Below are 226,192 nucleotides of genomic sequence, written 5' to 3'. Positions count from 1 at the left end.
GCTCAAGGAACGCGTCGCGGGCGAGGTCCGCGTCGAGCTGGTGTGGCGCGAGTCGGCCCCCCTCCACCTGCCCGAGGTCGCCGCGCTGCGCGGGCTCGCCCAGGAGACGGGCCGGCGCTGGATCCTCCGGCTCGCCCCCGACGCGGCCCGCGCGGCCGTCGCCACCGTCACCGGCGGCGCCGCCTTCGCCGCCCTCGACGACTTCACCCTGGCGACGCCGAGCCTCGAGGACGTGTACCTGGCGCTCGGCGGCGCGACCGAGGGGCTGGTGAAGGCGTGACCTTCCCGGATCAGGACGTGACCTTCCCCGGGCAGGACGTGACCTTCCCGGATCTCCGGGTGCTCCCCGCCCGCCCGCATCCCCGACGCCTCCGCGTCCCGTACGTGACCGTCAGGAGCTGTACGCAGTGAGCACCGTGCCCGCCGAGGTCCTGCCGACCGGCGCGCTTCCCCTCCGGGCCCTCGACGACGAGGACGCCGCGGCGCCCCTCGCCCCGCGCGCCCGTCTCCTTCCGGCCATGGCCGCCGTCTACCGCGCGCAGCTCTCCCGGGCCCGGGTCGCCCGCATCCCGCTCCTCTTCGTGGCCACCTTCCAGTCCATCGGGATCATGGTCCTGATGCGCGGGGTCGTCGACGGCGGCTCCGAGGCGCGCGCCGTCGTGGCCGGCTCCACCGTCCTCGTCGTCGCCTTCGTCGCGCTCAACCTGCTCGCCCAGTACTTCGGGCAGCTGCGGGCGACCGGCGGCCTCGACCACTACGCCACCCTGCCCGTGCCGCCCGCCGCCGTCGTGCTCGGCGCGGCCGGGGCGTACGCCTCCTTCACCGTGCCCGGCACCGCCGTCACCGCCGTCGCCGGCTCCGTGCTCTTCGGGCTGCCCCTCGGGCACCTCTGGATCCTCGCCGCCGTCGTCCCGCTCGCCGGGGCGGCCCTCGCCGGGCTCGGCGCCGCCCTCGGACTCCTCGCGCCCCGCCAGGAGCTGGCCACCCTCCTCGGCCAGCTCGGCATGTCGGCGGCGCTGCTCCTCGGCGTCCTCCCGGCGGAGCGGCTGCCGGAGCCCATCGGCTGGGCCCGCGACCTGCTGCCGTCGACGTACGGCGTGGAGGCCCTGGCCCGCACCTTCGACCCGCACCCCGACTGGGCGGCCGTCGCCCTCGACCTCGCCGTCTGCGGGGTGGTCGGCGTGGTCTCCCTCGCGGTCGCGACCTGGGCGTACCGGCGGGCCGCCGTCCGCTGAGGCGGGACCCGGGAGCACCTGGCACGATGGCGGGGTGACCGCACCTCTGACTCCGCCTCACCAGCCGCAGCCGCACGACCCCGACTGGCCGCCGCCGCCCCCGCCGACGCTCGGCCCGGCAGGGGACCCGATCACCGCGGCCGAGGTCGTGCGGGGCGTTCTGGTGACCCTCGTCTCGGCGGTCGCGGGGGCGCTGCTCGGAGTGCTGTGGCTGAACCTGGCCCCGCGTGTCCTGCTCATCTCGGACGGCAAGGGGGTCTACCTCCGCAACTCCGAGGGGGAGGCGGCGATCGGCGCGGACGGGACGTTCGTGCTCCTCGCCCTCGCCTTCGGCGCGGTCGCCGCGCTCGTCGTCTTCCTGCTGCGCCGCAAGGGCGGGGTCCCGCTGGTGCTCGGGCTCGCGCTCGGCGGTGTGCTCGGCTCGCTGCTCGCCTGGGGCCTCGGGACGTACTTCGGTCCCACGCGGAACGTGGTCGCGCACGCGAAGGCGGTCGGCGCCGGCGTCCCCTTCGAGGCGCCGCTCGAACTGAACCTGGCGGCCGCCGCGATGCTGGCCTGGCCGCTCGCCGCGATGATCGTGTACCTGGCGCTCATGGGCCTCTTCGGCCCCCGCGACCCGGAACCGGAGCCGTGGGACCAGCCGAAGGCGTACGGCCACGGCCCGACCCCGAGCTGACGGGCCGGCCCGGCGGCCGCGCGCGGACGACCGTCAGACGCGGCCGATCGGGGCCACCACCGCGGAGGTGAGGGCGGCCAGGTCCGTGGGGGAGAGCTCCACTTCGAGACCGCGCCGGCCCGCCGAGACGCAGATGGACGCGTGGTCCGAGGCCGAGGCGTCGAGGACCGTACGGAGCCGCTTGCGCTGGCCGAGCGGGGAGATGCCGCCGCGGACGTAGCCCGTGGTGCGCTCCGCCGCCGTCGGGTCCGCCATCGCCGCCCGCTTGCCGCCGACCGCGGAGGCCAGCGCCTTCAGGTCGAGCTGGCCCGCGACCGGGACCACGGCGACGGTCAGCTCGCCGTCGACGTCCGCCACGAGCGTCTTGAAGACCCGGTCGGGGGAGACCCCGAGGGCCTCCGCCGCCTCCTCGCCGTACGAGGGGGAGGCCGGGTCGTGCTCGTACGCGTGCAGGGTGAAGTCCGTACCGGCCGCCGTCAGGGCCACCGTCGCCGGCGTGCCGCCACTGTTCTTCTTCTGCTTCTTCGCCACGCGCTCGCTCTTCCTGGCTCGGATCGGCTCGGATCGGCTGGTTCCGGACCGGCTTCCGGTCTGCTCGGGCCGGGTCAGTTCGGGTACGTCGGGGTCTGCGTCAGGTCCACCACGGGCAGCGACGGCAGGTGCCGCAGTACCGCCGTCTCCGCGCGGAGCAGCGTCAGCTCCTCGCGCAGCCGGGTCGCCGTGTCCGGGGCCTGGAGCAGCCGCTGCTTCGACGGGGTGTCGAGCACCGCCGCGGCCGCGACCAGGTACGACACCACCGAGGGGTCGTCCGGCAGCTCGCTCGTCGTCAGCGAACGCTCCCGCGCCCCCGCGAGCCGCTTCTGGTAGCTGCGGAAGGCCCGCAGCACCCCCTCGGAGAGGGGGCCGGCCTCCTCGCCCTGTTCCTCCGGGATCTCCTCGACCTCCGCGACGAGGAACGGCCCGCCGGCGTCGACCGAGAGCAGCTTCACCCGGGTCGTGCCGGTGGCCATCACCTCGAAGCTGCCGTCGGAGCGCTCCCGGATCGACGCCGCGTCGGCGATGCAGCCGACCCGGTGGAAGGCCTGGATCGGGTCGGAGCCGAAGCCCGCCGCCGGGCCCTTCTCCGGCAGCGCCGTCTGGTCCGGCATGCCCGGCGCGGTCGGCGCGACCTCGCGGCCGTCCCGGATGGCGACGACGGCGAAGCGGCGCGGCTCCGTGTCGTCGATCGTGAGCAGCTCGCGCATCATGGCGCGATAACGCGCCTCGAAGACGTTCAGCGGCAGCACGAGGCCCGGGAACAGCACCGTGTTGAGCGGAAAGAGAGGCAGGCGAGCGGTGGTCACAGCGGTCAGCCTAATGGCCGCCGGGCCCGCCTCGTCCGGCCCGTCCTCCTCCGGTGCCCCACAGCGGCGTCCGGCGGGCCAGCTCGCCCCGCACCCGGTCCCGCGCGGCGAGGAAACCGCGCAGGGGGTCCCCCCTGTTCGAGCGAAGCTGAGAGCTGGGGGGAGGATCCTCCCCTACGGCACCCCGCGCGGCCCCCCACGGGAAGGAGGTCGCGTGGGCCCCGATCCGGCCGAACTCCTCCGCCGCCTCCTCCCACCGCCCGCGCTCGACCAGCACGTACGCGAGCAGGTTCCGGATCTCAGCGGGCCAGGGGTCCCCTGTCGGGAAGGACGCCGAAAGGGCCAGGGCGCGGTGCGCCGCCCGGTCGATCCGGGCCTCCACCACGGACGGGTCCAGATGCGCCGGCACCCGCAGCCGGTCGTAGGCGGCCCGCACCGGCAACGCCCGTACGAGCGAGTCGGCGGCGGCGTCGTCGGCCGCCTGCTCGGCGAAGTCGAAGGCGGCCCGGTGTGAGCCGTACCACTGCGCGGAGAGGTACTTGAGGGCCGCGGCATGGGAGCCGTAGTGGTGCGGGGAGCGGCGCACCGCCTGCGCCCAGAGCGACTCGAAGACGGTGTGCCCGGCGTGCGACCCGCGCGCGTGGTCCAGGGCGAGCCGCCACGGCACCGGGTCGTGCGAGGCCTCCTGGGCGACCGCCGAGATCAGCGGGCCGAGCTCGCGCAGCCGCTCGGCCCGCGCGGGGGACTCCCAGGCCCTGCGGACGGAGAGCTGCGCCGTGACGAGCAGGGCGTCGGGGTCACCGGGCGCGGCGGAGAGCCAGTGGGTCAGCCAGTCGTCCCTGTGGTGCGCGAAGGTGGCGAGCCGGGTGACGTACCGGTCGCGGTCCTCCCACTCGCCGGCGTCCCGGGTGGTGGCGAGCAGTTTCGCGGCCGGCTCCGGGTCGTCGAGGGCGGCGGCGACCAGGGCGGGGCCGAGCCGCTCGTCCGGGGCGTCGAGCAGCACGTCGTCGTCCGGGACGAAGCCGGCGGCGAGCCGCGGGGTGTGCCGCGCCGAGCGGACGGCGCCGATCAGGGCACGGAACAAGGACATGGTGCTCCCTATTCTGTCCCGGCTCCTCCGGCCGCGGCAGCCCACCTCACAGCCCGTACACCAAACCTCCGCCTGCCTCGCGACGCCATGCGCGAGTGACGACACCCCTAGCCCCTGCTCAGGAGCCGGGTCCCCCCTAGCCCCTGCTCAGGAGCCGGGTCGCGCCCGCCGCCACCGTCGTCGCCAGGATCCAGCCGAGCAGGATCAGCACCGCCGCCACCCACTGCCAGACGCCTTCGAGCCGCCAGTAGCCGTCCTGGCCGAGGTTGATCACCGGGATCAGCAGGTCCAGGGCGTACAGCGGGCCGTTCCAGGCGGGCGCCTCGTCCGCCTTCAGCGGTATCGGGCGGTAGCGGGAGAAGACCACCGTGCCCGCCGCCCACAGGACCGCCATCCACAGCGCCGCACGCCCCGGGCGGTAGCCGTACGCCACGGTCAGGTCCTGGAGGTATCCCCAGAGCTTGCCCGCCACCGGCAGGGTCTCGCGTCTGCGCCGCTGCTTGGCCAGCAGCACCTCGCGGGCGTCGGCGTCCTCCCCGCTGTTGCGCAGGACGGTCGCGAGGCGTTCGTACGGCTCGGGGGCGTACTCCGGGGTCGCCGCCGCCACCCACTCCAGGCGCCGGGCCAGCGGGAAGTGCCCGTACGGCACGAGGTTCTCGTAGGCGAAGCCGCCCATCGCGAGCCCGCCGGGGCCCGGCCAGCTGGTCGACAGGTCGATCAGCGTGACGACCTTGGCGCCGTTGAGCACGACGCGGCCCTCCTCGGGGCGCTCCCCGTTGAACCTCAGCTCCGGGGTGACGATCCGGCGCAGCGAGACCTCCTCCCGGCGGGCCCCGTCAAGGAGGAACCGGGCGTGGTGGAGGTCCACCGCGTCACCGAACCGGCCGTCGTCGAGCCGCACCCCGCCGTGGAACTCCACCGGCTTGCGGTGGGCGCCCTGGGCGGGCGTCACCCCGTACGGCGGGGTGGTCGTGGTGCTTCCGGTGAAATGCGCGTCCTCGTACACCCAGGCCGCGTTCAGATAGAGAGAGCGCTCCACCGTCAGCTGGGGCGCGTTGAGCGCGCGGCGGCCCTGCGCGCCGCGCAGCACGCTGCCCCGGAGGCTGAGCGAGACGCCGATCTTCGCCCCGCGCAGGCTCAGCTCCCCGTGCGTCTCGATCAGCTCGGCCTGGAGGTCCTGGGCGACCACGAGACCGTCCGCGGCGATGGCCCGTCCCCGCCGGTCCGGCCACACCTGGATCTGGTTGACGAGCAGGTCCGTGCCGATCTGCGCGTCGGTGAGACGGATGCCCCACGTCACCCGGCAGCGCGGAAGGTGCAGGTCCCCCTCGGTGTGCAGCCGGGCGGCCTCAAGACGCGGCAGCGCGCACTCGACCATTCGCAACGTGCCGAAGCGGGCCTCGGGCAGCACCACCTCGCCGTCGAACCGGCAGCCGTGCAGCTCGACGTACGGCCCTATCGTCCCGCCCGCCAGATTGAGCACGCCCGTGATCCGGACCCCGCGCAGCTTCAGCGCGGCCACCCGGCCGGACCTGGCCGGTGGTCCGGCGAGCAGCAGCAGCGCCACCACATCGGCGCGGACGCTCCGCTCCTCCCCCCACTCCTGTCCCCCGAAGGGGTCGTCCCGCTCCGCGATCCCCTCCGTCAGATCGCACGTCCTGCCGACGCGGAACGCCCGCCACATGGCCCGCTCCGGGCCCGTGAGACCGTCCGGCATCCCGTCCTCGTGCGGCTCGGTCACTGCCGCCCCCCTCGCTTTCCACGATCCGTTCCCCCGAATCCACGATTCCGTTTCCGGGGTCCCGTGGATTCGTACAGCCGTTCTTCCCGCTGTGTGACGGGCTGAACGCTAACGGTCAGGGGTGGCGACAAGACGCCAGTGTGGCGTGTATCGGTCAGTGAATGGCATGTATCAGCTGTTGATACGGGCGACCGGCGTTGTAGGCCGTCTGCGAGAATTGACCCGTGATCTCTCGAATCGATCTGCGCGGCGAGGCCCTCCCCGAGGGTTCCGCCCTGCGCGACCTGCTGCCCCGTGCCGAGTTCGACGTGGAAGCCGCCCTGGAGACGGTGCGGCCGATCTGCGAGGACGTACGGCATCATGGCGCGGCCGCGGTGATCGACTACGGGGAGAAATTCGACGGCGTGCGCCTGGAGCGGCTGCGCGTCCCCGCCGAGGAGCTCACCCGCGCCCTGGACGAGCTCGACCCGGCCGTCCGCGCCGCCCTCGAGGAGTCCATCCGCCGCGCCCGCCTCGTCCACCGTGAGCAGCGCCGCACCACCCACACCACCCAGGTCGTCCCCGGCGGCACGGTCACGGAGAAGTGGATCCCGGTCGACCGCGTCGGCCTGTACGTGCCGGGCGGCCGCTCCGTCTACCCGTCCTCCGTCGTGATGAACGTCGTCCCCGCCCAGGAGGCCGGAGTCGAGGGCGTGGCCATCGCCTCGCCCCCGCAGAAGGAGTTCGGCGGCCTTCCGCACCCCACGATCCTGGCGGCCTGCGCCCTGCTCGGCGTCGACGAGGTCTACGCCGCCGGCGGCGCCCAGGCCATCGCCATGTTCGCGTACGGCACGGAGGGCCCCGAGGGCTGCGCCCCGGTCAACCTGGTCACCGGCCCCGGCAACATCTACGTGGCCGCCGCCAAGCGTCTCCTCAAGGGCCGCATCGGCATCGACGCGGAGGCCGGACCGACGGAGATCGCGATCCTCGCGGACTCCTCCGCCGACGCCGTCCACGTCGCCGCCGACCTCATCAGCCAGGCCGAGCACGACCCGATGGCCGCCTCCGTCCTCGTCACCGACTCGGAGGAGCTGGCCGCCGCCACCGAGGCCGAGCTGAAGACCCAGGTCGCCGCCTCCAAGCACATCGACGACCGGATCGTCCCCGCCCTCTCGGGGAAGCAGTCCGCGATCGTCCTCGTGGACGGCATCGACGAGGGCCTCAAGGTCGTCGACGCCTACGGAGCCGAGCACCTGGAGATCCAGACCCGCGACGCCTCCGCCGTCGCCGACCGGGTCCGCAACGCGGGCGCGGTCTTCGTCGGCCCCTGGGCGCCGGTCTCCCTCGGCGACTACTGCGCCGGGTCCAACCACGTCCTGCCCACCGGCGGCTGCGCCTGCCACTCCTCGGGCCTCTCCGTGCAGTCCTTCCTGCGCGGCGTGCACATCGTGGACTACACGCGTGACGCGCTCGCCGACGTCGCCCACCACGTCGTCACCCTCGCCGAGGCCGAGGACCTCCCGGCCCACGGCGCGGCGATCAAGGCGAGGTTCGGATGGAAGGTGCCGGAAAGCAAGTGACCGAGATCCGGATCGACGACCTGCCCGTCCGCGACGAGCTGCGCGGCAAGTCCCCCTACGGCGCGCCCCAGCTCGACGTCCCCGTCCAGCTGAACACCAACGAGAACCCCTACCCGCTGCCCGAGCCGCTCGTGGCCCGGATCGCGGAGCGGGTCGCCGAGGCCGCCCGCGGCCTCAACCGCTACCCCGACCGGGACGCGGTCGAGCTCCGCACCGAGCTCGCCCGCTACCTCACCCGTACCGGCGGGCACCCGGTCGCCGTCGAGAACGTGTGGGCGGCCAACGGCTCCAACGAGGTCCTCCAGCAGCTGCTTCAGACCTTCGGCGGCCCCGGCCGTACCGCCATCGGCTTCGAGCCCTCGTACTCGATGCACGCCCTGATCGCCCGCGGCACCGGCACGGGCTGGATCTCCGGTCCGCGGAACGAGGATTTCACCATCGACGTGGCGGCGGCCACGAAGGCGATCGCCGAGCACCGGCCCGACGTCGTCTTCATCACCTCCCCCAACAACCCCACCGGCACAGCGGTCGCGGCCGACACCGTCCTCGCCCTGTACGAGGCGGCCCAGGCGGCCAGGCCCTCGATGGTGGTCGTCGACGAGGCCTACGTGGAGTTCAGCCACCGGGACTCGCTGCTGCCCCTCCTGGAGGGCCGCCCGAACCTGGTGGTCTCCCGGACCATGTCCAAGGCCTTCGGCGCCGCCGGACTCCGCCTCGGCTACCTCGCCGCCCACCCGGCCGTGGTCGACGCCGTCCAGCTGGTCCGCCTGCCGTACCACCTCTCCGCCGTCACCCAGGCGACCGCGCTCGCCGCCCTCGAGCACACCGACACCCTCCTCGGGTACGTCGAGCAGCTCAAGGCCGAGCGCGACCGGCTCGTCACCGAGCTCCGCGCCCTCGGCTGCGAGGTCACCGACTCGGACGCCAACTTCGTGCAGTTCGGGAGGTTCCCCGACGCGCACGCGGCCTGGCAGCGGATCCTCGACCAGGGCGTCCTGGTCCGGGACAACGGCGTACCGGGTTGGCTACGGGTCACCGCCGGCACCCCCGAAGAGAACGACGCGTTCCTCGACGCGGTTCGTGAATTGATGAAGGAGCAGAGCGATGAGCCGCGTAGGCCGCGTTGAGCGCACCACCAAGGAGACCTCCGTCGTCGTCGAGATCGACCTCGACGGCACCGGAAAGGTCGACGTGTCGACCGGGGTCGGCTTCTACGACCACATGCTCGACCAGCTCGGCCGGCACGGTCTGTTCGACCTGACGGTCAAGACCGACGGCGACCTGCACATCGACTCGCACCACACCATCGAGGACACCGCCCTCGCCCTCGGCGCCGCCTTCAAGCAGGCCCTCGGCGACAAGGTCGGCATCTACCGCTTCGGCAACTGCACGGTCCCGCTCGACGAGTCGCTCGCCCAGGTGACCGTGGACCTCTCGGGCCGCCCGTACCTCGTGCACACCGAGCCCGAGAACATGGCGCCGATGATCGGCTCGTACGACACGACGATGACCCGGCACATCTTCGAGTCGTTCGTCGCCCAGGCCCAGATCGCGCTGCACATCCACGTCCCGTACGGGCGCAACGCCCACCACATCGTGGAGTGCCAGTTCAAGGCCCTCGCCCGCGCCCTCCGCTACGCCTCCGAGCGCGACGTGCGCGCCGCCGGCATCCTCCCCTCCACGAAGGGCGCGCTCTAACTCCATGACAGGCCTCTCCACCGTCCTCATCGTCGTCGGGCTCTTCCTCGCCGGCGGTGTGTACTCCTTCTCCAAACAACAGCTGCCCAAGGGCGTGATCGCCGTCCTCGCCATCGCCTCCGTGATGTGCCTGGTCGCCGGCGTCCTGCGGATCCAGGGAATCTGGGAATGAGCACCGTGAGCACGCCCAAGAAGGTCGTCGTCTTCGACTACGGCTTCGGCAACGTCCGCTCCGCCGAGCGCGCGCTCGCCCGCGTCGGCGCCGACGTCGAGATCACCCGCGACTACGAGAAGGCCATGAACGCGGACGGGCTCCTCGTCCCCGGCGTCGGCGCCTTCTCCGCCTGCATGCAGGGGCTCAAGGAGGCCCGCGGCGACTGGATCGTCGGCCGCCGCCTCTCCGGCGGCCGCCCGGTCATGGGCATCTGCGTCGGCATGCAGATCCTCTTCGCGCACGGCATCGAGCACGGCGTGGAGACCGAGGGCCTCGACGAGTGGCCCGGTACGGTCGAGCCGTTGAACGCCCCCGTCGTCCCCCACATGGGCTGGAACACGGTCGACGCCCCCGAGGGCAGCGAGCTGTTCGCGGGCCTCGACGCCGACGCCCGGTACTACTTCGTGCACTCCTACGGGGTGCGCGAGTGGACCCTGGAGGTCGGCAACCCCAACATGCGCGCCCCCAAGGTCGCCTGGACCACCCACGGCGAGCCCTTCGTCGCCGCCGTCGAGAACGGCGCCCTGTGGGCCACCCAGTTCCACCCCGAGAAGTCCGGCGACGCCGGCGCCCAGCTCCTCACCAACTGGATCGGAACCCTGTGAGCACTCTCGAACTCCTCCCCGCCGTCGACGTCCGCGACGGCCAGGCCGTCCGGCTCGTCCACGGCGAGTCCGGCAGCGAGACCTCCTACGGCGCCCCGCTGGAGGCCGCCCTGGCCTGGCAGCGTGCCGGCGCCGAGTGGCTCCACCTGGTCGACCTCGACGCCGCCTTCGGCACCGGCGACAACCGCGACCTGGTCCGCCAGGTCACCGAAGCCATGGACATCAAGGTCGAGCTCTCCGGCGGCATCCGCGACGACGCCTCGCTGGCCGCCGCCCTCGCCACCGGCTGCACCCGCGTCAACCTCGGCACCGCCGCCCTGGAGACGCCCGAGTGGGTCGCCAAGGTCATCGCCGAGCACGGCGACAAGATCGCCGTCGGCCTCGACGTACGCGGCACGACCCTCCGCGGCCGCGGCTGGACCCGCGACGGCGGCGACCTCTACGAGACGCTCGCCCGCCTCGACTCCGAGGGCTGCTCCCGCTACGTCGTCACCGACATCGCCAAGGACGGCACCCTCCAGGGCCCCAACCTGGAGCTCCTGAGGAACGTCTGCGCGGCCACCGACAAGCCCGTCGTCGCCTCCGGCGGCGTGTCCTCCCTCGACGACCTGCGGGCCCTGTCCGAGCTGGTCCCGCTGGGCGTGGAGGGCGCGATCGTCGGCAAGGCGCTGTACGCCAAGGCGTTCACCCTGGAAGAGGCGCTCGCGGTGGTGAAGCCGTGACCGCCGAGGTCCGCAAGGTCGTGACCGGCGCTCCCTGGGAGGACCAGTTCGGCTACTCGCGAGCGGTGCGGCTGCCGAACGGTCTGGTCCTGGTCTCCGGCTGTACGTCGGTGGTCGGCGGCCAGATCGCCGGCGGAGGCCCCTACGAGCAGGCGATGAACTCCTTCAACGTGGCCTTCTCGGCGCTGAAGCAGCTGGACATGGGCCCGGAGCACGTCGTGCGCACCCGGATGTACATCACCCACGCCCGGGACGTGGACGAGGTCGGCCGCGCGCACAAGGAGCTCTTCGACGCCGTCCGCCCCGCCGCCTCCATGATCATCGTCTCCGGCTTCGTCGACCCGAGTCTGGTCGTCGAGGTCGAGGTGGAAGCCTTCCGGGGTGATGCGGCATGAGCCTCGCCGTACGCGTGATCCCCTGCCTGGACGTGGACAACGGCCGGGTCGTGAAGGGCGTCAACTTCCAGAACCTGCGGGACGCCGGTGACCCCGTCGAGATGGCCAAGCTGTACGACGCCGAGGGCGCCGACGAGCTGACCTTCCTCGACATCACCGCGTCCTCCGGCAACCGCGAGACCACCTACGACGTGGTGCGCCGCACCGCCGAGCAGGTCTTCATCCCGCTCACGGTCGGCGGCGGCGTCCGGTCGGCGGAGGACGTCGACAAGCTGCTGCGGGCCGGCGCCGACAAGGTGGGCGTCAACACCGCCGCCATCGCGCGCCCCGAGCTGATCCAGGAGATCGCGGAGCGCTTCGGCCGCCAGGTCCTCGTCCTGTCGGTCGACGCCCGGCGTACGGCCTCGGGCTCCTTCGAGGTGACGACGCACGGCGGCCGCAAGGGCACCGGCATCGACGCCGTCGAGTGGGCGCACCGGGCCGCCGAGCTGGGTGCGGGGGAGATCCTGCTCAACTCGATGGACGCGGACGGGACGAAGGACGGCTACGACACCGAGATGATCGCGGCCGTGCGCAAGCACGTCACGGTGCCGGTGATCGCCTCCGGCGGAGCCGGGAAGCTCTCCGACTTCGCGCCGGCCGTGGCGGCGGGCGCGGACGCGGTGCTCGCGGCCTCCGTCTTCCACTTCGGCGACCTGCGGATCTCGCAGGTCAAGGACGCGCTGCGGGAGGCGGGCCGGCCGGTCCGCTGAGCGGGTGCGCGGGAGGGCCCCTCCGGGGGCCCTCCTTCTTCGCGAGATGCACAGGATTATTTGTGCAATTCTCATTGCGCAGTTTTTCCTTCCTGTCTAACGTCGTGTCATGACCTCGCCGGAGAACCGCCGGATCACCGATCTCGGCACCCTCAAAGCCATCTCGCACCCGCTGCGGATGCGCCTCTACCGCGCCCTCTTCGTGGCCCGCACCGCCACGGCGTCCCAGCTCGCCGACCAGGTCGACGAGGCCGTCTCCCTCGTCAGCTACCACCTGCGCAAGCTCGCCGACCACGGTCTGATCGAGGAGGCCGAGACGCAGTCGGCGGACGGCCGCGAACGCTGGTGGAAGCCCAGCTCGTACGGCTTCAGCATCCAGGAGGAGGACGTCAGGGGCGCCCCCGAACTGGTCGCCGCGAGCGACGCCTTCGGCCGTACGGTCAACGAACAGCGCGTCGAACTCCACCGCCGCTTCCTCGACGAACGGCTCACCTGGTCCGAGGAGTGGCGCTCCGCCTCCCTCAGCGCCGAGTGGCTGCCCCGCCTCAACGCCGCCGAACTCACCGCCCTCGGCAAGGAACTCGAAGCCGTCCTCCAGAAGTACGACCAGGCCGCCCGCGCCGCCGAAGCGGCCGGCGACACCGAGGGCCGCGAGAACGTCGCCGTGCACCTCCACGCGTTCCCGTACCGCTCATGACGGCCACGCTGCTCGCCGCCGCCGAGCGCCCCGCCTACCGCGACCCCAACGTCCTGCGCTGGCTCGGTGCGTACACCGCGTCCGCCACCGGCGACATGGTCTACCACCTGGCCCTCTCCTGGGCCGCCGTCCAGAGCGGCACGCCCGCGCAGGCCGGGACCGTCCTCGCCCTCAGCGCCGTGATGCGCGCCCTGCTCATGCTCTTCGGGGGAGTGGTCGCCGACCGCTTCGGGCCCCGGCGGGTCGTCATCTCCTCCGACGCCGTCCGCTGCGGCGTCGTCCTCGGCGTCGCCGCGCTCCTCGCGCTCACCAGCCCCGGGCTCTGGGTCCTCGCGGCCGTCGCCCTCGTCTTCGGAGCCGTGGACGCCCTCTTCATGCCCGCCGTCGGCGCCCTGCCGCCGCGGATCGCCCCCGCCGCCCAGCTCGCCCGGGTCCAGGGGATGCGGAACCTCGCCTACCGGACCTCGGTCCTGGTCGGCGCCCCGCTCGGCGGGCTCGCGGTCGCCCTCGGCGGATCGGCCGCCGCGTTCGGCGCCGCCGGTCTGCTCTTCGCCTTCTCGCTGCCCCTGCTCCTGGCGCTCCGCCTCTCGCCGCTGCCGGCCGACGAGGCGCCGAGGGAGAAGACCACGGCCCTGCGCGACCTGACCGACGGACTCCGCTACCTCCGCCGGCACCGCGTCCTCGGACCGCTCGTGATCGTCGTCGCCCTGAGCGACCTGGGCTTCGTCGGTCCCCTCAACGTCGGCCTCGCGCTCCTCTCCGACCAGCGCGGCTGGGGCGCCGCCGGCATCGGCTGGGTCCTCGCCGGCTTCGGTACGGGAGCGGGGGCCGCGTCACTGCTCCTGACCGTACGGGGCCGCGTCCCGCGCGCCGGCCGGGTCCTCTCCTGGACCATCGCCCTCGGCGCGGTGTCGATCGGCGCCCTCGCGTACGTCCCGCGGCTGCCGGTGGCCGTGGCCGTGGCCGTCACGGTCGGCCTGCTCGCCGGGCTCAGCGGCGCCCTGTGCGGAGCGCTCACCCAGACCGAGTGCGCCCCCGCCTACCTCGGCAGGGTCACCTCGGTGACCACCTTCTTCAGCCTCGGCGTCGCCCCGCTGAGCTTCCCGCTCACCGGCGCGGCCGTCGGCCTGTGGGGACCGGCGCCGGTCTTCACCGCCAGCGCCGCCGTCTGCGCCCTGGGTGGGATCTACGGCCTCTCGGTCAAGGCCCTCCGCCGCGCGGAACTGCCCCGCTAGCGGCCTGTCCCGCCGGGGCCCCGGTCAGAGCCCCAGCTGCTTCGTCTCCCGCAGCCGCTCGATCGCCTCCGGCTCCCCGTCGAGCTCCACCTTGGCCGAGGCCTGGCGCCCGTACAGGTACATCGTCAGCTCGCCGGGCTCCCCGGAGGCCGTCACCACCGGGGTGCCCCGGTGCGCCACCACCGTCTGGCCGTTCGGGCGGCGCAGCACGAGGCCCACCGGGACCTTGCGGCCGAGGAGACGGGCGGTGCGCTCCAGACGGGACCAGAGGGCGTCCGCGAAGACCGGGTCGAGCTCCCGCGACGACCAGTCGGGCTGGGCGCGGCGCACGTCCTCGGCGTGGACGTAGAACTCGACGACGTTCGCCCCCTCGTCCACCTGCTTGATGGTGAAGGGCGAGAACCGCGGCGGACCCGTACGGATGAGCTGGATCAGCTCCTCGTACGGTTTGTCGGCGAACTCCGCCATCACCCGGTCCTGCCGGTCCTTCAGCGCCGGCACGAGCGAACCGGCGGCCGCGTCGGGGCGCCGCTCCCGCACCACCACATGGGCCGCGAGGTCCCGGGTCCGCCAGCCCTCGCAGAGCGTCGGGGCGTCCGGACCGGCCGCCTCCAACAAGTCGGCGAGCAGAAGCCGTTCACGTTTGGCATGGGTCGACATGACCGCCAGCGTACGGCGGTCGCCGCCGGTCCGCCCAGTGGACGCTCCGCCGGACACCCCCGACGGGCGCGGCACAATGGCGCCATGAGCAGCAATCTCGACCCGGCCCTCGCCGCCCGGCTCAAGCGCAGCCCGGACGGGCTCCTCCCCGCCATCGCCCAGCAGTACGACACCGGCGAGGTGCTGATGCTCGGCTGGATGGACGACGAGGCCCTGCACCGCACCCTCACCACCGGCCGCTGCACCTACTGGTCCCGCAGCCGCCAGGAGTACTGGGTCAAGGGCGACACCTCGGGCCACTTCCAGCACGTCAGGTCCGTCGCCCTCGACTGCGACGCCGACACCGTCCTCGTCAAGGTCGACCAGGTCGGGGCCGCCTGCCACACCGGCGCCCGGACCTGCTTCGACGCCGACGTGCTCCTCGCATCCGAGTAGGGTCTGGCGCCATGGATCTCGACACCTTCCGCAAGCTGGCGGCCGACCGCCGCGTCATCCCCGTCAGCCGCCGGCTGCTCGCGGACGGCGACACCCCGGTCGGGCTCTACCGCAAGCTCGCCGCCGAACGGCCCGGCACCTTCCTCCTCGAATCGGCGGAGAACGGCCGCAGCTGGTCGCGCTACTCCTTCATCGGCGTCCGCAGCGACGCCACCCTGACGGTGAAGGACGGCGAGGCCCACTGGCTGGGCACCCCGCCCGTCGGCGTCCCCACGGACGGCGACCCGCTCCAGGCCCTGCGCGCCACCGTCGAGACCCTCCACACCCCGCGCGACCTGGCCTCGGGCATGCCGCCCTTCACCGGCGGCATGGTCGGCTACCTCGGCTACGACATCGTCCGCCGCCTGGAGAAGATCGGCGAGCACGGCCGCGACGACCTGAGGCTGCCCGAGCTGACCATGCTCCTCACCAGCGACCTCGCGGTCCTCGACCACTGGGACGGCTCGGTCCTCCTGATCGCCAACGCGATCAACCACAACGACCTGGAGACCGGCGTCGAGGAGGCGTACGCGCACGCCGTCGCCCGCCTCGACGCGATGGAGGCCGACCTGGCCCGCCCCGTCGCCACCGCCCCCACCGCCCTGCCCGCCTCCGAACTGCCGCCGTTTGAAACCGGCACAGTCTCCGCGCTCTGGGGCGGCCCGGCCTACCAGGACGCCGTGGAGGACATCAAGGAGCGCATCCGGGCCGGCGAGGCCTTCCAGGTCGTGCCCTCCCAGCGGTTCGAGACGCCCTGCACCGCCTCCGCGCTCGACGTCTACCGGGTCCTGCGGGCCACCAACCCGTCCCCGTACATGTACCTCTTCCGCTTCGAGAACGGCTTCGACGTCGTCGGATCCAGCCCCGAGGCCCTCGTCAAGGTCGAGGACGGGCACGCGATGGTCCACCCCATCGCCGGCACCCGGCACCGCGGCGCCACCCCGCAGGAGGACCACGACCTCGCCGAGGAACTGCTCGCCGACCCCAAGGAACGCGCCGAGCACCTCATGCTCGTCGACCTCGGCCGCAACGACCTCGGCCGGGTCTGCGCACCCGGCTCCGTCGAGGTCGTCGACTTCATGTCCGTCGAGCGCTACTCGCACGTCATGCACATCGTGTCCACCGTGACCGGCGAGGTCGCCGAGGGGAAGACCGCCTTCGACGTCCTCACCGCCTGCTTCCCGGCCGGCACGCTCTCCGGCGCGCCCAAGCCCCGCGCCATGCAGATCATCGAGGAACTCGAACCCTCCCGGCGCGGCCTCTACGGCGGGTGTGTCGGTTATCTCGATTTCGCCGGCGACGCGGACACGGCCATCGCCATCCGCACCGCCCTGCTCCGCGACGGCACCGCGTACGTGCAGGCCGGAGCGGGTGTCGTCGCCGACTCCGACCCCGTCGCCGAGGACAACGAGTGCCGCAACAAGGCAGCGGCCGTCCTCCGCGCCGTCCACACCGCCAACCGGATGAACGCCGGCTGAGCCCGTAGGGGATAGTGGGGTACGTGAGTGCCGTACCCGTACCCCAGCCCCGGGCCGCCCGCGCGGCCGTCCCCACCGGTGGCCGTCGCAGCCTGGCCGCGGCCCTCCTCCTCGGCGCCCTCGGCGCCACCGTCGTCCTGCTCTCCGCCGGCCAGATCTGGGCGGAGGGCACCGCGTCCGTCGGCGGCGGCACCGTCCCCGTCGAAGCCGAGGGCGGCACCGTCACCGGCGTGCCGACCGCCCTCGCGATCGTCGGCCTCGCCGCGCTCTTCGCCGTCTTCGCCGTCCGCCGCACCGGCCGCACCCTCGTCGCCGCGCTCCTCGCGCTCAGCGGCGCGGGCGCCGCACTCGCCGCGGTCCTCGGCGCGTCCGACAGCGCCGCCCTGAACGCCGAGGCCGCCCGGATCAGCGGCGACACCGCGGCCACCGTCGCCGACCTGACCCACACCGCCTGGCCGTACGTGACCGCCGCGGGCGGCGTCCTCATCCTGCTCGCCGGCCTCCTCGCCCTCCGCTACGGCAAGGGCTGGCCCGCGATGGGCGGCCGCTACGAGCGCTCCGGCACCCCGCGCGCCGCACGCAAGGCCCCCACGACCGACCCCGACCGGCCGGAAGACCTCTGGAAGGCCCTGGACCGCGGCGAGGACCCCACCCACGGTCCGTGACGGGGGCGCCGACCGCGACGCGTGATCGCCCCGGTACCCCCGATTCACCCTCGCGCGCCCGCGTGCGGGACAATGAGCGCCGAGTGTCCGCGCACGCGAGACCTCACCATCGAGCAACTGCAACGAGGAGCAACTCATGGCGGGCAGCGCCCACGGACACACCCCGGCCGCCTGGACCGGTGTCATCATCTCCTTCATCGGCTTCTGCATCGCCGGAGTCTGCATGGTGGCCGTCAACCTGCCCGGTTTCTGGGTCGGCATGGGTGTCATCGTGCTCGGCGGCATCGTCGGCGGCGCGATGAAGGTGGCCGGCCTTGGCATGCCCAAGGAGTCGGAGGCCGTCACCGCCGCGCGCGAGGCCGCGACCACGACCGCGCGGGCCCGTTCCTGACGCGACACGACGCATCCGAGAGCGCAGCCCGGCCGTGCCGGGCTGCGCTCTCGCGCGTCCGGGGCGAGAATCACCGCGTGGACCCGCAGCCGACGGCCGCAGCCGTGACAGACACTTCCCTCACCCACCCGGGTGAACCCGCCGTGCCGGACACGCCGGCCCCGACGGACGGCCCGGCATCGCCGCCGACGGACGCACCGGCCCCGGCGGGCGTACGGGCTCCTACGGCCGGTTCGGCATCGCCGCCGACGGACACGGGCGTACGGGCTCCGGCGGACGGACCGGCACCGGCGCACGCGCACGCGTGGCCCGGCGGTTCCGGGCCGGAGGGGGGCCGCCCGCACGCGCCCGCGTGGCCCCCGTCCGGTGCGCCGGGACCCGTACCGGCCGCTACGCCCCGGTCGCTCGCGCGGCGGCTGGTCGCGCCGGTCGCCACCCTCGCCGGGGTCGCCGCCGCCTTCGCGTACGTCGGGGCCGTCGACCCCAACGAACCCGGGCACTACCCCGTCTGCCCGCTGCTCCGCTTCACCGGTCTCTACTGCCCCGGGTGCGGCGGGCTCCGCAGCGCCCACGCCTTCGTCCACGGCGACCTCCCGGCCGCCCTCGGCGCCAACGCCCTCGCCGTCGCCGGCTACGGACTCTTCGGCGTCCTCATGACCCTCTGGCTGATTCGTGCCATCCGCGGGGTGCCCATGCGCCTCGCGGCCTCCCCGGTCCTGTGGTGGGGGGTCGGCACCGTCCTCGCCCTCTTCACGCTGATCCGGAACCTTCCGTTCGGCTCCGCCCTTGCCCCCTGAGGGTGCGGTGCGGCACCACGGGCGCCCCTCCGGGAGTCCCAGCAGATGGGACGCGCCTCCGGCCGATGCGGTTACGGAGCCGTCCTGCGGATAGGATCGAAGTGGCTGAACCTGGTTCTTCATCACCATCACCGTCCCGGAAGGGGGCCCCTCGCGTGAGTGTGCTCGACGAGATCATCGAAGGCGTACGCGCCGACCTCGCAGAGCGGCAGGCGCGGGTCACCCTCGACGAGCTCAAGGAGCGCGCCGCCAAGGCGCCGCAGGCCAAGGACGGCGTCGCCGCACTGCGCGGGGACGGCGTCAAGGTGATCTGCGAGGTCAAGCGCTCCAGCCCGTCCAAGGGCGCACTCGCCGCGATCGCCGACCCGGCGGGTCTCGCCGCGGACTACGAGGCGGGCGGCGCGGCCGTCATCTCCGTCCTCACCGAACAGCGCCGCTTCGGCGGTTCGCTCGCCGACCTGGAGGCCGTCAGGGCCAAGGTCGACATCCCGGTCCTGCGCAAGGACTTCATCGTCACCGCGTACCAGCTCTGGGAAGCACGGGCGTACGGAGCGGACCTCGCGCTCCTCATCGTCGCCGCCCTGGAGCAGGAGGCGCTGGTCTCCCTCATCGAGCGCGCCGAGTCCATCGGGCTGACCCCGCTGGTCGAGGTGCACGACGAGGAAGAGGTCGAGCGCGCCGTCGACGCGGGCGCCCGGATCATCGGCGTCAACGCGCGCGACCTCAAGACCCTCCAGGTCGACCGCTCCACCTTCGAGCGCGTCGCCCCCGAGATCCCGGCGAACATCGTCAAGATCGCCGAGTCCGGGGTCCGCGGCCCGCACGACCTCATCGCCTACGCCAACGCGGGCGCCGACGCGGTCCTGGTCGGCGAGTCCCTCGTGACCGGCCGCGACCCGAAGGCCGCCGTCGCCGACCTCGTCGCCGCCGGCGCGCACCCGGCCCTGCGGCACGGCCGGAGCTGACCGGAGCCATGACCCTCCGCCGCGCCACGCCGACCTCCCGGAGCACCGCCCCGGGCCCGGTCGGCATGCCGTCGGCGAACCTCGTGGGACGGCGGCGCCTGCTGCGTACCGCCGCGTCCGTCCCCGCCCACGCCCCGCTGGCCCGGGGCTGCCGGCCGCGCGGCTGCCGTGCGCCCGCCCGCCGTGTCCACGGCCGCCGGGTGCGGTACGTCATCGGCTCCGAGCCCGGCCAGGTCAACGGGATGCGATGGCGCCCGCGCCTCGCGCGCGCACTCACCCACGACCTCGACGCCACCTGACGCCTCTTCCGCCGCCGTGTGGGCAATCGTCCCGCAGGGCGGGACGGGTGGGCACACGGGACGGCGCCCTTGGCGGGCGCCTCCGCCCCCTGCGCGTGCCCGCACCCACTGTGCGCGGCGCACCGGGTGCGGGTTTAGGCGCGGAAGCCTAGGCCCGGCAAGGGGCGCCGTTCCGTTGTGCCCACCCGTTCCGCCCTTGCGGAACAGATGCCCACAACGGGGGCGGTGCGAGGCGGGCCGTCGGCGTCACGCGTACGCGCGCATCACGTGACCATCACCCACACGTATCCCGGGGCACCCGCCCCGCGAGGAGCAGCCGCATGTCCAGCGAGTTCTTCCTTCCCGATCCCGACGGTCAGGTCCCCAGCCCGGAGGGCTACTTCGGCGCCTACGGCGGCAAGTTCATCCCCGAGGCCCTCGTCGCCGCCGTCGACGAGGTCGCCGTCGAGTACGACAAGGCGAAGACCGACCCCGAGTTCGCCCGCGAGCTCAACGCGCTGATGGTCGACTACACGGGCCGGCCGAGCGCCCTCACCGAGGTCCCGCGGTTCGCCGAGCACGCCGGCGGCGCCCGGATCTTCCTCAAGCGCGAGGACCTCAACCACACCGGCTCGCACAAGATCAACAACGTGCTCGGCCAGGCCCTGCTGACCAAGCGCATGGGCAAGACCCGGGTCATCGCCGAGACCGGCGCCGGACAGCACGGCGTGGCCACCGCCACCGCCTGCGCCCTCTTCGGCCTCGACTGCACCATCTACATGGGCGAGGTCGACACCCAGCGCCAGGCCCTCAACGTGGCCCGCATGCGCATGCTCGGCGCCGAGGTCGTCGCCGTGAAGTCCGGCAGCCGCACCCTCAAGGACGCCATCAACGAGGCCTTCCGCGACTGGGTCGCCAACGTGGACAGGACCCACTACCTGTTCGGCACCGTCGCCGGCCCGCACCCCTTCCCCGCCATGGTCCGGGACTTCCACCGGGTCATCGGCGTCGAGGCCCGCCGCCAGATCCTGGAGCGCGCCGGACGCCTCCCCGACGCGGCGATCGCCTGCGTCGGCGGCGGCTCCAACGCCATCGGCCTCTTCCACGCCTTCGTCCCGGACACGGACGTCCGCCTGATCGGCTGCGAGCCGGCCGGCCACGGCGTCGAGACCGGTGAGCACGCGGCCACCCTCACCGCGGGCGAGCCCGGCATCCTGCACGGTTCCCGCTCGTACGTCCTCCAGGACGAGGAGGGCCAGATCACCGAGCCGTACTCGATCTCGGCCGGCCTCGACTACCCGGGCATCGGCCCCGAGCACGCGTACCTCAAGGACAGCGGGCGCGGCGAGTACCGCGCCGTCACCGACGACGCCGCCATGCAGGCGCTGCGGCTGCTCTCCCGTACGGAGGGCATCATCCCGGCCATCGAGTCGGCGCACGCCCTCGCCGGGGCCATCGAGGTGGGCAAGGAGCTCGGCAGGGACGCCCTGCTGCTCGTCAACCTCTCCGGGCGCGGCGACAAGGACATGGACACGGCCGCCCGCTACTTCGGGCTGTACGACACCGACGCAGAGGTCGCCGCGGACGCCGGCGCCGGAACCGCGGAGATCGAGGGAGACGCCAAGTGACCGGCAACATCCAGCTGCTCAGCGACACCCTCGCCAAGGCGAAGTCGGAGGACCGGGCCGCGCTCATCGCGTACCTCCCGGCCGGCTTCCCGACCGTCGACGGCGGCATCGCGGCGATCAAAGCCGTCTTCGACGGCGGTGCGGACGTGGTCGAGGTCGGCCTCCCGCACAGCGACCCGGTCCTCGACGGACCGGTCATCCAGACCGCCGACGACATCGCCCTGCGCGGCGGCGTCAAGATCGCCGACGTGATGCGCACGGTCCGCGAGGCCCACGAGGCCACCGGAAAGCCGGTCCTCGTCATGACGTACTGGAACCCGATCGACCGGTACGGCATCGAGCGCTTCACCGAGGAGCTCGCCGCGGCGGGCGGCGCCGGCTGCATCCTGCCGGACCTGCCGGTCCAGGAGTCCGCCGTCTGGCGCGAGCACGCCGACAAGCGCGGTCTCGCCACCGTCTTCGTCGTCGCGCCCAGCAGCAGGGACGAGCGCCTCGCCACCATCACGGCGGCCGGCTCCGGCTTCGTCTACGCGGCCTCCCTGATGGGCGTCACCGGTACCCGCGAGTCGGTCGGCGAGCAGGCGGCCGACCTCGTCCGCCGTACCCGGGCCACGGCGGACCTCCCCGTCTGCGTCGGGCTCGGCGTCTCCAACGCCGTCCAGGCCAAGGAGGTCGCGGCCTTCGCCGACGGTGTCATCGTCGGCTCCGCGTTCGTGAAGCGGATCCTCGACGCCGAAGGCGACGAGGCGGCGGGACTCGCCGCCGTAAGGGAACTGGCGGCCGAACTCGCCGAGGGTGTCCGCCGCGTTTCGTAACCCATCCGGGTGGATCTGCGACCGGGGAGGCACGCACGTGCCTCCCCGGTTCGTTCCTGAGGCGTGAGCGAGAACAACCGTGGTGACGGTACAGCGAGCGCGCGGGAGCGCCTCAAGCAGCAGCGTGAGCGCGAGAAGGCCCGCGAGAAGCAGCGGCGCGTCCTGATCGTGTCGGCGGCGGTGGTCGGCGTTCTCGGCCTGGCGGCGGTCGTCGGCGTGATCGCCGCGGGCGGCGACAAGGACGGCGGGTCGGACAAGGCGGGTCCGGTGGTCGCCCCGACCGGGGCGACCGAGGAGGACGGCAAGCCCGCCATCCCGACGGGCAGGGCGGACGCGCCGTCGACGCTCCAGATCTGGGAGGACTTCCGCTGCCCGGCGTGCGCCCAGTTCGAGAACGTCATGCGGGACGCGATCCACGAGCTCGAGGCCTCCGGCGCGCTCAGGACCGAGTACCACCTCGCCACCCTCATCGACGGGAACATGGGGGGCAGCGGCTCGCTGCGAGCGGCGAACGCGGCCGCGTGCGCCCAGGACGCGGGGAAGTTCACCGCCTACCACGACACGCTCTACATCAACCAGCCGCAGGAGACGGACGACGCCTTCGGGAAGAACGAGAAGCTGATCGAGCTGGCGGCGAAGGTGCCCGGACTCGACACACCCACGTTCCGCGGCTGTGTGAACGACGGTACGCACGACAGCTGGGTGGTGAAGTCGAACGAGGCCTTCCAGAACGGCGGCTTCCGCGGCACGCCGTCCGTCCTGCTCAACGGAGAATCGATCTTCCCGACGAAGGGGAACGAGCAGATCTCCCCGGAGAACCTGAAGAAGTGGGTCACCGAGGCCAACAAGGGCAAGAAGCCCGGTACGGCCTCGCCCTCGGCGCCTTAGTTACCCATACGTTGCCGGGTGGGCTGCCGTCCCGCCCGCCCGGCAGGGTAGCGTCGGTCCTGCCATGGACCTTGCCTATATTCCCAGCCCGTCGACCGGCGTGATCAACCTCGGACCGATCCCGCTGCGCGGCTATGCCTTCTGCATCATCATCGGTGTCTTCGTCGCCGTCTGGTACGGCAACAAGCGCTGGATCGCCCGGGGCGGCACCGCCGGCACCGTGGCCGACATCGCCGTCTGGGCGGTGCCCTTCGGCCTCGTCGGCGGACGCCTGTACCACGTGATCACCGACTACCAGCTGTACTTCAGCGAGGGTGAGAACTGGGTCGACGCCTTCAAGATCTGGGAGGGCGGCCTCGGCATCTGGGGCGCCATCGCGCTCGGCGCGGTGGGTGCCTGGATCGGCTGCCGCCGCCGGGGCATCCCCCTCCCCGCGTACGCCGACGCCATCGCTCCCGGTATCGCCTTCGCCCAGGCCATCGGCCGCTGGGGCAACTGGTTCAACCAGGAGCTGTACGGCCGGCCGACCGACCTCCCCTGGGCCCTGAAGATCACCGAGAGCGCGAACCGGGAGGCCGGGTACTACCACCCGACCTTCCTGTACGAGTCGCTCTGGTGCATCGGCGTCGCCGTCCTGGTGATCTGGGCCGACCGCCGCTTCAAGCTCGGCCACGGACGCGCCTTCGCGCTGTACGTCGCCGCCTACTGTGCGGGCCGGGCCTGGATCGAGTACATGCGCGTCGACGAGGCGCATCACATCCTCGGTGTCCGCCTCAACGTGTGGACGGCGATCGTCGTCTTCGTGCTCGCGGTGGTCTACATGGTGATCTCGGCGCGGGTCAGCCCCGGCCGCGAGGAGATCGTGGAGCGGAAGGCCGACCAGGCCGAGAAGACGGATGACAAGGGTGCGGACGACGCGGACGAGGCCGTGAAGGGCTCCGGTGCCGAGGACTCCGAGCCCCAGGACGCCGCACCGGGCCCCGGCGCGGACGCGGAACCGGCCGCGGACTCCGGGAAGGACGTGGAGCACGGTGCCGGCAACGGCGCCGGATCCGCCGCCAAGAGCTGACCTTTGACAGCCGAAGGGCCGTCGGGACCGAGAGGTCCCGGCGGCCCTTCCGTCTGCCGGGGTACGGGCCTCAGCCCGACCGGGCCGCGAGGGCGAGGACCCGGTGGGCGCCCTCCACCACCGCCGCGTCGACGAAGCGGCCGTCCGGGAGGGCGAGCGCGCCCTGCCCCGTCCCGGCCGCCGCGACGACCTCCCGTGCCGCGTCGATCTCCTCGGGGGTGGGGAGGTAGGCCCGCTCGATGACCGGGAGCTGCCGGGGGTGGATGGCCGCCCGGCCGAAGAAGCCCAGGCGCCGGCCGCGGGCGCAGCCGGCGGCCAGCGCGTCCAGGTCGCCGATGTCGGGGTGGACCGACTGGGCGGGTGGCGGAAGGGCGGCCGCCCTGGCCGCGACCACCACCCGGCCGCGCGGCCAGTCGAGGCCGCTGTCCTCCCGTACGCCCAGGTCGGCACGGAGATCCGCCTCGCCGAGCGCGATCCCGCGCACGGCCGGGTGGGCGGTCGCGATGGCGTACGCGTGCTCCACGGCGAGGGCGTTCTCCAGGAGCGGGTAGAGGGGGAGGCCCGGGGCGAGCTCGGCGATCCGGTGGATGTCAGTGGCGTGTGTCACCTTGGGTACACGGAGACCGCGGAGTCCGGGGAGGGGGGCCAGGGTGGGGATGTCGTGCGGGGAGTGGACGCGGACGTGCACCGGGACGGGGTGGACGTCCGCGAGGAGATCGGCCGTGGCGTCGAGGGCGTACGCCTTGCGGTGCGGGGCGACCGCGTCCTCCAGGTCGACGATCACGACGTCGGCGCCGGAGGCCAGGGCCTTGCGGACGACGTCGGGGCGGTCGCCGGGGGCGTACAGCCAGGTGAGGGGGGTGCGGAGCGCCTGGAGACCGGCGACGCCGGCCAGCGTGCTCATACCGCCCCCTGGTCACGGAGGCGGTCGATCTCGGCGGGGGTGAGGCCGAGTTCGGAGAGGACGGCGGTGGTGTCGGCGCCGTGGGGGCGGCCGGGCCAGCGGATGGCTCCGGGGGTCTCGGAGAGGCGGAAGAGGACGTTCTGCATCTTGATCGGGCCGAGTTCGGGGTCCTGCACCTCGGTGACGGTGCCGAGCGCGCGGTACTGGGGGTCGTCGACGACGTCCCGGATGTCGTAGACGGGGGCGATGGCCGCCTCCGCCTTCTCGAAGGCCGCCATCGCCTCCTCGCGGGTGCGGCGGGCGATCCACGCGCCGACCGCCTCGTCCAGGACGTCCGCGTGCTCGGCCCGGCCCGCGCCGTCGGCGAACCACGGCTCGTCGATCAGCTCCGGGCGGCCGACGAGCCGCAGCACCCGTTCGGCGATCGACTGGGCCGAGGTGGAGACGGCGACCCAGGAGCCGTCGGCGGTCCGGTAGGTGTTGCGCGGGGCGTTGTTGCGGGAGCGGTTGCCGGTCCGGGGCTGGACGTAACCGAGTTGGTCGTACCAGAGGGGGTGGGGTCCGATGACGGCGAGCATCGGTTCGATGATCGCCATGTCGACGACCTGGCCGCGTCCGGTCGTCGTTCTCGCGGTGAGCGCGGTCATCACCGCGTACGCCGTGGCGAGGGCGGCGATCGAGTCGGCCAGGCCGAAGGGCGGCAGGGTGGGCGGGCCCTCGGGTTCGCCGGTGATGGCGGCGAAGCCGCTCATCGCCTCGGCGAGGGTGCCGAAGCCGGGACGGTGGGCGTACGGGCCGAACTGGCCGAAGCCGGTGACACGGGCGAGGACGAGACGCGGGTTGACCGTGGAGAGCTCCTCCCAGCCGAGACCCCAGCGCTCCAGGGTGCCGGGGCGGAAGTTCTCCACGATCACGTCGGCGTCGGCGGCCAGCGCCAGGAGGGTGTCACGGCCTCCCGGCGAGGACAGGTCGAGGGTGATCGCCCGCTTGTTGCGGCCGAGGACCTTCCACCAGAGGCCGATGCCGTCCTTGGCGGGGCCGTGGCCACGGGACGGGTCGGGCTTGCGGGGGTGCTCGACCTTGACGACGTCGGCGCCGAAGTCGCCGAGCATCGTGGCCGCGAGCGGGCCGGCGAAGAGGGTCGCGAGATCGAGGACGCGCAGCCCGTGCAGGGGTGGAAGGGGGGACGCGGGCGAGGCGGCCGGGACAGGGGAGGGGGCCGGAGTGGTGGCCGTTGCGTGGACGGTCATACGGGATCGGCCTCCAGGGCGTCGGGGGAGTGGAAGGCCGCCTCGATCTCGACGCGGTACGGCATCGAGGTCGACGCGCCCTCACGGCGGACGGAGAGCGCGGCGGCGGCCTGCGCCCAGGCCAGGGCCTCGGGGGCGGGGCGGCCCTCGCCCAGGGCCACCGCGAGCGCGCCGACGAAGGTGTCGCCGGCCGCGGTGGTGTCCACGGCCCGGACCCGGGGGGCGGGGACCGTGACCGGGTCGGCGCCCCGAACCGCGTACAGGCTGCCGGCCGCCCCCAGGGTGACGACCACCTCGGGGACGTCCCGGAGCAGGGCCAGGGCGGCCTCGCCCGGGTCGGTCAGGCCGGTGAGCGCGGCGGCCTCGTGCTCGTTCGGCACCAACAGGTCGATCGAGGAGAGGAGTCCGGGGGGAAGCGGCTGGGCCGGGGCGGGGGTGAGGACGGTGCGGACGCCGAGCCGGCGGGCGGTCGTGGCGCCCTCCACGACGACGGAGAGGGGGAGTTCGAGCTGGAGGAGCAGGGTGTCCGCGGTGCCGATGAGCGCCTCGTCGCCATGGGTCAGGGAGGTGACGGTGCCGTTGGCTCCGGGGACGACGACGATCGCGTTGCCGCCCTCGTCGTCGACGACGATGTGCGCGGTGCCGGAGGAGCCCTCGGCGGTGCGCAGCAGATCGGTGTCCACCGCGCAGTGCTCCAGGGTGGCGCGGAGCCGGGCCCCGAAGTCGTCCGCGCCGACCGCGCCGATCATCGACACCTCGCCGCCCGCGCGGGCGGCGGCGACGGCCTGGTTGGCGCCCTTGCCGCCCGGGATCGTACGGAAGGAACGGCCGGTGACCGTCTCGCCGAGGGCCGGGGCCCTCGGCACATAGGTGACGAGATCCATGTTGGTGCTGCCGAGTACGACGATGCTGGTCATGGGCGTACTGCCTCCAGGTGGGTCAGTTCGGCCAGGGTGTCGAAACCGATGCCGTCGAAGGACGGGACCGAGGTCGAGAGACGGTTCTTGAGGGGGGAGGTCCAGCGCTCGGGCAGCCGGTCGGGGTGACCGGCGAGCAGGCCCGCGACGGAACCGGCGGTGGCGCCGTTGGAGTCGGTGTCCCAGCCGCCGGAGACGGCCGCGCAGACGGAGCGGGAGAAGTCGCCGTCGGCGTGGGTGAGGGCGGCGGCGAGCAGGGCGGCGTTCGGGACGGCATGCACCCAGTGGTACCCGCCGAGTTCGGCGTGCAGCCGGTCGACGACCGCGTCGAAGTCGGCCGTCTCGTGGGCGAGCCCGATTCCTCGGCGGACGGCCTCCGCGAGGCGGGAGCGCGGCGGGATCACGCCGAGGCCGGCGGCGAGCGACCGGTGGACGTCGGCGGTGCCGCTCGCGGCGGCGGCGAGGGTGGCGGCGACGAACATGGCGCCGTAGACGCCGTTCGCGGTGTGGGTGAGCACGGCGTCCCGGTGGGCCTGCGCGGCGGCGCCCGCCGGGTCGCCCGGACGGGTCCAGCCGTGGACGTCGGCCCGGATCTGGGCGCCGATCCACTCGCGGAAGGGGTTGCGGTGGACGGCGGTCAGCGGGGGTTCCACGCCGTCGAGGAGATTGCGGTAGGCGACGCGCTCGGCCGTGAAGGTGCGGCCGGCGGGAAGCTCGTCGAGCCAGAGGCGGGCGACGTCGGCGGTGGTGAAGTCGCGGCCGTGCCGCTGGAGCAGCAGCAGATTGAGCAGGGGGTAGTTGAGGTCGTCGTCCTCGGGCATCCCGTCGATGTTCTCGGCGAGGGAGGTGGCGGCGGAGCGACGGTTCCAGGGGTGGGCGGCGAGGAGCTCCGGGGGGACGCCCCGGGCGGTGAACCAGGTGGAGAGGGGCCAGTTGCCGGTGGCGCGGGCGAGGGTGCGGATGGCGGGGAGTTCCAGCTTCTCGACGGGCTTGCCGAGGAGGCAGCCGGCGGCGCGGCCGAGCCAGGCGGCGTGCAGACGGTGGAGGAGTCCGTCGGGGGCTTCGCCCCCGAGCCCCTTGGGGCCTGCGGGACGATTGCCCACAGCGGTGGCGGCGGCCGTGCCTGTGCCCCCGGTCCCGTCAGGGTTGGGGGGAGGGGTGGTGTGGGGGGTCGTCAAAGCCTGGATGGCGGGGAGCCGGGTCGGTTCACGTTCGGCGAGAGGGGCCGGGAGGGTCGCCAGGGCGTCCAGGAGTTCTGTCGCCAGGTCGCGGAGGTCCGGGCGGGGGGTCTTGGACGCGCCGGCCGATTCCGGGGCCGGGGGGCCGCCCGCCGCCGCCCAGCGGGCCGCGAGCGCCCTCGCGTCGCGGCCGTCCTCCGCCGCCTGGCGGAGCTCGTGGCCGACCAGGTCCTCCGGCTGGACCCAGGTCAGGCGGAGGTTCACCGGGCGCCGCTCGTCAGGGCCGTGAACGCCGACTCGTGGGCCCGGCGGCGCTCCGCGTCCCGGGCGAACACCTCGCGGGTCACCTCACTCAGCGCCCTCGCCGGGGCGTGGAGGTCCAGACGGCTCGCCTCCGCCACCCGCTTCGCCCAGTCGGCGGGCACGGCCGGCTCGCCGTGCAGCGCGCCCACGATCGCGCCCGCCATCGTGGCGATCGAGTCGCAGTCACGGCCGTAGTTGACCGCGCCCAGGACCGTACGGCGGTAGTCGCCCTCGCCGACCAGAAGCATGCCGAGGGCGATCGGGAGTTCCTCGATCGCGTGCAGACGGGAGGGGCGGCGGGCGCCGAGGGAGGGGGAGCGGTAGTCGGGGCCGACCGAGTCGAAGGGGGCCACCGCCTTGCGGAGCGGGGTCAGGGCCGGCTCGAAGTCCGTGTACCGGGCCGCCACTTCGGCGACCGCCTCGATCGCCGACCGCGTGCCGTCCTTCGCGAGGGCCAGGGCCGCCCCCACCACCGTGGACGGCGTGGCGTCCGGCGCGCACGCCGCCGCCACCGCCGCCGCGAACACCCCGGCCGCCTCACGGCCGTACGAGGACTGGTGCGCGCCCGCGACGTCGAGGGCCTCGGCGTACGCGGCCTCCGGGTGGGCCGCGTTGACGAGCCCGACCGGCGCCATGTACATCGCGGCGCCGCAGTTGACGATGTTGCCGCTGCCCGCCTCGCGCGGGTCCACATGGCCGTAGTGGAGCCGGGTCACGATCCACTTCTCGGCGAGGAAGATCCGCTGGAGCGGCAGCGCCTCCGCCTCCAGCTCCGGGATCCAGACGGGGGAGCCCATGAGTTCGGGGACGAGGTGGTCCGCGACCGCGTACGCGTCGAGGTGGCCGCGGACCTTCTCGTACACCCGGATCAGGGCGTGGGTCATCAAGGTGTCGTCGGTGACGTGCCCGTCGCCCTTGTGGTACGGGGCGATGGGGCGGGCGGTGCGCCAGTCGCCGCCGTTCCAGGGGCCGACGATCCCCGTGACGCGGCCGCCGTGGCGTTCCAGGATCTGCTCGGGGGTGTAGCCCTCGACGGGGCCGCCGAGCGCGTCGCCGACGGCGGCCCCGAGGAGACTGCCGGTGATCCGGTCATCCAGTGTGGGTGTCATGTCGGAATTGTCCACCCGGGGTGGCCGGTTCCGTGGCTGCGAGCAGCCCGGCGAGTTCGACCAGATCCGTCCCCGCGAGCCGGGGCAGCGCGCAGCCCGCGAGCGTCCGGCACGCCTCGCGCCAGGTCGCCGGCACCGAACGGCCGCCGCCGAGCGCCCCGGTGAGCGCGCCCGCGAGGGCGGGGGCGGAGTCGGCGACCCGCGAGAGGCAGACGGCGGCCGGTACGGCGGCCGTCATCTCGCCCCGGGCGGCGGTGGCGAGCGCGAGCGCCACCGGGACGGTCTCCGCGGCCGCGATCCCGTAGCTGTAGACGTGGTCCACGATCTGGTGCTCGAGGAGCGGGACGAGCTCGAAGGCCGAACCGGCGGTCTGCGCCAGCTTCACCGCGTGACGGGCGTTGCGGCCGATCTCCGTGACGGACGGGAGCTCTTCGAGCGCCGCCTCGACGCAACCGTCGACCGTCGCCCCGCCGAGCGCCGCGGCGACGGCCGCCGCCATCGCGCGGGCACCGTGGACACCGTCGCCGTCCTGCGTGTACCGGGCGTCGAACTCGGCGAGTTCGGCGGCGGCGCGCGGGTCGCCGGGGTGGACGAGGGCGAGGACGACGGCCCGGACGCAGGCGGCGTCGTCGAAGAAGTGTGGGTTGTCGTGGCCGGTCGCGGGCGGGCGCAGACCGGTGGCGAGATTGCCGAGGCCCGCGCGGACGGAGATCCGGGCGCGGAGCGGGAGGACGGCGGACTCGACCTCGGGGGCGCGGTCCGCCGCGGCGGCGACCTGGCCGGCGAGGGCGTTCCAGGCGAGGTCGACCGCGGCGCGCAGACGGCGCTCCGGGGGGAGGCCGGTGAAGACCGGGCCGTAGGCGGTGAGGATCGCCTCGGCGGTGAAGACCGCCCACTCGGCGTCGTCGGAGGGGCCGAGACGGAGGGGCTCGGGCGGCTGGTTGAGGGCGATGGGGACGGGGAGGGTGGTCGTCGCGTTCTGCTCTGCGAAGGTGTCGAGTTCGCGGGTGAGGCGGCGGGTCCACTCGGGCATGCGGGCGGCGCGGTGCCTGGCGGCGGGCCAGCCGGCGGCGTCGCCTGCGGCGAGGCCGAGGAGGAGGCCTTCGACGGCGTCGCGGGCGGGTCTGCGGGGGGTGTCGGGGGGTGGGGCCTCGTGGACGTCGCCCGTCTCGTGGGCGCCGCCCCACGAGCCGGTGCCGCGCACCGGTGCGAGCTCCCGGACGGGCCCTTGCGGGGCGAGGTCCGGTGAGCCGGAGCCCGGCACCGGGGGCGCCGTCAGGCCCTGGTGGGCACCGAGCAGGGGGCCGGGACCCGGCAACGGGGGCTGTGCCCACCCTCCCCCAAGCTCTCGGCTTCGCTCGAGCAGGGGGGACCCCCCTCGCCCTGCGGGACGACTGCCCACAGCGGTGGTGACGGTGGTGGTGGTCGTGGCGGTGGCGTCCTGCCTCGGGGCTTCGCCCGCGGTGGTGGTGGTGGGGGCGTCCGGTCCCTGGGCTTTGCGCGTCGTCGTGGTCGGTGTGTTCGGTTCAGGGGTCATCAGGATTCGCCCTCCGGGGTCAGCAGGTCCGCGACGTCCAGGACGTGGTAGCCGCGCATCGACGGGAGGCAGCTGCCCGTCACCGGGGTGATGGCTCTCGCCCAGGCCTCGGGGATCGCGCGCATGCCGCCCGCCGCGCCGGCCAGCGCGCCCGCCACCGCCGCCGTGGTGTCGGCGTCGCGGCCCATGTTGACGGCCGTGAGGACGGCCGTACGGAAGTCCCCGCGCGCCGCCGCGAAGGCGCCGAACGCCAGGCCCACCGCCTCCGGGGCCAGGTCCGTCCAGGGGTAGCCGCCGATGACGACAGCCGAGCGGACCTGGCGTTCACGGGTGAGCGGGTCGGGCTGGACGCGCTGGGCGGCGACCACCGCGCGGCGCAGCGAGCGGGCCGTCCAGGAGTCCATCGGGACGACCGAGAGGGCCGCGGCGATCACGGACGTGACCGTCTCGCCCGCCATCGCCGCCGCGACGCCCGCCGCGACCGCCTGGCCGCCGTAGATGCCCTCGCCGTCGTGGCTGACGCTGCCGTCGATCGCGACGAGGCGGGCCGCCTCGTCCGGGCGTCCCGCCGCGAACACCCCGAAGGGCGCCGCGCGCATGGCGAGACCGTCGCTCCAGGCGTGCCGGTGCTGGGCGGAGATGGGGGCGGCGAGCCCCCTGCGGAGGTTCTCCAGCGTGCCGCGCTCCGAGAAGCCCGCGCCGCGGAACGGCCCCTCGTCGAGGTCGGCGATCCAGTGGTGCCAGGCCCGTTCGACGTGCTGGACGGTGAGGGCCGAGCCGTGCCGGGCGAGCAGGAGCGCCGAGAAGATGGCGTACTCGGTGTCGTCGGTGCCGGCCGGGCTGTCCGTCACGAAGCCCTCGATCCGGCCCCAGCGGCGGCGGATCTCGGAGGGCCGCATGTTCTCGGCGGGCGCGCCGAGCGCGTCGCCGACGGCGAGGCCGAGGAGCGCCCCCCTCGCCCGTTCACGCGTGTCGTGTGCCGTGGTGGTCACCATCTCGCGGCCCCTTCCTCGGGAGAGGCGCACCGATGGCGCCCCGATGCCTGGATCTGTGCCACCAGAGGCCGCGAACTCGCCGAAGAAACGTCTCTGTCACCCGCCTGACACCACGCCAGAACCCGGTTCCCGCAGCAAGGCACGCCTTAGTAAGTACGGCCTGCCTTGCTGGCGAGCCCCTTACATCGCGCGTACTTTCGAGGGTGTTGGGGGCGGCGGGCGCGAGCCGGCCCGCCGGAACGAGGGGAGAGCCATGTCCATCATCGAAGCTCAGGCGCCACTGCACGAGGCCCACCGCGACAACCACACGCACCGCGATGTGAACGGCGGCTGGCTGCGTCCCGCCGTGTTCGGCGCGATGGACGGCCTGGTGTCCAACCTCGCCCTGATGACCGGTGTCGCGGGCGGCGCGGCCGCCCCGGGGACCGTCGTCATCACCGGCCTCGCCGGCCTCGCGGCGGGCGCCTTCTCGATGGCCGCCGGCGAGTACACCTCCGTCGCCTCGCAGCGCGAGCTCGTCCAGGCGGAACTGGACGTGGAGCGGCGCCAGTTGCGCAAGCACCCCGTCGACGAGATGGAGGAGCTGGCCGCGCTCTACGTCTCCCGGGGCGTGGAGCCCGCGCTCGCCCGCGAGGTCGCGATGCAGCTGTCGAGGGACCCCGAACAGGCCCTGGAGATCCACGCGCGCGAAGAGCTGGGCATCGACCCGGACGACCTCCCGTCGCCGATGGTCGCCGCGGTCTCGTCCTTCGGCTCCTTCGCGCTCGGCGCGCTGCTCCCCGTACTGCCGTACCTGCTCGGGGCGACCACGCTCTGGCCGGCCGTCCTTCTCGCACTCCTCGGGCTCTTCGCCTGCGGCGCGCTCGTGGCCCGGGTGACGGCCCGCGGCTGGCTCTTCAGCGGGCTGCGCCAGCTCGTCCTGGGCGGGGCGGCGGCGGCCGTCACGTACGGGCTCGGGATGCTCCTGGGGGCGGCGCTGTAGCCCCGCACCCGGAACGGATTCCGTACCCGCCGCCGCGGACCGAGAGGCCCCTCAGGGGGCCTTTCCGGCATTCCGGGGGATCATCGCGGGATGAAAGCCGCATTCCGGCTGTGACGTATATCCCTGGTCCGATCCGCCGGGTCGGTGAGACACTATGCAGGACGCCACATAAGTAGCCGGTTACCCGGCGGTTTCGAACTCGTGACCAACGGGAATGAGGCATGAGCGTCGCTGGGCAACGAAGCCCACACAGTGACGGTCGCCGTAGACCCGGAGATCATCCGGGCCGCCTCGATCCGTCCCCGCGGGACACGCGCTGTCGCCGCACCCCGGTGAACCTCACAGGCTGAATCCCATAGGTGAACCCACACCACCGCTGCGTGTCGGCGGTGTCCGCATGATGGAACGAGCTATCCACTTCGCGAGAAGCCCGTCATCATGTAACCTGCACGAAATTTCGCCAGGGCCAACGTCGTCCCTCGGCTTTTGCACATGCCACGACGACGACGGGAGAGCCGATGCGTTCCGACGCCTGGTCGCCCATGGACGGTCGCCCCGCTCCGCAGGGGATGTACGACCCCCGTAACGAACACGACGCCTGTGGTGTCGGGTTCGTGGCCACCCTCACCGGTGTAGCCAGCCACGCGCTGGTCGAGCAGGCGCTGACCGTACTGCGCAACCTCGAGCACCGCGGCGCCACCGGCTCCGAGCCCGACTCCGGCGACGGCGCGGGCATCCTGCTCCAGGTCCCGGACGCCTTCCTCCGCGAGGTCACCGACTTCGACCTCCCCGCAGCGGGCGGCTACGCCGTCGGCATCGCCTTCCTCCCTGCCGACGGCTCCGCACAGGCCGTCTCGCGGATCGAGACGATCGCCGCCGAAGAAGGCCTGACCGTCCTCGGCTGGCGCGAGGTCCCCGTCGCCCCCGAGCTGCTCGGCGCCTCCGCCCGCTCCACCATGCCGGTCTTCAGCCAGCTCTTCGTGGCGGACGGCACCAGCACCGGCATCGCGCTCGACCGCAAGGCCTTCGTGCTGCGCAAGCGCGCCGAGCGTGAGGCCGGGACGTACTTCCCGTCGCTCTCCGCCCGCACCATCGTCTACAAGGGCATGCTGACCACCGGCCAGCTGGAGCCCTTCTTCCCGGACCTGTCGGACCGCCGCTGCGCCACCGCCGTGGCCCTGGTCCACTCCCGGTTCTCCACCAACACCTTCCCGAGCTGGCCGCTCGCCCACCCGTACCGTTTCGTCGCCCACAACGGCGAGATCAACACGGTCAAGGGCAACCGCAACTGGATGGTGGCCCGCGAGTCCCAGCTGGCCTCCGACCTCTTCGGCGAGGGCAAGCTCGACCGCATCTTCCCCGTCTGCACGCCGGACGCCTCGGACTCCGCCTCCTTCGACGAGGTCCTGGAGCTCCTCCACCTCGGCGGCCGCTCGCTGCCGCACTCGGTCCTGATGATGGTCCCCGAGGCGTGGGAGAACCACGAGACGATGGACCCGGCCCGCCGCGCCTTCTACCAGTACCACTCCACGATGATGGAGCCCTGGGACGGCCCGGCCTGCGTCACCTTCACCGACGGCGTCCAGGTCGGCGCGGTCCTCGACCGCAACGGTCTGCGCCCCGGCCGCTACTGGGTCACCGACGAGGGCCTCGTCGTCCTCTCCTCCGAGGTCGGCGTCCTCGACATCGACCCCGCCAAGGTCGTCCGCAAGGGCCGCCTCCAGCCCGGCAAGATGTTCCTCGTCGACACCGCCGAGCACCGCATCGTCGAGGACGACGAGATCAAGGCCGCCCTCGCCGCCGAGCACCCGTACGCGGAGTGGCTGGAGACCGGCGAGATCGAGCTCTCCGACCTCCCCGAGCGCGAGCACATCGTGCACACCCACGCCTCGGTCACCCGCCGCCAGCAGACCTTCGGCTACACCGAGGAAGAGCTCCGCGTCATCCTCGCCCCGATGGCCCGCACCGCCGGCGAGCCGCTGGGCTCCATGGGCACGGACTCGCCCATCGCGGCCCTCTCCGCCCGCCCGCGGCTGCTCTTCGACTACTTCACCCAGCTCTTCGCGCAGGTCACCAACCCGCCGCTCGACGCCATCCGCGAAGAGCTCGTGACCTCCCTGCGCTCCTCGCTCGGCCCCCAGGGCAACCTCCTGGAGCCGACCTCCGGGTCGTGCCGCAGCGTCACGCTGCCCTTCCCGGTGATCGACAACGACGAGCTGGCCAAGCTCATCCACATCAACGCCGACGGCGACATGCCCGGCATGAAGGCCGCGACCCTCTCCGGCCTCTACCGGGTCTCCGGCGGCGGCGAGGCCCTCGCCGCCCGCATCGAGGCGATCTGCGCCGAGGCCGACACCGCCATCGAGGGCGGCGCCCGCCTCATCGTGCTCTCCGACCGGCACTCCGACGCCGAGCACGCGCCGATCCCCTCGCTGCTGCTCACCGCGGCCGTCCACCACCACCTCATCCGCACCAAGCAGCGCACCAAGGTGGGCCTGCTCGTCGAGGCCGGTGACGTCCGCGAGGTCCACCACGTCGCCCTGCTCATCGGCTACGGCGCCGCGGCGGTCAACCCGTACCTCGCCATGGAGTCCGTCGAGGACCTGGTCCGCGCCGGCACCTTCATCGAGGGCCTGGAGCCCGAGCAGGCCATCCGGAACCTGATCTACGCCCTCGGCAAGGGCGTCCTCAAGGTCATGTCCAAGATGGGCATCTCCACCGTCGCCTCCTACCGCGGCGCCCAGGTCTTCGAGGCCGTCGGCCTCGACGAGACCTTCGTCGCCACGTACTTCAACGGCACGGCCACCAAGATCGGCGGCGCCGGCCTCGACGTCGTCGCCAAGGAGGTCGCCGCCCGCCACGCCAAGGCGTACCCCGTCTCCGGCGTCCCCTCGGCGCACCGCGCCCTGGACATCGGCGGCGAGTACCAGTGGCGCCGCGAGGGCGAGCCGCACCTGTTCGACCCGGAGACCGTCTTCCGCCTCCAGCACGCCACGCGCAACAAGCGGTACGACATCTTCAAGCAGTACACGGAGCGGGTGAACGAGCAGTCCGAGCGCCTCATGACGCTCCGCGGCCTCTTCGGCCTCACCTCCGACCGCCCGTCGATCCCCCTCGACGAGGTCGAGCCGGTCTCCGAGATCGTCAAGCGCTTCTCCACCGGCGCCATGTCGTACGGCTCCATCTCCAAGGAGGCGCACGAGACCCTCGCCGTCGCCATGAACCAGCTGGGCGCCAAGTCCAACACCGGTGAGGGCGGCGAGGACCCGGACCGCCTCTACGACCCGGCCCGCCGCTCCGCGATCAAGCAGGTCGCCTCCGGCCGCTTCGGCGTCACCAGCGAGTACTTGGTCAACGCCGACGACATCCAGATCAAGATGGCCCAGGGCGCCAAGCCCGGCGAGGGCGGCCAGCTGCCCGGCCACAAGGTCTACCCGTGGGTCGCCAAGACGCGTCACTCGACGCCCGGCGTCGGCCTCATCTCGCCGCCGCCGCACCACGACATCTACTCCATCGAGGACCTGGCTCAGCTGATCCACGACCTCAAGAACGCCAACCCGGTCGCCCGCATCCACGTGAAGCTGGTCTCCGAGGTCGGCGTCGGCACGGTCGCCGCCGGTGTCTCCAAGGCCCACGCGGACGTCGTCCTCATCTCCGGCCACGACGGCGGAACGGGCGCCTCCCCGCTGACCTCGCTGAAGCACGCGGGCGGTCCCTGGGAGCTCGGCCTCGCCGAGACCCAGCAGACGCTGCTGCTCAACGGCCTGCGCGACCGGATCGTCGTCCAGACCGACGGCCAGCTGAAGACCGGCCGTGACGTCGTCATCGCCGCGCTCCTCGGCGCCGAGGAGTTCGGTTTCGCGACCGCGCCGCTCGTCGTCTCCGGCTGCGTCATGATGCGCGTCTGCCACCTGGACACCTGCCCGGTCGGCATCGCCACCCAGAACCCGGTCCTGCGCGACCGCTTCTCCGGCAAGGCCGAGTTCGTCGTCAACTTCTTCGAGTTCATCGCCGAGGAGGTCCGCGAGCTCCTCGCCGAGCTGGGCTTCCGCACCCTCGAAGAGGCCGTCGGCCACGCCGAGCTGCTCGACACCAGCCGCGCCGTCACCCACTGGAAGGCGCAGGGTCTCGACCTCGAGCCGCTCTTCTACGTGCCGGAGCTGCCCGAGGGCGCGGTCCGCCACGCCCTGATCGAGCAGGACCACGGCCTGGAGAAGGCCCTCGACAACGAGCTGATCCAGCTCGCCGCCGAGGCCCTGAACGCCGCCTCCGCCGAGGAGGCCCAGCCGGTCCGCGCCCAGGTCGCCATCCGCAACATCAACCGGACGGTCGGCACCATGCTCGGCCACCAGGTGACGAAGAAGTTCGGCGGCGCCGGCCTCCCGGCCGACACCATCGACATCACCTTCACCGGCTCCGCGGGCCAGTCCTTCGGCGCCTTCCTGCCGAGCGGTGTCACGCTCCGCCTGGAGGGCGACGCCAACGACTACGTCGGCAAGGGCCTCTCCGGCGGCCGGGTGATCGTCCGTCCCGACCGGGGCGCCGACCACCTCGCCGAGTACTCGACGATCGCGGGCAACACCATCGGCTACGGAGCAACCGGCGGCGAGCTGTTCCTCCGCGGCCGCACCGGCGAGCGCTTCTGCGTCCGCAACTCCGGCGCCCTCGTCGTCTCGGAGGGCGTGGGCGACCACGGCTGCGAGTACATGACCGGCGGTACGGCGGTCGTCCTCGGCGAGACCGGACGCAACTTCGCGGCCGGCATGTCCGGCGGTGTCGCCTATGTGATCGACCTCGACCGGGACAACGTCAACTCCGGCAACCTGGGCGCGATCGAGGCACTGTCGGACACCGACAAGGCGTGGCTGCACGACGTCGTGCGCCGTCACCAGGAGGAGACCGGCTCCACGGTCGCCGAGAAGCTCCTTGCCGACTGGGACACGAACGCGGATCGGTTCAGCAAGATCATCCCCACCACGTACAAGGCAGTGCTCGCCGCCAAGGACGCCGCTGAGCTCGCCGGTCTCTCCGAGGCCGAGACCACTGAGAAGATGATGGAGGCGGCGACCCATGGCTGACCCCAAGGGCTTCCTGACCACCGGACGCGAGGTCGCCGAGACCCGCCCCGTGGCCGAGCGCGTCCGGGACTGGAACGAGGTCTACGTTCCCGGCTCCCTGCTGCCGATCATCAGCAAGCAGGCCGGCCGCTGCATGGACTGCGGCATCCCGTTCTGCCACAACGGCTGTCCCCTCGGGAACCTGATCCCCGAGTGGAACGACTACGCCTACCGCGAGGACTGGTCGGCGGCGCAGGAGCGCCTGCACGCCACCAACAACTTCCCGGAGTTCACCGGCCGCCTGTGCCCGGCTCCCTGCGAGTCCGCGTGCGTGCTCGGCATCAACCAGCCGGCCGTCACCATCAAGAACGTCGAAGTCTCCATCATCGACAAGGCCTGGGACGGGGGTGACGTCAAGCCGCAGGTGCCCGAGCGCCTGTCCGGCAAGACCGCCGCCGTCATCGGCTCGGGCCCGGCGGGTCTCGCCGCCGCCCAGCAGCTGACCCGGGCCGGCCACACCGTGGTCGTGTACGAGCGCGCCGACCGCATCGGCGGCCTGCTGCGCTACGGCATCCCTGAGTTCAAGATGGAGAAGCGGCACATCAACCGCCGCATCGAGCAGATGCGCGCGGAGGGCACCAAGTTCCGCACCGGCATCGAGATCGGCCGCGACCTGACGTCGACGGACCTGCGCAAGCGGTTCGACGCCGTGGTCATCGCCGCCGGCGCCACCACCGCCCGCGACCTGCCCGTCCCGGGCCGTGAGCTCAAGGGCATCCACCAGGCGATGGAGTACCTGCCGCTCGCCAACAAGGTCGTCGAGGGCGACTTCGTGGCCCCGCCGATCACCGCCGAGGGCAAGCACGTCGTCGTCATCGGCGGCGGCGACACCGGCGCGGACTGCGTCGGCACGGCCCACCGCCAGGGCGCGGCCTCGGTCACGCAGCTGGAGATCATGCCCCGCCCGGGCGAGGAGCGGAACGCCGGCCAGCCCTGGCCGACCTTCCCCATGCTGTACAAGGTCACCTCCGCGCACGAGGAGGGCGGCGAGCGGGTCTACTCCGTCTCCACCACCCACTTCGAGGGCGACGAGGACGGCAACGTCCAGTTCCTCCACCTCATCGAGGTCGAGTTCGTCGCGGGCAAGCTGACCCAGAAGCCGGGCACGGAGCGGAAGATCCCCGCCCAGCTGGTCACGCTCGCGATGGGCTTCACCGGCACAGACGTGCAGAACGGCCTCGTCGCGCAGTTTGGTCTGGACCTCGACGAGCGGGGTAACATCGCCCGTGACGCGGACTTCGCCACCAACGTCGACGGCGTGTACGTCGCCGGTGACGCGGGCCGCGGCCAGTCCCTCATCGTGTGGGCCATCGCCGAGGGCCGCTCCGCCGCCCGCGGCGTGGACCGCTACCTGACCGGAGCCAGCTCCCTGCCGGCCCCGATCCGCCCGACGGACCGTTCGCTGACGGTCTGATCGACCCCTCATACGTCCCGTACAACGACGTGCGGAACTGAGCGCGGCGCCCCCCGAATGTCCCCGACCGGACGACTGGGTGGGCGCCGATGCGCGTTCCGACGCCTTCCGGGGCCAAAGGCCGAGGTCGCTCAGGGCGTCCGCCCGCCGGGGCAGCCGTAGACTGCCGCCCGTGGCGGAGGGCAGGACGGCGAGCGGGCCGGAGGGCGCCACAGCCGCCGGGGCTTCCGGTGATCGGCCGGAGGGGGAGACGTCCATGGCACTGAGTCTGCGGAAGGTCGAGGAGACAGCGCCCGCCCTCGTGAGTCTCTACAAGGAGGCCGGGGCCTCGCTGCGGCGGCACGGGATCGACGGACAGCGGGTCGCCGTCTACCTCGTCGTCGACTACTCGGGCTCGATGAAGCCGTACTACAACAGCGGTGCCGTCCAGGCCCTGGCCGACCGGGTCCTCGGACTCTCCGCGCAGCTCGACGACGACGGACGCGTGCCCGTCGTCTTCTTCTCCACCGACGTCGACGCCGAGACCGACATCCGGCTCGACGACCACGCCGGCCGGATCGACCGGATCGTCGCCGGGCTCGGCCACATGGGCAAGACCAGCTACCACCTCGCCATGGACGCCGTCATCGACCACTACCTGGACAGCGGCTCCACCGCGCCCGCCCTGGTCGTCTTCCAGACCGACGGCGGGCCCATCAACAAGCTCGCCGCCGAGCGGTACGTCTGCAAGGCGGCCCGGCTGCCGATCTTCTGGCAGTTCGTCGGCTTCGGCGACCCCGGAAGCCGGCAGTTCGACTTCCTCCGGCGGCTCGACGAGCTCGACGTCCCCGCGAAGCGGCCCGTCGACAACTCCGGCTTCTTCCATGCCGGTCAGGACCCGAGCCGGGTCCCCGACGCGGAACTGTACGACCGTCTCGTCGCCGACCTTCCCGCCTGGCTCGCCGCCGCGAGGGGCCAGGGCATCGTCCGCTCATGAGGCGCCCCCCGCTCCCGCCTCCTTGTCGAGGCGCGCGAACTGCTCCTCGGTGAGCGTGACGTCGAGCGCGCCCAGGTTCTCCACCAGGTGGGCCGCCGACGACGTGCCCGGGATGGGGACGATGTGCGGGGCCCGGTGCAGCAGCCAGGCCAGGGCCGTCTGGGACGGGGTGGCGCCGACCTCGCGGGCGACCCCGGCGACCGGGCCGTCCGGGCCCGCGTGGCCGCCCATGGCGACCGGGAAGAAGGGCACGAAGGCGATCCCGCGCCCGGCGGTGTGCTCGACGACGGCCTCGTGGCCGCGGTCCGCCAGGTTGTAGAGGTTCTGCACGGCCGCGAGCGGCGCGACCGCCTCGGCCTCCTCCAGCTGGGCGACCGTCACCTCGGAGAGCCCGATGTGCCGGACCTTGCCCTCCTCCTGGAGCTGCCGCAGGGCGCCCACCTGCTCGGCGACCGGGAAGTTCGGGTCGAGGCGGTGCAGATGGAGCAGGTCGATGCGGTCGGTACGGAGCCGGCGCAGGCTCAGCTCGGCCTGCTGGCGCAGATAGGCGGGGTGGCCGAGCGGCACCCACTCGGTGGGGGAGGGCCGGACCACGCCGACCTTCGTGGCCACCGCGACCCCGTCGCCGTACGGGCGGAGCGCCTCGGCGAGGAGCTCCTCACCGGCCCCCAGGGCGTACGCGTCGGCCGTGTCGAAGAGGGTGACGCCCGCCTCCACGGCCGTCCTCAGCAGGGCCACCGCCGCCGCCCGGTCCGCCGGCGCCGTCCAGATACGGGCCTCGGGGCCCGTCGGATCGCCGGGTCCGTCGGCGAGCCGCATCGTGCCGTACCCGACACGCCGGACCGGGAGGTCGCCGCCGAGCTGGAATATCGTCGTGTCCGGGGAGTTCGTGTGGTTCGTCATGCCCGGAACCGTAGGAGCTCACATGGATGTGAGGTTCAACCATGATGGGGAGAATGTGAGGGGCGTCACATGAAGATAGGTGAGCTGAGCAGCACGACCGGCGTGAGCGTACGGCTGCTCCGCTACTACGAGGAGCAGGGGCTCCTCGGCTCGGAGCGCACCCCGGGCGGGCAGCGGGTGTACGGCCCCGACGCCCCGGCCGTCGTCCGCCGCATCCGGGCCCTGCTCGGCGCCGGACTGCCGACCCGGGTCATCGCCGAGGTCCTGGAGTGCGTCTGCGGCAGCGAGGCGGAGATCGAGCCCTGCCTGAGCCCGATGCTCGTCGCCCGGCTCGACGCCATCGACGAGAGGATCAACGACCTCCAGGACGCCCGCTCCTCCCTGGCGGCGCTCCTGGCGGTGACCGAGGGCAGGCAACTCGCCCCCGCCGACTGAGCCATGGGTCTGAGCGAGGGGAAATCGATGGCCCCCGCCGTGGCACGCGGGTGATCATGAGGCCATGAGCTCTCTCGTACGACACGTGACCATCGACTGCGCCGACGCCTACGCCCTGGCCACCTTCTGGGCACGGGCGCTGGACGCCCAGGTCTCCGACGAGGACAAGCCCGGTGACGACGAGGCGCTCGTCGAGTCGCCCGGCGCGAACCTCCTCTTCATCCAGGTGCCCGAGGCGAAGGCCGTCAAGAACCGCGTCCACCTCGACCTCCAGCCGCAGGACCGCACCCGTGACGAGGAGGTCGAGCGGCTGCTCGGCCTCGGCGCCACGCTGCTCGACGACCGCAGGAACCCGGACGGCACCGGGTGGGCGACCCTCGCGGACCCGGAGGGGAACGAGTTCTGCGTCGAGCGCAGCGCGCCGGAGCGCGCCGCCACCTCCTGAGGACCCGGGAACGTCCGGAGTAATCCGGACAGTGGCTGTCGGGTATCCGGTGTTTCCTGAACGCATGGGAGACACCGGAACCACCTGGTCGGCCTTCGAGGCCGCCGAACCCGAGCTCGCCGTGACCGTACGCGAGCGCTTCGGGCAGTACACGCACCACGCCCTCGCCACCCTGCGGAAGGACGGCTCGCCCCGGCTCAGCGGCATCGAGGCGGACTTCCGCTTCGGAGAGCTCTGGCTCGGCATGATGCCGAACTCCCGCAAGGCCCTCGACCTGCGCCGCGACCCCCGCTTCGCGCTGCTCGCCAACCCGGGCTCCGGCACGGACATGGGCGGTGGGGACGTCCGGATCTCCGGGCGGGCGGTCGAGGTCACCGACCCAGGGACCGTCGACCGGTACGCGGCCGACGCGGGCGCGCCCCTGCCGTTCCACCTCTTCCTGGTGGAGCCGGCCGAGGTCGTACGGACCTGGGTGGAGGGCGACGAGATGGTCCTCCGCAGCTGGGCGCGGGGGCGCCCGACCCGGACCTACCGGCGCGGCACCGACGACAGCCCGCCGCGCCGGGAGCCGTGAGCGCGGGGACCGGGCCCGCCGCGCCGTGAGCCGTGAGCGCTGGGCGAAGGCGTAGGCGCCGTGGATCCGGGCCACCGCGCCGGGAGCCCTGCCCGTAGGACCAGAATGGGCGTGTGTCAGCGACCAAGAAGAAGACCCAGGTGAGTGCCGCGCCCGAGCGGCGCCGCGAACTCCTCGAGACGGCCGCCGAGGTGTTCGCCGCGCAGGGGTACAACGCCACCACCGTCCGCAAGATCGCGGACGCCGCCGGGATGCTCGCCGGCAGCCTCTACTACCACTTCGACTCCAAGGAGTCGATGCTCGACGAGATCCTCTCCACCTTCCTCGACGAGCTGTGGCGGGGATACGACGCCGTCCTCGCCGCGGACCTCGGCCCCCGCGAGACCATCGAGGCCCTCGTCACCGAGTCCTTCCGCGAGATCGACCGGCACCGCGCCGCCGTCGCCATCTACCAGAAGGAGTCCCGGCACCTCACCGACCAGCCCCGCTTCCACTACCTCGCCGACTCGCAGCGCAACTTCGAGAAGGCCTGGCTGGGGACCCTGGAGCGCGGCGTCGCGGCCGGGGTCTTCCGCGCCGACCTCGACATCCGCCTCACCTACCGCTTCGTCCGCGACACCGTCTGGGTCGCCGCGTCCTGGTACCGGCCGGGCGGCCGGCACAGCCCCGAGGAGATCGCCCGCCAGTACCTGTCGATGGTCCTCGACGGGATCGCCGTACGCGCCTAGGGGGTGTCCTGCCGATCAGGGTCGGACAGGCCCTGGGCGGCGTACGGCTGTGAGGTCGCCCACGTCACACCGCCCTGGGCTGGCCTGATCCGTCCGGGCATCGGTCACGCGGGGCGGGAAGGTCCTGGGGCGCACTATTGTTCCGGTAGAGACATCCGGGGTTCGTATACGAGTCCCGGGAGAACAGCCGGGGCTCGTATCGCGCGTTCCGGGAGACACATCCGGGGCCCGTATCGCGTGTTCCGGGTAGAGCAGCCGGGGCCCGCACCGTGCAGGTGCGGGCCCCCGCTGTGCCGCGAGCACCGGCCAGAAAGGCACGCATGACCCGCTCCGAACGCGCCCCCAAGCGCGGCCCCCGCACCGCCCAGACGAAGTCCGCGTCACAGCCGAAGGGCGGGCGCGGCGGACGCCGTCCCACCGCGCCCCCGCCGCCGAGCGAGTTCACGCCGCCGGAGACCGTGACGCCCGCGCTGCCCGCGGTGGCCGCCTTCGCCGACCTCGACATGCCCGAGGGTCTGCTGCGGACCCTGGGCGAGCAGGGCGTCACGGAGCCGTTCCCGATCCAGGCCGCGACCCTGCCGAACTCGCTGGCCGGTCGTGACGTGCTCGGCCGGGGGCGTACCGGATCCGGCAAGACCCTCGCCTTCGGCCTCGCGATCCTCGCCCGCACCGCGGGCCGCCGCGCCGAGCCCACCGCGCCCCTCGCGCTCGTCCTCGTGCCCACGCGCGAGCTCGCGCAGCAGGTCACCGACGCGCTCACCCCGTACGCCTCCGCGCTGCGGCTGCGGATCACCACGGTCGTCGGCGGCATGTCGATCAGCCGGCAGTCCTCCGCCCTGCGGCGCGGCGCCGAGGTCCTCATCGCCACGCCGGGCCGGCTCCACGACCTCATCGAGCGGGGTGACTGCCGGCTCGACCAGGTCGCCGTCACCGTCCTCGACGAGGCCGACCAGATGGCCGACATGGGCTTCCTGCCGCAGGTCACCAAGGTGCTGAAGCAGGTCGAGCCGGGCGGGCAGCGGCTGCTGTTCTCGGCCACCCTCGACCGGAACATCGACCGGCTGGTCAAGATGTTCCTCGACGACCCGGTCGTGCACTCGGTCGACCCGTCGGCCGGCGCGGTCACCACCATGGAGCACCACGTCCTGTACGTGGCCGACGAGACCGACAAGAAGGCCGTCACGCTGCGGATCGCGGCCCGCGACGGCCGGACGATCCTCTTCATGGACACCAAGCGGTCCGTGGACCGGCTGGTCAAGCGGCTCCTCGCGAACGGCGTACGGGCCTCCGGCCTGCACGGCGGCCGCTCGCAGCCGCAGCGCAACCGGACCCTGGACCAGTTCAAGACCGGCCAGGTGACCGCGCTCGTCGCGACGAACGTGGCGGCGCGCGGCATCCACGTCGACGACCTGGACATGGTCGTCAACGTCGACCCGCCCATCGACCACAAGGACTACCTGCACCGCGGCGGCCGGACCGCCCGTGCCGGTGAGTCCGGCAGCGTCTTCACCCTGGTCCTGCCGGAGCAGAAGCGCGACATGGGCCGTCTGATGACGAACGCGGGCATCAGCCCCCGCACGGCGCAGATCAAGTCCAGCGACGAGCACCTGACCGAGCTGACCGGCGCGCGGGAGCCCTCGGGCGTCCCGGTCGTCATCGAGACCCCGCAGCCCACCCCGCCGCGCAAGGCGACGGCCTCCGGCAGCGGAAGCGGCGGCGGCAGCCGTCGGCGCCGCCGTCCGGCTCCGGCCGGCGGGGCGACCGGTACGGGCTCGGGCTCCGGCTCGGGTCGTTCCGCGACGACGGGCACGGCCTCGGGCCGCGCCGCCGGCTCCTCCGGCCGCGCCACCGGTTCCACGGGCGGTTCGGGGCGCGGCTCCGGCTCGGGCCGGGGCTCCGGCTCCGCCGCCGGCGGCGGGCGCGGTGCCACCGCGGGCGCCGGTCGCGTCGGGCGTCAGGCCTCGGGCACCGGCCGTACGCGGAGCGCGGGCGGCTCGCGAGGCTCCCGGCCGAGGCCGACCGACACGTAGGACCGACACGTAGGACCGACACGTAGGACCGACACGTAGGACCGAGAGTCCGCCGCCGCACGGGGGCGGACCTGCCACCGGCCGCCCCCGGGCTCACGCCCGGGGGCGGTGTGCTGTCCGTGCCGGCCGCCGCGTCACGGTGCGGGTGCCGACCTCGTACACGAGCCGCCCCAGCCCCCCGTCCGGCCGCGTCCACAGGATCCGCACGTTCGAGGGCGTGCGGTTAACGTCCGGCGAAATCAAGGGAGTTGGACTTCCCTCGGGGATCTACGCGCGTCATCATCCCAGTCATGCGCATCCCCCCTCGATTCACCCTCGCCGGCGGTGTCGCCACCGCCCTCCTCTCCTCCCTCCTCCTCGGCGCCCCCGCCACCGCCGTCCCCGCCCCCGCGCCCGCCGCCGTCGCGATGTCCGTCGCGGCGACCTCGGCCGTCGGGGACATCTGCTCCTCCGACCTGCCCAGCCAGGCCCACGACACCCTGCGGCTCATCGACGCCGGCGGCCCCTTCCCGTACCGCCAGGACGGGTCCGTCTTCCAGAACAGGGAAGGGATCCTGCCCGCGCACTCGACGGGCTACTACCACGAGTACACGGTGAAGACCCCGGGCGTCTCCACGCGTGGGGCCCGGCGGATCGTGACCGGGAACTCGACGTGGGAGGACTACTACACCGCCGACCACTACGCGTCCTTCGACCTCATCGACCACGGCTGCTGAGCCGTCCCGGACCGGTCGCCCTCCCGGGCGGTCAGGCGCGGCGCGGGGACGTCCATTCCAGGCGGGTCCTGACCCGGGGGTCCTGGATGTACTCCAGGGCGGCGAGTGCCGTCTCCCGCGCCGCGCCCTCCGGGTCGCCGTCCGCGAGGACCGACGCCAGCGCGTCCACCGCCCGCGGGTCCTGACGGATCGCGAGCCCGCGCGCCGCCTCCGCCGCCGTCTCCGGGTCGGTGTCGCCGAGCCGCTCCGCGAGCCCCTCCCGTACGAGCGGGGTGTCGTCGGGCAGTTCGGCCAGCGCGAGCGTCGCCCAGTCCCGGACCCGCGCGTCACCGTCCCTGCTCAGTGCGAGCAGCACCCCGAGCGCCTCCACGTGCCCGGCCGGCACGATCCCGGCGAGGGCGCCCGCGACCGCCCGCCGTACCGCCGCGTCGGGATGCCCCGCCGACGCGAGGAGCTCGGGCACGGCCGCCGGATCCGCGCACTCCCCGAGCGCCGACACCACCGAGAGCGCCGGCTCCCGCGCCTGCGTCGCGCCCTCCGCCGCGAGCCGCCGCAGTACCGGGACCGCGCTCGGCGCGAAGCCGGGCAGGGCGCCGAGCACCCGGGCGCCCAGGGCCCGGCGCAGCGGGTCGCGGTACGCGCACCAGGCGGCCGCCGTCACGAAGGTCTCCTCGTCGGCCCGCCCGGCCAGTTCGGCCACCGCCGTCGTCCAGTCGTCGAGCTCCGGATCGCCGCACCGCAACGCCCGCGCCGCCAGCTCCTCGGGCGAGGTGCGCAGTCCGAGCGACGCCTCCAGGAGCGTGGCGATGGCCGCGTGGCCGGTCTGGCGGTCGTCGCCGCGGCCGGGGGCACCATTCTCCCGCAGCAGTTCGACGACGACCGTCACCCCGCCGTCCTCCCGGACCCGGCGGACCACGGCCTCGTAGGTCTGCCCGCCCTCGTTCCCCGCGACGAGCCCGCGCCGCAGCTCGGCCGCGATGTCGGCGCCGATCCACCGCCGCGCCTCCCGCAGCGCGGCCTCCTTCGCCGTCGCACCGTGGTCGAGCAGGGCCCGCACGCAGCCGGTGGAGCCGCGCCGGGCGGCGGCGACGAGCGGGAGGATCCCGTCGGGCCCGCGCCGGTCGGGGTCGGCCCCGTGCTCCAGGAGCACCCGGGTCGTGCCGGCATGCCCGAGCCGCAGCGCCCACGCGAGGGCCGTGAAGCCGTACGCCTCCTCCTGGTCCGCGCGGGCGCCCGCAGCGAGGAGCGCCCGCGCCACCCCGGTGTGCCCGCCGACGGCCGCGCCGCAGAGCGGCAGTTCGTCGCCCTCCTCGCCGCTGCCCCGGCCCGGGTCGGCACCGGCGGCCAGCAACACCCGCACGATTCCGGCCTCGTCGCCGACGGCCGCCCGGTACAGGGCGGTCTCGCCGTCCTCCCGGGACTCGGGATCGGCCCCGCTCCGCAGGGCCCGTACGACCCCGTCCTCGTCCCCGTCCCGGATGGCGTCGAACAGCATGCTCATGCGCCGACCCTGACGCGCCGTCCGGTCCTGGCGCAAATCCGATTCCCGGCCCGGCGTCCGCGAGCGATGCGCACCCGCTCGCCCCGTCCGTTCGTACGCCCGTGCCAGAATCGGGCCGCATGACACAGGATCACGACGGCGCGTCGCTGAGCGTCGGCCACGGTGACGACGCACTGGCGAAGCTCCTGGAACAGGGCCTCGACGCGTTCAACTTCGCCGCGACCGGGACCACCGCCGAGGACCAGGGCGAGCTTTCGGTGAAGGCCGTCGACGAGAACGGCGAGCTGATCGGCGGGCTCACCGGCTGGACCTGGAGCGGGCTCTTCGGCATCGACATGCTCTGGGTGCGCGAGGACAGCCGGCGGGACGGCTGGGGGAGCCGCCTCCTGCGCGCGGCCGAGGACGAGGCCGGGCGGCGCGGCTGCGACCGGGCCACCGTGTCGTCCTTCACCTTCCAGGCCCCGGACTTCTACCGCCGGCACGGATACGTGGAGACCGGCCGCGTCCTCGGCATCCCGGGCGGCGCCGAGGACGTCCACTTCCACAAGAGCCTGGTCCGGAAGGCCGTTTAGGGCGTGTCCGGCGGATCATGGCCGGGGTCGCGACGCCTGGCACGGCACCTCGCCGCGTTGCCGAAACGCCTGAATAGCTCCGCTATTAAGGCGCTCCGGCGCCTTGCGATGCACCGCACCAGACGCCGCGCCCTATCCGACCCTGATCCGCCGGACACGCCCTAGCCCGCGCACTCCAGGACCGTGCGGCACACCCCGCACCGGGCCCGCAGCGCCCGTCCCGCCGGGACCCGCAGGCGACGGCGGCAGACCGGGCACAGGAAGGAGACGCCGGTCGCCGGTGCTCCGCCCTCGAAGGTGTACGGGACACCCGGGCCCGCCCGGCCGAGGCGCCGCTCCAAGGCGTACCGCCGGCGCTCGGCCCAGCCCGCCCCGGCCAGCGGCGGCGCCGTGCGCTCCCGGCGCGCCTCCGCCCGGCCCCGCTCCCACGCCTCGTACGCCACGGCGCTGGTGAACCACGGCGACGGGTCCTCGCCGAACACATCGGCCCGCTTGGCGAGGACGTACCCGAACTCCTCCGGGGTCAGATAGCCGAGCTTCTGGCTCTCCACGCCGTCCCGCCGGTACGCGTCGAGCAGCAGCCATCCCGCGCCCAGGTAGGCGGTGACGACATCGGTGAGGATCTCGTTCTCCTCGGTGTCGGGGAAGGTGAGCCCGAGCCGGTGCAGCAGGACATGGGTGATCTCGTGGGCGAGTGCGGCACCGATATCCCGGCGTCGGCTCCGGAAACGGTCGTTGAGTTCCACGAAGTACTCGGGCCCCGCCGCGAGTTCGACGGCCGCCGCGTGCTCCATCGGCCGAAACGCGACCACCATGCGCGCCTCGGGCAGCCGCAGGTGCCGGACGAGGGCACGGGCCACCCGCTGGGTGCCGAGGTGGAGGTCCTCACGGTCGTCGAAGGCCACGTCGGCGGCGGGCACGCTCGCCGGATAGCGGTGCACACCCTCGGGGGAGAGGCGCCGGTAGAGCGCCGTGAGCGAGGCGCCGACCGTGGCGCGGTGCGGGAAGCCGTGGGCGACGCGGTCGCCCTCCTGACGGTTCGGCATGCCGGATCCCCCCTCGTCTCCCACTGTACGGTCCCGCCGCTGTTTCTGGCCGAAAAGGCTTTCTTGTGGCGGCAGTTGGGTCCTGACCATAATCCGGACATGACTTGACGGGCGCATGTCATCGCCCGTCGGGCTCAACCCCCCATGAAAGAAGGCAGACACGTGAAGCAGAACAGAATGGTCCGCGCACTCCAGAAGCTCGCCGCGGCCGGCGCCGTCGTCCTGGCGGCCGTCAGCCTCCAGCCCACCAGCACCGCCTCCGCGGCCCCCGCCCCCGTCGTCGGCGGCGTCCGCGCGGCGCAGGGCGAGTTCCCCTGGATGGTCAGGCTCTCCATGGGCTGCGGCGGCTCCCTGATCACCCCGCAGATCGTGCTCACCGCGGCCCACTGCGTGAGCGGCTCCGGCAACAACACCAGCATCACCGCCACCGCCGGAGTCGTGGACCTGCAGAGCAGCAGCGCCATCAAGGTCAGGTCGACCAAGGTCCTCCAGGCCCCGGGCTACAACGGCAAGGGCAAGGACTGGGCGCTGATCAAGCTCGCCAGCCCCATCACCTCGCTGCCCAACCTGAAGATCGCCGAGACCACCGCGTACAACAGCGGCACCTTCACCGTGGCCGGCTGGGGCGCCGCCCGTGAGGGCGGGGCGCAGCAGCGCTACCTCCTCAAGGCGAACGTCCCGTTCGTCTCCGACGCCTCCTGCCAGGCGTCGTACGGCAGCGACCTCGTCCCGGCCGAGGAGATCTGCGCCGGCTACACCCAGGGCGGGGTCGACACCTGCCAGGGCGACTCCGGCGGCCCGATGTTCCGCAAGGACAACGCCGGTGCCTGGATCCAGGTCGGCATCGTGAGCTGGGGCGAGGGCTGCGCGCGGGCCGGCTACCCCGGCGTCTACACGGAGGTCTCGACCTTCGCCGCCGCGATCAAGTCGGCCGCGGCCACGCTGTAACGGCGACATGTGAACGGGTGCCCCGGAGCGGCCTCGGCTCCGGGGCACCTTCACGCGCGCGTGACGCCGTTATTTATTGTGCTGACTCAGAGGACATCGAGCTCCACCGACGGAGTCCCCCCGCCCTCCAGCTCCAGCACCCACACCTCGTTCGCCCCCTCGCGCAGCACCGGGCCCGGCACGAACAGCGACTCCTGCGGGCCGATCGCCCAGTACCGGCCCAGGCAGAAACCGTTCACCCACACGAAGCCCCGGGTCGCGCCCGGCAGCCGCAGGAACGCGTCCCCGGCGCCCGCGACGTCAAGGGTTCCCCGGTGGAGACCCGGTCCGCTCCGGTCCGCCGCGGACTCGTTGACCGATGCGAACCGCACCTTCTCCACCGCCGCCGCCTCGAAGGCGTCGAGACGCAGCCCCCGGGCCCGTACCCCGTGCAGATACTGCCGCTCGTGCCGCACACCGCCGGTGATGCCCTTCGGCTCCCCCTGCCGAGGCCCGTAGTTGACCCGGCCCAGCGACTCCACCCACAGGTCGACGACCGCCGGCCCCGCCACCGGCTCGGCGAGCACCGCCTCCTCCGCGTCCAGGACACCCGCGGGCAGCCCGTCCACGTACGCCACCGCCCGGTCCCGCAGCCCCGTCACGGAGAGCGGATACGGCTGCCGGGGACCCGGCACCGTCAGCCGGTAGCGGACAAGCCCCCGGTCCACCCCCAGCTCCTCGAAGGTCGGCGGCATCGGCGTCACCGTCTCCTCGCCGCCGAGCACCTCCAGGACCGCGTCCAGCGACGCCCAGCCGTCGAGCACACCGGAAACCGGCGCCGCGAGCCGGGCGGGCGGCTCCGGCGGCTCCGGCAGCGGCCCCTCCGCGTACGCCGCGAGCACCTCGCGGAAGCGCCAGAACTTCTCCGTCGGCCGCCCCGCCTCGTCCACCGGCGCGTCGTAGTCGTACGAGGTCACCGTCGCCCGCAGCGGCCCGTCGTGCAGCTCACCCGCCCGGTTCGCGCCCGCCCAGCCGGCGAAGTTCGTACCCCCGTGCGCCATGTACACATTGACCGAGGCCCCGCACTCCAGGATCTCCCGCAGCGCGTCCGCCGCGTCCTCCGCGCCCCGCACCGCGTGCTCCGTGCCCCAGTGGTCGAACCAGCCGCACCAGAACTCCATGCACATCAGCGGCCCCGACGGCTGGTGGCGCCGCAGCACCGCGAAGCCCTCCCGCGCCCCCGAACCGAAGTTCGCCGTCGCGAGCACCCCCGGCACCGAACCACCCGTCAGCATGTGGTCCTCGGGACCGTCCGAGGTGAACAGCGGAACGCTCACCCCGCACTCCCGCAGCAGCTCCGCGAGCCACTCCAGATAGCCCCGGTCGCTGCCGTAGCTCCCGTACTCGTTCTCCACCTGGACCAGGATCACCGGCCCGCCCCGGTCGGCCTGCCGCTCCACCACCTGCGGAAGGAGCCGCCGGAACCAGGCCTTCACCGGCGCCAGGAACTCCGGGTCGAGGGTCCGCACCCGCCGTCCGAGCGGACCGGTCAGCCAGTGCGGCAGGCCGCCGTTCTCCCACTCGGCGCAGATGTACGGCCCCGGGCGCACGATCGCCCACATCCCGGCCCGCGCCACCGCGTCGAGGAACCGGCCGAGCGCCTCCACGTCCCCGTACCGGCCCGGCTCCGGCGCGTACAGGTTCCAGGGGACGTACGTCTCGACACAGTCGAGACCCATCGCGCGCAGCATCCCGAGCCGGTGCTCCCACTGCCCCTCGTGCACCCGGAAGTAGTGCAGGGCCCCCGACAGCAGCCGCACCGGCCGCCCGTCGAGCAGAAAGTCCTCGTCACCCACAGCGAACGTGCTCATGGCGCCCACCCTCACCCCCTGGCGGCGCGCCGGTCCATGGACAAAGATCGGCGGAGTTTGGACGTTAGAGACGTCGAAGGCGTCCGGGACGCCGGAGGCGTCACAGCACACGGCAGGACGTGGAAGCGCACGTCAGGGAGGCGGCACCCGGTCATGTACCACACCTGGATGCGCTACTTCACCCCCGGTCCCGTCCACCACCGCCTCGGCCTCGTCTGCCTCGGCGTCGGACTCCAGCACGGCACCCTGCCCACCGTCGGCCCCCGCACCCTCGACCACCACGTGGCCGTCGTCGTCTCCGCCGGCAGCGGCTGGTACCGGGCGGCCGACGGCCGCCGCACCACCGTCACCGCGCCCGCCCTGCTCTGGCTGACCCCCGGCGTACCCCACCACTACGCCGCCGACCCCGGCACCGGCTGGGACGAGTCCTTCGTCGACTTCACCGGACCCGCCACCACCACCTACACCGAACTCGGCTACATCGAACCCGACCGGCCCGTCGTGCCCCTCTCCGACGCCGCCCCCGCCCGCGCCGCCATCGGCCGGATCGCCCGCGCCGCCCGCCCCGGCAACCCCCTCCTCGAGGTCGAGACCGGCGCCGCCGTCCACGAACTCCTCGTCGCCCTGCGCCGGGCCCGCGCCGACACCAACGCCGACGGCGACCCCGTCCTCGCCGCCCTCGCCCGCGACGCCTTCCAGCCCCTCTCCGTCGCCGAACACGCCGCCCGGCACGGCATGACCGCCGCCGAGCTGCGCACCGCCGTCCGCCGCGCCGCCGGATGCAGCCCCAAGGACTACCTGCTCACCGTCCGCCTCGGCCGCGCCAAGGAACTCCTCGCCGCCACCGAACTGCCCGTCGCCGCCGTCGCCCGCCGCGTCGGCTACGACGACCCGGCGTACTTCTCCCGGCTCTTCACCCGCCGGGTCGGCACCGCCCCCATCCGCTTCCGCGAGCAGCAGGGGCGGGCCGTGCACGGCGGCTGGAGCGACCGCGTTCCGGATCCCGAACACCCGCCCACGATCCTCCCGAGATCCGTCTAAGCTCGCAGATCATGAGCGATTCCACCCCGTCCCCGGCCCCGTCCCAGCCCGCCGAGTCCGTACGGGCCGAACTGACCCGGCTGCGCGAGAGCATCGACAACATCGACGCGGCGGTCGTGCACATGCTCGCCGAACGCTTCAAGTGCACCCAGCAGGTCGGCGTCCTCAAGGCCAAGCACCAACTGCCGCCCGCCGACCCGGCCCGCGAGGCACGCCAGATCACCCGGCTGCGGGAACTCGCCGAGAGCGCGAAGCTGGACCCGGCCTTCGCGGAGAAGCTCCTGAACTTCATCATCGCCGAGGTCATCCGCCACCACGAGACGATCGCGGACGAGACGACCGCCGACCGGACGAGCGCGGGCGAGACGACCGTCGGCGACGCGAGCGCCGACCGGACGCGTGCGGACGGGGCGATCACGGACCGGCCCCTCGCGGACGGAGCACGCTGATGGCCCGCGTCACGGTCTTCACCCTCGGCGGGACCATCTCCGCCCGAGGCGGTGACGCGGCCCGCATGACCGGCCAGGAGGTCCTCGCCGAGCTCGGCGGAGACCACGACCTGGTCCTGAAGGACTTCCGCCGCGTCCCCAGCTCCTCCCTCACCCACGAGGACCTCGCCGCCCTCGCCGCCGAGGTCCGCGCCACCGTCGCCGCCGGCTCCGGCGTGGTCGTCGTCCAGGGCACCGACACCCTGGAGGAGACCGCCTTCACCCTCGACCTGCTCTGCACCACCGAGCAGCCGATCGCCGTCACCGGCGCCATGCGCCGCCCCGACCTGCCCGGCGCCGACGGCCCCGCCAACCTCGCCGCCGCACTCGCCGTCGCCGCCGACCCCGCCTGCCGGAACCTCGGCGTCCTCGTCGTCGTCGCCGACGAGATCCACGCCGCCCGCCTCGCCCGCAAGACCCACACGACCTCCGTCGCCACCTTCGCCTCACCAGGCGCCGGACCGATCGGCTGCGTCGTCGAGGGCCGGCCCCGCATCCTCCTCCGGCCCGCCGCCCCCGCCGCGCTCTGCCCGCTGAAGCTCGACCCCGAGGTACGGGTGGCGCTCGTGACCCTCTCCCAGGGCGACCGCGGCGAACTCCTCGAAGCCGTCGACCACCGCTTCCAGGGCCTCGTCGTCGCGGCCTTCGGCGCCGGACACGCCCCGGCGTGGCTCGTCGACCCGCTCGCCGACATCGCGCGACGCATCCCCGTCGTCCTCGCCTCCCGCACCGGCGGCGGTACGACCCTCTCGGACACGTACCGCGGCCCCGGCTCCGAGTACGACCTGCTGCACCACGGACTGATCCCGGCAGGCCCCCTCGACCCCGCCAAGGCCCGGATCCTCCTCCACACGCTGCTCTCCAGCGGCGTCGCGGGACCCGCGGGCTACGACCGCCCCCGCATCACGGCCGCCTTCGCCCACCTGAACGGCACCGGGGTCGCCTGACGGTCGTTGCCGGGGTCGACCGACGGCGCTTCCCCACCACCCCTGCCCAGGGCCGGAGGCATCGGGCAGCATAGGGCCCATGTCCGTACTGACGCGCGACGAAGCGCAGACCCGTGCCCAGCTCCTCGATGTCCACCACTACCTGGTGGACATCGACCTCACCACCGGCGCCGAGACCTTCGAGTCGACCAGCACCGTCCGGTTCACCGCCCGCGCCGCCGGGAACACCTTCGTCGAGCTCAAGCCCGTCACCCTGCGCTCCGCCACCCTCGACGGAGAGACCCTCGACCCGGGCACCCTCACCGGGAACCGGCTCCCCCTGAGCCTCACCGAGGGCGAGCACGAACTGCGCGTCACCACCACCATGCGCTACTCCCGCACCGGCGAGGGCATGCACCGGTTCACGGACCCCACCGACGGCGAGTCGTACGTCTACACCCAGCTCTTCATGGAAGACGTCCAGCGCGTCTTCGCCGCCTTCGACCAGCCCGACCTCAAGGCCGTCTTCGAAGTCACCGTCACCGCCCCCGACGGCTGGACCGTCCTCTCCAACAGCGTCACCGAGCAGCAGCCCGACGGCACCTGGAAGGCCGCCCCCACCCCGCTGCTCTCCACCTACTTCGTCTGCGTCGCCGCGGGACCCTGGCACTCGATCCGCACCGAACACGCCGGACTCCCCTTCGGCATCCACTGCCGCCGCTCCCTCGCCCCCCACCTCGACGCCGACGCCGAAGAGATCCTCGCCGTCACCAGGGCCTGCTACGACCGCTACCACGAGAAGTTCGACGAGCCGTACCCCTTCGACTCGTACGACCAGGCCTTCGTCCCCGAGTTCAACGCCGGCGCCATGGAGAACCCCGGCCTCGTCACCTTCCGCGACGAGTTCGTCTTCCGCTCCGCCGTCACCGTCACCGAACGCCAGACCCGCGCCATGGTCATCGCCCACGAGATGGCCCACATGTGGTTCGGCGACCTCGTCACCCTCCGCTGGTGGGACGACATCTGGCTCAACGAGTCCTTCGCCGAGTACATGGGCTTCCAGACCGTCAACGAGGCCTGCGCCGACCTCTTCCCCGACACCTGGGTCGACTTCGGCATCGCCCGCAAGGCCTGGGGGTACGAGGCCGACCAGCGGCCCTCCACCCACCCCGTCGCCCCCGACCCGGAAGCCGTCCCCGACACCGCCTCCGCGCTCCTCAACTTCGACGGCATCTCCTACGCCAAGGGCGCCTCCGCCCTCCGCCAGCTCGTCACCTGGCTCGGCGAGGAGGACTTCCTCGCCGGCATCAACATCCACTTCAAGCGGCACAGGTTCGGCAACGCCACCCTCGCCGACTTCATCGACAACCTGGCCGCCGCCACCGACCGAGACGTCCACGGCTGGGCCGAACAGTGGCTCCGCACCACCGGCGTCGACACCCTCAGGCCCCGGCTCGCCGGCGAGGGCACCCGCTGGCAGCTCACCGTCGACCGCCGGGGCAGCCGCCCGCACCGCGTCGAGGTCGGCGTCTACGACCGGGAGCCCGACGGCGGACTCGTCCTGCGCGAACGCCGTGCCCTCGACGTCCCGCAGCACACACCCGCCGAGCTGACCGGCCCCCGCCCCGCCCTCGTCGTCGTCAACGACAGCGACCTCACCTACACCAAGGTGCGCTTCGACGAGGCCTCCGAGGAGTCCGCCCTGCGCGGGCTCTCCCGCGTCCCCGACCCGCTCACCCGGGCCGTGATCTGGAACGCGCTGCGCGACATGGTCCGCGACGGGGCCCTCGCACCCGGCGAGTACCTGGACACCGCCGTCGCCCACCTCACCGAGGAGACCGAGCTCGCCCTCGTCCAGGGCGTCCTCGGCTTCGCCCGCACCCAGATCGCCGACCGTTACGTCAGCGAGGACGAGCGCCCCGCCGCCCTCGCCAGGATCAGCGAGATCGCCCGCGACCTGATCCGTCACACCGAGGACGGCGAGGCGCCCGGACTCCGCCTCACCGCCGTCCGCGCGTTCATCGACAGCGCCACCACCCCCGCCAAGATCGCCTCCTGGCTCGAGGACGGCACCGTCCACGGCGGCCCCGAGCTCGACCCCGAGCTGCGCTGGCGCATCCTGGCCCGCCTCGCCGTCCTCGGCGCCACCGACGAGACGGTGATCGCCGCCGAACTCGAACGGGACCCGAGCGCCACCGGCCAGGAGGGCGCGGCCCGCTGCCGGGCGTCCCTCCCGACCCCGGAGGCGAAGGCCGCGGCCTGGTCGGCCCTCTTCGACTCCGACGACCTCTCCAACTACCTGTTCACCGCCACCGCCCAGGGCTTCTGGCAGCCGGAACAGGCCGATCTCGTACGGGAGTACGTGCCCCGCTTCTACGAGGCCGCCATCGCGCTCGGCGACCGCCGGGGGCCGGCGATGGCCGAGGCCGCGGGCCGCTACGCCTTCCCGTCCTACGCGATCGACGCGGAGTCCCTGTCCCTCGGCGAACACCACCTGAAGGACGACACGATGATCCCGGCCCTCCACCGCAAACTGGTGGACCAGCTCGACGACCTGCGAAGGGCCCTGACGGTCAGGACGACGTGACCTCGCCGTGGACCTCCGCCCCACCGGGGCGGGTGCCCACCAACGCGCCCACCCTCACCGCCGCCCGCCCCCGTTGTGGGCATCTGTTCCGCAAGGGCGGAACGGGTGGGCACAACGGAACGGTGCCCCTTGCCGGGCCTAGGCTTCCGGGCCTGAACCCGCACCCGGTGTGCGGTGCACAGTCGGTGCGGGTCCAGGCGCAAGGGGCGGAGGCGCCGCCAAGGGCGCCGTCCCGTGTGCCCACCCGTCCCGCCCTGCGGGACGATTGCCCACACGGGGGTGGCTGATGGCACCGCCCCGGGTGGGTGGGCACCGCCCAGCGGGATGACAGGCCGCACGGCAGGGCGGACCGGCCCGACGTCCCCCGTTAGGGTCACAACCCCCGACTCCCCGGACAGCACCCGCCAGGGCCCGTCACCCTGTCGTCCATGCGTGCCGCACCCCCACCCCCTGCCGGAGGCACCCCCGGCGCCGACGCTCTCGGTCCCCTCCTGGACATCGTCCTCGCTGCCCTCCGCGCCGGAGCGGACGAGCGCGGCGGACCCCTCCCATCCGGTGGCCCCGGGGCCGTCGCGGCAAGGGCGGCGGCCCTCGGAGCCGTACTCCCCGAGACCGGCACCGGCGCCGAAGAGGCCCTGACCACCCTCGTCCGCGCACTCGCCGCCGGCGCCGCCGACCCCGCCCACCCCCTCTGCGCCGCCCACCTCCACACCCCACCGCTCGCCCTCGCCGCCGCCGCCGACCTCGCCGCCTCCGCGCTCAACCCGTCCATGGACTCCTGGGACCAGGCACCGGCGGCCTCCGCCCTCGAAGCACAGGTCACGGCGGCCCTGGCCGCCGAGGTCTTCCCCGGAGCGGTGGCCCCCGACGCCCTCGTCACCACCGGCGGCACCGAGTCCAACCAGCTCGCCCTGCTCCTCGCGAGGGAACGCCACGGGCCGGGCCTCCGCACCGTCGTCGGCGCGAACGCCCACCACTCCCTCCACCGCGCCGCCTGGCTCCTCGGCCTTCCCGAGCCGGTCACCGTCCCCACCCCGAACGGCACGCTCGACCCCGCCGCCCTCGCCGAGGCCCTGGCACGCACCGAAGGCCCCGCCCTCGTCGCCGCCACCGCCGGCACCACCGACGAAGGCCTGATCGACCCCCTGCCCGCACTCGCCGAGGTCTGCGCGGCCCACGGCGCCGACCTCCACGTCGACGCCGCCTACGGAGGCCCCGTCCTCCTCAGCCGCACCCACCGCCATCTCCTCGACGGTCTCGACCGCGCCCGTACGGTCACCGTCGACCTCCACAAACTCGGCTGGCAGCCGGCCGCCGCCGGACTCCTCGCCGTACGCGACACCACCGACCTCGCCGCGCTCGGCCACACCGCCGACTACCTCAACGCCGACGACGACACCGACGCCGGTCTCCCCGACCTCCTCGGCCGCTCCCTGCGCACCACCCGGCGCCCCGACATCCTCAAGACGGCCGTCACCCTCCGCGCCCTCGGCCGCACCGGATTCGGCGACCTCGTCGACACGTGCATGGACCTCGCCAAGGACCTCGCCGACCTCGTCGAGAAGACCCCGGGACTCGACCTGCGCGCCCGCCCCACCCTCACCACCGTCCTCTTCCGGCCGTCCGGCGCCGACGACGAGACCATCGCCACGATCCGCCGCACCCTCCTCACCGGAGGCCACGCCGTCCTCGGCCGCGCCCGCGCCGACGGCCGCCTCTGGCTCAAGGCCACCCTGCTCAACCCCCACGCCACCCCCGGCGACCTGGCACAGATCCTCACCCTCGTGGAAGGCGGCACGCACCGATGACCGGCAGCACCCCGAAGGACGACCTCGACCGGCCCCACGACCTCGTGGGCGTCGGCATCGGCCCCTTCAACCTCTCCCTCGCCGCCCTCGCCCAGGGCGTCCCCGGCGGCATCGCCGCCACCTTCTACGAGCAGAAGCCCGCCTTCCACTGGCACCCCGGCCTCCTCATCGACGGCGCCACCCTCCAGGTCCCCTTCCTCGCCGACCTGGTGACCCTCGCCGACCCCGCGAGCCCCTGGACCTTCCTCAACTACCTGAAGAGCCGCCAGCGCCTCTTCCCCTTCTACTTCGCCGAGAAGTTCCACATCCAGCGCAGCGAGTACGACGCCTACTGCCGCTGGGTCAGCGAACGGCTCCCCGGTCTCCACTTCGGCCACCAGGTCGACTCCGTCCGCTGGAACCCCGAACGGCGCCTCTTCGAAGTCGACTTCACCCAGATCGACCCGGACGGCGAAGCCGAAGCCCTCGGCCGCGCCTTCACCCGTAACGTCGTGCTCGGCGTCGGCACCGAGCCCTACGTCCCCGAGCCGCTCAAGCCCCTCGCCGACGCCCCCGGCGTCCCCGTCCTCCACTCCGCCGACTACCTCACCCACCGCGAGACGCTCCTCGCCGCCGGGCACGTCACCGTCATCGGCTCCGGCCAGTCCGGCGCCGAGGTCTTCCTCGACCTCCTCAGAGCCCGCCCCGCCGGAGCCGAGAGGATCCACTGGCTGGCCCGCACCGAGGCCTTCGCCCCCATGGAGTACTCCAAACTGGGTCTGGAGCACTTCACCCCGGACTACACCCGCTACTTCCACGGCCTGCCCGAACCCACCCGCGCCGAGCTCCTGCCCCGCCAGTGGCAGCTCCACAAGGGCATCGACGCCGACACCATCGCCGCCATCCACGACGAGCTCTACCGCCGCACCCTCCACGGCGGCTGGCCCGACGCCGTCCTCACCCCCGGCGTCAGCGTCCGCACCGCGGGACGCGTCGCCACCACCCAGGTCGAACTCCACCTGGAACACCTCCAGCAGGGCACCCGCTCCCGGCTCACCACCGACGCCGTCGTCCTCGCCACCGGCTACCGGGAACGCCCCGTGGACCGGATGCTCGCCGGCCTCGACCCGTACCTCCGCCACGACTCCGCCGGGCGCGCCCGCGTCGACGAGCGGTACCGCCTGGTCCTCGACCCCTGCGTCACCGGCGCCGTCCACGTCCAGAACGCCGAGAAGCACACCCATGGCGTCGGCGCCCCCGACCTGGGCCTCGCCGCCTGGCGCAGCGCCACCATCCTCAACTCCATCACCGGCAAGGAGCCCTACCCGCTGCCCCGCCGCACGGCCTTCACCAGCTTCGGTCTCGAGACACGGGAGGCGCCGAGCATCCCGGCCCAGGGCCAGAAGCTGACGCCTCTCGTACAGCAGTGACGACCGTGCGGGCCGTGCGGGCTAGAACACCGGCACGCCGTCCCTGGTCAGCTTCCAGTCCACCGACGCGAACAGGGCCGGGTCGACCGTCCCCTTCGCCTGCACCCACTGGATGATGGTGTTACGGATCTCGTCCGAGTTCGCCCACAGCTGCGGGGCGTTCGCCACGTGCGGGAACGCACCGCCGCCGCTCGCCCGGTAGTTGTTCACCGCGAGGACGAACTTCGCCGCCGGGTCGAGCGGCTTCCCCCCGAACGACAGGTTCACGATCCGCGCACCGGCCGGCTTCGCGATGTCGATCTCGTACGTCAGACCCGACACGGCGTCGTAGTTGTAGTCCGGGATGCCGTCCGCGTTCGTCAGCTTCGCGGTGTCGACGGGCGCGCTCGCCGGGGTCTGCGCGTAGTACCTCGCCGAGTACTCCAGGTACTCCCTCACCTGGGCGCCCGTCATCAGCCGGGCCTCCATCGTGTTCTCGAAGGGGTAGAGCCCGGCGGCGTCCTTGATGGTGATCCGGCCGGCCGGGATCCGGGCCGTCCGCGAGAAGCAGGAGGCCTGCGAAAGGACCGGCAGGTCCGCGTACGCGCCGCCCGCGAGCGCCGCCTTCACCGTCTCGGCCTGGACGACGTTGATCAGGTCGATGATCGGCTCGTCCTTCCACGGCGCGTCGGCCGTGGTCATGGCGGCGGTGGACGTCCCGATGACCTGGTTGACGTACGCGACGACCTTCGTGTGCTCGTCCGCGAGGAGCCCGGCGATCTTCGGGTCCTCCGCCACCGTGTTGGAGTTCAGGACCTGCGCCCCGACCTTCTCCACGACCCAGCGGCCCTTCTCCCACACCAGGTCGAAGTCGAAGAGCGTGAGCCGCTGGCCCCACTTCAGCGGCTCGGACAGGACCACGTCCCTGCCCGTCTCCTTGTTCCTCACCCGGTACTCCGGGATCTCCGTGTGCGCGTGCCCCACGAGGATCGCGTCGATCCCCGGCACCTGCTCGGCGACGAGCCCGGCCGCGTTCTCGATGTGCGGAAGCTGGTCACCGTACGACGACGTGCCGCTGGAGCCGGAGTGCGCCGAGACGACGACCACGTCCGCGCCCATCGACCGCAGCTTCGGCACCCACTTCGCCGCCTGCTCCTCCAGGCCCGGGAACACCATCTTCCCGCTGACGTTCGCCTTGTCCCAGATGGCGATGCCCGGGTTGGTCAGACCGAGCACCGCGACCCTGACGTCCCTGCCGTGCGGGGTGCGCAGCCGGTGCATGCTGTACGGCGGGAACGCCGGCCGCAGGGTCTTCGCGTCGAGCGCGTTGGCGCCGAGCAGCGGGAAGTCGCACTGCTCCTCGAACTTCCGCAGTACCGGGATGCCGTAGTTGAACTCGTGGTTGCCGAGCGCGGCGGCGTCGTAGCCGATGGCGTTCATGGCCTGGGCCATCGGATGGACCGGCCCGCCGGCCTTCGTGATCGGGTCGACCTTGGCGTAGTAGTACGACAGCTGGGTGCCCTGGATGGTGTCGCCGGCGTCGATGAGGAGGGTGTTGCGGCGGCCCTTCGCCGCGCGGACCTGGTCGACAAGGGTGGATATCTTGGCGAGACCGACGTCGTTGTGCGCCTTGTCGTCGAACTCCTTGTCCGTGAAGTAGTCCCAGTTGAAGACGTTGCCGTGCAGGTCCGTGGTGCCCATCACGGTGAAGGAGTACCGCCTGGCCGGCTTGGGACGACGCTCCTGGGCCTCGGCGGGCGCGGCGACCCCGGCGGTGAGCGCGGCCCCGGCCCCGACGGCGACGGAGCTCTCCAGGAACGTCCGGCGGTTCAACGGCATGTGTTTCTCCCCTTGTGGTTCTGTGACGCCCGCGCCGACCGTGGCGCACAACGCGCGTAGATTCTGGCTCAGACGACACGTCGGCAACAGGGCTTCCGGGTCACGGAGTGGGAAAGTGTTCGCCGGACCACCACTGCCGAACATGGAGGAACCGGACGTGACGCACGAACACGCGACCCCCGACGCCCCGCAGGTGACCGTCCGTGGCGAGGGGCGCCGGGAGGTCGACCCCGAGTTCGCCCGGATCTGGGTGACGGTCTCCGCGCGCGGCAGGGACCGCACGGAGACCCTCACCGACCTCACCCGGCGGAACGCCCAGGTGCTCGACCTCGTCAAGGCGCAGGGCGACAGCGTCGAGAGGCTGGAGACCGGCAGGCTCTCGATCTCCCCCGAGCTCGGCCGGCGCGGTCGCGGGGAACACGTGCACGCCTTCGTCGGCCGGGTACGGATCACGGCCGAGCTCGCCGACTTCACCGCACTCGGGGAGCTGGTGACCCGCCTCGCCGATCTGGAGATGACGAGCGTCGACGGACCGTGGTGGGAGCTCCGGCCCGACTCCCCGGCGTACGCGGAGGCGCGGCGGCTCGCGGTGACGGAGGCGGTGGGGCGGGCCCGCGCGTACGCGGAGGCGCTCGGCACCTCCCTCGCCTCACTCCTCGAACTGTCGGACGCGGGGCTCGGGGGCTCCGAGATGTCGATGCCGCCGGCCTTCGCCGGAACCCGCCGTGTGGCGTTCGCGGCGGAGGCCGTCGGCGAGGCCCCGCCGCTGGACCTCGAACCGCAGCGGCAGACCGTGACGGCCGAGGTCGTGGCGCGCTTCACGATGCGGCCGCCCGCACTCTGAGACAGGGGACGCGGGGGCATGGAAATCGCTCATCGGAGCACCCCCGTGCACAGATTCAAGACTTGTCAACAGCCTTTCACGGAAAGGTTGTTGAGTCGTCATGTCACGCCAACTCGCTACTGATGGGTAAGGCCTAGGCTCGACCCATGCGCCGAGCGAAAATCGTTTGTACCCTGGGGCCCGCCACCGACACATACGACCAGATCAAGGCATTGATCGAGGCCGGAATGGACGTGGCCCGCCTCAATCTCAGCCACGGCACCTACGCCGAGCACGAGGAGCGCTACCAGCGCGTACGCAAAGCCTCCGACGAGACCGGCCGCAGCGTCGGCGTCCTCGCCGACCTTCAAGGCCCGAAGATCCGTCTCGGACGCTTCCTCGAAGGGCCCGTACTCCTTGAACGCGGCGATGAGTTCACCATCACCGTCGAGCCGACGGAAGGCGACCGCCACCACTGCGGAACGACCTATTCCGGCCTCGCGGGAGACGTCACCGCCGGAGAGCGCATCCTCGTCGACGACGGCCGCGTCACCCTGGAGGTCATCTCCGTCGAAGGCCCCCGGGTCAAGACCCTCGTCATCGAGGGCGGCATGGTCTCCGACCACAAGGGCCTCAACCTCCCCGGCGTCGCTGTCTCCGTCCCCGCCCTCTCCGAGAAGGACATCGAAGACCTCCGCTGGGCCCTGCGCACCGGCGCCGACGTCATCGCCCTCTCCTTCGTCCGTAGCGCCCGCGACATCGTCGACGTCCACCGCGTCATGGACGAGGAGGGCCGCCGGCTTCCCGTCATCGCCAAGATCGAGAAGCCCCAGGCCGTCGAGAACATCGACGAGATCGTCGCCGCCTTCGACGGCATCATGGTCGCCCGCGGCGACCTCGGCGTCGAAATGCCCCTGGAGCAGGTCCCGATCGTCCAGAAGCGCGCCGTCAAACTCGCCAAGCGCAACGCCAAGCCGGTCATCGTCGCCACCCAGATGCTCGACTCGATGATCGACAACTCCCGCCCCACCCGCGCCGAGGCGAGCGACGTGGCGAACGCGGTCATCGACGGTACCGACGCGGTGATGCTCTCCGGCGAGACCAGCGTCGGCCGCTACCCCATCGAGACCGTCCGCACCATGAGCCGCATCGTCGAGGCCGCGGAGGAGGACATCCTCGCCAAGGGCCTCCCGCCCCTCACCGACCGCAACAAGCCCCGCACCCAGGGCGGTGCCGTCGCCCGCGCGGCCGCCGAGATGGGCGACTTCCTGGGCGCCAGGTTCCTCGTCGCCTTCACCCAGTCCGGCGACACGGTCAAGCGCCTCTCCCGCTACCGCTCCCCGATCCCCCTCCTCGCCTTCACCCCGGACCCGGCCACCCGCTCCCAGCTCAACCTGACGTGGGGCGTGGAGACCTTCCTCGGCCCGCACGTCGACTCGACGGACGCGATGGTGGCGCAGGTGGACGAGGAACTGCTGCGCATCGGCCGCTGCAAGAAGGGCGACATCGTGGTCATCACGGCGGGCTCCCCGCCGGGGGTGGCGGGCTCGACGAACCTGGTCCGGGTGCACCACATCGGCGAGGCCCTGAACTAGGCGGGAGGGATGCCGTCCCGCGGCCATCCGGCGGAACGGACCACTCGTCTCAAACCTTGGAATCAAAGGTAAAGTGCCCCGGGTGGGATTCGAACCCACGCTGGATGGTGTTTGAGACCACTGCCTCTACCGCTGGGCTACCGGGGCATCCTTCGAAACGAAGGTGGGTGATCACCCGCCGTGTCCCTACCTTACAGGAGGTAGGTAGGCTCATGGGGAGCTGTATCCGCCTCGGAACGAGGCCATCGAACGAGGAGCCCGAGTGACCGCCCCCGAGTCGCCCCAGCCCGCCGACGCCGCCGCCGACACGTCGCACGTCCCGCCGCTGACGACCCGTGTCGTCATCGCCGAGGACGAGGCCCTCATCCGCCTCGACCTCAAAGAGATGCTGGAGGAAGAGGGCTACACGGTCGTCGGCGAGGCCGGTGACGGTGCCACGGCCGTCGAGCTCGCCCGTGAGCACCGGCCCGACCTCGTCATCCTCGACGTGAAGATGCCCGTCCTCGACGGCATCTCGGCGGCCGAGAAGATCGCCGGCGAGTCCATCGCCCCGGTCCTCATGCTCACCGCCTTCTCCCAGCGCGAGCTCGTCGAGCGGGCCCGGGACGCCGGCGCCATGGCGTACCTCGTGAAGCCGTTCAGCAAGAGCGACGTGGTTCCGGCCATCGAGATGGCCGTGTCCCGTTTCGCCGAGCTGCGTGCCCTGGAGAAGGAGGTCGCGGACCTCTCCCTCCGGCTTGAGACCCGGAAGCTGGTGGACCGGGCCAAGTCGATCCTGCAGACGCAGTACGGCCTTACGGAGCCGGCCGCGTTCCGCTGGATCCAGAAGACGTCGATGGACCGCCGCATGTCGATGCAGCAGGTCGCCGAGGCGGTCATCGAGGACGCCGAGGAGAAGAAGGCGGCCAAGGGCCAGTAGCCCCCCGTACGCGTACAGAAGAAGGCCCGCCCCACGTCACTGTGGGGCGGGCCTTCGGTTCGTGGTGGTGCTCAGTCCTCGCCGAGGTACGCCTTGCGGACGGACTCGTCGTGGAGGAGGTCCTGTCCGGTGCCGGACAGGACGACCTTGCCGATCTCCATGACGTGACCGTGGTCCGCCAGGGCGAGCGCGGCCTGGGCGTTCTGCTCGACGAGCAGGATGGTGGTGCCCTGGGCCTTCAGCTCGGCGATGGTCGCCATGATCTTCTGCATCATGATCGGCGAGAGGCCCATGGAGGGCTCGTCGAGCATGAGCAGCTTGGGCTGGGACATCAGGGCCCGGCCCATGGCGAGCATCTGCTGCTCGCCGCCGGAGAGCGTGCCGGCGGCCTGCTTGCGACGCTCGCCCAGGATCGGGAAGAGGTCGTAGGCGCGCTGGACGTCCTTGGCGATGCCCGCCGTGTCCTTGCGGAGGAAGGCACCGAGGAGGAGGTTCTCCTCGATGCTCATCCGGGGGAAGATGTGCCGGCCTTCGGGGGAGTGGGCGAGCCCGAGGGAGACGATCTTGTGGGCGGGGATCTTGCGGAGGGACTTGCCCTCGAACTTGATCTGGCCGCCGACCGGCTTGAGCAGGCCGGAGAGGGTCCGCAGGGTGGTGGTCTTCCCGGCGCCGTTGGTGCCGATGAGGGTGACGACCTCACCGGCGTCGACGGAGAAGGAGATGCCCTTGACGGCCTCGATCTTTCCGTAGGCGACGCGCAGGTCCTCGACTTCGAGCAGTGCGGTCATGCGTCGTTCTCCTTGCCCGAAGCAGGGTCGTGCGGGGTGTCCTCCGAGGCGGGGGCGGGCTCCGGGGTCTCGTCCTCGGAGTCCGGGGCCTCGTCGGCCGGTGCCTCGTCCTCGGAGGCGTCCGGGGCCTCGTCGGCCTCGTCGGCCTCGTCGGTCTCGGGGGTCTCCGAGGCTTCCGGGGTCTCCTCCGTGGCCGTGGCCGCGTCCTCGTCCTCGGCCGGAGCCGCAGCCGGAGCCGCGGCCGCCTCGACCGGCTCGCCCAGGTACGCGGCGATGACCCGCTCGTCGCTCTGGACGGTCTGGCTGTCGCCCTCGATCAGCTTCTGGCCCTGGACGAGCACGGCGACCCGGTCGCAGAGGTTGAAGATGAACCGCATGTCGTGCTCGATGACGAGCACGGCGACGCCCATGTCCCGGATGGCGAAGATGAGTTCCTCGGCCGCCCGCGTCTCCTGCGGGTTCATGCCGGCGGTGGGCTCGTCCAGCAGGATCAGACCGGGGTCGCTCGCGAGGGCGCGGGCGATCTCCAGCTTGCGCTGCTCTCCGTACGGGAGGTTCTTGGCGAGGTGCTGGGCCTTGTCCTGGAGGCCGATGAACTCCAGGAGCTCCATGGCCCGCTGCGAGGCCTCCGCCTCGGCCTTCTTGAAGGCGGGGAGGCGGAGCAGCGCGGACCAGAGGCCCTGCTTCATCCGGGTGTGGCGTCCGACGAGGACGTTCTCCAGGACCGTCATGTTGTGGAAGAGGCGGATGTTCTGGAAGGTGCGGGCGATGCCGGCGTCGGTGACCTTGTAGGACGTGGGCGGCAGGACCGTGCCCTTGTACCGGACTTCGCCCTCGGTGGGGACGTAGAGGCCGGTGAGGCAGTTGAAGAAGGTGGTCTTGCCGGCGCCGTTGGGGCCGATGAGGCCGACGATCTCGCCGCTGTTGACGGTGAGGTTCACGTCGCGGACGGCGGTGAGGCCGCCGAAGCGCATGGTGACCCCGCGTGCGTCGAGGACGGCCTCACCGGTGGGCGCGGTGGTGGCGTCGGCGGTCTTCGTGGTGGTCGTCATGGTTCAGGCACCTGCCTTGGCGAGCGTGGCGGGCGTCTCGTCCTTCTCGTGGAACTCCAGCTGGTTGCGCCGGTTGGCGATGATGCCCTCCGGGCGGAAGCGCATGAGGAGGATCAGCGCGACGCCGAAGGCGAAGAGCTGGTACTCGCCCATGAACTGGAGCTTGTTCGGGATGAGGAAGAGGAGGGACGCGCCGACCAGCGGGCCGCTCATGGTGCCCATGCCGCCGAGGACGACGGCCGCGAGCAGGAAGGCGGAGTTGGGCGGGATGGGGCCGGCGAAGAGGTACTGCTCCGGGGTCACCGTGTAGGTGACGTGGGCCTGCACGGTGCCGGCGAGGCCGGCGAGCGAGGCGCCGAGGGCGAAGGCGATGAGCTTGACCCGGAAGCCGTTGATGCCCATGGCGAGCGCGGCGGTCTCGTCCTCGCGGATGGCGACCCAGGCGCGGCCGATGCGGGAGTCGCCGCTGCGTCGGAAGACGAGCACGACGACCGCCATGATCAGCAGCATCAGGAAGAAGTAGTTGGCGAAGCGTCCGATGGTGAAGCCGGCGATCGAGTGCTCGGCGCCGAAGTCGAATCCGAAGATGTTGAGGTTCGGGATGGACGCGATGCCGTTGGAGCCGTTGGTGATGTCGGGGCCGGAGGTGCCGTCGGTGTTCATCACCGCGATGCGGAAGATCTCACCGAAGCCGAGCGTCACGATGGCGAGGTAGTCACCGCGCAGTCGCAGGGTCGGGGCGCCGATGAGGACGCCGAAGACGAGCGAGGCCGCGGCGCCGACCAGGATGGCGGCCCAGAAGGGGAAGTGGACGCCGAACGGGGAGGTCGGGGCGCCCGAGACGAGGGCGGCCGCGTAGGCGCCGACGCCGAGGAAGGCGACGTATCCGAGGTCGAGGAGGCCGGCGAGGCCGACGACGATGTTCAGGCCCAGGGCGACCGTGGCGAAGATCAGGATGTAGACGCCGAGCGTCGCGTATTGGTCGTCGGTCTGGGTGAAGGGGAAGAGCGCCGCGGCGGTGAACGCGCCCGCGATGGACAGGTTCTGGTGCTTGCCGGTGAGCTGCGTGGCCTGCGCCACGAGGCCCGACTTGCTGACGGCGGCGAAGCCGATGCCGGCCGTGATCAGGAAGCCGAGGAACAGTTCGTCGTACTCGGTGCCGACACCGTAGGTGAAGACGCCGAGGGCGATGCCGAGGACGCCCGCGATGATCAGGATCTCGACGGAGGAGTGCATCGTCGGGAGCCGGCGCGCGGTGCCGGTGGAGGCGAAGGCGGCCCTGAAGGAGGTCCAGCCGTTGCCGGCGCGGTGCTTGAACTGGTCCCAGGAGGTGTCCTCGGGGTCCACGGGCAGGACCTTCGGCCGCACGAAGGGGAGGGCGAGGGCGCCGAGGAGGGCAAGGAGGGAGGTGAGTGCGACGACCGCTCCGCCGGGCTCCAGGTTGACGGGGCCGCCGAGCTGGATGCTGATGGCGCCGACGGTGAACCAGGTGATGGCGAAGTTGGCGAGGGCGGCGAGCTTGAGGGCCGCGTCGCCGCCGGCCGGGGTCAGCCAGCGGGTGCCCTTGACGCCGTACGAGGAGAGGGCGAAGAGGGCGGTGAGCGCGCCGGTGACCAGGACCTGCATCTGGAGGCCGGCCGGGGAGCCGTAGTACGTGAGGTCGCCGGGGAAGCGGGGGGTCCAGGTCCAGGCGAGGAAGCAGCTGGCGACGGTGAGGACGCCGCCGCCCAGGGTGAGGGCGCGGGCGGCCTTCTCCGGCACGAAGCCGATGAGGCCGGTCGCCTCGGCGGTGGGCTCGGGGGCCGTGGACGCCTTGGGGTTCTCGGAGATGGTGGTCATGGTGCTCACGCCCTGTCCGCGACGCGCTCGCCGAGGAGGCCTTGTGGCCGGGCGAGGAGTACGACGATGAGGAGTACGAAGGCCCACACGTCGGCCCAGGACTGGCCGCCGAGCTGCTCCATACCGGGGATGTGGCTGATGTACGCCGTCGCCATGGTCTCGGCGACACCGAGGACGACTCCGCCGAGCATGGCCCCGTAGATGTTGCCGATTCCGCCGAGGACCGCGGCCGTGAAGGCCTTGAGGCCGAGGAGGAAGCCCATCTTGTAGTCGACGACGCCGTACTTGAGGCCGTAGGCGACGGCTCCGACGGCGGCCATGGCGGCGCCGAGGGCGAACGCGATGACGATGATCCGGTCGGTGTTGACGCCCATGAGCTTGGCGGTGTCCGGGTCCTGCGCGGTGGCCTGCATGCCGCGGCCGACGCGGGTGCGCATCACGAAGAAGGCGAGGAAGGCCATGCAGATGGGGGCGGCGATGAGGAGGAAGACGTCGCCGGTCTGGATGGTGACGGGACCGAGCTCGATGGCGCCGCCGGGGATCTGCGGGAAGGTCCGGGCGGACTTGGCCTCCGGGTACCAGACCCATACGGCGTACTGCAGGGCGAGCGAGAGACCGATGGCCGTGATGAGGGGGGCGAGGCGGGGGCCACCGCGCAGCGGGCGGTAGGCGAACCGTTCCGCTCCGATGGCTATGGTCGTCGCGACGACCACGGCGCCGATGATCATGACGGGCAGCGCGACCCACATGCTGGTGCCGCCGGGAAGGATGAGCCAGACCGTCAGGGCCCCGAAGCCGCCGGTCATGAAGATCTCGCCATGGGCGAAGTTGATGAGCTGGACGATGCCGTAGACCATCGTGTAGCCGACGGCGACGAGCCCGTACATGGATCCCAGTAGCAGGCCGTTGACCAGCTGCTGCGGCAGTTCGTTCACCGCATTGTCCTCCGAGACTTTCGACGGATGTGACACCGCGCGGGGCGCCTGATGCGGCCCCCCGCGCGGTGAAGGTGGTGCTGAGTGGTGGGGTGGATCAGCCGCCGAAGGTGCCGGACTTGACCGGCTTGAAGGCGCCGCCCTCGACCTTGTAGACGGTCAGCTGCTTGTTGGTGGTGTCACCGAACTCGTCGAAGGCGACCTTGCCGGTCACGCCCTCGAAGGAGACGCCCTGCAGGGCCTCGACGACCTTGGCGCGGGCGTCCTCGGGGAGCTTGCCGCCGTTGCCGTCGACGACCTTCTTGACGGCCTCGATGATGGACCAGGTCGAGTCGTACGCGTAGCCGCCGTAGGCCTCGTAGGCCTCCTTGTAGCCACCGTTCTTGTAGTCGGCCAGGAAGTCCTTGGCCGAGGCGAGGGACTCGATCGGCGCGCCGACGGAGGTGGCGAAGTCACCCTCGGCAGCCTTGGCGCCCGCCAGCTTCACGTACTCCGGGCTGAAGATCGCGTCGCCGCCGACGACGACGACCTTCGCGCCGGCTTCCTTGATCTGCTTGGCCAGCGGGCCGGCGGCCGGGTACTCGCCACCGTAGTAGACGACGTCGGCGCCCGAGGTCTTCACCTTGGTCGCGACCGCGGAGAAGTCCTTGGTGTCCGGGTTGATGTGCTCGGTGCCGAGGACCTTGCCGCCGAGCTTCTCGAACTCGCCCTTGAAGGTGCCCGCGAGGCCGGCGCCGTAGGTCTTCTTGTCGTCGATGATGAAGGCCTTGGTCTTCTTGGCCTCGTTGAAGACGTACTGGGCCGCGAACGGGCCCTGGATGGCGTCCGTGGTGGCGGTACGGAAGTACGACTTGTAGCCGCGCTTCTTGTCGCCGGTGGCCCAGTTGACGCCCTGGCTCAGGGACGGGTTGGTGTTGGCCGGGGAGACCTGCACCAGCTTCGCGTCGTCGAAGACCTTCTGCATCGACTCGGCGACGCCGGAGTTCAGCGGGCCGACGACGCCGAGGACGGTCTTGTCGGCGACGAACTTGGTCGCGTTCTGCTGGCCGGCGGAGGGCTGGGCCTGGTCGTCCAGGGACTCCAGTTTGAAGGTGACGCCCTTGACGTGCGCCTTCTTGTTGGCCGTCTTGACCGCCAGGTCGGCCGAGTTCTTGATGCCGAGACCGAGAGCGGAGAGCTCGCCCGTGAGGGGCGCGTCGAGACCGATGGTCACGGTGACGTTGCCGCCGTCACCGTTCTCCGCGGCCCCGCCCTTGTCGTCGCGCGAACCACAGGCGGTGAGGGTGAGTGCTCCCGCGGTGACCGCGGTGGTGAGTATGAGCAACGAACGGTTTCGCACGAAGGGTCCTTTCCCTGGCGCGGCCCCCTCGGAATGAGGCGGTGCCGTGAAGCTGCGAAGCGAGGGGTGCCGTTTTGGAACGCCGGGCCGCACTGGGTGGTACAGGGCCGTGCAGTAGAACGCGCCCGGCGGCGCGGTGACTGGCGGTGACTCTAGGCGCAGGTGGGGAGGGTCGGGGAGCGCCGAGGACATGATGTGACTGTCTTGTTATGCCGACGGGGAAAGAGTGTGTTCGTCGGGTGGGAAAACCGGGGCATAACGGTCTGTAATGCGGTGTTCACATCGTGAGAACCTGCAGTTCCGCTAAGGGGCTTGAGTGAATCTTGCTCCTGTCTGAGGGCTCGATCGACTCTCCGGATATCGGACAGTGGCAGAAACCTCAGCGGACGAAACGGCTCCTCCGTCCCGGTCCGCCCCCACCTGCGCCACCCTCACCCAGAGTGACGATCAAGCTCAGGGGAGCTGGACGTACGGCTTCAGGAAGTCACGCGCACCGGGACTGTCCAGCCGATAGGTCACATTGGTGGCGTAGCACGGCGTATCACCGGTGATCGTGGTGGCCACCAGAGTGAACCTGCCGTTCAGGGTCGCGAAGTTGGGGCCGCCCGAGTCGCCGTAACAGGCACCGCCGTTCCCCTGCGGCGCGGTCATGGCGAGCCGGATCCAGGCGTCGTTGAGCGCGTTGAAGGCGACCGGCGCCTTCATGCGGACGCCGCCGCCCGGGTGGGTGTGACCGCCGGGGCCGCGCCTCGACTCCTCGGTTCCGTAACCGGCGACCACGAAGGACGTGGCGTCGAGGCCCTGCGCGCCGAGCGCGTCGAGGGCACCCGCCCGGGGGAGCGTCGCCGGGGTGAAGGACCACCGGGCCTTCATGGCGGAGGCGGGCAGCTCGATCACCGAGATGTCATGGGTGTCGGAGGCCGGGCCCGGGTACGCGGGGTGGTTGTGGGCGGTGCCCTCGACGGCCACGCTCCTGGCCTGGGCGGCCGGGTCGCCAGGGTGCTCGGCCGCGGCCCGGTCCAGGCCGGCCTGGACGTCCTGGTCGAGCGAGACGTGGAAGCGGACGTTCGCCGGCCAGTCCGTCGTGCAGTGCGCGGCGGTCAGGAAGGTGTTCGCGTCGATCATGGTGCCGGAGCAGACCCAGTCGACGCGGTCCGGCGTCGCCGGGTTCTCGTCGTTGTCCCAGGTCGCGACGAGCGCGCCGACCTCGGTGCGCTCGGGGGCGGGGGCGGCGTTGTACGAGTTGATCGCCGAGGCCGGGATCGCGGTGGCGAGAACGGCGGCGCAGGCGGCGGCGGTGACGGTGGTCACCGCGTAGGAGGTGCGAACGGCGGTCACGAAGAACCCCTCGGTGTCTGAGTGGATCGGGTGATCTCCTGCGGGGGGAGTTTCGCCAGTGAAGCCGCTGCGGCTGTGAGAGGCAAGGGGGGGTGGGGGAAAGGGAGTTGAGTGGGGTGTGTGGTGGCGGGGAGTGGGCGCGGTGGGGAGGCGGTACGCGAACGGCGCGGCGCGGGAGGGGCGCGGGGTGGGGCCGGCCGTACGCGAACGGCGCGGCGCGGGAGGGGTGTTCCCTCTCGCACCACGCCGTTCCGACCGGCGGGCCGTCCGGATCAGACGGTGCCGGCGCGGCCCGCCTCCGGCAGGTCGCCCGCGTCCTTGGCGGTGATCTCGCGCAGCATGCAGGTCAGCCTCGCCGAGCAGACCCGCTTGTCCTGCTCGTCGGTGATCACGATCTCGTACGTGGCCGTGGACCGCCCGCGGTGCACCGGCGTCGCCACACCGGTCACCAGACCGCTGCGCGCCCCGCGGTGGTGGGTGCAGTTCAGGTCGACGCCGACCGCGATCTTCGAGACCCCGCCGTGCAGCATCGAGCCGATGGAGCCCAGCGTCTCCGCGAGCACCGCGGAGGCCCCGCCGTGCAGCAGGCCGTAAGGCTGTGTGTTCCCCTCGACCGGCATCGTGCCGACGACCCGCTCGGCCGAGGCCTCCAGGATCTGGACGCCCATCCGGTTCCCGAGGTGTCCGGCCGAGAACAGCGCCGGGAGGTCGACACCGAGGGCCGCGTACTCCTCGATGACCTCTTGCGGGAACTTCACGTGCTGCTGCTCACCCATGGCCCGACTCCGTTCGTCTTCGTACGGCTGATCTTCCTGAGCTGCCTGAGCAAACGCTTAGGCGGAAGCGGATTCTTCCAGACGCACGATGACGGACTTGCTCGCGGGGGTGTTGCTGACGTCCGCCGTCGACTCCAGCGGTACGAGGACGTTGGTCTCCGGGTAGTAGGCCGCCGCGCATCCCCGGGTCGTCGGGTAGTGCACCACCCGGAAGCCGGGCGCCCGCCGCTCGCTGCCGTCCGTCCACTCGCTCACCAGATCCGCGTACGCCCCGTCGGCGAAACCGAGCGCCGCCGCGTCCTCGGGGTGGACGAGGACGACCCGGCGGCCGCCCTTGATGCCCCGGTAGCGGTCGTCCAGGCCGTAGATCGTGGTGTTGTACTGGTCGTGCGAGCGCAGCGTCTGCAGCAGCAGCCGGCCCTCCGGCACCCTCGGGTACTCGACGGGCGCCGCCGTGAAGTTCGCCTTGCCGGTCCTCGTCGGGAAGCGGCGCTCGTCGCGCGGGCCGTGGGGCAGCGCGAAGCCGCCGGGGTCCGCCGCGAGACGCGCGTTGAAGTCCTGGAAGCCGGGCACCACGCGCGCGATGCGGTCGCGGATCGTGGCGTAGTCCGCCTCGAACTCCTCCCAGGGCGTCGCCGATCCGGCGCCCAGGACGGCGCGGGCCATCCGCGCCACGATCGCCGGCTCCGACAGCAGGTGCGGGCTCGCCGGCGGCAGGTTGCCGCGCGAGGCATGCACCAGGCTCATCGAGTCCTCGACCGTCACGAACTGTCTGCCGCTCCTCTGCACGTCCTTGTCGGTGCGGCCGAGCGTCGGCAGGATCAGCGCGCGCGTGCCCGTGACCGCGTGCGAACGGTTCAGCTTCGTCGAGACGTGGACGGTCAGGCGCGCGTTGCGCATGGCGGCCTCGGTGACCTCCGTGTCGGGCGTCGCCCCCACGAAGTTGCCGCCCATCGCGAAGAACACCTTGGCCTCGCCGTCGCGCAGCGCCTGGATCGAGCGGACCACGTCGAAGCCGTGGTGGCGCGGCGAGACGATCCCGAACTCCTTGTCCAGGGCGTCGAGGAAGGCCGGCGCGGGCCGCTCGAAGATCCCCATCGTGCGGTCGCCCTGCACGTTCGAATGCCCGCGCACCGGGCACACTCCGGCACCCGGCCGGCCGATGTTCCCGCGGAGGAGCAGGAAGTTGACCACCTCGCGGATGGTCGGCACGGAGTGCTTGTGCTGGGTGAGGCCCATCGCCCAGCAGACGACGGTCCGCTCCGAGGCGAGCACCATCTCCAGGGCCCGCTCGATCGCGGCCCGGTCGAGCCCGGTCGCGGCGAGCGTCTCGTCCCAGTCGGCCTCCTTCGCCGCCGCCGCGAACTCGTCGAACCCGTGGGTGTGCTCCCCTACGAACTCCTCGTCGACCGCCCCGGGCGTCTCAAGGACCAGCTTGTTGAGCAGCCGGAACAGGGCCTGGTCGCCGCCGATCCTGATCTGGAGGAAGAGGTCGGTCAGGGCGGCGCCCTTGAGCATGCCCTGCGGGGTCTGAGGGTTCTTGAAGCGCTCCAGGCCCGCCTCCGGCAGCGGATTCACCGAGATGATCCGGGCGCCCGCCGCCTTCGCCTTCTCCAGGGCCGAGAGCATCCGCGGATGGTTCGTGCCCGGGTTCTGGCCGGCCACGATGATCAGGTCCGCCCGGTGCAGGTCCTCGAGGGAGACGCTGCCCTTGCCGATGCCGATGGTCTCCGTGAGCGCCGAACCCGAGGACTCGTGGCACATGTTGGAGCAGTCCGGCAGATTGTTCGTACCGAACTCGCGGGCGAAGAGCTGGAGCAGGAACGCCGCCTCGTTGCTCGTCCGCCCCGAGGTGTAGAAGAGCGCCTCGTCGGGGGAGCCGAGGGCCCGGAGCTCCTCGGCGATGATCGCGAAGGCCCGCTCCCAGGTCACCGGCTCGTACCGCTCGCCGCCCTCCGCGAGCAGCATCGGCTGCGTGATCCGGCCCTGCTGGCCCAGCCAGTACCCGCTGCGGGTCGCCAGGTCCGCCACCGGGTGCGCGGCGAAGAACTCCGGGGTCACCCGGCGCAGCGTCGCCTCCTCGGCGACCGCCTTCGCCCCGTTCTCGCAGAACTCCGCCACATGCCGCTTGTCCTCCTCGGGCCAGGCGCAGCCGGGACAGTCGAACCCGTCCTTCTGGTTGACCTTGAGGAGGGTCCGCGCCGTGCGCACCGCCCCCATCTGCTCCCGGGCGATGCGCAGGGTGTGCCCGACGGCGGGCAGTCCCGCCGCGGAGTGCTGCGGCGGCGTGACCTGCGGTGCGTCCTGGACCGGGTCACCGACCGGCGGCTTGCTGACCATCGCGCTCTCCCTTGAGCGGTAATCCTGTGGCGTACGTCTCCGATCCTGTCACGCGGCACCGACAGCCCGGCACCTCCGCAGGCGTGGACGGGATTGTCAGCGGGCCGTGGCAGGATCGTCATGTGGCCGAGACAGCATCGAAGAACCCCGCAGACACCCGCCCCCGCCTGCTCCTCATGGACGGGCACTCGCTCGCGTACCGGGCGTTCTTCGCGCTGCCCGCGGAGAACTTCACCACCGCGACCGGGCAGCCGACCAACGCGATCTACGGGTTCGCCTCGATGCTGGCGAACACGCTCCGCGACGAGGCCCCCACGCACTTCGCGGTCGCCTTCGACGTGTCCCGCAAGACCTGGCGGTCCGAGGAGTTCCCGGAGTACAAGGCGACCCGCTCGAAGACCCCCGACGAGTTCAAGGGGCAGGTCGAGCTGATCGGCGAGCTCCTCGACGCGATGCACGTGCCGCGCTTCGCCGTCGACGGCTTCGAGGCGGACGACGTCATCGCGACCCTCGCCACCCAGGCCGAGGCCGAGGGCTTCGACGTCCTGATCTTCACCGGCGACCGGGACTCCTTCCAGCTGGTCTCCGACCGGACCACCGTGATCTACCCCACCAAGGGCGTCTCCGAGGTGACCCACTTCACCCCGGCGAAGGTCCAGGAGAAGTACGGCCTCACGCCCTCGCAGTACCCCGACTTCGCCGCCCTGCGCGGCGACCCGTCGGACAACCTGCCCGGCATCCCCGGCGTCGGCGAGAAGACCGCCGCCAAGTGGATCAACCAGTTCGGCTCCTTCGCCGAACTGGTCGAGCGCGCCGAGGAGGTCAAGGGCAAGGCCGGCCAGAACTTCCGCGACCACCTGGAGTCGGTCAAGCTCAACCGCCGCCTCACCGAGATGGTCAAGGACGTCGAGCTGCCGAAGGCCGTCACGGACCTCGCGCGCGAGCCGTACGACCGCGGGGCCGTCGCCCTCGTCCTCGACACCCTGGAGATCCGCAACCCCTCGCTGCGCGAGCGGCTCCTCGCCGTCGACCCGGGCGCCGCCGAGGAGGCCGCCCCGGCCCCCGCAGCCGGCGTGGAGATCGACGGCACCGTCCTCGGCTCCGGCGAGCTCGCCCCCTGGCTCGCCGAGCACGGCACGCAGCCCCTGGGCATCGCCACCGTCGACAGCTGGGCCCTCGGCACGGGGAACGTGAGCGAGATCGCCCTGGCCGCCGCCGGGGGCGCCGCCGCCTGGTTCGAGCCGAGTGCCCTCGACGAGGCCGACGAGCGGGCCTGGGCCGCGTGGATCTCCGACCCGGCCCGCCCCAAGGTCATGCACAACGCCAAGGGCGCCATGCGGGTCTTCCCCGAGCACGGCTGGAGCATCGCGGGCGTCACCATGGACACCGCCCTCGCCGCCTACCTCGTCAAGCCCGGCCGGCGTTCCTTCGCCCTCGACGCGCTCTCCGTGGAGTACCTCCACCGTGAGCTCGCCCCGGCGGCCGCCGCCGACGGACAGCTCGCCTTCGGCGCGGACGACACCGCCGAGGCCGAGGCCCTCATGACCCAGGCGCGGGCCGTCCTCGACCTCGGGGACGCCTTCGACGAGCGGCTGGGCGAGGTCGGGGCCCGCGAGCTCCTCCACGAGGTCGAGCTGCCCACCTCCGCCCTCCTCGCCCGACTGGAGCGGCACGGCATCGCCGCCGACCGGGACCATCTGGAGGCCATGGAGCAGCAGTTCGCCGGCGCGGTGCAGCAGGCCGTGAAGGAGGCGCACGCCTCCGTGGGCCACGAGTTCAACCTCGGCTCGCCCAAGCAGCTCCAGGAGGTCTTCTTCGGCGAGCTGAACCTGCCGAAGACCAAGAAGACCAAGACGGGCTACACGACGGACGCCGACGCGCTCGCCTGGCTGGCCGCGCAGACCGAGCACGACCTTCCGGTGATCATGCTCCGCCACCGCGAGCAGGCCCGGCTCCGCTCCACCGTCGAGGGCCTGATCAAGACGATCGCCGCCGACGGCCGGATCCACACCACCTTCAGCCAGACCGTCGCCGCCACCGGCCGTCTCTCCTCCACCGACCCGAACCTGCAGAACGTGCCGGTGCGGACGGACGAGGGCCGGGCCATCCGGCACGGCTTCGTCGTCGGCGAGGGCTTCGAGGCCCTGATGACCGCCGACTACAGCCAGATCGAGCTGCGCGTCATGGCCCACCTCTCCGAGGACGAGGGCCTCATCGAGGCCTTCACCTCCGGCGAGGACCTCCACACCACCGTCGCCTCCCAGGTCTTCGGTGTCGAGCGGTCCGCCGTCGACGCCGAGATGCGCCGCAAGATCAAGGCCATGTCGTACGGCCTGGCGTACGGCCTCTCCGCCTTCGGTCTCTCGCAGCAGCTGAACATCGACCCGGGCGAGGCCCGCGGTCTGATGGACACCTACTTCAAGCGCTTCGGCGGGGTGCGGGACTATCTGCGCCGGGTCGTCGACGAGGCCCGCGCCACCGGGTACACGGAGACGATGCTCGGCCGCCGCCGCTACCTGCCCGACCTCAACAGCGACAACCGGCAGCGCCGCGAGTCCGCCGAGCGGATGGCGCTCAACGCCCCCATCCAGGGCACGGCCGCCGACATCGTGAAGGTCGCCATGCTCAACGTCGACCGGGCACTGACCGAGGCGGGCCTGGCCTCCCGGATGCTCCTCCAGGTCCACGACGAAATCGTGCTCGAACTCGCCCCCGGCGAGCGCGAGCAGGTCGAGGCCCTGGTCCGCGAGCAGATGTCCGCCGCGGCCGACCTCCGCGCCCCCCTGGACGTCTCGGTGGGCGTCGGCCCGAACTGGGACTCCGCCGCGCACTGACACCAGGCAGCCGAGTGGGCCCACCTCGACCCCGTTGTGGGCAATCGTCCCGCAGGGCGCGACGGGTGGGCACAACGGACGGCGCCCTTGCCGGGCCCAGGCTTCGGCGCCGGTACGGAACGCCCCGGGCCCGTCGCCTGAGAGGACCGGGGCCTGTGCGCCAGGTGGACCAGTCGAGGGGCGAGGCCGTGGTCCTGCTCCTGAGCGACCGACTACCGGATCGCTCTCCTCAGCCACGGCAACCCCACCAAGCGGTACGGCGTCCACACCCTGGAAAGAGTCTCCGTCGCCGTCCACCGGGCACTCTCCGGCGGTGCGGCGGCCCGCGGCTACACCTCGCCGAAGAAGATCAGCGAGACTCCTGACGGGAGCGCTCCGCCCGAGGACCCGGGCCCTTCCGGTCGGACGCCGGGAGAAGCGGATCAGCCGGAGCCGTGGCCGGGGCCGGGAATTCCGGACCGGGCGACGCCGGCCGCAGCCGCGCCCCCGCCCCGTACAGCACGAGCCCGACGGCGAGCCCCGCGCCGGCCCCGAAGCACGCCGTCGGGATGACGTCCAGCGGCGTCTCGATCCGGTCCCAGCCCCAGTACGCGGCCCAGCGCAGCACCCGGTGGGCGATCCCGGCGAGGACGCAGCCGCCGATCAGGCAGGCCGCGAACAGCCGTCCGCGTCGTCCGGGGACCGGAATCCCGGCCGGCGGCTCCACTGTCGGATCGGCGGACCGCAGCGCCCGCGCGAGGAACCAGCCAAGCAGTCCCAGGGCCAGCGCCGAACCCCCGTACTGCGCGTAGAGATAGACGGGGAACCCGGCCACCACGTCTCCGAGGAACGGGATCGCCCGGGTGCCCCAGCGGTCGATGTGGGTGAAGGAGTCCCACACCACATGGGTCGTCGCGCCCAGGATCGCGGAGAGGACGAACCACCCGGCGACGACGGCCGGGTGCCGGTCGCTCCAGGGGCGGCCGCGCACGAGCCCGTACACCCGCCCGCGCCACCGGGCGGGCAGCAGCACCACGAGCGGCTCACGCACGGTCAGCCACAGGGCGACGAGCGCGGCGGTGATGAACACGTCGGCGGTGACGATCCCGAAGGGGGAGTGGGTGACGTCCCCGAGGACCATCGCCCCGGGAAACGCCGTGGCGGCGAAATAGGTCATGTCGGGCGCGAAGGAGCCCGCGACGAGAGCGGACGCGACCAGTGGCCCGCGCGCGGTCCCGTTCCGGCGCAATCCGGGCAGCACGGCTGCGGCATGGCTCAGTGTGAACGGCAACGGGAGTTCCCCCAGGTTCCGGTGGTGACGGCCGGGGTGTGGCATCGGCCGCAGTGCAAGAGGGGCCCGGCGCTTCGTTCGGTTCCCTCGCCCGCCTGGCCGGGAAGCGGTCGAGAGGTGACGAAAGCGTGAAACCCGGTCAGGCGCCGGTGCCGGGCGGGCCGGAGTTGGCATAGGGTCGCCGGAGGTCTGACGCGGGGAGCGTGGGACCGCAGTCGAGGGGGAAGGGACCGCCGACATGTCAGCGCACTTGGGCCGCAGGCTGCGCAGGGGAGCGACCAGTGGTGCGGTGGTGGCCGCGGCGGTCGCCGCGCTCGCCGCCTCACAGGCACCGGAGATGGTTCCGCCGACCGCGGACAACGCCGGCGGTGACCGCGCCATCGGCGCCGGGGACACGGCGTCGCCGTCCGGCGACGGCTCCGCCACGGGCGATTCGCCGTACTACACCGAGCTGCCGCCGCTGAACACGCCGAACAAGCCCGGGATGACCCCCCGTCTGCCGCTGGTCACCGGACCCGCCGAGGCCGGCATACCCGCGTCCGTGCTCTCCGCCTACAAGCGTGCCGAGCAGTCCATACGTTCGACCGACCCCGGCTGCAACCTGCCCTGGCAGCTGCTCGCCGGCATCGGCAAGGTCGAGTCGGGCCAGGCGCGCGGCGGCCGCGTCGACGCCAACGGCACGACGCTCTCGCCGATCCTCGGCCCCGCCCTCAACGGCGTCGGATTCGCCAACATCTCCGACACCGACGGCGGCGCCTACGACGGTGACAAGACCCACGACCGTGCCGTCGGCCCGATGCAGTTCATCCCGTCCACCTGGGCCACCTGGGGCCAGGACGCGAACAGCGACGGGAAGAAGGACCCGAACAACATCTACGACGCCGCGCAGGCCGCCGGTCTCTACCTCTGCGCCGACGACCGCAACCTCGCGCTCAAGGCCGACCTCGACCGGGCGGTCCTCAGCTACAACCGCTCGCGCGAGTACCTGAACACGGTCCTGTCGTGGTTCGCGTACTACCAGCGCGGCACCCACCAGGTCCCGGACGGCACGGGCGTGCTGCCGATCGACCGGAGCGACGGCCGGGGGCAGGGCAACCGTCCGGTCTCGCCGCTCCCGCCCTTCCCGACGTCGCCCGCTCCGCGGCCCTCCATACCGGTCACCCCGACGCCGACGGATCCGTCCGAGCCGCCGGTCACCCCGCCGCCGACGAAGCCGACGCCGACCACGCCGTCCAAGCCGCCGGTCACTCCGACGAAGCCGCCCACCGTGCCGCCCGCCGTCAAGGTCGCACGGCTCTCGCCCGTCGCGGCCGGGCAGCTGACCGCGAGCACCGAGAGCGCCTTCGCCAAGGCTCCGACGGTCGCCGCGCTCGACGCCTCGGGCGCGCCGGTCACCGGCGTGAGCGTCCGCTTCGAGATCGTCGGCGCGACCGACACCCGATTCGTCGGCGGCGGGACGACCGCCACCGTCACCGTCGGCTCCGCCGGCATGGCCAAGGCCCCCACGCTGCGGGCGGGCGAGAAGACCGGGTCGTTCAAGGTCAGGGCCACCCTCGTGGGCAACAGCACCGTGGCCGCGGCCGAGTTCGGCGCGACGGTCACCGCCCGCGAGGCGGACACCCTCGCTCGTGTCGCCGGTGAGCCCCTGTCGGCCACCACCGGCACCGCCTTCGGCGGCCAGGTGCAGGTGAAGGCGACCGACCAGGGTGTGCTCGCCCCCGGCGTCATCGTCACCGCAGTGATCGTCGCCTCGGCGACGGGCGCCGATAGCCCCTACTTCAAGGACGCGGCGGGCAACACGCTCCGCGAGGTGTCCCTCAAGACCGGGGCGGACGGCCTGATCACGCTCCCCGACCTCTTCGCGGGCGACACGGCCGGCGAGTACGTGATCCGCCTGACCGCGCCCGGCGGCGGCAACACGGAGATCAAGCTGACGGTCACCGCGCCCGCCCCGACGCCGACCCCGACGCCGACTCCGGAGCCGACCGCGGACCCGACGCCGTCCGGTACCGACGCGCCCGAGGCCTCGCCCTCGCCGTCGGCCTGACCCGACCGCGCCCCTCCGCGCCGCCCCTCCGTCCCCACCGGACGGAGGGGCGGCGCTTCGCGTTCCCCGGAAGCGGCGGTCCGGAAGCGGTGGTCCGGAAGCGACGGCCCTGGAGCGACGGTGCCGTGGTGCAACGTGTTCTCATCTCGCGGTCGCGTTGCTACGGTGCCCCCGCCCTGATGCCCCATCAGATCCCGTCGCATCGCCACCCGGGAGGCCGACCATGCGCGCCCTCGTCGCCGCCGCCATCGGACTCGCCCCAGTCCTCCTCTTCGTCCTCCTCGTCTCCGTGGTCGATCTGCCGCCCGACGGCCCCACCTCGCCCAAGCCCCTCCTGACCGCCGATCCCGGCCCCAAGAAGTAGGGGGCGACCGTGCGCCGCCGAGCGAGCCTCGTCCTCCTCGCCCTCGCCGTCTTCTGCGCCGCGATGGCGCCGACCCTGCGCTGGTACGCCTTCCCCCGCCTCGCGAAGATTCCGCCGAACCAGTACCAGGAGACCGTCCTCGAGGCGAAGCCGGCGACCCTCCTCGACTACTCCACCCTCAAGGCCGAGAAGGTCGACAAGATCACGATCATCCAGACCCTCAAGGGCAACGTGGAGGAGTCGCGGCGCATCGAACGCGACGCCGGGCGCGACGTCGTCGTCTGGGACGCCCTCGCCTACATCACGGGACCCGACGGCAAGATGGTCTCCCGGGTCCCCGAGCGGTACATCTTCGACGCCCACACCCAGGACCCCGTCCACGCCACCGGCGAGATGGTCGACGGCGATCCCGTGCGGCGCGAGGGCATCGAGTTCAAGTGGCCCTTCCTCACCGAGAAGCGCGACTACCAGTACTTCGACGCCCAGACCCGGACCTCGGCGCCCATCCACTACAAGGGCACCCGCACCTTCCGCGGCATGGAGGTCTACTACTTCGAGCAGACCATCCCCTGGACCGAGGTCCCCATGCCCAAGACGATGCCGGTCAAGATCCCCCCGGAGGTCATCGCCGAGTCCGGCCTCACCCGCTGGTACACGACCAAGCGGATGTTCTGGATCGAGCCGGTCACCGGCGCCCCCGTCAACGGCGAGGAGATCCACAAGGAGGAACTCCGCAACGCCAGGGCGCTGATGGGCCGGGACACCCTCACCGTCTTCGAGGGGCACGTGAAGATGCGCGAGGACTACATCGACAGCGTCGGCGAGATGGTCTCCTCCAACCGCCTCATGGTCCTCATGCTCGTCTCCTACCTCCCGTGGAGCCTCACGTTCCTGGCGCTGCTCCTCCTCGCTCTCGCCCTCTGGCTCGAGGCCCGCTCCCGCCGCCCCGCACCGGAACCCGCCACCGCCCCGGTCACCCCTCCCGTCTGAGCCGCGCGCTCGTGTGCCGGGTCGGTTCCGCCGTGGACGGATCCTCCGGCCACGGGTGCTTCGGGTACCGCCCCCTCAGCTCCGCGCGCACCGCCCGGTAGCCGTCCCGCCAGAACGACGCCAGATCGGCGGTCACGGCCGCCGGCCGCCCGGCGGGGGAGAGGAGATGGACGAGCACCGGGACCCCCGCCACCCGGGGCGTCTCGGCCAGCCCGAACAGCTCCTGGAGCTTCACCGCGAGCACCGGCCGCTCACCCCCGTACTCGACCCGGATCCGCGAACCGCTCGGCACCTCGATCCGCTCGGGCGCCAGCTCTCCCAGCCGGCCCGCCTCGCCCGACGCCCACGGCAACAGCCGCCGCAGCGCCTCACCGGCGTCGATCCGCCCCAGATCCGCCCGGCGCCCCGCCCGGGACAGCTCCGGCTCCAGCCACTCCCCGGCCCGGTCGACCAGTGCCCCGTCCGCCATGTCAGGCCAGGGTTCCCCCAGCTGCCGGTGGAGGAAGGCGAGCCGCTCACGGAGCTCCCCGGCCTCCCGGCTCCACCGCAGAAGCCCGAGCCCCTCCCGCCGCAGGCCGTCGAGCAGCGCCTCCCGTACGAGCGCGGGCCGCGCCCCAGCCCCCAGCGGCCGGACCGTCAGCTCGACCGCGCCCAGCCGGTCCACCGAGCGGGCGACCACGTCCCCGTCCTCCCACCGGACCTCCTCACCCGTGGACCGCAGATGACCGGCCGCCCGCCGCGCCATGTCCTCGTCCACCACGGCGGCCAGCCGCACCCGCGCCGTGGCGTCCCGCGCCGTACGGTCCGCCACCGCCACGGCCAGCCACGGGCTGGCGCGCAGCGCGGAACCCTCGGCGAGCCGCGCCCCGCTCCCCGACACCATCAGATAGCCCTCCTGCTCCCTGGCCCTTGCCACCCGCTCGGGAAACGCCAGCGCCGTCACGAGCCCGGCCACCACGTCCTCGCCCACCACCGCACCACCCCCGCCCCCGGAGCCCGCGCCGCCCACCAAGACGCCGCCCCCCGAGCCCTTGCCGCTCACCGACTCGGCCGCCGACCTCTCCAAGCGGCGCGCCTCCGCCTTCCACCGGGCGCCGTACCCGTCGGTGCCCCGGCGGGCCGCGCGCCAGGCCGCCGCCAGATCGTCCCCGTAGTCGCGCGGCGGTTCCTCGCTCAGCAGTGCCACCACCTCCGCGGCCCGCCGCACCCCGACCTCCGCCGCACCGTCCAGAAGGGCGCGGCCGAGCCGGGGGTGGAGCCCGAGCCGGGACAGGCGGACCCCCCGGTCCGTGGCGCGGCCGTCCGTGTCCACGGCTCCGATCGAGCCGAGGACCGACCGGGCCGCCGCCATCGCCCCGGCGGGCGGTGCGTCGAGCAGCGCGAGCCCCTCGGCCGTCGGATCGCCCCAGCAGGCGGCCCGCAGGGCGAAGTCCGAGAGGTCGGCGACCTTGATCTCCGGGGACGGGAAGCGGGGCCTGCCCCCGTCGCTCGCCTCCGCCCAGCAGCGGTACACGAAACCGAAGGCCTCCCGGCCGGCCCGGCCGAGGCGCTGCGTCGCCGTCGCCTCCGAGACCGTCACCGTCGCGAGCGAGCCGAGCCCGCGGGCGTGATCCATGCGCGGCTCCCGTGCGAGCCCCGAGTCCACGACGATCCGCACCCCCGGCACCGTCAGGCTGGACTCCGCCACCGAGGTCGCGAGCACCACCCGCCGCCGTCCGCCCGGCTCCGGACCGCGCAGCACCGCGTCCTGCACCGCCGCCGGTGCCCGTCCGTGCAGCTGCAGCACCTCCGCGTCGACGCCGGCCAGCATCCCGGCCGTCCGCGCGATCTCCCCCGTCCCCGGCAGGAAGCAGAGGACGTCCCCTTCGTGCCGCTCCATCGCGAGCCGGACCGTCGCGGCGACGTGCCGCAGCAGCGCGGGGTCCACCCAGGTGCCGTGGGCCGGCCGGACGCCCGGGGGCGGCGCCGCGAAGAAGACCCGGCAACCGTGTCCCTCGCCCTTGCTCCACACCACCGGCGCCGGCCCGGTCCCGTCCAGGACCGTGAGGAGGTCCGCCCATGCCGCCGCGTCGCTCGTCGCCGACGCGGCGATCAGCTTCAGCTCCGGGCGCAGGGTGGCCCGTACGTCCACGAGGAAGGCCATGGCCGTGTCGGCGTCCAGGTGCCGTTCGTGGCACTCGTCGAGCAGGACCACGTCCACGCCCGCCAGCTCCGGGTCGCGCTGGAGCCGCTGGAGCAGGATGCCCGTGGTCACCACCTCGACCCGGGTCGCGGGACCGGTCCGCCGCTCGCCGCGCACGGAGAAGCCGACCGTGCCGCCGGCCTCCTCGCCGAGCAGCCACGCCATCCGCCGGGCGGCCGCCCGTACCGCCATCCGGCGGGGCTCGGCCACCAGCACCCGCCGCCGCGGTCCCTCCCCTATGAGACCCGCGAGCGCGAGCGGCACCAGCGTCGTCTTGCCGGTGCCGGGAGGCGCGGACAACACGGCCGTACCGCGCCGGTCGAGCGCGGCGAGCAGCTCGGGGACGGCATGGCGGACGGGGAGACGGTCGAGTGCGTCGTTTCGGATCACGCAGTCAGTCTCGTACGAGACGCGAAAAAGGTGGGCCCCGTTGTCCACAGGGCCCACCATTTAATACGACTACTCCGCTGCTCCCGTACTCGAGTACTCCGCTACTCCATGCGTTCGCAGACGAAGATCGCCGTCCCCGGGATCAGGTTCCCCCGCAGCGGGGACCAGCCGCCCCACTCCTGGCTGTTCCACTCCGGCCACTCCGGCTCGACGAGGTCCACCAGACGGAAGCCGCCGGCCACCACGTCCCGCACCCGGTCGCCGATCGTCCGGTGGTGCTCCACGTACACGGCCCGGCCCTGCTCGTCCTGCTCCACATAAGGGGTGCGGTCGAAATACGAGGCCGCGACCGACAGACCCTCGGGGCCGGGCTCGTCGGGGAACGCCCAGCGGATCGGATGCGTCACCGAGAAGACCCACCGGCCACCGGGCCGCAGCACCCGTCGTACCTCCCGGAACACCCGCACCGGGTCGGCGACGAACGGCACCGCGCCGTACGCCGAGCACGCCAGGTCGAAGGAGCCGTCCCGGAACGGCAGCTCCCCGGCGTCCGCCTCCACCAGCGGCACCTCCCCGCCGATCCGCAGCGCGTGCTGGAGCTGCCGGTGCGAGAGGTCGAGCGCCACCGGCCGCGCCCCCTGCGCCGCCAGCCACCGCGAGCACTGCGCCGCGCCCGCCCCGATCTCCAGGACGTCGAGACCCTTGAGCGAGGAGGCGGGCCCGAGGAGGCCGGCCTCGGCCTCGTCGAGCCCCTCGGGACCCCACACGAACCGGTCGTCGCCGAGGAAGGAGCCGTGGTCGCTCTGGTACTCGTCGGCGTTCCTGTCCCACCAGCCACGGCTGGCCCGGCTGCTCTCCGCGTCCCCCGCGTCACGCCGGGTCGCCTCCGCCTCGTCCTCGGCAGAGTCCTGGGGCACTTCCTGTTCGTACTCTTGGTTCATCTCGCCCGCCGATGTAGTTTGCGCTCAGTGCCGCCGTGCGGCGGCCCCCGCCGTCGCGGCGCGTAAGGACATGAGTGGCGCCGGAGTTGAGGCGTTCTGCCCCGGGTGCGCGCTTCGCGCATTGACCCTGTCCGGCCGCCCCCGTATGCTAAAGGTTGCGCTGCGGGCCTGCGCGCCTCAGACGGAGCAGGCCGCGCTCGTACCTGTTGTATGTCCCCTCGGTTTTCGGGGTTCCTGCCGTTCGCGGAAGGTGCCTCATTGGCTGTCCGGCTTCTTGGTGCGATACGGGCTCACGGCGTAGCAGTACCTACGACTTTCTGTCCGTAACCGGAGCCCTTTCCCACATGACGAGCAGCACCGAGACCACCGCCACCAGCACCACCCCGCAGGTTGCGGTCAACGACATCGGTAACGAGGAAGCCTTCCTCGCCGCGATCGACGAGACGATCAAGTACTTCAACGACGGCGACATCGTCGACGGCGTCATCGTGAAGGTCGACCGGGACGAGGTCCTGCTCGACATCGGTTACAAGACCGAGGGCGTGATCCCGAGCCGTGAGCTCTCGATCAAGCACGACGTCGACCCGAACGAGGTCGTCAAGGTCGGCGACGAGATCGAGGCCCTGGTTCTCCAGAAGGAGGACAAGGAAGGCCGCCTGATCCTCTCGAAGAAGCGCGCCCAGTACGAGCGCGCCTGGGGCACCATCGAGAAGATCAAGGAAGAAGACGGCATCGTCACCGGTACCGTCATCGAGGTCGTCAAGGGTGGTCTCATCCTCGACATCGGCCTCCGCGGCTTCCTGCCGGCCTCCCTCGTCGAGATGCGCCGCGTCCGCGACCTCCAGCCCTACGTGGGCAAGGAGCTCGAGGCGAAGATCATCGAGCTGGACAAGAACCGCAACAACGTGGTCCTGTCCCGCCGCGCCTGGCTCGAGCAGACCCAGTCCGAGGTTCGCCAGACGTTCCTCACCACCCTGCAGAAGGGTCAGGTCCGCTCCGGCGTCGTCTCCTCGATCGTCAACTTCGGTGCGTTCGTGGACCTGGGCGGCGTCGACGGCCTCGTGCACGTCTCCGAGCTGTCCTGGAAGCACATCGACCACCCGTCCGAGGTTGTCGAGGTCGGCCAGGAGGTCACCGTCGAGGTCCTCGACGTCGACATGGACCGCGAGCGTGTCTCCCTGTCGCTGAAGGCGACGCAGGAGGACCCGTGGCAGCAGTTCGCCCGGACCCACCAGATCGGCCAGGTCGTCCCGGGTAAGGTCACCAAGCTGGTTCCGTTCGGTGCGTTCGTCCGCGTGGACGAGGGCATCGAGGGTCTGGTCCACATCTCCGAGCTGGCCGAGCGCCACGTGGAGATCCCGGAGCAGGTCGTCCAGGTCAACGACGAGATCTTCGTCAAGGTCATCGACATCGACCTCGAGCGTCGTCGCATCAGCCTCTCGCTGAAGCAGGCCAACGAGTCCTTCGGTGCCGACCCGGCCTCGGTCGAGTTCGACCCGACCCTGTACGGCATGGCCGCGTCCTACGACGACCAGGGCAACTACATCTACCCCGAGGGCTTCGACCCCGAGACCAACGACTGGCTCGAGGGCTTCGAGACCCAGCGCGAGGCCTGGGAGACCCAGTACGCCGAGGCGCAGGCTCGTTTCGAGCAGCACCAGGCTCAGGTCATCAAGTCCCGCGAGGCCGACGAGGCCGCTGCTGCCGAGGGCGCTGCCGCCCCGGCCGCCGGTGGCAACGCCGGTGCGGGCATCTCGGGTGGTTCGTACTCCTCGGAGTCGGACGACAACTCCGGCGCCCTGGCGTCGGACGAGGCCCTTGCCGCCCTGCGCGAGAAGCTGGCCGGCGGCCAGAGCTGAACAGGCTCTCCGCTGAGCGCTAGCCGCTAGCGAATCGAGGCCCGCTTCCCTTCGGGGGAGCGGGCCTCGGTCGTTTCCCGGGCCGGTCGGCATCGTTCCACCCCGGCCCCGGCCGGGGCGGTGCGATGCTCGGTGCCGTTTCAGGGGGTGACGGGGATGTTGGTCAGACCGTTCCCGCCGGTGACCGTGTTCGAGGCATAGACCGTCGTCGGGCAGGACCCGCTCCTGTTCGTCACGTTGATCGCGAGCCGCTGCGGCCCGGTCGCGCCCGTCAGGTTCGCGTGGTTGCCGCGGAAGACGGTCCCGCAGCCCCAGCCGCTCTGCTGGGTGTGGGTCTCGAAGCCGTTGTTCGTGGTGTTGACGCCGGTGTTGTTCTCCACGAGGACGCCGTTGCCCTTCACGTCGACCCAGGAGTCGTCGTAGTTGGCGCCGGTCAGTCCGCGCCCGTCGAAGGTGTTGCCGACGATCCGCGCCCCGGTGGTGCCCTCCTTGATGTCGACGCTCTCACCGCCGACGTCGGGTCCGATGACGTTGTTCAGGATCTGCGCGTTGTCGCTGCGGTCGCTGAGGGTGTTGGCGCTGCCGACGTACACGCCCTCGCCCATGCCGCGGCCGTCGTTCCCCGTGTCGAAGATCCGGGAGTTCCTGATGACGCCGTTCCTGCTGGAGTTGCGGAAGTGGACACCCTCCATGTCCAGGTCGTGCACGGTCACCCCGTCGATCACCACGCCGTTCGCGGCGTCGGTCATGATCCCCTTCTGGCCGCCGGTGACGGTGACGCCCGAGACCGTCCAGTACGAGGCGCCGTTGAGGTGCAGTCCGTAACCGCCGCCGGCGGTGAGCACCGCGCGCGAGGAGCCGGTCAGGGTGATCCGGGCCGAGGACGTGCCCGGTGTGGTGGCCTTGAAGTTCCCGGTGTACGTGCCGTCCGCGAGGCGGATCGTGTCGCCGGGTCGGGCGTTGACGAGCGCCGTCTTGAGCTGGGCGGCGGTCGAGACGTCGATGGTCGCCGCCGAGGCGGGGGTGGTGACGAGGGGGACGGCGAGGAGCGCCGGGAGGAGGGGGAGAAGCAGCGTCCTGATGCGCATGGGGGATCCCTTCCGTGCGGTGGGGGAGTGGGGTGGGGGAGTGGGGTGGGGGAGTGGGGTGTTCCTGTATGTGCACGATGGCCGAGATGCTGAACGCGATGCTGTCCCGAGACGGTAGGGAGAGGCCGTGGTCATGTCAAGGTCTGGACCAGTGCCACCGTTCGCGCCGTCCCGGCGGAAGATCGCGCGGCTCGGGAATGGTGCCGCCGCACGAGACGTTCCCAGAGAGGACACGAGGAGGAGCGGTAACCGTGCTTGATCCCCAGGAGTTGTACGAATGGGACCCGAAGGGTCTGGCCGTCGTCGACCTGGCCCTCGCGCAGGAGTCGGCCGGGCTGGTCATGCTGTACCACTTCGACGGCTACATCGACGCGGGCGAGGCCGGTGAGCAGATCGTCGAGCGCCTGCTCGACACGCTGCCCCACCAGCTGGTGGCCCGTTTCGACCACGACCGGCTCGTGGACTACCGTGCCCGCCGTCCGCTGCTGACCTTCAAGCGCGACCGCTGGACGGCGTACGAGACGCCGTCCATCGAGGTCCGTCTCGTCCAGGACGCCACCGGCGCGCCCTTCCTCGTCCTGTCCGGTCCTGAGCCGGACGTCGAGTGGGAGCGGTTCGCTGCCGCCGTACGGCAGATCATCGAGCGACTCGGCGTGCGCCTCTCCGTCAACTTCCACGGCATCCCCATGGGCGTGCCGCACACCCGTCCCGTCGGGCTCACCCCGCACGGCAGCCGCACCGACCTCATGCCCGGCCACCGCAGCCCCTTCGACGAGGCCCAGGTCCCCGGCAGCGCCGAGTCGCTCGTCGAGTACCGGCTCACCGAGGCCGGGCACGACACCCTCGGTGTCGCCGCGCACGTGCCGCACTACGTCGCCCGCTCCCCGTACCCGGACGCGGCCCTCACCGCGCTCGAGGCCGTCACGGCCGCCACCGGGCTCGTCCTCCCCGCCGTCGCGCACTCCCTGCGGACGGAGGCCCGCCGCACCCAGACCGAGATCGACCGCCAGATCGGCGAGGGCGACGAGGAGCTGGTCGCGCTCGTGCAGGGTCTTGAGCACCAGTACGACGCGGTGGCCGGGGCCGAGACCCGCGGCAGCCTGGTCGCCGAGCCGGTCGACCTGCCGTCGGCGGACGAGCTGGGCCGCGAGTTCGAGCGCTTCCTCGCCGAGCGGGAGGGCGACTCCTGACCCGCCCGGAGCAGGCCCTAAGCTGCCGCTCATGCTGAAGGTGGGCCTGACCGGCGGGATCGGCGCCGGCAAGAGCGAAGTGTCACGGCTGCTCGTCTCCTACGGGGCCGTGCTGATCGACGCGGACCGGATCGCCCGCGAGGTCGTCGAGCCCGGCACCCCGGGGCTCGCGGCCGTCGTCGAGGCCTTCGGGGACGGCGTCCTCACCGATGAGGGGGCGCTCGACCGGCCGAAGCTCGGCTCCCTCGTCTTCGCCGACGCCGACCGCCTCGCCACGCTCAACGCCATCGTCCACCCCCTGGTCGGGGCACGGTCGGCGGAGCTGGAGCGCCTCGCCGGTACGGGAGACGTCGTCGTCCACGACGTACCTCTGCTCACCGAGAACGGGCTCGCGCCGCTGTACGACCTGGTCGTGGTCGTGGACGCCTCGCCCGAGACCCAGCTGGACCGGCTCGTACGGCTCCGGGGCATGGCCGAGTCCGAGGCGAGGGCCCGGATGGCGGCCCAGGCCACGCGCGCGCAGCGGCTGGCCGTCGCGGATCTCGTGATCGACAACGACGGACCGCTCGACGCCCTCGAACCGCAGGTGCGGAAGGTCTGGGACGAGCTGGAGCGCAGGGCAGCGGGCCCCGTGTAGCGCCCTGCGGCGGTGAGGCCGGTGGAATGCGGCCGCCGGGTCCGGTGTTCAACCACCGGATCGAGGGGAAGGATGCCATGGTGGCCGACAGAGACCCGGAAACGCACGTCATCGATTTCCGCGCCGCCGAGCACCTGCTGGCCGCGCGGGACCCTCAGGGCGCCGTGAAGCTCCTGGATTCGGTGATCGCCGCCCACCCCGAGAACACGGCGGCCCGTCTGCTGCGTGCCCGTGCGTTCTTCGCCGCCGCGCAGCTGCGTCCGGCGCAGCTGGAGTTCGAGCTGGTCCTGGAGCGCGAGCCGGACAACGCGTTCGCGCACTTCGCGCTGGCCCGCACCTTCGAGCGCTCGGGCCGGACGGCCCAGGCCACCCGCCACTTCCGCCTCGCGGCCGCCCTCGACCCGAAGCCGGAGTACCTCCGGGCGGCGGGGTTCGACACGGAGAAGTAGGCGGCCGGGGACTCCACGGAGAGAGGCGGTCCGAGGCCTCAGCGTCCCGTGCCGCCGTGGTCGGGTTCGTACGGCGGGATGTTCCGGCCCGGCTGCCAATGCGGGCCCTGGTGGAGGTGGCGCAGCACCACCGCCAGGTCGAAAGCGGCCACCAGGAACAGCACCCCGCAGGCCGCGGCCCAGCCGGGGCGGCCCACCAGCGAGAACGCGGTCGTGCCGAAGACGGCCCAGAGCAGACCCCACACGCTCAGCCAGAACCGCAGGCGCAGGGCACTGCGCGCGGTCGCCGGCTCGTTCCCGGTACGCATGACGGTCACCGTCCCCGTCCGAGCCTCTGGAGGCACACTTCCAGGATGGACCCTGGGACGGCGGAAGCGGAACCGGCGCCGGAGACGCGCCTAGTGGATCACCCTGTAGCTGTGCCACGGCTGGGCGTCCGGCACGATCCCGTTGCCGCTGTTGCTGGGGACGTAGGTGGAGTCCTTGCCCTTACAGTCGCGCGTCGGGTACAGCACGATGTCGACCAGGGTGTTGTTCTCGACCTTGGTCGCGCCGGCCGGTGCGAGGCGGTGGCAGCCCTTCACCAGGGGGCTTGTCACCATCACCGCCGCGTCACGCTCCGTCTCGTACATGATCGTGCCCACCGCGCTGCGACCCAGGCCCGAACAACCGGCGACGGCGAAGGTGAGCAGCACGGCCCCGGTGGCGGTCGCGAGACGCCGGCGAACGGACATGGCGGATCCTCTTCTGTGGGGAAGGTGTTCAGGCCACCCTCCCGCCCCCGGAGCCCGGTGTCATCCGCTGCTGGGCCGCCCGGGGGAAGCCGCGTGGCGGCCGTTGTCAGACCCCACCCGTAAGGTCGGAGATCCGGTCGACACACATCGCCGGTGGAAGTCGACACCTCTCACCCGGTGGAAGGAGCGCGGAGCAGTGGCACACACCTGGATCACCAGCGCCGCCGTCTTCCTGCCGGCCGCCCTGCCCCGTGAGGGACGGGTCGCCTTCTGGGCCCCCGACGGAGGCGCGCTGCCCGATCCGGCGGAGGGCGGTGCCCAGAGCGGTGCGGAGCGTGTCGAGCTGACCGTCGTACGGCGGCACGGCACCGGGGCCCGCGGTCGTGCGGTCCCCGCCCTGACCCTCCCCGTCGACGTCGCCCTGCCCCACCTCGTCGCGGCCCGTCACCATCCGGCGGCCCATCCCGCCACCGCCGGCTGGGGTGCCGCCGCCCTGCACGCCCTGCACCTGGTGGCCCGCGGCCGGATGCTGCCCGGCCTGACCGCCGACGACCTGGACGCCTGGCGGGCGGGGCCCCTGGACGCCGACGACATCGCCCATCTGCGGGCCGTCGCCGCGGCCCTGCCGTACGAGGCGCACGCCGTGCCCGTGCCCGGGCCGGGACCGCTGCGGCTGCCCGACCCCGAGGCCCTCGTGCGGGCCTTCCTCGACGCGGTCGCCGATGTGCTGCCCCGTACTCCGGCCGCCGCCCACGCGGTCGGGGCGCCGTTCGCCGCGCGCCCGCCGCAGCACCTGCCCCGAGCGCGGGCCTGGGCCGCCGAGGCGGCGGCCGGGATGGACGCGGGGGTCCGGGTCTCGCTCCGCCTCGACCTGTCGCCGTACGAACTCTTCGACACGGCCGACAGCGCGGACGGCGCCGACAACGCCGACAACGCCGATGGGGAGGGCACCACCGGGCGCGAGCGCCATGCGGCCGCCGCGCTCCTGCAGGTCCACAGCCTCGCCGACCCGACTCTCGTCATCGACGCCTCGGCACTCTGGGCGGGGGACGGTGAGCATTTCGGCCCCCGCGCCCGGATCGACGCCGTCCTCGCGCTGCGCCGGGCCGCCCGCGTCTGGTCCCCGCTCGGCCGGCTCCTTGAGCGGGACGTACCCGATGTCCTCGCCGTCACCGAGGACGAGCTGTACGAGCTGCTCGGCCCCGCCGCCGCCCGGCTCGCCGACGCGGGGGTCGCCGTCCACTGGCCCCGCGAGCTGGCCCGTTCGCTCAGCGCCTCCGCCGTCGTCCGGGCCGCCCAGGCCGCGCCCGGCTCCGCGACCGACGGCACCGCCTTCTTCGACAGCGAGGAGCTCCTGCGGTTCAACTGGCAGCTGGCCCTCGACGGCGATCCGCTCACGGAGCGCGAGATGGACCAGCTCGCCGAGGCCCACCGGCCCATCGTGCGCCTCCGCGACCAGTGGGTCGTCATCGATCCCGACCTCGTCCGCAAGGCCCGCAAGCGGGAGCTGGGCCTGCTCGAACCGGTCGACGCCCTCGCCGTCGCCCTCACCGGCACCGCCGAGGTGGACGGCGAGACCGTGCCCGCCGTCCCCGTCGGGGCACTCGCCGCGCTCCGCGACCGGCTCCTCGCGGGACCCGAGGACGTGCAGGCCCCGCCCGGACTGACCGCCACCCTCCGCGACTACCAGCTGCGGGGGCTCGCCTGGCTGGACCTGATGACCTCGCTCAGGCTCGGCGGCTGCCTCGCCGACGACATGGGCCTCGGCAAGACCGTCACCCTCATCGCCCTCCATCTGCGCCGCGCCCGCCGCGCCCCGACCCTCGTCGTCTGTCCGGCGTCCCTGCTCGGCAACTGGCAGCGGGAGGTGGAGAAGTTCGCCCCCGGCGCGCCCGTACGACGCTTCCACGGCGCCGACCGGGACCTCCACGGTGTCGAGGGCGGATTCGTCCTCACCACGTACGGCACCCTGCGCACCAGCGCCGCCCGGCTCGCCGAGCGGGAGTGGGGGATGGTCGTCGCCGACGAGGCGCAGCACGTCAAGAACCCGTTCTCCGCGACGGCCAGAGCACTGCGCGAAATCCCCGCCCCCGCCCGGGTCGCCCTCACCGGCACCCCCGTGGAGAACAACCTCTCCGAACTGTGGGCGCTCCTCGACTGGACCACCCCCGGTCTCCTCGGCCCGCTCAAGGCCTTCCGCTCCCGGCACGCGCGTGCCGTGGAGAACAACGAGGAGATCGAGCACGCGGAGGCCGTCGAGCGGCTCGCCCGGCTCGTGCGGCCCTTCCTGCTGCGCCGCCGCAAGTCCGACCCCGGCATCGTCCCCGAACTGCCGCCCAAGACCGAGTCCGACCACCCCGTCTCCCTCACCCGGGAACAGGCCTCGCTCTACGAGGCGGTCGTCCGCGAGACCATGGCGCGGATCGAGGAGGCCGAGGGCATGGCCCGCCGGGGCCTCGTCATGAAGCTGCTGACCTCCCTCAAGCAGATCTGCAACCACCCCGCCCAGTACCTGAAGGAACAGGCGCCGCCGGGGGCGGGTACCGCGCGGCTCGCCGGCCGTTCCGGGAAGCTCGCCCTGCTCGACGAGCTCCTCGACACGATCCTCGCCGAGGACGGTTCGGTGCTCGTCTTCACCCAGTACGTGTCGATGGCACGGCTCCTCGCCGACCATCTGGCCGCGCGCGGCATCCCGACCCAACTCCTCCACGGCGGCACCCCGGTGGCCGAGCGGGAGCGGATGGTCGACCGCTTCCAGGCCGGCGAGGTCCCGGTCTTCCTGCTCTCCCTCAAGGCCGCGGGCACCGGCCTCAACCTCACCCGGGCCGGCCATGTCGTCCACTACGACCGCTGGTGGAACCCGGCCGTCGAGGAGCAGGCGACGGACCGGGCCTACCGCATCGGGCAGACCCAGCCCGTGCAGGTCCACCGGCTCGTCGCCGAGGGCACGGTCGAGGACCGGATCGCCGAGATGCTCCGCGCCAAGCGTGCCCTCGCCGACGCCGTGCTGGGCTCCGGCGAGGCGGCCCTCACCGAACTGACCGACCGGGAGCTCGCCGACCTGGTGTCCCTGAGGAGGCCCTCGTGACCACCGCAAGGGGCGCCCGCGGAGCCGCCCCCCGCCACGACGACCGCCGCCGCAGCTTCCCGCAGGTCGCGCCCCGCGAGGCCCCCGACGGGCGGTTCGCCGCCACCTGGTGGGGCAACGCCTGGGTCGAGGCCCTGGAGGACACCGCCCTCGACCCGGCCCGCCTCGCCCGCGGCAAGGCGTACGCGGGACGCGGCCACGTCGACGCGATCACCGTCACGCCCGGCCGGGTCGTCGCCTATGTCCACGGCAGCCGGGCCCGTCCGTACCGCGCCGAGATCAGGATGCGGACGCTCGGCGACGACGGCTGGGAGCGGTTCCTCGACGAGGCCACCGCACGCCCCGACCACATCGCCGCCCTGCTCGACAAGGACGTGCCGCACGCCCTCGAGGCGGTCACCGGACTGCTGCCCGCTCCCGGCGACCTCGTCCCCGACTGCACCTGCCCGGACGACGGTTACCCCTGCAAGCACGCCGCCGCCCTCTGCTACCAGGCAGCCCGGCTCCTCGACGAGGATCCGTTCGTCCTCTTCCTGATGCGCGGCCGGGGCGAGCAGGAGCTCCTCGCCGAACTCACCCGGCGCAACGCGGCTCGGTCCGCCGCCGAGACGATCGCCGCCGCACCCCCGATGCCCACGGTTCCCGCCCGCGCGGTGCTCGCCGCGACGGAGCGGCCCGGGCCGCCGCTGCCCCCGCCGCTCCCGCTTCCGGACCGCCCCGGCCGCCCGGCGGTCTTCCCGCCCGACCCCGAGGCGCCCGACCCGCTCGCCCTCGACCTCCTCGCCACCGAGGCCGCTGCCCGCGCCCACGCCTTCCTCGCCACCGGCCGCGACCCGGTCGCCGCGCTCACCCCGTGGCAGGACGCCGTACGGCTCGCCGCCGCGCACCCCGGCTCCGGGCTCACCGCCTCGACCCGCGCCCTCTACCGCGATCTGGCGTACGCGCTCGACCGCACCCCCACGGATCTCGCCCGGGCCGTCGCCGCCTGGCGGCAGGGCGGCGCCGCCGGACTCGCCGTCCTCGAAGAGCCGTGGGACCCGCCGGCCGGACCGTTCGACCGTGCCAGACCCGCCCTGATCGCCGCCGACTTCCCCGCCTTCCGTCCCTGGCGCAACCGGCTCTCCACCGAGTCCCTCCAGCTCCGTCTCGGCCGTGACGGCCTCTGGTACGGCTATGAGTCGGACACCGGACGTGAGGACTGGTGGCCGCGCGGCGAGCCCGATCAGGACCCGGTCGGAGCCCTCACCGACCTGCTGGGAGGCTGACCGACACTCGAACGGGTGCCACTCGATGGGGTGAAACCCGTCAACGGCCGGATCCGGCGCGTGCGTTTGTCGCGTTGATTCCGGTACGGGCACTTGCCCGTGTACACCTCCGGAAGGCAGGAAGCCATGAGGCAGATTCGCCGAAGTGGTCTGGCCACACTGTTGGTCACGGGTGGAGCGCTCGCCCTCTCGGCGGGCGCCGCGCACGCCGACTCCGGCGCACAGGGCGCCGCCGTCGGTTCGCCGGGCATCGGATCCGGCAACACGGTTCAGCTGCCGGTGCACGTCCCGGTCAATGTCTGCGGGAACACGGTCAGCGTCGTCGGTCTGCTCAACCCGGCCTACGGCAACAGCTGTGCCAACCGCTCCGCCGAGCAGGAGTCCGAGGGGTACGGGTCGGGCGACGGCGGTGGCCGTTCCCACAAGGACCAGCCCGGCACCCCGCGGGGCGGCGAGCAGGCCGGCGGCTCCCACGGCGGGGGTTCGCAGGGCGGCTCCTCCAACGGCGGCGGGGCCACCGCCGAGGGCCGCGCCGAGGGATCGCCCGGCATCCTCTCCGGGAACGGGGTCCAGCTGCCGATCCACCTCCCCGTGAACGTCAGCGGGAACTCGGTCAACGTCGTCGGTGTGCTCAACCCGGTCTTCGGCAACACGTCGGTCAACGGCCCGTCGAAGCCGGAGCAGCCGATCGAGAAGCCGACGCCGCGCCCGCAGACCCCCGTCCGGAACGTGCCTGTCCCGCAGACGGAAACCGAGACCGAGAAGCCCGCCCCTGCCCCCGCGCCGCAGGGTGTGCAGGGCCCGGCTCTGGCCGCCACCGGTTCGGACACCCTCGGGTACGCCTCCGGTGCCAGCGCCGCGCTGCTCCTCGGCGGCGCCCTGCTGTACCGTCGCGCGCGCCGCGCCGGAGACCAGGCCTGACGGTCCCGGCCCCGCGGACCGGCCGAGGCGCGCTGACACCCGAGCCGTCAGCCGTGTCCCCGGCCGTGAGCGTCCTCGCCGCCGCGACGCCAGGCCCGGAGCACCGCCTCGATGGCGGGAGCGACCCTCGTCCGGGCCTGGTGCCGTGGAACCCCCCGCATCAGGAGCGTGTCGTACGGCGTGTCGACGTGCCGTACGGAGGCGCGCACCGCGGCCGTGACGGCGCCGCGGTCGAGCGAGCGGCCCGCGGCCGTGCGCCCCACCCGTCCGCTGCCCTTCGCCGAGGCGTGGAGTGCGATCTCCGTGGCCCGGTCCGCCGGGACGGAGGGGAAGAGCCGCAGGATCTCCGCCCGGAGGGCCTCGGTGATCTCCGCGTCCAGGGCCGCGCGCCGTACCGCGTCCCTGGCCCGCCGCCTGGCCCGTGCCTCCGCGTCCGCCAGGCAGGCGAGCTCCGCCTCGGCGAGCGCCGCCTCCTCGACGAGGAGGCCCTGCCGTTCGTACCGGGTACGGCGCCGGTTGTGCCGTACCACCACGGCCCAGAGCGTGCTGCGCTCACGGGCCCGGCGGGTGAGCGCCGTGTCGCCACGGCGCAGGAAGACCAGGTGCCCGAGGTCGGCGCAGTCCAGACAGACCGGGGCGTTGAACTCGACGATCATCCGTTCCAGCGGGCCCTGCCGGCACTCCGAGCAGCGGCGGCCTCTGAGCGGTTCGACGACGACGGGTGCGACGAGGTCCATGTCCGCCGTCCCGGTCAGCGGACGCCGGGCGCGGCGGCGGAGACGAACAGGGCGAGCGCCTCCTTCGCCTGCGCGGAGCGGCGGGCGCGCTCCGCCTCGCCCTCCGCCTCGTGCATGCAGTGGGTCTGCTCGAAGGCCGCCTCGGCGAGCCGGCGGATGTGCGCGTCGTCGCAGACCAGCTGCACGCGGAAGAGCGCCTGCCGGGCGGCGGTGCGCTGCCGGTAGGAGGCGTGGCGGGACTCCTCCGCCTCCTCCGATCCGGGCTCCTTGAAGGCCCGGAACCAGCGGTCGTTCTGGCTGTGCCGGTAGTCGACGACCGCCCCCGCGTACGCGCTGTAGGTCGCGATCCGCTCCTGGCGGAGCTGTTCGGTCCGGGCGAGCGAGGCCGTGCGTTCGGTGGCCCGCGCCTGGAACCAGTGGGTGGCGATGACGCCCAACAGGGTTCCCGCCACCGCTATCAGCGCCACGTCCATGACCGGCCGCCCTCCCGTCTCCCCCGGCCGTCCGCGGCCGGTTCCCTCGTCGGGTCCGAAGATCCTTCGGACCGTCAGATCATGACAGCCGGGAGGGTGGCGCGTCACTGCCGGTAGCCGCTCAGGAAACGGCCGATGCGGCTGATCGCCGCGTCGAGGTCGTCGGCGTACGGCAGGGTCAGGATGCGGAAGTGGTCGGGGCGCGGCCAGTTGAAGCCGGTTCCCTGGACGACCTGGATCTTCTCCCGCAGGAGCAGGTCGAGGACGAACTTCTCGTCGTCGTGGATCTTGTGCACGGCGGGGTCCAGGCGAGGGAAGGCGTACAGCGCTCCCTTCGGCTTCACGCAGGAGACGCCGGGGATCTCGTTGAGCTTCTCCCAGGCCCGGTCGCGCTGTTCGCGGAGGCGGCCGCCCGGGGCGGTCAGCTCGTGGATCGACTGACGGCCGCCGAGCGCGGCCTGGATGGCGTACTGGGCGGGGGCGTTGGGGCAGAGCCGCATGGAGGCCAGCATGGTGAGGCCCTCCAGGTAGTTCCTGGCGTGCTGTCTCGGGCCTGTGACGACCAGCCAGCCGGAGCGGAAGCCCGCGACCCGGTACGTCTTGGAGAGCCCCCCGAAGGTGAGGACGACCAGGTCGGGGGCGAGGGACGCGGCCGGGTAGTGGACGGCGTCGTCGTAGACGATCTGGTCGTAGATCTCGTCGGCGAAGACCATCAGGCCGTGGCGGCGGGCGAGATCGAGGATGCCTTCGACGATCTCCTTCGGATAGACCGCGCCCGTGGGGTTGTTGGGGTTGATGATGACCACGGCCCGGGTCCGGTCGGTGATCTTCGACGCCATGTCGTCGAGGTCCGGGTACCAGTCGGCGGACTCGTCGCACAGGTAGTGCACGGCCTTGCCGCCGGCGAGGGTGGTGACCGCCGTCCACAGCGGGAAGTCGGGGGCCGGGATCAGGACCTCGTCGCCGTCCTCCAGAAGCGCCTGCACGGCCATGGAGACGAGTTCGGAGACGCCGTTGCCGAGGAAGACGTCGTCGACGTCGACCTCGGGCAGGCCCATGGCCTGGTATCGCTGGGCCACGGCCCGGCGGGCGGACAGGATGCCGCGCGAGTCGGTGTACCCATGGGCCTTGGGGAGCATCCGGATCATGTCCTGGACGATCTCCTCGGGCGCCTCGAAGCCGAAGAGCGCCGGATTGCCGGTGTTGAGGCGCAGGACGCTGTGGCCCGCCTCCTCCAGCGCGTTGGCGTGCTCGATGACCGGGCCTCGGATCTCGTAACAGACCTCGCTCAGCTTGCTCGACTGCCGGAACTCCATGTCCGACCTCCCCAGGTCCCCGGAATCAGTGTTGCTTGGTTTTACCAAGTTCGAGCTTGGAAAGTCCAACAACTTGTCTAGACTGCGTCGCATGCCACGTCAGCCACGCCGCCGCAGCTACGACCAGCACTGCGCCGCCGCGCGCGCCCTCGACCTCGTCGGCGACCGCTGGACCCTGCTCGTCGTCCGCGAACTCCTCGCGGGACCGCGCCGCTACACCGACCTCCACGCCGATCTGCCCGGCGTCAGCACCGACATGCTCGCCGGCCGCCTCAAGGACATGGAGGGCGCCGAGCTCGTCACCCGCCGCCGACTGCCCCCGCCCGCCTCGGCGTTCGTGTACGAGCTCACCCCGCGCGGGCGCGACCTGCTGCCCGTGCTGCGTGCCCTCGCCGCCTGGGGAGCGCCCGACCTGGGCGAACCGCGGCCCACCGACGCCGTCCGCGCGCACTGGTACGCGATCCCGCTGCTCGGGGCGCTCGCCGAACTGGGCGAGGGAGTCGTTCAGGTGAGCCTGGACGAGGGCGAGTTCCATGTACGGGTGCGGGGCGACGGGAGCGTCTCGTACGGGGACGGGGTGTACGGGGCCGGTACGGCGGAGCTGCCCGACGCGCGGCTGCGGACCGACACGGCGACGTGCCGTGCCCTCGCGGCGGGGGAGCTGACGCTCACCGAGGCGATCGCTTCGGGCCGAGCCGCCCTCGAGCGGACGGCGCCGGCGGCGGGGACGCGCTGACCGCCTTCCGGTCCTGGGGGTGTCCTGTCTCCCAGGCCGGATGGTCGTCGCGAGCCCGGCCTGATCGGCAGGTCCCGGACAAGCGCCCACCCGCCCAGCTCCCTCCGGAGCAGGACACCCCCTGGGAGGTCAGGCGCCGTCGGACGCGGCGGCCAGGGTGCGGGCGAGTCGGTCCCGGGCCGCGGTCTGCGCCGCGATCCGCGCGTCGAGCACGGCGAGGCGCTCGCGGGCGATCTCCAGACCACGAGGTGACGGCGGGACCGACGGCAGGTCCCCGTCGAGACAGGACCGGAACGCGGACACGTCCTCCAGGGTCAGCCCGGCGTCCAGCAGGTACCGGATGTTCGCCACCCGCGCGACGGCGCCCTCCCCGTACACCCGATAGCCGTTGACAGCACGGTCCGACGAGATCAGCCCCGCCGTCTCGTAATGGCGCAGCGCGCGGGGCGACACCCCGGTCCGCTTGGCCAGTTCACCGATGCGCAAGGGCGCCACCTCCTCACGCAGTCGTATCACGTGACCAGCGCGCCTCCGTCGACGGGCAGCACGGTGCCGGTCAGGAAGGCGGCGTCCGGCGCGGCCAGTGCGGTGATCGCCCAGGCGACCTCCTCGGGCCTGCCGATCCGACCCAGCGGGGTGTGCGCGAGCTGCCACGCCCGCACCGCCTCCAACTGCTGGGGGGAGAGGCCCATGTGATCCCCGATCGGCGTCTCGATCGCGCCGGGGGCGACCGCCACCACCCTGACGCCGTCGGGCGCGAGTTCCACCGCCCAGCAGCGGGTCAGGGTCTCCAGGGCGCTCTTGGTCGCCGGATAGACGGAGTTGGCCGGCCAGCCGCGCTGGCCGATCGTCGTCGTCACGTTCACGACGACGCCCCGGGACTCCCGGAGCGCGGGGACGGCGGCCTGGGTGAGCAGGACCGGGGCGACGAGGTTGGTCTCCAGGAGCGGGGTGATCACGGAGCGGTCGAGGGTGCCCAGCGGACCGCCGGCGGCGATCCCCGCGTTGTTGACGAGCACGTCGAGCCGGCCGTGGTCGCCCAGGGCGGTACGGACGATCTCCTCGGCCGCGCCCTCCGCCGTGACGTCGCGGACGTACGGCCGGATTCCGGGATGGCCCTCGGCGGTCTGCCGCAAGGGCTCCTCCCTGCGGCCGACGGCGACGACCGTCGCCCCCTGTCCGGCGAAGGCGCGCGCGGTCGCCCGGCCGATGCCGGTGCCCGCGCCGGTGACGACGACGACCCTGGTGGGTGTGGTGGTGTCCATGCATCGGATGGTCGAACAGTGACGCCAGTGTCAAGGTCAAACCCGGAGTGCGACCGGGTGCTCGCGGACCGGCCCCGGGTGCCTGTGTGGGGGACCCGGTGACGGCGGTCCCGTGGATCTGCGGGCAGGATGAGGGGGATGCGATACGAGGCGATCACCTGGGAGCGGCTGGCGGAGACGCTCGCCGGGCACATCGACGCGGCCACTCCCGGTGACGGCGGCGACTGGCTCAAGGTCGGCATCGACGGTCCGCCCGCCGCGCCCGGTGACGACCTCGCCCGGCTGCTCGCCGAGGCGCTGCGGACGCGCGGGCGCTCCGTCCATGTCGTGGGGACCGCCGGCTTCCTGCGGCCCGCGTCCCTTCGGTACGAGTACGGGAAGCGGGACCCCGACGCGTACTACGACGGGTGGACCGACATCAAGGCCCTCTGGCGGGAGGTCTTCGGCCCGCTGGAGCCCGGCGGCACCGGCCGCGTGCTGCCCGACCTGTGGGACTCGGCGCGGGACCGCGCGACCCGCAGCCCGTACGTCACGCTGCCGCCGGGCGGGATCCTCGTGGTGCACGGGCCCTTTCTGCTCGGGCACTGGTTCCCCTTCGACCTCACCGTGCACCTGCGACTCTCGGCCGCGGCCCTCGCCCGGCGCACCGAGGAGACCTGGACCCTGCCCGCCTTCGCCCGCTACGAGACGGAGGTCGACCCCAGTGCGGCCGCCGACGCCGTCGTACGCGCCGACGACCCCCGCCACCCGGCCTGGACGGGCATCGGGCGGTAGCCGCACCGGATCCGGCTTCGGTCAGGTGTCGCCGCGCCGGTCCGGTGGGCGGCCGCCCACCACCGTGACCGCCTCCGCGCCCGCGCGGCAGCCCTCCTCCGCGGCCCGTGCCGCGTCCGCGCCCGCGAGCCGGGCGGCCAGGAACGCCCCGGTGAACGCGTCACCCGCGCCCGTCGAGTCCACCGGCCGCACCCGCGGCGCCGCCACCCGCGCGGTGACCACGCCGGCCTCGGCGACCAGGGCGCCCGCCGCCCCGAGGGTGACCACGACCAGAGGGAAGAGACGGCTCAACTCCGCTGCCGCCGCCTCCGGTTCGGCGCGGCCGGTGAGCGACCGGGCCTCGTCGGCGTTGGGCAGCAGGATCTCGGCGCCCGCCGTCGACGCCAGGAACCCGTCCGCGCCCAGTGCGGTCAGGAACCCCGCCGACGCCGGGTCCACGCTCACCGGAACCCCCGCGTCCAGGGCGTCCCGCAGCGCCCGCAGAGCCGTCTCACGGCTCTGCGGGGCGAAGAACAGATAGCCGGAGAGATGGAGCCGGGCCACCCCGTCGAGGAGGGCGGGGGACCAGTCGCCGGGGGAGAGGCGCAGGGCGGCGCCGCTGTCCGTCAGGAAGGTGCGCTCCGCCGAGGAGTCCACGAGCGCTATCACGGTGGCCGTCGCCGTCTCCGTGTCCGGCACAAGCAGGGGGCGCACGCCCGCGCGCCGCAGCGCCCGCTCGTGCCAGGCCGCCGCGTCCGTGCCCACCCGGCCGAGCAGCCGCACCTCCCCGCAACCGGAACGCGCCGCCCAGCAGGCCGCGTTGGCACCGGCGCCGCCCGGCAGGGTCCGGATCGTCGCCGCCGTGTCCGTGGCGGGGGAGAGCGGGGTCCGGTGCCGGGCGACGACATCCGTGACCACGTCTCCGACGACGAGCAGCGCGCCCGCCGCCCGGCTCACCGGCCGCCCGCGCCGGGCGCCGTCGTCCCCGAGGGGTGCGGTCCCCTGGCGGGCGCCGCCGTCTCCGAGGCTCCCCGCTCCGTGCCGGGTGCCGTGCCCGAGCCGTCGGTTCCCGCGCCGTACGGTCCCGTGCCGGGTGCCGTCCCCGAGCCGTCGGTTCCCGCGCCGTACGCTGCCGCGATCCTCGCCGCGAGCCGCACATTGCCCCGTACCGCCGCCAGATTGGCCTCCAGGGACGCCCCTTCCGTGTGCACCGTCAGGTACTCCAGCAGGAACGGCGTCACCCCCTGGCCCGTGATCCCCTTCTCCTTCGCCGCCGCGAGGCCGCCCGCGAGCACCCGGTCGTGGAGCGCGGGATCCAACTGCTCCGTCACCGGGACCGGGTTGGCGACGACGAGTGCCGCCCTCGGTTCGCCGAGCCGGTCCTGCGCCCGTATCACCCCCGCCACCTCCTCGGGGCTCCGCAGGGTCCAGTCGACGGGCTCGCCCGATGAGGAGAGGTAGAAGCCCGGGAAGTGCTCCGTGCCGTAACCGACGACCGTCACCCCCAGGGTCTCCAGGCGCTGGAGCGTCGCGGGCACGTCGAGGATCGACTTGACCCCGGCGCACACGACGGTGATCCCGACCCGGGCGAGCAGCCGCAGGTCGGCGGACTCGTCCTGGGTCTCGCTCCACTCGCGGTGCACGCCGCCGAGGCCGCCGGTCGCGAACACCCGTATGCCTGCCGCGTCCGCGAGCCGCGCCGTCGCCGAGACCGTCGTCGCGCCCGTCGCCCCGGTCGCGAGGGCCGGAGCCAGGTCGCGGTGTCCGAGCTTGCGCACCGCGGGGTCCTCGGCGATCCGGGTCAGCGCCGCCCGGTCGAGGCCGACCCTGGCCGTGCCGTCGACCACGGCGACCGTGGCGGGGACGGCGCCACCGGCCCGCACCAGCTCCTCCAGTTCCAGGGCCACGGCCAGGTTGCGCGGGCGCGGCAGGCCGTGGGCGATGATCGTCGACTCCAGCGCGACGACGGGACGCCCCTCGTGGAGCGCCTCCCGTACCTCTTCGGACACCTGTGTGGACATGTCCCATTCCTGGCGCGACCACGCGCCCCGCAAACCTCGGTGGCGACCACCGGCCACACGGGGACGCCGCCTTCGGAATCCGTCACGGGATACGGCGCGGTCGCCAGGACCGGACGCCCCCGCCCGTCGGACGCCACGGCGAGGCGCCGGTACGGATTTCGTCGCCGTCCCGGGAGGGAGGCATCGTGCCTGGTGGAAGCCCAAGCGGAGGGCTTCCGTCCATCCGGTCCCGGCCTCGGGGCGGCCCTGGACCCCGCTACAGTCACCGCCCATGACCACACACGACCAGCCCTCCTTCGCCGTGCACATCCCCGACGCGGAGCTCGAGGCGGAGCCGCTCGACCCCGGCCAGATCGTCTCCGGCACGCCCGAGGTGACGGGCAAGGTGCTGTGGGAGTCGGCCGACGGCAAGCAGCTGCGCGGCATCTGGCAGATCACGCCCGGCGTCGTCACCGACACCGAGGCCAACGAGCTCTTCGTGGTGGTCTCCGGCCGGGCGACCGTCGCCGTCGAGGCCGGGGAGACCCTGGAGATCGGGCCCGGTGACGCCTGCGTGCTGCGCGAGGGCGACCGGACGACCTGGACCGTGCACGAGACCCTCCGCAAGGCGTACCACATCAGCCTCTGAGGGCCGCGAGAGCACCGGCGGAGGCGCCGAATCCCCCCGATGTACAGGGCGGTTGAAAGTCTGGTAGGAAACCTTCCTATCGGCTAGCATCCCGGCAGCGGCTTGGCGCGGCGACCCACCCCGAGGGCGTGACGCGCTCAGCGAGAGCTCTGACCCGGCCGCCGAGCACCACCCCGCCGCGTGGCGCCCGCATCGCCACCCGGCCGGTCGCCCGTGTCCGCGTCCCGCGGCACAGGCGCCCGGCCGTGCCGTGCGGCCGGTCCGTGGTGCGCCGCACCGGTGTCCAGCTCTCGCCACCCCACAGGCCAGGGAGCCAGGTATGCGCCTGAACGCCTCCGCCCCACCCCGCCACACCGCCCCCCACCGTCTGCCCCTCGTCCTCACCGCCGTCCTGATGCTCGTCGGCGGACTCCTGCTCGCCCTCCCGGACCGGGCCGGAGCCGCCGCCGACGTCCTGATCTCCCAGGGCCGGCCGGCCACGTCCTCCTCCGTCGAGGACAGCACGTTCGGCCCGGAGAAGGCCTTCGACGGCGTCTCCACCACCCGCTGGGCCAGCGCCGAAGGCATCGACCCGCAGTGGATCCGGGTCGACCTCGGCCCCTCCGCCACCGTCTCCCGCGTCAAGCTCGTCTGGGAGGTCGCCCACGCCAAGGCGTACCGCGTCGAGATCTCCGCCGACGGCACCACCTGGACCAGCCTCGCCACCGAGACCGCCGGCAACGGCGGCACGGACGACTGGACGGGCCTCACAGGGACCGGCCGCTACCTCCGCGTCTACGGGACCGCCCGCGGCACCTCGTACGGCTACTCGCTCTACACGGTCGAGGTCTACGGCACCGCCGGCACCACACCCCCGCCCACCGGCGCCTTCACCGTCGTCGCTGCCGGCGACATCGCCGCCCAGTGCACGGCCTCCAGCAGTTCCTGCGCCCACCCCAAGACCGCCGCCCTCGCCCAGCGGATCGCGCCGTCCTTCTACCTGACGATGGGCGACAACCAGTACGACGACGCCCGGCTCTCCGACTTCCGCAACTACTACGACAAGACGTGGGGCGCCTTCAAGGCGAAGACCCGACCCGTGCCCGGCAACCACGAGTCCTACGACCCGGCGGGCGCGTTCGCCGGCTACAAGTCGTACTTCGGCGCCATCGCCTACCCGCAGGGCAAGCCGTACTACAGCTACGACCAGGGCAACTGGCACTTCATCGCCCTCGACTCCAACTCCTTCGACGACTCCGCGCAAATCCAGTGGCTCAAGGACGACCTCGCGCGGAACACCAAGGGCTGCGTCGCCGCCTACTTCCACCACCCCCTGTACTCCTCCGGCGGCCACGGCAACGACCCCGTCTCCAAGCCCGTCTGGCAGATCCTCTACGCGGCGAAGGCCGACCTCGTGCTGGGCGGCCACGACCACCACTACGAGCGGTTCGCCCCGCAGAACGCGAGCGGACAGGCCGCGGCCGACGGCATCGTCGAGATCGTCGGCGGCATGGGCGGCGCCGAGCCCTACGACATCGAGACGGTCCAGCCCCACAGCCAGAAGCGGATCAGCGGAACGTACGGCGTGCTGAAGCTCGACCTCACCGACACCACCTACACCTGGCAGTACGTCGGCACCGACAACCTGGTGAAGGACTCCGGCCCGACCTACACCTGCCACTGATGTACCTCGCGACCACCGGTCGCCGCGACGCGCCGCCCGCCCCCTCGGGGGTCCGGCGGCGCGTCCCCGGCACCGTCCTCGCCCTCGGCGCGGTCAGCCTGGTCACCGACGTCTCCTCGGAGATGGTGACCGCGGTCCTGCCGCTCTACTTGGTCCTCGGACTCGGCCTCTCCCCGCTCCAGTTCGGGCTGCTCGACGGTCTCTCCACCGGCGCCACCGCGCTCGTACGGCTCCTCGGCGGCACCGCCGCCGACCGCGGCGGCCGCCACAAACAGGTCGGCGGACTCGGCTACGCCCTCTCCGCCTGCTCCCGGCTCGGCCTCCTCCTCGCGGGCGGCGCGACCGGCTGGATCGCCACCGCCATCGCCGCCGACCGGCTCGGCAAGGGCGTCCGCACCGCCCCGCGCGACGCCCTCATCACCCTGCACAGCCCGCCCGAGGACCTGGGCCGCGCCTTCGGAACCCACCGCGCCATGGACACCACCGGCGCCCTCCTCGGCCCGCTCGCCGCCTTCGCCCTGCTGTGGGCGACGGCCGACGCGTACGACGCCGTCTTCGCCGTCAGCTTCTGCGTCGGGGCGTTCGGCGTCCTCCTGTGGGTGCTGCTCGTCCCCGGGCGGACGCGGGAGAAGCGGGCGACGAGGCCGGCCGCGCCGAGGGCGCCACGCGCGCGTGGCGGGCTCCTCGCCGGACTGCGCTCGTCGCCCGGCTACCGGCGGATCGTGCTCTGCGCCGGTCTCCTCGGCGCCGCCACCGTCGGCGACTCGTTCCTGTATCTACTGCTCCAGCGGCGGCTGGAGTTCGACCCGACCTGGTTCCCGTTCCTGCCGCTCGGCGCCGCCGCCGGCTACCTCCTGCTCGCCGTCCCCGCCGGGCGCCTCGCCGACCGGATCGGGCGGCGCGGACCCCTCCTGTACGGGCACGGCGCCCTGCTCCTCGCCTACGGACTGCTCCTGACGCCACTGCCCGACACGGCGGTCCTCCTGGGCGTCCTCGCCCTGCTCGGGGTCTTCTACGCCGCCACCGACGGCGTCCTGATGGCCCTGACCGGCCCCTTCCTGACCGAGGGACGGCAGGCGGGCGGCCTCGCGCTCGTCCAGACCGCGCAGGCGCTCGCCCGGCTCGGAGCCGCCGTCGCCTTCGGCGCCGTCTGGACCGCGACAGGTCCTGAGACCGCCCTCGTCGTGGCCCTCCTGGCCCTCACGGCGGCTCTCTGCTGCGCCGCCCGCCTGCTGCCCGCTGCCGCACCGGAGAGGCACGCCCCGAGCGCACCGGAGAGGCACGCCCCGAGCGCACCGGAGAGCGACACCCCGCAGCCACCGGCCCACGCCCCCGAGCCCTCCGAGAGGACCGACTGACCCATGCCTGCCCCGACCGGCGCCCGCCCGTCCGCCCACGCGCGCGCGTGGATCCTCGTCCTCGCCCTCCTGCTGCTCGGCGGCGGAGCCACCGCCTACACCCTGCGGGCGGCCTCGGGCCGTGAGGCCGCGACCACCGGCACCGCGGACCCCGGCTTCACCCTCGACGCCGGCACCGGCGCCCTCCACGTCCGTGACACCGCGAGCGGCCGCGTCGCGCGCGTGGACCCGTCCGCGCCCGGCGGACGCGTGGTGGGCGGCCCCTCCTGCGACCGCTTCCACGCGGCCGGCGGGACGGCCCTCTGCCTCCAGCGCCGACCGGGCGTGCCGGCCCGCTCGTACGCCCTCGTGCTCGACCGGCGACTGCGCGAGGTGCGCCGCATCGGCCTGCCGGGCATCCCCAGCCGGGCCCGCGTCTCCGCCTCCGGGAACATGCTCTCCTGGACGATGTTCGCGACCGGCGACTCCTACGCCCGCTCGTCCTTCTCCACCCGCACGTCCCTCCTCGACCTGCGCACCGGCTATCTGGTCAAGAACATGGAGCAGATCCCCCTCACCCTGGGCGGGCGCCGCTACCACGCCCCCGACGTCAACTACTGGGGCGTCAGCTTCGCCGCGGACGACAACCGCTTCTACGCCACCGTCTCGACGGCGGGCCGCACCCATCTCGTCGAGGGCGACCTGCGGAACTGGTCGGCCAGGGCCCTGCGGGAGAACGTCGAGTGCCCTTCGCTCTCCCCGGACGGCACCAGGATCGCCTTCAAGAAGCGGGTGTCCGACGGCCCCCGCGAGCCGTGGCGGCTGTACGTGTACGAGCTCGCCACCGGGCGCGAACACGCGGTCGCCGAGCGGCGCGGCATCGACGACCAGGCACTGTGGACCGACCGCGCCACCCTGGCGTACGGATACGGCGGAGACGTCTGGACGGTGCCCGCCGACGGTACGGGGGCCCCGCGCCGACTGGCACGAGCGGCGTCCTCCCCGGCGGTGCCGCGCTGACCCGGGAGTGGCGTGCGGGACGGTTCTGCCGAATGGCGGGCGGCCGGATCAGGCCTTCCGGAACGAGCCGCGGAGCGCGAGCGCCGCCATCGGCAGCAGCAGACAGGCGGCGATCGCGTTCAGCGGCCCGTAACCCGCCTTGGCGACGATCAGGCCGGCCGCGAGGCCGCCGACACCGGCGGCGGTGTTCATGATGAAGTCGGAGAGCCCCTGGACCGCCGCCCGCGCGGCGGTCGGCACCGAGTCCGTGAGCAGCGCGGAGCCGGACACCAGACCCGCCGACCAGCCGAGCCCGAGGACGAAGAGGCCGAGGGCGGTCCTGCCGTGACTCGGCCCCGCCGTGCCCGCGACGAGCGCCGCCACCCCGATGAGCCCGACCGCGAGCCCGATCACCGACAGCCTTCCCAGCCGGTCGGACAGCCAGCCCATCAGGGGCGAGAAGGCGTACATGCCCGCGATGTGCCCGCTGATCACGAGCCCCACCAGCTGGATGTCCGCACCGTGGTGGGTGAGCGCCACCGGGGTCATCGACATGATCGACACCATCGCGGTGTGCGAGCCGGCGACGGTGACCAGGGCGAGGCGGGCCCGCGGTGACTCCCGTACCACCCGCATCCCGGCCCGCAGGGAGCGTTCCGCCGCCGCCTCGCCGGTCCCGGCCTCGGCCTCGGTCAGCGCGCGGGCGGTGAGCAGCGGATCGGGGCGGAGCAGCAGCGCCACCACGGCCGCGGCGATCACGAAGACCCCGGCCGCCCAGACGAAGGGGCCGGCGGTGGCCGGTATCCCCAGGCCCGCGACGCTCTCCCCGGCCGGTGCGGCGATGTTCGGTCCGAGCACCGCCCCGAGGGTGGTCGCCCACACCACCGTGGAGATGGCCCGCGCCCTGCGCTCCGGTGCGGCCAGGTCGGCGGCGGCGAAGCGGGCGGCCAGGTTCGCCGATGACCCCGCGCCGAAGCCGACGAGTCCGACGAGCAGCAGGGGGAAGCTGGCGAGGACCGCCCCGAGCACCGCCACCCCGGCGCCGAGGGCTCCGATCAGATACGCGAGGACGAGTCCGGCCCGGCGGCCCCGCGAGGCCATCAGGGCGGCCAGCGGCATGGCGAGCAGCGCGGGACCCGCCACCGTCGCCGTCGACGCCAGACCGGACAGGGCCTCGGATCCGCTGACGTCCCTGGCGAGGACGGCGGACAGCGCGACACCGGTGGCGATGCCGAGGCCCCCGAGGATCTGGGTGGCGATGAGCACGGCCTGGATCCGCCGACGGAGCGCGGGCAGCTCGGCGAGGGTGACGGACGGATGCCCGGGGACGGCGGTGTCAGGGGCGTCGGGGGTGTTGGTCACTGACATGAGTGTGCCAGCCGCCCCACCCGAGGGGAACGCCCCCACGGCTCGGCGGAACGGCGAACTCCGCTCAGAACAGCGGCGCGGGCAGCACGCCCTCAAGGGCCAGCAGGCGCCGCTTGGTCTCCAGACCGCCCCCGAAGCCGCCGAGCCCGCCGTCGCTCTCCACCACACGGTGGCACGGCACCACGACGGGCAGCGGATTGGAGCCCATCGCCGCCCCGACCGCCTGCGCCGCCCCCGGCTGCCCCACGCGCCGCGCCAGCTCCCCGTACCCCACGGTCGTGCCGTACGGCACGCCGGCCGCCAGCTCGCGCAGCACCTGCCGGTTGAACCCGGCCGTCAGGCTCCAGTCCAGAGGTAGTCCGACATCGCCCGGCTCGCCCGCGAAGTACCGGTCGAGGCGGCGTATCGCGCCCGCGAGCAGTCCCGAGGCGCGCTCCACCGGCTCCGCGCCGAGCTGCCCCGCCAGTCGGGCGAGCATCTGCTCCCGGCGCGCCGCGTCGGCGTGGAACTCCACCCGCACGAGCCCGCGCGCGGTCGCGGCGAGGAAGAGCGGCCCGATGGCGCTCTCCATGACCGTCCACTCCGCCGGGACGGCCCGCTCGCCGCCCGTCGGCCCCGCTTCGATGTCCATGCCGCCCACGGTACGACCCACCACTGACAGCGGGACCGGGACGACGAATCCGCCGTACCCCCGAGATCCCCGCATCCCCGAGTTCGCCGAGATCACCGGGCCCGGCAAGATCACGGACTGGTCTCGCTCCGGTCTCACGAACGGCAATTCCCCGGTCACGTGCTCGCGGAGCCCCCCGCGCGCCATAATCTCGGCCCGGTAGCAGTAACCAGCGGTACCGACTGTTTTCGGACGACGTTGCACCAGGGGTGGAGGGCACACGCTCATGCAGGGCACGGTCGACGGATTCAGCTACGGGCTCGTCACGCCGGTGGCCGCCTTTCTCATGGCGTGCCTGGGCGGCGCCCTCGGGCTTCGGTGCACCACGAGATCGCTCCGCCACCGCGACAGCTTCAAGGCGGGCTGGCTCGCCCTCGGCGCCACCTCGATCGGCACCGGCATCTGGACCATGCACTTCATCGCCATGATGGGGTTCTCCGTCCACCAGGCCCCCATCAACTACGACCGGCCCATCACCTTCGCCAGCCTGGGCGTCGCCGTCGTCATGGTCGGGATCGGCATCTTCATCGTCGGCTACCGCGGGGCCACCGCCCTCACCCTGGTGACCGGCGGCACCATCACCGGCCTCGGCGTGGCCACCATGCACTACCTGGGAATGGCCGGTATGCGCCTCCCGGGGCGGATCGAGTACGACACGCTCACCGTCGCGCTCTCCGTGGTCATCGCCGTCGTGGCCGCCACCGCGGCCCTCTGGGCGGCCGTCTCCGTCCATGGATTTCTGGCCAGTCTCGGTGCGAGCCTGGTCATGGGCGTCGCCGTCAGTGGTATGCACTACACCGCCATGTCGGCGGTCAGCGTCCACCTGCACGGCACCGAGCCGGCCACCGGCACCGGCGACAGCGCCACCTCGCTCCTGCTGCCGATGCTGATCGGCCCCGCGGTCTTCCTCATCCTCGCCGCCGTCGTCGTCATGTTCGACCCGCTGCTCGTGATGGGCGATCCGGACTGGCAGGGGCCCGCCGCCCGGACCCCGCACCGCCCCGGCGTGCCCGCGCCCCGCCACGTCCCGTCCTACGGTGAGCCCGCCAACTGGACGTCCCGGCCCCCCGGCCGCTCCGCCCGCGGGACCGCGGCCAGGGGCGGCCACCGCTCCCAGGACTGGTGATCACCGCCCGACTGTCAGTCCCGGGTCGTACGGTGGTTGCATGCGGCCCGTTTCCAAGATCGAACGTTCGGTGGCGCCCTTCGAGGTCGTCAGTGACTACAAGCCCAGCGGCGACCAGCCGGCGGCCATCGCCGACCTGGAGCGGCGTATCCGCGCGGGCGAGAAGGACGTCGTGCTCCTCGGTGCCACCGGCACCGGAAAGTCGGCCACCACCGCCTGGATGATCGAGAAGCTCCAGCGCCCCACCCTGGTGATGGCGCCGAACAAGACGCTGGCCGCCCAGCTGGCGAACGAGTTCCGCGAGCTCCTGCCGAACAACGCGGTGGAGTACTTCGTCTCGTACTACGACTACTACCAGCCCGAGGCGTACGTGCCGCAGTCGGACACGTACATCGAGAAGGACTCCTCCATCAACGAGGAGGTGGAGCGGCTCCGCCACTCCGCGACGAACTCCCTGCTCACCCGCAGGGACGTCATCGTGGTCGCCTCCGTCTCCTGCATCTACGGCCTCGGCACGCCCCAGGAGTACGTGGACCGGATGGTCCCCCTGAAGGTCGGCGAGGAACTCGACCGCGACCAGCTGCTCCGCCGCTTCGTCGACATCCAGTACACGCGGAACGACCTGGCGTTCACCCGCGGCACCTTCCGCGTCCGCGGCGACACCATCGAGATCTTCCCGGTGTACGAGGAGCTCGCCGTCCGCATCGAGATGTTCGGCGACGAGATCGAGGCCCTCTCCACCCTCCACCCGCTCACCGGCGAGGTCATCAGCGAGGACCGCGAGCTGTACGTGTTCCCCGCCAGCCACTACGTCGCGGGCCCCGAGCGCATGGAGCGGGCGGTCAACGACATCGAGCGCGAGCTGGAGGGCCGGCTCGCCGAGCTCGACAAGCAGGGCAAGCACCTGGAGTCCCAGCGGCTGCGCATGCGGACCACCTACGACCTGGAGATGATGCGCCAGATCGGCTCCTGCTCCGGCATCGAGAACTACTCGATGCACTTCGACGGACGCGAGCCCGGCTCCGCGCCCAACACGCTCCTCGACTACTTCCCCGAGGACTTCCTGCTCGTCATCGACGAGTCGCACGTCACCGTGCCGCAGATCGGCGCCATGTACGAGGGCGACGCCTCCCGCAAGCGGACCCTCGTCGACCACGGCTTCCGGCTCCCGTCCGCTCTCGACAACCGCCCGCTGAAGTGGGAGGAGTTCCAGCAGCGGATCGGCCAGACCGTCTACCTCTCCGCGACCCCCGGGACGTACGAGCTCTCGCGGGGCGACGGCTTCGTCGAGCAGATCATCCGCCCCACCGGCCTCGTCGACCCCGAGGTCGTCGTCAAGCCCACCGAGGGCCAGATCGACGACCTGGTCCACGAGATCCGGCTGCGCACCGAGCGTGACGAGCGCGTCCTCGTCACCACCCTCACCAAGAAGATGGCCGAGGACCTCACCGACTACTTCCTGGAGCTCGGCATCCAGGTGCGCTATCTGCACAGCGATGTCGACACCCTGCGCCGCATCGAGCTCCTCCGCGAGTTGCGCGCCGGCGAGTACGACGTCCTGGTCGGCATCAACCTGCTCCGCGAGGGCCTCGACCTCCCCGAGGTCTCCCTCGTGGCCATCCTCGACGCCGACAAGCAGGGGTTCCTGCGCTCCGGCACCTCGCTGATCCAGACGATCGGCCGCGCCGCCCGGAACGTCTCGGGCCAGGTCCACATGTACGCGGACCGGATCACCCCGGCGATGGAGCAGGCCATCGACGAGACCAACCGGCGCCGCGAGAAGCAGATCGCGTACAACACGGAGCACGGCATCGACCCGCAGCCGCTCCGCAAGAAGATCAACGACATCGTCGCGACCATCGCGCGCGAGGAGATCGACACCGAGGAGCTGCTCGGCACCGGCTACCGCCAGGCGAAGGAGGGCAAGGGCGCCAAGGCCCCCGTCCCCGCGCTCGCCGCGCACGGAGTCAAGGGCAGGGGCAAGGCCGGATCCACCGTGGAGCTCGGCGACCGGCCCGCCACCGAACTGGCCGCGATCATCGAGGAGATGACCGACCGGATGCGCGCGGCCGCCGCCGAGCTGCAGTTCGAGGTGGCGGCCCGGCTCCGCGACGAAGTGGGAGAGCTGAAGAAGGAGTTGCGCCAGATGAAGGAGGCGGGACTCGCCTGACCGGACGCGGTCCGGTGTGTTGCAAGACCGACACAAAACCGGACCGCGCCTCCTCGGTGTCAGTGGCGCTGCGTAGGGTGACCGACAACCGCACGCACCGGATCAGCGGGCGCGGGGAACGCTAACGAGAGGGGCAATCGCGTGTCGGTCAACATGACCAAGGGTCAGGCCATCAGCCTGGAGAAGCAGGGTGGGGGCAGTCTCACCCAGGTGCGGATGGGCCTCGGCTGGCAGGCCGCGCCGCGCCGCGGTCTCTTCGGCAAGCGCACGCAGGAGATCGACCTGGACGCCTCGGCCGTCCTCTTCGCGGACAAGCAGCCGGTCGACGTGGTCTTCTTCCGTCACCTGGTCAGCGACGACGGCTCGGTCAAGCACACCGGTGACAACCTCGTCGGCGGAGCGGGCCAGGGCGGGGACGACGAGGCGATCCTCGTCGACCTCCAGCGGGTTCCCGTCCACATCGACACGGTCGTCTTCACGGTGAACTCCTTCACCGGCCAGACGTTCCAGGAGGTGCAGAACGCGTTCTGCCGCATCGTCGACGAGACGAACGGCCAGGAGCTCGCGCGCTACACCCTCGACGGCGGCGGCAACTACACCGCGCAGATCATGGCGAAGGTCCACCGCGTCGGCACCGGCTGGCAGATGACCGCCCTGGGCAACCCGGCCAACGGGCGCACCTTCCAGGACCTCATGCCCGCGATCCTGCCGCACCTGTAAGCGGCCCGCGCGGCACGCACCACAGCTCCCGGAGGCGGCAGGCCACCGGGAGCTGTCCCGCATGACAACACGATGTGCTTCAACCGAGCCCGGAAACGCTGAGGGGACAGAGTCGATGACGGCCGAGCTGGTCCGGGGGCAGAACCACCCCCTGCCCGACACCCGCCTCGAGATCCGGGTGTCGGCCGGTCACCCCGTCCTCGCCGGAGCGAGCCTCGGCGACGAGCAGGGCAGAGTGCAGGGCGCCGAGTGGATCGCGCACCCCGGCGCGCCCTCCCTCCACGGCGTCGAGGTCCCCGGACAGGCCGCCGCCGACCACCGCCTGACGGTCGACCTGGAGGCGGTTCCCGGGGCCGTCCACCGCGTCTCGGTCCTCCTGGCGCTGCCCTGGCCGCGCGCCGGCGAAGCCGCCCGTTTCGGGGCCGTCGCCGCCCCGTTCGTCACCGTCTCCGGCCTCGACGGCGCCGAGATCGCCAGCTACACGATCACCGGCCTCGACACCGAGTCCGCCGTCGTGGCCCTTGAGCTGTACCGGCGCCAGGGCGCCTGGAAGGTCCGGGCCATGGGCCAGGGGTACGAGGGCGGTCTCGCCGCCCTCCTCGGCGACCAGGGCCTGGAGCGCCCCGCCGATCTGGCCGCCTCGATCCTGGAGACGGTCGCACCGGGGCCCGCCCCGGTCGCCGCCCCGCCGCAGCGCGTCCCCGAGGCGGAGCGCGTACGGCACACGGCGCCGGTGACGACCCCGGACCCGGCCCCCGCACAGGCCGCCCAGACGCCCCGGCCCCCTGCGACGGGCCCGACCGCTCCGACCCCCGCGACGGGCACCGCCACACCCGCCTCCGCGATCGGCGCCACGTCCTCCGCCTCCGCCCCCGAGCCTCCGGCCGGCGGCACGCACACCGGCGGCCCCATCGACTACGCGCACCCCCGCCGCCGGGCGACCGCCGCCCCGGACCCGGAGCCCCGGGAGGCGCCGCCCGTGCCGGTCGCCGGGGACGCCTCGGGCTGGTCCCTGGACGAGCGGCTGTACAACCAGGTCTGGGGCATGTTCGAGGACCTGGCCCGTACCGCCGCCGCCTACCGCAGCGCCTGCGACTTCGCGGAGTCCCGGCTCGACCGGGAGCTCGACCAGACGCTCTCCGACTACCGCTCCCGCGTCGGGGGCGCGAACGACGAGGCGCGAGCCGCCGCCCGCGCCCGGCACGACGAGCTGGTGGAGCGGGCCCAGGCGGTCCTCGACCGGGACCTCGCGCAGCTCGCGGCCGAGTCCGAGGTCGTCGAACCGGCCCTGCCCGCCGCCTTCGCCCGCTGGGACAACCCCGTCTGGCACGCCTACCGCGTCCCCTCGGAGGAGCCGATGGCCGTCCGTCTCGGCGACCTCCACCTCCCGGAGCGGGCGGATCTGCGGATCCCCATGCTCGTCCGGCTGCCGCTGGAGCGAGGGCTCTGGGTGGACAGCGGGCGGGGCCGCTCCGAGGCGGCCGGGCTCCTCGACGAGACCGAGCTGCGCCGGCTCGCCCTGGACAGCGCCGTCGCGCACACGGCCCGCCTGCTCGCGGCGCATCCGGCGGGGCAGTTCGCCGTCCATGTCCTCGACGCGGCGGGCGCGGGCGCCGCCGCGCTCGCGCCGCTGGTGGACTCGGGCGTCCTCGCGGCCCCGCCTGCCCGGGGCGCGGCCGGGGTCTCCGCGGTCCTCGAGCAGCTCACCGAGCGGGTCGACCTGCTGCAGATGGCGCTGCGGGGCGGGGCCCACGACGCGCTGCCGCCCGGGCTCGACACGGCACGGCAGCTCCTCCTGGTGCACGACTTCCCGCACGGCTTCGACGACCGGGCGGTCACCCGGCTCCGGTACCTCGCCGACGAGGGGCCTTCGGTCGGCGTCCATCTGCTGATGGTCGCGGACCGGGAGGACGCCGCCGCGTACGGACCGCTGCTCGATCCTCTGTGGCGTTCGCTGCTGCGCCTCACGCCCGTACCCGACGACCACCTCGCCGATCCCTGGGTCGGCCATGCCTGGTCGTACGAGCCCCCGATGCTTCCGCGGGGCAGCGGAGTCCTCCGGCAGGTCCTCGCGCAGGTCGCGGAGGCCCGACCGGCAAAGCGGCTCTGAGCTGCGCTTTTGGTGGCCCTTTACCCTGCCCTTTACCTTCTCTTGGTCTTTCGGGTAGTCTTCTTGGTGCGGAGGGGAGTACTCCCCATTGCGCGGCGTACCCGTCAATACGGACGGATCCACATGGGTCCGATCCCGGGGCGTCGGCCCGGCGGCGATCGTCCGTCGCCCGGGTGGAAGAGACCTCCGGCAGCGACGACGCTGATCAAGTAGCCGTACGACGCCGGAGGCGCAGTGGACGTTTCAATGACTCTCTGGGTGCTGACCATTCTCGGTCTGGGCGCCCTGATCGGAGCCGACTTCTTCATCGGGCGCAAGCCCCATGACGTGTCGGTCAAGGAAGCCGGAACGTGGACGATCGTCTGGATCGTCCTCGCCGCCCTCTTCGGACTCGGGCTGCTGCTGTTCGGCAACAGCCAGGCGTCCGGCGAGTTCTTCGCGGGCTACATCACCGAGAAGTCGCTCAGCGTCGACAACCTCTTCGTCTTCGTCCTGATCATGGCGAAGTTCTCGGTCCCCTCCCACCTCCAGCAGCGCGTGCTGCTCGTGGGTGTGCTGATCGCCCTGGTGCTCCGCGCGATCTTCATCGCCGCAGGCGCCGCGGTCATCGCGAACTTCTCCTGGATCTTCTACATCTTCGGTGCGTTCCTGATCTACACCGCCTGGAAGCTCATCCAGGAGGCGCGCTCCGACGACGAGGAGGACGACTGGGAGGAGAACCGTCTCCTCAAGAGCGTCGAGAAGAAGTTCGGCGTCGCCGACCGGTACCACGGCACGAAGCTGTTCATCCAGAACAACGGCAAGCGGATCATGACCCCGCTGATGATCGTCATGCTCGCCATCGGCACCACCGACATCCTCTTCGCCCTCGACTCCATCCCGGCGATCTTCGGCCTCACCCAGGACCCGTACATCGTCTTCACGGCCAACGCCTTCGCCCTCATGGGTCTGCGCCAGCTGTACTTCCTGATCGGCGGCCTGCTCAAGAAGCTGGTCCACCTCAGCTACGGCCTGTCGGTGATCCTCGGCTTCATCGGCGTCAAGCTCGTGCTGCACGCCCTGCACGAGTCCGGGGTGCACGTCCCGGAGATCTCCATCCCGTTCTCCCTCACGGTCATCGGCGGTGTCCTGGTCATCACCACGATCACCAGCCTGATCGCCTCCAAGAAGCAGGCGGAGCGGGAAGCGGCCGAGAGCGTGGCCGACGCCGACGGTGTCGAGAAGGACAGCATCGGCGCCTGACGCGGCACACACGGCGACGGCCGGCCGGGGTTCTTCCCCCGGCCGGCCGTCGCCGTTTCCGTTTCCTCCGGGCAGGAGACGCCCGCCTCCGGTACGCCCCCGCGACCTACACGGGGTCCAGATCCGCCACGGGCTCCGGGACGGTCCTGGCCGGAAGGGTCTCCGGGAGGAGGGCGAAGCAGCCCAGGCTGACGAGAGCGACCAGGGTCAGATACGCGGCGACGCCCCACGGCGGCCCTGAGCCGCCCCCCTCGGAGAGTGCGGTGGCGACCAGCGGGGTGAGCGCGCCGCCGAGCACACCGGCGAGGTTGTAGCCGACGGCGGCGCCGGTGCAGCGGACCCGGGGCTCGTACAGCTCCGGCAGATACGCGGCGACCACCGCGAACATGGTGATGAAGGCGAGCAGCGCGCCCAGGAAGCCGAGGAACATCAGGAAAGGCCGCGCGGTGTGCAGCAGGGCCACCAGCGGGAACATCCAGAGCGCGGAGGCCGCGCACCCCGCGAGACAGAGCGGGCGGCGGCCCCAGCGGTCGGCCAGCAGGGCCACGAAGGGAGTGGCCGCACCCTTGATCGCCACCGCCGCCATGACACAGGTCAGCATCACGGTGCTGCTCACCCCGAGGTGCTCCGTGCCGTACGCCAGGGCCCAGGTGGAGACCGTGTAGAAGGTGGCGTACCCGACCGCGAGCGCCCCGGCCGTCAGCAGGACGAGCCGCCAGTGGTCGCGGGCGACCTCGGCCAGCGGGGCGCCGGAGCGCTTCCCGGACGCCGACAGCTCCTCGAACTGCGGGGTCTCCGCGAGGGAGGAGCGCAGCAGCAGCCCCACCGCCGCGAGCAGGCCCGCCGCCCAGAACGGCACCCGCCAGCCCCAGGAGCGGAACTCCGCGTCGCTCAGGCCCGCCGAGAGCGCCAGCATCACCCCGTTCGCCAGGAGGAAGCCGATCGCCGGGCCGATCTGCGGGAAGCTCGACCAGAGCGCGCGCCGGTGCGCGGGGGCGTGCTCGGCGGTGAGCAGGACGGCCCCGCCCCACTCGCCGCCGAGGCCGAGGCCCTGGAGGAAGCGCAGGACGAGCAGCAGCACGGGGGCGGCGATGCCGAGCGTCGCGTACGTGGGGACGCAGCCGACCGCGACCGTGGCGCAGCCGGTCAGGAGCAGCGAGGCGAAGAGGACAGGGCGCCGGCCGTACCGGTCGCCGACATGGCCGAAGAGGACCGAGCCGAGCGGGCGGGCCACGAAGCCGACGGCGAAGGTGCCGAAGGCCGCGAGCGTCCCGGCGAGCGGGGAGAAGGTCGGGAAGAAGAGCGGCCCGAGGACGAGGGCGGCGGCGGTCCCGTAGACGAAGAAGTCGAAGAACTCGATGGCGGTGCCGACGAGCGAGGCGGCGGCGAGCCGCCCCATCGACGGCGCGGCCGGAGGAGCGGGCGGCGACGGAGAGTGACTGAGGCGCATGTGGCGCCAACTACCCGGCGGGCGTCCCGGTTACGGGGGCGTGCGGGAGCGCGCCGCTGCTCGGCCGCGCGCTCCGTGGTTCACCAGCCGCGCTCGCGCCACGCTCCGAGGGAGGGGCGCTCGTCACCGAGCGTGGTGTCCTTGCCGTGGCCCGGATAGACCCAGGACTCGTCGGGGAGGACCTCGAACAGCTTGGTCTCCACGTCGTGGAGGAGGCTCGCGAAGGCCTCCGGGTCCTTCCTGGTGTTGCCCAGGCCCCCGGGGAAGAGGCAGTCGCCGGTGAAGACGTGGGGGTGGCCGTGCGGGTCGTCGTAGATCAGGGCGATGGAGCCGGGGGTGTGCCCGACAAGGTGGCGCGCGGTCAGCTCCACCCGCCCGACCCGGATCGTGTCGCCGTCCTCGACGGGGACGTCGGTCGGGACCGGGATGCCCTCCGCGTCGTACGCCCCCGCGTACGTCACGGCGCCGGTCGCGGCGACCACCGCGGCCAGGGCCTGCCAGTGGTCGCCGTGCCGGTGGGTGGTGACGACGGACGCGATGCCGTCGTCACCGATCAGCGTGAGGAGCGTGTCGGCGTCGTTGGCCGCGTCGATCAGCAGCTGCTCGCCGGTGGCCCGGCAGCGCAGCAGATACGCGTTGTTGTCCATCGGGCCGACGGCGACCTTCGAGATCATCAGCTCCGACAGCTCGTGCACGTCCGCAGGGCCGCCGACCTTCACCACTCCGCTGTACGTCATGGGCTCAGCCTATCGCCGGGCGCCTGGAGCGGTCCGCTACAGGGCGGGGAGCTCCGGGAGGCCGGCGCCGGAGAGCACGGCCAGGTGGGCGCCCTTGTCGCCGCGGCCGGCCAGCCAGCCGAGCAGCTCGGCGCCGGTGCCGCCGAGGACGACCGGCGTGCCCTCCGTGCCTCCGGTGCGCCAGCTCGGGCCGTCCTCGCCGTGGCCGAGGCGGAGCGTCACCGGCGGCACGTCGGGGCGCCCGGACCAGCGGTCGGCCAGGAACTCGATCTCCCGGGTGACGAACTCCTCCGGCAGGTCTTCGAGCTCGTAGCCGACTCCGAGGTCGACGTGGTGCAGTTCCACCTCCACCCAGCGGCGGAAGGGGACGCGGGAGGCGCTGTCCGTGACGCCGTTGCGGAGCTCGACCGTCCGGCTCCAGTCGGCGGGCTCGGCGCCCACGGCCTGGAAGCGGTCGGCGCTCTCGCGCAGGTCGGCGAGGTGGACGGCCGGCGACCGGCCCGCGTCGCGCTCGATGTCGAGGTCCCGGGTGGCGGCGTCGGGGTACATGGGGCGGCCCTGGAGGACGTTCACCAGGGCGTCGGCGTTACGGGCGACGTGGGCGAGCACGTGGCCGCGGGTCCAGCCGGGCAGCCGTGACGGTCCTTCGACCGCCGCGTTGTCCAGTGAGGCGGCCGATTTCAGCAGCCTTTCGGTCGCTTCGCGGACGTGAGCGAGGTCGCGTTCGTGGTCGATCATGCCGCAGACCCTAGTGCCACCAGGGGCCGCCGCCACTCGTTCGGGTGAAGAGGTCTCCGAGCGGCCGGAAATCGAATGTGCGTGCTATAAGCTCGAAGGAAGCATCCGGCATCCTTGAAGTGTTGGGTGTTCAGGCACATCCGCTCTCTGAAGAAAGGTGCGGACCGGCGTGGCCGACCGTCTCATCGTCCGTGGCGCTCGTGAGCACAACCTCAAGAACGTCTCGCTCGACCTCCCGCGTGACTCCCTGATCGTCTTCACCGGGCTCTCGGGGTCGGGCAAGTCCTCCCTCGCGTTCGACACGATCTTCGCCGAGGGGCAGCGCCGCTACGTCGAGTCGCTCTCCTCCTACGCCCGGCAGTTCCTCGGCCAGATGGACAAGCCGGACGTCGACTTCATCGAAGGTCTGTCGCCCGCCGTCTCCATCGACCAGAAGTCGACCTCGCGCAACCCGCGCTCGACGGTCGGCACCATCACCGAGGTCTACGACTACCTCCGTCTGCTCTTCGCCCGCATCGGCAAGCCGCACTGTCCCGAGTGCCACCGGCCGATCTCCCGCCAGTCGCCGCAGGCCATCGTCGACAGGGTCCTGGAGCTGCCCGAGGGCAGCCGCTTCCAGGTGCTCTCCCCGCTCGTGCGCGAGCGGAAGGGCGAGTTCGTCGACCTCTTCGCCGACCTCCAGACCAAGGGCTACAGCCGCGCCCGGGTCGACGGGGCGACCATCCAGCTGAGCGAGCCGCCGACGCTGAAGAAGCAGGAGAAGCACACGATCGAGGTGGTCGTCGACCGCCTCACCGTGAAGGACAGCGCCAAGCGCCGCCTCACCGACTCCGTCGAGACCGCCCTCGGGCTCTCCGGCGGCATGGTCGTCCTCGACTTCGTCGACCTCGCGGAGGACGACCCCGAGCGCGAGCGGATGTACTCGGAGCACCTCTACTGCCCGTACGACGACCTGTCCTTCGAGGAGCTGGAGCCGCGCTCCTTCTCCTTCAACTCGCCCTTCGGCGCCTGCCCCGACTGCACCGGCATCGGCACGCGCATGGAGGTCGACCCGGAGCTGATCGTCCCCGACGAGGACAAGTCGCTCGACGAGGGCGCCATCCACCCCTGGTCGCACGGCCACACCAAGGAGTACTTCGGCCGGCTCATCGGCGGTCTCGCCCAGGCGCTCGGCTTCCGTACGGACATCCCGTACGCGGGGCTGCCGCAGCGCGCCAAGAAGGCCCTGATGTACGGCCACAAGACCCAGGTCGAGGTCCGCTACCGCAACCGGTACGGACGGGAGCGGGCGTACACCACCCCGGCCTTCGAGGGCGCCGTCTCCTTCGTCAAGCGGCGCCACACCGAGGCGGAGAGCGACTCCAGCCGCGAGCGCTTCGAGGGCTACATGCGCGAGGTGCCCTGCCCCACCTGCGAGGGCACCCGCCTGAAGCCGATCGTGCTCGCGGTCACGGTGATGGACAAGTCCATCGCCGAGGTCTCCGCGATGTCGATCAGCGACTGCGCCGAGTTCCTCGGCCGGCTGACGCTCAACGCGCGGGACAAGAAGATCGCCGAGCGGGTCCTCAAGGAGGTCAACGAGAGGCTGCGCTTCCTCGTCGACGTCGGCCTCGACTACCTCTCGCTCAACCGGGCCGCGGGCACCCTCTCCGGCGGCGAGGCCCAGCGCATCCGGCTCGCCACCCAGATCGGCTCCGGCCTGGTCGGCGTGCTCTACGTGCTCGACGAGCCGTCCATCGGCCTGCACCAGCGGGACAACCACCGGCTCATCGAGACCCTCGTACGGCTCCGCGACATGGGCAACACGCTCATCGTGGTCGAGCACGACGAGGACACCATCAAGGTCGCCGACTGGGTCGTCGACATCGGCCCCGGCGCCGGCGAGCACGGCGGCAAGGTCGTCCACTCCGGCACCATGAAGGAGCTCCTCACCAACGAGGAGTCGATCACCGGGCAGTACCTGTCCGGCCGCCGGGCGATCCCCACCCCGGAGATCCGCCGCCCGGTGGACCCCGGGCGCCGGCTCACCGTGCACGGGGCCCGCGAGAACAACCTGCGGGACATCGACGTCTCCTTCCCGCTCGGCGTCCTCACCGCCGTCACCGGCGTCTCGGGCTCCGGCAAGTCGACCCTGGTCAACGACATCCTCTACACCCACCTGGCGCGCGAGCTCAACGGCGCCAAGTCGGTGCCCGGACGGCACACGCGGGTGGACGGCGACGACCTCGTCGACAAGGTCGTGCACGTCGACCAGTCCCCGATCGGCCGCACGCCGCGGTCGAACCCCGCGACGTACACCGGCGTCTTCGACCACGTCCGCAAGCTCTTCGCCGAGACGATGGAGGCCAAGGTCCGGGGCTACCTGCCCGGCCGGTTCTCCTTCAACGTCAAGGGCGGCCGCTGCGAGAACTGCTCCGGCGACGGCACGATCAAGATCGAGATGAACTTCCTCCCGGACGTCTACGTCCCGTGCGAGGTCTGCCACGGCGACCGGTACAACCGGGAGACCCTGGAGGTCCACTACAAGGGCAAGTCCATCGCCGAAGTCCTGAACATGCCGATCGAGGAGGCCCTCGACTTCTTCGAGGCCGTCCCGACCATCGCCCGCCACCTGCGCACGCTCACCGAGGTCGGCCTCGGCTACGTCCGGCTCGGCCAGTCGGCGCCGACGCTCTCCGGCGGCGAGGCCCAGCGCGTCAAGCTCGCCTCCGAGCTGCAGAAGCGCTCGACGGGCCGCACGGTCTACGTTCTGGACGAGCCGACCACCGGTCTGCACTTCGAGGACATCTCGAAGCTGATCACGGTCCTGTCCGGCCTCGTCGACAAGGGCAACTCGGTGATCGTCATCGAGCACAACCTCGATGTCATCAAGACCGCCGACTGGCTCATCGACATGGGCCCCGAGGGCGGCAGCGGCGGCGGCATCGTCGTCGCCGAGGGCACGCCGGAGGAGGTCGCCTCGGTTCCGGCGAGCCACACCGGCAAGTTCCTCCGCGAGATCCTCGGCGCGGACCGGATCAGCGACGCGGGAGGGACCGTGCCGGCGGCCCGCGGGGCGAAGAGGACGGCGGCGAAGAAGGCCCCGGCCAAGGCTCCGGCCAAGAAGGCGACCACCGCCAAGGCCGCCGCGCCGGCGAAGAAGACGGCCACGAAGGCCGCCGCGAAGAAGGCGACGACCAGGGCCCCCAAGGCCTGACGTCCGAGGCGGGGCCCCACTCCGGGGGCCCCGCCTCGCCGCCGGTATCGTCGGTTGGGTCACGCTTGCCCCGATCCACCGTGGAGCGCTCATGTCCGGCCAGTCCAGCCGCCGCACCGTACTGAAAGGCGCCGCGCTCGCCGGTGCCGCCGGGCTGGGAGTCGCCGCCTGCTCCACCGAGTCCAAGCTCGGCCACGCCGAGGTCCCGACCCCGACCGCCCCGGTCGCGCTCGGCGCTCCGGACGAGATCCCGGTCGGCGGTGCCAAGCTCTACCGCGAGCAGCGGGTCCTGGTGAGCTGCCCGGCCAAGGGCCAGTACAAGGCGTTCAGCGCCCAGTGCACCCACGCCGGCTGCGTCCTCGACAAGATCGAGGACAACGAGGGCAACTGCCCCTGCCACGGCAGCCGCTTCGACGTGACGACCGGCAAGGCGCTCAAGGGCCCGGCCACCGTGCCGCTCCCCGAGGTCCCCGTCCGCGTGGAGAACGGCAGGCTGGTCGCGGGCCCGGAGACCGCGCCCAAGGCCTGAGCCCGCGCCCAAGGCCTGAGCCCGCGCCACCCGGTGTCGCGCACCCGGCCCGTACCGCTGCGCCTCCGACCTACGCCCAGTCCCAGTCGATCCCCAGGATCCCCGGGCGTACCCCCTGTTCCACGGTGTGCACCGTCCGGTGCACACCGCTCAGGGTCAGCTCCGTACGACCCCCGCGCGGCGCGCCCGTCGAGGCCTGCGCGAACCTCCGGCACCGCACCGGGAGCGCCGCCTCGTCGAAGCGCACCTGCAGCACGTACTGCCCGCCGGCGAAGCTGAACCCCCGCACGTACTCCCCGCTCGGCCCCGCCGTACCGTCCTCGAAGCCGTACGAGAAGAGGTACGTGTCCCCGGCCCGCAGTCGCGCGTCGAAGAGCAGCTCCGCGACCAGCACCCCCGTCGCCGCGTGCCACCGCACCCGACCGGTCCGGCAGTTCTCCACCGCCCGCACCGCCACCCGCGACGGGTCGCAGCCCGGATCCCCGTGGTGGATGGCCACATAGCGGTCCACGCCGTCCCGGTGCGCCCGCACCACGTGCTGCGACTCGCGCCCCACCAGCTCCCTCCCCGCCCCGATCCGCACCCGCTCGTGGTGCCCCACCGTGTGCAGACCGCCGTCCGTCGGCGACTCGAGCTCCGCGAGGAGCTCCTCGACCGAGCCGGAGGCCTCCACGAGCGAGCGGTACGAACGGGCCGCCGGACGCTCCACGTCGGACCGCGCCGCCGCGTCCCCCGCGAGCAGCCGCAGCAGCGAGTTCTCCGGCAGCTGGAGCACCTCCTCCAGGGCGCGCACGGCCTTCAGCGACTCCGGCCGCTGCGGACGGCGGGCGCCCTGCTGCCAGTAACTGAGACTCGTCACCCCGACCTTGACGCCCCGGTGCGCGAGATGGTGCTGGACCCGCTGGAGCGGCAGCCCGCGCACGGCGAGCGCGGTGCGCAGCGCCAGATGGAAGGGGCCGGTGTGCAGCAACTGCGCCAGATCGGCCTCGGTGTGGCTCACGAGGACTCCTCAGTGAACGTTCACGACGGGGATGCGGACCGTCGTGCCGCGCGGGGTGGGCGGGCAGGTGGGCCGTGGGCGTCGGTTCACACCCGGGTCACACCGTTCACAGTCCGATGTCACCCCGCATTGAAGCGTGTTGACCTGATCCGGACAACGGCAGATGCTCCTGACCAGCGTCCGGACGCGCTCCTCCACCCCCACATCCCCATCTCCTGGGAGGAACGCGATGCGCAGAAGAAAGCTGAACCTCGCGGCACTCGCCGCGGCCGCCCTCTTCCTCGTCCCCACCACCTCCGCCTCCGCCGCACCCGCCGCCGAGGACACCGCCGCCCTCGGCTCCAAGCGGCTGAACATCACCATGCAGGCCCAGCAGAAGACCAACTGGTGCTGGGCGGCCGGCGGCAACACCATCGCCACCTGGTTCGGCCGGAACCACAGCCAGAACCAGTTCTGCAACGCCGCCTTCAACCGGCAGCAGGGCTACGACTGCCCCAACTGGCAGGCCACCCTCGGCAACGTCCAGACCGGCCTCCGCTGGGCGGGCGTCAACCCCGGCTCGTACGTCGACGGCTGGCTGCGCTACGCGACCGTGCAGACCGAGATCAACGCCGACCGGCCCGTCGAGACCCGCATCCAGTGGTCGAGCGGCGGCGGTCACATGCACGTGATCTACGGCTACGACGACGCCGGCAGCTGGGTCTACTGGGGCGACCCCTGGCCCTCCAGCGACCGCTACAACTGGGCCTCCCACGCCTGGTACGTCGACAACGGCTCCTTCTCCTGGACCCACTCGCTCTACCGGATCGGGGCGTGACGACGATGAACGCACGAGCCATGGGCGCCGGGCTGCTCGCCGCCGCGACCCTGCTGCTCCTCGGGGCGCTTCCGGAGGCCGCCGCGGCCGAGGGGCTGCCGCCGGCCACGCCGACCGCGCCGACGCCCGAGCGGGCCGCCTCCGCGCCGGGGACGCTGGACACCCTCGCCCGGTTCTTCGCCCGGGACGGCGCCGTCGCCCGCTCGGCGGCCGCGCCGCGCGTCGAGGGCACGTCCGTGCCGGTACGGATCCTCTCCCCGGACTTCGTCGCCGGGAAGACCGGGGCGCCGGTCGCCCGGGTCGAGTTCCGGGCCAGCCGGGCGGTGTCGTCGGACGGACAGAAGGCCTCGCTGTGGACGGTGCGGCGGGCGGGCGGCTGGCAGGTGGTGAACATCGCCACCGGCGACGACGAGATCCGCTACGCGGAACAGGGCGGCCGCGTCCTGCCCGGCGGGCTGGTCTTCCGTGAGCCGCAGATCGACGCCTGGTACGTCCAGAAGGGGGCGAAGGTCCTCCCGCTGGACGAGGACGCGATACGGGCGGTCGGCCGGAACGGGACCAGCCTGACCGCGTACCGGGGGCGGGTCGTCCGGGCGTACGGGGACAAGCTGCCTGGCTCGGCCTACGCGAAGAAGGGGGCGGCGGGGGGTTACGACGGGGTGCCGCCGGCGGAGGAAGGGTCCGGGGCCGGTATGGCGGCGGGGGCGGGGGCGGGGGCGGTGCTCGTCCTCGGCCTGACGGCCACGACAGCGATACGCCGCCACCGAGACGCCCGAAGGACCTGAGCCCGGGGCACCCGCGCCACCACCGGGGCGGCGCCCCCACGTCGAGCTCCCACTGGGACGCCGCCCACCCCGTTGTGGGCAATCGTTCCGCTGGGGCGGAACGGGTGGGCACAACGGACGGCGCCCCTTGCCGGGCCTAGGCTTCCGGGCCTGTACCCGCACCCGTTGTGCGGCGCGACTGGTGGTGCGGGCCCAGGCACAAGGGGCGGAGGCGCCCGCCGAAGGGCGCCGTCCCGTGTGCCCACCCGTCCCGCCCTGCGGGACGATTGCCCACACGGGAGGGGGTGGGTGGGGGCGCGGGCGGTTGCCCGCACGGGGGTGCAGAGGCGGCGGTTGCCCGCACAGGGGGGCGGGGCCAATAGTTGCCGTGCGGGCACGGCGGTGGGCGCACGCTCGTGCGGGGCGGTGTCGGCGGGGTCTGTGGGCGGTTGGGGTGTCTGTGGGCGACAGTAGGGTGGGGAGCATGGCCGACCCCTCCAGCTATCGCCCCAAGCCGGGTCAGATCCCCGACTCCCCGGGGGTCTACAAGTTCCGCGACGAGCACCGCCGGGTGATCTACGTGGGCAAGGCGAAGTCCCTGCGCCAGCGGCTCGCCAACTACTTCCAGCCGATCACCGGCCTGCACCCGCGCACCGCCACCATGGTGACCACCGCCGCCTCCGTGGAGTGGACCGTCGTGTCGACCGAGGTCGAGGCGCTCCAGCTGGAGTACTCCTGGATCAAGGAGTACGACCCCCGGTTCAACGTGAAGTACCGGGACGACAAGAGCTACCCGTACCTCGCGGTCACCATGAACGAGGAGTTCCCGCGCGTCCAGGTCATGCGCGGCCACAAGAAGAAGGGCGTGCGCTACTTCGGGCCGTACGCGCACGCGTGGGCGATCCGCGAGACCGTCGACCTCATGCTGCGCGTGTTCCCGGTGCGGACCTGCTCCGCGGGAGTGTTCCGGAACGCCGCCTCGGCGGGCCGCCCCTGCCTCCTCGGCTACATCGGCAAGTGCTCCGCGCCCTGCGTCGGCCGGGTCACCCCCGAGGAGCACCGCGAACTCGCCGAGGAGTTCAGCGACTTCATGGCCGGCCGTACCGGGACGTACATCCGCCGTCTCGAGAAGCAGATGATGCTGGCCGCCGAGGACATGGAGTACGAGAGGGCGGGCCGGCTGCGCGACGACATAGAGGCGCTGCGCCGGGCCATGGAGAAGAGCGCGGTCGTGCTCGCCGACGCCACCGACGCCGACCTGATCGCCCTCGCCGAGGACGAGCTGGAGGCCGCCGTGCAGATCTTCCACGTGCGCGGCGGACGCGTGCGCGGCCAGCGCGGCTGGGTCACCGACAAGGTCGAGGCCGTCGACACCGCGGGACTCGTCGAGCACGCGATCCAGCAGCTGTACGGCGAGGAGAGCGGCGACACGGTCCCCAAGGAGGTCCTGGTCCCCGCGCTGCCCGAGGACACGGAGGCCGTGACCGCCTGGCTCACCGGCCGCCGCGGGTCCAACGTCTCGCTGCGGATCCCGCAGCGCGGCGACAAGAAGGACCTCATGGCGACCGTCGCGCGCAACGCCCAGCAGGCGCTCGTCCTGCACAAGACGAAGCGCGCCAGCGACCTCACCACCCGCTCCCGGGCCCTGGAGGAGATCGCCGAGGCCCTGGACCTGGACTCGGCGCCGTTGCGGATCGAGTGCTTCGACATCTCCCACCTCCAGGGCGAGGACGTGGTCGCCTCGATGGTGGTCTTCGAGGACGGGCTGCCCCGCAAGAGCGAGTACCGCCGCTTCCAGATCAAGAGCTTCGAGGGGCAGGACGACGTCCGGTCCATGCACGAGGTGATCGGCCGCCGCTTCCGCCGCTATCTCGCCGAGAAGGAGAAGACGGGGGAGTGGGACCCCGAGGGCGTCGTCGAGGACCCGGAGGAGAGCGGGCGGCGCAAGCGCTTCGCGTACCCGCCGCAGCTGGTCGTGGTCGACGGCGGGCAGCCGCAGGTCGCCGCGGCCCGGCGCGCCCTGGACGAGTTGGGGATCGACGACATCGCGGTCTGCGGGCTCGCCAAGCGCCTGGAGGAGGTGTGGCTGCCCGGCGACGACGACCCCGTGGTGCTGCCCCGCTCCAGCGAGGGTCTGTACCTCCTTCAGCGGGTGCGTGACACGGCTCACGACTTCGCCATCCGCTACCAGCGGTCCAAGCGGACGAAACGCATCCGGACCAGCCCTCTCGACGACGTCCCCGGCCTCGGGGACACCCGGAAACGCGCGTTGATCAAGCATTTCGGCTCGGTGAAGCGGCTCCGGCAGGCGACAATCGAGCAGATCTGCGAGGTTCCCGGCATGGGCAGGAAGACCGCGGAGGCGGTCGCCGTGGCCCTGGCCCGGGCGGCCCCGGCCGCACCCGCCGTGAACACCGCGACAGGAGAGATCATGGAAGACGACGGGGGCGGCACGGCATGACCGCGCACGAAGAGCAGGACCGGCACGATGAGCACGACGCGCAAGGCCAGCACGACCGAGAAGACGGAGCAGGACACGTGAGTACGGGCACGAAGGAGACCCCCGGCGACAACGGCGCCGAGGCGGCCATTCCCGAGCTGGTGATCATCTCCGGCATGTCCGGAGCCGGCCGGTCCACCGCGGCGAAGTGCCTGGAGGACCTCGGCTGGTTCGTCGTGGACAATCTGCCGCCCGCGCTGATCCCCACCATGGTGGAGCTCGGCGCCCGCTCCCAGGGCAATGTCGCCCGGATCGCCGTCGTCGTCGACGTCCGCGGCCGGCAGTTCTTCGACAACCTCAGGGAGTCCCTCGCCGACCTGGACGCCAAGCAGGTCACCCGCCGGATCGTCTTCCTGGAGTCGTCCGACGACGCCCTGGTCAGGCGCTTCGAGTCGGTCCGCAGGCCCCACCCGCTCCAGGGCGACGGCCGGATCACCGACGGCATCGCCGCCGAGCGCGACCTGCTGCGCGAGCTGCGCGGCGACGCCGACCTGGTGATCGACACCTCCAGCCTCAACGTCCACGAACTGCGCGCCAAGATGGACGCCCAGTTCGCCGGGGACGAGGAGCCCGAGCTGAGGGCCACCGTGATGTCCTTCGGCTTCAAGTACGGCCTGCCGGTCGACGCCGACCTCGTCGTCGACATGCGCTTCCTGCCCAACCCGCACTGGGTCCCCGAGCTGCGCCCCTTCACCGGCCTCAACGAGGAGGTGTCGAACTACGTCTACAACCAGCCCGGCGCCAAGGAGTTCCTCGACCGCTACACCGAGCTGCTCCAGCTGATCGCCGCGGGCTACCGCCGCGAGGGCAAGCGGTACGTGACCATCGCCGTGGGCTGCACCGGCGGCAAGCACCGCTCCGTGGCCACCGCCGAGCGCCTCGCCGCCCGGATCGCCGCCGAAGGGGTCGAGACCGTCGTCGTGCACCGGGACATGGGGCGCGAGTGAAGCCGTACCGTCGACGTGCCTCCACCCTTTCGGTGCGGCGTACGCTCCGCAGGCGCGGCGCCCAGCCCAAGGTGGTCGCGCTGGGCGGCGGCATGGGCCTCTCGGCCTCCCTCGCCGCCCTCCGCCGGATCACCGGCGACCTCACCGCCGTCGTCACGGTCGCCGACGACGGCGGTTCCAGCGGCCGGCTCCGGGAGGAGCTCGGAGTGCTGCCCCCCGGAGACCTCCGCAAGGCGCTCGCCGCGCTCTGCGGCGACGACGACTGGGGCCAGACCTGGGCCCGGGTCATCCAGCACCGCTTCCAGTCCAAGGGCGAGATCAACGGCCACGCCGTCGGCAACCTGCTGATCGTCGCCCTCTGGGAGCAGCTCGGCGACCCCGTCCAGGCCCTCGACCTGGTGGGCCGGCTGCTCGGCGCCCAGGGCCGGGTGCTGCCCATGTCCGCCGTACCCCTGGAGCTCCAGGCCCTGGTCAGGGGCCATGACCCGGAGCGGCCGGACGACGTGGACACCGTGTGCGGTCAGGCGACCGTGGCGCTCACCCCCGGCGAGGTGCAGTCGGTGCACCTCGTGCCGAACGACCCGCCGGCGGTGCCGGAGGCCGTCGAGGCGGTCCTGGACGCGGACTGGGTGGTCCTCGGTCCCGGCTCCTGGTTCTCCTCCGTGATCCCGCACCTCCTCGTCCCCGAACTGCTCGACGCCCTCGCCGGGACGAAGGCCCGGAAGGTGCTCTCGCTGAACCTCACACCGCAGCCCGGAGAAACCGAGGGCTTCTCCCCGCAGCGTCATTTGGAGGTTTTGGGACGACACGCCCCTAAACTCGCCCTGGACGTGGTGCTGGCCGACGAGGCCGCCGTGCCCGATCGCGAGTCCCTCTCCGATGCCGCCAAGCGGCTCGGTGCCGCGGTCGAGCTGGCGCCGGTGGCCGGGCCCGACGGCTCCGCGAAGCATGACCCGGAGCTGTTGGCCGCCGCGTACGACCGTATTTTTCGGATGCATGGAAGGATCGGCCCATGGCGATGACGGCAGCGGTGAAGGACGAGATCTCCCGGCTTCCCGTCACCCGGACCTGCTGCAGGAAGGCAGAGGTCTCGTCGATCCTGCGGTTCGCGGGCGGGCTGCACCTGGTGAGCGGCCGCATCGTGATCGAGGCGGAGCTCGACACCGCGATGGCGGCACGCCGCCTCAAGCGGGACATCCTGGAGATCTTCGGGCACAGCTCGGAGCTGATCGTGATGGCCCCCGGCGGACTGCGGCGGGGCTCGCGCTTCGTGGTGCGGGTGGTGGCAGGAGGTGACCAGCTGGCCCGGCAGACGGGTCTCGTGGACGGCCGGGGCCGTCCCATCCGGGGCCTCCCCCCGCAGGTGGTCTCCGGGGCAACCTGTGACGCGGAGGCGGCCTGGCGGGGTGCCTTCCTCGCGCACGGTTCGCTGACCGAGCCCGGCCGGTCCTCCTCCCTGGAGGTCACCTGCCCCGGTCCCGAGGCGGCGCTCGCCCTGGTCGGCGCGGCGCGCCGGCTCTCCATCGCGGCGAAGGCCCGCGAGGTGCGGGGAGTGGACCGGGTCGTCGTCCGTGACGGCGACGCGATCGGTGCCCTCCTCACCCGGCTCGGCGCGCACGAGTCGGTGCTCGCCTGGGAGGAGCGGCGGATGCGGCGCGAGGTCCGCGCCACCGCCAACCGCCTGGCCAACTTCGACGACGCCAACCTGCGCCGCTCGGCCCGCGCCGCGGTCGCCGCCGGGGCCCGGGTGCAGCGCGCCCTGGAGATCCTCGGCGAGGAGGTGCCCGAGCACCTCGCGGCGGCCGGCCGGCTCCGCATGGAGCACAAGCAGGCCTCCCTCGAGGAGCTGGGCGCGCTCGCCGACCCGCCGCTGACGAAGGACGCGGTGGCCGGCCGGATCCGCCGGCTGCTCGCCATGGCCGACAAGCGGGCGCAGGACCTGGGTATCCCGGGGACCGAGTCCAACCTGACCGAGGAGCTCGACGACAGCCTCGTCGGCTGACGGGACGCGCACGGGACCAACGCCGGGCCCGTACGGGACCCGTGCCGGACCCGTCCGTCGTACGGAACCGTGAACTCCGGGCTGCCGGCGCCTTTCTGAGGCACCGGCAGCTTTTTCGTACGCCCCGCGAGGCACCCTTGACAGGCCCATGAGCGCCCATGAGCCTGGCGTCTGTTCACCTTCGTGGCACACGACAACCAGGGGGGCTCATGAGACGCAGAGCGAGATCGATCCTCGCCGCGGCTTCACTGCTGATCGCGGGAGTGGCGGCGGCACCCGTCGCCGGAGCGCAGCCGAACGACCGGGACGGCGGTGACGCCCTCTCCGTATGGCGGGCCGAGGTCACCAAGGAGCAGGTACCGCTGCTCCTGGAGGCCGGAGCCGACGCCCACGAGATGACCGAACAGGTGCCCGACAAGGGCTCCGCGACGGTCGAGCTCTTCCTCACCGGCCGGCAGGCCGGGCAGCTGCGCGGCCAGGGCGTCGAGCTCGCCGAGCACACCCTGACCGCCCAGGCCGAGAAGCGGGTGGCCGCCGCGGGGGACGGCGTCTTCCGCCCGTACGGGGGCCCGAACGGTCTCAAGCAGGAGATCCTGGACACCGCCCGGGCCAACCCCGGGATCACCAAGGTCGTCTCCATCGGCAAGACCCTCAGGGGCCAGGACATCCTCGCCCTCAAGGTCAGCAAGGGCGCTCAGCGCGTCAAGGACGGCTCGAAGCCCGCCACCCTCTACATGTCCAACCAGCACGCGCGCGAGTGGATCACCCCGGAGATGACCCGCCGCCTGCTCCACCACTACCTCGACGGGTACGGCAAGGACGAGCGGATCACCCGGATCGTCGACTCCACCGAACTGTGGTTCGTGCTCTCCGCCAACCCGGACGGCTACGACCACACGCACGCCGACCCCGAGAACCGCCAGTGGCGCAAGAACCTCCGCGACAACGACGGCGACGGGAAGATCGCCCCGGGCGACGGCGTCGACCTCAACCGCAACTTCGCCTACAAGTGGGGCTACGACAACGAGGGCTCGTCGCCCGACCCGGCCGACGAGACCTTCCGCGGCGCGGGGCCCATGTCGGAGCCCGAGACCAAGGCTCTCGACGCCTTCCAGAAGCGCATCGGCTTCGCGTACGGCATCAACTACCACTCGGCCGCCCAGCTGATCCTCTACGGCGTCGGCTGGCAGGTCGCCACCGACACCCCCGACGACGTGGCCCTCAAGGCCCTCGCCGGCACCCCGCAGAACCCGGCCGTCCCCGGCTACCGGCCGCAGGTCTCCTCCGAGCTGTACATCACCAACGGCGAGGCGGACGGACACGCCGCCAACGTCAACGGGACACAGATGTTCACCCCGGAGATGTCGACCTGCGCCACCGCCTCCCGGGTCGACCCGAACGACGCCTGGAACCCGGCCGACTGCGCCTCCGTCTTCACCTTCCCGGACGACGAGAAGCTGATCCAGGCCGAGTTCGCCAAGAACATCCCCTTCGCGCTCGCCGTCGCCGAGACCGCCGCCCACCCGGACCGGCCCGTCTCCCCGGTCGGCATCGACGCCCCCGACTTCACACCGAAGGCCTTCACCACCTCCTACGCCCGCGGCGAGGAGCAGGAGGTCGCCGTCACCGCACGCAAGTCCCTGCGCGGCAAGACCCTGAAGTACCGGATCAACGGCGGCCGCACCCACAGCGAGGAGCTCGACGCCTGGAAGGGCGGCGAGACCTTCGGCGGCGAGGACAACCTCTACTTCGACGAGTACCGCGCCGAGGTCGAGGACGCACGGCCCGGCGACTCCGTCGAGGTCTGGTTCACCGCCCGCACCCGCGAGGGCCGGGCCACCACCTCCGCCCCCTTCACGTACACGGTGGCCGAGCGCCCCCGCGGCGACGTGCTCGTCCTCGCCGACGAGGGCGGCACCACCGCCGCCCGGCACACCGCCGCGTACGTGAAGGCGCTCGCCGACAACGGCCGCAAGGCCGCCGTCTGGGACGTCGCCACCCAGGGCACGCCCGACGCCCTCGGCGTGCTGTCCCACTTCCGCACCGTCGTCTGGTACACCGGCGCCGAGCGTCCCTCCGGCACCACCCAGCTCGCCGTACGTGCCTACCTCAACGAGGGCGGCAAGCTGATCAACGCCGGCGAGAAGTCCGGCGGTCTCACCCGCGTCGGCCGGGCCGAGTCCAACGACTTCGCTCAGTACTACCTCGGCGCCTACCACCGCGCCGGTCTGGGCAACCCGCCCGCCTTCGCCGGCACCGGCGCCTTCGCGGGCATCGGAGCGGGCCTCGGCGCCGCCGCCGACAACCCGCTCGACAACGCGGGCGCGTACACCGTCACCTCGGACACGCTGAGGCCGAAGGAGTTCCCGCAGTTCGCGAGCAGCGCCTCCGCCGGTGACTACCCCGGCATCCGCACCCCCTTCGAGCCCGCCGAGGGCGCGTCCTTCGCGGCCGTCAAGCACGCCGACAACACCTGGGCCCGGCTCAGCAGGACCGTCGACCTCACCGGCGTCGCGGCCGGCGCGGCCCCGCGCCTGGACTTCCAGGTCAGCTACGACACCGAGCCCGGCTACGACAACCTCGTCGTCGAGGCCCACACCGTCGGCCAGGACGACTGGACGACCCTGCCCGACACCAAGGGCGGCACCTCCAGCGAGCCCCCCGCCGACTGCGGCGAGGGCTACTACGTCCGCGGCCACCCCTTCCTCTCCCACTACCTCACCGTCGGCGAGGACGGCTGCACGGCCACCGGCACCACCGGCTCCTGGAACGCCTTCACCGGCCCCTCCAACGGCTGGCGGCAGGCCTCCGTCGATCTGAGCGCCTGGGCGGGCAAGCAGGTCGAGCTGTCGATCTCGTACGTCTCCGACCCCGGCACCGGAGAGATGGGCGCCTTCGTCGACGACACCCGTCTCGTCACCGGCGCCGGCACCGAGGCGGAGGGCTTCGAGACCGCCCTCGGCGCGTGGACCGTACCGGGCGCCCCGGCCGGCAGCCCCGCCAACGGAGCCGACTGGACGCGCTCGGGAGCGCTCTTCCACTCCCAGGCCGCCGTCACCACGCGTGACACGGTCCTCCTCGGCTACGGACTCGAGCACGTGCCCGCCGCGACCGAGCGGGCACGACTCCTCGGACGGGCCCTCGGGGCGCTCCGGCGCTGACGGAGAGTAGTCGGGACAAACGTCCCACGACGGCCCGTACCTGTCGGTAGGTACGGGCCGTCGGCCATGTGTCCTCACTTTCCGGGCACGCGTGGATGCGGCCGATGTCACTACGGGGCGCCTGTGGGGGTAGGGTCGTAAGCGGTCGGGGACATCCCAAAAAACAAAAATCTCGCCGGCGTCGAGCACACCGGCGTACCTAACGAGGAGATCGGTTCGTGACGATCCGCGTAGGCATCAACGGCTTTGGCCGCATCGGCCGGAACTACTTCCGCGCGCTCCTTGAGCAGGGTGCTGACATCGAGATCGTGGCTGTCAACGACCTGGGCGACACCGCGACCACGGCCCACCTGCTGAAGTACGACACCATCCTGGGGCGCCTCAAGGCCGAGGTCACCCACACCGCCGACACCATCACCGTCGACGGCCACACCATCAAGGTGCTCTCCGAGCGCAACCCGGCCGACATCCCCTGGGGCGAGCTGGGCGTCGACATCGTCATCGAGTCGACCGGCATCTTCACCAAGAAGGCCGACGCCGAGAAGCACATCGCGGGTGGCGCCAAGAAGGTCCTCATCTCGGCTCCGGCCTCCGGCGAGGACATCACCATCGTCATGGGTGTCAACCAGGACAAGTACGAGCCGGCGCAGCACCACGTCATCTCGAACGCCTCCTGCACCACCAACTGCGTCGCGCCGATGGCCAAGGTTCTCGACGAGAACTTCGGCATCGTCAAGGGCCTGATGACCACGGTCCACGCGTACACCAACGACCAGCGCATCCTGGACTTCCCGCACAAGGACCTGCGCCGCGCCCGCGCCGCCGCGGAGAACATCATCCCGACCACGACGGGCGCCGCGAAGGCCACCGCCCTGGTCCTCCCGCAGCTCAAGGGCAAGCTCGACGGCATCGCCATGCGCGTCCCGGTCCCGACCGGTTCCGCCACCGACCTCGTCGTCACCCTCGACCGCGAGGTCACCAAGGACGAGGTCAACGCCGCGTTCAAGAAGGCCGCCGACGACGGCGACCTCAAGGGCATCCTGGTCTACACCGAGGACCCGATCGTCTCGTCCGACATCGTCAGCGACCCGGCGTCCTGCACCTTCGACGCCTCCCTGACCATGGTCCAGGAGGGCAACACGGTCAAGATCCTCGGCTGGTACGACAACGAGTGGGGCTACTCCAACCGTCTCGTCGACCTCACCGTCTTCGTCGGCGGCCGGCTCTAAGCTTCAGGGCGGGCTTTCGATGTGAGCAGGGCTCGGGCAGCGCAACGCCGCGCTGTGCGAGCCCTGTTTGTGTGCTCCACCGCGTACCAAGGAGTCAGTTAACAGATGAAGACGATCGACGAGCTTCTCCACGAGGGCGTCGAAGGCAAGCGCGTGTTCGTCCGCGCCGACCTCAACGTGCCGCTCGACGGCACCACCATCACCGACGACGGTCGCATCCGCGCCGTCGTCCCCACGGTCAAGGCGCTCGCCGACGCGGGCGCCCGTGTCGTGGTCGCCTCGCACCTGGGTCGCCCCAAGGGCGCCCCGGACCCGGCGTTCTCGCTCGCCCCGGCCGCCGCCCGCCTCGGCGAACTGCTCGGCGCCGAGGTGGCCTTCGCGACGGACACGGTCGGCGACTCCGCCACCGCCACCGTCGCGGGCCTCGCCGACGGCCGGGTCGCCGTGATCGAGAACCTCCGCTTCAACGCCGGCGAGACCTCCAAGGACGACGCCGAGCGCGGCGCCTTCGCGGACCGGCTCGCCGCCCTCGCCGACGTCTACGTCGGCGACGGCTTCGGTGCCGTGCACCGCAAGCACGCCTCGGTCTTCGACCTCCCGGCGCGCCTCCCGCACGCCGCCGGCTACCTCATCGCCACCGAGGTCGGCGTCCTGAAGAAGCTCACGGACGACGTCCAGCGGCCGTACGTGGTCGCGCTCGGCGGCGCCAAGGTCTCCGACAAGCTCGGCGTGATCGACCACCTCCTGGAGAAGGCCGACCGCATCCTCATCGGCGGCGGCATGGCGTACACCTTCCTCAAGGCCCAGGGCCACGAGGTCGGCATCTCGCTGCTCCAGGAGGACCAGATCCCGGCGGTCAAGGAGTACCTGAAGCGCGCCAAGGAGCGCGGCGTGGAGTTCGTGCTCCCCGTCGACGTGCTGGTCTCGCCCGACTTCCCGGACCTGAAGACCAAGGCTCCGGCCCACCCCACCACGGTCGCCGCGGACGCCATCCCGGCGGACGAGGAGGGCCTGGACATCGGTCCGGAGACCCGTAAGCTCTACGCCTCGAAGGTCGCCGACGCTGGCACCGTTTTCTGGAACGGTCCGATGGGCGTCTTCGAGCACCCCGACTACGCCGAGGGCACCAAGGCCGTCGCCCAGGCGCTCGTCGACTCCCCGGCCTTCACCGTCGTCGGCGGTGGCGACTCCGCCGCCGCGGTCCGCATCCTGGGCTTCGACGAGAAGGCATTCGGCCACATCTCGACCGGCGGCGGCGCCTCCCTCGAATACCTCGAGGGCAAGACGCTTCCCGGCCTCGCCGCACTGGAGGACTGACCCCTAAATGAGCACTCGCACCCCGCTGATGGCGGGCAACTGGAAGATGAACCTCAACCACCTCGAGGCCATCGCCCACGTCCAGAAGCTCGCCTTCGCCCTGACCGACAAGGACTACGACGCCTGTGAGGTCGCTGTCCTGGTCCCCTTCACCGACCTGCGGTCCGTCCAGACCCTGATCGACGGCGACAAGCTGAAGATCAAGTACGGCGCCCAGGACATCTCGGCGCACGAGTCCGGTGCCTACACCGGCGAGATCTCGGGCCTGATGCTGTCCAAGCTGAAGTGCGCCTATGTGGCCGTCGGCCACTCCGAGCGCCGCCAGTACCACGCCGAGAACGACGAGGTCTGCAACGCCAAGGTGAAGGCCGCCTTCAAGCACGGCGTGACCCCGATCCTCTGCGTCGGCGAGGGCCTGGACGTCCGCAAGGCCGGACAGCAGGTCGAGTACACCCTCGCCCAGCTCGACGGCGGCCTGAAGGACGTCCCCGCCGAGCAGGCCGAGACCATCGTGATCGCGTACGAGCCGGTGTGGGCCATCGGCACCGGCGAGGTCGCCACCCCCGAGGACGCGCAGGAGGTCTGCGGCGCGATCCGCGGCCGTCTCGCGGAGCTGTACTCGCAGGAGCTCGCCGACAAGGTCCGCATCCAGTACGGCGGCTCGGTCAAGTCCGGCAACGTCGCCGCGATCATGGCGCAGCCGGACGTCGACGGCGCCCTGGTGGGCGGCGCGGCACTCGACGCCGACGAGTTCGTCAAGATCGTGCGCTTCCGCGACCAGTGAGTATGCGGTAGGCGAGTTACGTCGTACCCTTGCGGGGGTCGGGCAGTGCCCGGCCCCCGTCCGTATAAGTCCGAGGAAGTTGGTCCAGCCGTGGTTATGGGGTTCTCGATCGCCCTGCTCGTCTTCAGCGGGCTACTGATGCTGCTCGTACTGATGCACAAGGGGAAGGGCGGCGGTCTCTCCGACATGTTCGGTGGCGGCATGCAGTCCTCCGTCGGCGGCTCCTCGGTCGCCGAGCGCAACCTGGACCGGATCACCGTCGTGGTCGGTCTGCTCTGGTTCGCCTGCATTGTGGTACTTGGTCTGCTGATGAAGTTGGACGGGTAACTCCGAACACTGGACGCGCGTTGGGCCTTACGTAGACTGGGGCATCTTCGAGCACCATCACGCAGGGAGTTACGACCGTGGCAAGTGGCAACGCGATCCGGGGAAGCCGGGTCGGAGCGGGGCCGATGGGTGAGGCCGAGCGGGGCGAGTCGGCGCCGCGCGCCCGCATCTCCTTCTGGTGCTCGAACGGGCACGAGACCCAGCCGAGCTTCGCCAGCGACGCGCAGGTCCCGGAGACCTGGGACTGCCCGCGCTGCGGCTTCCCGGCAGGTCAGGACCGGGACAACCCGCCGGACCCGCCGCGCACGGAGCCGTACAAGACCCACCTCGCCTATGTGCGTGAGCGACGCAGCGACGCGGACGGCGAGGCGATCCTCGCCGAGGCGCTGGCCAAACTGCGCGGCGAGATCTGAACGTGGTGTGACGGTGTGACGAACGGGCCTTGCCCGCGAACCGAGTTCGCGGGCAAGGCCCGTTCGGCGTTCTCCCCATCGACTTCCGTACCGCCGCTCGCCCTCGCGTCACCGGCCCTCCTGATCAATTAGGTTGGAGAGGCAGCGGGGCAGACAAGCAGTACGAGAAGAAGTGGGCGATGTCCGAGATGAACAACGAAGGCCGCACCAGGCTCAACCGGCTGCCCGAGTGGGCGGCCCTCGGCAAGCACCGTGAGCAGCTGGGCGACACCCATCTGCGCGACCTGTTCGCCGCCGACCCCGAGCGGGGCACCGGCCACACCCTGCGGGTGGGCGACCTCTACCTGGACTACTCCAAGCACCTCGTCACCGACGAGACGCTGACCCTGCTGCGCGAACTGGCCGCCGCCACCGGCGTCGCCGAGCTGCGCGACGCCATGTTCCGCGGCGAGAAGATCAACACCACCGAGGACCGGGCCGTCCTCCACACCGCGCTGCGGGCCCCCCGCGACGCCGTGATCGAGGTCGACGGCGAGAACGTCGTCCCCGGCGTCCACGCCGTCCTCGACAAGATGGCCGCCTTCGCCGACACGGTCCGCGCGGGCGAGTGGACCGGCCACACCGGCAAGCCGGTCAAGAACATCGTCAACATCGGCATCGGCGGCTCCGACCTCGGCCCCGCCATGGCCTACGAGGTCCTCCGCTCCTACACCCAGCGGGACCTGACGTTCCGTTTCGTCTCCAACGTCGACGGCGCCGACCTCCACGAGGCCGTCCGCGACCTCGACCCCGCCGAGACGCTCTTCATCGTCGCCTCGAAGACCTTCACCACCATCGAGACGATCACCAACGCCACCTCCGCCCGCGACTGGCTCCTCACCGGCCTCCGGGCCGGCCAGGAGGCCGTCGCCAAGCACTTCGTGGCCCTCTCGACCAACGCCGAGAAGGTCGAGGAGTTCGGCATCGACACCACGAACATGTTCGAGTTCTGGGACTGGGTCGGCGGCCGCTACTCCTACGACTCCGCCATCGGTCTCTCCCTGATGATCGCCGTCGGCCCGGAGCGCTTCCGCGAGATGCTCGACGGCTTCCACCTCGTCGACGAGCACTTCCGCACCGCCCCGCCCGAGGAGAACGCGCCGCTGCTCCTCGGCCTCCTCGGCGTCTGGTACGGCGCGTTCTTCGACGCCCAGTCGCACGCCGTCCTGCCGTACTCCCACTACCTGTCCAAGTTCACCGCCTACCTCCAGCAGCTCGACATGGAGTCCAACGGCAAGTCGGTGGACCGCGAGGGCAGGCCGGTCGACTGGCAGACCGGCCCCGTCGTCTGGGGCACCCCGGGCACCAACGGGCAGCACGCGTACTACCAGTTGATCCACCAGGGCACCAAGGTCATCCCGGCCGACTTCATCGGCTTCGCCCGGCCCGTCGCCGACCTGCTGCCCGGTCTCGTCGCCCAGCACGACCTGCTCATGGCCAACTTCTTCGCCCAGACCCAGGCGCTCGCCTTCGGCAAGACGCCCGAGGAGGTACGGGCCGAGGGCGTCCCCGAGGAGCTCGTCCCGCACAAGACCTTCCGGGGGAACCACCCCACCACCACGATCCTCGCCGAGAAGCTCACCCCCTCCGTCCTCGGCCAGCTGATCGCGCTCTACGAGCACAAGGTCTTCGTCCAGGGCGCCGTGTGGAACATCGACTCCTTCGACCAGTGGGGCGTCGAGCTCGGCAAGGTCCTCGCCAAGCGGATCGAGCCGGTCCTGACGGACGGCGAGGGCGCCGAGGAGCTCGACAGCTCCACCGCCGGTCTCGTGACCGCCTACCGCTCGCTGCGCGGACGGTAGGAACATGACGGGGGAGAACGCGGTGCGGCTGCGGCCGCCCAGGAACGCCGTGGCCGAGCGGGCCGTCACCTGGTGGCGGAGCCGGCTCCTGGCGACCGCCGCCGTACCGGTGGTGGTCCTCGCCGTCCTCGGCGCCCTCATCGGCCCCGCCCGGTTCTGGCTGCTCGTCGCGGCCGGGACCGTGGCGGCCGTGGGCCTCGCCTGCGCCGCGTTCTTCCCCGCCTGGTGGTTCCGGGTGCACCGCTGGGAGGTCACCGAGGACGCCGTCTACGTCCGTACGGGGGCCTTCTGGCAGGAATGGCGCATCGCGCCGATGTCCCGGATCCAGACCGTCGACACCTCACGCGGCCCGCTCGAGCAGTTCTTCCGGCTCGCGACCGTCACCGTGACGACCGCCTCCTCCAAGGGCGCGATCCGCATCGAGGGCCTCGACCACGAACTGGCCGCCGGTCTCGCCGAGCGGCTGACCGTCATCACCCAGGCCACCCCGGGGGACGCCACATGAGCGTGGATCAGGACGCCGCGGCGGACCGGGACACCGACTGGCTGCTCCTCGATCCCCGTACGGTCCTCGTCCGCGTCGTCCTCTTCGCCGGCGTCCTCGCCGGAGCCGCGCTGCCCGTCGCGTTCGGCCTCGCCGGATCGCGTCCGCTGTGGCAGGCCTTCGCCTGGGTCGCCGCGGGCGTCGCGCTCGCCCTCGCCGCGGACATCGTCGCCGAGACGGTCCGCTTCCGCCGCACCCGGTACCGGGTCGGAGCGGAGCGGAGCGAGAGAGGAACACCCTCGGCCGAAGGCTCGGGGAGGGTCGAACTCCGCACCGGACTCCTCGTCGTCCAGCGCCGCTCGCTCGCCCGTGAGCGGATCCGCAGCGTCGACCTCACCGCCAACCCCCTCCACCGCGCACTCGGGCTCGTCAAGGTCCGCATCGGCACCGGCGAACAGACCGGCGGCGGCGAGTCCACCCTCGAACTCGACCTGGTCACCCGGGCGGAGGGCGAGCGGCTCCGCCACGAACTCCTCAGCCGCGCCGCCGCCCCCGAGGACCCGGACCACGACGACGCCGCCCTGGCCGTCCTCGACCCGCGCTGGATCCGCTTCGCCCCCGTCTCCTTCCTGGCCCCCGCCCTCGGAGGCGCGGCCGTCGGTGCCGTCATGCAGGTCAGCGAGTGGTTCGGCGCCCAGGGGAAGGTCATCGACTGGATAGGGGACCGCTTCCAGGACGTCTCCGTCGCCTGGATGATCGTCGACCTGGTCCTCCTCGCCACCGTCGCCGGAGCCGTCGGCGCCCTCGGCCTCTGGGTCGAGATGTGGTGGAACTACCGCCTGGAGCGCGCCCCGGGAGGCACCCTGCGGGTCTCCCGGGGTCTGCTCACCGCCCGCTCGGTCTCCCTGGAGGAGCGCCGACTGCGCGGCATCGAACGCGTCGAGCCGCTCGGCGTCCGGATGTGCGGGGCCGCTCGCCTCGACGCCGTCGCCACGGGTCTCGTCAAGGACGACGGCGACAAGCACGGCGACCTCAAGAACCTGCTGCCGGCCGTGGAGCGGGCCGTCGCCGACCGGGTCGCCGCCCAGGTCCTGCGCGAGCCCGAGCCGCCCACCGGGGCTCCCCTCGCCGCCCACCCCCGTGCGGCCCGCGTCCGGCGGCTGCGCTGGGCACTGTGGAGCGCCCTCGGGCCCGTCGCGGTCCTCGCCCTCCTCGGACTCCTCCTCACCCCGGTCCTGCTGTACGTGGCGGCCGGCTGCGCGGTCGTCCTCGTCCCGGTCGCCGTGCTGTTCGCCCTCGACGCCTACCGCGCTCTCGGACACGGTGTCAGCGGCGCCTATCTGGTGACCCGTTCGGGCACGGTCCGGCGCGCCACGGTCGCCCTGCAGCGCTCCGGCGTCATCGGCTGGACCGTGAAGCAGTCGTACTTCCAGCGGCGCGCCGGCATCCTGACGCTGACCGCCACGACGGCCGCGGGGGCGGGCGCGTACGACATCCTCGACGCCGGGGAGAGCCAGGGCCTGGCCTTCGCCGCCGAGGCCGTACCGGAGCTCCTCGCGCCCTTCCTGGAGCCCGTACATACGCCGGAGGCCCGGTCCACCAGAAGGTGAACCGGGCCTCAGCGGGCGTGAATCAGGCCGAAGCCGGCGGATACAGACTCCGCGGCAGCTCCGAGGCCGCCGCCGCGTCCAGCAGCCACAGGGTGCGCGAGCGGCCGTAGGCACCGGCCGCCGGGGCCTGCACCTCGCCCGCGCCCGACAGCGCGATGGCCGCCGCCTTCGCCTTGTCCTCACCGGCCGCGAGCAGCCAGACCTCCTTCGCCGCCCGGATCGCCGGAAGGGTCAGCGAGATCCGCAGCGGCGGCGGCTTGGGCGCGCCGTGCACGCCGACCACCGTCCGCTCGGTCTCGCGGACCGCCGGCAGCTCCGGGAAGAGCGAGGCCACATGGGTGTCGGGGCCGACGCCCAGCATCAGGACGTCGAAGGCCGGCACGGCGCCGCGGCCACCCGTGGCGGCCGCGAGCTCCGTCGCGTACGCGGCCGCGGCGGCGTCGACATCGCTGCCGTACGGGCCGTCCGACGCCGGCATGGCGTGCACCCGGGCCGGGTCGAGCGGCACCCGGTCGAGCAGTGCCTCACGGGCCTGGGTGACGTTCCGCTCGGGGTCGCCCTCCGGCAGGAAACGCTCGTCGCCCCACCACAGGTCGAGCCGCGACCAGTCGATCGCGTCCCGCGCGGGCGCCGTACCGAGCGCCGCGAGCAGACCGTTGCCGTTGCGCCCGCCGGTCAGCACGACCGAGGCGGAGCCGCGGGTGGCCTGGGCGTCGACGATCCGGGTGATCAGCCGGGCCGCGGCCGCCTGCGCCATCAGCTCCTTGTCGCGGTGGACGACCAGCTGAGGGGTGCTCACTTGGCCGCCGCCTTCTTGCTCGCCGGTGCCTTCTTCGCGGCGGGCTTCGCCGCGGGCTCGGGCTCGGCCTCGGGACCGGCCTCGGTCACGACGGCCTCCGGCTCGGGAGCCGTGACGGCCGCCTCCTCGTCCAGACGCTCGAGACCGAACTTGAGCGCCGTCGCGTACGTGTCGTCCGGGTCGAGCCGGCGCAGCTCCTCGGCGATCAGCTCGGCCGTCTCACGGCGCTTGAGCGCCACGGCACGGTCGGGCTGACCCTGGATGCAGAGCGAGGCGAGCGAGCCGTCCGGCCGGTCGAGCACGATCGGTCCCGAGCTGGTCTGCATCCGTACGGAGGTGAGACCGGGGCCGGCCGACTTCGAGCGCCGCACCGGCACCTTCAGCCGCTCCGCCAGCCACATGGCGAGCAGTTCGACGCTCGGGTTGAACTCCTCGCCCTCCACCTCGGCGGAGGTCACCTCGCACACGACCTGGTCGAGCGCGGCGGCCAGCATCGAGCGCCACGGGGTGATCCGGGTCCAGGAGAGGTCCGTGTCGCCCGGGGTGTACGCGTCCGCGCGCGCGGCCAGCTCGTGGATGGGCTGCTCGGCGGCGTACGTGTCGGTCACCCGGCGCTGGGCGAGGGCGCCCAGCGGGTCGTTCGCCGGGTCGGTCGGCGCGTTCACCGGCCACCAGACGACGACGGGGGCGTCCGGGAGGAGCAGCGGGAGCACCACCGACTGGGCGTGGTCGCCGACCTCGCCGTAGAGCCGGAGGACCACCGTCTCCCCGGTGCTGGCGTCGGCGCCGAGGCGGACCTCGGCGTCGAGCCGTGCCTTGGCGCGGTCCCGCGGGGAGCGCGAGACCCGCTTGATGACGACGAGGGTCCGCGAGGGGTGCTCGCGGGACGCCTCGTTCGCGGCCTTCAGCGCGTCGTAGGCGTTCTCCTCGTCGGTGACGATGACGAGGGTGAGCACCATGCCGACGGCCGGCGTGCCGATCGCCCGCCGCCCGAGCACCAGCGCCTTGTTGATCTTGGAGGACGTGGTGTCCGTCAGGTCGGTCTTCATGGCCGCCGCCAGCTCCGTCCGTCTCGTGCGAGCATCTCGTCCGCCTCGACGGGACCCCAGGTCCCGGACTGGTACTGCGCGGGCTTGCCGTGCCTGTCCCAGAACTGCTCGATCGGGTCGAGGATCTTCCAGGACAGCTCGACCTCCTCGACGCGCGGGAAGAGGTTCGAGTCGCCGAGCAGGACGTCGAGGATGAGCCGCTCGTACGCCTCGGGGCTGGACTCCGTGAAGGACTCGCCGTACGCGAAGTCCATCGACACGTCCCGGATCTCCATCTGGGTGCCGGGCACCTTGGAGCCGAACCGCACCGTCACGCCCTCGTCCGGCTGGACCCGGATCACGATGGCGTTGCGGCCGAGTTCCTCGGTCGCGGTGTGGTCGAAGGGGGAGTGCGGGGCACGCTGGAGGACGACCGCGATCTCGGTGACGCGGCGGCCCAGGCGCTTGCCCGTACGGAGGTAGAAGGGGACGCCCGCCCAGCGGCGGTTGTCGATCTCCAGCTTGATGGCCGCGAAGGTGTCGGTCTTCGACTGGGGGTCGATGCCGTCTTCCTGGAGGTAGCCGACGGCCTTCGCGCCGCCCTGCCACCCGGCCGCGTACTGGCCGCGGACCGTGGACGCGCCGAGGTCCTTGGGCAGCTTCACCGCGCCGAGGACCTTGGTCTTCTCGGCGGCCAGCGCGTCGGCGTCGAAGGAGGCGGGCTCCTCCATCGCGGTCAGCGCGAGCAGCTGGAGCAGGTGGTTCTGGATGACGTCACGGGCGGCGCCGATGCCGTCGTAGTAGCCGGCGCGGCCGCCGATGCCGATGTCCTCGGCCATGGTGATCTGCACGTGGTCGACGTACGACCGGTTCCAGATCGGCTCGAAGAGGGTGTTGGCGAAGCGGAGCGCCAGGATGTTCTGGACGGTCTCCTTGCCGAGGTAGTGGTCGATCCGGAAGACCGCATCGGGCGGGAAGACCTCGTGGACGACCTCGTTGAGCTCCTTGGCGGAGACCAGGTCGTGGCCGAAGGGCTTCTCGATGACCGCGCGGCGCCAGGAGCCGTCCTTCTGGTCGGCAAGACCGTGCTTCTTGAGCTGCTGGACGACGAGCGGGAAGAACTTCGGCGGCACGGACAGGTAGAAGGCGAAGTTGCCGCCCGTTCCCTGTGCCTTGTCGAGCTCCTCGATCGTCGACTTGAGCTGCTCGAAGGCCGTGTCGTCGTCGAAGTCGCCCTGGACGAACCGCATGCCCTGGATGAGCTGCTGCCACACCTCCTCGCGGAAGGGGGTGCGCGCGTGCTGCTTGACGGCTTCGTAGACCTCCTGCGCGAAGTCCTCGTCCGCCCACTCGCGGCGGGCGAAGCCGATGAGCGAGAAGCCCGGCGGCAGCAGGCCGCGGTTGGCCAGGTCGTAGACGGCAGGCATCAGCTTCTTACGGGACAAATCGCCCGTGACGCCGAAGATCACCAGACCCGACGGCCCCGCGATGCGCGGGAGCCGTCGGTCTGCGGCGTCACGGAGCGGGTTGGCTCCGTGGACTGCGCTCAAAGTGCTTACGCCTCCGAAGGTGCGAGGCGCTCGAGCTCCGCCTCGGTGGACTTGAGCAGGTCGTTCCAGGACGCCTCGAACTTCTCGACGCCCTCGTCCTCCAGGAGCTGCACGACGTCGTCGTAGCTGATGCCCAGCTTCTCGACGGCCGCCAGCTCGGCGCGCGACTGGTCGTACGTGCCGCGCACGGTGTCACCGGTGACCTCGCCGTGGTCGGCGGTGGCCTCCATGGTCGCTTCCGGCATGGTGTTGACCGTGCCGGGGGCGACCAGGTCCACGACGTACAGGGTGTCCTTGTACGCCGGGTCCTTGACGCCGGTCGAGGCCCACAGCGGACGCTGCTTGTTGGCCTGCGCCTTGTCGAGGGCGGCCCAGCGCTCGGAGGAGAAGACCTCCTCGAAGGCCTCGTACGCGAGACGCGCGTTGGCCAGGGCGGCCTTGCCCTTGAGGGCCTTGGCCTCGTCGGTGCCGATGCCGTCGAGGCGCTTGTCGATCTCCGAGTCCACGCGGGAGACGAAGAAGGAGGCCACCGAGTGGATCTTGGAGAGGTCCAGGCCGCGCTCCTTGGCCTTCTCCAGGCCCGCCAGGTAGGCGTCCATGACCGCGCGGTAGCGCTCCAGGGAGAAGATCAGCGTGACGTTGACGCTGATGCCGAGGCCGATGACCTCGGTGATCGCCGGCAGACCCGCCTGGGTGGCCGGGATCTTGATGAGCGTGTTGGGACGGTCCACCAGCCACGCCAGCTGCTTGGCCTCGGCGACGGTGGCGGTCGTCTCGTGGGCGAGACGGGGGTCGACCTCGATGGAGACCCGGCCGTCCTGGCCGTCGGTCGCGTCGAAGACCGGCCGCAGGATGTCGGCGGCGTCACGGACGTCCGCCGTCGTGATCATGCGGATGGCCTCTTCGACGGTCACCTTGCGGGCGGCGAGGTCGGCCAGCTGCTGGTCGTACCCGTGACCTTCCGAGATGGCCTTCTGGAAGATGGACGGGTTCGTGGTGACACCGACCACGTGGCTCTGGTCGATCAGCTCGGCCAGGTTGCCGGACGTGATCCGCTGGCGCGAGAGGTCGTCCAGCCAGATCGCGACGCCTTCGTCGGAGAGGCGCTTGAGAGCGTCTGTCATGGGAGTTGCATCTCCAATTAAGTCGTACGTATGGACGTCAGCGCGCGGCGGCGTCGATCGATTCCCGCGCGGCGGCGACGATCGCCTCCGGCGTGAACCCGAACTCACGGAACAGGACCTTCGCGTCCGCCGAGGCACCGAAGTGCTCGAGCGAGACGATCCGGCCGGCGTCCCCGACGTACCGGTGCCAGGTGAGACCGATACCGGCCTCGACCGCGACCCGAGCCCTGACCGACGGCGGCAGGACCGAGTCCTTGTACGCCTGGTCCTGCTCCTCGAACCACTCCACGGACGGCATCGAGACGACGCGGGTCGGGACACCGGCGGCCTGGAGCTGCTCCCGGGCCTCGACGGCCAGGTGCACCTCGGAGCCGGTCGCGATCAGCACGACCTCGGCCTCTGTGTTCTGCCCGGAGGGCCCTTCGGCGTCGAAGAGCACGTAGCCGCCCTTGACGGTGTCCTCGTTCGGCGCGTACGTCGGCACGCCCTGGCGGGTCAGCGCGAGGCCGTGCGGGGCGCCCTTGCCGAAGACCTTGGTGTGGCGCCGCATGATCTCGCGCCAGGCGATCGCCGTCTCGTTGGCGTCGGCCGGACGGACCACGTTCAGACCCGGGATCGCGCGCAGCGAGGCGAGGTGCTCCACCGGCTGGTGCGTCGGGCCGTCCTCGCCCAGACCGATCGAGTCATGGGTCCAGACGTACGTCACGGGCAGGTGCATCAGCGCGGAGAGACGCACCGCGTTGCGCATGTAGTCGGAGAACACCAGGAAGGTGCCGCCGTAGACGCGCGTGTTGCCGTGCAGCGCGATGCCGTTCATCTCCGCGGCCATGGAGTGCTCGCGGATGCCGAAGTGGATCGTGCGGCCGTACTTGTCGGCCTCCGGCAGCGGGTTGCCCTCGGGCAGGAACGACGAGTCCTTGTCGATCGTCGTGTTGTTGGAGCCGGCGAGGTCGGCCGAGCCGCCCCACAGCTCCGGGATGACCGCGCCGAGCGCCTTGAGGACCTGGCCCGAGGCGGCACGGGTGGCGACACCCTTGCCCGGCTCGAAGACCGGGAGCTTCTCGGCCCAGCCGGCCGGCAGCTCGTTCGCCTGGATCCGGTCGAACTCGGCGGCACGCTCCGGGTTGGCCGTACGCCACTCGGCGAGCGACTTCTCCCATGCGGCGCGGGCCTCACGGCCGCGGTCGCCGAGCGAGCGGGTGTGCGCGATGACCTCGTCGGAGACCTCGAAGGTCTGCTCCGGGTCGAAGCCCAGGACGCGCTTGGTGGCCGCGATCTCCTCGTCGCCGAGCGCCGAGCCGTGCGCGGCCTCGGTGTTCTGCGCGTTCGGCGCCGGCCAGGCGATGATCGAGCGCATCGCGATGAACGACGGACGCTCGGTCTCGGCCTCGGCGGCCCTGATCGCCGCGTACAGCGCGGCCGGGTCCAGGTCGCCGTTGGCCTGCGGCTCGACGCGCTGCACGTGCCAGCCGTACGCCTCGTACCGCTTCATCGTGTCCTCGGACACGGCCGTCTCGGTGTCGCCCTCGATCGAGATGTGGTTGTCGTCCCACAGCAGGATCAGGTTGCCGAGCTTCTGGTGGCCCGCGAGCGAGGACGCCTCCGCGGAGATGCCCTCCTGCAGGCAGCCGTCACCGGCGATCGCGTAGACGCGGTGGTCGAACGGGGAGGTGCCGGTGGCGGCCTCCGGGTCGAACAGACCGCGCTCGTAGCGGGCGGCCATCGCCATGCCCACGGCGTTCGCGACGCCCTGGCCCAGCGGGCCCGTGGTCGTCTCGACGGCGGCGGTGTGACCGTACTCCGGGTGCCCGGGGGTCTTCGAGCCCCAGGTGCGGAAGGCCTTCAGGTCGTCGAGCTCGAGCCCGAAGCCACCCAGGTACAGCTGGGTGTAGAGGGTCAGGGACGAGTGGCCGGCGGAGAGGACGAACCGGTCGCGCCCGACCCACTCGGGGTCGGCCGGGTCGTGCCGCATCACCTTCTGGAAGAGGGTGTACGCGGCGGGCGCCAGGCTCATCGCCGTACCGGGATGGCCGTTGCCGACCTTCTGTACGGCGTCCGCGGCCAGGATGCGGGCGGTGTCGACGGCCCGCTGGTCCAACTCGGTCCACTCGAGGTCTGTGGTGGTCGGCTTAGTGCTCACCCTGGGTCAGGGCTCCTCTCCACATGTCTGAAGCCGGTGACTGAGGGTGTACCGGCGGTGTCGAGCCTACCCCCGCCGGACGTCCCTCTTTTCGTGTGCGCGCCCCTCAAATGAGCGGACAGAGCAAGACTGCCGCCGCCCGTGTGAGTTCGCCTCCCGGGGCGTGTCCACCCCTTGGGACGTACCCCCTCAACACGACCCCACCCCCGCGAAGATCGGTGTCTGGGCAACGTCTACAGTGGCGTGGTACGCGCAAGCTTCACCCCGCCTTCATCCGGGGGGCTTGCTGGGAATTTCTCTGTCAGGGGTGTGCGTGACGGCCGTCGAGTCCCGACCCGCAGGGGTCGTCTTGACTCCCAGCCCGGGGGGCCATCGGCCGTTCGGGGCCCGTGTCAAGGCATACGTGGCGCTGACCAAGCCGCGGATCATCGAACTGCTGCTCATCACGACCGTCCCGGTGATGTTCCTCGCCGAGCAGGGCGTGCCCGACCTGTGGCTGGTGCTCGTCACCTGCTTCGGCGGATACCTCTCGGCGGGCGGCGCAAACGCCCTGAACATGTACATCGACCGCGACATCGACGCGCTGATGGACCGCACCTCCCAGCGTCCGCTGGTCACCGGCGTGCTGACGCCCCGCGAGGGCCTGGTCTTCGGCCTCACCCTCGCCGTGGTCTCCACGCTCTGGTTCGGCCTGCTCGTCAACTGGCTCTCCGCCGCCCTCTCGCTCGGCGCGCTCCTCTTCTACGTCGTGGTCTACACGATGATCCTGAAGCGGCGGACCGCGCAGAACATCGTCTGGGGCGGCATCGCCGGCTGCCTGCCGGTGCTCATCGGCTGGTCGGCCGTGACGAACTCGATGTCCTGGGCCGCGGTCATCCTCTTCCTCGTCATCTTCTTCTGGACGCCGCCGCACTACTGGCCGCTGTCGATGAAGGTGAAGGACGACTACGCGCGCGCGGGCGTGCCGATGCTGCCCGTCCTCGCCTCCAACAAGGTCGTCGCCAAGCAGATCGTCCTCTACAGCTGGGTGATGGTCGCCGTCTCGCTGCTGCTGACCCCGCTGGGCTACACGGGCTGGTTCTACCTGGCCGTGGCGCTGCTCACCGGTGGCTGGTGGCTCTGGGAGGCGCACGGGCTCCTGGCCCGCGCGAAGGCCGGCGCGACGGGCGCGAAGCTCAAGGAGATGCGCCTCTTCCACTGGTCCATCACCTATGTCTCGCTGCTCTTCGTGGCGGTCGCGGTGGACCCCTTCCTCCGATAGGGCTTTTGTCGGAGACGTACCGCTCAGATGATCTGCTCGGTCCGACGGCCGGGTCACGTGGGATAGGCCACGTGGCCCGGCCGTCGTCACTCGATCTACGCGTCGGTAGCATCGCTGTCATGGCAGAAACGAAGCACGAAGAGCGCAAGGCGGCCAAGCTCGCCAAGGAGATCCGGGCCTTCGCCAAGGAGCACGGCGGCTCCGAGGGGCACCTCGCGCACATCGGCCAGGCGGGCACCCGGATCGTCCTCGTCGGCACCGACGGCGGCTGGGGCGACCTCGTCGCGCCGACGTACGCGATCGCGCAGCAGGCGGCGGAGAAGGCCGGTCTCACCCTCCACGAGGAGTTCGACGGCGAGATCGCCGCGAAGGTCGTCACCGGACCGTACGAGTGGACCCGGATGGCCGGGATCCAGATCGGCGGCCCCTCCAACGGCTGAGGCAACAACCTCGCGTGGGGCTCACCCGTTAGGACCTGTGGAGACGCGACACGTCCACGCAGGGAGCCCCCCGAGATGATCGACATGCCGAGCCTGGTGGACCAGTACTGCCACGGGGTGCTCCGTACGGAGCTCGGCCTCGGCACCTTCGAGGCCCACCTCGGCGCCCAGCTCGGCGGGAGCTCCGCGCCGCCCGCCGCGGGCACCACCTTCTTCGACACCCAGACCGGCTTCGCCGTGCGCCGCTGGTGCCCGCCGCTCCTCGGTCTCGAACCGCACTGCCCGCCAGCCCGGTATCTCGCGCGCCGCCGCGAGCTCGGCGTCGCCGAGGCGGGCCGCCGGCTGCTCCGCGCCTCAGGTATCGCCACCTACCTGGTCGACACCGGGCTCCCCGGCGATCTGACCGGGCCCGCCGAGCTGGCCGCCACGGGCGCGGCCGAGGCCCACGAGATCGTCCGCCTCGAACCCCTCGCCGAACAGGTCGCCGACACCTCGGGCACCGTCGAGGGCTTCCTCGCCAACCTCGCCGAGGCCGTCCACGGGGCAGCCGCCGGCGCCGTGGCCTTCGCCTCCGCGTCGGGCGTGCGCCAGGGGCTCGCGTACGCGTCCGAGCCGCCGGGGCCCGGGGAGGTGCGCGGGGCGGCGGGGCGCTGGCTGGCCGGGCGCCCGGCCGGCGGCAGGCTCACCGACTCCGTCCTGCTGCGCCATCTGCTCTGGGTCGCGGTCACCGCCGGACGCCCCCTCCAGCTGCAGACCGGGGACCGGGACCCGGCCGCGGTCGCCGGTTTCGCCGCCGCCACCACGGGCCTCGGTACCGATCTGGTGCTGCTGCACTCCTATCCGCACCACCGCGCCGCCGCGCGGCTGACCGGCACGCACCCGCATGTGTACGCGGACCTCGGCCCGGTCCTCGCGCACACGGGGGCGCGGGCGGCGGCCGTCCTCGCGGAGGTCCTGGAGCGGGCACCCTTCGGCAAGCTGCTGTTCTCCAGCGGCGCCCACGGGCTGCCCGAGCTGCACGTGGTCGCCGCCGGCGTCTTCCGCTCCGCGCTCACCCGGGTGCTCGGCGAGTGGGTCATGGACGGCGCCTGGACCCGTACGGACGCGCAGCGGGTCGCCACGATGATCGCGGGGGACAACGCACGCCGGGTCTACCGGCTCGCGGGGAGCCGGTAGACCCGGGCGGTCCGTGCCTGTCGGAGCGGAAGGTCAGGCCCTCGCCGGCTCCGGCTCCGCCTGGGCCGGGATGTCGGCGGTGGGCGCCGGGCGCTCGCGCATGCTCAGGGCGAGCCGCAGCACCGCGATCCACATCAGCGAGGAACCGAGCATGTGGACGGCGACGAGCAGCTCGGGGACGCCGGTGAAGTACTGGACGTAGCCGATCGCTCCCTGGGCGAGCAGCACGACGAGCAGGTCGCGGGCGCGTGCCCGGGTGTCGACCGGGGCGTCGACCACGCGGAGGACCAGCCACATCGCGAGCGCCAGGGCGCAGACGACCCAGGCGGCGATGGCGTGGAGGTGGGCGGCGTCCGTCCAGTCCCACGGCATGCGCGGGACCTCGCTGCTGTCACCGGCGTGCTTGCCGGCGCCGGTCACGGTCGTACCGAGCGCGATCAGCAGACTGGAGGAGATCGCGACGGCCCAGGACAGCTTCCGCACCGGGCGCGGCACGCGCGGGCGTGGGGCGGCGTCGCCCTCGGCGGTCCGGTGCCAGGTGATGACCGCCACCGTCAGCAGGGCGTTCGCGGCGAGGAAGTGGCCGGCCACCGTCCACGGGTTGAGGCCCATCCACACCGTGATGCCGCCGAGGACGGCGTTGCTCATCACGATCCAGAACTGCGCCCAGGCCCAGCGGGTCAGGTTCCGGCGCCACGGCTTGGTGGACCGGGCGGCGATGATCGCCCAGCCGACGGCCGCCGACAGGACGTACGTCAGCATCCGGTTGCCGAACTCGATCAGGCCGCGGTAGCCCTGCTCGGGCGTCACGATCAGGCTGTCGTCGGTGCACTTGGGCCAGGTGTCGCAGCCGAGACCGGAACCGGTCAGCCGGACCGCGCCACCCGTGACGATGATGAGGACGCTCATCACGACGGCGGAGAGCGCGGCGCGCCGGAGCGTCCTGGGGGACGGGGTCCAGCGCCTGGCGATGGAGGCGAGGGGGGTCAGCACGGGCCCTATCGTAGGGCGGCGCTTGTGCGCGCTTTCACGAGGGGGGCGTATGTGGCCGAACGGAACCTTCCGGTTACTCCCAGCGGAAGAACCGCGCCGCCGCCCCGAGCCCCAGGACCGCCCAGACCGCCAGGATCAGCGCGTCGCCCCAGGGCATCGCCGCACCCTCCTGGAGGACGTCCCGCAGGCCGTCCGAGAGGGCGGAGATCGGGAGCAGCGCCAGCATGTCGCCCGCCGCGCCGAACCTCTCCAGCGGGACGATGACCCCGCCGCCCACCAGGAGCAGCAGGAAGACCAGGTTGGCGGCGGCCAGGGTGGCCTCGGCCTTCAGCGTGCCGGCCATCAGCAGGCCGAGGCCCGAGAAGGCGGCCGTGCCGAGGACCAGGAGCAGCAGGACGGACGCGGGGTTGCCCCGCGGGGACCAGCCGAGTGCCAGGGCGATCGCCGTCAGGAGGGCGATCTGGAGGACCTCGGTGACCAGGACGGAGAGCGTCTTGGCGGTCATCAGCGCCCAGCGGGGGAGCGGTGAGGCGCCGAGCCGCTTGAGCACCCCGTACCGCCGCTCGAAGCCGGTCGCGATGGCCTGCCCGGTGAAGGCGGTCGACAGGACGGCGAGGGCGAGGACGCCCGGGGCCAGGAAGTCGACGGCCTTGTCGGCTCCGGTGTCGACGATGTCGACCGTCGAGAAGAGCACCAGGAGCAGCGAGGGGATGATCACGGTGAGGAGCAGCTGCTCGCCGTTGCGCAGCAGCATCCGGGTCTCCAGGGCCGTCTGCGCGGCGATCATCCGGCCGACGGGGGCGGCTCCCGGCTTCGGGGAGTAGGTGCCAGTGCTCACGACCGCAGTTCCTTGCCCGTCAGTTCCAGAAACACGTCTTCGAGGGTGTGGCGCTCGACGGAGATGCCGTCGGCCATGACGCCGTGCTGGGCGCACCAGCTGGCGACCGTGGCGAGCAGCTGGGGGTCGACGCCGCCGGTGATCCGGTACGTCCCCGGGAGGGTCTCCGCGGCGGCCGTGCCGTCCGGCAGTGCCTTGAGCAGGGAGCCGAGGTCGAGTCCGGGACGTCCGGTGAAGCGCAGGGTGTTCTCGGCGCCGCCCCGGCACAGCTCCTCGGGACTGCCCTGGGCGGCGACCCGGCCGGCGTCGACGATGGCGACGTCGTCCGCGAGCTCCTCCGCCTCCTGCATGAAGTGCGTGGTGAGGACGGTGGTCACGCCGTCGGCGCGCAGCTCCCGCAGCAGGTCCCAGGTGGCCCGGCGGGCCTGCGGGTCGAGGCCCGCGGTCGGCTCGTCGAGGAAGACGAGCTCGGGGCGGCCGACGACGGCCATGGCGAGCGCGAGGCGCTGCTGCTGGCCGCCGGAGAGCCGCCGGTAGGTCGTACGGCCGCAGGAGCCGAGGCCGAGCCGCTCGATGAGGGCGTCCACGTCCAGGGGGTGGGCGTGGAGCTTCGCCATGTGGCGGAGCATCTCGTCGGCGCGGGCGCCGGAGTAGACGCCGCCGGACTGGAGCATGACGCCGATGCGGGGGCGGAGGGCCGCCGCGTCGGCGACGGGGTCGAGGCCGAGGACGCGGACGGTGCCGGCATCGGGCCTGCGGTAGCCCTCGCAGGTCTCGATGGTGGTGGTCTTCCCGGCCCCGTTGGGGCCCAGGACGGCGGTGACGGTGCCGGAGCGTACGTCGAGATCGAGGCCGTCGACGGCGGTCTTGCCCCCGTACCGCTTGACCAGGCCGCGTACGCGGACGGCACTGACGGTGCCACCGACGGGCGTGTTTCGCATGCCGGGAAGTCTAGAGAGCCTCCGGGGGTCCTCCGGTCGCGGGGCCCGTGGGCGGACCTCATTCGTCCTACGAATGATCATTTCCGCAGGTCAGGTAAGCCTTACCTGAGTGACGCACGGCACCGTCGCCACTTTCGGCGCCGCTTGTCAGTCCGAGATTAATTACGCAACAATGGCGTTGTGAAAAACGTTGGCGCGGCTCCTGTGGAGGAACTCGCGACCCGTGAGCGTTCGACGCGCAACCGGGTCGCGCGGTCGATCCTGGACCACGGTCCCTCGACCGTCGCCGATCTGGCCGGACGGCTCCGCCTCACCCAGGCGGCCGTGCGGCGCCACCTCGACTCACTGGTCGCCGACAAGGTCGTCGAAGCCCGTGAGAAGCGCGTCTACGGGGCACGAGCCCGCGGCCGCCCCGCGAAGATCTTCGCGCTCACCGACTGCGGCCGGGACGCCTTCGACCAGTCGTACGACTCGCTGGCCGTCGAGGCGCTCCGCTGGATCGAGCGGAACGCCGGCGGGGAGGCGGCCGTCGCCGCCTTCGCCCGGGACCGGATCGAGGCCCAGGGCGGCGCCTACCGGGCAGCCGTCGAGGCCGCCGAGCCCGAGCAGAGGACCGAGGCTCTCGCCAAGGCCCTGACGGCGGACGGGTACGCTGCCACTGCGCGGAACGCGCCGGTCGGCGAGCAGCTCTGCCAGCACCACTGCCCGGTCGCCCACGTCGCCGAGCAGTACCCACAGCTGTGCGAGGCGGAGACGGAGTTCTTCTCCCGCCTCCTGGGAACGCACGTCCAGCGTCTGGCCACCATCGCGCATGGTGACGGCGTCTGCACCACGTTCATCCCGCACAGCGCCCCACAGACCACCACCCCATCAGCATCCGTCAGTACCGCCGGGAGGAACCCCGCATGACCACCGAGATCAGCCACCCCGAGCTTGAGGGCCTGGGTCGGTACGAGTACGGCTGGGCCGACTCCGACGCGGCCGGTGCCACCGCCAAGCGTGGCCTCAACGAGGACGTCGTCCGCGACATCTCCTCGAAGAAGAACGAGCCCGAGTGGATGCTGAAGCTGCGTCTCAAGGGTCTGCGGCTCTTCGGCAAGAAGCCCATGCCGACCTGGGGCTCCGACCTCTCCGGCATCGACTTCGACAACATCAAGTACTTCGTGCGGTCCACCGAGAAGCAGGCCGAGTCCTGGGAGGACCTGCCGGAGGACATCAAGAACACGTACGACAAGCTCGGCATCCCCGAGGCCGAGAAGCAGCGCCTCGTCGCCGGTGTCGCCGCCCAGTACGAGTCCGAGGTCGTCTACCACCAGATCCGCGAGGACCTGGAGGAGCAGGGCGTCATCTTCGTCGACACCGACACCGCGCTGAAGGAGCACGAGGAGCTCTTCAAGGAGTACTTCGGCACCGTCATCCCGGTCGGCGACAACAAGTTCGCCTCCCTGAACACGGCCGTGTGGTCCGGCGGCTCGTTCATCTACGTGCCGAAGGGCGTGCACGTCGAGATCCCGCTCCAGGCCTACTTCCGTATCAACACGGAGAACATGGGCCAGTTCGAGCGGACGCTGATCATCGTCGACGAGGACGCCTACGTCCACTACGTCGAGGGCTGCACCGCCCCGATCTACTCCTCGGACTCGCTGCACAGCGCCGTCGTCGAGATCATCGTGAAGAAGGGCGGCCGCTGCCGCTACACGACCATCCAGAACTGGTCGAACAACGTCTACAACCTGGTGACCAAGCGCGCCGTCGCCTACGAGGGCGCCACCATGGAGTGGGTCGACGGCAACATCGGCTCCAAGGTCACCATGAAGTACCCGGCCGTCTACCTGATGGGCGAGCACGCCAAGGGCGAGACCCTGTCCATCGCCTTCGCGGGCGAGGGCCAGCACCAGGACGCCGGCGCCAAGATGGTCCACATGGCCCCGAACACCTCCTCCAACATCGTCTCCAAGTCGGTGGCGCGAGGCGGCGGCCGCACCTCCTACCGCGGTCTCATCGAGATCGGCGAGGGCGCGCCCGGGTCCAAGTCGAACGTGCTCTGCGACGCGCTGCTCGTCGACACGATCTCCCGCTCCGACACGTACCCCTACGTGGACGTGCGCGAGGACGACGTCTCCATGGGCCACGAGGCCACCGTCTCCAAGGTCTCCGAGGACCAGCTCTTCTACCTGATGAGCCGCGGCCTCACCGAGTTCGAGGCCATGGCGATGATCGTCCGCGGCTTCGTCGAGCCCATCGCCAAGGAACTCCCGATGGAGTACGCCCTTGAGCTCAACCGGCTGATCGAGCTGCAGATGGAAGGCGCGGTCGGCTAACAGCCCGCCCGCACCAGCAGCGACCGACTTCGTACGTACGCAGGAAGAGAGCAACACGACAGCCATGGCTGAGGCTCAGCAGAACATCCCGGCGGGTTCCACGACCGCGGGCTCGATCGCGGTGGCCGCCGATTCCACCGTCGCCACGCGCATGAGCGCGCCCCCGTCCTTCGACGTCGCGGACTTCCCCGTCCCGCACGGCCGCGAGGAGGAGTGGCGGTTCACGCCGCTCGAGCGCCTGCGCGGGCTCCACGACGGCACCGCCGTCGCCTCCGGCGAGGGCGTCAGGGTCGACGTCGAGGCCCCCGAGGGCGTCACCGTGGAGACCGTCGGCCGTGACGACGCGCGCCTCGGCAAGGCCGGCACGCCCGTCGACCGGATCGCCGCCCAGGCGTACTCCTCCTTCGAGAAGGCCTCGGTCGTCACCGTCGCCAAGGAGGCCGTCCTCACCGAGCCGATCCGCATCGCGGTGCACGGCCAGGGCGGGGTCGCCTTCGGCCACCAGGTGATCGAGCTCGGCGCCTTCGCCGAGGCCGTCGTGGTCATCGACCACACCGGTGACGCGGTGCTCGCCGCCAACGTCGACTACGTCCTCGGCGACGGCGCCAAGCTGACCGTCGTCTCCGTCCAGGACTGGGACGAGAAGGCCGTCCACGTCGCCCAGCACAACGCGCTGGTCGGCCGCGACGCCTCCTTCAAGTCCGTCGTGGTCACCTTCGGCGGCGACGTCGTCCGCATCCACCCGCGCGTGGCGTACGCGGCCCCCGGCGGCGAGGCCGAGCTCTTCGGCCTGTACTTCACCGACGCCGGGCAGCACCAGGAGCACCGTCTCCTGGTCGACCACAACACCCCGCACTGCAAGTCCAACGTGGCGTACAAGGGCGCGCTGCAGGGCCAGGGCGCGCACGCCGTCTGGATCGGCGACGTGCTCATCCAGGCCGCCGCCGAGGGCACCGACACGTACGAGCTCAACCGGAACCTGGTCCTCACGGACGGCGCCCGGGTCGACTCCGTACCGAACCTGGAGATCGAGACCGGCGAGATCGCCGGCGCCGGTCACGCCTCGGCCACCGGCCGCTTCGACGACGAGCAGCTCTTCTACCTGATGTCCCGCGGCATCCCGGAGGTCGAGGCCCGCCGCCTCGTCGTCCGCGGCTTCTTCGCGGAACTGGTCCAGCAGATCGGTCTGCCGGACGTCCAGGAGCGCCTCCTCGCCAAGATCGAGGCCGAGCTGGAGGCCTCCGTCTGATGGCCTTCGTCCGAGTCTGCGCACTGAGCGAGCTGGAGGCCGACACCCCGAAGCGGGTCGAGGTCGACGGCACGCCGGTGTCGGTCGTGCACACCGAGGGCGAGGTGTACGCGATCAACGACATCTGCTCGCACGCGAACGTCTCCCTCTCGGAGGGCGAGGTCGAGGACTGCGCCATCGAGTGCTGGCTGCACGGGTCGAGCTTCGACCTGCGCACCGGCAAGCCCTCCGGCCTTCCCGCGACGCGCCCCGTCCCCGTATACCCCGTAAAGATCGAAGGGGACGATGTGCTCGTCTCCGTCACCCAGGAGTCCTGAGTCACCCATGGCAACGCTTGAAATCCGCGACCTGCACGTCTCTGTCGAAGCCGAGAACGGCACGAAGGAGATCCTCAAGGGCGTCGACCTGACCGTGAAGCAGGGCGAGACCCACGCCATCATGGGCCCCAACGGCTCAGGCAAGTCGACCCTCGCGTACTCGATCGCGGGGCACCCCAAGTACACGATCACCAGCGGCACCGTCACGCTCGACGGCGAGGACGTCCTGGAGATGTCGGTCGACGAGCGCGCCCGCGCCGGCATGTTCCTGGCCATGCAGTACCCGGTCGAGGTCCCCGGCGTCTCGGTCTCCAACTTCCTGCGCACGTCGGCGACGGCGATCCGCGGCGAGGCCCCCAAGCTGCGCACCTGGGTGAAGGAGGTCAAGTCCGCGATGGAGCAGCTCCAGATGGACCCGGCCTTCGCCGAGCGCAACGTCAACGAGGGCTTCTCCGGCGGCGAGAAGAAGCGCCACGAGATCCTCCAGATGGAGCTCCTCAAGCCGAAGATCGCGATCCTCGACGAGACGGACTCCGGCCTGGACGTCGACGCGCTGCGCCAGGTCTCCGACGGCGTCAACCGCGTCCGTGAGACCGGCGAGGTCGGCACGCTGCTGATCACGCACTACACCCGGATCCTCCGCTACATCAAGCCCGACTTCGTGCACGTCTTCTCCGGCGGCCGCATCGTCGAGTCCGGCGGCGCCGAGCTCGCCGACAAGCTGGAGAACGAGGGCTACGAGGCCTACAGCACGAAGGGTGGCGCATCCGCGTGACATCTGCCCATCAGGGGCTCTCCGGCCTCCTCGACACCGAGGCGATCCGCAAGGACTTCCCGCTCCTGGATCGCGTGGTCCACGACGGCAAGAAGATCGTGTACCTCGACTCCGCGGCGACCTCGCAGAAGCCGCGGCAGGTCCTCGACGCGCTCAACGAGTACTACGAGCGTCACAACGCCAACGTCCACCGCGGCGTCTACACGGTCGCCGAGGAGGCGACGGCGCTGTACGAAGGCGCTCGTGACAAGGTCGCGGCCTTCATCAACGCCCCGAGCCGCGACGAGGTGATCTTCACCAAGAACGCCTCGGAGTCGCTCAACCTGGTGGCCAACATGCTGGGCTGGGCCGACGAGCCCTACCGTGTGGACCACGAGACCGAGATCGCCATCACGGAGATGGAGCACCACTCCAACATCGTGCCGTGGCAGCTGCTCTCGCAGCGCACGGGCGCGAAGCTGAAGTGGTTCGGCCTCACCGACGACGGCCGTCTCGACCTCTCGAACATCGAAGAGGTCATCACCGAGAAGACGAAGATCGTCTCGTTCACGCTGGTCTCGAACCTGCTGGGCACGATCAACCCGGTGGAGACGATCATCCGCCGCGCCCAGGAGGTCGGTGCGCTCGTCTGCATCGACGCCTCCCAGGCCGCGCCGCACATGGTCCTGGACGTGCAGGCGCTCCAGGCCGACTTCGTGGCCTTCACCGGCCACAAGATGGTCGGCCCGACCGGCATCGGCGTGCTGTGGGGACGGCAGGAACTCCTGGAGGACCTGCCGCCCTTCCTCGGTGGCGGCGAGATGATCGAGACCGTCTCGATGCACTCCTCGACGTACGCTCCGGCCCCGCACAAGTTCGAGGCGGGTACGCCCCCGATCGCCCAGGCCGTCGGCCTCGGCGCGGCCGTGGACTACCTGTCGGCGATCGGCATGGAGAACATCGCGCGCCACGAGCACGCGATCACCGAGTACGCGGTCCGGCGCCTCCAGGAGGTGCCCGACCTGCGGATCATCGGCCCCACCACGGCCGAGGACCGCGGCGCGGCGATCTCCTTCACGCTGGGCGACATCCACCCGCACGACGTGGGTCAGGTCCTCGACGAGGAGGGCATCGCGGTCCGGGTCGGCCACCACTGCGCGCGGCCGGTCTGCCTGCGGTACGGAATTCCCGCGACCACGCGAGCGTCGTTCTATCTGTACTCCACGCCGGGCGAGGTCGACGCGCTCGTCGCCGGTCTGGAGCACGTACGGAACTTCTTCGGGTAGGGGATTCTCGTGAAGCTGGATTCGATGTACCAGGACGTCATCCTGGACCACTACAAGCACCCCCACGGGCGCGGTCTTCGGGACGGCGACGCCGAGGTGCACCACGTCAACCCGACGTGCGGCGACGAGATCACGCTCCGCGTGAAGTACGACGGCTCGCGCATCGAGGACGTGTCCTACGAGGGCCAGGGCTGCTCCATCAGCCAGGCCTCGGCCTCCGTCCTCAACGAGCTGCTCGTCGGCAAGGAGCTGGCCGAGGCGCAGAAGATCCAGGGCACGTTCCTGGAGCTGATGCAGTCCAAGGGCCAGATCGAGCCGGACGACGCCATGGAGGAGATCCTGGAGGACGCGGTCGCGTTCGCGGGGGTCTCCAAGTACCCGGCCCGGGTGAAGTGCGCGCTGCTCAGCTGGATGGCGTGGAAGGACGCGACCGCCCAGGCGCTGGGTGACGACGAGAAGTCTGTGAGGAAGTCGGCATGACCGAGAACGCCGAGGCCACGATGAAGCCGGCCTCCGAGGAAGAAGTCCGCGAGGCGCTGTACGACGTCGTCGACCCCGAGCTGGGCATCGACGTCGTCAACCTGGGTCTGATCTACGGCATCCACGTCGACGACTCGAACGTCGCGACGCTGGACATGACCCTGACGTCGGCGGCCTGTCCGCTGACCGATGTGATCGAGGACCAGGCGAAGTCCGCGACGGACGGCATCGTCAGTGAGCTGAAGATCAACTGGGTCTGGATGCCCCCGTGGGGCCCGGACAAGATCACCGACGACGGCCGCGAGCAGCTCCGCGCGCTCGGCTTCAACGTCTGATCGACGCGATGCACGAGAACGGCCGTGCCCTTCGGGGCACGGCCGTTCCGCGTGTCCGGGTGTGTCAGACGATCCCCGCGGCCCGCGCGAGCTCCGGGCCCAGGTTCTCCTTGCGGAGGCGCTGGTCGACGTAGAGCAGGGAGGTGACCAGGGGCGGGAAGACGGAGACGACCGCCTGGCTGATCAGCTGGCCGAGTGCGACGAACCCGAGGACGACCGCCACGGTGGCCACCACGGTGGCGGAGTCCTCGCCGGAGAAGTCGGTGGCCGCCAGCGGGGCCGACACCAGCATGGAGAGGACCTGCTGGATCAGCATGCCGACCACGGAGGCCATCACCGCGGCGGCCAGGACGCAGCCGAAGATCCGCCACCAGGAGCCGCGCACCAGCTGCGAGGAGCGGCGCATGGACGCGATCGCGCCCTGGTTCTCCATCACCGCCGCCGTCGGGGCCAGGCTGAACTTGATCCAGAGCCAGAGGGCGAGCGGGACGACGGGCAGAGCGGCGAGTGTCGCGCCGCCGAAGACCGTGATCAGCAGGGCCACCGGACTGCCGCCGTCAAGGTAGAGCAGCAGGGCGACAAGCGTCCCCAGGTACACCACGACCAGGAGCACCATCGGCAGGCTCGTCAGGATCACGGCGCCGAGGACGGCCGGCATCCGGGCCCAGGACCGGCGCCAGATCGCACCGAAGGTCGTGGGCCGGCCGAGGACCGCCTCCTGGACCACGGCCGGACACGCCGCCGCCACCACGGCGTTCGCGCAGAGGGCCGCGATCATGCCGGCGATCCAGACACAGACGAAGGCGACGATCAGCGGCCGGATGTCGTCCCACCGCGGTTCCTGGCCGGGGGGCAGGTCGAACAGGGCGGGGAAGATGTCGCCGACGGCCGCGTACGCGATGCCGATCGCCGCCCCGACGACCAGCAGGGCGCACAGGTAGACGACCGACGCCACTCCGAGGAGCTGCTTCCAGTAGCGGCCGAAGGTGGCGAAGGCGCCGGTCAGGATCGTGCTGAAGCCGAGCGGCGCCAGGGGTATCACGCCGGGCTTCGGCGGCGGGGGCGGGGGCGGATAGCCGTAGCCGTAGGGCGGCCCTGGGGGAAACGTCATGCGGGACACCGTATCGGGCGGCGATGTGTACGCCCGTACGCAGGCGCCCGTGCGTTCGGACGCCGACGCGCGGGCCGGTCTGTGTACGGTCGTACACAGGCGTGGGTACGCTCCCGCGCATGGGTTACGGACTGCTGGCGGGTGCCATCGCGGCGGAGATCCTCGCCACCACCTCGATGAAGTACAGCGAGGGCTTCACCAGGCTCTGGCCCTCGATCGTCACCGGCGCCGGGTATCTGATCGCCTTCGCGCTCCTCGCGCAGGCGCTCAGGACGCTCCAGGTCGGCACCGCGTACGCCATCTGGTCCGGGGTCGGCACCGCCGCCGTCGCCGCCATCGGCATCCTCTTCCTCGGCGAGACCCTCAGCCTCGCCAAGGTCGCCGGAATCGTCCTCATCGTCGCCGGGGTCGCCGTCCTCAACCTCGGCGGCGCGCACTGATGGGCCGCCCCCGCCGCCACGACCCCGCACGGCGGGAGCGGATCGTGGACGCGGCCCTTCGGGTGGCCGGGCGGGCCGGGATCGCCGGGATCAGCCACCGCACGGTGGCCGCCGAGGCGGACGTGCCGCTCGGCTCGACCACGTACCACTTCGCCTCCCTCGACGACCTCCTCGTCGCCGCGCTCCGCAAGGCCGGCGAAGGCTTCGCGCGGCTGCTGCGCGAGAGCCCCGCCCTCGCCTCGCGGGACGGCGACCTCGGGGCCGCGCTCGCCCGTCTCCTCGGGGAGTGGACGGGCGGCGGACGCGCCCGCGTGGAGCTGGAGTACGAGCTCTACCTCGCCGCCCTGCGGCGCCCCGCGCTCCGCCCCGTCGCCGCCGAGTGGACCGAGGCCGTCGCCGCCGCCCTGGCCCACCGCACCGACCCCGCCACCGCGCGCGCCCTGGCCGCGCTCATGGACGGCATCTGTCTCCACGTCCTGCTCACCGGCGGCGCCTACGACGAGGAGTACGCGCGCGTGATGCTGACCCGGATCCTGAACGAAACACCGAACTCCCCGGTCCGGGGCCTGTCGGAACCGCCGACGCGCCCGACCGGGACCTGAGACCGGTTGGCCCGGGCGGGGCTTCGCCGGTTAGGTTCTCCGTCATGACCACTGCTCCTCGCACCACCGGCGCCGTCGCCGCCGGCCTCGCCACCATCGCCGCCGACGGCACCGTTCTCGACACCTGGTTCCCCGCCCCCGAGCTGACCGACGCGCCCGGCCCCGCCGGCACCGAGCGGCTGACCCCCGACGCGGCCGTGAACGCCCTCGGCGAAGGCGCCGCCAAGGCCCTCGGCGTGGACGCCCGCCGTGGCGTCGAGGTGGTGGCCGTCCGTACCGTCATCGGCTCGCTCGACGAGAAGCCGCTCGACGCCCACGACGCCTACCTGCGGCTGCACCTGCTCAGCCACCGGCTGGTCAAGCCGCACGGCCAGAGCCTGGACGGCGTCTTCGGCCTCCTCGCCAACGTCGCCTGGACCTCGCTCGGTCCCGTCGCCGTCGACGACATCGAGAAGGTGCGGCTCAACGCCCGCGCCGAGGGCCTGCACCTCGCCGTGACCAGCATCGACAAGTTCCCCCGCATGACCGACTACGTCGTGCCCGCCGGCGTCCGCATCGCCGACGCCGACCGGGTCCGCCTCGGCGCCCACCTCGCCGCCGGCACCACCGTCATGCACGAGGGCTTCGTCAACTTCAACGCCGGCACGCTCGGCACCTCCATGGTCGAGGGCCGGATCTCCGCCGGCGTCGTCGTCGGCGACGGCTCCGACATCGGCGGCGGCGCCTCCACCATGGGCACCCTCTCGGGCGGCGGGAACGTCGTCATCGCGATCGGCGAGCGCTGCCTGATCGGCGCGGAGGCGGGCGTCGGCATCGCCCTCGGCGACGAGTGCGTCGTCGAGGCCGGCCTGTACGTCACCGCCGGCACCCGGGTCACGATGCCCGACGGCCAGATCGTGAAGGCCCGCGACCTCTCCGGCGCCTCGAACATCCTCTTCCGCCGCAACTCGGTCACCGGCGCCGTCGAGGCCCGCCCGAACAACGCGGTCTGGGGCGGACTCAACGACATTCTCCACAGCCACAACTGATCCGGTGACTCTGCGTCACTGTCGGCGTTAGACAGGCGCAGACTCACTGCAGTCAGACAAGGCGAGGGGTCGACATGAAGACGAAGTCCACGGTCGTCGGGGTGCTCACGGTTGCGGCGGTGCTGATGCAGGCCGGCGCGGCCCTGGCGGACGAGACGCACACGCACAACGGGCCCACCGTGACCAACGGGCCCAGCCTCCACACGGGACAGATCGACGACCCGCTGGAGGACGTCCTGGAGCACGCCGCCGTCCTCGGCAGGACCTACACCACCGACTCCGCCTGAACCAGCGCCTCGTACACCGCCCGCAGCCCGTCGGCCGTCTCCCGGTCGGCGGGCTGCAGCGGTTCGCGCACCGGTCCGCCGAGCAGCGCCTTGGCGGTCACCGTGCCGGGCAGGCCCGAGGCCATCATCCGTTCGACGAGCGGCAGGAGCCGGGCGTGCAGCCGGGCCGCCCCGGCCGTGTCGCCCGCGTCGAAGGCGTCGAGGACGGCGCGGAGCTGACGCGGCGCCACGTTCGCGACCGTACTGACGTAGCCGGCGCCGCCGACCGCGTACAGCGGCAGGTTCAGTTCCTCGCTGCCCGAGTAGTACGCGAGCGAGGTCTCCGCGATCACCCGGGCCGAGCCGAGCAGGTCGTACGCGCAGTCCTTGACCGCCACGATCCGGGGGTGCCGGGCGAGCCGCAGCATCGTCGCCGGCTCGACCCGGGTGCCGGTGCGCCCCGGGATGTCGTAGACCATCACCGGCAGTCCCGTCGCGTCCGCGACCTTCAGGAAGTGCGCCTCGACGGCCGCCTGCGGCGGGCGGCTGTAGTACGGGGTGACGACGAGCAGCCCGTCCGCCCCCGCCTCCTCGGCCCGGCGCGCCAGTTCGGCGGTGTGCCGGGTGTCGGCGGAGCCGACGCCGGCGACGACCGAGGGGCCGGGGCCGAGGGCCTCGCGGACGGCCCGGACGAGCGAGGTCTTCTCCGCGTCGGTGGTGGTCGGGGACTCGCCCGTGGTGCCGTTGAGGACCAGACCGTCGCAGCCCTCCGCGACGAGACGGACGGCCAGGTCCCGCGCCGCGTCGAGGTCGAGCGTGCCGGCGGGGGTGAACGGGGTGATCATCGCGCAGAGGGCGCGGCCGAAGGGGCGTTCAGTGCTCATCCCCGAAGTCTGGACGGACCGGACGGTGAAGGTCCACTTAGATCTGCTTGGTTCGAGGGATAAGCAGCGCTGAAGACTCTCTCGCGCAGGGAAGGGGCTTGACCTCAACCAAGGTTGAGGGACGAGGGTGGAGACATCCGAGGAACAGAGACAGGAGACCCACCCATGAACGCCGTCGCGCACCCCGACGCCCGCCCCGACTTCCGCCGCCCCGGAGTCGGCGCCGTCCTCGCCAGCACCTGGCGGGTCGGCACCCCCGAGCGCCAGCGGGCCGCCGTCGAGGCCATCCGCAAGGCCTGGGAGGGCAGGGAATGGCCCGACCTGGGGCTGCTCTCGTACAGCGTGTACGCCGGCACGGACGGGGACACGCTGCTGCACTACTCGCAGTGGACCGCGGAGCAGGCCTACGAGGACTTCGTCAGGACCTACCGCGACGACCGGAACGCCGAGATCGACGCGGCCGTGCCCGGCATCGAGCGGGTCGTGCTCCACCGCTACACGCCCCCGTACCGCTCCACCGCCCTCGACGACCGGGGCGCGCAGGCGCTGCCCGGGGCCCTCGCGGTCGTCGAGATCGACTTCGACGGGCCGGACGAGGGGCGCCAGAAGGCCTGGGTGGACGCCGTGTTCACCGCCATGGACGACGAGGCCGACGCGCGGCCGGCGCGTGGCGGGATCGGCGCGCACTTCCATCTGTCCACCGACGGGACCCGTGTCCTGAACCTGGCCGAGTGGGAGGACGAGCGGGCCCACGAGGAGTGGCTGGCGGCGGACGCGCCGGCCGGCGACGCCTGGGCGCGCGTGCACGGATACCCGGGGCTCGCCGGCAGCCGGGTGCGGCGGTACACGCCCGCGCTCAGCCTGAGCGCGGGCGCGTGACCGGACCGGTCCTTCCTGCGACCGGTTCCTCCTACGGGCGGAAGCGCAGCACCTGCGGGTCGTGGTCGCTGTCCTGGTCGGCGAACTCCGCGTTGATGTGCACGCTGTCGTACTCGAAGTGGTGCACGCCGGGGCTGGTCAGGATCTGGTCGAGAACCTGGCTGTTGCCCTGGTAGACGTACGAGTAGCGCTCGCTGCGGGGCAGCGACCTGACCGCCGGGTACAGCGCGCCGCCGTCGGTGAGGGCCCGCGTGGTCTCCGAGAACTCGAAGTCGTTGATGTCGCCGACGACGAGGACGTCCGCCTGCTTCTCCAGGGCGACGATGTCCTTCACGAAGGCGTTCACGGCCTGCGCCTGGAGCAGGCGCTTCGCCTCGGAGGAACGGTTCGGCGGCTGGTGGTGCGAGACGAGGGACTCGTCGCCGCCCTTCGAGCCGAAGTGGTTGGCGATCACGAAGACCGTACGGCCCCGGAAGACGAACTCGCCCGCGAGCGGCTTGCGGCTGTTGTCCCAGGCCGTGTTCGCCGGGTCGATCCTGCCGGGGGAGAGGGTCAGCGCGGCGCGGCCCTTCTCGCCCGTCACGGCGGTGGCCGTGGTGGTGGCGTCGGCGCCCGTACGGTCCGTGAAGGAGACCCGCTCGGGGTTGAAGAGGAAGACCTGACGGATATTGCCGCCGGGCTCGCCGCCGTCCTTGTTGTTCTGCGGGTCGACCGAGCGCCACTCGTACGCCGGGCCGCCGGCCGCCACGATCGCGTCCGTGAACTTCTTCACCGTCGCGTCGGCGGTGACCGTGCCGTCGTTCTTGGCGCCGTTGTTGTCCTGGATCTCCTCCAGGGCGAGGATGTCGGGCGAGGCGAGGTTGTCCACGACCGCCTTGGCGAGCGCGTCGAACTTCTCCTGCGGGTCGCTCGGGTCGAGGTTCTCCACGTTGTACGTGGCCACGGCCAGCTCGTTCTTGTGCTGCCTGTCCGTGGTCTCGCGCTCCAGGCCCTGGTCGACGACCGTGCCGAGGGTGCGGGCGGTGAGCGTGTAGCCGCCGAACTGGTTGAAGTCGAGCGGGCCCTCGGTCGTACCGGTCAGCCGGTCACCGACGTTCGCCTTGGGGAACGGCTGCTGGGCGAGCGGGGTCAGCGACTGGATCTGGAGCCGGCCGGTGTTCTGCGACGTGTACGAGCCGTAGACCGTGCCGCCGCGCCGGTTGGCGTTCTCCCACGGCTTCACCGACACCCACAGCTCCGCGTACGGGTCCGTGGCGCCGACCACGCGCGAGGAGCCGATCCGGACGTTGGTGCCCTCGAGGGACTCGTAGTAGTCCAGGGCGTACGTCTCCGGGTCGAGCGTCAGGCCGTTGATCGAGCCGCCGGCGGCCGGGTCGCCCTCGGGGGCGTACGTGTCGGGGACGGACCAGCCGGAGATCGTCACCGGCTCCGGGACGGCGTTGCCCTTCGAGACGACGGTGACGACCGGCTTCGACAGCTGGGTGAGCGACTGGTTGCCCGAGTTCAGACCGCCGGGGACGTACTCGGTGACGGTGCCGTTGAGGCTGACCGCGTCGCCGACGGCGACCGTCGGGACGGAGCTGGTGAAGACGAAGAGGCCCTCGCTGGTGGCCGGGTTCGCGTCGGATTCCGGATCCTGGATCCAGAATCCGCGCGAGCCGTAGGTGCGGACACCGGTGACGATGCCCGTGACGCCGGTGACCTGCTTGCCGACGAGGGGGGAGACCCGGGTCGTGCCCTGGATGTCGTGCACGCGGACGCCGGCGGCGTCATCGGCGGCGGCGCTCGTCGAACCGGCGAGCAGACCCGCGGCCAGGGCCGAGGCGACGACGGCGGAGACCGCGGCGGAGCGCGCGACGGTGCGGCCGGCAGATCTCGGTATGGAGGAAGGCATCAGGGGACTCCGAGGGTGCTTGGAGGAACGGCAGAAGCATCTACGCGCGTCAATCTCTTGGCAGAGCGCCCCCCTTGTCAAGAGTCGACGGGTGTACGAAGGCTGACGGATCCGTGAACCGCCGGACGCCCTCGCGGATGCGTCTACGCTGGGAGCCGCTCTTTGAGCCCCCTTCACCCACGTACGCGCCGAGGAGACCCCCCAGATGTCAGCGGAGCACCCCACCCTTCCCCCCGTTCGGCTCCGTGCGGACGCGGAGCTGGCGCGGGACGCGCTGGCCGCACCCCTCCTCGCCCACGCGGTACGGCTCGCCCGCTGGGCCGGGCCCGACACCCGGGTCGACGCGGGCGGCGAACTCGTCGACGAGCAGCTGCCCGAGGCCGTCGAGGTCCTCGGCCTCGGCGACGACGAGGCCGCCGAGATGTGGGCGGGCGACGCCTGGCGGCTCGCCGTCGACACCGGCCTCGTGGCCGTGGAGGACGGGCAGGAGACGGAGGACGGCGACACCCCCGGGCGGGCCGCGCCCGGCGAGAACCTGGCGGTCGTCACGGGCGGTTCGCCCCAGGACGTCCTCGCGCTCTGGCTCGACGGATTCGACACCGTCTTCGCCGACGCCGTCGCCCCCGTCCTCGACGACCTTGACGCCCTCGTCGGGGACGACGGCGAGATCGACATCGAGGGGCTCGACTGGGACCCCGAGGTGGAGGCCGAGTTCCTGGAGGGGGTCCTCGGCAACCTCTACCTCCTCACCGTCAGCGAGAGCGGGCCCGGCGAGGGGCCGGTGCCGCTGCCCGCGCTCGCCGCGTCGATGGTCGTCCCCGACGACATGGGCGAACCCACCGACGACGTCCTGGAGCAGGTCTCCGACGCGATGATGCGGCTCGACGAGCAGTTCCGGCTCCTCGAACCGATCGGACTCGTCGAGTACCAGCCCGTCGACGAGGCCCTGATGGCCGAGGAGGGCGAGGAGCCCGCGCCGCCCGTCGACGACGAGGACGTCACCCGCTACGGCATGGTCCGGCTCACCCCGCTCGGCCTCTACGGCGTCCGGGCCAGGATGCTGGAGGCCGGCGTGGACGCGCCCGCCGTCGGCGACCTCGCGGACAAGGGCGCCGACGCGCTCCTCGACGGCATCGCCGGCTACCCCGAGGCCGCGGCCCGCGAGGAGACCGCCGCCTGGCTCGAAGGGCGGGACGTCCTGGGCGCGGCCCGGGAGCTGCTGCACGCGGCACGGGGCTCGGACGCGGCCTCGCCGCTGCGCCGCCTCCACTGCCAGCAGACGCTCTCCCTCGTGGGCGCCGAGGCGGAGCCCGCGCTTCGGGAGGTCCTGGACGACGCGGAACTCGGCGGCCTCGCGCGGGTCTGGCTCGCGGAGCGCGGCGCGGCGGACGTGCCCGCGCCGCCGGAGTCGATGATCTTCTGGCTGGCGATCGACACGATCGCGGCCCAGCTCGACGCGGAGGGCGACCTGCAGGAGCTCCAGGAGCTGATCGAGGGCCTCACCGGCCGCCACGGCGGCTTCTTCGAGGCGGCCTGGCGGGTGGAGCACCCGGCGACGGCGGAGGTCCTGGAGGCGATGGGACGGCTCCACCGGGACAAGGGCACGGCGAAGGAGGCCCGCAAGGCCGCGTTCAAGGCGCGGTCGCGAGCGGGGGCGTGAGGGCGGGCGTGGCCTGACGGCCGGTCGGTGGGGCGAGGCCCTGGCGGCGCCGGAGTCCTGACGGCGGGTCGGGGCCTGACGGCGGGTCGGCGGAGGCCGGGGCCTGACGGCGGGTCGGGCGGCTCGGGATGCCGGCGGGGTTCGGTGCCGGACCTCCGGCGTACGGCTCCGGTGACGGTGGCCCGCCAGGCTCCGTCGGGAGCGCGGGACCGGGGGCTCGCGCCCGGCGGTGTTCCCGTGGTGTTCAGGCGGTGTTCGTGGCGGCGCGGCAGGGTGGCCCGCGAGATCCGGCCACCACAGGGAGAACGCCACACCATGCCCCTCAACCGCAGAGAGTTCGCCAAGCAGTCCGCCGTCGCCGGTGCGGGCCTCGCCCTCACCGGTGTCGTCGGCGCTCTCGCCACCGCCCCCGAGGCGCTCGCGTCCGACGAGCCGGAGGCGTACGGATCCGGCCACGGCCACGACCACGACCACGGCCATGGGCACGGCCACCGGCTCGGCTACGGGCCGCTCGTCGCCGACCCCGACGGGATCCTCGCCCTGCCCGCCGGGTTCTCCTACCGCGTCATCACCCGCAGCGGCGTGACCCGGCTGGAGTCCGGCGAGTTCACCCCGGAGAAGCACGACGGCACCGCCGCCTTCGCCGGGCCGCGCGGCTCCACGTACCTGGTCAACAACCACGAGCTCAAGGGCACCCGCGACCGGTGGGCGCACCCCGTCCCGCTCACCGAGGGCCTCGTCTACGACCCCGCCGCGGCCGGCGGCTGCACGGTCGTCGAGGTCCACCGCGACGGCACGGTCGCCGAGTGGGTCGGCATCGCGGGCACCTCCACCAACTGCGCGGGCGGCAGCACCGCGTGGGGTACCTGGCTGACCGGCGAGGAGAACTCCGACCGCGCCGGCGTCAACGGCATGACCAAGGACCACGGCTACGTCTTCGAGGTCGACCCGCGCGACCGCCGCGCCAACCGCGACCCGAAGCCGATCAAGGCCTTCGGCCGGTACGACCACGAGGCCGTCGTCATCGACCCGAAGCGCGGCCACGCCTACCTCACCGAGGACGCCTCCAACCCCAACGGACTGCTCTTCCGCTGGGTGCCGCCGAAGGGCTTCGAGCACGGCCGCGGCAGGCTCCGTACCCTCGCCGACGACGCGGGTGTCCTCCAGGCCGCCAAGTGCGTCGACTCCTCGGGCCGCTTCGTGGACGACCTCTCCCGGGCGAGCCGCATCGGCACCGTCTTCGGCGTGGACTGGGTCGACGTCCCCGACCGCGACGGCCGCACCACCGCCGTCCGCAAGCAGTTCACCGACGGCCAGGTCACCCGCGCCCGCAAGCTGGAGGGCATGTGGTGGGCCGACGGCGGCGCCTACGTCGTCTCCTCGTACGCGCGCGCGGAGAGCCCCGGCGCCGCGCACGACGGCCAGGTCTGGTTCTACGACCCGAAGCGCCGCACCCTCACGCTGAAGGTGCTGCTCGGAGTGAACGCGAACCCGGATGAGGACGGCGCCTACGACGGCCCCGACAACATCACCGTCTCCCCGTACGGCGGGCTCGTCATCGCCGAGGACGGCGAGGGCGTCCAGCACCTCTTCGGCGCGACCGACTCGGGCCGTACCTACCCGATCGCCCGCAACGACCTGAACGACAGCGAGTTCGCGGGCGTCACCTTCTCGCCCGACGGCGACACGCTGTTCGCCAGCATCCAGAACCCGGGCATCATGGTCGCCATCACCGGTCCCTGGCGCCACCAGCCCCGCCGCTGACGCCGCACCCCTGGCGCCGCCGCCCCCGCCGCTGACCCCTGGTCAGTTCCATGGACTGACATCTAACATGTCAGTCCATGGACGTACTACGGCCCGTGGGCCGGACCCTGCTGCGCGACCGGGCGTACGAGGCGCTGCGCGAGGCCATCGTGCGCGGCGACCTCGCCCCCGGCGCCCAGCTCAAGGACGCCGACCTCGCCGGTCGGCTCGGGCTCTCGCGCGCACCCGTGCGCGAGGCCCTGGCCCGGCTCGGCGACGAGGGGCTCGTCGAGTCCAAGCCGCAGAGCTACACCCGGGTCACCCGCCCGGTCAGCCGGGTCGTCAGGGACGCCGCGTCGGTGGTGCGGGTCATGCACGAACTCGTCGCCAGGACCGGCGTACCCCTCATCGGGCCCGAGGGCGTCCGGGCCATGCGCGAGGCCAACGAACGCTTCGCGGCCGCCGTCCGCGCCTCCGACGTGGAAGCCGCGCTGACCGCCGACGACGAGCTCCACCAGGTCCTCGTCGTCGCCAGCGGCAACCACGCCGCCGCCGCCACGATCGCGCGGTACACCCCCCTGATCCGCCGCGTCGAGCGGCGGCTCTTCGGCGACGCCGGAAGCTGCGGATCGGCCGAGCTGCACGCTCGGCTCATCGACGCCTGCGCGGCGGGGGACGCGGCGGAGGCCGTCCGGGTCACCACGGAGATCTGGGCGGCGCTCGAACAGCTCGCGGACGACGCCATCGAGGTGGCCGAGGTCACCGGCATCCCGGGGCCCGCGGTTCCGTAGGAGCGTCCAGGACCGTCCGTAACAGCGCCCAGGACCAGCAGCCGTCACTCACCGGGAGCCGCTTTGCCGATCACCGACTTCGACCGCTACCCGCTCCTCTTCGGGCCCTCGCCGGTCCACCCGCTCGAACGGCTCACCCACCACCTCGGCGGCGCCACCCTCTGGGCCAAGCGCGAGGACTGCAACTCCGGTGTCGCGTACGGCGGGAACAAGACCCGCAAACTGGAGTACCTGGTCGCCGACGCCCTCGCCCAGGGCTGCGACACGCTCGTCTCGATCGGCGGCGTCCAGTCCAACCACACCCGCCAGGTCGCGGCCGTCGCCGCCCGCGCGGGCCTCCGGTGCGTCCTCGTCCAGGAGAGCTGGGTCGACTGGCCCGACTCCGTGTACGACAAGGTCGGCAACATCCTGATCAGCCGTCTCGCGGGCGCCGACGTACGGCTCGTCCGGGCGGGCTTCGGCATCGGCTTCAAGGAGAGCTGGGAGCAGGCCCTGCGGGAGGTCGAGGAGGGCGGCGGCAAGCCGTACGCGATTCCGGCGGGCGCCTCCGACCATCCGCTCGGCGGTCTCGGCTTCGCCAACTGGGCGTACGAGGTGGCCGAGCAGGAGCGCGCGCTCGGCGTCTTCTTCGACACGGTGGTCGTCTGCTCGGTGACCGGCTCCACCCAGGCCGGCATGGTCGCGGGCTTCGCCGCGCTCGCGGAGGAGGGCGGCCCGGCCCGCCGGGTCATCGGCGTCGACGCCTCGGCGAAGCCCGGCCCCACGCATGAGCAGATCACCCGGATCGCCCGGGACACCGCCGCCCTCATCGGGGTCGAGCGGCCGGTGACGGCGGCCGACGTCGAGCTGGACGAGCGCTACCACGCGGGGGTGTACGGCGTCCCCGACGAGGCCACCCTCGACGCGATGCGGCTCGCTGCCCGCACCGAGGGCATGGTCACCGATCCCGTGTACGAGGGGAAGTCGATGGCGGGCCTGGTCGACCTGGTGGACCGGGGAGAGATCGGCCGGGACTCGACCGTGCTCTACGCCCACCTCGGCGGCCAGCCCGCCCTCAACGCCTACAGCGCGCTGTTCTCCTAGCGGCGGTGGAGGCCGGCCGCTCAGAGGGACTGGGCGGCCGGCTTCACCATGCCCCTGACGGTCCGGGACTTCACGAACTCGCCCATCGCCGTCATCTCCCACTCACCGCTGAACTGCTTGATCAGCTTGGCCATCATCACGCCGGTCTGCGGCTCCGCGGTGGTCAGGTCGAAGCGGACCAGCTCCTCGCCCGTCGCCGCGTCCATCAGCCGGCAGTAGGCCTTGGCGACCTCGGTGAACTTCTGGCCGGAGAAGGAGTTGACCGTGAAGACCAGGCCGGTGGCCTCGGCCGGGAGACGGCCGAGGTCGACGACGATCACCTCGTCGTCGCCCGCGCCCTCACCGGTGAGGTTGTCGCCGGAGTGCTTCACCGAGCCGCCCAGGATGGACAGCTTGCCGAAGTAGCAGCTGTCCAGGTGGTTGCGCTGGGGGCCGTACGCGATGACGGAGGCGTCCAGGTCGATGTCCTTGCCGCGGTACGCGGGCTCCCAGCCGAGGCCCATCTTGACCTGGGAGAGCAGCGGGCGGCCGCCCTTGACGAGGGACACGGTCTGGTTCTTCTGGAGGCTGACCCGGCCCTTGTCGAGGTTGATCTTGCCGCCGGGGGCGGCGGCCGGGGGAGCGGCGGGCGCACCGGCCGCGATCCGGGGGTCGACCGGGGCGACGGGCGGCGCCGGCGGGGCCGGGGGCGCGGACGGGGCGACGGGGGCGGGCGCGACGGGGGCCGCCGCTGCGGGGGCGGCGGCGGGCTCGTCGTCCACGGAGACGCCGAAGTCCGTCGCGATGCCGGCGAGCCCGTTCGCATAGCCCTGTCCGACGGCGCGGGCCTTCCACGCGCCGTTGCGCAGGTAGATCTCGACGACCACGAGCGCGGTCTCGGTGGCCAGCTGGGGCGGGGTGAAGGTGGCGAGGACACTGCCGTCGTCCGCGTTGCGCAGGGTGGCGGTGGGTTCGACGCCCTGGAAGGTCTGGCCCGCGGCGTCGGGGCTCGCGGTGACGACGATCCTCTCGATCCCGGCCGGGACGGCGCCGGTGTCCACCAGGATCGCGTCGGGGGCGGTACCGCCGCCGGAGCGGTAGGTGACACCGGGTCCTGACGGCTGGTTGTAGAAGATGAAGTCGTCGTCCGAGCGCACCTTGCCGTTGGCGCCGAGCAGCAGGCCCGAGACGTCGAGCCGCACCGGGGCGGCGACGTCCACCGCCACGCGCGTGACGGTGAGAGGGATGTTCGAGCCGGGGGTCATAGCGGTCATGCCAGGGCTAACGATCCGGACACCCGCCCCGTTCCCTCACGCCCGCCCGGTTCGGCCACCCTGGTTACTTCGGCCACCCTGGTTACGCGGATGGTTCCTGGCCTGCCGCTCGTTGCCGAAGCGGTACGCGCCCGTCCAGCGGGCCATCACCAGCTGTTCGTCGCCCGATCCGACCTCGGCGAGGAACTTCTCGGCCCGCCCGCCGCGCAGCACGCCCGCGGCGCGGCCGAGGTGGGTGAGGACGACGGAGCCGTCACGGCGCCGCTCGTAGGTGAATCCATGAGGTCGTGGCATGACGGGCATCCTGTCGTTCCCGGTCAGATCCGTCATATGAATATTCTTTCGACCCATGGGTGGGGCAGGGGAAGACACTGTGGCGGGGAGCCGTTTCCGGACAAGGGACGTGGACGAGGCGCGCGAGGAACTCGACGCCCGCTACTACGCGAACCGGATGGACGTCGTCGACCGGGAGCGGCGCCCGTTCGCGGCGCGCTTCGACACCGTCGCGCTCGGCCCGCTGGTCATCGGCGACCTGAGCTGCGGTGCCGATGTGCGGATGAGCTTCGGGGAACTCGGCGCGTACCACCTGAACGCGCCGCTCAGCGGCAGGATGGAGATGCGCCAGGGCGGGTCGTCGATCGTGGCGACGGACGGCGAGGCGCTGCTCCTCGACCCGGCGGGCGACACCTTCCTCGACCGCTGGAGCGGGGACTGCAGGACCCTGTCGGTGAAGATCGGGGCGGCGGAACTGCGCGACCGCCTTGAGCGGCTGATCGGCCGCGCGCCCCGGGGCCCGCTGGTCTTCGCGCCCGGCCTCGACATCACCCGCGGTCCCGGTCTGAGCTGGGTGCGCTTCGCCCGCCAGGTCGCCGCGGAGGCGCTCGCGGGGGAGGGCCTCGCCCGGCACGAACTGGTGGCGGGACCCTTGCAGGAGGCGCTGCTCAACGGGCTGCTGCTCGCCGCCGAGCACCCTTGGCGGGAGGCGCTCGCCCATCCGGGGGAGCCGCGGCGGCCGGCCCCCGTCAAGCGCGCGATGGACGCGGTGCGGGAGCGGCCCGAGCACCCGTTCACGACCACGGAGCTCGCGGCCCTGGCCCGGGTGAGCGTGCGCCGCCTCCAGGAGTCGTTCCGCGAGTACGTGGGGATGTCGCCGATGGCGTACGTACGGGAGGTCCGCCTCGACCGGGTCCGCGAGGAGCTGCGGGCGGCCGCGCCGGACGAGGTGAGCGTGAGCGAGGTGGCCTGGCGCTGGGGCTTCGCCCACCAGGGCCGGTTCGCGGCGAGCTACCGGGAGAGGTTCGGCGAGTCGCCGTCCCGCACCCTGCGCGCGTCACGCTGATGGCGCCCGCGCCGCCCTCCGTCCGTGGCGCGGCGTCGGCGGGCGCCACCGTCCGTGCGCCCGCGCCCCCCCGCGTGCCTCCGGCCGTGCCCGCCCGCGTGCCTCCGTGCGTCGACCCACCGCGCAATCCGGACAGGTGCCGCGTTCCGCGGCTCGCGATGATCTTCGGCCGGGCCTACGGTGATCACGTCCGGTCTGCCAGCGCGCACCGTGACCCGGGCCCCGGCCGGCTCCCCCGTATCAGTCCGGCCGGGTCCTGCGTATCTCCGCGTCGGCGCGGTCCGGCCGGACCTGTCCTCAGGCCAGACCGCCGTTGCTCATCAGCAGCTGCCCGTTGATCCACTGGCCTTCGGGCGAGCAGAGGAAATCCACCAGGTGCGCGGTGTCCCGGGGCGTGCCGAGCCGGCCGAGCGGGGTGTGCCGGACCATCTCGTCCCGCAGCTCCTCCGTCATCCAGCCGGTGTCCACTGGGCCCGGGTTGACGGCGTTGGCGGTGACCCCGAGGTGCGCGAGCTCGCGCGCGGCGGCCAGGGTGATGCGGTCGAGCGCGCCCTTGCTCGCCCCGTAGGGCAGGTTCCCCACGGTGTGGTCGCTGGTCAGGGCGACGACGCGGCCGCTGCCGGCAGGGCCGGTGAAGCGACGGCCGTACTCCCGGATCAGCAGCCAGGACGCGCGCGCGTTGACCGCGAAATGGCGGTCGAAACTCTCGACCGTGGTGTCGAGCAGGCCGGAGTCGACCGACTCGCAGTGGCACATCACCAGGGCCGTGACCGGGCCGCCGAGCCGCTCCTCCACCGTGGCGAAGACGCGCGCGGGCGCCTCGGGGTCGGCGAGGTCGGCCTCGACGGCGGTGCAGGCCGCGCCCCGCTCGACCAGCTGATCGGTGATCGCCCCGGCGGCGCCCCGCTCCTCGCCCCAGGTCATGCGCCGGTCGTAGGGGGTCCAGTACGTGAACGCGATGTCCCAGCCCGACTCGGCGAGCCGGCGGGCGATGCCGGCGCCGATGCCGACGGTGCGCCCGACCCCGGTCACGAGGGCGAGGGGGCGGTCGTCCATGGTGTCGCTCCTGTCGTCGGTTCCGTTCCGTCGTTCAGTGCGGCCAGCGGGGCGGGTCCACGCAGAAGTGGCCGCCCAGGTAGAGGTCGTCGGCGCTGCCCTCCGGCGGGAGGCCCTTCTCGGCGATGAGCTTCTCCGCGTACGCCTCCGAGTCGTCCCGCGGTTCGAAGCCGAGCGCGCGGGCCGTGGAGAGGTCCCACCACGCGCGCGTGTTGGCCGAGGAGCCGTACACCACCGTGTGGCCGACGTCCGGGGCGGTGAGCGTCGCGTGCAGCAGTCGGGCGCAGTCGGCGGGGCTGAGCCACATCGACAGCATCCGGACCGAGGTGGGCTCGGGGAAGCAGGAGCCGATGCGGACGGAGACGGTCTCGATGCCGTGCTGGTCCCAGTAGAGCTGCGCCAGGTCCTCGCCGAAGCACTTGGAGAGGCCGTAGAAGGTGTCGGGGCGGTGCGGGGTGCCGACGGGGACGAGCGGTTCGCCCTCGCGGGGGCGGTGGGTGAAGCCGACGGCGTGGTTGCTGGAGGCGAACACCACGCGCCGCACGCCCTCCTCGCGTGCGGCCTCGTAGAGGTGGTAGGTCCCCGCGATGTTGGCGGCCATGATCTTCTCGAAGCTCGACTCCAGGGAGATGCCCGCCAGGTGCACGATCGCGTCGACGCCCCGGACCGCCTCGGCCAGCGCCGCCCGGTCCGCGAGGTCGGCGACGATCGCGTCGGGTGCCCCCGGCACCGGGGCGACGTCCAGGAGGCGGAGCTCGTAGCCGTACGGGGGCAGCAGCTCCCGCATCAGCGTGCCGACGCCCCCGGCGGCGCCGGTGAGCAGGACGGTGCGGGGTGCGGACATGGAGCGGGTCTCCTCTGATGGGCGGCATTCACAACCGTGGACACGCTAGGGAGCCGTGCGACGGAGCGTCAAGAGTGTGCGATACGCGGTGTTCACTCCTTGACCGGCCCTTCGGCGCTGTTCTAGCGTGCGGAGCGTCCTCGTTCAAGAATATGGATGACAGTCATAACTGTGCACGCGACGGCTGTGCACGACGGATTCCCAGGAGCGCCCGTGACCACTGCCCCGCTCGCCGGCCGGCTCGACGGCCTGCTGTTCTTCCCCGTCACCGCCTTCGCGCCGGACGGCTCCGTCGACCTCGACACCTTCCGCGCGCACGTGCGCGCGGGCGTCGACGCGGGTGCCGCGGCCGTCTTCGCCTGCTGCGGCACCGGCGAGTTCCACGCCCTCACCCCCGAGGAGTTCCGGGACTGCGTCGCCGCCGCCGTCGAGGAGGCCGCCGACCGCGTCCCCGTCGTCGCGGGCGCCGGCTACGGCACCGCACTCGCCGTCCAGTACGCCCGGCTCGCCGAGGAGGCGGGAGCCGACGGGCTCCTCGCCATGCCGCCGTACCTCGTCGTCGCCGACCAGGCGGGACTGCTCCGCCACTACACCGAACTCGCCGCCGCCACCTCGCTCGACGTCATCGTCTACCAGCGCGACAACGCGATCCTCACCCCCGCCACCGCCGTCGCCCTCGCCCGCACCGACGGGATCATCGGGCTCAAGGACGGCCTCGGCGACCTCGACCTCATGCAGCGGATCGTCAGCGCCGTCCGCGCCGAGGGCCTCGACCTGCTCTACTTCAACGGCCTCCCGACCGCCGAACTCACCGGCGCCGCCTACCGGGGCATCGGCGTCACCCTCTACTCCTCCGCCGTCTTCTGCTTCGCCCCCGACATCGCGCTCGCCTTCCACCGCGCGCTCACCACCGGCGACGACACCACCGTGAACCTGCTCGTCGACGGCTTCTACCGGCCCCTCGTCGAACTCCGCTCCCAGGGACGGGGATACGCCGTCTCGCTCGTGAAGGCGGCGGTACGCAGGGGAGGCCTGGACGTGGGCGGCGTGCGGCCGCCGCTCAGCGAACCCGCCCCGGAGCACATCGACGCACTCATGATGCTCGTCGAACGCGGCCGGGCCCTCCTGAAGGAGGCCGGAGCATGAGGGCGGGAGCCTTCGCCTACCCCTGGGACGTCGACGGCGACCCCGACGCGCCCGCGTTCCTCGCCGGGCTCGGCGTCGCGCAGGTCACCCTCGCCGCCGCCTACCACTCCACCCGCGCACTGACCCCCCGTCACCCGGCACACCGCGTCGTCACCGCCGAGCACGCCGCCGTGCTCTACCCGCCGGACCCGGAGCGCTGGGCGGACCGCCCGCTGCGCCCGTACCCGGCCGGGCAGTGGGCGCCCGGCGACTCCTTCGGGCGGGCCGCCGAGGCCCTCGCCGCCACCGGCGTCGAGGTGCACAGCTGGGTCGTCCTCGCCCACAACTCCCGCCTGGGCGCGGAGCATCCCGAGACCTCCGTCGTCAACGCCTACGGCGACCGCTACCCCTGGGCCCCCTGCATCGCCCGCCCCGAGGTCCGCGCCCTGCTCGTCGACCTGGCCGCCGAGGCCGCCGTACGGCCCGGCGCGGCCGGCACCGAGCTGGAGTCCTGCGGCTGGTACGGCCTCGCCCATCTGCACGCCCACGACAAGACCGGCGGCGTCGCCCTGGGGGAGCGGGAGCAGTACCTGATGTCGCTCTGCTTCTGCCCCTCCTGCCGTGCGGGGTACGCGGAGGAGGGCGCCGACCCCGACGAGCTGGCCGCCGCCGTGCGCGGCGCCCTGGAACCGGTCTGGGCCGGAGCGGGACCGGCCGGCGGGCTCGGCGCCCCGGAGGCCCCCGCCCTCGCCTGGCGCGCCAGGACCGCGCGTACCTTCCAGGAGGCCGCCGTGGCCGCCGTACGGGCAGCGGCGCCGCCCGGCTTCCGGATCCTGCTGCACGCCGACCCGGACCCGTACCGCTGCGGCGCCGACGCCGGTACGGACCCGGCGCACGTCCTGGGCCTCGCGGACGGCGTGGTCGCCCGCCCGCCCCGGGTCGCGGCCTTCGCCGCCCACGCCCGCCAGGACACCGTCGTCGCCGCGAACCTGTCCGTCGTCTCCGGCATGGGCGGCGCCCCGGGACGGCTGGCCCACGACGCCGAGGACGCCCGTGACGCGGGCGCGACGGAACTGCGGCTCTACCACGCGGGACTCGCCTCCGACGAGGACCTGGCCGCCGTCCGTACGGCCCTGCGGAAACTCAGCTGAGACCGCCCCGGCGGATCAGGACCGCCCCTGCCCTGATCCGCCGGACACCGTCCCCACCCCTCACCAGGCTAGATCCTCGAGGGCGTCCAGGTCGGGCACCGGGGGCGCCGGTTCCGCGCCCTCCGCGCCCACCCGCAGCTCCGCCCAGATCGTCTTGCCCCGCCGGGCGTACCGGGTGCCCCAGCGCTCCGCGTACTGCGCCACCAGATAGAGCCCGCGGCCGCCCTCGTCCGTCGCCGCCGCGTGCCGCAGATGCGGCGAGGTGCTGCTGCCGTCCGACACCTCGCAGATCAGCGTCCGGTCGTGGAGCAGCCGTACGCGCACCGGATCGGCCCCGTACCGCACCGCGTTCGTGATCAGCTCGCTGAGGATCAGCTCCGCCGAGAACGCGAGCCCTTCGAGCCCCCACTCCGCCAGCTTCGCCGCCGCCGCGTTCCGTACCGGCGACACCGCCGACGGGTCACGGGCCACCTCCCACTCCGCGATCCGGTCCCGCTCGAGCAGCCGCGTCCTGGCCACGAGGAGAGCGATGTCGTCACTCGGCGTCGGCGACAGCAGGGTCGCGAGGACGTCCGCACAGGTCTGCTCCGGATTCCGGTCCGGCTGGGCGAGCGCGGACCGCAGCAGCCCGAGCCCCGTGTCCAGGTCACGCGCCCGGTCCTCCAGGAGACCGTCCGTGAAGAGCACCAGCTTGCTGCCCTCCGGCAGCCACAGCTCCGTCGCCTCGAACGGCACGTCACCCAGACCGAGACCCAGCGGAAGCCCCGGCGACAGCTCGGGGAACTCCACCCGCCCGTCCGGACCCACGAGCGCCGGCCCCGGATGTCCCGCGCTCGCCACCGTGCAGTGACCGGACGCCGGATCGTAGATCGCGTACAGACAGGTCGCCCCGGTGATGCCCTCCTCGCGCCGCCGCCCCTCGCCCTCCGGCCCCTCCGACTCCCGGGAGTCGATCCGGCCGGTCAGCTCGTCCAGATGCCCGAGCAGCTCGTCCGGCGGCACGTCGAGCGTCGAGAAGTTGTGCACCGCCGTCCGCAGCCGCCCCATGGTGGCCGCCGCGTGCAGCCCGTGCCCCACCACGTCCCCCACCACCAGCGCCACCCGCGCCCCCGGCAGCGGGATCACGTCGAACCAGTCGCCCCCCACCCCCGCCTTCGCCGGGAGATAGCGGTACGCCACGTCCACCGCGCTCTGCTCGGGCAGCACCCGGGGCAGCAGGCTCCGCTGGAGCGTCACCGCCATCGCGTGCTCCCGGGTGAACCGGCGCGCGTTGTCGATCGCCACCGCCGCCCGCGCCGCCAGCTCCTCCGCGAACGACAGGTCCTCCTCCCCGAACGGCTCCGGCGTGTCCGCCCGCCAGAAGTTCGCCATCCCGAGGACCACCCCACGGGCCAGCAGCGGCACCGTGAGCAGCGAGTGCATTCCGAAGGCGAGCGCCTGCGCCGCCCCCTCCGGGTCCTGCGCCCGCCAGCCCTCCGCCGAGGCCAGCTCCGCCTGCACCACCGCGTGACCCGCGTCCAGGGCCCTCGCCATCGGCGTGCTGGGGACGTCGAACCGTACGGTGTCCCCGACCGGCTGCAGCGGCTGGTCGGGCCGCAGCCCGCTCAGCGCCGTCCGCCGCATCTCCGTCGTCGCCGACGAGGACTCCGGCGGCTCCTCGCCCCGCAGCACCGGTTCGAGCAGCTCCACCGTCGCGAAGTCCGCGAACCGCGGCACCGCCACCTCCGCCAGCTCCTCCGCCGTCCGTACGACCTCGAGCGTCGTCCCGATCCGCACCCCCGCCTCGTAGAGCAGCTGGAGCCGGCCGCGGGCCACCGCCGCCCGGCCGCTGAGCGCGGCCAGCTCGGTGGTGTCCCGCATCGTCATCACACAGCCGGACTCGCGCCCGGCCGGGAGCGTGGGCCGCACGCTCACCGCGAGCAGCCGGTCGCCCGCGCGGTGCACCTCGTCCGTCGCCGACCGGCCCGACTCCAGGAGCTCCACCGTCCGCGGGTCGAGGCCGAGGTCCGAGACGGGCCGCCGCTCCGCGTCCTCCGTGAGTCCGAGCAGCCGGCGCGCCTCGTCGTTGGCGAGCAGCAGCCGGTGATCGGCGCCCACGATCAGGACCCCTTCGCGGACCGCGTGCAGGACGGCCTCGTGGTGCTCCTTCATCCGGGTCATCTCGGCCGGGCCGAGGCCGTGCGTCTGCCGCCGCAGCCGCCGGCTCACCAGGGCGGCCCCGCCCACCGCCATCACGAGCGCGGCGCCCGCCGCGCCGATGAGGAGCGGCAGCCGCTCCTGTACCGCGTCCGCGATGTTCTCCACCTCGATGCCGCTCGTGACCAGGCCGACGATCCTGCCCCGGTCGTCGACCACGGGCACCACGGCCCGTACAGCGTCGTTGGGGGCGCCCCGGAACAGCTCGGTGTACGACTCGCCGTCCACCGTCGCCCGCGTCAGGTCGCCGGTCGCCTTGCGGCCGATCAGCTCCGGCTGCGAATCGGTGTACCGCACGCCGTCCCTGCTGAGGACCGCGATGAAGTCCACGCCCGTCGCCCGCCGGGTCGCCTCCGCCCGGTCCTGGAGCTCGGCCGTCGGGTCGGGCGAGGTCAGCGCGTCGTCGACGCCGGGCGCCTTCGCGAAGGCCTCCGCGACCGCGAGCGAACGGATCTGGGCGTCGTGCTCGCTGTCGCCGCGCGCCTGGTGGAACGTCACGAACACGGCGGCCGCGATCACCAGGAGGGCGATCAGCGCCTCCAGGGCGAACACCTGCCCGGCGACGCTCCGCAGCCCGGTGCCACGCCCGCCGTCGCCGGGACGCCGCTCGCGCGCCCGCCGCCCGGACCGCCGGTCCCGGGCCGTCATCCCGTGCTCCGGGCGATGAGCAGTGCCACGTCGTCCGCGGCGCCGGGACGGCGCAGCGCCCGGAGCAGCATGTCGCAGGTCTCCTCCAGGGGCCCCCGCGCCTCGTCGAGCAGCCCCACGAGCAGGGCGAGCCGTTCGTCGATCGCCTCGTCGCGGGTCTCGATCAGACCGTCCGTGTACAGCACGAGCAGGTCCCCCGGCCGGAACGGCACCCGGGTCGTACGGAACGTCGCGCCGCCCACCCCGAGCGGAAGTCCCGGCTCCACCTCCACCAGCTCGGCCGGCCCGTCCGCGGGCACCCGTACCGGCGGGAGATGGCCGGCGTTCGCGATCCGGCACCGGCCCTGGACCGGGTCGTGCACGGCGAACAGACAGGTCGCGATGTAGTGCTCGAGGCCCGCCGTGATCCGGTCCAGATGCCGCAGTACCTGGGCGGGCGCGAGATCGAGGTCCGCGAACGCGCAGGTGGCGGTCCGCAGCCGCCCCATCGTGGCCGCCGCGTCGATTCCGCTGCCCATGACGTCCCCGACGACCAGGGCCGTCTTGTCGTCGGGCAGCGGGATCACGTCGTACCAGTCGCCGCCGACCTCGCTCGACGCCTGCGCCGGCTGGTAGCGGGCCGCGATCTCCAGGCCCGCGCGCTCCGGTGGCGTGCCGGGCAGCAGACTGCGCTGGAGTGTCACGGCCGAGTTCCGCACGCTCTGGTACCAGCGCGCGTTGTCGATGCTGACCGCCGCGCGGGCCGCGAGCTCCGTCGCGAGCAGCACGTCGTCGCCGTCGAAGGGCAGCGCGTTCCGGTCCCGCTTGAGGTCGAGCGCGCCGAGCACCTCGCCGCGCGCGATCAGCGGCACCGCGAGATACGAGTGCACCCCCGCCCGGGCGAGGAGCTCCGCCGCCTCGGGGCTCCGCGCGATCCGGGACAGATCACCGGGGCCGACGTGCTCCACCAGGACCGGCAGACCGGTGTGCACACAGCGGGTGACCAGCCGGTCCGCCCCGTACATCGCGACCGCCCCCGGCGGGTCCGCCGCCGGCAGCGCCTCCGTCCGGGCCGCCGCCTTCACCGCGAGCGCCCGGAACAGCTCGGGCCCCTCCTCCGGCGCGCCCGGCCTCCGCAGCGTCAGGACGGAGTCGAGGACGTCGACGGCGGCGATGTCCGCGAGCTCCGGGACCACCACCGAGGCGAGCTCGTCGGCGGTCCGCTCCACCTCCAGGGTGGTGCCCACCCGGGCCGAGGCGTCCGCGATCAGCGCGAGCCGCCGCCGGGACCGGTCCGCGACCGTGTCGGCGCGGTGCCGCTCGGTCACGTCGATCACCGAGGTCGCGGCCCCCAGGACCCGGTCCTCGGCCCCTTCGAGCCGGTAGAAGGACACCGACCAGGCGTGGTCGCGGTCGGGGTCCGCGGGCGTCCGTCCGACGATGTGCCGGTCGAGCAGCGGCGCCCCCGTGGCCAGTACGGTCCGCAGCGAGGCCTCGATGACCCGCGTGTCGAACAGCGGCAGCACCTCGCCGATCCGCCGTCCGATGTGCAGCGCGGCCGGCACGCCGTTGATCCGTTCGAGCGCCGGGTTGACCAGGACGTACCGCAGATCGCCGTCCACGACGGCGAGGCCGATCGGGGACTGGGTGACGAGCCGGTCCGAGAGGGCGAGTTCGGTCTCGACCCGTTCGACGGCGGAGTGGTCGGCGGCGATCCCGAGCGCGTACAGACCGCCCAGGTCATCGGTGAGCCGCATGTTGCGGAACTCCACACGCCGCACACTGCCGTCCTTGTGCCGTACGGGGAAGGTCCCGGCCCAGGCCGTGCCCTCGCGCAGCACCTCCCCGAAGAGGCGCATCGCCTCCTCCCGGTGCTCGGCGCCGACGATCAGCCGGGCCAGATAACGGCCGAGCGCCTCGTCGGAGCGGAAGCCGAACAGGGTCTCCGCCTGCGGGCTCCACAGCACGATCCGGCCGCGCGCGTCCACGACGATCGCGGCGACCCCGATCACGTCGAGGAGACCCTTGCCGTCCTGGGGCACACCCACCCGCCCCGTCGCCCCCGGGAAGGAACCGGCCGTCACACTGCCCTCCTCCCGCCGCGCGCGCCTCCTTCCATGCTCGCCGCCCGCCGGTCGCCCCGCACCGCGAGCGGCGCCGGTCACGCGCGACGGTCGGACATCCGTACGGCGAGGCCCACCGCCCACGCCGTGCCCGCCACCGCGAGCAGCGGCAGCAGGACGCGGACGTCGACCAGGGCCACCAGGCCTGCGCCGAGGGCCAGGGCCAGCGCGTTCGGGGCGAGGACCAGGGTGTTCGCGGTCGCCGCCATCCGGCCCAGGGCCTCCGCCGGTGCCTCCCGCTGCACCGCCGTGACCACCGCGACGAGCACCCAGGGCAGGCCCACGCCGATCAGCGCGCTCGCCGCGAGGGCCGTCGCCTCGTACGGCAGCGCCCGCGCCCCGGCGGCCGCCGCGAACAGCGCCAGGCCCGCGGTGGCGAGCGTCCGCTCGGGGACACGGCGGAGCAGCGGGCCGGTGACCAGGCCGGCGACGACCGAGCCGGTGCCCTGGACGGCGTACAGCACTCCGGCGTACGCGGGGGCGTGCCCGAGCCCCCGGTCCACGACGGCGTAGATCGCGGCCCCGTTCACCCCGGCGAGCAGCATCGTGAACGCCCCCGTCGCCACCAGGGGCCGCAGCACCGGCGAGCCACGGAGCAGCCGTACGCCCTCGGTGGTCTCCCGCCACCAGTCGCGGGACCCGGAGGGGGCGGGGCGCGCCTCCCGTACGGGCATCAGCGCGAACACGCCCGCCGCGAGCGCGAAGCTCACCGCGTCGAGGAGCGCGACCGGGCCGCCCCCGTACCGGGCGAAGAGCCCCGCCGCCACCAGCGGGGCGATCAGCTTCATCGACTCGTTCGCGGTCATCCGCAGCCCGTTGAAGGTGCCGAGCCGCTTCGCGTCCAGAGCGGTCGCGACCAGGGCCTGCTCCGCCGCCTCGTGGACGGCGCCCTGCGTCCCGTACAGCACGAGCACCGCGAACAGCAGCCACACCCGGTCCGCGGAGTCCACCCAGAGCAGCAGCGGCAGCAGGGCCGCCATCGTCAGGTTCAGGACGACCAGGAGCGGCCGCCGCCGCACCCGGTCGGCGAGCGTCCCGAGCACCGGCCCGAGCAGCACGGGCGCCCAGAGGGCGAAGGCGGCCAGAGCCGCCAGACCGTCGGACCCCGTCAGGGACTTCACCCAGATCCCGGAGACCAGCCACATCGCCGTCGTACCGAATCCGGACACGACGACACCTGTCAGATACCAGCGCATGGCCGAAGACTGACGTCTGAGGAGGGCCTCGCGGATCGGTCGGTTTCCCTAGAGGGCGCCCAGGACCACGGCTTCCCTAGGGGGTGTCCGGGACCACCGCTTCCCTAGGGGTACCCCGCCTTTCGTACCGCAGCGCCGCCCCCGTCACCACCGCGCCCAGGCCCTCCCACAGGCCCACGCCCAGGAAGCCGGCCGGGGCACGGCCGCTGACGACCGCGAGGGTGAAGACCGCGCAGGTGAGGAGCCGGAAGGGGACCGTCCAGCGGAAGAAGGACTTCCAGTCGGCGAGGGCGGCCAGGAGGTAGTAGGCGCCCATGTTGAGCGCGGCCATCGAGGACGCCGTGAGGAAGACGAGGGTGTGGTCGCCGGCCGCGCGCTCGCCCTCCGGCACCGCCTCGAAGCCCATCACCGTGAGCAGGACGTCCGGGATGACCAGCCCCACCACCCCCAGCGCGGCGGCGAGCCCGCCGAAGACCGCGATGGTCCAGCCGGACAGGGAACGGGGCAGGCGCACGGCGGTCCTCCGCGAGGTGAGTACGGGGTCAGTGGCTCGCATACGTGCTCGAACGCGAGCGTGTGCCCTGCATATCGTGTGACCGGGGCCGACGGCCAATCGGCCCCCCTCAGCTCACTTCAGCGCCGCCGCCATCATCTTCTGCGCCACCGGCGCCGCCAGGCCGTTGCCGCTGACCTCCGAGCGGGCCGCGCCCGAGTCCTCGATCATCACCGCGACGGCGACTGCCTTCCCGGTTGAGGGGTCCTTCGCGTACGACGTGAACCAGGCGTACGGCGTCTTGCTGTTGTTCTCGCCGTGCTGGGCCGTACCCGTCTTGCCGCCGACCTCGGCGCCGTCCACCGCCGCGTTGCCGCCCGTGCCCTTCTCGACCACGGTCACCATCGCGCTGCGCAGCTGCTCCGCCGTCGAGGCGGAGACGATCCGCTCGCTGTCCCCGTCCTTGAACGAGGTCAGCGCGTCGCCGTCGGAGTCGACGACCTCCGAGACCATGTGCGGGGCCGCGAGGAGGCCGTCGTTGGCGATCGCCGCCGACACCATGGCCATCTGGAGCGGGGTGGCGGTCACGTCGAACTGCCCGATGCCGGTGAGCGCGGTCTGCGCCTCGTCCATGCCGGACGGGTAGACGCTCGGGTAGGCGCGGACCGGGACGTCGAGCTCGGCGTCGTCGAAGCCGAACTTCTCCGCCATCGCCTTCACCTTGTCCTGCCCCAGGTCGGCGGCCATCTTGGCGAAGACGTTGTTGCAGGAGTACTGGAGCGCCGTGCGGATCGTGGCGTTCTCGCAGGGCGCCGAGGCGTTCTCGTTCCTCAGCACGGTCCGGGTGTTCGGAAGGGTGTACGGGTCGGGGCTCTCCGTCGCCGTGTCCACCGAGCCGTAGAGCCCGTCCTCGAGGGCCGCCGCGGCGACGACCAGCTTGAAGGTGGAGCCGGGCGGCAGCGGCTGGCGCAGGGCCCGGTTGACCATCGGCTTGTCCTCGTCGGTGGTCAGCTCCTTCCAGGCGGCGCCGTCCGTCGTCCCGGCGATCTTCGACGGGTCGTAGGACGGGGTGGAGGCCATGGCGAGGATCCGGCCGCTCGCCGGGTCGATCGCGACGGCCGCGCCCTTCTTGTTCCCGAGCGCCCGGTAGGCGGCCTTCTGCACGTCCGGGTCGATCGTGGTGACGACCGTTCCCGGTTCCTGCTGCTTGCGGGTGAGGGCGTCGAGCGGGTTCTTCAGCCGGTCGTCGGTGCCGTCGAGGACGTCGTCGTAGATGCCCTCCAGCTGGGTGGCGCCGTACGCCTGCGAGCTGTAGCCGGTGACCGCCGCGTACAGCTCGCCGTCCGTGTAGGTGCGCTTGTACGCGAGGTCGTCCCCCTCCGTTCTCTTCGAGCCGGTGACCGGCGAGCCGGCCACGACGATGTCGCCGAGCGGCTGCGCGTACTGCGCGATGGTCTTCCGCCGGTTCTTCGAGTCGTCCGCGAGCGCCTTGCCTTCGTACGCCTGCACCCAGGTGGCCCGGCCCAGGAGGGCGAGCACCAGGAGCAGTACGAAGACCGACGTGTGCCTGATCGTCTTGTTCATCGCACCCTGGGGGACGAACGGGCCGGTGGGAGGCGTTCCTGATGTGTCCGGTTTCTCAGGGAACGTTCATCCGGGACGGTCGCGCGGGCCCGGTCTCACCCCACCTGGTCTCACACCACCCGGTCTCATCCCACCCGCTCTCACCCAGCCCGCTCTCACCCCGCCCGTACGAACCCCGACTCGTACGCCAGGATCACCGCCTGCGTACGGTCACGGGCGCCCGATTTCGCCAGGACCGCCGCCACATGCGTCTTGACCGTGGCCGCGCCGACGCCCATCCGGCCCGCGATCTCCGCGTTCGTCAGGCCCGTCGCCACCAGGCGCAGCACCTCCGCCTCCCGTTCGGTGAGACGCCCCACCCACGGCGGCGCCACCGGCGGCCGGTGCCGGGCGTGCTCGGCGGCCAGGCCCCGTACCGCCGCCGGGTAGAGCAGCGAGTCGCTCCGCGCGACCAACCGGACCGCGCCGACCAGCTCCTCCGCCGCGGCCCGCTTCAGGAGGAAGCCGGCCGCGCCCACGCGCAGCGCGTCGTACACGTAGGAGTCGTTCTCGAAGGTGGTCACCACCACGATCCGCGGCGGCTCCGCCATCCCGGCGAGGATCTGCTCGGTGGCCCGGATGCCGTCGATCTCCGGCATCCGCACGTCCATCAGGACGACGTCCGGCCGCTCGGCCCGCACCACCGACACCGCCTCGGCGCCGGTGGACGCCTCCCCGACGACCTCGATGCCGGACTCCGCGTCCAGGATGACCCGCAGCGCGGTCCGCACCATCCGCTCGTCGTCGGCCAGGACGACCCTGATCGCGGCCGCGCTCACCGGGGGATCCTGACCGCGAGGCGCCAGACGCCGTCCACCGGGCCGGCCTCCGCGGTGCCGCCGAGCAGCCGGGCCCGTTCCGCGACTCCGCGAAGCCCGCGCCCGCCGTTCGGACGGGCGACCGTGGGCCGCTCGGGCAGGGGGTTCTCCATGGTGATCTCCACCTTCTCGGTACGGGCGTCGAGCCGTACGGTGACGGGCTCCCCGCCCGCGTGCCGGGCCGCGTTCGTCAGCCCTTCCTGAACGATCCGGTACGCCTCCCGCGACAGCGTCTCCGGTACGGGGCCCAGGTCGCCCGACACGGTCAGCGCCACCCTCGGTCCCGCGCCCCGCACCAGGGAGCCGAGCGCGTCGAGCCCCGGGCCCACGCCCTCCTCGACCTCCTCGCCCCGGCGCAGCAGGCCGAGGGCCCGGTCCAGCTCGCCGACCGTGCGCCGGGTGGTCTCCTCGATCGCGGTCAGCGCCTCCCGGACGAACGCCAGGTCCGTCCCGGCGCCGGCGTCCAGGACCCGGCGGGCCGCCCCCGCCTGGAGGGTGACCGCGCTCAGCGCGTGACCGACCGAGTCGTGCAGCTCCCGGGCCAGCCGGTTGCGGGACTCCGCCTCCGCCGCGCGCCGCTCGGCCGCCGCGAGCAGGTCCCTCGGGCTCGGACCGAGCAGCCGGGGCGCCTGCCGGGCCAGCAGGGCGCCGGTCACGGCGGCCGCGCCGGCGAGCGCGAGCAGCATCAGAAGCCCCGCGGGGAGCGCCGCCCAGCTCCACCAGGGCCGGTCGAGCCCCCACAGCCGGCCGAGCTCCGACTCCCGGAGCGCGGGCGAGAACGGCAGCGCCATCACCGACACCGCGAACGGCGGCAGAGCCAGGGTCGCCCCACTGATCAGCGCCCCCACGCCCAGGTGCAGGGTGAACCAGCCGGCCGTCCTGGCCCGCGCCCCGGGCCCCCGCGCCGGGCCGTCCGCGAACCGGTCCGCCGGCACCCCGCAGAGTGCCCGCGCCGCCGCCACCGACATCGGCCGGGTCAGCGGGAACAGCGCGGCGACCGCGACGAGCGGCAACCCCACCGCGTACGCCCCGAACTGCGCCCCGATGCCCCCGTAGAAAATTCCGCCGCCGTCGAGCAGCGGCGCCACGACCACGGAGCCGACCATCCAGAACGGCATGAACAGCGCGCCGCCCACGATGAGATGGAGCCAGCGCCGCCTGGCCCGCTGCCCGAAGAGGGCGGCCGCGTACCGTCTCACGCCTCGGCGCTCCGGCGCCGCAGGACGACGGCCACGCACGCGGCGAGGAGGAACCCGGTGATCATGTCGCCAGCGTAGGACAGTTGTACGAGTCCGGGGACGTGCTTGGTGGGATCCGTCTCCGGCAGCAGCGCGACGAGCGACATGTAGGCGCCCCAGCAGCCGATCGCGGCCGACGCCGTCCAGGCGAGGGCGAGGGTGGTGCGGACCGGGAGCCGGGCGGGCCGGCGCAGGACGAGGAGGAGCGTCGAGACGACGGCGACGACGAGGAAGCCGAGCCACTGGGCTTCCAGGACGTGGAAGTCGGCGTCCCGTTCGGCGATCCGCCGGGCGGACAGGCCGGTGGTCGCGCCCACCGCCCACAGCAGGTGCGGCGCGGCCGACATGAGCGCGGTCACCGAGCCGGCCAGAGCGGTGGCGCGGACCCAGGGCCCGGACGTACGGGCGGACAGGCCGCCGAGCCGGCCGCTCCAGAGGTAGCCCCAGCGGTCCCGGGCGTACAGGACGAAGAGGGCGCCGAGGGCGAGGCCCTGGAGGATGAAGCCGCCGTAGACGACACCGAAGACCCAGGGGTCGAGGAAGGGTTCGGCGGGTGCGGCGGCCCGCTCGTCGCCGGTGACGGCGGCGACCGCGAGCTGCGCCGGATATCCGGTCATGATCGGGACGAGCAGCCCGGTCGCCGCCCACATGGGGAGGGCGAGCAGCCAGGCGGGGAACCGCCGGCCCCAGTCCTGGGTGAGCAGCAGGGCGAGGACGATCACGAGGAGGTCGGCGACCACCGTCACCGAGTTGGCGACCGCCAGCATCCGGGGGTGCTCCAGGAGCACGCTCCCGGCCGGGATGCCGATCTCGCTGCCCGCCACCCAGGCGATCTTGAGCGAGACGTACGGGAGACAGGCGAGGATCGCGAGCGCGCGCAGCGCCCGGCGGGCGGTGGTCGGACGGCGGGTCCCGGCCGGCAGGACGGCGCGGGGGAGGGGAGCGGTCGGTGTCATGGCTCCACGCTCCCGCGCGCACCCCGGGCGCCACCTCCTGCCGAGCGGTGATCCGCCTCCGCCGCACGGGGGAGGAGCCCTCGTCCCCTCAACGGCAATTGGCCCATGCTCTTGGTGATCAATTGGACCCTTGAGGGCGGTCAATGGCCCTCTAGAGTAATGATCATGAACGAGAACGCGCCCTTCACCCCGCTCCTGACCCGCGCCGCCGACGCCGAGACCACCGCCGACCCGAGCAGCGTGATGACCCTGCTCGCCGACTCGGACACCACCGGCGGACAGCTCACCAGCTACCGCTCCTCCTTCGCGAAGGGGGCGGTCGGCGCCCCGGCGCACTTCCACACCAGGGCCTCGGAGATGTTCTTCGTGCTCGGTGGCTCGCTCCAGGTCCTGGTCGGTGAGGAGCTGTCCGTCCTGGAGCAGGGCGACTTCCTCCTCGTCCCGCCCCACACGCCGCACGCCTTCGCGGCGGCGCCCGGCGCCGAGGCCGATGTGCTCTTCGTCTTCACCCCCGGCATGGCCCGCTTCGACTACCTGCGCCTCCTCGGCCGGGTCATGCGCGGTGAGGCGAGCTTCGAGGAGATCAAGGCCTCGTCGGAGCAGTACGACAACCACTACGTGGACAGCCCGGTCTGGCAGGCGGCGCTGGCCGAGCGCGCGTGACGGTGTGATCAGAGGCGGCGGGTCGCCAGGGTCAGCCGGTCCCGCGCGTCGAAGAGCGCGTCCTTGATCATCTGTTCATGGGCCGGGGTGAGCCGCGCCACCGGCACCGAGCAGCTGATCGCGTCCCGCGCCGGGGTCCGGTACGGGATCGCGATGCCGAAGCAGCGCAGCCCGAGCGTGTTCTCCTCGCGGTCCACCGAGAAGCCCTGCTCGCGGATGACGCGCAGCTCCTCGATGAGCTGCTCGCGGTCGGTGATGGTGTGCTCGGTCAGCGCCGGCAGGGTCTCCGGGAGCAGCTTGCGCACCTGCTCGTCGGTGTGGGTGGCGAGCAGCGCCTTGCCGAGCGAGGTGGAGTGCGCGGGCAGCCGGCGCCCGACCCGGGTGAACGGCCGCAGGTAGTGCTGGGACTGGCGGGTCGCCAGATAGACGACGTTGGTGCCGTCGAGTCGCGCCAGGTGGATGGTCTCGGTGGTGTCGTCGGAGAGCCGGTCCAGGGTGGGCCGGGAGGCGGCCACCACCTCGTCGCCGTCGATGTACGAGGTGCCGACGAGCAGGGCCCGCACCCCGATGCCGTACCGGGTGCCGGTCGCGTCCGTCTCCACCCAGCCCAGTTCGACCAGGGTGCGAAGGAGCATGTACAGGCTGGACTTCGGGTAGCCGACGGCCTCCTGGACGGCGGCCAGCGAGTGCATCCCGGGGCGTCCGGCGAAGTACTCGAGCAGCTCCACGGTCCGCACAGCGGACTTCACCTGCGCTCCGCCCGCGTCGGCAGTCGCCATGACCCTCGCCCCTTTTCCGTCGTCCGGTCGTCCCGTGGCCACCTGGCCGAACGGGGCCCCTTGTGGGAACGGCCTGGCCGTCCCTAGAGTCCCGTACAGATGCGTTCATCTACGGGAACAGTGTTCAGAATAGCGAACAGGGGCGTGGCGGTGGCGGCAGAACCAGTGTGGAGTGTGGACCCCCGGACGGGGAAGCCGCGCGAACAGGTCGGGGTGGAGTCCACGGCCGAGGACGTCGACCGGTCCGTACGGGCCGCCCACGACGTCCGGGAGAGTCTCGCCGACCGGAGCGTACGGGCCTCCTTCCTCCGTACCGCGGCCGACCTCCTCGACGGGGCGCGCGAGCGGATCGTCGAGACGGCCGACGCCGAGACCGCGCTCGGCCCGGTCCGGCTCACCGGCGAACTCGCCCGCACCACCGGTCAGTTGCGCGCCTTCGCCGATGTCGTCGAGGAGGGCTCCTTCCTCGACATCCGGATCGACCCGCCCGACCCGGGAGCCGTCCCGCCCCGGCCCGACATGCGCCGCTGGAAGATCCCGCTCGGCGTCGTCGCCGTCTACGCCGCCAGCAACTTCCCGCTCGCCTTCTCCGTCCCCGGCGGCGACACGGCGAGCGCCCTCGCGGCCGGCTGCCCCGTGGTGATCAAGGCCCACCCCGACCACCCGGCCACCTCCGCGCTCTGCGCCTCCCTGCTGCGCGGGGCCGCCGCCAAGACCGGCCTCCCCGAGGACGTCGTCACCCTCGTCCATGGCTTCGACGCCGGCGTGGAACTGGTCCGGCACCCGCTCGTCGCCGCGGCGGGCTTCACCGGCTCGGTCCGCGGCGGACGGGCCCTCTTCGACGCGGCCGCCGCCCGGCCCGTGCCCATCCCCTTCCACGGCGAACTCGGCTCCCTCAACCCGGTCGTGCTCACCCCCGCGGCGATCGAGGAGCGGGCCGAGGAGATCGGCGCGGGCCTGGCCGGCTCCATGACCCTGGGCGGTGGCCAGTTCTGTACCAAGCCCGGCTTCGTCCTGGCCCCCTCGGGCGAGGCAGGCGACCGCTTCCTCGACGCCCTCGCCGCCGGCGTCTCCACGGCGGGACCGGCCGTGCTGCTCGACCACCGGATGCGGGACGCCTTCGTCGCCGGGGTCACCGAGCGCGCCGCGCTCACCGGGGTGGCGGCCCCCGTCACGCCCGGCGCGGGCGACGAGCACACCGTCAGCGCCGGAGTCCTCGCCGTCGACGCCGCACGGCTCACCGAGGGCGACCGGCACCACCTGCTCCTCGAGGAGTGCTTCGGCCCGGTCACCGTCGTCGCCCGCTACGACTCCCGGACGGAGATCAGCGAGGTCCTCTCCCGGCTGCCCGGCAACCTCACGGCCACCCTCCATATCGCCACGGAGGCCGCCGAGGACGCCGACGCCGCCTCGCTGCTCGCCGAACTCACCCCGCTCGCCGGCCGCGTCCTCGTCAACGGCTGGCCCACCGGCGTCGCCGTCGCCCCGGCCCAGCACCACGGCGGCCCCTACCCGGCCACCACGTCCACCTCCACCTCGGTCGGCGCGACCGCGATCGAGCGCTGGCTGCGCCCGTTCACCTACCAGTCGACCCCCGACCACCTGCTCCCGCCGGAACTCCGCGACGGCAACCCGCTCGGGGTGCCCCGCCGCTGAACCCCGGTCCGGGCGGTGTCCCTCCGCTAGGGGGCCCGCCCGGACGGTGTCCCGCCGCCGACCCTCCTCGGTCCTGGCGAGCGCCCCGTTGGCGTACGTGTGGACGGTCTGCGGCCAGTTCGCCGACAGGGCGACCGGCCCGAGTACGGAGTGGCGCCGGGGCAGTACCGCAAGGGCGCCTGAGCGAGCCCGCTCAGCTCCGGCGACCGGGCAGGCGCAGGGACGCCAGGGTCGTCACGGTCAGGAAGGCCGCGCTGATCAGGAGGCTCGTGCGGAGGGCCGACTCCATGGAGCGGGCCGCGAGCGATCCGAAGACCGCGACGGCCAGGGCGCCCGCCGTCTGACGGACCGCGTTCAGAAGGCCCGCGGCCGTGCCCGCGCGCTCCGCGGGGACCGCCTCCATCATCGACGCGATCAGCGGAGGGAGGGAGAAACCCGCGCCCAGGGCGAGCGGCACGAGCAGCAGGGCCTGCGCCACCCGCGAGGAGTCCGCGTCCACCGTGAGCAGACCCAGCAGCCCGGCCACCGCGACCGCCTGGCCCAGGACGATCGGCAGCCGCGCCCCGTACCGCGCCGCCACCCGCGCCGAGAGGATGTTCACTCCCGCGAGCAGCCCCGTCATCGGCAGGAACATCAGCCCCGCCGCCAGCGCCGAAAGCCCCAGCACCCGCTGGAAGAAGAGACTGAACACGAACAGCGTCCCGTAGAACGCCACGCTGTTCGCCGAGCCCGCCGCCACCGCCACGGCCACCGTCGTGTTCCGGAAGAGCCCCAGCGGCACCATGGGATGCCGCCGCCGCGCCTCGATCATCAGGAACGCCGCGAAGGAGCCGCCCGCGAGCCCCACCGCCCACCAGGCCTCCGGGCCACCCTCGATGGCGGCGAAGGTCAGCGCCCCGAGCGCCGTCACCGCCGTCAGCTGCCCCGGCACGTCGAGCGGGGCGGTCCCGCGCGCCGAACGCGCCACCCGGGCCAGCGGGACGAGCGCGAGCAGCCCCAGCGGCAGGTTCACGAAGAAGACGCCCCGCCAGCTCCACCCCGTGGTCAGCGCCCCGCCCACGACGGGCCCGAGCGCCACCGCGACCGTGCCGCCCGCCGCCCACAGCGACACCGCGCGGGCCCGCCGCCCCGGATCACCGTACGCCTCCCGTACGAGCGCGAGCGAGGCCGGCAGCATCACGGCCGCCGCCGCGCCCTGCACCGCCCGGGCCGCGAGGAGCGCCGGAAACCCGGGGGCGAGACCGCAGGCGGCCGAGGCGAGGACGAAGACGACGACCCCCGCCCCGTACGCCTGGCTCGCCCCGACCCGGTCGGCGAGCGCCCCGCTGGACAGCAGCAGCGCGGCGAGGACGAGCGTGTACGCGTCGACGACCCAGGGCAGTCCGGCCATCCCGGCCCCCAGGTCGGCGCCGATCGCGGGCAGGGCCACGTTCACGACGGAGGTGTCGAGGGTGATGAGGGCGAAGCCGAGCATCGCGGCGGTCAGGGCGGGACGGGGAGAGACGGGCCGGTCGACGGGGGTCTCGGTGCGGAGCGCGGAGGACATGCCCCCAGCTTCATGATCGGCGGAGCCGTACAGTAGTGGCCCGAATGCCATACGTCCGGAGGTTCTGGCCATGACGGTCCCGTCCGGGGTCCGGCGCGTCGCCGTGATCGCCGTCCCGCCCGTCTCGATGTTCAACCTGGCCATCCCCGAGATGCTGTTCGGCAAGGTCGAGATCGACGGCGGGCCCGGGTACGAGACGGTCATCTGCGCGCCCGACCCCGGGCCCGTCGCCACCACCGGCGGACTCGACCTGGTCGTCCCGCGCGGCCTCGACGCCGTCGCCGGTGCCGACACCGTGGTCCTCGCGGGCAGCGGCTCGTACACCGACCCCGACCCGCGCGTCCTCGACGCCCTGCGCGCCGCCGCCGCCGCGGGCAGGCGCATCGCGTCGATCTGCACCGGGGCCTTCGCGCTCGCCGAGGCGGGACTGCTCGACGGCCGCGCGGCGACGACGTACTGGGCCTACCGGCCGCTGCTCGCCGCCCGCCACCCGGCCGTCGACCTCCAGGACGACGTCCTGTTCGTCCAGGACGGGCCCGTGCTCACCTCTTCCGGGTACGCGGCGGGCATCGACCTCTGTCTGCACGTCATCCGGACCGACCACGGCGCCGCCGTCGCCAACACCGTCGCCCGGCTCGCCCTCGTCGCACCCGTACGGCCCGGTGGCCAGGCCCAGTTCACCCAGACCCCGCTGCCGCCCGAGCGCGGGGTCTCCTTCGCCGACACGCGCGCGTGGGCGATGGAACACCTCGACGTACCGCTCGGCCTCACCGACCTCGCACGGCACGCCGGGGTCTCGGTCCGCACCCTCTCGCGTCGCTTCCACGCCGAGACCGGGGCCAGCCCGCTCCAGTGGCTGCTGCACCAGCGCGTGGAGCGGGCGAAGGAACTCCTGGAGACCACCACCCTCCCGCTGGACGGGGTGGCCCGGGCCAGCGGCCTGGGCACGGCGGACTCCCTGCGCCGGCACCTGCTGCGGCGCACGGGCCTCACCCCGAGCGCCTACCGGTCGGCCTTCACCCGCCTGACGGAGCCGCCCACGCGCGCGCGTACCGCAACCGGTCCCTCCCCCCGCGCGTCCTGAAGGGACATGATCAGAATCGCGAGCGCCGCCGACCTCGACGCCGTCGTCGACCTCCACACCGAGGCCCGTGCCACCTACTACCGCGGACACGTCCCCGACGCCGAGTTCCTCGGCCCCGAGGAGGTCGCCCGCGCCCGGGCGGGATGGGCGGCGGCGATCGACCGCGGGGCCGTGCTCTGCGCCGTACGGGACGGGGAGATCGCCGGGATCGCCGCGTACGGGGAGCGCGACGGCCTCACGCACCTCACCCAGCTCCATGTGTCCCCCGCCCGCTGGCGCGCCGGCGTCGGCACCGAGCTCCACGCCTCCTGCACCGCCGCCTGGCGGGCCGCAGGAGTGACCGAGGCCCGCCTGGAGGTCTTCGGTAAGAACGAACGCGCCCAGGCTTTCTACGCGGCCCACGGCTGGACCCCCGACCCGGAGAAGCCGCGCGACGGCACCCACCTCGTGCTCCGGCTCACACTGGACCCGGAAACGGAATGAACCCGGCCGGTGGGGACGTTGTCGCGACCGGACACCCCCACCGGCAACCCTCGGAGAGAAGTCACATGCGCGTCGAGATCTGGAGCGACATCGCCTGCCCCTGGTGCTACATCGGCAAGGCCCGCTTCGAGAAGGGGCTCGCGGAGTTCGCCCACCGCGACGACGTCGAGGTCGTGCACCGCTCCTTCGAGCTCGACCCGAACCGCGCCAAGGGAGACACCGGGCCCGTCCTGGAGATGCTGGCGAAGAAGTACGGCCGCACGCTCGACGAGGCCCGCGCCATGGAGGCGCACGTCGCGTCCAACGCGCACTCCGAGGGCCTCGGCTACCGCACCGAGGGCCGCGACCACGGCAACACCTTCGACATCCACCGGCTGCTCCACCTCGCCAAGGACCGCGGGGTGCAGAACGCGCTCCTGGACCTGGCCTACCGCGCCAACTTCGCCGAGGAGCGCTCCGTCTTCGACACGGAGACCCTGGTGACCCTCGGCGTCGAGGCCGGTCTCGACGAGACCGAGGTCCGGGCCGTCCTCGCCGACGACTCCGCCTACGCCGACGCCGTACGCGAGGACGAGCGCGAGGCCGCCGAACTCGGCGCGAACGGCGTGCCGTTCTTCGTCCTCGACCGCCGCTACGGCATCTCCGGCGGCCAGCCCGCCGAGGTCTTCACCCAGGCCCTCGAACAGGCCTGGCAGGGGCGTGTCCTCCAGCCCGTCGGCTCCGGCTCCGAGGTCTGCGGACCGGACGACGCCTGCGAGGTACCGGGGGCCTGACCCTCCGTCCTACCCCTCTGACCTGCGGAGATAAGCGCGGCTTGGGTTTCCCCACGATCGGATCGCCATTGACGGGTGATCGCGGGGAAACCAGGGTGGGGCCATGGATTCTCTTGACCAGCCCCTCGGGGGCGCCGAGTTCGCGCCCAAGAAGACGTATCTGAACACCTCCGCCTGCGGGCTGCTGCCCCGCCGGACCATCGAGGCCGTGACGCTCCTCGCCGAGGAGACCGCCGACGGACGTCCCGACGGGGCCGGAAGCTTCGCGATCGTCGACGAGGCCCGCGCCGCCTTCGCCCGCCTCGCCGGGGTCTCGCACGAGCGCGTCGCCGTCGGCAGCTCCGTCGCCGTGCACTGCGGAATGATCGCCCAGTCGATACCCGCCGGGTCCGAGATACTCTTCCCGGAGGGCGAGTTCTCCTCCGTCATCACCCCCTTCACGATCCGCGGTGATCTCAAGACCCGGTTCGTGCCCCTGGAACGGCTCGCCGACTCCGTCCGCCCCGAGACCGCGCTCGTCGCCTTCTCCGCCGTGCAGTCCGCGGACGGCCGGACGGCCGACTTCGCGGCGATCCGGGCCGCGGCGGCCGCGCACGGCGCCCGTACGCTCCTCGACGCCACGCAGTCGGCCGGCTGGCTGCCGCTGCGCGCGGGGGAGTGGGACTACACGGTCGCCGGCGGCTACAAGTACCTGCTCTGCCCGCGCGGGGCGTCCTTCCTCACCGTCACCGAGGAGGCGCAGGACTCGCTCCTCGCCATCCACGCCAACTGGGTCACGGGCGAGGAGCTGTGGGTGAACAGCTACGGCCCGGTCCGCGAACTGGCCCGCACCGCACGCCGGTTCGACGAGCCCGCGGCCTTCCTCTCGTACCACGGGGCGGCCCGCTCGCTCGCGCTCCTCGAAGAGATAGGCATCGAGCGGATCGAGGCCCACGACAAGGGGCTCGCGGCCCGCTTCCGCTCCGGACTCGCCGCCCTCGGCCACGAGCCGGTCGCGGACGACTCGACGGTCGTCGCCGTTCCCGGCCTCGGGGACCGCGCGGACGCCCTGCGCGAGGCCGGCGTCCTGCTCTCCGCCCGCGCGGGCAACCTGCGGGCCTCCTTCCACCTGTACAACACGGTGGCGGACGTGGACCGGACCCTGGACGTCCTGGCGGGCTGAGATCCGTACCGCGGGCTGCGGCCCGTACGGATCCGACGGGGTGTGCGCCGGACCGGCGGCGTACCGCTCCGAGGGGGTACGCGCCGGACCGGCGGCGCCGTACCCCGCGCACGGCGAAGGGGCGGGTTCCGGACACCGGACCCGCCCCCTGCCGTCACGCCGTCACGCCCGCTCCGCTCAGGCCCACGCCTCGGTGACCGCCCGGCGCGCGCCCTCGAGATCCACCGCGCGGCCCGTCTCGCCGAGCGCCGCACCCAGCGCGGCGAGCGAGGACCGCACGGCGCCCGGCGTCGCGTCCACCCCGTAGTGGTTGACCCGGATCATCTCCGAGGCGAGCGCCCCGCCGCCCGCGATCAGCGGCAGCGACGGGTCGGCGGCCAGCGCCTTCGCCACAAGGTCCGAGGCATCCACCCCGGCCGGTGTGCGCAGCGTCGTCGCGACCGGGGCCGCGTCCTTCGCCTCGTACACATACGGTTCGAGACCGCCGCCGAGGGCAAGGGCGCCCGCCCGGGTCGCCGCGGCGGCCGAGGCGTGCCGCGCCATCAGGGCGTCCAGACCCTCCGCCTCGATCCGCTCCACGCACGCCTCGAGGGCCAGCATCTCCAGCTGCGCCGGAGCGTGGAGCAGCGCCTTCCGGCCGCCGTCGATCCAGCGCTCCTTCCAGTCGAGGAGCGAGAGGTACGAGCGGCGCGGCGCCGCCGGGTTGGCGGCGAACCGCTCCCAGGCCCGCGCGCTCACCGACACCGCCGACACACCCGCGGGACCGCCCATCGCCTTCTGCGCGCCGATGACGCACATGTCGACGCCCCACGCGTCCGGAAGCACCGGCTCCGCGCCGATCGACGCCACCGCGTCCAGGTAGAACAGCGCGCCGTGGGCCCGTACGACCTCACCGATCTCCGCCACCGGGTTGGTGTTGCCCGTCGCCGCCTCCGCGTGCACGAGGGACACGAAGTCGATCTCCGGGTGCGCCGCGAGCGCCTCCTCCACCTGGGCGGCCGTCACCGCCGTGTGGAAGGGCACCTCCAGGTCGACGACGGTCGCGCCGCAGTCCCGCAGCCAGTTGCCGAAGGTCTGCCCGTACGGCCCCGTGACGATGTTCAGCGCGGTCGAACCGGCCCGCGCCCCGCTGCGGATGCACCCCTCGAGGGGCAGCAGCGCCTCGCCCTGGGTGATCACCACGTCCTGCTCCGTGGAGAGCAGCGCGGCCACCCGCCGCTCGATCGACGCGAAGTGCGCGGCGGTCAGCGGGGCCAGGTCCAGGAGCGGATGTGTCACGGTCACGGCGGTGCCTTCTTCGACTCGGTGCGGTGCGGGTAGAACTCCGGATCAGGGTACCGAGGCACCCCGTGCCACGGCCGCCCCGGAAGCCCCCGGCCCGGACTCCCCGGCGGGCACCCGTCCTCGTACAGTGCAGACATGAGCGATCACGCGGTGCTGCACGTGAAGGGACGGGTGCTCGTCGGCCCCGAGGACGTACGGGACGAACTGTGGTGCGTCGACGGACGGATCACCTTCGACCGGCCCGCCGCCGAGGCGGTCACCGTCGAGGGCTGGGCGCTGCCCGGACTCGTCGACGCCCACTGCCACGTCGGCCTCGACCGGCACGGCCCCGTCGACGAGGCCACCAGCGAGAAGCAGGCCCTCACCGACCGGGACGCGGGCACCCTGCTCATCCGGGACGCCGGCTCGCCCTCCGACACCCGTTGGATCGACGAGCGCGAGGACCTGCCGAAGATCATCCGCGCGGGGCGCCACATCGCCCGCACCCGGCGCTACATCCGCAACTACGCCCATGAGATCGAGCCCGCCGACCTCGTGGCGTACGTCGGCCGGGAGGCGCGGCGCGGCGACGGCTGGGTCAAGCTCGTCGGCGACTGGATCGACCGCGAGGCGGGCGACCTCACCGCCTGCTGGCCGCGCCCCGAGGTCGAGGAGGCCATCGCCGAGGCGCACCGGCTCGGCGCCCGCGTCACCGCGCACTGCTTCGCGGAGGACTCGCTGCGCGATCTCGTCGAGGCGGGGATCGACTGCGTCGAGCACGCCACCGGGCTCACCGAGGACACGATCCCGCTCTTCGCGGAGCGGGGCGTCGCGATCGTGCCGACCCTGGTCAACATCGCGACCTTCCCGCACCTCGCCGACGGCGGCCAGGAGAAGTTCCCCCGCTGGTCGGCCCATATGCGCCGGTTGCACGCGCGCCGCTACGACACCGTGCGCGCCGCCTTCGACGCGGGCGTCCCGGTCTTCGTGGGCACCGACGCGGGCGGCTCCCTCGCGCACGGCCTCGTCGCCGAGGAGGTCGTGGAGCTGACCCGGGCCGGCATCCCGCCGATCGACGCGCTCGCGGCCACCGCCTGGGGGGCCAGGGCCTGGCTGGGCCGCCCGTCCCTCGAGGAGGGCGCCCCGGCCGACCTCGTCGTCTACGGCGAGGACCCGCGCGCGGACGTCCGCGTCCTCGCGGCGCCGCGCCGGGTCGTCGTCAACGGCAGGGTGGTCGGCTGACCGGGCTCCGGAGAGTCCGTGCCGGTCGGCCGTCGGCCGGTCAGCGGCGGCTCAGGAAGGCCAGCCGGGCCTTCTTCTCCGGGATGAAGACCTCCGGCAGGTCCACCTCGGGCAGGACGACCTCCGGACCCAGCTCGAACCCCGCGCGCACCATGCGGGCGATCGCCTTCTCGTTGGCGGCGTCCGGGTCGACCACGACCCGGGTGCGGTCCTGGAGCGCGAAGGCGATGAGCGCGCTGAGCAGCCGGCCCGTCCAGCCGGGCTTCGGGGCCGCGCTCGGGGCGACGAGGATGTGGACGCCGATGTCCCCCGGCAGCGCCTCGTAGCACTCGCTGACGCGGTCGGCCTCGGGGTCGTACGTCTGGAAGAGCGCGACCGGCTCGTCGTCCAGGCTGACCAGGAACCCGTGGTGGGTGGTGAGCGAGTCGAGGTGCGCGTAGATCTCCCTCACCTGCTCGACGGTGGTTCCGGCCATGCCCCAGAAGCGGGCCCGCTCCTCGTTGACCCAGCCGTGCAGGAGCGGGGCGTCCTGCTCGGGTTCGACGGGCCGGACCGTGACGGTGCCGAAGCCCTCGACGGGGTGGACGTATACGGCGGTGGTCATCCCTGCTCCTCGGTGAGGTTCTGCCAGTCGGTGGTGACGGGGGCGAGTTCGCCCCTCAGCCACAGGGGGAGTTGGTCGCGGTGGTGCGGGTCGCCGGGCACGCCGGACGCGCCGAACGGAACGATCCAGCCGCTCCGTTCGCGGTCGGCGAGGTCCCAGACGTAGCGGGCGGCGGAGGCGCGGGCGCTGCGGTCGGTCCATCCGGGCACGCTGGACGTGGAGAGCACGCAGTCGTGGTCCCCGCCGAGCCCCGGCCACTGCTCGTCGTCCGCGTCGGGCAGCGCCTGCCAGGGCGCGAGCCGGTGCGTGACGCCCCAGGCGGCGGGCGGCTCTCCGGCCCCGACCTCGTCGAGCGCCTCCCGTACGATCCGGTCGACGTCCGCGGCGGGCACGGGCCCGGCCACGAGCAGCGTCTCCAGGGCGTAGGCGACGCGCGGCCCGAGGGCGAGCCAGGGCCGGAACATCTCGGGGTACGGCGCGGGGTCGCGCAGGGGGGCGAAGGCCTCGTGGGCGGCGAGCCGGCGCACCACGGCCCCGCGCACGGCGGCGTAGAGCCCCGCGTCGGTGCTCTCGGCGTCCATCCGCCGGTCCCAGGCGAGCAGCCGGTCCCTCACGGCGGACCCGGCGGGGGAGAGCCGGGCGTCCCCGGTGGGGCCTTCCGCCCCCGCGTCGTCCGCCCGCGCCACCGCCGCGAGGAGGCGGGCCGCCGACGGGTTGTCCGTGTCCCGGTGGACCTCGGCCGTCGTCTCCGGGGTCCACTCCGCCGAGGCGCCGAGCAGCGCGTCGATCCGGGCCGCCCGGTGCGGCGGGGCGAATTCGATGCCCAGGGGCGCGGCCAGGCCCCGGGCGTTGGCCATCACGGCGTGCCCGCGCACCTCGGCGCGGGGCAGCGGCGCCGGGGACGCCGCCCAGTCGTGCGCGCGGTCCCACGCGGGCACGATCCGGAGGGAGTTGGCCCGGTCCCGTACGGGGACGTGGCCGGCGACCCGGTGCAGCAGACCACCCCCGGTGTCGGCGGCGAGGACGACGTTCACGGGTTCGATCCAGCCGTCGAGGGCCGCGTCCACGTCGCCGACGGTCCGGGCGCGCAGCAGCGCGGGCAGCACGCCGAAGCCGAGCTCGCTCGTGACGCGGGGCGGGTACCGGAGGCTGACGGCCTCCCACGCGGCGGAACCGGGCTCCTCGTCGGCTCCGATGATCACCGGGCCGCGGTCCGTCTCGATCACCTCGACGACGACCGGTTCCGCGCCCGCGACCTCGATCGTCTCGGTGTGCGTGGCCGCCGGGCGCCAGCCCTCGGGGCCGTACGCCTCCACCCCGCCGTCCGGGAGCCGCCGCAGCCGCTCCCGGTAGAGGTCCTGGTAGTCGGCCATGGCGTTGGTGATGGCCCACGCCACCGGGCCGGTGTGGCCGAAGTGGGCGAGCCCGGGGACGCCGGGCACGGCGATGCCCACGACGTCGTACGCCGGGCAGGCGAGCCGGATCTGCTGGTAGACGCCGGGTGCCTCGATGAACCGGTGCGGGTCGCCGGCCACCAGGGCCGCACCGCTCGCGGTCCGCTCGCCCGCGACCAGCCAGCCGTTGGAGCCGGAGGTGCCGGGGCCGTCGGTCGCGAAGAGCTCCGTCCACTCCTCGCCGAGCCGCCGGGCCACCTCCTCGCGCCACAGCTTGGTGGGGAAGCCGGCGAACAGGATGTGGGTGGAGAGCCAGACGGCGAGCGGGGTCCACGGCTCCCACCGGCCGGGCGTGAGGCCGGTCTCCGCGAACTCGGGGGCGCGCCGCGCCCCTTCCGCCAGACCGTCGTTGACCCCGTCCACGTACGCGCGTACCCACGCCGCCGTCCCCGCGTCCTCGCCTTCGAGCCGCTCGAAGCAGCGACGGGCGGTGTCGGCGAGCCGGGACCTGCGGGCGAAGGTGTCCCAGCCGAGTTCGGCGGCGCCGAGGAAGGCGGCCGTGGTGCCCTGGGCCCGGTGCCGTTCGACCTCCAGCTGCCAGGCCCGGTCGCGGGCGGTGACCCGGCCCTGCGCGAAGGCGAGTTCGTCCGGGTCCGCGGCGCGCAGATGGGGGACGCCCCAGGCGTCCCGGTAGACCTCGATGCTCACGGAGACCCCGATCCCGTCCTTGTGTCGTGCCATGGCCGGCGGCCATGCCGTCCTGCGTTTTTCTTAGGTTAGGCTGACCTAATCTACAGGAGCTCAGGGGAGGGGATCGCGGTGGGTCACGGCTGGCAGGGTGCCGTTCTCAAGCTGATGCGCGGCAAGGACTTCACGTTCACCGTGACGGGGGCCGAGCAGGTCACCGAGGACTACCGCAGGGTGCACTTCACGGACGGCGGTCTGCTCGCCGCCACCGGCGTCCATCCCACGATGTGGGTACGCGTCTGGTTCGACGGCGCGGGCAAGCCCCACCAGCGGGCCTACACCCTGGTCGACCCGGACGTGGAGGCCGGCACGTTCAGCCTGGAGTTCGCCCTCCACGACGGCGTCGCCAGCCGCTGGGCCCGCACCTGCGCCCCCGGCGACACCGTGGACGCGACCCTCCAGGGCACCGGGTTCGAGGCCCCCGAACCGCTCCCCTCGCGGCTGCTCGTGGTCGGCGACCCGGCCTCCCTGCCCGCGGTCAACTCCCTCCTCGACGCGCTTCCCGGCGTCCCGGCCACCCTCTGGTTCGAGACCCAGCACGCCTCCGACGAGGACCTTCCGATCCGGCTCGACGTCGAGCGGCACGAGCTGCGCCGGGTGCCGCGCAGGGACGGCGGCGCCGACCTGGTCGCCCGGGTGAAGGCCGAACTGCCCGCGCTCGCCGACGCCTCCTCGTACGTCTGGATCGCCTGCGACACCGCGACCACCCGCACTCTCGCCACGTACGCGCGCAAGGAGCTGGCCCTCCCCAAGGAGCGCGTCCACGCCCTGGGGTACTGGCGCCCGAGCTGAACGCACCGCGTTGACGATCCGTTACCTCGGCGGTGAGCGGATCGTTCTCACTCCCCTCGCGTGGCGGTGTTCCCGCCCGCACGCGCGAGAGACGCGGGACGCCCGGGAACGGTTGTGTCGAAAAAAATCGAAAATGAACACGGAAACCCCCCTTTGGAGTGAACTCACGCCAGGCGACTGCCGGTTCACTCTCCGTGCGTAAAGATTCCGGTGTCTCAAGTCGCCGAGGCCGCGCCGACCCACCGTCCCCGTGGTGAGCGGCCGGCGACGCCATGTCTCTTGTGGGGGTTCCACCACCTTGAACAGCAACACCTTCCGCATGCCCGTGCGCCGCACCGCCGCCGCCGCGACCGTCGCCGCCCTGACCGCCGGCCCGGTCCTCCTCCTGGCTCCGGCGGCGCGGGCCACGGGCGGCGAAGGACGGGCCACCGCCGTCGTCCTCCGGACCGGCCTCGACGTCTCCCTCCTCGGCAAGGCGGTCCACGTACCGCTGCGGACCTCCCTCAACGAGGTCGAGGCACCGGAGACCGAGAGCGAGACCGCGCTCTCCGTGAAGGTGCGGGGGGCCGAGGACGGGCAGCCGATCGACATCCTCGCCGCCGACGTGGCCACATCGGAGGCCACCGTCGACGAGAAGAAGGCCGAGGGGTACGTCAACCTCGTCAAGGCGCAGGTGCACGTGCCCGGCATCCCGCTGCTCTCCCTCATCGAGGTCGAGAAGGTCACGTCCAAGGCGCTGTGCGCGGTGGGCGAACGGCCGGTCGCCGAGTCCAACGTCCTCGGCCACGTCACGGTCTTCGGCAAGAAGACCACCCTCTCCGCGGGCGGCCGGACCCAGGTCACCGTGCCGGGCGTCGGCCAGGTCACCCTGGACCTCTCCCGTACCTCCACGACCTCCCGTACGGCGGCGGCGACGGCCCTCGAACTCACGGTGGACGTCGACCCGCTGAAGCTCGGCGTGGCCGAGGTCAACGGGACCGTGACCCTCGCCGAGGCGACCTGCGAGACGCCCAAGGGCACGGCCCCGACCGAGAAGCCCACCGAGAAGCCCACCGAGAGGCCGACGGAGAAGCCCACCGAGCGGCCCTCCGAGCAGCCGACGCAGCAGCCCACGACCGAGCCGAGCGATGCCGGCGGCATCACCACCGACAACGGCGGCACCACGCCCACGGAGAACCTCGCCGAGACCGGCGGCAGTTCCACCACCCCGTACATCGCGGGCGGAGCGCTCGCCCTTGTGGTGGCAGGCGGCGGCGCTCTCGCCCTGACCCGCTCGCGCGCCCGCACCCGAGGCTGACGGCCCGAGGGGGACGGGGGCCTGGGGAGCCCGTAGGGGGACGGCGCGGGGGCTCCGGGGGGAGCCGTGACGGGGGACGGGAGGCCAGAGGAGGGGGAGGTCCGGGGAGGGCGACGGTGACGACGTCGCCCTCCCCGGACCCGCGTCAGGCGTCAGGCGTCGTACGTCGGACGTCGGGCGTCAGCCGCCGATCAGCAGCGCCTGGTCGAGGGCCTGGAGGAAGCGGTTCGTCGTCGCCCGGTCCCGGACCGCGAGCCGCAGCCAGTTCCGGTCCAGCCCGGGAAACGTGTCGCCCCGGCGGACCGCGAACCCCAGCGACCGCAGCCGCTCCCTGACCGTGTCCGCCCCGTCGATACGGATCAGCACGAAGGGACCCTCCGATCCCTCCACCGTCCGCACCTCGTCGAACTCCGCGAGACCGGCGAGCAGATGGGCCCGTTCCACCCCTGTCCGGTACGCCGCGTGCTCGGCCTCCGCGAGCGCCCCCCGCGACATGCACGCCTCCGCCGCCACCAGGGCCGGAGTCGACACCGGCCACAGCGGCTGCGCCCGCTCCAGGGCGGCGATCGTGTCCGGCTCGGCCAGCACGTACCCGATCCGCAGCCCGGCAAGACCCCAGGTCTTGGTGAGGCTGCGCAGCACCACGAGCCCCGGCACGTCCGTCCGCCCGGCCAGCGACTCGCGCTCACCCGGCACCGCGTCCATGAAGGCCTCGTCCACCACCAGGATCCGCCCCGGCCGGGCGAGCGCGGCGATCGAGGCGGCGGGGTGCAGCACCGAGGTCGGGTTCGTGGGGTTCCCGATCACCACCAGGTCCGCGTCCTCGGGGACCGCCGCCGCGTCGAGGCGGAAACCGTCCCTCTCGCGCAGCAGCACCCGGCGCACCTCGTGGCCGGCGTCCCGCAGCGCCGCCTCCGGCTCGGTGAACTGCGGATGCACCACCACGGGTCTCCGCACCGGCAACGCCCGTGCGAGGAGTACGAAGGCCTCCGCGGCGCCGGACGTGAGCAGCACCCGGTTCGGCGGCAGGTCGTGCCGCTCGGCGACCGCCGCCCGCGCGACCCGGCCGTCGGGATAGGCGGCGAGCCCGGTCAGGGAGTCCGCGATGCGCTTCCGCAGCCAGTCCGGTGGGGTGTTCGTCCGGACGTTGACCGCCAGATCGATGAGCTTCTCGTCCCGGACCTCCGCGTCACCGTGGTGGCGCAGGTCGTGGGCGTCGGTATGCGTGTGCATGTCCATGGCCGCCGTCGTGTGGGGGGTGGGGATGGTGGGGGGTGAGCCAGGCTCGCCAGCGATGTACCCGTGGGGCAGGGGCAACAACCGTACGTCTGAAGCGTCTTCGTTCGGACGAAACGGGACAGAAGCGGCGAGGGCGCACGTTACGCGCCGGGTTTTCCGCTTCGGCACGAGCAACACGGCCCCCCAGGCCGCCCCATCCGGGCCCCCGACACCCGCCGCCAGGAGCGCCGCCGCCTCCGCCACGGACGCGGTGCCCGTCGCCGCAAGGGGCAGCGCCGACGGATGCGGTACGGACACGGCCGCCAACTCCGCGGCCGCGAACCCCCGTACGGGCACGCCGAGTACCGCCGCCGCCCCCGCGAGGCCCGGCTCCGCAGCCCGCGCGTCGAGCGTGGCGAGCGACCGGACGTCCACGCGCGTCAGCCCCGCCTCCCCGAGCACCTCGTCGACGAGACCGAGCACCTCGTCCACCGTGACCCCCGACCGGGCACCGACGCCGACGTGCGCGGCGGACGCCCCCGCCGCGCCCCCGGCCCGGGCCCCGGCGCCGAGGTGCGCTGACGCCGCCCGATCCGATACCAAAGGCCCATGGCTGTGGTCGTCGCGCTCGGCGCGTTCCTCATGACGCTCTTCGGCGGCTGGGTCGCGGGGCGCGTCACCGACCGGCGCCACCTCGTCCTCGGCCTCGCCGGCGGGCTCATGCTCGGCGTCGTCGGACTCGACCTGCTGCCGGAGGCGCTGGAGGCGGCGGGCGGCGAGGTGTTCGGCGTCCCGGAGGCCCTGCTGCTCTTCGTCGGCGGTTTCCTCTTCGCCCATGTCGTGGAACGCCTCCTCGCCGTCCGCCGTGCGGCACACGGGGTCGGGGCCGATTGGGGGGCAGCGCAGAGCGCTTCGATGAGGGGTGGCGGTCGGGAGACGGGCGGGCGGGTCCCGCAGGTCGGCCTCACCGCGGCCGCCGCGATGGTCCTGCACAGCCTCATGGACGGCATCGCCCTCGGCGCCGCCTTCCAGATCGGCGGCGGCATGGGAGCCGCCGTCGCCGTCGCCGTCATCACCCACGACTTCGCCGACGGCTTCAACACGTACACGATCACGAGCCTCTACGGGAACGCCCGGCGCAAGGCCGTCGGGATGCTCGTCGCCGACGCGCTCGCGCCGATCCTCGGCGCGGCCTCCACCCTCCTGTTCACCCTTCCGGAGGAACTTCTCGGCGGCTATCTGGGTTTCTTCGGCGGCGCCCTGCTCTACCTCGCGGCCGCCGAGATCCTGCCGGAGGCCCACCACGACCACCCCGCCCGTTCCACCGTGCTGTGCACGGTGGCGGGCGTGGCCTTCATCTGGCTCGTGGTGGGCGTCTCCGGCGGCTGAACTCACGCGACCCGACCGCCCGCGCACCGCTCGACGAACCGCGCGGCCACCTCGGGAGCACCCGCCCAGTGGGTGTGCACGTAACTGGCGTGCACCCCGCCCTGGACGAAGCCCTCCACCCGCCGCACGGGCTGCCGCAGCCCCCAGGCCGCCCGCACCCCGGCACCCGGCTCGATCACGGTCCGGTGGAACTCGTGCCCCCGCATCCGGGCCCCGGCGGGAGCGAGCACGCTGTCGCTCACGGCGACGGCGTCCCGGTACCCGAGGGTGAGCCGTTCCGACATCCGCGCGTCCGCGTCGAGCACCCCGCACATGGGCCTGCCGTCGAGCGACCGCGCCAGATACAGCAGCCCGGCGCACTCGGCGGCGATCGGCGCCCCGGAGGCGGCAAGCTCGGCGACGGCCTTCCGCAACGGCTCGTTGGCGGACAACTCGGCCCCGTACACCTCGGGAAACCCACCACCGATGACGAGCCCGGAGGTCCCCTCGGGAAGGGACTCGTCCCGCAGCGGATCGAAGGTGACGACCTCGGCCCCGGCGGCGGTGAGCAACTCAGCATGCTCGGCGTAGGAGAACGTGAAGGCGGCCCCACCGGCGACGGCGACCCGTCGTGGTGGGCAATCGTCCCGCAGGGCGATGGGGGTCCCCCCGGACGGAGTCTGGGGGAGGGTGGGCACCACGGGACCACCGGCGTGCAGCCGCTCCCCGACGTCAGCCACCCACGGCTCGGCGCCCAACGGCGGCGCAGACCGCGCCAACGCGAGCAGCGCCTCCAGGTCACAGCCGGCCCGCACCTGCTCCGCCTGCGCCGCGACCGCGGCCACCGCGGCGGCCTGCCGCTCGGCAACCGGCACAAGCCCCAGATGCCGCGAAGGCGTAGCGACAGCAGGCGCCCGCCGCAGCACCCCGAGCACCGGCACCCCCGACTCCCCGAGCGCCTCCCGCAACAGATGCTCGTGCCGGTCCGTCGCGACCTTGTTGAGGATCACACCCCCGATCCGCACCTCCGGGTCCCATGACGCGAACCCGTGCACCAGCGCCGCCACCGACCGCGACTGCGAGGACGCGTCGACGACGAGCACCACCGGCGCCTTGAGCAGCTTCGACACCTGGGCGGTGGAGGCCAGTTCACCCTGGTCGGCGGCGCCGTCGTACAGGCCCATCACCCCCTCGACCACGGCCAGGTCGCAGCCGCGCGCCCCGTGCTCGAAGAGCGGCGCGATCAGCCCCGTACCGCACATGTACGCGTCGAGGTTGCGGCCGGGACGGCCGGTCGCGAGGGCGTGGTAGCCGGGGTCGATGTAGTCGGGGCCGACCTTGTGCGGGGAGACGGCCAGACCACGGCCGGCGAACGCGGCCATCAGGCCGGTCGCGACCGTGGTCTTGCCCGCGCCCGAGGACGGCGCGGCGATGACGAGACGTGCTACCACTCGATGCCCCGCTGGCCCTTCTGACCGGCGTCCATCGGGTGCTTGACCTTGGACATGTCGGTGACGAGGTCCGCGAAGTCGACGAGCTCCTGCGGCGCGTTGCGGCCGGTGATGACGACGTGCTGCTGCCCGGGACGGTCGCGCAGCACCTCCACGACCTCCTTGACGTCGATCCAGCCCCAGTGCAGGAGGTACGCGAACTCGTCGAGGACGTAGAACCGGTACTTCTCCTCGGCGAGGTCCCGCTTGACCTGCTCCCAGCCCTCGCGGGCCTTGTCCTCGTGCGACTGCTCGCCCTCGGCGACCTCGCGCTGGATCCAGGACCAGCCCTCACCCATCTTGTTCCAGGTGACGGTGCCGCCCTTGCCGGTCTCGCCGAGCGCCTTGAGGGCGTTCTCCTCGCCGACCTTCCACTTGGCGGACTTGACGAACTGGAACACCCCGATCGGCCAGCCCTGGTTCCAGGCGCGCAGTGCCATGCCGAACGCGGCGGTCGACTTCCCCTTGCCGACGCCCGTGTGCACCATCACCAGTGCCCGGTTGCGGCGCTGACGGGTGGTGAGGCCGTCGTCGGGTACGACGGTCGGCTGTCCCTGCGGCATTAAGCGGCCCTCCATGCTGTCTGCGGTGTCTGTCCTGCTGCCTGTACGTCTCTGACGAGGCCGGCGATCGAGTCGGCGCGCAGCTCGTCCAGGGTGACGGCGGTGCCGCCGAGTTCGAGCGCGAGGGTCCCCGCGAGCCCGAGCCGCACGGGCCCGGTCTCGCAGTCCACGACCACGCTCGCCGTGCCCTCGGCGGCGTGCAGCCGGGCCGCGCGGGCGGCGAGCGCCACCGGGTCGGCGCCGCCGCCGGTGGCCCGTCCGTCGGTCACGACGACGAGCAGCGGGCGGCGCGAGGGGTCCCTGAGCCGCTCGACCCGCAGCACGTCATGGGCCTTGAGGAGCCCGGCCGAGAGCGGGGTGCGGCCGCCGGTCGGGAGCTTCTCCAGGCGGGCGGCGGCCGCGTCGACGGACGAGGTCGGCGGCAGCGCGACCTCGGCCTCCCGGCCCCGGAAGGTGATCAGACCGACCTTGTCGCGCCGCTGGTAGGCGTCGAGCAGCAGGGACAGGACGGCGCCCTTGACGGCGCTCATCCGCTGGCGGGCGGCCATCGAACCGGAGGCGTCCACGGCGAACAGCACCAGGTTCCCCTCCCGTCCCTCCCGGGTCGCCTGCCGCAGGTCGTCCCGCCGGACCACGAGCCCGCGCCCGGTCCGCCCGCGCGCCTTCTGGTGCGGGGCAGCGGCCTGCACGGTCGCGGCCAGGTGCAGCTTGGTCAGCGTGCCGCGGGGCCGTACGGAACCGGTCGTACGGCCGTGCTCGGTACGGGCCCGGGAGCGGCGCCCGGCCGCGCCCTCGCCGAGACCGGGGACGCTCAGCACCTTCGTACGGAAGGGCTCGGCGGCCTTGACAGTGGCCCGCTCCCCGGCGCGGGACCCCTGCGGCGCGGGCGCGGGTTCGGGCGCCGGCGACTCCTCAGGAGCGGGTACGTCCTCGGGAGCGGACACGTCCTCGGACGCGGGCCCCTCACTCTGCGGCGGAATGCCCCCGCCGGGACCGCCCCCGTCAGGGCCGCCGTCCCCGCCGTCACCCGGACCGTCGGGCTCCGGGTCCTCCCCGGGCTCGTCCCCCTTGAACTGCTCCAGGGTCTCGTCGAGCTTGTCCTCGTCGAGGCCGGGCGCGTCGAAGGGCGAGCGCCGCCGCCGGTGGGGGAGGGCGAGCAGCGCCGCCTGCCGTACATCCTCGGAGGTGACCTCGGTCCGCCCCGCCCACGCGGCGAGCGCGGTCGCGGTCCGGGCCATGACGATGTCGGCGCGCATGCCGTCCACCTCGAACGCGGCGCAGGTGGCGGCGATCTGGAGCAGTACGGCGTCCCCGAGCGTCACCCGCGGCAGCAGGGCGCGGGCGGCGGAGATCCGGCCGCGCAGCTCGGCCTCGTCGTCGGCCCAGCGCGCGGCGAACGCGGCCGGGTCGTCCTCGAACGCGAGCCGCCGGCGGACGACCTCGACGCGCTGTACGGGCTCGCGCGACGCGGCGACCTCCACGGTGAGCCCGAACCGGTCGAGCAACTGCGGCCGCAGCTCGCCCTCTTCGGGGTTCATCGTGCCGACGAGCAGGAACCGGGCGGCGTGCCGTACGGAGACGCCTTCGCGTTCGACGTACGAGGAGCCCATGGCGGCGGCGTCGAGCAGGAGGTCGACGAGGTGGTCGTGGAGCAGGTTGACCTCGTCGACGTACAGGATGCCGCGGTGGGCGTCGGCGAGGAGCCCGGGCTCGAAGGCCTTCACGCCGTCGGCGAGCGCCTTCTCGATGTCGAGCGAGCCGACGAGCCGGTCCTCGGAGGCACCGACGGGCAACTCGACCATCCGCGCGGCCCGTTCGGCCCCGGGGCCGTCGTCGTGCGGCCCGTCGGGGCAGCCGGGGTCGGGCGAGCCGGGATCACAGCTGAACCGACAGCCCGGCACGACCGGCACGGCCGGCAGCAGCTCGGCGAGCGCCCGCACGGCGGTGGACTTGGCGGTCCCCTTCTCCCCCCGGACGAGCACACCGCCCACGGCGGGGCTGACGGCATTGAGCAGCAGCGCGAGCCGCAGGTCGTCCATACCGACGACGGCGGTGAACGGATACCGGGTGCTCATCGGTCGGTCACTCCTTCAACTCGTTGATGTTCGGCGGTCGTCATGCTCACGGCGCGCCCGGCGGCACGAACGGCAGTCCCCCCGGAGCCCCCTCCTCGATCAACCGCAGCAGCGCGTCCGTGTCCGCGTGCTCCTCGATCAGATCGCCGAGCCGGTCCAGCTGCTCCTCCCGAAGCGCCCCGAACGACGTGTCCGGGGCCGGTACGAACCGCCGCCCGGCCGCCGCCGCGACCTCGCGCAGGAACGCCCGCCGGAACCCGTCGCTCTCCAGGGAGCCGTGCCAGTGGGTGCCCCACACGGAGCCGACCCGGCACCCGTCCAGGAACGGTTCCCCGCCGTCCACGGAGGCGACACCGTGGTGGATCTCGTACCCCTCCACCCGCTCGCCGAGCGCCTCGCCGACCGGCCGCGCCAGCGTCTTCTCTCGCGCGAACCGGACCCGTACGGGCAGCAGCCCGAGCCCGTCGACGGCTCCCGCCCGGGACTCGACGTCGTCCTCGATCCGTTCGCCGAGCACCTGGAAGCCGCCGCAGATGCCGAGCACGGGACGTCCCGCGGCCGCGCGGCGGGCCAGCTCGTCCGCCAGGCCCCGCTCCCGCAGCCACGCCAGCGCCTTCACCGTGCCGCGCGTGCCGGGCACGACGACCAGGTCCGCGTCGACGAGCTCCTCGGGCCGGTCGACGAACCGGACGACGACCCCCGGCTCGGCGGCCAGCGCGTCGACGTCCGTGAAGTTGGACATCAGGGGGACGGCGCAGACGGCGACCCGCAGGACGTCGGCGCCGACCGGCGGCGCCACGACGGACTCCCGGACGGTCCCGCGCAGCGAGACCCGGAGCCCGTCCTCCTCGTCGATGCCGAGCCCATGGGCGTACGGCAGGACGCCGAAGGTCCGGCGGCCGGTGAGGCCGTGCAGCATGTCGAGCCCCGGTTCGAGCAGGGTCACGTCGCCGCGGAACTTGTTCACGAGGTATCCGGCGACGAGCGCCTGGTCCTCGGGGCTCAGCAGCGCCGTCGTACCGAAGAACTGGGCGAAGACCCCGCCCCGGTCGATGTCCCCGACCACGACGACGGGCAGCTTCGCGGCCCGGGCGATCCCCATGTTGACGATGTCGGTGCGCCGCAGGTTGATCTCGGCCGGGCTGCCCGCGCCCTCGCAGATCACCGCGTCGTACGTGCTCCGCAGCTCCTCCAGGCACGCGAGGACCGGCTCGAAGAGCTCCTTCTGACGGCCTCCGTGGTAGCCGCGGGCGCTCAGCTCACCGACCGGCTTCCCCATCAGGACGACCTGGCTGGAGCGGTCGCTGCCCGGCTTGAGCAGCACCGGGTTCATCAGCGCGGTCGGCTCCACCCGGGCGGCCTGGGCCTGCATGGCCTGGGCCCGCCCGATCTCGGCGCCCTCGCGGGTGACGAAGGAGTTGAGGGACATGTTCTGTCCCTTGAACGGCGCCACCTTCAGGCCCTTGCGGACCAGCCAGCGGCAGATGCCGGCCGTCACGACGCTCTTGCCGGCGTCGGACGTGGTCCCGGCGACGAGCAGCCCCCCACCCCTCATGCGTTCCTCCGCTTCAGCGCGTATCCGAGCAGCCGGCCGCCCACGCAGACGGCCAGGGTCAGTCCGGTGACCCGGCGGGACAACCGGACCGCCCGGTCGATGTCGGCGACCTCGACGGGCCGCCCCTCCCCGTTGAGCACCGGCCGGTGCTCGACGCGTCCGCCGTACGAGAGTGTCCCGCCGAGCCGTACGCCGAGGGCGCCCGCGAAGGAGGCCTCGACCGGTCCCGCGTTGGGGCTGGGGTGCTTGGCCGCGTCCGCGCGCCAGGCCCGGACGGCCCCGCGCGGGTTCCCGCCCGCGACGGTCGCGAGGACGGCCGTCAGCCGCGCCCCGGGCCAGCCGGCCACGTCGTCGAGCCGGGCCGAGGCCCAGCCGAAGCGGCGGTGGCGGGGGGACTTGTGGCCGACCATCGCGTCCAGGGTGTTGACGGCCCGGAAGCCGACGAGGCCCGGCACGCCCGCGACCGCGCCCCAGAAGAGGGCGCCGACCACGGCGTCGGAGGTGTTCTCGGCGACCGATTCGACGACCGCGCGGGCCATCGCCGGTCCGTCGAGGGACTGCGGGTCGCGGCCGCACAGGTGCGGCAGCCGCTCCCGGGCCACGTCCAGGTCGCCCGCGGCGAGCGCCCCGCCGATCGCGCGGGCCTCCCGGCCCAGGGTCGTACCGCCGACGACGGCCCAGACGGAGGCGGCGGTCAGGGCCGCGGCCGCGGCCGGACGGTTCCGTACGGCCCGTGCGGCGAGCGCGCCCAAGGCGATCGTGGAGCCGGCGCAGACGGCGGTGTGCAGGGCGCCCCAGCCGCGGTGGTCGTGGTGGAGGCGCTGTTCGACCGCGGCGGCCGCCCGGCCGAACGCGGCGACGGGGTGTCCGCGGCGGGGGTCCCCGACGAGCAGGTCGAGGGCGAGACCCGCCGCCGCGCCGAACGCGAATCCGTGCGGGGAGAGGCGGCCGGCTCTCGGAAGGCTGTGGTTGCGGCCGGGCATGGGCGCATGTCCTCACTCAGGGTCCGCGCCCTGGATCGACGTGACCGGCGGCGTGAGTTCCTGACTCCCGGACCCTTCGGATCCGGTCACAGTGGCGGGACCGCGCCGGATTCGCACCGGACTTCCTCTACTGCCGCCGTAAATGGCCTCGGCAGTCCACCACGCCCCGAGAACACCCGTCAACCCGCGCTTGACCTGCGCCGTGTCACTGTGCGAAGCACCACAGACACGACGGCGGGGCGGCCCGCACCCGAAGGTGCGGACCGCCCCGCCGGTCCTGCTCGTCGCGTCAGACGACGATCAGGTAGATGCCGTACGCCACGGCCGCGAGGCACAGGGCGAAGCAGGCGTAGGCGCCGGTACGGGCCAGGGTGGCGGAGCCGCCCTGGGCGGCGGCCTGCTCCTGCTTGCCGAGGCCGACGATCCCGAGGGTGAAGAGGCCCACGAGGGCGACGGTCGCCACGAGGCTGACCCCGAAGACGGAGCCGAGAGCTGCCCAGTCGATCTTCATGTCGTTCGTTCCTTACACCGCTGCGGCGGGGGCGGGGGGCGCGGCCGGGTCGGTGGGAACCGGCGCGGGGATGGTGGTCTTGAGGTCCTCGTCCGCGACGGCGGCGACGGAACCGGCGGCCGGCGGCGGGGTGACGGCCGCGATCGCGGTGGTCACGACACCCGCGGGCTGCTCGTCCAGGTCGTCGTCGGTGACGTTGGTGTGGTCGACCGGCTTGCGGCGGGACAGCGACCAGATGACGCCCGAGCCGCCGACCAGGAGGACCGCGACGGCGGCGATGCCCCAGGGGCCCTGCTGGGTGAGGAACTCGGCGGCGGCGGCGACCAGGCCCGCGGCGGGCAGGGTCAGACCCCAGGCGACGAACATCCGGGTGGCGGTCGACCAGCGGACGACGCCGCCCTTGCGGCCGAGGCCGGCGCCCATCACGGCACCCGAGCAGGACTGGGTGGTGGAGAGGGAGAAGCCGAGGTTCGAGGAGGCCAGGATGACCGTGGCGGCGCTGGTCTGGGCGGCGAAGCCCTGCTGCGGCTGGAGGTCGGTGAGGCCCTTGCCCATGGTGCGGATGATGCGCCAGCCGCCGAGGTAGGTGCCGAGGGCGATCGCGACGCCGGCGGAGACGATGACCCACATCGGCGGGTTGGAGCCGGGGACGAGGACGCCGCCGGTGACCAGGGCCAGGGTGATGATGCCCATCGTCTTCTGGGCGTCGTTGGTGCCGTGCGCGAGGGAGACGAGACCGGCGGAGGCGATCTGGCCGGCCCGGTAGCCCTTGGCCGTGGTCTTCGCCTCGGGGTTGGTCTTGATCTTGTACGTCAGCCTGGTGGCCAGCATCGCGGCGAGGCCGGCGACGAGCGGCGCGGCGACGGCCGGGATCAGGACCTTGGTGACGATGGTGGAGCCGTTCACGGCCGACCAGCCGGCCGACATGACCGCGGCGCCGATGAGGCCGCCGAAGAGGGCGTGGGAGGAGCTGGACGGCAGGCCGACGAGCCAGGTCAGCAGATTCCACAGGATGGCGCCGACCAACGCGGCGAAGATCACCTCTGTGCGGATGCCCTCTTCGTTGATGATCCCGCCGGAGATCGTCTTGGCGACCTCCACGGACAGGAAAGCGCCGACGAGGTTGAGCACGGCGGACATGGCCACCGCCGTCTTCGGTTTGAGCGCACCGGTCGAGATGGTCGTTGCCATCGCGTTGGCGGTGTCGTGGAAACCGTTCGTGAAATCGAACACGAGAGCTGTCACGACCACAATGGCGAGCAGCAGCGTGATGTGTTCCATTTACCCAGGCAATCGTTTGACGTCAGTGGCTCGTCGAACGTAAGCAACCTGAGTGAACGGAAGGTGAACTGAGCCGGGCGGTGTGGTGTCCCGATCCGGTGTCAAGAGATTCCGTTTACGGCCCCCGGCGGAGGAACTGTCCACCATGCGGTCACCCCCGACCCCGGGTAATCCCGGCCTTCACGGGGCACATACGACCTGCCCCGGTTCCTCCCCCGCCACCCGGTTCCGCTCCCCGGACGGAATCATCCGACCGGGCGACCCCGCCGGGGAGACCCATGTCACTCCCCGGGGTGACCCAGGGAGGCCCCACACCCTCCGGGCCCGAGGCCCCCGCCCCGCCCCGGCCGGGTCCGTCCGGTGGCAGGTCCTCCCCGCCCTGCCGAGACTGGGAGCGTGCGCCCGGCTACAGCGACGGCAGCGGCCGTCACCACCCTGCTCGGTCTCGGCGCGGTCGCGGTCGCGGCCGGCCGGTACGCCAGCGACGTCGCCCTCAAGGCGCCGTCCGGACGTCCCCTGCCCGGAGATCCACGGCTGACCGTGCACGCCACGGGCCCCGAGCGGATCACCCTCACCCGCAGCCTCGCCTCGCTGCGCCCCGGCACGTACGGCCTCGAAGGCCCCGACCTGCACGCCGTCGTCGGCCCCGTCCTCGACCGGGTCCCGCACACCGCCGACACCGTCGTCCGCCGCCTGGAACGCGTCGAGCTCGGGGCGCTCGGCCCCGGCGTCCGCGTCCGGTTCACCCCCCAGCTCCACCGCGGCACACCGCTCGGCGCCCTCGGGCTCTCCCACGACGACGTCGAGATCCCCGGGGAGCTCGGCCCGCTGCCCGCCTGGCTGGTGCCCGGCCCCCGCCCCACCTGGGTGATCGCTCTCCACGGCCTCGGCACCACCCGCGAGCACCCGCTGAACGTCGTCCCCTTCTACAACCGCCGCCAGGTCCCCGTCCTCGTCCCCGCCTACCGGGGCGACGAGGGGGCGCCCGCCGCGGCCGACGGTCTGGCCCGCCTCGGCGACTCCGAGTGGCGCGACGTCGACGCCGCCATCCGCTACGCGGTCCGCAGGGGCGCGGCCACGGTCGTCCTGCACGGCTGGGGGACCGGGGCGTCGATGGCCCTGCGCGCCGCCGCCGAGTCGGGAGTGCGCGACAGGATCAGCGGCCTCGTCCTCGACTCCCCGGTCCTGGACTGGGAGGCCACCCTCCGCAACCTCGCGGCCGCCCGGCACGTCCCCGCCCCGCTGCTCCCGCTCGCCGTCCGCGCCGCGCAGGGCAGGACGGGACCGCACGGCGACCTCCTCAGGGCCGCCTCCGCCCCGGACGCCCTGCGCGTTCCGGTCCTCCTCCTGCACGGCCCCGACGACACCCTCGCCCCCTGGGAACCGTCCGTCGAACTCGCCGCCCGCCGCCCCGACCTGGTCACCCTCCAGACCGTGCGCCAGGCCCCGCACGCGGCCATGTGGAACGCCGACCCCGTCCGCTACGAGGAGTCCCTGCGCCGCTTCCTCACCCCGCTGCTCTGACACCTGCCCGGAGAGCCGCCCCCCCCGGGCGGACGCCGCCGCTTTCCGGACAGGCACGGTGCCTCCGGTACGCCCCTCCCGGGCCCGTCACCGGGCCCGGGCCGACGGGGTGTCCGATTCCGATTGGGCTTTCGGGCCGTCAGCGGGAAGACTGCCCCCGTGACGTCTCGAAAGCCCGATGAACCATTGGCGCGCAACTCCAGACTCCGACTCGTCCGCCCGCGGTCCCTCGCCACCGCCCGACGGGCCGTGACGACCCGGCGCACCCGGCCGGCGCCGCGGCCGCCCGAGGGCACTCCGCCCCGCGCGGAACTCGCCCGCCAGGCCCGGCACGTCCTCGCCGACGCCGTACGGATCGCCCGCTGGGCCGCCGTCGAGCGCGGCGCCGAAGCGGCACCCCGCACCGGCGCCGGGGCCGTCACCGCCCAGGAACGGGCCGCGGCCGCACTGGACCTGACGCCCGGCCAGGTCCGGGCCGGCTGGGACCGCGCCCGGCTCGCCGGACTCGTCGAGCTCCACGGCGACACCGCCCGCCCCGGCTGGCGGCTGCACGCCTGGGACCGCGACGACTCCGCCGTGCTCCGCGGCTGGGTCGCCCTCTTCGACGCCTGGTCGCTGGTCCACCCGGCCCCCGAGGGGGTCGAACCGAGCGCCGTCGCCGAGGTCGTCGAGGCCGTCCCGCAGGTCCTCTCGCTGCTTCAGCTCTCGCAGGGCCCGGTCCTCGTGCCCGCCCTCCTCGACCTGCTCGGCCAGCGCGTCGAGGAGCTGCGCGAGGAGCGCTGCGAGGTCCCGCCGGCCGAAGGGGCCCCCGAGGCGGCCCCCGCCGTGACCAGCGGCACCGACGGGCTCCCCGCCCTCCTCGACTGGGCGCTCGAAGGCCTCGCGGCCGTCGGCGCGCTCACCCTGGGCCCCGGCGCGGAGGGGCGGCACGCCACCCTCACCCCGCTCGGCAACTGGGCGGTCTGGGTCAAGCTGGAGCAGATCTGCGTCGCCGCGCAGAGCCCCGCGGGGAACATCGAGCAGTCCGCGGAGGACATGCTCCGCGGCTGCGCCCGGCTCACCCCCGGCCCGGCCCGCGCCGAGTACCGCGCCTGGCTCGCGGCCCGCACCCTCTCCAGCGCGGTGGCCGAACTCCTCGCCGTCGCCCGTGGCGAGGACGCCCTGCTGCGCGGCCTCGCCTTCGAGGCGCTCCGGGTCGTCGGCGCCCCCGCCGAGGCCGAGGTGCGCGCCACCGTCGCCGAGCCCTCGCTGCGCCCGTACGCGCTGCTCTGGCTCGCGGAGTACGACGGCGCCGACCCCGACGACGCCCAGGAGGTGCTCACCCGCGAGGAGGCGACCTGGCTCTGGGTGGACACGGCAGCCGCCGTCGCCGACCACGGCGAGAGCGCGCTGCTCGTCCGGCACCTCGACTCGGCCGTGCAGGGCACCGTCCCGGCGCTGCTCGACGAGATCAGGGCCGTCGGGCATCCCCGTACCGTCCAGGTCCTCGTCGCCCTCGCCGCCGCCCATCCGGACCCGGCCCTGGCCAAGGCGGTCCGCAGGGCCGCCTTCCAGGTGCACACGGGCGGCGCCTGAGCCGAGGGGTCACGCCCGGCGCCCGGCTACTCCGCGGCGCCGGGGGTGTACGTCCCGAAGCTCCAGATGTTGCCCTCGGCGTCCCGGGCCATGTAGTCCCGGGAGCCGTACTCCTGGTCCTTGGGCGGCATCACGATCTCGACGCCGTGGGCGACCGCGCGCGCGTGGTGCTCGTCCACGTCGTCCACGTGGACGAAGACGCCCGCCGGGCCGGCTCCGGCCATCAGCTTGTCGAACTCGCTGCCGGTGCCCTTGCTGCCCAGCATCACCATGCCGTTCCCGTACGACAGCTCCGCGTGCGCGATCCGCCCGTCCTCGCCCTCGTACACGGCGGTCGCGGTGAAGCCGAACCCCTCCGTGAGCAGGGTGATCGCCGCCTTCGCGTCCTCGTACGTCAGCGTCGGACAGATGTGGGGGGCCTCAGCCATCCCGATCACTTCCCTTCGATGCGGCCGTATGTGATCCGGGTCTCAGTCTGGCAGTCCCCGCCGACAACTCAGCGGAAGGTGTTGCACCGGGCCATGTCGCCCGTGCGGTAGCCCTCGAAGAACCACTGCTGCCGCTGGGCCGCCGAGCCGTGCGTCCAGTTCTCCGGCGTCACCCGGCCCTGGAACCTCTCCTGGATCCGGTCGTCGCCGACCGCGGCCGCCGCGTCCAGGCCGTCCCGGATGTCGGCGTCCGTGAGCGTGGTGAGCAGCGGCCGGCCCGTCCGGTCGTCGGGCGTGGCCGTGGCGTGCCGGGCCCACACGCCCGCGTAGCAGTCGGCCTGGAGCTCGACCCGCACGGCGTTGGAGTCGGCGCCGGTCCGCCCGTCCTGGGCGCGGCTCAGGGTCCCCATCAGGTTCTGGATGTGGTGGCCGTACTCGTGCGCCACCACGTACGCCTGGGCGAAGGGGCCGCCGCTCGACCCGAACTTCGTGCGCAGCTCGTCGAAGAAGCCGAGGTCCAGATAGACCTGCCGGTCGCCGGGGCAGTAGAAGGGCCCCACCGCGGAGGTGGCCGAGCCGCAGGCGGTCCCGACCCGCTGGCTGAACATCACGGTGGAGGCGTTCCCGTAGGTGCCGCCCCGGCGCGCGTACTCGGTCCGCCAGTAGTCCTGGACGCTGTTGACGACGGCGACGATCCGGCAGTCCTCGCGCGTGTTGGCGTCCGAGCCCTTCCGGCAGGCCTGGTTCACCTGGGCCGCGGAGGAGGAGACGGCCACCGGCTCGTCGCCGTCCGAGGAGAGCCCGAGCTGATCCGGTCCCACCCCGAAGAGCACGCCGAGGACCAGCGCGATGAGGCCGACGATCCCGCCGCCGACGGTCGCCCTGCCGCCGGGGACGCGGCTGCTCCGGACGTCCTTGACCTCCGAGGTGTCCAG

199 protein-coding genes, 1 tRNA gene, 2 pseudogenes and 1 riboswitch (2 of these 203 cut by a window edge) are annotated in these 226,192 nt (G+C 72.7%); of the genes and pseudogenes, 119 read left to right on the top strand and 83 right to left on the bottom strand.

All coding sequences use genetic code 11. From position 1 onward, the window contains the following. The 3 genes from ACZ4VK_RS01290 to ACZ4VK_RS01280 form a co-directional block, all read left to right on the top strand. On the top strand, positions 1-280 hold the 3' end of the coding sequence (locus ACZ4VK_RS01290; protein ID WP_468348788.1) for an ABC transporter ATP-binding protein. The gene continues 692 nt to the left of window position 1, outside the view; only the last 280 of its 972 coding nucleotides appear in the window; its start codon lies off the left edge, out of view; the stop codon is at positions 278-280. Between the two features lie 127 nt (positions 281-407). After that, positions 408-1,235 carry an ABC transporter permease gene (locus tag ACZ4VK_RS01285; protein ID WP_468347228.1) on the top strand — a complete coding sequence of 276 codons (828 nt, stop codon included), beginning with the start codon at positions 408-410 and terminating at the stop codon, positions 1,233-1,235. A 34-nt stretch (positions 1,236-1,269) separates the two neighbouring features. Next, positions 1,270-1,911 carry a DUF2567 domain-containing protein gene (locus ACZ4VK_RS01280; RefSeq protein WP_468347226.1) on the top strand — a complete coding sequence of 214 codons (642 nt, stop codon included), beginning with the start codon at positions 1,270-1,272 and terminating at the stop codon, positions 1,909-1,911. Positions 1,912-1,944: 33 nt separating this feature from the next. On the opposite strand, the gene ybaK is transcribed toward ACZ4VK_RS01280, so the two are convergent. The 4 genes from ybaK to ACZ4VK_RS01260 form a co-directional block, all read right to left on the bottom strand. Continuing rightward, positions 1,945-2,442 carry a Cys-tRNA(Pro) deacylase gene (gene ybaK, locus ACZ4VK_RS01275; RefSeq protein WP_468347225.1) on the bottom strand — a complete coding sequence of 166 codons (498 nt, stop codon included), beginning with the start codon at positions 2,440-2,442 and terminating at the stop codon, positions 1,945-1,947. A gap of 74 nt (positions 2,443-2,516) precedes the next feature. After that, entirely contained in the window at positions 2,517-3,254 is a 738-nt protein-coding gene (locus tag ACZ4VK_RS01270) for an LON peptidase substrate-binding domain-containing protein (protein WP_468347223.1), read from the bottom strand. A 10-nt stretch (positions 3,255-3,264) separates the two neighbouring features. Beyond that, the gene (locus ACZ4VK_RS01265) at positions 3,265-4,344 is read right to left on the bottom strand and encodes a hypothetical protein (RefSeq protein ID WP_468347222.1); all 1,080 of its coding nucleotides are present in this window, start codon (positions 4,342-4,344) and stop codon (positions 3,265-3,267) included. A 136-nt stretch (positions 4,345-4,480) separates the two neighbouring features. Next, entirely contained in the window at positions 4,481-6,085 is a 1,605-nt protein-coding gene (locus ACZ4VK_RS01260; RefSeq protein WP_468347220.1) for an oxidoreductase, read from the bottom strand. 224 nt (positions 6,086-6,309) lie between these two features. Here ACZ4VK_RS01260 and hisD point away from each other — a divergent pair, with 224 nt between their 5' ends. From hisD to ACZ4VK_RS01210, 10 genes are all read left to right on the top strand, one after another. Further along, positions 6,310-7,644 (top strand): histidinol dehydrogenase, encoded by a 1,335-nt coding sequence (gene hisD / locus ACZ4VK_RS01255; RefSeq protein WP_468347218.1) that lies wholly within the window; start codon positions 6,310-6,312, stop codon positions 7,642-7,644. Next, positions 7,641-8,771 (top strand): histidinol-phosphate transaminase, encoded by a 1,131-nt coding sequence (locus ACZ4VK_RS01250; RefSeq protein ID WP_468347216.1) that lies wholly within the window; start codon positions 7,641-7,643, stop codon positions 8,769-8,771. The genes hisD and ACZ4VK_RS01250 overlap by 4 nt, the downstream gene beginning before the upstream one ends. Beyond that, positions 8,749-9,342 carry an imidazoleglycerol-phosphate dehydratase HisB gene (hisB, locus tag ACZ4VK_RS01245; protein ID WP_351213136.1) on the top strand — a complete coding sequence of 198 codons (594 nt, stop codon included), beginning with the start codon at positions 8,749-8,751 and terminating at the stop codon, positions 9,340-9,342. The genes ACZ4VK_RS01250 and hisB overlap by 23 nt, the downstream gene beginning before the upstream one ends. 4 nt (positions 9,343-9,346) lie before the next feature. Then, entirely contained in the window at positions 9,347-9,514 is a 168-nt protein-coding gene (locus ACZ4VK_RS01240; protein WP_389682955.1) for a hypothetical protein, read from the top strand. Continuing rightward, on the top strand, positions 9,511-10,161 hold the full coding sequence (gene hisH / locus ACZ4VK_RS01235) for an imidazole glycerol phosphate synthase subunit HisH (protein ID WP_468347213.1): 651 nt from the start codon (positions 9,511-9,513) through the stop codon (positions 10,159-10,161). The genes ACZ4VK_RS01240 and hisH overlap by 4 nt, the downstream gene beginning before the upstream one ends. Then, a complete protein-coding gene (priA, locus tag ACZ4VK_RS01230; RefSeq protein WP_468347211.1) occupies positions 10,158-10,883 on the top strand; it encodes a bifunctional 1-(5-phosphoribosyl)-5-((5-phosphoribosylamino)methylideneamino)imidazole-4-carboxamide isomerase/phosphoribosylanthranilate isomerase PriA in 726 nt (241 codons plus the stop codon). The genes hisH and priA overlap by 4 nt, the downstream gene beginning before the upstream one ends. Further along, on the top strand, positions 10,880-11,278 hold the full coding sequence (locus ACZ4VK_RS01225; protein ID WP_468347210.1) for a RidA family protein: 399 nt from the start codon (positions 10,880-10,882) through the stop codon (positions 11,276-11,278). Before priA ends, ACZ4VK_RS01225 begins: the two co-directional genes overlap by 4 nt. Next, a complete protein-coding gene (hisF, locus tag ACZ4VK_RS01220; RefSeq protein WP_468347208.1) occupies positions 11,275-12,030 on the top strand; it encodes an imidazole glycerol phosphate synthase subunit HisF in 756 nt (251 codons plus the stop codon). The genes ACZ4VK_RS01225 and hisF overlap by 4 nt, the downstream gene beginning before the upstream one ends. Positions 12,031-12,139: 109 nt before the next feature. Then, positions 12,140-12,727 carry an ArsR/SmtB family transcription factor gene (locus tag ACZ4VK_RS01215; RefSeq protein ID WP_468347206.1) on the top strand — a complete coding sequence of 196 codons (588 nt, stop codon included), beginning with the start codon at positions 12,140-12,142 and terminating at the stop codon, positions 12,725-12,727. Beyond that, positions 12,724-13,962, top strand: a complete 1,239-nt coding sequence (locus ACZ4VK_RS01210; RefSeq protein ID WP_468347204.1) for an MFS transporter — start codon at positions 12,724-12,726, stop codon at positions 13,960-13,962. Before ACZ4VK_RS01215 ends, ACZ4VK_RS01210 begins: the two co-directional genes overlap by 4 nt. Positions 13,963-13,986: 24 nt before the next feature. On the opposite strand, the gene ACZ4VK_RS01205 is transcribed toward ACZ4VK_RS01210, so the two are convergent. Next, positions 13,987-14,622 carry a TIGR03085 family metal-binding protein gene (locus ACZ4VK_RS01205; protein WP_468347202.1) on the bottom strand — a complete coding sequence of 212 codons (636 nt, stop codon included), beginning with the start codon at positions 14,620-14,622 and terminating at the stop codon, positions 13,987-13,989. Positions 14,623-14,706: 84 nt separating this feature from the next. On the opposite strand from ACZ4VK_RS01205, the gene hisI reads away from it, so the two are divergent. From hisI to lgt, 11 genes are all read left to right on the top strand, one after another. Then, entirely contained in the window at positions 14,707-15,057 is a 351-nt protein-coding gene (gene hisI / locus ACZ4VK_RS01200; RefSeq protein WP_468347200.1) for a phosphoribosyl-AMP cyclohydrolase, read from the top strand. An 11-nt stretch (positions 15,058-15,068) separates the two neighbouring features. Then, the gene (locus ACZ4VK_RS01195) at positions 15,069-16,574 is read left to right on the top strand and encodes an anthranilate synthase component I (protein WP_468347199.1); all 1,506 of its coding nucleotides are present in this window, start codon (positions 15,069-15,071) and stop codon (positions 16,572-16,574) included. A gap of 14 nt (positions 16,575-16,588) precedes the next feature. Continuing rightward, positions 16,589-17,239, top strand: coding sequence for a TIGR02234 family membrane protein (locus ACZ4VK_RS01190; RefSeq protein ID WP_468347197.1), 651 nt, complete (start codon positions 16,589-16,591; stop codon positions 17,237-17,239). 136 nt (positions 17,240-17,375) lie between these two features. Further along, complete coding sequence (locus ACZ4VK_RS01185; protein ID WP_468347195.1) at positions 17,376-17,630, top strand: HGxxPAAW family protein; 255 nt, start codon at positions 17,376-17,378, stop codon at positions 17,628-17,630. A 104-nt stretch (positions 17,631-17,734) separates the two neighbouring features. Next, positions 17,735-18,427: a DUF2752 domain-containing protein gene (locus ACZ4VK_RS01180; RefSeq protein WP_468347194.1), complete on the top strand. Its 693-nt coding sequence runs from the start codon at positions 17,735-17,737 to the stop codon at positions 18,425-18,427. A 155-nt stretch (positions 18,428-18,582) separates the two neighbouring features. Then, entirely contained in the window at positions 18,583-19,392 is an 810-nt protein-coding gene (trpC, locus tag ACZ4VK_RS01175) for an indole-3-glycerol phosphate synthase TrpC (RefSeq protein WP_468347192.1), read from the top strand. Positions 19,393-19,400: 8 nt separating this feature from the next. Further along, positions 19,401-19,691 (top strand): tryptophan biosynthesis modulator TrpM, encoded by a 291-nt coding sequence (trpM, locus tag ACZ4VK_RS01170; protein ID WP_468347190.1) that lies wholly within the window; start codon positions 19,401-19,403, stop codon positions 19,689-19,691. Between the two features lie 320 nt (positions 19,692-20,011). Further along, positions 20,012-21,298, top strand: coding sequence for a tryptophan synthase subunit beta (gene trpB / locus ACZ4VK_RS01165; protein ID WP_468347189.1), 1,287 nt, complete (start codon positions 20,012-20,014; stop codon positions 21,296-21,298). Further along, entirely contained in the window at positions 21,295-22,113 is an 819-nt protein-coding gene (gene trpA / locus ACZ4VK_RS01160) for a tryptophan synthase subunit alpha (protein WP_468347187.1), read from the top strand. The genes trpB and trpA overlap by 4 nt, the downstream gene beginning before the upstream one ends. Before the next feature lie 63 nt (positions 22,114-22,176). Then, entirely contained in the window at positions 22,177-23,001 is an 825-nt protein-coding gene (locus ACZ4VK_RS01155; RefSeq protein ID WP_468347185.1) for a DsbA family protein, read from the top strand. A 64-nt stretch (positions 23,002-23,065) separates the two neighbouring features. Then, the gene (lgt, locus tag ACZ4VK_RS01150; protein ID WP_468347183.1) at positions 23,066-24,070 is read left to right on the top strand and encodes a prolipoprotein diacylglyceryl transferase; all 1,005 of its coding nucleotides are present in this window, start codon (positions 23,066-23,068) and stop codon (positions 24,068-24,070) included. Between the two features lie 70 nt (positions 24,071-24,140). Here lgt and ACZ4VK_RS01145 read toward each other — a convergent pair whose 3' ends face one another. Genes ACZ4VK_RS01145 through ACZ4VK_RS01115 form a run of 7 tightly spaced genes read right to left on the bottom strand, consistent with a single transcriptional unit; the run spans position 24,141 to position 32,263 of the window. After that, positions 24,141-24,974 carry an HpcH/HpaI aldolase/citrate lyase family protein gene (locus ACZ4VK_RS01145; protein ID WP_468347181.1) on the bottom strand — a complete coding sequence of 278 codons (834 nt, stop codon included), beginning with the start codon at positions 24,972-24,974 and terminating at the stop codon, positions 24,141-24,143. Then, positions 24,971-26,224 (bottom strand): CaiB/BaiF CoA transferase family protein, encoded by a 1,254-nt coding sequence (locus ACZ4VK_RS01140; RefSeq protein ID WP_468347179.1) that lies wholly within the window; start codon positions 26,222-26,224, stop codon positions 24,971-24,973. The genes ACZ4VK_RS01145 and ACZ4VK_RS01140 overlap by 4 nt, the downstream gene beginning before the upstream one ends. Beyond that, a complete protein-coding gene (gene rbsK / locus ACZ4VK_RS01135; protein ID WP_468347178.1) occupies positions 26,221-27,141 on the bottom strand; it encodes a ribokinase in 921 nt (306 codons plus the stop codon). Before rbsK ends, ACZ4VK_RS01140 begins: the two co-directional genes overlap by 4 nt. After that, positions 27,138-28,583, bottom strand: a complete 1,446-nt coding sequence (locus ACZ4VK_RS01130; protein ID WP_468347176.1) for an ADP-ribosylglycohydrolase family protein — start codon at positions 28,581-28,583, stop codon at positions 27,138-27,140. Before ACZ4VK_RS01130 ends, rbsK begins: the two co-directional genes overlap by 4 nt. After that, positions 28,580-29,731: an ADP-ribosylglycohydrolase family protein gene (locus tag ACZ4VK_RS01125; protein WP_468347175.1), complete on the bottom strand. Its 1,152-nt coding sequence runs from the start codon at positions 29,729-29,731 to the stop codon at positions 28,580-28,582. The genes ACZ4VK_RS01130 and ACZ4VK_RS01125 overlap by 4 nt, the downstream gene beginning before the upstream one ends. Continuing rightward, positions 29,712-31,268 (bottom strand): ADP-ribosylglycohydrolase family protein, encoded by a 1,557-nt coding sequence (locus ACZ4VK_RS01120; protein WP_468347173.1) that lies wholly within the window; start codon positions 31,266-31,268, stop codon positions 29,712-29,714. The genes ACZ4VK_RS01125 and ACZ4VK_RS01120 overlap by 20 nt, the downstream gene beginning before the upstream one ends. Further along, positions 31,268-32,263 (bottom strand): ADP-ribosylglycohydrolase family protein, encoded by a 996-nt coding sequence (locus tag ACZ4VK_RS01115; protein ID WP_468347171.1) that lies wholly within the window; start codon positions 32,261-32,263, stop codon positions 31,268-31,270. Before ACZ4VK_RS01115 ends, ACZ4VK_RS01120 begins: the two co-directional genes overlap by 1 nt. Before the next feature lie 253 nt (positions 32,264-32,516). On the opposite strand from ACZ4VK_RS01115, the gene ACZ4VK_RS01110 reads away from it, so the two are divergent. The 4 genes from ACZ4VK_RS01110 to ACZ4VK_RS01095 all read left to right on the top strand — a co-directional run bounded on the left by ACZ4VK_RS01110 (position 32,517) and on the right by ACZ4VK_RS01095 (position 40,752). Beyond that, positions 32,517-33,245, top strand: a complete 729-nt coding sequence (locus tag ACZ4VK_RS01110) for a VIT1/CCC1 transporter family protein (RefSeq protein ID WP_468347170.1) — start codon at positions 32,517-32,519, stop codon at positions 33,243-33,245. A gap of 518 nt (positions 33,246-33,763) precedes the next feature. After that, entirely contained in the window at positions 33,764-38,323 is a 4,560-nt protein-coding gene (gene gltB / locus ACZ4VK_RS01105; RefSeq protein WP_468347168.1) for a glutamate synthase large subunit, read from the top strand. Next, complete coding sequence (locus ACZ4VK_RS01100; RefSeq protein ID WP_468347166.1) at positions 38,316-39,776, top strand: glutamate synthase subunit beta; 1,461 nt, start codon at positions 38,316-38,318, stop codon at positions 39,774-39,776. The genes gltB and ACZ4VK_RS01100 overlap by 8 nt, the downstream gene beginning before the upstream one ends. A gap of 256 nt (positions 39,777-40,032) precedes the next feature. Next, entirely contained in the window at positions 40,033-40,752 is a 720-nt protein-coding gene (locus ACZ4VK_RS01095) for a VWA domain-containing protein (RefSeq protein WP_468347164.1), read from the top strand. Here the strand turns inward: ACZ4VK_RS01095 and ACZ4VK_RS01090 are convergent. Continuing rightward, positions 40,747-41,655, bottom strand: a complete 909-nt coding sequence (locus ACZ4VK_RS01090; protein ID WP_468347163.1) for an aldo/keto reductase — start codon at positions 41,653-41,655, stop codon at positions 40,747-40,749. The genes ACZ4VK_RS01095 and ACZ4VK_RS01090 overlap by 6 nt on opposite strands. Positions 41,656-41,724: 69 nt before the next feature. On the opposite strand from ACZ4VK_RS01090, the gene ACZ4VK_RS01085 reads away from it, so the two are divergent. From ACZ4VK_RS01085 to ACZ4VK_RS01060, 6 genes and pseudogenes are all read left to right on the top strand, one after another. Beyond that, positions 41,725-42,090 carry a MerR family transcriptional regulator gene (locus tag ACZ4VK_RS01085; RefSeq protein ID WP_468347161.1) on the top strand — a complete coding sequence of 122 codons (366 nt, stop codon included), beginning with the start codon at positions 41,725-41,727 and terminating at the stop codon, positions 42,088-42,090. A 64-nt stretch (positions 42,091-42,154) separates the two neighbouring features. Further along, positions 42,155-42,526 (top strand): annotated as a pseudogene (locus ACZ4VK_RS01080) (VOC family protein); the annotation flags it as partial. Between the two features lie 73 nt (positions 42,527-42,599). Further along, positions 42,600-43,109 (top strand): pyridoxamine 5'-phosphate oxidase family protein, encoded by a 510-nt coding sequence (locus ACZ4VK_RS01075; protein ID WP_468347159.1) that lies wholly within the window; start codon positions 42,600-42,602, stop codon positions 43,107-43,109. 113 nt (positions 43,110-43,222) lie between these two features. Further along, positions 43,223-43,837: a TetR/AcrR family transcriptional regulator gene (locus tag ACZ4VK_RS01070; RefSeq protein ID WP_468347157.1), complete on the top strand. Its 615-nt coding sequence runs from the start codon at positions 43,223-43,225 to the stop codon at positions 43,835-43,837. Positions 43,838-44,157: 320 nt separating this feature from the next. Then, a complete protein-coding gene (locus tag ACZ4VK_RS01065; protein ID WP_468347155.1) occupies positions 44,158-45,867 on the top strand; it encodes a DEAD/DEAH box helicase in 1,710 nt (569 codons plus the stop codon). A gap of 290 nt (positions 45,868-46,157) precedes the next feature. After that, the gene (locus ACZ4VK_RS01060; protein WP_468347153.1) at positions 46,158-46,583 is read left to right on the top strand and encodes a guanyl-specific ribonuclease; all 426 of its coding nucleotides are present in this window, start codon (positions 46,158-46,160) and stop codon (positions 46,581-46,583) included. A gap of 31 nt (positions 46,584-46,614) precedes the next feature. Here the strand turns inward: ACZ4VK_RS01060 and ACZ4VK_RS01055 are convergent, their stop codons facing one another. Next, complete coding sequence (locus tag ACZ4VK_RS01055) at positions 46,615-48,084, bottom strand: HEAT repeat domain-containing protein (protein WP_468347151.1); 1,470 nt, start codon at positions 48,082-48,084, stop codon at positions 46,615-46,617. Between the two features lie 119 nt (positions 48,085-48,203). On the opposite strand from ACZ4VK_RS01055, the gene ACZ4VK_RS01050 reads away from it, so the two are divergent. Then, entirely contained in the window at positions 48,204-48,656 is a 453-nt protein-coding gene (locus tag ACZ4VK_RS01050; protein ID WP_468347149.1) for a GNAT family N-acetyltransferase, read from the top strand. 161 nt (positions 48,657-48,817) lie between these two features. Here ACZ4VK_RS01050 and ACZ4VK_RS01045 read toward each other — a convergent pair whose 3' ends face one another. Further along, positions 48,818-49,702, bottom strand: coding sequence for a hypothetical protein (locus tag ACZ4VK_RS01045; RefSeq protein ID WP_468347147.1), 885 nt, complete (start codon positions 49,700-49,702; stop codon positions 48,818-48,820). 177 nt (positions 49,703-49,879) lie between these two features. Between ACZ4VK_RS01045 and ACZ4VK_RS01040 the strand changes: the two genes are divergently transcribed. Next, a complete protein-coding gene (locus tag ACZ4VK_RS01040) occupies positions 49,880-50,650 on the top strand; it encodes a S1 family peptidase (RefSeq protein WP_468348786.1) in 771 nt (256 codons plus the stop codon). An 86-nt stretch (positions 50,651-50,736) separates the two neighbouring features. On the opposite strand, the gene ACZ4VK_RS01035 is transcribed toward ACZ4VK_RS01040, so the two are convergent. Beyond that, positions 50,737-52,500, bottom strand: a complete 1,764-nt coding sequence (locus ACZ4VK_RS01035) for a glycoside hydrolase family 35 protein (protein ID WP_468347145.1) — start codon at positions 52,498-52,500, stop codon at positions 50,737-50,739. Positions 52,501-52,653: 153 nt separating this feature from the next. On the opposite strand from ACZ4VK_RS01035, the gene ACZ4VK_RS01030 reads away from it, so the two are divergent. The 6 genes from ACZ4VK_RS01030 to ACZ4VK_RS01005 all read left to right on the top strand — a co-directional run bounded on the left by ACZ4VK_RS01030 (position 52,654) and on the right by ACZ4VK_RS01005 (position 60,759). Then, complete coding sequence (locus ACZ4VK_RS01030) at positions 52,654-53,541, top strand: helix-turn-helix transcriptional regulator (RefSeq protein WP_468347143.1); 888 nt, start codon at positions 52,654-52,656, stop codon at positions 53,539-53,541. Positions 53,542-53,552: 11 nt separating this feature from the next. Next, positions 53,553-53,990, top strand: coding sequence for a chorismate mutase (locus ACZ4VK_RS01025; protein WP_468347141.1), 438 nt, complete (start codon positions 53,553-53,555; stop codon positions 53,988-53,990). Continuing rightward, positions 53,990-54,976 carry an asparaginase gene (locus tag ACZ4VK_RS01020; RefSeq protein WP_468347139.1) on the top strand — a complete coding sequence of 329 codons (987 nt, stop codon included), beginning with the start codon at positions 53,990-53,992 and terminating at the stop codon, positions 54,974-54,976. The genes ACZ4VK_RS01025 and ACZ4VK_RS01020 overlap by 1 nt, the downstream gene beginning before the upstream one ends. A gap of 79 nt (positions 54,977-55,055) precedes the next feature. Further along, positions 55,056-57,542 (top strand): aminopeptidase N, encoded by a 2,487-nt coding sequence (gene pepN, locus ACZ4VK_RS01015; RefSeq protein ID WP_468347137.1) that lies wholly within the window; start codon positions 55,056-55,058, stop codon positions 57,540-57,542. A gap of 428 nt (positions 57,543-57,970) precedes the next feature. Next, positions 57,971-59,350, top strand: a complete 1,380-nt coding sequence (locus tag ACZ4VK_RS01010) for a pyridoxal phosphate-dependent decarboxylase family protein (RefSeq protein ID WP_468347135.1) — start codon at positions 57,971-57,973, stop codon at positions 59,348-59,350. Further along, positions 59,347-60,759, top strand: coding sequence for a lysine N(6)-hydroxylase/L-ornithine N(5)-oxygenase family protein (locus ACZ4VK_RS01005; RefSeq protein ID WP_468347133.1), 1,413 nt, complete (start codon positions 59,347-59,349; stop codon positions 60,757-60,759). The genes ACZ4VK_RS01010 and ACZ4VK_RS01005 overlap by 4 nt, the downstream gene beginning before the upstream one ends. 21 nt (positions 60,760-60,780) lie before the next feature. On the opposite strand, the gene ACZ4VK_RS01000 is transcribed toward ACZ4VK_RS01005, so the two are convergent. After that, positions 60,781-62,577, bottom strand: a complete 1,797-nt coding sequence (locus tag ACZ4VK_RS01000; RefSeq protein ID WP_468347131.1) for a bifunctional metallophosphatase/5'-nucleotidase — start codon at positions 62,575-62,577, stop codon at positions 60,781-60,783. A 142-nt stretch (positions 62,578-62,719) separates the two neighbouring features. Between ACZ4VK_RS01000 and ACZ4VK_RS00995 the strand changes: the two genes are divergently transcribed. Continuing rightward, positions 62,720-63,421, top strand: a complete 702-nt coding sequence (locus ACZ4VK_RS00995; RefSeq protein ID WP_468348783.1) for an SIMPL domain-containing protein — start codon at positions 62,720-62,722, stop codon at positions 63,419-63,421. 146 nt (positions 63,422-63,567) lie between these two features. Beyond that, entirely contained in the window at positions 63,568-64,995 is a 1,428-nt protein-coding gene (gene pyk, locus ACZ4VK_RS00990) for a pyruvate kinase (protein ID WP_468347129.1), read from the top strand. Positions 64,996-65,069: 74 nt separating this feature from the next. Here the strand turns inward: pyk and ACZ4VK_RS00985 are convergent. Further along, positions 65,070-65,142: transfer RNA gene (locus ACZ4VK_RS00985), tRNA-Leu, on the bottom strand. 115 nt (positions 65,143-65,257) lie between these two features. On the opposite strand from ACZ4VK_RS00985, the gene ACZ4VK_RS00980 reads away from it, so the two are divergent. Then, complete coding sequence (locus tag ACZ4VK_RS00980) at positions 65,258-65,914, top strand: ANTAR domain-containing response regulator (RefSeq protein WP_468347127.1); 657 nt, start codon at positions 65,258-65,260, stop codon at positions 65,912-65,914. A gap of 71 nt (positions 65,915-65,985) precedes the next feature. Here the strand turns inward: ACZ4VK_RS00980 and ACZ4VK_RS00975 are convergent, their stop codons facing one another. From ACZ4VK_RS00975 to ACZ4VK_RS00940, 8 genes are all read right to left on the bottom strand, one after another. Then, entirely contained in the window at positions 65,986-66,702 is a 717-nt protein-coding gene (locus ACZ4VK_RS00975; protein ID WP_468347125.1) for an ABC transporter ATP-binding protein, read from the bottom strand. Next, positions 66,699-67,754, bottom strand: coding sequence for an ABC transporter ATP-binding protein (locus tag ACZ4VK_RS00970; protein WP_468347124.1), 1,056 nt, complete (start codon positions 67,752-67,754; stop codon positions 66,699-66,701). The genes ACZ4VK_RS00975 and ACZ4VK_RS00970 overlap by 4 nt, the downstream gene beginning before the upstream one ends. A 3-nt stretch (positions 67,755-67,757) precedes the next feature. Beyond that, positions 67,758-69,593: a branched-chain amino acid ABC transporter permease gene (locus ACZ4VK_RS00965; RefSeq protein ID WP_468347123.1), complete on the bottom strand. Its 1,836-nt coding sequence runs from the start codon at positions 69,591-69,593 to the stop codon at positions 67,758-67,760. Positions 69,594-69,598: 5 nt separating this feature from the next. Continuing rightward, a complete protein-coding gene (locus ACZ4VK_RS00960) occupies positions 69,599-70,528 on the bottom strand; it encodes a branched-chain amino acid ABC transporter permease (RefSeq protein WP_468347121.1) in 930 nt (309 codons plus the stop codon). A gap of 97 nt (positions 70,529-70,625) precedes the next feature. Next, positions 70,626-71,867, bottom strand: coding sequence for a branched-chain amino acid ABC transporter substrate-binding protein (locus ACZ4VK_RS00955; protein WP_468347119.1), 1,242 nt, complete (start codon positions 71,865-71,867; stop codon positions 70,626-70,628). 453 nt (positions 71,868-72,320) lie between these two features. After that, positions 72,321-73,205, bottom strand: coding sequence for a trypsin-like serine protease (locus ACZ4VK_RS00950; protein WP_468347117.1), 885 nt, complete (start codon positions 73,203-73,205; stop codon positions 72,321-72,323). Positions 73,206-73,477: 272 nt separating this feature from the next. After that, positions 73,478-73,981 (bottom strand): PaaI family thioesterase, encoded by a 504-nt coding sequence (locus tag ACZ4VK_RS00945; protein ID WP_389682900.1) that lies wholly within the window; start codon positions 73,979-73,981, stop codon positions 73,478-73,480. Between the two features lie 57 nt (positions 73,982-74,038). Next, positions 74,039-76,321, bottom strand: coding sequence for an FdhF/YdeP family oxidoreductase (locus ACZ4VK_RS00940; protein WP_468347115.1), 2,283 nt, complete (start codon positions 76,319-76,321; stop codon positions 74,039-74,041). Positions 76,322-76,443: 122 nt separating this feature from the next. Here ACZ4VK_RS00940 and polA point away from each other — a divergent pair, with 122 nt between their 5' ends. Beyond that, complete coding sequence (gene polA / locus ACZ4VK_RS00935) at positions 76,444-79,155, top strand: DNA polymerase I (RefSeq protein ID WP_468347113.1); 2,712 nt, start codon at positions 76,444-76,446, stop codon at positions 79,153-79,155. Positions 79,156-79,504: 349 nt separating this feature from the next. Here the strand turns inward: polA and ACZ4VK_RS00930 are convergent, their stop codons facing one another. Next, positions 79,505-80,425, bottom strand: coding sequence for a DUF4184 family protein (locus tag ACZ4VK_RS00930; protein WP_468347111.1), 921 nt, complete (start codon positions 80,423-80,425; stop codon positions 79,505-79,507). Between the two features lie 238 nt (positions 80,426-80,663). On the opposite strand from ACZ4VK_RS00930, the gene ACZ4VK_RS00925 reads away from it, so the two are divergent. The 3 genes from ACZ4VK_RS00925 (at position 80,664) to pgfA (ending at position 83,826) form a co-directional block, all read left to right on the top strand. After that, entirely contained in the window at positions 80,664-82,472 is a 1,809-nt protein-coding gene (locus ACZ4VK_RS00925; protein WP_468347109.1) for a lytic transglycosylase domain-containing protein, read from the top strand. A 223-nt stretch (positions 82,473-82,695) separates the two neighbouring features. Then, entirely contained in the window at positions 82,696-82,836 is a 141-nt protein-coding gene (locus ACZ4VK_RS00920; protein ID WP_106975990.1) for an SPW_0924 family protein, read from the top strand. 9 nt (positions 82,837-82,845) lie between these two features. Continuing rightward, entirely contained in the window at positions 82,846-83,826 is a 981-nt protein-coding gene (pgfA, locus tag ACZ4VK_RS00915; protein WP_468347107.1) for a cell envelope lipid trafficking protein PgfA, read from the top strand. Here pgfA and hrpB read toward each other — a convergent pair. Together hrpB and ACZ4VK_RS00905 are read right to left on the bottom strand one after the other, a co-directional pair. Next, positions 83,810-86,398, bottom strand: a complete 2,589-nt coding sequence (hrpB, locus tag ACZ4VK_RS00910; protein ID WP_468347105.1) for an ATP-dependent helicase HrpB — start codon at positions 86,396-86,398, stop codon at positions 83,810-83,812. The two genes, pgfA and hrpB, sit on opposite strands and share 17 nt — an antisense overlap. 101 nt (positions 86,399-86,499) lie before the next feature. Further along, positions 86,500-87,339: a class I SAM-dependent methyltransferase gene (locus ACZ4VK_RS00905; protein WP_468347103.1), complete on the bottom strand. Its 840-nt coding sequence runs from the start codon at positions 87,337-87,339 to the stop codon at positions 86,500-86,502. A 344-nt stretch (positions 87,340-87,683) separates the two neighbouring features. Here ACZ4VK_RS00905 and rpsA point away from each other — a divergent pair, with 344 nt between their 5' ends. Next, positions 87,684-89,198, top strand: a complete 1,515-nt coding sequence (gene rpsA, locus ACZ4VK_RS00900) for a 30S ribosomal protein S1 (protein ID WP_030325237.1) — start codon at positions 87,684-87,686, stop codon at positions 89,196-89,198. 140 nt (positions 89,199-89,338) lie between these two features. Here the strand turns inward: rpsA and ACZ4VK_RS00895 are convergent, their stop codons facing one another. Continuing rightward, positions 89,339-90,286, bottom strand: a complete 948-nt coding sequence (locus ACZ4VK_RS00895) for a right-handed parallel beta-helix repeat-containing protein (protein ID WP_468347101.1) — start codon at positions 90,284-90,286, stop codon at positions 89,339-89,341. Positions 90,287-90,537: 251 nt separating this feature from the next. Between ACZ4VK_RS00895 and ACZ4VK_RS00890 the strand changes: the two genes are divergently transcribed. From ACZ4VK_RS00890 to ACZ4VK_RS00880, 3 genes are all read left to right on the top strand, one after another. Continuing rightward, on the top strand, positions 90,538-91,476 hold the full coding sequence (locus ACZ4VK_RS00890; protein WP_468347099.1) for a PAC2 family protein: 939 nt from the start codon (positions 90,538-90,540) through the stop codon (positions 91,474-91,476). A 31-nt stretch (positions 91,477-91,507) separates the two neighbouring features. Continuing rightward, the gene (gene coaE, locus ACZ4VK_RS00885) at positions 91,508-92,113 is read left to right on the top strand and encodes a dephospho-CoA kinase (RefSeq protein WP_468347098.1); all 606 of its coding nucleotides are present in this window, start codon (positions 91,508-91,510) and stop codon (positions 92,111-92,113) included. A gap of 77 nt (positions 92,114-92,190) precedes the next feature. Beyond that, positions 92,191-92,562 carry a tetratricopeptide repeat protein gene (locus ACZ4VK_RS00880; RefSeq protein ID WP_468347096.1) on the top strand — a complete coding sequence of 124 codons (372 nt, stop codon included), beginning with the start codon at positions 92,191-92,193 and terminating at the stop codon, positions 92,560-92,562. 38 nt (positions 92,563-92,600) lie between these two features. Here ACZ4VK_RS00880 and ACZ4VK_RS00875 read toward each other — a convergent pair whose 3' ends face one another. Together ACZ4VK_RS00875 and ACZ4VK_RS00870 are read right to left on the bottom strand one after the other, a co-directional pair. Next, positions 92,601-92,870, bottom strand: coding sequence for a DUF6343 family protein (locus ACZ4VK_RS00875; protein WP_468347094.1), 270 nt, complete (start codon positions 92,868-92,870; stop codon positions 92,601-92,603). Positions 92,871-92,960: 90 nt separating this feature from the next. Further along, positions 92,961-93,296 (bottom strand): hypothetical protein, encoded by a 336-nt coding sequence (locus ACZ4VK_RS00870; protein WP_468347092.1) that lies wholly within the window; start codon positions 93,294-93,296, stop codon positions 92,961-92,963. Positions 93,297-93,492: 196 nt separating this feature from the next. Here ACZ4VK_RS00870 and ACZ4VK_RS00865 point away from each other — a divergent pair, with 196 nt between their 5' ends. The 3 genes from ACZ4VK_RS00865 (at position 93,493) to ACZ4VK_RS00855 (ending at position 98,570) form a co-directional block, all read left to right on the top strand. After that, positions 93,493-96,384: a DEAD/DEAH box helicase gene (locus ACZ4VK_RS00865; protein WP_468347090.1), complete on the top strand. Its 2,892-nt coding sequence runs from the start codon at positions 93,493-93,495 to the stop codon at positions 96,382-96,384. After that, positions 96,381-97,649 carry an SWIM zinc finger family protein gene (locus tag ACZ4VK_RS00860; protein ID WP_468347088.1) on the top strand — a complete coding sequence of 423 codons (1,269 nt, stop codon included), beginning with the start codon at positions 96,381-96,383 and terminating at the stop codon, positions 97,647-97,649. The genes ACZ4VK_RS00865 and ACZ4VK_RS00860 overlap by 4 nt, the downstream gene beginning before the upstream one ends. A gap of 126 nt (positions 97,650-97,775) precedes the next feature. Next, positions 97,776-98,570 (top strand): chaplin, encoded by a 795-nt coding sequence (locus tag ACZ4VK_RS00855; protein ID WP_468347086.1) that lies wholly within the window; start codon positions 97,776-97,778, stop codon positions 98,568-98,570. Between the two features lie 47 nt (positions 98,571-98,617). Here the strand turns inward: ACZ4VK_RS00855 and ACZ4VK_RS00850 are convergent, their stop codons facing one another. From ACZ4VK_RS00850 to ACZ4VK_RS00840, 3 genes are all read right to left on the bottom strand, one after another. Beyond that, entirely contained in the window at positions 98,618-99,307 is a 690-nt protein-coding gene (locus tag ACZ4VK_RS00850) for a DUF2293 domain-containing protein (protein WP_468347084.1), read from the bottom strand. Positions 99,308-99,321: 14 nt separating this feature from the next. Continuing rightward, the gene (locus tag ACZ4VK_RS00845; RefSeq protein WP_468347082.1) at positions 99,322-99,780 is read right to left on the bottom strand and encodes a hypothetical protein; all 459 of its coding nucleotides are present in this window, start codon (positions 99,778-99,780) and stop codon (positions 99,322-99,324) included. A 104-nt stretch (positions 99,781-99,884) separates the two neighbouring features. Then, entirely contained in the window at positions 99,885-101,096 is a 1,212-nt protein-coding gene (locus tag ACZ4VK_RS00840; RefSeq protein WP_468347080.1) for a pyridoxal phosphate-dependent aminotransferase, read from the bottom strand. A 91-nt stretch (positions 101,097-101,187) separates the two neighbouring features. On the opposite strand from ACZ4VK_RS00840, the gene ACZ4VK_RS00835 reads away from it, so the two are divergent. Then, a complete protein-coding gene (locus ACZ4VK_RS00835) occupies positions 101,188-101,832 on the top strand; it encodes a winged helix-turn-helix transcriptional regulator (protein WP_468347078.1) in 645 nt (214 codons plus the stop codon). A 129-nt stretch (positions 101,833-101,961) separates the two neighbouring features. On the opposite strand, the gene ACZ4VK_RS00830 is transcribed toward ACZ4VK_RS00835, so the two are convergent. Continuing rightward, on the bottom strand, positions 101,962-102,318 hold the full coding sequence (locus ACZ4VK_RS00830; protein ID WP_468347076.1) for a MerR family transcriptional regulator: 357 nt from the start codon (positions 102,316-102,318) through the stop codon (positions 101,962-101,964). Between the two features lie 26 nt (positions 102,319-102,344). Then, complete coding sequence (locus ACZ4VK_RS00825) at positions 102,345-103,097, bottom strand: SDR family NAD(P)-dependent oxidoreductase (RefSeq protein WP_468347074.1); 753 nt, start codon at positions 103,095-103,097, stop codon at positions 102,345-102,347. A 138-nt stretch (positions 103,098-103,235) separates the two neighbouring features. Here ACZ4VK_RS00825 and ACZ4VK_RS00820 point away from each other — a divergent pair, with 138 nt between their 5' ends. After that, positions 103,236-103,871: a nucleoside/nucleotide kinase family protein gene (locus ACZ4VK_RS00820; RefSeq protein WP_468347072.1), complete on the top strand. Its 636-nt coding sequence runs from the start codon at positions 103,236-103,238 to the stop codon at positions 103,869-103,871. A 21-nt stretch (positions 103,872-103,892) separates the two neighbouring features. Here the strand turns inward: ACZ4VK_RS00820 and ACZ4VK_RS00815 are convergent, their stop codons facing one another. Both ACZ4VK_RS00815 and ACZ4VK_RS00810 read right to left on the bottom strand, forming a co-directional pair. Next, the gene (locus ACZ4VK_RS00815; protein WP_468347070.1) at positions 103,893-104,807 is read right to left on the bottom strand and encodes a carbohydrate kinase family protein; all 915 of its coding nucleotides are present in this window, start codon (positions 104,805-104,807) and stop codon (positions 103,893-103,895) included. Positions 104,808-104,968: 161 nt separating this feature from the next. Further along, positions 104,969-105,871, bottom strand: a pseudogene (locus ACZ4VK_RS00810) (pseudouridine-5'-phosphate glycosidase); the annotation flags it as partial. A 271-nt stretch (positions 105,872-106,142) separates the two neighbouring features. On the opposite strand from ACZ4VK_RS00810, the gene ACZ4VK_RS00805 reads away from it, so the two are divergent. The 4 genes from ACZ4VK_RS00805 to ACZ4VK_RS00790 all read left to right on the top strand — a co-directional run bounded on the left by ACZ4VK_RS00805 (position 106,143) and on the right by ACZ4VK_RS00790 (position 110,519). Further along, positions 106,143-106,499, top strand: coding sequence for a cupin domain-containing protein (locus ACZ4VK_RS00805; RefSeq protein WP_468347068.1), 357 nt, complete (start codon positions 106,143-106,145; stop codon positions 106,497-106,499). A 319-nt stretch (positions 106,500-106,818) separates the two neighbouring features. Further along, complete coding sequence (locus tag ACZ4VK_RS00800) at positions 106,819-108,162, top strand: discoidin domain-containing protein (RefSeq protein ID WP_468347066.1); 1,344 nt, start codon at positions 106,819-106,821, stop codon at positions 108,160-108,162. Next, positions 108,162-109,520: an MFS transporter gene (locus ACZ4VK_RS00795; RefSeq protein WP_468347064.1), complete on the top strand. Its 1,359-nt coding sequence runs from the start codon at positions 108,162-108,164 to the stop codon at positions 109,518-109,520. Before ACZ4VK_RS00800 ends, ACZ4VK_RS00795 begins: the two co-directional genes overlap by 1 nt. A gap of 3 nt (positions 109,521-109,523) precedes the next feature. Then, the gene (locus ACZ4VK_RS00790) at positions 109,524-110,519 is read left to right on the top strand and encodes a TolB family protein (RefSeq protein ID WP_468347062.1); all 996 of its coding nucleotides are present in this window, start codon (positions 109,524-109,526) and stop codon (positions 110,517-110,519) included. Between the two features lie 48 nt (positions 110,520-110,567). Here the strand turns inward: ACZ4VK_RS00790 and ACZ4VK_RS00785 are convergent, their stop codons facing one another. Continuing rightward, complete coding sequence (locus ACZ4VK_RS00785; protein WP_468347060.1) at positions 110,568-111,866, bottom strand: MFS transporter; 1,299 nt, start codon at positions 111,864-111,866, stop codon at positions 110,568-110,570. A 64-nt stretch (positions 111,867-111,930) separates the two neighbouring features. Continuing rightward, positions 111,931-112,497 carry a methylated-DNA--[protein]-cysteine S-methyltransferase gene (locus ACZ4VK_RS00780; protein ID WP_468347058.1) on the bottom strand — a complete coding sequence of 189 codons (567 nt, stop codon included), beginning with the start codon at positions 112,495-112,497 and terminating at the stop codon, positions 111,931-111,933. Between the two features lie 265 nt (positions 112,498-112,762). Here ACZ4VK_RS00780 and ACZ4VK_RS00775 point away from each other — a divergent pair, with 265 nt between their 5' ends. From ACZ4VK_RS00775 to ACZ4VK_RS00755, 5 genes are all read left to right on the top strand, one after another. After that, positions 112,763-113,662 (top strand): MHYT domain-containing protein, encoded by a 900-nt coding sequence (locus ACZ4VK_RS00775; RefSeq protein ID WP_468347056.1) that lies wholly within the window; start codon positions 112,763-112,765, stop codon positions 113,660-113,662. A gap of 40 nt (positions 113,663-113,702) precedes the next feature. Next, positions 113,703-115,832: an excinuclease ABC subunit UvrB gene (gene uvrB / locus ACZ4VK_RS00770; RefSeq protein WP_468347054.1), complete on the top strand. Its 2,130-nt coding sequence runs from the start codon at positions 113,703-113,705 to the stop codon at positions 115,830-115,832. 141 nt (positions 115,833-115,973) lie between these two features. Then, positions 115,974-116,552, top strand: coding sequence for a TerD family protein (locus ACZ4VK_RS00765; protein ID WP_468347052.1), 579 nt, complete (start codon positions 115,974-115,976; stop codon positions 116,550-116,552). Between the two features lie 115 nt (positions 116,553-116,667). After that, positions 116,668-118,662 carry a TerD family protein gene (locus ACZ4VK_RS00760; RefSeq protein ID WP_468347050.1) on the top strand — a complete coding sequence of 665 codons (1,995 nt, stop codon included), beginning with the start codon at positions 116,668-116,670 and terminating at the stop codon, positions 118,660-118,662. Between the two features lie 234 nt (positions 118,663-118,896). Then, entirely contained in the window at positions 118,897-119,904 is a 1,008-nt protein-coding gene (locus tag ACZ4VK_RS00755; protein WP_468347048.1) for a TerC family protein, read from the top strand. Positions 119,905-120,010: 106 nt separating this feature from the next. Here the strand turns inward: ACZ4VK_RS00755 and ACZ4VK_RS00750 are convergent, their stop codons facing one another. The 3 genes from ACZ4VK_RS00750 to ACZ4VK_RS00740 all read right to left on the bottom strand — a co-directional run bounded on the left by ACZ4VK_RS00750 (position 120,011) and on the right by ACZ4VK_RS00740 (position 122,829). Beyond that, complete coding sequence (locus tag ACZ4VK_RS00750) at positions 120,011-121,303, bottom strand: MFS transporter (RefSeq protein ID WP_389684468.1); 1,293 nt, start codon at positions 121,301-121,303, stop codon at positions 120,011-120,013. 131 nt (positions 121,304-121,434) lie between these two features. After that, positions 121,435-122,091, bottom strand: coding sequence for an MBL fold metallo-hydrolase (locus tag ACZ4VK_RS00745; RefSeq protein ID WP_468347046.1), 657 nt, complete (start codon positions 122,089-122,091; stop codon positions 121,435-121,437). 36 nt (positions 122,092-122,127) lie between these two features. Next, a complete protein-coding gene (locus ACZ4VK_RS00740) occupies positions 122,128-122,829 on the bottom strand; it encodes a maleylpyruvate isomerase family mycothiol-dependent enzyme (RefSeq protein ID WP_468347044.1) in 702 nt (233 codons plus the stop codon). A 169-nt stretch (positions 122,830-122,998) separates the two neighbouring features. Between ACZ4VK_RS00740 and uvrA the strand changes: the two genes are divergently transcribed. Next, positions 122,999-126,025: an excinuclease ABC subunit UvrA gene (gene uvrA / locus ACZ4VK_RS00735; protein WP_468347042.1), complete on the top strand. Its 3,027-nt coding sequence runs from the start codon at positions 122,999-123,001 to the stop codon at positions 126,023-126,025. A gap of 91 nt (positions 126,026-126,116) precedes the next feature. After that, on the top strand, positions 126,117-126,554 hold the full coding sequence (locus ACZ4VK_RS00730; RefSeq protein WP_468347040.1) for a Rieske (2Fe-2S) protein: 438 nt from the start codon (positions 126,117-126,119) through the stop codon (positions 126,552-126,554). A gap of 70 nt (positions 126,555-126,624) precedes the next feature. Here ACZ4VK_RS00730 and ACZ4VK_RS00725 read toward each other — a convergent pair whose 3' ends face one another. Continuing rightward, positions 126,625-127,554: a hypothetical protein gene (locus ACZ4VK_RS00725; RefSeq protein ID WP_468347038.1), complete on the bottom strand. Its 930-nt coding sequence runs from the start codon at positions 127,552-127,554 to the stop codon at positions 126,625-126,627. Positions 127,555-127,783: 229 nt separating this feature from the next. Here ACZ4VK_RS00725 and ACZ4VK_RS00720 point away from each other — a divergent pair, with 229 nt between their 5' ends. The 15 genes from ACZ4VK_RS00720 (at position 127,784) to ACZ4VK_RS00650 (ending at position 145,750) form a co-directional block, all read left to right on the top strand. After that, positions 127,784-128,371: a papain-like cysteine protease family protein gene (locus ACZ4VK_RS00720; protein ID WP_468347036.1), complete on the top strand. Its 588-nt coding sequence runs from the start codon at positions 127,784-127,786 to the stop codon at positions 128,369-128,371. Between the two features lie 5 nt (positions 128,372-128,376). Beyond that, positions 128,377-129,156, top strand: a complete 780-nt coding sequence (locus tag ACZ4VK_RS00715) for a hypothetical protein (protein WP_468348780.1) — start codon at positions 128,377-128,379, stop codon at positions 129,154-129,156. Between the two features lie 463 nt (positions 129,157-129,619). After that, on the top strand, positions 129,620-131,596 hold the full coding sequence (gene uvrC, locus ACZ4VK_RS00710) for an excinuclease ABC subunit UvrC (RefSeq protein ID WP_468347034.1): 1,977 nt from the start codon (positions 129,620-129,622) through the stop codon (positions 131,594-131,596). Then, on the top strand, positions 131,593-132,582 hold the full coding sequence (gene rapZ / locus ACZ4VK_RS00705) for an RNase adapter RapZ (RefSeq protein ID WP_468347032.1): 990 nt from the start codon (positions 131,593-131,595) through the stop codon (positions 132,580-132,582). The genes uvrC and rapZ overlap by 4 nt, the downstream gene beginning before the upstream one ends. After that, a complete protein-coding gene (locus tag ACZ4VK_RS00700) occupies positions 132,579-133,604 on the top strand; it encodes a gluconeogenesis factor YvcK family protein (protein ID WP_389684350.1) in 1,026 nt (341 codons plus the stop codon). The genes rapZ and ACZ4VK_RS00700 overlap by 4 nt, the downstream gene beginning before the upstream one ends. Then, complete coding sequence (gene whiA / locus ACZ4VK_RS00695; protein WP_030205188.1) at positions 133,595-134,584, top strand: DNA-binding protein WhiA; 990 nt, start codon at positions 133,595-133,597, stop codon at positions 134,582-134,584. The genes ACZ4VK_RS00700 and whiA overlap by 10 nt, the downstream gene beginning before the upstream one ends. Positions 134,585-134,793: 209 nt before the next feature. Further along, positions 134,794-137,745: a M14 family metallopeptidase gene (locus ACZ4VK_RS00690; protein WP_468347030.1), complete on the top strand. Its 2,952-nt coding sequence runs from the start codon at positions 134,794-134,796 to the stop codon at positions 137,743-137,745. A 218-nt stretch (positions 137,746-137,963) separates the two neighbouring features. Beyond that, positions 137,964-138,974, top strand: a complete 1,011-nt coding sequence (gap, locus tag ACZ4VK_RS00685; protein WP_468347028.1) for a type I glyceraldehyde-3-phosphate dehydrogenase — start codon at positions 137,964-137,966, stop codon at positions 138,972-138,974. Between the two features lie 105 nt (positions 138,975-139,079). Next, positions 139,080-140,291, top strand: coding sequence for a phosphoglycerate kinase (locus ACZ4VK_RS00680; protein ID WP_468347026.1), 1,212 nt, complete (start codon positions 139,080-139,082; stop codon positions 140,289-140,291). 7 nt (positions 140,292-140,298) lie between these two features. Next, positions 140,299-141,075 carry a triose-phosphate isomerase gene (gene tpiA / locus ACZ4VK_RS00675; protein WP_389684354.1) on the top strand — a complete coding sequence of 259 codons (777 nt, stop codon included), beginning with the start codon at positions 140,299-140,301 and terminating at the stop codon, positions 141,073-141,075. A gap of 96 nt (positions 141,076-141,171) precedes the next feature. Next, complete coding sequence (gene secG, locus ACZ4VK_RS00670) at positions 141,172-141,402, top strand: preprotein translocase subunit SecG (protein ID WP_024758014.1); 231 nt, start codon at positions 141,172-141,174, stop codon at positions 141,400-141,402. A gap of 77 nt (positions 141,403-141,479) precedes the next feature. Next, entirely contained in the window at positions 141,480-141,815 is a 336-nt protein-coding gene (locus ACZ4VK_RS00665; protein ID WP_360782776.1) for an RNA polymerase-binding protein RbpA, read from the top strand. 188 nt (positions 141,816-142,003) lie between these two features. Next, positions 142,004-143,656 carry a glucose-6-phosphate isomerase gene (gene pgi / locus ACZ4VK_RS00660; protein ID WP_468348777.1) on the top strand — a complete coding sequence of 551 codons (1,653 nt, stop codon included), beginning with the start codon at positions 142,004-142,006 and terminating at the stop codon, positions 143,654-143,656. A gap of 4 nt (positions 143,657-143,660) precedes the next feature. Continuing rightward, the gene (locus tag ACZ4VK_RS00655) at positions 143,661-144,161 is read left to right on the top strand and encodes a PH domain-containing protein (RefSeq protein WP_468347024.1); all 501 of its coding nucleotides are present in this window, start codon (positions 143,661-143,663) and stop codon (positions 144,159-144,161) included. Continuing rightward, positions 144,158-145,750 (top strand): PH domain-containing protein, encoded by a 1,593-nt coding sequence (locus tag ACZ4VK_RS00650; RefSeq protein WP_468347022.1) that lies wholly within the window; start codon positions 144,158-144,160, stop codon positions 145,748-145,750. The genes ACZ4VK_RS00655 and ACZ4VK_RS00650 overlap by 4 nt, the downstream gene beginning before the upstream one ends. A 22-nt stretch (positions 145,751-145,772) precedes the next feature. Here the strand turns inward: ACZ4VK_RS00650 and pgl are convergent, their stop codons facing one another. The 5 genes from pgl to tkt are packed head-to-tail and all read right to left on the bottom strand — an operon-like array spanning position 145,773 to position 152,391. Continuing rightward, the gene (pgl, locus tag ACZ4VK_RS00645; protein WP_468347020.1) at positions 145,773-146,549 is read right to left on the bottom strand and encodes a 6-phosphogluconolactonase; all 777 of its coding nucleotides are present in this window, start codon (positions 146,547-146,549) and stop codon (positions 145,773-145,775) included. Beyond that, a complete protein-coding gene (gene opcA, locus ACZ4VK_RS00640; RefSeq protein WP_468347018.1) occupies positions 146,546-147,598 on the bottom strand; it encodes a glucose-6-phosphate dehydrogenase assembly protein OpcA in 1,053 nt (350 codons plus the stop codon). The genes pgl and opcA overlap by 4 nt, the downstream gene beginning before the upstream one ends. Continuing rightward, positions 147,595-149,127, bottom strand: coding sequence for a glucose-6-phosphate dehydrogenase (gene zwf / locus ACZ4VK_RS00635; protein WP_468347016.1), 1,533 nt, complete (start codon positions 149,125-149,127; stop codon positions 147,595-147,597). Before zwf ends, opcA begins: the two co-directional genes overlap by 4 nt. Before the next feature lie 5 nt (positions 149,128-149,132). Next, positions 149,133-150,251, bottom strand: a complete 1,119-nt coding sequence (gene tal / locus ACZ4VK_RS00630) for a transaldolase (protein WP_468347014.1) — start codon at positions 150,249-150,251, stop codon at positions 149,133-149,135. Positions 150,252-150,288: 37 nt separating this feature from the next. Further along, positions 150,289-152,391, bottom strand: a complete 2,103-nt coding sequence (tkt, locus tag ACZ4VK_RS00625) for a transketolase (RefSeq protein ID WP_468347012.1) — start codon at positions 152,389-152,391, stop codon at positions 150,289-150,291. A 313-nt stretch (positions 152,392-152,704) separates the two neighbouring features. On the opposite strand from tkt, the gene ACZ4VK_RS00620 reads away from it, so the two are divergent. From ACZ4VK_RS00620 to ACZ4VK_RS00610, 3 genes are all read left to right on the top strand, one after another. Further along, positions 152,705-153,652: a heme o synthase gene (locus ACZ4VK_RS00620; RefSeq protein ID WP_468347010.1), complete on the top strand. Its 948-nt coding sequence runs from the start codon at positions 152,705-152,707 to the stop codon at positions 153,650-153,652. Between the two features lie 119 nt (positions 153,653-153,771). After that, on the top strand, positions 153,772-154,092 hold the full coding sequence (locus ACZ4VK_RS00615; RefSeq protein WP_360782750.1) for a hypothetical protein: 321 nt from the start codon (positions 153,772-153,774) through the stop codon (positions 154,090-154,092). A 75-nt stretch (positions 154,093-154,167) separates the two neighbouring features. Continuing rightward, the gene (locus ACZ4VK_RS00610) at positions 154,168-155,268 is read left to right on the top strand and encodes an amidohydrolase family protein (protein WP_468347008.1); all 1,101 of its coding nucleotides are present in this window, start codon (positions 154,168-154,170) and stop codon (positions 155,266-155,268) included. A gap of 33 nt (positions 155,269-155,301) precedes the next feature. Here the strand turns inward: ACZ4VK_RS00610 and ACZ4VK_RS00605 are convergent, their stop codons facing one another. The 3 genes from ACZ4VK_RS00605 to ACZ4VK_RS00595 form a co-directional block, all read right to left on the bottom strand. Next, positions 155,302-156,261: a COX15/CtaA family protein gene (locus tag ACZ4VK_RS00605; RefSeq protein ID WP_468347006.1), complete on the bottom strand. Its 960-nt coding sequence runs from the start codon at positions 156,259-156,261 to the stop codon at positions 155,302-155,304. A gap of 73 nt (positions 156,262-156,334) precedes the next feature. After that, positions 156,335-157,099, bottom strand: coding sequence for an ABC transporter permease (locus tag ACZ4VK_RS00600; RefSeq protein WP_468347004.1), 765 nt, complete (start codon positions 157,097-157,099; stop codon positions 156,335-156,337). Continuing rightward, the gene (locus tag ACZ4VK_RS00595; RefSeq protein ID WP_468347002.1) at positions 157,096-158,040 is read right to left on the bottom strand and encodes an ABC transporter ATP-binding protein; all 945 of its coding nucleotides are present in this window, start codon (positions 158,038-158,040) and stop codon (positions 157,096-157,098) included. Before ACZ4VK_RS00595 ends, ACZ4VK_RS00600 begins: the two co-directional genes overlap by 4 nt. A 180-nt stretch (positions 158,041-158,220) precedes the next feature. Here ACZ4VK_RS00595 and ACZ4VK_RS00590 point away from each other — a divergent pair, with 180 nt between their 5' ends. The 8 genes from ACZ4VK_RS00590 (at position 158,221) to ACZ4VK_RS00555 (ending at position 164,782) form a co-directional block, all read left to right on the top strand. Then, entirely contained in the window at positions 158,221-158,949 is a 729-nt protein-coding gene (locus tag ACZ4VK_RS00590; RefSeq protein WP_468347000.1) for a helix-turn-helix transcriptional regulator, read from the top strand. Beyond that, positions 158,946-160,361: a Fe-S cluster assembly protein SufB gene (sufB, locus tag ACZ4VK_RS00585; RefSeq protein WP_329419615.1), complete on the top strand. Its 1,416-nt coding sequence runs from the start codon at positions 158,946-158,948 to the stop codon at positions 160,359-160,361. Before ACZ4VK_RS00590 ends, sufB begins: the two co-directional genes overlap by 4 nt. 64 nt (positions 160,362-160,425) lie before the next feature. After that, a complete protein-coding gene (sufD, locus tag ACZ4VK_RS00580; protein ID WP_468346998.1) occupies positions 160,426-161,610 on the top strand; it encodes a Fe-S cluster assembly protein SufD in 1,185 nt (394 codons plus the stop codon). Then, a complete protein-coding gene (locus tag ACZ4VK_RS00575; protein ID WP_030692512.1) occupies positions 161,610-161,927 on the top strand; it encodes a bifunctional 3-phenylpropionate/cinnamic acid dioxygenase ferredoxin subunit in 318 nt (105 codons plus the stop codon). The genes sufD and ACZ4VK_RS00575 overlap by 1 nt, the downstream gene beginning before the upstream one ends. Positions 161,928-161,934: 7 nt before the next feature. Next, the gene (gene sufC, locus ACZ4VK_RS00570) at positions 161,935-162,702 is read left to right on the top strand and encodes a Fe-S cluster assembly ATPase SufC (RefSeq protein WP_384143233.1); all 768 of its coding nucleotides are present in this window, start codon (positions 161,935-161,937) and stop codon (positions 162,700-162,702) included. Continuing rightward, positions 162,699-163,967 carry a cysteine desulfurase gene (locus ACZ4VK_RS00565; RefSeq protein ID WP_030205922.1) on the top strand — a complete coding sequence of 423 codons (1,269 nt, stop codon included), beginning with the start codon at positions 162,699-162,701 and terminating at the stop codon, positions 163,965-163,967. The genes sufC and ACZ4VK_RS00565 overlap by 4 nt, the downstream gene beginning before the upstream one ends. A gap of 9 nt (positions 163,968-163,976) precedes the next feature. Beyond that, positions 163,977-164,447: a Fe-S cluster assembly sulfur transfer protein SufU gene (gene sufU, locus ACZ4VK_RS00560; RefSeq protein WP_468346995.1), complete on the top strand. Its 471-nt coding sequence runs from the start codon at positions 163,977-163,979 to the stop codon at positions 164,445-164,447. Then, a complete protein-coding gene (locus ACZ4VK_RS00555; protein ID WP_468346993.1) occupies positions 164,444-164,782 on the top strand; it encodes a metal-sulfur cluster assembly factor in 339 nt (112 codons plus the stop codon). Before sufU ends, ACZ4VK_RS00555 begins: the two co-directional genes overlap by 4 nt. A 64-nt stretch (positions 164,783-164,846) precedes the next feature. Here ACZ4VK_RS00555 and ACZ4VK_RS00550 read toward each other — a convergent pair whose 3' ends face one another. Beyond that, positions 164,847-165,893 (bottom strand): DUF7847 domain-containing protein, encoded by a 1,047-nt coding sequence (locus ACZ4VK_RS00550; protein ID WP_468346991.1) that lies wholly within the window; start codon positions 165,891-165,893, stop codon positions 164,847-164,849. A 119-nt stretch (positions 165,894-166,012) separates the two neighbouring features. Here ACZ4VK_RS00550 and ACZ4VK_RS00545 point away from each other — a divergent pair, with 119 nt between their 5' ends. From ACZ4VK_RS00545 to ACZ4VK_RS00530, 4 genes are all read left to right on the top strand, one after another. Further along, a complete protein-coding gene (locus tag ACZ4VK_RS00545; RefSeq protein WP_468346989.1) occupies positions 166,013-166,333 on the top strand; it encodes a DMT family transporter in 321 nt (106 codons plus the stop codon). Then, entirely contained in the window at positions 166,333-166,935 is a 603-nt protein-coding gene (locus tag ACZ4VK_RS00540; protein ID WP_468346987.1) for a TetR/AcrR family transcriptional regulator, read from the top strand. Before ACZ4VK_RS00545 ends, ACZ4VK_RS00540 begins: the two co-directional genes overlap by 1 nt. Positions 166,936-166,979: 44 nt before the next feature. Then, positions 166,980-167,963 carry a 2,3,4,5-tetrahydropyridine-2,6-dicarboxylate N-succinyltransferase gene (gene dapD / locus ACZ4VK_RS00535; RefSeq protein ID WP_468346985.1) on the top strand — a complete coding sequence of 328 codons (984 nt, stop codon included), beginning with the start codon at positions 166,980-166,982 and terminating at the stop codon, positions 167,961-167,963. A 74-nt stretch (positions 167,964-168,037) separates the two neighbouring features. Further along, the gene (locus ACZ4VK_RS00530) at positions 168,038-168,250 is read left to right on the top strand and encodes a hypothetical protein (protein WP_468346983.1); all 213 of its coding nucleotides are present in this window, start codon (positions 168,038-168,040) and stop codon (positions 168,248-168,250) included. Here the strand turns inward: ACZ4VK_RS00530 and dapA are convergent. Beyond that, positions 168,229-169,113, bottom strand: coding sequence for a 4-hydroxy-tetrahydrodipicolinate synthase (gene dapA / locus ACZ4VK_RS00525; protein WP_468346981.1), 885 nt, complete (start codon positions 169,111-169,113; stop codon positions 168,229-168,231). The genes ACZ4VK_RS00530 and dapA overlap by 22 nt on opposite strands. A gap of 165 nt (positions 169,114-169,278) precedes the next feature. On the opposite strand from dapA, the gene ACZ4VK_RS00520 reads away from it, so the two are divergent. Beyond that, positions 169,279-169,992: an antibiotic biosynthesis monooxygenase gene (locus tag ACZ4VK_RS00520; RefSeq protein WP_468346979.1), complete on the top strand. Its 714-nt coding sequence runs from the start codon at positions 169,279-169,281 to the stop codon at positions 169,990-169,992. A gap of 31 nt (positions 169,993-170,023) precedes the next feature. Here ACZ4VK_RS00520 and ACZ4VK_RS00515 read toward each other — a convergent pair whose 3' ends face one another. Further along, the gene (locus tag ACZ4VK_RS00515; protein ID WP_468346977.1) at positions 170,024-171,886 is read right to left on the bottom strand and encodes an endonuclease/exonuclease/phosphatase family protein; all 1,863 of its coding nucleotides are present in this window, start codon (positions 171,884-171,886) and stop codon (positions 170,024-170,026) included. A gap of 205 nt (positions 171,887-172,091) precedes the next feature. Between ACZ4VK_RS00515 and ACZ4VK_RS00510 the strand changes: the two genes are divergently transcribed. The 4 genes from ACZ4VK_RS00510 to ACZ4VK_RS00495 all read left to right on the top strand — a co-directional run bounded on the left by ACZ4VK_RS00510 (position 172,092) and on the right by ACZ4VK_RS00495 (position 177,163). Then, a complete protein-coding gene (locus tag ACZ4VK_RS00510; RefSeq protein ID WP_468346975.1) occupies positions 172,092-173,546 on the top strand; it encodes a hypothetical protein in 1,455 nt (484 codons plus the stop codon). Between the two features lie 315 nt (positions 173,547-173,861). After that, on the top strand, positions 173,862-175,310 hold the full coding sequence (locus ACZ4VK_RS00505; RefSeq protein ID WP_468346973.1) for an alkaline phosphatase PhoX: 1,449 nt from the start codon (positions 173,862-173,864) through the stop codon (positions 175,308-175,310). A gap of 77 nt (positions 175,311-175,387) precedes the next feature. Continuing rightward, positions 175,388-176,080, top strand: coding sequence for a GntR family transcriptional regulator (locus tag ACZ4VK_RS00500; protein ID WP_468346971.1), 693 nt, complete (start codon positions 175,388-175,390; stop codon positions 176,078-176,080). Positions 176,081-176,143: 63 nt separating this feature from the next. Next, on the top strand, positions 176,144-177,163 hold the full coding sequence (locus tag ACZ4VK_RS00495; protein ID WP_468346969.1) for a 1-aminocyclopropane-1-carboxylate deaminase: 1,020 nt from the start codon (positions 176,144-176,146) through the stop codon (positions 177,161-177,163). A gap of 20 nt (positions 177,164-177,183) precedes the next feature. On the opposite strand, the gene ACZ4VK_RS00490 is transcribed toward ACZ4VK_RS00495, so the two are convergent. Both ACZ4VK_RS00490 and ACZ4VK_RS00485 read right to left on the bottom strand, forming a co-directional pair. Next, positions 177,184-178,407 (bottom strand): TerD family protein, encoded by a 1,224-nt coding sequence (locus ACZ4VK_RS00490; RefSeq protein WP_468348775.1) that lies wholly within the window; start codon positions 178,405-178,407, stop codon positions 177,184-177,186. A gap of 45 nt (positions 178,408-178,452) precedes the next feature. Then, positions 178,453-178,710, bottom strand: a complete 258-nt coding sequence (locus ACZ4VK_RS00485) for a hypothetical protein (RefSeq protein WP_468346967.1) — start codon at positions 178,708-178,710, stop codon at positions 178,453-178,455. Positions 178,711-178,819: 109 nt separating this feature from the next. Here ACZ4VK_RS00485 and ACZ4VK_RS00480 point away from each other — a divergent pair, with 109 nt between their 5' ends. After that, entirely contained in the window at positions 178,820-179,755 is a 936-nt protein-coding gene (locus tag ACZ4VK_RS00480; protein ID WP_468346965.1) for an AraC family transcriptional regulator, read from the top strand. Positions 179,756-180,052: 297 nt separating this feature from the next. Here the strand turns inward: ACZ4VK_RS00480 and ACZ4VK_RS00475 are convergent, their stop codons facing one another. Both ACZ4VK_RS00475 and ACZ4VK_RS00470 read right to left on the bottom strand, forming a co-directional pair. Further along, positions 180,053-180,811: an SDR family oxidoreductase gene (locus ACZ4VK_RS00475; RefSeq protein ID WP_468346963.1), complete on the bottom strand. Its 759-nt coding sequence runs from the start codon at positions 180,809-180,811 to the stop codon at positions 180,053-180,055. Positions 180,812-180,845: 34 nt separating this feature from the next. Further along, complete coding sequence (locus ACZ4VK_RS00470; RefSeq protein WP_468346961.1) at positions 180,846-181,655, bottom strand: NAD-dependent epimerase/dehydratase family protein; 810 nt, start codon at positions 181,653-181,655, stop codon at positions 180,846-180,848. Positions 181,656-181,868: 213 nt separating this feature from the next. Between ACZ4VK_RS00470 and ACZ4VK_RS00465 the strand changes: the two genes are divergently transcribed. Both ACZ4VK_RS00465 and ACZ4VK_RS00460 read left to right on the top strand, forming a co-directional pair. After that, the gene (locus ACZ4VK_RS00465) at positions 181,869-182,801 is read left to right on the top strand and encodes a 5-dehydro-4-deoxyglucarate dehydratase (protein ID WP_468346959.1); all 933 of its coding nucleotides are present in this window, start codon (positions 181,869-181,871) and stop codon (positions 182,799-182,801) included. Further along, the gene (locus ACZ4VK_RS00460) at positions 182,798-183,931 is read left to right on the top strand and encodes a hypothetical protein (protein WP_468346957.1); all 1,134 of its coding nucleotides are present in this window, start codon (positions 182,798-182,800) and stop codon (positions 183,929-183,931) included. Before ACZ4VK_RS00465 ends, ACZ4VK_RS00460 begins: the two co-directional genes overlap by 4 nt. Before the next feature lie 60 nt (positions 183,932-183,991). Here ACZ4VK_RS00460 and ACZ4VK_RS00455 read toward each other — a convergent pair whose 3' ends face one another. The 8 genes from ACZ4VK_RS00455 to ACZ4VK_RS00420 all read right to left on the bottom strand — a co-directional run bounded on the left by ACZ4VK_RS00455 (position 183,992) and on the right by ACZ4VK_RS00420 (position 195,201). Next, on the bottom strand, positions 183,992-186,775 hold the full coding sequence (locus ACZ4VK_RS00455; RefSeq protein ID WP_468346955.1) for a SpoIIE family protein phosphatase: 2,784 nt from the start codon (positions 186,773-186,775) through the stop codon (positions 183,992-183,994). Beyond that, positions 186,772-188,838 (bottom strand): SpoIIE family protein phosphatase, encoded by a 2,067-nt coding sequence (locus ACZ4VK_RS00450; protein WP_468346953.1) that lies wholly within the window; start codon positions 188,836-188,838, stop codon positions 186,772-186,774. The genes ACZ4VK_RS00455 and ACZ4VK_RS00450 overlap by 4 nt, the downstream gene beginning before the upstream one ends. A gap of 77 nt (positions 188,839-188,915) precedes the next feature. Continuing rightward, on the bottom strand, positions 188,916-190,073 hold the full coding sequence (locus ACZ4VK_RS00445; RefSeq protein WP_468346951.1) for an MFS transporter: 1,158 nt from the start codon (positions 190,071-190,073) through the stop codon (positions 188,916-188,918). 76 nt (positions 190,074-190,149) lie between these two features. Continuing rightward, positions 190,150-190,587 carry a hypothetical protein gene (locus ACZ4VK_RS00440; RefSeq protein WP_468346949.1) on the bottom strand — a complete coding sequence of 146 codons (438 nt, stop codon included), beginning with the start codon at positions 190,585-190,587 and terminating at the stop codon, positions 190,150-190,152. A gap of 114 nt (positions 190,588-190,701) precedes the next feature. Further along, positions 190,702-192,150, bottom strand: a complete 1,449-nt coding sequence (locus ACZ4VK_RS00435) for a peptidoglycan D,D-transpeptidase FtsI family protein (protein WP_468346948.1) — start codon at positions 192,148-192,150, stop codon at positions 190,702-190,704. 155 nt (positions 192,151-192,305) lie between these two features. Further along, complete coding sequence (locus tag ACZ4VK_RS00430) at positions 192,306-192,923, bottom strand: response regulator (RefSeq protein WP_468348773.1); 618 nt, start codon at positions 192,921-192,923, stop codon at positions 192,306-192,308. A 41-nt stretch (positions 192,924-192,964) separates the two neighbouring features. Next, positions 192,965-194,206, bottom strand: a complete 1,242-nt coding sequence (locus ACZ4VK_RS00425; protein ID WP_468346946.1) for a sensor histidine kinase — start codon at positions 194,204-194,206, stop codon at positions 192,965-192,967. Then, the gene (locus ACZ4VK_RS00420; RefSeq protein ID WP_468346944.1) at positions 194,203-195,201 is read right to left on the bottom strand and encodes a hypothetical protein; all 999 of its coding nucleotides are present in this window, start codon (positions 195,199-195,201) and stop codon (positions 194,203-194,205) included. Before ACZ4VK_RS00420 ends, ACZ4VK_RS00425 begins: the two co-directional genes overlap by 4 nt. A 159-nt stretch (positions 195,202-195,360) precedes the next feature. On the opposite strand from ACZ4VK_RS00420, the gene ACZ4VK_RS00415 reads away from it, so the two are divergent. Beyond that, positions 195,361-195,864, top strand: a complete 504-nt coding sequence (locus ACZ4VK_RS00415; RefSeq protein WP_468346942.1) for a cupin domain-containing protein — start codon at positions 195,361-195,363, stop codon at positions 195,862-195,864. Positions 195,865-195,872: 8 nt separating this feature from the next. Here the strand turns inward: ACZ4VK_RS00415 and ACZ4VK_RS00410 are convergent, their stop codons facing one another. Continuing rightward, positions 195,873-196,643 carry an IclR family transcriptional regulator gene (locus tag ACZ4VK_RS00410; protein WP_389684395.1) on the bottom strand — a complete coding sequence of 257 codons (771 nt, stop codon included), beginning with the start codon at positions 196,641-196,643 and terminating at the stop codon, positions 195,873-195,875. 150 nt (positions 196,644-196,793) lie between these two features. On the opposite strand from ACZ4VK_RS00410, the gene ACZ4VK_RS00405 reads away from it, so the two are divergent. Beyond that, positions 196,794-198,299: an aldehyde dehydrogenase (NADP(+)) gene (locus ACZ4VK_RS00405; protein ID WP_468346940.1), complete on the top strand. Its 1,506-nt coding sequence runs from the start codon at positions 196,794-196,796 to the stop codon at positions 198,297-198,299. Positions 198,300-198,492: 193 nt separating this feature from the next. On the opposite strand, the gene ACZ4VK_RS00400 is transcribed toward ACZ4VK_RS00405, so the two are convergent. Then, entirely contained in the window at positions 198,493-199,845 is a 1,353-nt protein-coding gene (locus ACZ4VK_RS00400) for an MFS transporter (RefSeq protein WP_468346938.1), read from the bottom strand. 70 nt (positions 199,846-199,915) lie between these two features. On the opposite strand from ACZ4VK_RS00400, the gene ACZ4VK_RS00395 reads away from it, so the two are divergent. The 4 genes from ACZ4VK_RS00395 (at position 199,916) to ACZ4VK_RS00380 (ending at position 203,347) form a co-directional block, all read left to right on the top strand. Then, a complete protein-coding gene (locus ACZ4VK_RS00395; protein ID WP_468346936.1) occupies positions 199,916-200,929 on the top strand; it encodes a GlxA family transcriptional regulator in 1,014 nt (337 codons plus the stop codon). Positions 200,930-200,935: 6 nt separating this feature from the next. Next, positions 200,936-201,412: a GNAT family N-acetyltransferase gene (locus ACZ4VK_RS00390; RefSeq protein WP_468346934.1), complete on the top strand. Its 477-nt coding sequence runs from the start codon at positions 200,936-200,938 to the stop codon at positions 201,410-201,412. Between the two features lie 65 nt (positions 201,413-201,477). Continuing rightward, a complete protein-coding gene (locus ACZ4VK_RS00385; RefSeq protein ID WP_468346932.1) occupies positions 201,478-202,185 on the top strand; it encodes a DsbA family oxidoreductase in 708 nt (235 codons plus the stop codon). A gap of 103 nt (positions 202,186-202,288) precedes the next feature. Further along, positions 202,289-203,347 carry an aminotransferase class V-fold PLP-dependent enzyme gene (locus tag ACZ4VK_RS00380; RefSeq protein ID WP_468346930.1) on the top strand — a complete coding sequence of 353 codons (1,059 nt, stop codon included), beginning with the start codon at positions 202,289-202,291 and terminating at the stop codon, positions 203,345-203,347. A 177-nt stretch (positions 203,348-203,524) separates the two neighbouring features. Here ACZ4VK_RS00380 and ACZ4VK_RS00375 read toward each other — a convergent pair whose 3' ends face one another. Continuing rightward, positions 203,525-204,625 (bottom strand): pyridoxal-phosphate-dependent aminotransferase family protein, encoded by a 1,101-nt coding sequence (locus tag ACZ4VK_RS00375; RefSeq protein ID WP_468348771.1) that lies wholly within the window; start codon positions 204,623-204,625, stop codon positions 203,525-203,527. Between the two features lie 141 nt (positions 204,626-204,766). Between ACZ4VK_RS00375 and ACZ4VK_RS00370 the strand changes: the two genes are divergently transcribed. After that, a complete protein-coding gene (locus ACZ4VK_RS00370) occupies positions 204,767-205,852 on the top strand; it encodes an amidohydrolase family protein (protein ID WP_468346928.1) in 1,086 nt (361 codons plus the stop codon). Between the two features lie 40 nt (positions 205,853-205,892). On the opposite strand, the gene ACZ4VK_RS00365 is transcribed toward ACZ4VK_RS00370, so the two are convergent. Further along, complete coding sequence (locus ACZ4VK_RS00365) at positions 205,893-206,456, bottom strand: GNAT family N-acetyltransferase (protein WP_468346926.1); 564 nt, start codon at positions 206,454-206,456, stop codon at positions 205,893-205,895. Next, positions 206,453-208,591 (bottom strand): penicillin acylase family protein, encoded by a 2,139-nt coding sequence (locus ACZ4VK_RS00360; protein WP_468346925.1) that lies wholly within the window; start codon positions 208,589-208,591, stop codon positions 206,453-206,455. Before ACZ4VK_RS00360 ends, ACZ4VK_RS00365 begins: the two co-directional genes overlap by 4 nt. A gap of 78 nt (positions 208,592-208,669) precedes the next feature. On the opposite strand from ACZ4VK_RS00360, the gene ACZ4VK_RS00355 reads away from it, so the two are divergent. Both ACZ4VK_RS00355 and ACZ4VK_RS00350 read left to right on the top strand, forming a co-directional pair. Beyond that, the gene (locus tag ACZ4VK_RS00355; protein WP_468346923.1) at positions 208,670-209,389 is read left to right on the top strand and encodes a siderophore-interacting protein; all 720 of its coding nucleotides are present in this window, start codon (positions 208,670-208,672) and stop codon (positions 209,387-209,389) included. 298 nt (positions 209,390-209,687) lie between these two features. Further along, a complete protein-coding gene (locus tag ACZ4VK_RS00350; protein WP_468346921.1) occupies positions 209,688-210,686 on the top strand; it encodes an SCO1860 family LAETG-anchored protein in 999 nt (332 codons plus the stop codon). A gap of 180 nt (positions 210,687-210,866) precedes the next feature. Here ACZ4VK_RS00350 and cobC read toward each other — a convergent pair whose 3' ends face one another. Next, positions 210,867-212,396: an Rv2231c family pyridoxal phosphate-dependent protein CobC gene (cobC, locus tag ACZ4VK_RS00345; protein ID WP_468346920.1), complete on the bottom strand. Its 1,530-nt coding sequence runs from the start codon at positions 212,394-212,396 to the stop codon at positions 210,867-210,869. A gap of 117 nt (positions 212,397-212,513) precedes the next feature. Between cobC and ACZ4VK_RS00340 the strand changes: the two genes are divergently transcribed. Next, entirely contained in the window at positions 212,514-213,293 is a 780-nt protein-coding gene (locus ACZ4VK_RS00340) for a ZIP family metal transporter (RefSeq protein WP_468346918.1), read from the top strand. Positions 213,294-213,295: 2 nt separating this feature from the next. Here ACZ4VK_RS00340 and ACZ4VK_RS00335 read toward each other — a convergent pair whose 3' ends face one another. From ACZ4VK_RS00335 to ACZ4VK_RS00305, 7 genes are all read right to left on the bottom strand, one after another. Then, positions 213,296-214,723 carry a cobyrinate a,c-diamide synthase gene (locus ACZ4VK_RS00335; protein ID WP_468346916.1) on the bottom strand — a complete coding sequence of 476 codons (1,428 nt, stop codon included), beginning with the start codon at positions 214,721-214,723 and terminating at the stop codon, positions 213,296-213,298. After that, on the bottom strand, positions 214,717-215,325 hold the full coding sequence (cobO, locus tag ACZ4VK_RS00330; RefSeq protein ID WP_056561183.1) for a cob(I)yrinic acid a,c-diamide adenosyltransferase: 609 nt from the start codon (positions 215,323-215,325) through the stop codon (positions 214,717-214,719). Before cobO ends, ACZ4VK_RS00335 begins: the two co-directional genes overlap by 7 nt. Then, positions 215,325-217,400 (bottom strand): putative cobaltochelatase, encoded by a 2,076-nt coding sequence (locus ACZ4VK_RS00325; RefSeq protein ID WP_468346914.1) that lies wholly within the window; start codon positions 217,398-217,400, stop codon positions 215,325-215,327. The genes cobO and ACZ4VK_RS00325 overlap by 1 nt, the downstream gene beginning before the upstream one ends. A gap of 46 nt (positions 217,401-217,446) precedes the next feature. Beyond that, complete coding sequence (locus tag ACZ4VK_RS00320) at positions 217,447-218,955, bottom strand: cobyric acid synthase (protein ID WP_468346912.1); 1,509 nt, start codon at positions 218,953-218,955, stop codon at positions 217,447-217,449. Further along, positions 218,952-219,938, bottom strand: a complete 987-nt coding sequence (locus ACZ4VK_RS00315; RefSeq protein ID WP_468346910.1) for a cobalamin biosynthesis protein — start codon at positions 219,936-219,938, stop codon at positions 218,952-218,954. Before ACZ4VK_RS00315 ends, ACZ4VK_RS00320 begins: the two co-directional genes overlap by 4 nt. A 34-nt stretch (positions 219,939-219,972) precedes the next feature. Then, positions 219,973-220,115: riboswitch (cobalamin riboswitch) on the bottom strand. Between the two features lie 112 nt (positions 220,116-220,227). Then, positions 220,228-220,449, bottom strand: a complete 222-nt coding sequence (locus ACZ4VK_RS00310) for a hypothetical protein (RefSeq protein WP_468346908.1) — start codon at positions 220,447-220,449, stop codon at positions 220,228-220,230. 12 nt (positions 220,450-220,461) lie between these two features. Next, positions 220,462-221,730, bottom strand: coding sequence for an inorganic phosphate transporter (locus ACZ4VK_RS00305; RefSeq protein ID WP_468346906.1), 1,269 nt, complete (start codon positions 221,728-221,730; stop codon positions 220,462-220,464). A 396-nt stretch (positions 221,731-222,126) separates the two neighbouring features. On the opposite strand from ACZ4VK_RS00305, the gene ACZ4VK_RS00300 reads away from it, so the two are divergent. Both ACZ4VK_RS00300 and ACZ4VK_RS00295 read left to right on the top strand, forming a co-directional pair. Further along, positions 222,127-223,254, top strand: a complete 1,128-nt coding sequence (locus ACZ4VK_RS00300; protein WP_468346904.1) for an alpha/beta hydrolase — start codon at positions 222,127-222,129, stop codon at positions 223,252-223,254. Between the two features lie 159 nt (positions 223,255-223,413). Further along, positions 223,414-224,829, top strand: a complete 1,416-nt coding sequence (locus ACZ4VK_RS00295) for a hypothetical protein (protein WP_468346902.1) — start codon at positions 223,414-223,416, stop codon at positions 224,827-224,829. Between the two features lie 26 nt (positions 224,830-224,855). Here the strand turns inward: ACZ4VK_RS00295 and ACZ4VK_RS00290 are convergent, their stop codons facing one another. Both ACZ4VK_RS00290 and ypfJ read right to left on the bottom strand, forming a co-directional pair. Next, a complete protein-coding gene (locus ACZ4VK_RS00290) occupies positions 224,856-225,257 on the bottom strand; it encodes a VOC family protein (protein ID WP_468346900.1) in 402 nt (133 codons plus the stop codon). 68 nt (positions 225,258-225,325) lie between these two features. Then, positions 225,326-226,192, bottom strand: the 3' portion of a protein-coding gene (ypfJ, locus tag ACZ4VK_RS00285) for a KPN_02809 family neutral zinc metallopeptidase (RefSeq protein ID WP_468346898.1). Its footprint extends 24 nt past the window's final position; 867 of the gene's 891 nt are visible here — the last part of the coding sequence; its start codon lies beyond the right edge, outside the window — the gene reads right to left on this strand; its stop codon occupies positions 225,326-225,328.

Source organism: Streptomyces sp. NPDC028711 (assembly GCF_055565415.1).
Note: the sequence above shows the minus strand (reverse complement) of the source record. Positions and strands in the feature narration are given on the sequence as shown.

What these genes read in the sequence shown, in the direction of transcription:
- secG (WP_024758014.1), top strand. Translation starts at nt 141,172, where the DNA reads ATGGGGTTCTCGATCGCCCTGCTCGTCTTCAGCGGGCTACTGATGCTG.
- ACZ4VK_RS00395 (WP_468346936.1), top strand. Translation starts at nt 199,916, where the DNA reads ATGACGGTCCCGTCCGGGGTCCGGCGCGTCGCCGTGATCGCCGTCCCG.
- ACZ4VK_RS00445 (WP_468346951.1), bottom strand. Translation starts at nt 190,073, where the DNA reads ATGCGCTGGTATCTGACAGGTGTCGTCGTGTCCGGATTCGGTACGACG.
- ACZ4VK_RS01045 (WP_468347147.1), bottom strand. Translation starts at nt 49,702, where the DNA reads ATGCCGAACCGTCAGGAGGGCGACCGCGTCGCCCACGGCTTCCCGCAC.
- dapD (WP_468346985.1), top strand. Translation starts at nt 166,980, where the DNA reads ATGACCACTGCTCCTCGCACCACCGGCGCCGTCGCCGCCGGCCTCGCC.
- ACZ4VK_RS00855 (WP_468347086.1), top strand. Translation starts at nt 97,776, where the DNA reads ATGAGGCAGATTCGCCGAAGTGGTCTGGCCACACTGTTGGTCACGGGT.
- ACZ4VK_RS01040 (WP_468348786.1), top strand. Translation starts at nt 49,880, where the DNA reads ATGGTCCGCGCACTCCAGAAGCTCGCCGCGGCCGGCGCCGTCGTCCTG.
- ACZ4VK_RS01035 (WP_468347145.1), bottom strand. Translation starts at nt 52,500, where the DNA reads ATGAGCACGTTCGCTGTGGGTGACGAGGACTTTCTGCTCGACGGGCGG.
- ACZ4VK_RS00325 (WP_468346914.1), bottom strand. Translation starts at nt 217,400, where the DNA reads ATGAGCACCCGGTATCCGTTCACCGCCGTCGTCGGTATGGACGACCTG.
- ACZ4VK_RS00490 (WP_468348775.1), bottom strand. Translation starts at nt 178,407, where the DNA reads ATGACCCCCGGCTCGAACATCCCTCTCACCGTCACGCGCGTGGCGGTG.
- ACZ4VK_RS00650 (WP_468347022.1), top strand. Translation starts at nt 144,158, where the DNA reads ATGAGCGTGGATCAGGACGCCGCGGCGGACCGGGACACCGACTGGCTG.
- sufC (WP_384143233.1), top strand. Translation starts at nt 161,935, where the DNA reads ATGGCAACGCTTGAAATCCGCGACCTGCACGTCTCTGTCGAAGCCGAG.
- rpsA (WP_030325237.1), top strand. Translation starts at nt 87,684, where the DNA reads ATGACGAGCAGCACCGAGACCACCGCCACCAGCACCACCCCGCAGGTT.
- ACZ4VK_RS00320 (WP_468346912.1), bottom strand. Translation starts at nt 218,955, where the DNA reads ATGAGGGGTGGGGGGCTGCTCGTCGCCGGGACCACGTCCGACGCCGGC.
- uvrB (WP_468347054.1), top strand. Translation starts at nt 113,703, where the DNA reads ATGCGGCCCGTTTCCAAGATCGAACGTTCGGTGGCGCCCTTCGAGGTC.
- ACZ4VK_RS00530 (WP_468346983.1), top strand. Translation starts at nt 168,038, where the DNA reads ATGAAGACGAAGTCCACGGTCGTCGGGGTGCTCACGGTTGCGGCGGTG.
- ACZ4VK_RS00290 (WP_468346900.1), bottom strand. Translation starts at nt 225,257, where the DNA reads ATGGCTGAGGCCCCCCACATCTGTCCGACGCTGACGTACGAGGACGCG.
- ACZ4VK_RS01185 (WP_468347195.1), top strand. Translation starts at nt 17,376, where the DNA reads ATGGCGGGCAGCGCCCACGGACACACCCCGGCCGCCTGGACCGGTGTC.
- ACZ4VK_RS01065 (WP_468347155.1), top strand. Translation starts at nt 44,158, where the DNA reads ATGACCCGCTCCGAACGCGCCCCCAAGCGCGGCCCCCGCACCGCCCAG.
- ACZ4VK_RS01075 (WP_468347159.1), top strand. Translation starts at nt 42,600, where the DNA reads ATGGGAGACACCGGAACCACCTGGTCGGCCTTCGAGGCCGCCGAACCC.
- ACZ4VK_RS00745 (WP_468347046.1), bottom strand. Translation starts at nt 122,091, where the DNA reads ATGACGTACAGCGGAGTGGTGAAGGTCGGCGGCCCTGCGGACGTGCAC.
- ACZ4VK_RS00790 (WP_468347062.1), top strand. Translation starts at nt 109,524, where the DNA reads ATGCCTGCCCCGACCGGCGCCCGCCCGTCCGCCCACGCGCGCGCGTGG.
- ACZ4VK_RS00715 (WP_468348780.1), top strand. Translation starts at nt 128,377, where the DNA reads ATGAACGCACGAGCCATGGGCGCCGGGCTGCTCGCCGCCGCGACCCTG.
- ACZ4VK_RS00805 (WP_468347068.1), top strand. Translation starts at nt 106,143, where the DNA reads ATGACCACACACGACCAGCCCTCCTTCGCCGTGCACATCCCCGACGCG.
- hisB (WP_351213136.1), top strand. Translation starts at nt 8,749, where the DNA reads ATGAGCCGCGTAGGCCGCGTTGAGCGCACCACCAAGGAGACCTCCGTC.
- ACZ4VK_RS00365 (WP_468346926.1), bottom strand. Translation starts at nt 206,456, where the DNA reads ATGACCACCGCCGTATACGTCCACCCCGTCGAGGGCTTCGGCACCGTC.
- ACZ4VK_RS00455 (WP_468346955.1), bottom strand. Translation starts at nt 186,775, where the DNA reads ATGACGGCCCGGGACCGGCGGTCCGGGCGGCGGGCGCGCGAGCGGCGT.
- ACZ4VK_RS00575 (WP_030692512.1), top strand. Translation starts at nt 161,610, where the DNA reads ATGGCCTTCGTCCGAGTCTGCGCACTGAGCGAGCTGGAGGCCGACACC.
- ACZ4VK_RS01050 (WP_468347149.1), top strand. Translation starts at nt 48,204, where the DNA reads ATGACACAGGATCACGACGGCGCGTCGCTGAGCGTCGGCCACGGTGAC.
- ACZ4VK_RS00905 (WP_468347103.1), bottom strand. Translation starts at nt 87,339, where the DNA reads ATGAACCAAGAGTACGAACAGGAAGTGCCCCAGGACTCTGCCGAGGAC.
- ACZ4VK_RS01210 (WP_468347204.1), top strand. Translation starts at nt 12,724, where the DNA reads ATGACGGCCACGCTGCTCGCCGCCGCCGAGCGCCCCGCCTACCGCGAC.
- ACZ4VK_RS01120 (WP_468347173.1), bottom strand. Translation starts at nt 31,268, where the DNA reads ATGACCCCTGAACCGAACACACCGACCACGACGACGCGCAAAGCCCAG.
- ACZ4VK_RS00760 (WP_468347050.1), top strand. Translation starts at nt 116,668, where the DNA reads ATGACGGCCGAGCTGGTCCGGGGGCAGAACCACCCCCTGCCCGACACC.
- ACZ4VK_RS01140 (WP_468347179.1), bottom strand. Translation starts at nt 26,224, where the DNA reads ATGACCGTCCACGCAACGGCCACCACTCCGGCCCCCTCCCCTGTCCCG.
- ACZ4VK_RS01265 (WP_468347222.1), bottom strand. Translation starts at nt 4,344, where the DNA reads ATGTCCTTGTTCCGTGCCCTGATCGGCGCCGTCCGCTCGGCGCGGCAC.
- ACZ4VK_RS00595 (WP_468347002.1), bottom strand. Translation starts at nt 158,040, where the DNA reads ATGCGAAACACGCCCGTCGGTGGCACCGTCAGTGCCGTCCGCGTACGC.
- ACZ4VK_RS00430 (WP_468348773.1), bottom strand. Translation starts at nt 192,923, where the DNA reads ATGGTGCGGACCGCGCTGCGGGTCATCCTGGACGCGGAGTCCGGCATC.
- ACZ4VK_RS01030 (WP_468347143.1), top strand. Translation starts at nt 52,654, where the DNA reads ATGTACCACACCTGGATGCGCTACTTCACCCCCGGTCCCGTCCACCAC.
- ACZ4VK_RS01010 (WP_468347135.1), top strand. Translation starts at nt 57,971, where the DNA reads ATGCGTGCCGCACCCCCACCCCCTGCCGGAGGCACCCCCGGCGCCGAC.
- ACZ4VK_RS00305 (WP_468346906.1), bottom strand. Translation starts at nt 221,730, where the DNA reads ATGGAACACATCACGCTGCTGCTCGCCATTGTGGTCGTGACAGCTCTC.
- cobO (WP_056561183.1), bottom strand. Translation starts at nt 215,325, where the DNA reads ATGCCGCAGGGACAGCCGACCGTCGTACCCGACGACGGCCTCACCACC.
- ACZ4VK_RS00845 (WP_468347082.1), bottom strand. Translation starts at nt 99,780, where the DNA reads ATGGACGTGGCGCTGATAGCGGTGGCGGGAACCCTGTTGGGCGTCATC.
- ACZ4VK_RS00420 (WP_468346944.1), bottom strand. Translation starts at nt 195,201, where the DNA reads ATGACACCGACCGCTCCCCTCCCCCGCGCCGTCCTGCCGGCCGGGACC.
- ACZ4VK_RS00370 (WP_468346928.1), top strand. Translation starts at nt 204,767, where the DNA reads ATGAGCGATCACGCGGTGCTGCACGTGAAGGGACGGGTGCTCGTCGGC.
- ACZ4VK_RS00505 (WP_468346973.1), top strand. Translation starts at nt 173,862, where the DNA reads ATGCCCCTCAACCGCAGAGAGTTCGCCAAGCAGTCCGCCGTCGCCGGT.
- ACZ4VK_RS00540 (WP_468346987.1), top strand. Translation starts at nt 166,333, where the DNA reads ATGGGCCGCCCCCGCCGCCACGACCCCGCACGGCGGGAGCGGATCGTG.
- coaE (WP_468347098.1), top strand. Translation starts at nt 91,508, where the DNA reads ATGCTGAAGGTGGGCCTGACCGGCGGGATCGGCGCCGGCAAGAGCGAA.
- ACZ4VK_RS00720 (WP_468347036.1), top strand. Translation starts at nt 127,784, where the DNA reads ATGCGCAGAAGAAAGCTGAACCTCGCGGCACTCGCCGCGGCCGCCCTC.
- trpM (WP_468347190.1), top strand. Translation starts at nt 19,401, where the DNA reads ATGACCCTCCGCCGCGCCACGCCGACCTCCCGGAGCACCGCCCCGGGC.
- dapA (WP_468346981.1), bottom strand. Translation starts at nt 169,113, where the DNA reads ATGAGCACTGAACGCCCCTTCGGCCGCGCCCTCTGCGCGATGATCACC.
- ACZ4VK_RS01085 (WP_468347161.1), top strand. Translation starts at nt 41,725, where the DNA reads ATGAAGATAGGTGAGCTGAGCAGCACGACCGGCGTGAGCGTACGGCTG.
- ACZ4VK_RS01215 (WP_468347206.1), top strand. Translation starts at nt 12,140, where the DNA reads ATGACCTCGCCGGAGAACCGCCGGATCACCGATCTCGGCACCCTCAAA.
- ACZ4VK_RS00435 (WP_468346948.1), bottom strand. Translation starts at nt 192,150, where the DNA reads ATGAACAAGACGATCAGGCACACGTCGGTCTTCGTACTGCTCCTGGTG.
- ACZ4VK_RS01110 (WP_468347170.1), top strand. Translation starts at nt 32,517, where the DNA reads ATGTCCATCATCGAAGCTCAGGCGCCACTGCACGAGGCCCACCGCGAC.
- ACZ4VK_RS01195 (WP_468347199.1), top strand. Translation starts at nt 15,069, where the DNA reads ATGGATCTCGACACCTTCCGCAAGCTGGCGGCCGACCGCCGCGTCATC.
- uvrC (WP_468347034.1), top strand. Translation starts at nt 129,620, where the DNA reads ATGGCCGACCCCTCCAGCTATCGCCCCAAGCCGGGTCAGATCCCCGAC.
- ACZ4VK_RS00610 (WP_468347008.1), top strand. Translation starts at nt 154,168, where the DNA reads ATGATCGACATGCCGAGCCTGGTGGACCAGTACTGCCACGGGGTGCTC.
- ACZ4VK_RS01025 (WP_468347141.1), top strand. Translation starts at nt 53,553, where the DNA reads ATGAGCGATTCCACCCCGTCCCCGGCCCCGTCCCAGCCCGCCGAGTCC.
- ACZ4VK_RS00800 (WP_468347066.1), top strand. Translation starts at nt 106,819, where the DNA reads ATGCGCCTGAACGCCTCCGCCCCACCCCGCCACACCGCCCCCCACCGT.
- ACZ4VK_RS00340 (WP_468346918.1), top strand. Translation starts at nt 212,514, where the DNA reads ATGGCTGTGGTCGTCGCGCTCGGCGCGTTCCTCATGACGCTCTTCGGC.
- ACZ4VK_RS00750 (WP_389684468.1), bottom strand. Translation starts at nt 121,303, where the DNA reads ATGGGGCGGCTCGCCGCCGCCTCGCTCGTCGGCACCGCCATCGAGTTC.
- ACZ4VK_RS00500 (WP_468346971.1), top strand. Translation starts at nt 175,388, where the DNA reads ATGGACGTACTACGGCCCGTGGGCCGGACCCTGCTGCGCGACCGGGCG.
- ACZ4VK_RS01020 (WP_468347139.1), top strand. Translation starts at nt 53,990, where the DNA reads ATGGCCCGCGTCACGGTCTTCACCCTCGGCGGGACCATCTCCGCCCGA.
- ACZ4VK_RS00400 (WP_468346938.1), bottom strand. Translation starts at nt 199,845, where the DNA reads ATGTCCTCCGCGCTCCGCACCGAGACCCCCGTCGACCGGCCCGTCTCT.
- opcA (WP_468347018.1), bottom strand. Translation starts at nt 147,598, where the DNA reads ATGAAGACCGACCTGACGGACACCACGTCCTCCAAGATCAACAAGGCG.
- ACZ4VK_RS00870 (WP_468347092.1), bottom strand. Translation starts at nt 93,296, where the DNA reads ATGTCCGTTCGCCGGCGTCTCGCGACCGCCACCGGGGCCGTGCTGCTC.
- ACZ4VK_RS00945 (WP_389682900.1), bottom strand. Translation starts at nt 73,981, where the DNA reads ATGGGTGAGCAGCAGCACGTGAAGTTCCCGCAAGAGGTCATCGAGGAG.
- ACZ4VK_RS00730 (WP_468347040.1), top strand. Translation starts at nt 126,117, where the DNA reads ATGTCCGGCCAGTCCAGCCGCCGCACCGTACTGAAAGGCGCCGCGCTC.
- ACZ4VK_RS00550 (WP_468346991.1), bottom strand. Translation starts at nt 165,893, where the DNA reads ATGACGTTTCCCCCAGGGCCGCCCTACGGCTACGGCTATCCGCCCCCG.
- ACZ4VK_RS00965 (WP_468347123.1), bottom strand. Translation starts at nt 69,593, where the DNA reads ATGACCACCATCTCCGAGAACCCCAAGGCGTCCACGGCCCCCGAGCCC.
- tal (WP_468347014.1), bottom strand. Translation starts at nt 150,251, where the DNA reads ATGACAGACGCTCTCAAGCGCCTCTCCGACGAAGGCGTCGCGATCTGG.
- ACZ4VK_RS00410 (WP_389684395.1), bottom strand. Translation starts at nt 196,643, where the DNA reads ATGGCGACTGCCGACGCGGGCGGAGCGCAGGTGAAGTCCGCTGTGCGG.
- ACZ4VK_RS00315 (WP_468346910.1), bottom strand. Translation starts at nt 219,938, where the DNA reads ATGCCCGGCCGCAACCACAGCCTTCCGAGAGCCGGCCGCCTCTCCCCG.
- ACZ4VK_RS00775 (WP_468347056.1), top strand. Translation starts at nt 112,763, where the DNA reads ATGCAGGGCACGGTCGACGGATTCAGCTACGGGCTCGTCACGCCGGTG.
- ACZ4VK_RS00820 (WP_468347072.1), top strand. Translation starts at nt 103,236, where the DNA reads ATGCGATACGAGGCGATCACCTGGGAGCGGCTGGCGGAGACGCTCGCC.
- ACZ4VK_RS00795 (WP_468347064.1), top strand. Translation starts at nt 108,162, where the DNA reads ATGTACCTCGCGACCACCGGTCGCCGCGACGCGCCGCCCGCCCCCTCG.
- pyk (WP_468347129.1), top strand. Translation starts at nt 63,568, where the DNA reads ATGCGCCGAGCGAAAATCGTTTGTACCCTGGGGCCCGCCACCGACACA.
- ACZ4VK_RS00780 (WP_468347058.1), bottom strand. Translation starts at nt 112,497, where the DNA reads ATGGACATCGAAGCGGGGCCGACGGGCGGCGAGCGGGCCGTCCCGGCG.
- ACZ4VK_RS00615 (WP_360782750.1), top strand. Translation starts at nt 153,772, where the DNA reads ATGGCAGAAACGAAGCACGAAGAGCGCAAGGCGGCCAAGCTCGCCAAG.
- gltB (WP_468347168.1), top strand. Translation starts at nt 33,764, where the DNA reads ATGCGTTCCGACGCCTGGTCGCCCATGGACGGTCGCCCCGCTCCGCAG.
- ACZ4VK_RS00690 (WP_468347030.1), top strand. Translation starts at nt 134,794, where the DNA reads ATGAGACGCAGAGCGAGATCGATCCTCGCCGCGGCTTCACTGCTGATC.
- ACZ4VK_RS01005 (WP_468347133.1), top strand. Translation starts at nt 59,347, where the DNA reads ATGACCGGCAGCACCCCGAAGGACGACCTCGACCGGCCCCACGACCTC.
- ACZ4VK_RS00475 (WP_468346963.1), bottom strand. Translation starts at nt 180,811, where the DNA reads ATGGACGACCGCCCCCTCGCCCTCGTGACCGGGGTCGGGCGCACCGTC.
- hisF (WP_468347208.1), top strand. Translation starts at nt 11,275, where the DNA reads ATGAGCCTCGCCGTACGCGTGATCCCCTGCCTGGACGTGGACAACGGC.
- ACZ4VK_RS00840 (WP_468347080.1), bottom strand. Translation starts at nt 101,096, where the DNA reads ATGGAGTTCCGGCAGTCGAGCAAGCTGAGCGAGGTCTGTTACGAGATC.
- ACZ4VK_RS00825 (WP_468347074.1), bottom strand. Translation starts at nt 103,097, where the DNA reads ATGGACACCACCACACCCACCAGGGTCGTCGTCGTCACCGGCGCGGGC.
- ACZ4VK_RS00785 (WP_468347060.1), bottom strand. Translation starts at nt 111,866, where the DNA reads ATGTCAGTGACCAACACCCCCGACGCCCCTGACACCGCCGTCCCCGGG.
- ACZ4VK_RS00895 (WP_468347101.1), bottom strand. Translation starts at nt 90,286, where the DNA reads ATGCGCATCAGGACGCTGCTTCTCCCCCTCCTCCCGGCGCTCCTCGCC.
- ACZ4VK_RS00360 (WP_468346925.1), bottom strand. Translation starts at nt 208,591, where the DNA reads ATGGCACGACACAAGGACGGGATCGGGGTCTCCGTGAGCATCGAGGTC.
- ACZ4VK_RS01090 (WP_468347163.1), bottom strand. Translation starts at nt 41,655, where the DNA reads ATGACGAACCACACGAACTCCCCGGACACGACGATATTCCAGCTCGGC.
- ACZ4VK_RS00995 (WP_468348783.1), top strand. Translation starts at nt 62,720, where the DNA reads ATGGAGGAACCGGACGTGACGCACGAACACGCGACCCCCGACGCCCCG.
- sufB (WP_329419615.1), top strand. Translation starts at nt 158,946, where the DNA reads ATGACCACCGAGATCAGCCACCCCGAGCTTGAGGGCCTGGGTCGGTAC.
- ACZ4VK_RS00940 (WP_468347115.1), bottom strand. Translation starts at nt 76,321, where the DNA reads ATGGTCAGCAAGCCGCCGGTCGGTGACCCGGTCCAGGACGCACCGCAG.
- ACZ4VK_RS00835 (WP_468347078.1), top strand. Translation starts at nt 101,188, where the DNA reads ATGCCACGTCAGCCACGCCGCCGCAGCTACGACCAGCACTGCGCCGCC.
- pgi (WP_468348777.1), top strand. Translation starts at nt 142,004, where the DNA reads ATGAACAACGAAGGCCGCACCAGGCTCAACCGGCTGCCCGAGTGGGCG.
- ACZ4VK_RS00485 (WP_468346967.1), bottom strand. Translation starts at nt 178,710, where the DNA reads ATGCCACGACCTCATGGATTCACCTACGAGCGGCGCCGTGACGGCTCC.
- ACZ4VK_RS00975 (WP_468347125.1), bottom strand. Translation starts at nt 66,702, where the DNA reads ATGACCGCACTGCTCGAAGTCGAGGACCTGCGCGTCGCCTACGGAAAG.
- lgt (WP_468347183.1), top strand. Translation starts at nt 23,066, where the DNA reads ATGGACCTTGCCTATATTCCCAGCCCGTCGACCGGCGTGATCAACCTC.
- tpiA (WP_389684354.1), top strand. Translation starts at nt 140,299, where the DNA reads ATGAGCACTCGCACCCCGCTGATGGCGGGCAACTGGAAGATGAACCTC.
- ACZ4VK_RS00515 (WP_468346977.1), bottom strand. Translation starts at nt 171,886, where the DNA reads ATGCCTTCCTCCATACCGAGATCTGCCGGCCGCACCGTCGCGCGCTCC.
- ACZ4VK_RS00385 (WP_468346932.1), top strand. Translation starts at nt 201,478, where the DNA reads ATGCGCGTCGAGATCTGGAGCGACATCGCCTGCCCCTGGTGCTACATC.
- ACZ4VK_RS01100 (WP_468347166.1), top strand. Translation starts at nt 38,316, where the DNA reads ATGGCTGACCCCAAGGGCTTCCTGACCACCGGACGCGAGGTCGCCGAG.
- ACZ4VK_RS01125 (WP_468347175.1), bottom strand. Translation starts at nt 29,731, where the DNA reads ATGACACCCACACTGGATGACCGGATCACCGGCAGTCTCCTCGGGGCC.
- whiA (WP_030205188.1), top strand. Translation starts at nt 133,595, where the DNA reads ATGGCGATGACGGCAGCGGTGAAGGACGAGATCTCCCGGCTTCCCGTC.
- ACZ4VK_RS00925 (WP_468347109.1), top strand. Translation starts at nt 80,664, where the DNA reads ATGTCAGCGCACTTGGGCCGCAGGCTGCGCAGGGGAGCGACCAGTGGT.
- ACZ4VK_RS01095 (WP_468347164.1), top strand. Translation starts at nt 40,033, where the DNA reads ATGGCACTGAGTCTGCGGAAGGTCGAGGAGACAGCGCCCGCCCTCGTG.
- ACZ4VK_RS01055 (WP_468347151.1), bottom strand. Translation starts at nt 48,084, where the DNA reads ATGAGCATGCTGTTCGACGCCATCCGGGACGGGGACGAGGACGGGGTC.
- ACZ4VK_RS00680 (WP_468347026.1), top strand. Translation starts at nt 139,080, where the DNA reads ATGAAGACGATCGACGAGCTTCTCCACGAGGGCGTCGAAGGCAAGCGC.
- ACZ4VK_RS00880 (WP_468347096.1), top strand. Translation starts at nt 92,191, where the DNA reads ATGGTGGCCGACAGAGACCCGGAAACGCACGTCATCGATTTCCGCGCC.
- ACZ4VK_RS00850 (WP_468347084.1), bottom strand. Translation starts at nt 99,307, where the DNA reads ATGGACCTCGTCGCACCCGTCGTCGTCGAACCGCTCAGAGGCCGCCGC.
- trpB (WP_468347189.1), top strand. Translation starts at nt 20,012, where the DNA reads ATGTCCAGCGAGTTCTTCCTTCCCGATCCCGACGGTCAGGTCCCCAGC.
- ACZ4VK_RS00470 (WP_468346961.1), bottom strand. Translation starts at nt 181,655, where the DNA reads ATGTCCGCACCCCGCACCGTCCTGCTCACCGGCGCCGCCGGGGGCGTC.
- ACZ4VK_RS00415 (WP_468346942.1), top strand. Translation starts at nt 195,361, where the DNA reads ATGATCATGAACGAGAACGCGCCCTTCACCCCGCTCCTGACCCGCGCC.
- sufD (WP_468346998.1), top strand. Translation starts at nt 160,426, where the DNA reads ATGGCTGAGGCTCAGCAGAACATCCCGGCGGGTTCCACGACCGCGGGC.
- ACZ4VK_RS00460 (WP_468346957.1), top strand. Translation starts at nt 182,798, where the DNA reads ATGAGGGCGGGAGCCTTCGCCTACCCCTGGGACGTCGACGGCGACCCC.
- ACZ4VK_RS00555 (WP_468346993.1), top strand. Translation starts at nt 164,444, where the DNA reads ATGACCGAGAACGCCGAGGCCACGATGAAGCCGGCCTCCGAGGAAGAA.
- ACZ4VK_RS00390 (WP_468346934.1), top strand. Translation starts at nt 200,936, where the DNA reads ATGATCAGAATCGCGAGCGCCGCCGACCTCGACGCCGTCGTCGACCTC.
- ACZ4VK_RS00510 (WP_468346975.1), top strand. Translation starts at nt 172,092, where the DNA reads ATGTCAGCGGAGCACCCCACCCTTCCCCCCGTTCGGCTCCGTGCGGAC.
- ACZ4VK_RS01240 (WP_389682955.1), top strand. Translation starts at nt 9,347, where the DNA reads ATGACAGGCCTCTCCACCGTCCTCATCGTCGTCGGGCTCTTCCTCGCC.
- ACZ4VK_RS00520 (WP_468346979.1), top strand. Translation starts at nt 169,279, where the DNA reads ATGAACGCCGTCGCGCACCCCGACGCCCGCCCCGACTTCCGCCGCCCC.
- hisH (WP_468347213.1), top strand. Translation starts at nt 9,511, where the DNA reads ATGAGCACCGTGAGCACGCCCAAGAAGGTCGTCGTCTTCGACTACGGC.
- ACZ4VK_RS00740 (WP_468347044.1), bottom strand. Translation starts at nt 122,829, where the DNA reads ATGATCGACCACGAACGCGACCTCGCTCACGTCCGCGAAGCGACCGAA.
- rapZ (WP_468347032.1), top strand. Translation starts at nt 131,593, where the DNA reads ATGACCGCGCACGAAGAGCAGGACCGGCACGATGAGCACGACGCGCAA.
- ACZ4VK_RS00875 (WP_468347094.1), bottom strand. Translation starts at nt 92,870, where the DNA reads ATGCGTACCGGGAACGAGCCGGCGACCGCGCGCAGTGCCCTGCGCCTG.
- ACZ4VK_RS00380 (WP_468346930.1), top strand. Translation starts at nt 202,289, where the DNA reads ATGGATTCTCTTGACCAGCCCCTCGGGGGCGCCGAGTTCGCGCCCAAG.
- hisI (WP_468347200.1), top strand. Translation starts at nt 14,707, where the DNA reads ATGAGCAGCAATCTCGACCCGGCCCTCGCCGCCCGGCTCAAGCGCAGC.
- ACZ4VK_RS00970 (WP_468347124.1), bottom strand. Translation starts at nt 67,754, where the DNA reads ATGACGACCACCACGAAGACCGCCGACGCCACCACCGCGCCCACCGGT.
- ACZ4VK_RS00920 (WP_106975990.1), top strand. Translation starts at nt 82,696, where the DNA reads ATGCGCGCCCTCGTCGCCGCCGCCATCGGACTCGCCCCAGTCCTCCTC.
- pepN (WP_468347137.1), top strand. Translation starts at nt 55,056, where the DNA reads ATGTCCGTACTGACGCGCGACGAAGCGCAGACCCGTGCCCAGCTCCTC.
- ACZ4VK_RS01060 (WP_468347153.1), top strand. Translation starts at nt 46,158, where the DNA reads ATGCGCATCCCCCCTCGATTCACCCTCGCCGGCGGTGTCGCCACCGCC.
- ACZ4VK_RS01145 (WP_468347181.1), bottom strand. Translation starts at nt 24,974, where the DNA reads ATGAGCACGCTGGCCGGCGTCGCCGGTCTCCAGGCGCTCCGCACCCCC.
- ACZ4VK_RS00655 (WP_468347024.1), top strand. Translation starts at nt 143,661, where the DNA reads ATGACGGGGGAGAACGCGGTGCGGCTGCGGCCGCCCAGGAACGCCGTG.
- ACZ4VK_RS01205 (WP_468347202.1), bottom strand. Translation starts at nt 14,622, where the DNA reads ATGTCGACCCATGCCAAACGTGAACGGCTTCTGCTCGCCGACTTGTTG.
- ACZ4VK_RS01115 (WP_468347171.1), bottom strand. Translation starts at nt 32,263, where the DNA reads ATGGTGACCACCACGGCACACGACACGCGTGAACGGGCGAGGGGGGCG.
- ACZ4VK_RS01000 (WP_468347131.1), bottom strand. Translation starts at nt 62,577, where the DNA reads ATGCCGTTGAACCGCCGGACGTTCCTGGAGAGCTCCGTCGCCGTCGGG.
- ACZ4VK_RS00545 (WP_468346989.1), top strand. Translation starts at nt 166,013, where the DNA reads ATGGGTTACGGACTGCTGGCGGGTGCCATCGCGGCGGAGATCCTCGCC.
- ACZ4VK_RS00310 (WP_468346908.1), bottom strand. Translation starts at nt 220,449, where the DNA reads ATGAAGATCGACTGGGCAGCTCTCGGCTCCGTCTTCGGGGTCAGCCTC.
- rbsK (WP_468347178.1), bottom strand. Translation starts at nt 27,141, where the DNA reads ATGACCAGCATCGTCGTACTCGGCAGCACCAACATGGATCTCGTCACC.